The following is a 212,158-nucleotide window of genomic DNA, read 5'->3' as shown; positions in this document are numbered from 1 at the left end:
TAATGCGTTAGCTGCAGCACTGAAGGGCGGAAACCCTCCAACACTTAGCACTCATCGTTTACGGCGTGGACTACCAGGGTATCTAATCCTGTTTGCTCCCCACGCTTTCGAGCCTCAGCGTCAGTTACAGACCAGAGAGCCGCCTTCGCCACTGGTGTTCCTCCATATATCTACGCATTTCACCGCTACACATGGAATTCCACTCTCCTCTTCTGCACTCAAGTCTCCCAGTTTCCAATGACCCTCCCCGGTTGAGCCGGGGGCTTTCACATCAGACTTAAGAAACCGCCTGCGCTCGCTTTACGCCCAATAAATCCGGACAACGCTTGCCACCTACGTATTACCGCGGCTGCTGGCACGTAGTTAGCCGTGGCTTTCTGGTTAGATACCGTCAAGGGATGAACAGTTACTCTCATCCTTGTTCTTCTCTAACAACAGAGTTTTACGATCCGAAAACCTTCTTCACTCACGCGGCGTTGCTCGGTCAGACTTTCGTCCATTGCCGAAGATTCCCTACTGCTGCCTCCCGTAGGAGTTTGGGCCGTGTCTCAGTCCCAATGTGGCCGATCACCCTCTCAGGTCGGCTATGCATCGTCGCCTTGGTGAGCCGTTACCTCACCAACTAGCTAATGCACCGCGGGTCCATCCATCAGCGACACCCGAAAGCGCCTTTCAAATCGAAACCATGCGGTTTCGATTGTTATACGGTATTAGCACCTGTTTCCAAGTGTTATCCCCTTCTGATGGGCAGGTTACCCACGTGTTACTCACCCGTTCGCCACTCCTCTTTTTCCGGTGGAGCAAGCTCCGGTGGAAAAAGAGGCGTTCGACTTGCATGTATTAGGCACGCCGCCAGCGTTCGTCCTGAGCCAGGATCAAACTCTCATAAAAAGTTCGAACAATCTTGCGATTGTTAAGCTCAATTGTTTGCTAGCATATTGCTTGCTTGTTAAAAATGTTTGTTGTCTTGAATCAATCAAGACGCCCTACACATTTGGTTTGTCTTTGCTTTGTTCAGTTTTCAAAGGTCTACTTGATTAATGCTGCTTGATTTAAAGTTGAAACTTCTTAACGAGCTAGCGATTAATCATTCGATATTGCCGTAGCAACTTTTATATCATAACAGATCGACATCTGTTTGTCAACTATTTTTTAAAAGTTTTTTTGACTTCGTTTTTCAGAAACGCTTCAGCAACTCATTTATCATAACTCATCGTTTGTTATTTGTCAACAACTTTTTTTGAAGTTTATTTCGATGAAATCAAGCTTCATAAGCTGTCGGTTTTTAACGACTCAGTTATCTTATCATGTGATAACTCACACGTCAAGAACTTTTTGAATCTTTTTTATTACTTCATTTTTTTAAAACGAGTAACTAAAAACAACAAAAAAGAATATACCATGTAATTTTACACATGTCAATAAGTATTTAAACCTTTGGTATAGGTTATCACTCTTGGTTTCAGCTTTTCTATATTAAATAAGCCATAGTCATTCTACTGATTCTGGCTATCCAGATAATCGAACCGTAAGACTTCTTTCAGCTGTTGTCCATTTATGACATCTTTGGTTACTCCACACAGTTGCCCCATTGATGAGCGTTCATCGTTTTCCCGTTGATCAATGAGGTTGAGACAAAAGCAGCATCAAGAAATAAGAAGAAATTTCCGAAGATGCTGCTTTTGTCTCACCGTGAATCAGAGGTCGTGAAAACATCGGGTAGCTCTGATGACAATAAGAAAGAATTTTTTGAAACAGCTTCTCATGTTTTGAAAAATTCAGGCTTATTTCAAGGAGCTGATGTTTGAATACCGTTTAAAGCAAGAGGCTGTGAAAGAAGCGTTCAACTCCGAGCGAATAAGAGAGGATTTTTTAAAATAGCTCCTCATATTTTAGAAAATCATCGCTTATTGTTGAGGAGTTGCTTCTTGAACACCGTTTATTCGTTTTTAGAGATAATAGAAGAGACCGAGACAAGTTTCTTTTAGAAAAGATCACTCACAAAAAAAGGAAATGAATAGCCATCCATCTCCTCTAACCGACTATTTCGTTTTTTTGCCACTGAGGTCATCCTGTATTTATTGGCTTGCAATTAATTTCTCCATTAATTCCTCATTAAACCCAACAAATAAAACATTATCAAAAATAATCAGCGGACGTCTGATTAGTTCTCCATGTGTTCTACACAAAACAATCAATTGTTGTTCATTAATAGTAGATAAATCAATTTCCAGATTTTTGAAACCTTGTGACCAAGTGGCGAACAGTCGTTCCGCGTGAACATTCTCAAACCCACACAATTCTTTTGCTTCCTTAACGGTTAGCTCTCTTTGATCTAAATCAATAAACTGATAAGAGAGATGATGTTCTTCTAACCACTGCTTTGCTTTTAGACACGTCACACAATGCGCCGACCCGTATACCTTCACAAGATTCCTCCTTTTTTAAATTTAACTGAAGATACTGTTTTGCATATAAATCATTCTTCTTGCAACTGAACGAATTTCTCTTGGAACAAACGAACGAATTTCATCTTCATTAAAACCGATCAATATTCTTTTTTCATCAATTAAGATCGGACGTCTTAGTAAAGAAGGATATTGTTTAAAAAGGACGATCATTTGCTTTAATGTGAGCTCGTTGAAGTCAATAGCTAATTTTTCGTATATTTTTGAGCGAGTAGAGATAATGTCTTCAACGCCTCCGTTAGTGGCTGCTAAAATTTCACGTATTTCATTTTCTGATATCGGCTCTGCAAAAATATTTTTTTCTTCAAAATCTAAACGATTTTCTTGCAACCATGCTCTTGCCTTTCTACAAGAAGTACAGCTAGGGGAAGTATATACTTTTATCATTCTCTCACTCCTTTTTAATTATAATCCCATTCTAACTGAAAGTTATAAAAAACACCAATTATTAGCTATTAAAATTCAGAAAATTTATTCTTCTTTGCTATTAAACCCTTTTAATCCTGTGTTTATATGAAAAAACTTAATTTATTTTGTATAAAAAAAAGAAGAAAAACACATAAAAAAAACGACATTATTAGTATTTTTTACCTAATAATATCGTTTTTTATGTGATTAAACATGTATTTTTTTAATTTTACAACCTGTTTCTCTAATAAATCTAGAAGTTTTCAATTTTCTCGTCCCCTTCATCAAAGGTATACACAAATAGAGACGATTCCTTGCTCGGGTCATTGCTACATAAAAAAGACGGCGTTCTTCTTCGACTGTTGTCACATGCTCTGCCTTGACCTTATCCAAACTAATGGCTGCTTTATCAGAGGCACCATTGTAAGGAATAGCTCCTTCATTACAACCAACTAAAAAAACATTGCGATAGCTTAAGCCTTTACTTCTATGAATACTTTGAATGCATAAAGCATCAAGTTTTCCTTGTCGGTAAGCGATTAAACGAGTTTTTAGTTGTTTCGCAACTGCTTGGATGTCTTTTTCTAAATGGTTGATTTTTTCTAATGTTGGAAATTGTTTGAGCGTTCCTAACAACCATTCACGCTCACTACCGTCTATTTCTTTAGTTGGTCGACTTAATTTAAGGTAGCTTTGAATTAAACGATCAAAACCTTTTCCGCCATTTTTATCAAAAGTATGAAGGTCCTTTACAAACCGATGAATCTCTTTTTCTTTTGTTTTTAAATGCGGCTTTACAGAAAGGATATATTCCACAATATCTGTTACTTTATTTCGTTTAGAAAAATAGTCCTCACATTCAGCCTTCTTGAAATAGCAATTAATCATTAACTGATAGAGTACTTGTTGATAACCTTGTGTCTTTTTTTGATAAGTAGTTGCATTTTGCCAGTAAAGAATCCTTTGATAGAACTGTTGAAATAGTTTTATCCCAAATATCCCTTCGTATGGGCCATCTGCTTCTAGCACAAAGGGGATATCCGTCTGTAACAAGTCTTGGACTAATTGCTGGGTTTGCGTTAACGACCGATATAAAACGATTGATTCTTTGTATTTTCCTTTATGTTTAATCAATGTTTTGATTTGTTCAATGATCCAGCGACTTTCAGCTTGTATGTCATCAAAAGCTAGCGCCTGCATAATCCCCGCCTCTTTCTTAGCTGGAATCATTGCTTTTTGGATACGATCATTTTTATTAAAAGTAATTAAGCGATTCGCTCCTTGAACAATGGTGGCACGTGAACGATAGTTGGTTAATAAAAAAAGCGTCTTCGTTGCGTACTCTTGGTCAAAATTTTTAATATAAGAAGGTTCCGAACCTCGAAACCCATAGATACTTTGATCATCGTCACCGACCACAATAAGTTTCATTGGTGTTTCCTTCGTGATCAGGCGAACAATTTCCCACTGTAAAGGATTCGTGTCTTGAAATTCATCAATAAATAAATAATCATATTTTTGTCCCACGAAGTTTCTGATTTCTTCGTTCTGCAAGGCTTGTTTTAAATTACTTAGAACATCATTGAATTCAAAAAGATGTTGCTCTTTCTTTTGTGCTTGCAGTTCTCGCATGAAGTGGGTCATTCTTTCGGAAATCGGCATAGTTGCATTCGGTTCAATAAAGTCAAAGTTTTCTTTTATCAATACTCGCGTTTCTTCTATTGATAAGTTCATATTCTGCCAATAATCAAGACGTGCCGCCAAATTTTTTTCTCCATATTGATCAAAAGCATATAAATTATACTTACGAATAAGTTGTTGTATTAGTCCACTGACTTTGTATGAGGTCTCTTTTGAAAATTCTCCCTGTATCCCTTCAGTGACTACTTCTGGGAATTGGCGACAAATATCATTGTACAAACGAAAAAAGATACTATGAAAAGTTCCTATATGAACATTGGTCTTCCGTTGGCTAAAATTATCTACTCGCTTTTTCAATTCATTCGCAGCATTTCTCGTAAAAGTGATCATCAATATCCGTTGCTCATCTACCTGATTTTCAGTCATTAAATAGACAGCTTTTGCACAAATTGTTTGGGTCTTCCCACTTCCCGCTCCTGCAATGATCCTTAGATTTTTTTCCATATTGTAAGTAATCGCTGCTTTTTGCTCGTAATTAAAACGATTGTAGGAGCGCTTTTCCATCATATCGAAAAATGAATGACTATTATTCGTTTCTTTTTCTTCCTCAATCAGCCCAGGTGCTTCACCATAAGCTGCTTCATAGCTTGCAATGATCTCTTCTTGCATCCGGAAAATTTGTTGGAGCTTCTCATATCTTTTTTCCCAATGACTGATTTCTCTTTGTAAGCGAAGTATTTCTTTTTCATTCCCTTGATTGATTGTTTTCACATCTTTCTATATATAAATGGTCAATATTTTTCTTTTATACTAACAGACCTTTCTAAAAATTAAAATGACTTTAGCAAACACTGACCTTTTCTGAAAATTATCTATAAAATATCAAAAACATATAACCAATATGATAGAATAAAAAAGACAAATATATTAATTTGAAGGTGAATATAAATGAGTACTTCATTTCATGAAGGACGGACAATCGGACTTTTATTATCCTTTATCGGTGGCGCAATGGACAGTTATACATATATTCAATATAACGCATTTGCTTCAGCACAAACGGGTAATATTGTCTTAGCAATCATCCAAGCTTTCGATGGTGAATGGATTAGCGTTGGAAAAAAAATACTTTCTACTGTCTTCTTTTTTTTAGGGATTTTACTGACAAAATTTTTGATTGATTATTTCAAAAAGAAAGAAAAACACTATTGGCGTTTGTATGTTCTTTACTACGAAGCAATTATCTTTTTCTTAGTCAGTCTGACTCCAATCAGTATCCACCCAGCCATCGTAACCATCATGATTGCATTTACAGCAGCTATTCAATGGGTCGCTTTTGATAAAATCGATGGACGAGCTTATACTAATCTTTTTACTACGGGGAATCTAAAAGGAGTTGCTACTAACTTATACGATTCTCTTGTCACAAAAGAAAAAGCAGCGTTCGATCGTTTTTTCCATTTTCTGACAGTTGTTCTGGCTTTCATCAGTGGTGCAGGCGTTCTCGTTTTTTGCCACCATTTATTTGGGCATTTTGCTATTTTATTAGTGGCTGTTTTATTTTTAATCATAGCAATTGTTCAAAGCATTCAAGTATGGAAATTTTACCAACGTCATATAGTCTTATCCAAAAAATAAGGACAAGCGTGTTCACTTTAATGGCCAACTAAAAAATCACTATACTTCAAAACACAACAAATAGACTGATTTACAGGATACTCGGACAGTACCTCAGCCTATTTGTTGTGTTTATGTTTATTTTTATTCATTCCATTATCGCACTTGATTTTCGAACAACAAGCTGCCAATGCAAACTGTCGGCAGTTTCATTATCTTCTACTGCACATTTGATGACCCGGATCATCACGCTGTTTTCATAAACTTTTTCAATTTCTCCTTTGATAGGTGCTTCAAATAAATCTGAAACAAAAGCACCTGTTTCACCAACTTCAAATAATTGCTCATCCATTTTCTCCATTACTTGTTCATTCCCCATGATAGTTCCTCCAATATTTTTTAAGTCAATCAATTTTTAACACACTTCTAGGCAGAGAACACATAAAAATCATAAAAAGCCCTTTTCATGTCAAAACCGTTCACTTTTTTTATCTGCCATTTATAAAATACTCAAAAAAGAAAGATCTAACTGAATTTTTTGATCTTTTTTTTACGGTTTTGATGTCAAAACAACCTTTTATGAATCGAAACACTATTTTTAACAAATTTAGAATAAAATCGTTATTGGAGGTACGTTGGATGAAAAATAAAGTTGTAAATAGAATATTAGACACATTATTCAGTGGTGAAAAAATAGAAGATGAAATGGTTTATCTCCAAGTAAAATTTGCCCTTGATGTATTAATGAATAACCTTGGCAAATTGGCCGTTGTTTTAGTATTTTCTTTAATAACCGGTTCTTGGGTCGAAACAGGATTGACCTTTCTTTCTTATATTTGTATCCGTCGCTATGCTTACGGACTTCATTCTGATTCTGAATTTGTTTGTTTACTATGGACTTTGCTTTATTTGTGGGGCGTTCCCCTCTTAATGAAACACTTTGATGTGACCATCTCTTCCCCACTGAAGGTCATTTCATTGATCATCTGTTTCTTATTGTTGCTTCGCTATGGATCAAAAGGTACAGCAATCAATCCCATTGAACCTGAAAAACGCCCACCACTGTTAAAAAAAGCAATTTTCATGTTTCTTCTATTTGCAATAACTATTTTATTTTTCGCTAATTCTTACTTTTCTACTTACTTGCTTCTCGGGATTATTTTAGAAATAGCTACGCTGCTTCCAATTACGAATTATATAATGAATCTTGGAGGAATTTTCTATGAAAAAAACAATCATTAAACAACTTACTAATTTGTCTGACTTCTTTGTGTCTGGATGCTGCTTTGGTATGAGTTCAGAGTTTAAAATCCCTGAAAAATTAAAAAAATAATTCAATAAATATGCTATAATTTGGTAAAAATCAATGGGAGCTGTACTTTATGTTTTTGTGGTCCATAGCCTTGCAATATTTAATTTACACAATTTGTGTATTACTCATTGAACACCAAATTAAAAAGAAATACTTATTCGTTACCACTATTTTAATCTCTTGTGTCTTGTTAGGTTTTATGTATCCTTTATTTGGGATATTTACTGCTTTATTTGCTATAGGTATGCTGATGCTAACATTCTTCTTCTTTTCTACTTCCCCGCAAAAACTGGTTTATGCTCTTCCTTGGGGATTGCTTACTTCGCTTTTAGGAGACCATTTGACGAGCATCAGCGATTTTTTTATTTTGAAATCTGCTGTCATTGAACCAGGAGATTCCTTGCAGTATATTCATATCGTCATTTCTGCGACGTTATCGATCTTACTTGCTTTAGCCTTTAAAAAAGCCTTAGAAAATTTTCATGGTTTGGATCGCCGAATGATTGGAACCGTTGGCGCGTTGATGTTATTTACCTATTATATCGTTATCTTTTATACACGTTTTTCTGGCGAGACTCCCCAAATTTTAACTATCAACACTGGCTTTTTCATTCTTTATCTCTGTGGCGGGCTGTTTATCCTCATTTATTATTGGAAAATTTCAAAGAGAAAAATGGCAGACCAATTGTTAGAACAGCGTATGCAAATGCAACAAGATTACATCCGTGATCTAGAAAAAAACTATCAAGACCTTAGAGAATTCAAGCATGATTATCAAAACTTGCTTTTTTCAATGAATAGTTATCTTGCTGAAGGTGACCTGGAGGGATTACGTAAGTACTACAATCAAAATATCTTACCCACTCGTCAAATGATGGATCTTTTCCCAGCAAACCTTAGTCTGTTAGATAACATAAAAATTCCTGAAATAAGAAGCTTATTGTCTTTGAAATTAATGATGGCACAAGAAAAAGGATTATCCGTGCATCTTGTTATTCCAGAAGAGATCACTTTAAAGAAAAAACACACAGTAAACATCGTCCGAATGTTAGGTATTATTTTAGATAATGCGATTGAAGGAGCTTTAATTACTAAAAAGAAGAAAATTGAACTCTTTGTTTTAAAAAAGAAAAACTCAGTGATTATTCGTGTCATCAATACAACGATGAATACACTTCCGTTAAATCAATTAAAACAAAAAGGTTTTTCAACAAAAAAAGATCCTAAAAACGAAGGACTCGGTTTATTCATTTTGGATGAGCTGTCAAAGGCCAATCCTTATATCTTTTTAGAGACATCTATTGAGAATCAACGTTTTTCTCAGACAATCTATATACAAACAAAATAAAGGAGTATTCGTATGATTCCAATTTATATTTGCGAAGATGACACGAAACAGTTGGAAGTAATTTCAGCAGTGATCAAAAATCGAATTATGATTGAGAATTTGGATAGTTATGTCCATATCGCCACTTCTGATCCAATTGAACTTCTTCAAGCAGCTAGAGTACGAACCTCATCTTTTGGTATTTATTTTTTAGACATTGAATTAAAAGATAGCGATCTAGATGGTATTATGATCGGAAAACGCGTAAGAGATCTAGATCCTTTAGGAAAAATTATTTATGTTACTTCTCATACGGATCTTTCAATGTCTATCTTAAAGAGTAATATTGAACCGACTGATTATATTATCAAAGAAGATATTTTTGATTTAAAAGAAAATGTGGAACGTATTTTAAGTAAGATCTTTGAAGATGTCAAAGCGACTCCTTTACAAAAAGATATTTTTAAAATCGAATTTAACGATGAAATAAAATTTCTTCCGATCAAAGATATCCAGTATTTCTCTACTTCCCCAGGAACGCCACATAAATTAGAGGTTCATTTGACTCATGCGCAAATGCAGTTCTATGATAAAATCAAAGAAATAGAGAAAATGAACCGTCATTTTATCCGCTGCCATAAATCATACGTGATCAATACTCAAAATGTCCGTACGATCAACAAAAAAACTCGTGAAATCACGTTAGCAAATGGCGAAGTGATTCCGGCTTCTGTACGTGGTTTAAAAAAATTGATCTCGTAAATCTCAGACTTCTCCCCAAAAACAAACAAAAAAATGAGCAAAACTCGTCTGTTTGTTTTGCTCATTTTTTCTTATTTATCTTTTCTTGTTCCTATTTTGTAGTTTAATGTAACAGCATTTCTTGCGCAATTTCTTGCCCACTCATCTCCACTGGATAAAAAGTTGGCCAATGATCCATTTCTGCCAGTAAACTTTCTTGACTTTCATTCCCTAAATAGATATGAAAATGTTCCGAATCTGTTGGTGCAATCGAATGATCACTGAATTGTACATATCGATAAGCGCCACTTTCTGGCTCTACTGCTTCAAATAAGTAGCGTACGCCTCGATTTCCTGCAGCGTAATTCAAAACTCTTTTACCTGCATATCGGTAAGATGATTGCTTCGTCTCACCATTTTTAAAAGTAAATGCCATTCGATCTCCGTCAATCTTGATCTTTTCGACATCCGTCTGGTATCCGACGGTATAATAATCCTTGTACTCTTTTGCTGATTTTTTTGGATCGATTTTTGCCTTATACTCAAATACGGGATCTAAGGTTCCATCAGCTAAATAGTTATCGACCGTTTGCCATTGCCCTTTCCAATCGGACAATTTGCGGTCTTTCACAGCTGAATCTTCAAAGTAACCATTATATACATTTTTTTCTTTTTCTGGTGTCAGTGTGGCTTCCAGTGGATTCACTGTATCTGTCGTTTTTTGTAATGACTTGAGGTTTTCTTTCATTATGGTTACGTAGTTTTCACCATTTGCAAGTTGTTCTTTCGTTAAACCTTCTAGAGGATTCAAGACAGCCAAAGAAACGCCGGCTTCATTTGCTAGAGTTCTAGCGATACTGTCTTTAGCATTTTCTTCGAAATAAATATATTTGATCCCATGATCTTTTACAAACTGTTTTAATTCAGCAATTCTTGCGGCTGAAGGCTCCTCACTTGAGGATAAGCCAGCTATTGACACTTGTTTCAGTCCATACTCTAATGCCAAATAGTTGAATGCGGCATGTTGGGTAACAAAAGATTTTTGTTTTGCTTTACTTAAGGTATCCTTATAACTCTGATGAAGTTCTTGTAATTTTTCTAAATAATTCTCCGCATTTTTAGTAAAGGCTTCTTTTTTATCGGGGTATTTTGTGATCAGTTGATCCCTTATACTTTTTACTTGTTTCATTGCTAAACTTGGAGCTAACCAAACATGCGGGTCTAATTCATGAGAATGCCCTGCTTCGCCATGACTATGGTCATGTCCTTCTTCACTACCCGGTAACAACAACATCCCTTCAGTCGCTTTGACTGCTAACACATTCCCCTCTTTCAATGTGTTTTGGATTGCTGGTACCCAGGTTTCCATATTTTCGTTGTTATAGACAAAGACATCCGCATTTTGAATTTTTGCCATATCTTTTGCTGATGGCTCATAGTCGTGTGAATCTGTCCCAGCAGGAATCAATAACTCAACTTCTCCTTCATCTCCAACTACTTCTTTCGTGAAATCATACATTGGATAAAAAGTCGTCATCACCTGCAATTTTTCTTTTTTGTTCGCGGCTTCTTGTTGATTGCCACAACTGGCAAGTATACAAACAGTAACTACTATCCCTAATAAATAAACCAAACGCTTCATTTGACGACACTCCTTCATCTTCTTTCATTTTACGATTAAAGTTACCAAATCGTAATCTTTACGTTTTAGCAACAGGATTTAATTTATCATATTGCTAAATAAATAGTCAAGCGTTTTCTTAAAACTATTTCTTTTTATTTTCTAGCCATTTCTGAACAGTATCATTTTCTTTTTGTCACTAGTTCCGACTATAATAAGATAAATCAGCTTGACGTTCCCGATAGGTAAAAAACAATTTCCTTTTACTTTTATCTTGAACTTAGAGCGATTTAGTACATTGAAAGGAGTAACAAATTGAAGAATAATTCTAAAGATCAGTCTCGTCTGATACGTTTTCTAGGAGGAACAACTTCCTATTATGTATTAGGGTTGTTGATTATGTTAGCTTTAGTGATCTATTTTTTTCAGCAGATCGGTTTTATTTTTAAACCATTTTTTGTGATTTTTGCGACGACACTCGCTCCAGTACTATTTGCGTTAGTTTTATATTATTTACTAGACCCGTTGATCAAACGTTTGAGTCGAAAACTATCTAGAAATTTATCTGTTACTATTGTTTATGTCATTATTTTATTTTTGATCGGCTTAGGGAGTGTTTGGTTAGTTCCTTTCTTGGAGCAACAAGCCAAAACACTAATGACTAGTTTTCCTGATTTGTTCAACGATTTTATACAAACTTTGAAAAACTTCTTAGCGCAAACACCTTTTGCGGACACATTCGATCAATTCTTTTCATCGATTGATGATTGGACGTCTAATTTTGCCTCGTTTATTGGCGATTATTGGGAAAGTGGCGCACAAAGTATCGGGAATATCTTTTCAGCAGTAACATCTACCTTTATTACATTGTTTACTGGTCCAATCATTGCGTTCTTCTTATTAAGAGATCCTCAGAAATTTTATCAAGCTGTGTTAGGGATCGTACCACCCAAGTTCCGTACAGATTTTCGCACATTGACTAAAATCGCCAATCAACAATTAGGTGATTTCTTAAAAGGGCAAATCATTGCTTCTTTCATCTTAGGAGCTGTTTATTGGGTCACATTTTTATTGATCGGCTTAGAATTTGCAAGCATACTAGCAATCGCAGCTGGGATTTTATGTATCATTCCTTACATTGGACCATTTATTGCCTTCTTTCCTGGATTGTTTATTGCTTTCCAAGATTCGACATTCATGGCAATTAAGTTTGTTTTGGTCTGGTTCATCGTCCAATTACTTCATGGGGACTTAGTTATCCCTCGAGTTATGGGCAATCGCCTTCAAGTCCATCCAATCACTATTTTGATTGTTTTATTAGTGATGGGTGATTTACTAGGACTCATGGGTGTAATTTTTGGGATCCCCATCTACACATTGATCAAATTATTGGTTGTCTTTACTTTTAAAAAGTTCAAACAACGCTACAACAAGTATTATGGCGATCAGGGTGTCTACCAAAAAGCAGAATTTTCGGAAAAAGACTACTTTGAAAAAGAGTAAAGAAAGTCTGGAACACCTCTCAAAAAAACGAGGGACTAGGACGATCAAGCTTATTTTTCTTACTGAAGAAGACTATTGTCCCAGTCTCTACTAAACAGACCTTTGTTCCTGTTTCTATGTAAAACAACAAGAGCTGCAATCCACATTTAGGAGTGCAGCTCTTCTTTTGTATGCTCATCAATCGCATAAAATGATTGGGGTTTTTAATTTATATCGATTCAATGACTAAGTGATTCCGTTTATTGAAGTGACCTGTTACTGAAATAGTATAATTGCCTTCTTCCAAAATAAGCAATTTATCCGTTATTTCTATATTGACCACTGATTGATTGATTCAGGGCTCATTGGTAATGTAAATCGCACAAGCAATGGCTGTGTCTTGATTTCCTGAATTTTACCGAGTAAAACAATAGATTATTCCATCACGATCACCTCGCTAAAATTATAGAAAAAACAACTAAAATCGAGAATTTTTAATCGATTTTAGATATGCTAATAATAATCAAGACAGTAAAGTTTGTGACGGTGGCTATCCGATTGAAAGTGAGGTGGTGCGTATGTGCGTACTTCCAAAATCTTACAGAAAGGAGAAGCCTTTTGCCTGTTGAAACGGCGCTAGGATTAATGATTGGTTTCGGTTCTTTAATCGCAACAATCATTTTTGGAATCTTGGCAGTTGTAAACAACAATCAAAAAAAATAACCGTCAGCTTTAGCCGGTCGACGATTATTTTTCAAAAATAATATTAAACTGGTCACCGTCTTAAACGGTGCTGTTAAGGAGTTGTTAGCGCAACTCCTCTTTTCGTATTCATTATATCAACTTTATTGATCTTTTACAATCAGAATGGGAAATCATCATTGCTAATATCATTGTCCATCCAATGGATTTTGCGAAGCGTTAAATCCATTGTTATTAGTCATCGTTGTTTCATGTTGTTCAAAGGTGGTTGTGATTGGACTCTTGGCAGGTTGATCAGTGTAATTACTACACAACACTGAGTAACACATAATTTTACATCATATTTATTTTTAGATATTAATGTCCAGAAAATGGAGATTTGATCGACACAATGACAATAGATATTTTTAAACTAAAAAGTAAGAATAGAAAGGAAAAAGATAGCTAAGTTCACAAGTTAAAAAAAGAAGAAACCCCTGATATAATGTATTTTTTGTGTGTCACTTTTCTTTTGAAATGGCATAAATTTTTAATTTTATTTGACACAAAATATAAACCTCTGTACACATTCCGGTATTCATCATTTAGCTCAACCTGTTTGAATTTTGAGCGTATCTTAAATCAAGAAAACTGAGACATTGATCAGATTTTTTCTAATCAATGCCCCAGTTTTTAGACTTACATAAATTTATTTTTCCTTAGTTTACAGAAACTGTTTGGTTTTCAGCCAATAAGTTGCCACTTCCATCATAGAAATTCATTGTTACTTGATCATCAGCTTTGATTAGGTCTGGCTTCACATAATAACTGATTGCCCCATCCTTAAAGCTCCCACCTTTACTGATCAGTTTACCATTGACAAACAAGTGTCCTTGGTGGACTTGGGTATCAGAACCATAGGCTCCTTTGATCGTTTGTGTGCCGATTTTATAAGTCAATTCGTTGATTTCAGCTGTTGGTGTTTGAATAGTGACATCAATCTCTGATCCTGGAATTTGTTGTCCTCGATTGTTGGCACCCATCAAGACTACCTGATCGTCTTCTGACACTTTAAGGTTTCCTACATAATAACTGAACTTGCCATCTTTGAAGCTACCGCCTTGACTAACTTTTTCACCATTGACCAATAAGATTCCTTGGTAAACATCGCCTGTGTAGTTTCCTTCGATCACTGTACTGATTCCCACACGATGGGCTTCTGTTAATTGACCCAGTTGTTCTCCTATAGTCACTGGTTGTGGGTCCCCTAGTGGTGTATCGAATTTATCATAGCCTTGAATCGTTGCTTGATCCCCTGCTTTGATGATTTGAGAGTTCACATAATAGCTAAACTTACCATCTTTATAGGTTCCGCCCCAGCTGATTACTTCCCCATTCACTACTAGTTTTCCTTTATGGATATCCCCCGTATAAGTTCCAGTAATGGTTGAATCACCTAGCTTATAAGTGTCCACCTGATCAATTGATCCTGAAGATTCGGAAATCACTTCAATCTCTTTTGAATCTATCAATTCCTTCTCTTTGTTGTAGCCATCTAATACGACTTTGTCGCCGACTTTTAATTTGCCAACACCGACATAATAGCTGAATTGACCATCTTTGAAGCTACCGCCCCAGCTGACAACTTTGCCATTAACGGTTAATCGTCCGAGAGACATATCCCCTGTGTAGGTTCCAGTAATATTGACATCTCCTACATGATATTCTTGTGGTTTCAACTCACTTTTCACTAGTTCTGCCACATAAGTTCCTGCCGTTAAATCCCCAGTTCCGTAATTTGTCATAAAGTCAGCAGGTGAATAGCCTTTGGACTGACCATCTTCACGAATCCAATTTCCTGTCAGCTGATCCCCTTCGTTCAGTGCTTTCGGCGCTGATAACTTAGTGTCTCCAACCGCTTTAAAGTGATCGCCTAGTGTTAATTTAGCAAGAGGTGTGTCCTTAAACATATCCTGCATAGTTGTTACATTACTAGTATCAAAAACACTTAAATCTAGACTTGTTACGCTGCTTATATTGTAAAACATATTCTCCATAGTTGTTACATTACTGGTATCAAAACCACTTACATCTAAACTTGTTACACTGCTCATACCACGAAACATATTAGCCATATCTGTTACGTTACTGGTATCAAAGCCACTTACATCTAGACTTGTTACGCTGCTCATACCGGAAAACATATGTTGCATATTTGTTACTTTACTGGTATCAAAGCCACTTACATCTAGACTTGTTATGCTACTCATACCTTTAAACATTTTACTCATATCTGTTACGTTACTGGTATCCAGTTGACTTAACCCTTCGATTTCAGTTACATTCGTAGGTTTGTCAGCCGAGGTATTTCCACTAAATAATAAAAAAGAATTTTCTGGAGCAACTACTTTTCCAGACAAGACAATTTTCTTGATGGCTGTAGCATCTACTTTTTTGTTTTCGGACCATGGCGATTCTACAAAACCACTTAACTCACCTGCTTCGATCGTCAATGTCCCTGTGGTTTCATCAAAATTATACGGACTAGTTCCCCATGTGCCTATTTCAACGGAAACATACGTGCCCGCAGTCAAGTCACCAGTGCCATAGTTTTTCATGAAATCTGCTGCTGTATAAGCCTTTCCTTTGCCATCTTCTCTCTTCCAAGCAGAAGTAAGAGCTCCTTTTCCTGCTACAAATTTAAAGGTATCTCCTAGAATTAATTTTTTAAGTGAAGTACCAAAAAACATATCAGTCATATCTGTTACGTTGCTGGTGTCAAAGTTGCTTAAATCTAGACTTGTTACGCTACCCATACCTTTAAACATATAACCCATAGTTGTTACGTTACTGGTATCAAAGTTGCTTACATCTAAACCTGTTACACTGCTCATACCATAAAACATATAACTCATAGTTGTTACGTTGCTGGTATCCAGTTGACTTAACCCTTCGATTTCAGTTACATTCGTAAGATCCTTACCAACGGTACTTGTACTAAATAAGTAGTTTGAATTTTCTGGAGCAACTACTTTCCCAGCCAAGACAATTTTTTTGATGGCTTTATTATCTACTTTATTGCTGCTCCATGGCGATTCTTTATAGCCACTTAACTCACCTGCTCCGATTGTTAACGTTCCTGTATCTTTATCAAACATATACGGACTAGTTCCCCACGTGTCTGTTTCAACGGAAACATACGTGCCAGCAGTCAGATCACCGGTGCCATAGTTTTTCATGAAATCTTCTGCTGAATAAAACGTCCCTTTGCCATCTTCTCTCTTCCAAGCAGAAGTAAGACTTGCGTTTGCTTCTACAAATTTAAATGTATCTCCTAGAGTTAATTTCTTAAGTGGAGCATCAGCAAACATATAAGACATAAATGTTACTTTGCTAGTGTCAAAATTGCTTACATCTAGACTTGTTACGCTGCTCATACCATAAAACATAGAACGCATATCTGTTACGTTACTGGTATCAAAGCCACTTACATCTAGACTTGTTATGCTACTCATATCTTTAAACATTTTCCACATATCTGTTACGTTACTGGTATCCAGTTGACTTAACCCTTCGATTTCAGTTACATTCGTAAGTTTTTCAGCAGGGGTATTTCCACTAAATAATAACCTAGAATTTTTTGGAGCAACTACTTTTCCAGACAAGACAATTTTCTTGATTGCTTCAGCATCTACGTTTTTATTTTCGGACCATGGGGATTCTGTATATCCACTTAACTCACCTGCTCCGATTGTCAATACTCCTGTGTTTTCATCAAAAGTATACGGACTGGTACCCCACGTGCCTGTTATCTCGGAGGCAGCTACCACGTTCGCTTTTTTCGCTACTTTTGGCGCTTCAGCTGTTGGATTAGTTGCATCCCCTTCACTTTCGGCAGTCGGTGCTGTTGCTTGCTCTTGTTCTGTTGCTTGGTCTTGGGTGTCATCCGTTGTTTCATCGGTTGTTGCTAACGAATCACTAGCTGTAGTGGTTGAATCCGTTGGGTTTACTAACGGATCTGTGACGTTTTGTATCGTTTGATCGATGACTTCTTTTGCTTCATTCGCCTGTGTTTGTTCAGTAGCAGTTTCAGCTGTTGGTGTCAAAGTATCCGCTAATGCCATCGTTGGTGCAATCCCAGTATTTCCCATCACCCCAGCCACCGCAAACATCGTTAATAGCTGTTTTTTACGTTTTGCTGTTAATTTTTTTTTTACTCATATTTACTCCTTTTTTGCTCTTATTTTTGATCATTATTTTCTCGTCAATACCACTTCATCAGCTTTAGGTGTTTCCCCTGTTTTCAATTGATGTCTCTTTCCAATGTCCATTTTGTTACCGAAGCTGACAAAATCGTATGGATCATCTCCCCTGCAACATTTATTTTACTTGTTCTAATTAAGCATAAACGCTCAATATTCCCAATTAATATTCTTGAATTTTGATCGTTTACCATAACGTTTATATATATTTCTTTCATTGATTGAGGAAATCAATCAAGCTTCTTCTACTACTTATCATCTGAAGAAATATTTCACCTACATATTACGCTTTATGTAAAGGTTAATGGGTAAAAGAAAAAGAGAGTGAGACAATAGTCAGAAAAAAATCTGATTATTGCCCCGCTCTCTTTTTTATTACATTTTTAAAGCTACTTTCAAATGTTGTTTGCTATAATTAAAAAAAGGTCTTTAAGGAGAACTAAATAATGCTTTTAATTAAATTTATGTTTACTTTAATATATTATGGTAGTTTTATTTATACAGTCTACAAAGTCAGGCAGATCCAACAGGAGTATTCAGATATCATGGCTCTATATAAACAAGAAAGAGAGCGTACTTTTCCAAACCTAACTGAACAAGAACAAAAGAAACGAAAAAAAGCAATCTCACAATATTATGAAAAAAAGGATCCTTCTTTTGCTCTAAAAAGAAAATTTTCATTTATCATTTATGTTATTGTCTTTTTTATTTTGGAACGTGTTATTCACTACTTTTTCCCTATTGAAGACGTTCCTAAAAATTTGAATTATATAATTCCCTATTTGGGAATAGCCCTTACCATCAGTGCTGTTACAGGTTTTTACTTAATTAAATCCAAAAAAAGGAACGCAAAATATTTAAACAGTATTTAATAGACCATCCCAAAAACGAATTACAATTTGTTTGGGTTTCAGAAAAACTTCAGGCAAGTTTTAGGCAAAATACAAATAAAAGATTTATAGTCCATCTTACACTAGGTATATTAATGATATTGTATCCTCTTTTTTCTTAGATGAGAGCATACATTAAATTGTTATTGCTTCCATCATATTCTTTGATTTGCGATACTCAATTTTATCATTACTCAATCGTTTTTTTCATGATTCTTTCTTCTTATCTCACATTTATTTTTAGACAAAATAAAAACGACCTTAATCCAATAACTCATGGATTAAGCGTCGAATGTTTTACCACCAGCTGATGGTTCATTAAAAATACAATTTTCTTTCGAAATATCTCGTGTAAAATTTTATCTACAACCGATTCATCGTTTTTTTCAAAACAGTTGCTCATAAGGACATCAGTAATTTGTCAAACTCATGAAAATTTTTTATTACTTTAGAAACAAAGATCATGCTCAGTTACTATCGGCTCATCGTTTACCAATTTTTTGCTCTTGATCTTTTATTTACTGGATCAACAGGGCGATCGCTTGATAAGGCCTTAGGGTCAATTCCTCTTGAATAAGAGTATTGGCATAATTGCTGATAAGCGGTTGGGCACTAGCAAATTCTTCTGGGATCGTTATGGTCGTTTCATTTTCGTAAAAATTAGTTAAAACCAATAATTTTTGTCCGTCTAATTGTCTTAAATAACCGTATACTTGAGGATGATCGGGTTCATAAGCTTGATAGTCCCCTGATGCAATTACAGGATATTGTTTTCGCAATTGAATCAATTTTTTGTAGTATGCGAAAATCGATTGTTCAGATGTACGTTCTTGTTCTACATTGATGACCTCATGATTTGCTGCTAAACCTAACCAAGGTGTTCCTGTGGTAAAGCCAGCTGTTTCATCACTTGTCCATTGCATCGGTGTCCGAGCGTTATCTCTGGATTTCGCCTTGATTCGCCGAAAAGCTTCTTCTTCCGAGAATGATTGGTTCAGCATTTCTTGGTAAGCATTTAAACTTTCTACATCGACGTAATCATCGATATGCTGAAAGTCTGGATCGATCATCCCAATTTCTTCCCCCATATAAATATAAGGCGTCCCACGATTCAAATGGATCATCGTCGCTAACATTTTAGCCCCTTCTGTGCGGTATTTATCAATTGCTACAAAGCGGTTGAGGGCTCTTGGCTGGTCGTGGTTATTTAAGAACAACGCATTCCAGCCATTTCCTTTACTCATCGCTTCGCCCCATGTATGGAACAGACTTTTTAAAGCTTCAAAATCAAAAGGTGGCGTACTCCATTTGTTTCCATTTTCGTAATCAACCTTCAAATGATGAAAATTGAACACCATCGAAAGCTCATTCCGACTTGGTTCCGTATACAAAATACAATTTTCAATCGTCGTTGAACTCATTTCTCCAACTGTGATGATTTCTGGATCTTGACCAAAAGTTTCCCGATTTAATCGTTGAAGATACGTATGAGTAATCGGCTTGTCAGTATATTCTGCTTTTCCTTGGTTCTCTGCATTATTTTTGAGTTCTTCATCTTTCCCGATTACGTTGATCACATCAAAGCGAAAGCCTTTGACCCCTTTAGATATCCAAAAACGAACAACTTTGAACAACTCTGCTTGAACTGCTTCATTTCGCCAATTTAAATCTGCTTGTGTTTGATCATAGAGATGTAAATAATACTTACCCGTATCTCCAAAAGGCGCCCATGCATTACCACCAAATTTAGATACCCAATCGGTTGGCTCATCTCTTAGAATAAAAAAATCTTGGTAAAAACGATCGCCAGCTAAAGCTTTTTGAAACCATTCATGTTCTATTGAGACATGGTTTAAAACCATATCAAGCATAATCTCTATATTATAGCTCTTTGCTTGTGTGACTAGTTCTTCAAATTCTTCCATCGTTCCAAATAGTGGATCAATCGCTACATAATCAGAAATATCATAGCCATTATCTTTTTGTGGACTCGGATAAATAGGGTTCAACCAAATCATATCGACCCCTAGTTCATGCAGATAAGGTAATTTTTCTTTGATCCCTTTTAAATCGCCAATCCCGTCACCATTACTATCACGATAAGATTTAGGATAAATTTGATAAACTACTTTCTCATTAAACGACATCCTCATTCGCCTCCAATCAGCTATTATTCCAACTTATATATACAAGTTTACAAATCCTATTATAAAGGAAAAGGAAGCGTTTATCAAGGACAGAGCTAAGTCCTCTAATAGGAAGACCTCACCCATTATAAACTGTCGCACATCCAACAAATTGGCATAACAAAACCTACGTATTATTTTCCCTATACCAAATTTTCTTTTCATCAACCAGTTACTTAATAAAAAAACTTCTTGCAAAAGTCTACTCAACTTTTAGCAAGAAGCTTTTTTTATTCGTTTGATTTCAAAGCATCAATCATATTGATATTTTTCAGCTTGAAGTGGGTCGCTATCATAACGATAACTGTAAATTCAATAGTCAAAACAGCAGAAAGAGCATATGCTTTCCAAGTGATCACTAAGGGGAAGATCACCGTCTCCATTGAAGCCTGTTGTAAAATAAAGTCAGTTAGGACGTAGCCGATGCCAAATCCACCTACAATACCAACTAAAGTAAAAATAATATTCTCCCTCACAATATACATCGTTACTTCTTTATCAAAAAAGCCTAGTACTTTGATCGTTGATAATTCCCGCACTCGTTCAGAAATATTGATATTGGTTAAATTATACAACACGATAAACGCTAACAGCCCTGATAAAACGACAAAAATCACAACGATTGAATCGAGGTTCGCAAGTGATTCTTCTTGGGTTTCCATTTGTTTCGAAACAAATGATGTATTTGTTACTGCATTGGTTCCCAATAGCTTTTCTGACAAAGCATTCTCTTGTTTTTTAGACATTGGGTCAGCTTGAACTAAATAAGCATTTGTAGAAGCTTCGTTTCCTGATACTTTTTGATAATAGGCAGGGCTCATATAAACAAAGTTTCCTAAATAGTTTTGAGCAATGGCTTTCACCGTAACCGATAACTCTTTTTGGTCATCCGTGTACAATGAAAGGCGGTCTCCTTCAGATACATCAAACAGTTCGGCAGCTTTTTGTGTGAGGACGATTCCTGAATCATTCAACTCCATGTTACGTCCTTTTAATGAGATCAAGTGAATAAACGGTGATAGACCTTTTGACGTTTCCGGTATGATCATCGTTACGCTTTGAGTCGCTTGTCCTTGTTGCCGAAGCTCGATCGTTTGCATGTTTACTGCTAGCAAATCAGTAATTTTCGGATCGGATTCTAACTGTTCCTTTGCTTTTGTTTCACTGTTTTCTGTTTCTCCATCTAAAGTGACAATTGCTTGGTAATTCGTAATTGGGCCAAATTGTTTATCAGAAACAGAGCTTAAAGAGTCTTTCAATCCTACGCCTGCTACCATTAAACCAGCACAACCAGCAATCCCAACGATTGCCATAAACATTCTGGATTTATAACGGAACAGATTTCGATAACTGATTTTCTGATTAAAGCTTAATCTTGACCACAGTGGTGTGATATATTCCAATAATATTCTTTTGCCTGGTTTTGGCGCTTTGGGTTGTAATAAAGCTGCCGGTCTTTCTCTTAAATCTTTGAATAATACGATCATTGCTGCACCAAATGCAGCGATAAAAAACGCCACTGCCGCTTGTAAAATCGGAGACCAATCATAAAAAATGACTGCTGATCCGATATCATAGCGTTCATTCGATAGTTCAAAAATAATTCTTGGTAATAGATTGGTTCCTAAGACGGTTCCTAAAATAATTCCTAGACCAGAAGCTAAACTTGCATAAATAGCATATTTTTTTGCAATTTCAAATTTAGTATAGCCTAATGCTTTCAACGTACCGATTTCTCGTCGGTTTTCTTCGACCATCCGTGTCATCGTCGTAAAAGTGATCAATGCTGCAATAAAGAAGAAGAAAACAGGAAAAACATTAGCAATGGCTGCGATCCGTTCAGCTAAATCACCAAATTCTTGAAAACCCACATTATCTGAACGCTCTTGGAAACGATAGGTTGGTTTTTCCAAACGATTGATCTTTTCTTCATTTTCGGTAATTTGGGCCTGTGCATCATTCAGTTTTTCTTGTTGTTCAGCGACTTGCTTTTCTTGCTCAGCTAGCTGTGCTTCTTGCGTAGCTAGTTCATTAGTTGCTACTGTTCGTTGTACTTCAGGCAATTGTTCGATCATTGAACGTTGTTGCTCTAGTTGGGCTCTGGCAGCTGCCAATTGACTTTGTGCCAGACTAATTTGTTCTTGACCAGCACTCACCTTTTCTTTTTCTGGTTGTAAAGACTCCTTAGCTTGTTCCCTTAGTTCAGTTAAACGTGCAGCTGGTCGATCTTGAAAAAGTTTCTCCACGCTTTTTTGGTTTTGTGCCATTTTGTCCCGATATTCTTTACTATAAGTATCAAAGGATGAAACATTTTTAAACGTTAAGTAAATAACCGATTGAATGTCTGTGTTAAATTCTGTTTCAGGTAAATAAACAAAATAATCGATCGTGCCGTTCCCGACATTGGCAAAACCACGTTCTAAATTATTGATGAAAAGTGGCGATCGTACAAATCCAACAATTTGATAGTCTTTCTTTTTCACGTTGTCAGAATCGATCTTATACGTTTCGCCTATTTTATAGCCTAGACTTTTTGCTTTTTCATCTAGTACGAGTTCGTCTTTATTCTTTGGTAAATGCCCATCTACTACTTCTAAAAGGTTTTGTTTATTTGATTTTTTATAAGAAAAAACTTGCACAACTTCGTTTTTACTTGAGCTGGAATAATAAAATTGTTTTCCCGTTTCCAGTTGTGCATCAGGGATTTTTTCGGCTCTAGTTACGTCTTGTTCCGTTAAACCACCAGTTGAAATGATTTGTAAATCCGATAGATTGCCTTTTTCAACATAGTGATCCATCGTTTTTTGCATAACCGGCCCCGCCGTTTTAACGCCTACGAATAACAAGGTCCCTAGCAAAATGATCAATACAATGGCAATAAATCTGCCTTTCGATTGTTTGATTTCTCTAGCACTTGCTTTAAGATATGTTTTTGTTTTCATAGCCCCTCCTTACCACACAATCTCATCAATGGTTGAAGGATGATCGTTTGTTTCAATCGAACGGACTTTCGCATCGTTGATATGGATGACACGATCAGCAATCGGTGCTAAGGCAGAATTATGAGTAATGATCAACACCGTATTTCCATGTTCTCTACTCGCATTTTGTAATAACTTCAACACCTGTTTCCCTGTTTCAAAATCCAACGCACCTGTTGGTTCATCACATAGAAGTAATTTCGGATTTTTTGCTAATGCTCGAGCAATGGAAACACGCTGCTGTTCTCCTCCTGAAAGCTGTGAAGGAAAATTGTCCAGCCGATGTGCCAGACCTACTTGTGTCAATACCTCCACTGGATCTAACGCATCTGGTGAAACTTCTGTTGCCAACTCGACATTTTCTTTTGCTGTTAAATTCGGTACCAAATTATAAAATTGAAATACAAATCCGACATCTGTTCGACGATAGGCGGTCAATTGTTTATCGTTGAACTGAGCGATGTCTGTCTGATCAATGATGATTTGCCCTTCATCTGGCTTATCCATCCCGCCTAATATATTAAGAACTGTTGACTTCCCTGCACCACTTGGACCAAGTATAATGACTAGTTCTCCTTTTTTGATCGCAAATGAAATATTATCATTTGCGGTAATCGTTGTTTCTCCCATTTTGTACCGTTTACATTCGTTGATTACTTCTACATAGCTCATCCTTCTTCTCTCATCTCCATCTCTTTACGAATAAAGTCGCTACTTTTTATTTTACCATTGAAATGAATCAGACTAAAGATTTGATAGACGATTCATTGACAAATACAGAAATTATGTTTTACTTACATGGAAAACGATCTATTCATTGAAAGAAGGAAAACCCATGACTACTACAAAATCACCTATTCCACTCGAATTAGCAAAAACAGCTTTTTTACCAATCGATCTCCAAAAAGGAATTGTGAATTCTGGGCAATTATTCCCTTATGATGCAACCACCATCCTCTCAAACAATCAACTGATTGCTGAGCAGTTAAAGCATACACCTGCTTGGAATATACTAGTCAATGTCGATATTACCAGCTTTCAGTATTTGAGTGCTAAAAATGACCGAGCACAAGCAGGTGCTTTTTATACCCCCCTAAAGAATTTACTGATTTATTACTTGAACCTACCACCAAAGGAACACAAAACACACTCACGATCACTAAACATAATCCAAGTGCTTTTTTTGGAACGTCTTTAGATGCCCAACTTCGTCGAAGAAAGATCGATACGCTCATTCTTTCAGGTGTAGCAACTTCAAACGGTGTCTATGCCACCGCTTTAGATGCTTTTCAACATGGTTACCATGTTATTGTTATCGAAGATGGTTGTAGTGATCGAGATCTAGAACTTCATACGCTCTTTTTTGAAAAAATGTTTCCAAAAACAGCACGAGTGCGTACAACCAAAGAAATCCTTCAAGCAATCGAAGAAGCCAGATAAAGGAACCAAACACGCCTTGTTTTTCATTTACATTGCTGGTTTTCCATGGGAAAATAAAAGTAACCGTCAGATAGGAGTATCAGAATGAAGAAAAAGAAAATAACGATTAAAGACGTGGCAAAACATTCTGGTGTTTCCATTGCCACTGTTTCATTGATTTTAAATGGTAATGAAGAAAAATTCAGCGCTAAAACAGTTGAAAAAGTGCTTGCTTCAAAAGACATTCTCGGCTATCAACCTGACTATGTCGCTCGCCAAATGATTACGAAAGAAACAAAAACGATCGGTGTCCTCGTGCCGGATATCACCAACCCTTTTTTTAATACGCTAATGCGTGGAATTGAAGATGTGTTATACAAACAAAACTTCGTGACGATTTTATGTAACGCTGATTCTGACCATCAAAAAGAAATTGAGTATTTAGCCGAATTAGCACGACGAGGAGTCGATGGGTTTATCATAGCTACTTCCGCTGTTTCGACTACAGCAATCAATGAAAATCTTAAGAAACAAAATCGACCTTTTATTGTGTTGGATCAAAAAAAGGCTGAAGGATTTAGTGATGCGATCAGCACAGATGATTTTCGTGGAGGATACTTGGCTGGTACACACTTACTTCATTTAGGTCACCAATCCATTGCGCTCGTTTATCCACAAAATCCCCCTGAAAACGTCTATCGTAGGATCGAGGGTTTTAAACATGCACTAGATTTTTATCAGCTCTCGCACGACAATTTATTGTTACTACCTACTCATTTTTCTAAAAATGGTGGGTACCAGGTCGTTCCAACGATTCTTAATTCCTCTGCGACCGCAATCTTTGCCTTAAACGACGAGCTCGCTTTTGGTATTTATCGTGGGTTGGAAGAACATGGAAAGAAAATCCCCGAAGATTATAGTGTGATTGGATACGATAATGTGGATATGTGTGAATATGTCAAACCAAAATTAACGACGATCGCTCAACCAATTTTTGAATTAGGACAATCTGCTGCTCAATTATTATTAGCCCGTATCCAGTCGCCTGAAAAAGAATGGAGCGAAAAATTATTACCAGTAGAATTGAAAAAAAGAGCTTCAACTAAGCGTGTAAGTAGCATTTGTGAATAAATTATGAAGAAAAAAATAAAACATGATGAAGTATTTTTGTGTTTTATTTTTTTTTTGTTTTTTACGGTCGTTATTTTTACAAATATTTTGTAGAAATCTATCTCCTTTGGTACAATTTAAGTAGTATGACCATTTCCCCCAAATTTGTTCTCCCCCAACAAATTAATGGCATGCAGAATAATTAAAATATTAAAGCGAAGCGACTTATTAGAAAAAAGAATCGTAGCTTATTAATCAAAAAAATCAGATCTTTGTTATGTATTAACAACAGTTGCATGAGCATAGAGACTCGTCACAAGCAAAAAGAAAAGGAGTACCGCATATGAACAAAAATAAAGCAATACGCCTACTTGCTGCATCTTGGCTGATTGCTCCAACGATTTTATCGACTCAAGCTGTTTTTGCAACAGAAAACCAACCAACAACTACAAGTAGCTCACTTGTTTCGGGAAGTGATTCTGTAACTTCAACAGCATCAAGTACAGACACAACTGAATCGTCCACCACAGATTCATCAGCCACAACTGGCTCAACGGGTGAATCATCAACCACTGATTCATCAACGACTGAAACAGGTGAATCAACTGAGAAACCTGCGGAAGAAGTTGCGACACATACACTGACAGTTAATCCCGAATTACTGGGGAAAATTAAGCTGTCTGTTATCAGTAGCGCCCCTCGAGAAGAAAAAGAGTTGACCATCCAACCTAATGGCACGGTCAGTGGGTTGAAAGAAGGAACGAAAGTGTTCTATGAAATCACCCCTCCTAAAGGTGAAAAATTACTTTCTTTCCAAGTAAATGGTGCCCAAGAAGTGAATTATCAAAAAAGATTCTTTGTCGTTGGTGTAATGGATCTATCATTGACTGCTTCATTCAACACACCAACTGTTCCATCTGAAGACTCTTCTACTCAGGATACGACTAATTCAGCTGGAAATACTCAAGATTCTTCTCAAACGACAAAACCTAATGATACAACGAAACCTAGCACAGATAAAAATAAACCAACTGATAGTTCAAAAGAACAATCGAAACCGTCAACGTCAACCAGTAACGATTCAGTTGTTTCAGCGAATACCAATAATTCTTCCAATCACCAAATAAATGACAAAAATAAAGGTCAACAGGCAGGAATTGAAAATCCTGTAGACGGGTCCTCCGATTTTGTCAGCAAAACACCGATTGAAACAACTTTACCAACAAACACGACAGTAGTTCAAAAAGAAATCGTGAAAGAAGCCTATAAATATTTAGGCAGACCCTACGTTTGGGGAGCAAAAGGACCAAGTACATTTGACTGTTCGGGTTTAGCTTATTATGTTTACATGAAAGCTACTGGTCATTATATCGGTGGATGGACAGGTGAACAACAATACGCTGGAACACAGATTCCAATAGATCAAGCACAACCAGGTGACTTAGTATTCTGGGGACCTTCCTCAGGTGTCACTCACCACGTTGGGATTTATATTGGTAATGGACAATTTATTCATGCCCCTCAACCAGGTGACAAAGTTCGGATTACTTCAATTGCTGATTTCAGACCAGATTTTGCAGTACGTGTCAATATCGCAGGTCTACCAAGCGTGACTGACCAACTGAAAAACCAGTCGATTTTAGATGGTTTAAATGATTCATTCAACTTTACAAAAAATCAAACGACGGATCAGTTTTTGAAAAAAATTGCTACAAGCGCGCAAGAAATTGGTCAAAAAGAAGGCATTTACGCTTCTGTTATGATGGCTCAAGCGATTTTAGAAAGTGGTTCTGGCAATAGTTTGTTGGCAAGTGAACCAAACTATAATCTGTTTGGCATAAAAGGAACTTATGAAGGAAAAAGTGTTTTGTTCAATACTTTGGAACAAGACAGCAACGGTGCAAATTACCAAATCCATGCAACCTTCCGTAAATACCCTTCTTATAAAGAAAGCTTAGAAGACTATGCGAAATTGATCAAAGGCGGGTTGTCCAATAACAAAGATTTCTACAAACCAACTTGGAAATCTGAAGCCAAAAGTTATAAAGAGGCAACGAAGTATCTGGAAGGCCGCTATGCTACAGATAAACAATACGCCAAAAAATTGAATGCGATCATTGAATCGTATGATTTAACTAAATACGATGAACCGAAAAAAGAAGATAATAAAGAAACCAAAGTTAAAAACGTTTCAAAACCTTTGGTAGTACCTGTGTCTTGGGATAAAAATGAGATGTCGCTAGTTGACGTAGACACTTGGTCTTTAAAAACAATTACGAAAAAACCAGAATATCTTTCTACAATGAAAACACCAAATTACTGGGAATTGTACTTGCAACTATCTGCCAGAGAAATTCCAAAAACGACTGTCATTAAAGTCAAAGCCAATACCATTCCTTTATTGAAAAACTTAGCGATCATCCATCCATCGTGGAGTAGATTAACTTAAAAAAAGCTATGACAGAAGTGTCTAGCTCTGAAAACAAGTCGGAGAAGAGGTTGAGACAAGTTTTGTCTCAGTCTCTTCTCCGGCTTATTCATGTTTAGAGTGAACGTGTGATGTCTCAGATGTTTCTTGTTTTAGCGTACACAAAAAGCACACAACCTTGTAAGATTCAAGTAACGAACAAAAATCAAAGGAGTGTGCCTTTTGTTTAACTATTGGATCGTCCATCAAACCACTTCAGTAATCCATATGGAACAATTTATTCCTCCAGAAGCTGATATTGCCTAGTTCAATACCTCAGATGAACCAATGCTTCTTTTTCGTCTCTTTAACAAGTGCTATCGATGAAACCAACCAATTTCACCTATTTAGAGTATTTTTATTTCTCTCTTTTCAAAACAATACTTGTATATAACCAAACAGTCAATACATAGTAAATAAAGTACATGACAAAGAAAATTCCGAATGGTATCAACACATCACGATATGGATCATTCATTAAAAATTCAAATAGTCTTAAACCAAATAAGACATGGATCGCTCCTAAAATACCAGGCGCTAAGAATAAAACACCAATTTCTCGTCGAATCGATTGTCTTAATAAGCCACGAGTCGCACCGATTTTTTCTAACATCGTATATCGACCAATGTCACTCTTACTACCTGAAAGAATCTTAAACATCAAGCAACTTGCTAACATCGCTAAGAACGCAATTCCTAGGAAGAAGCCCATAAATTCCATCCCTGAGAAAATACCATTCACTTGTTGATACATTTCATATTTTTGTCCACTCATGGCTTGGTAATCTTTCAACTCTGGATTGACTTGATTATTTTCTTTTACTAATGTTTCGATACCTGATAAACTTGCTTCAAAATCTTTGACTGTAATTAATTGTAACGTTGTTTCTGGCAACGCTAATTGATCGAATTCACTTGCACGAACTAATTTTATTCCCTTCGCTTGTTGCGTAGGTAATTCGTTTTGTCTTAATGTCTCTTGCAAATCACTTGAATTTGCGATTTCTTCAGCAGTTGCTGTCTTTACTTTGTTATCCGCAAAAGTGTTCCCACTATATGCAATATATCTAAGCGGCTCTTTTTCCCATTCATCATAATTGTAATAAACGTATTGTTCATCTTCTTTTTGGGCATAGATGTTATTTGACGTTGGATTTAGTTCTCTGACTTTTCCTTGGTCAATCTTTTGTGCATTGTTTAGAACTAAATCATAAGCGTTTGATGAATTGGTCAATGCGGAGATTTGATTTCTGAATCCTAAACCAACCGTTAACGCTCCTAAAGCTAAAGCAAATAAGATCGCTACCATTGAAAGCATTTGCGTATAGTCCCGAATCCTAAAGCTTAATTGTGATAAGGTAAAGTTGTTCAACTTTTTCAATGAGATACCTTCTGATTTTTTCAGTAAAGACAAGAAGAAAATAATCACTGAATGGAAAATGAAATAGGTTCCCAGACAAATCGTTACGAGAGAAATCCCTAAACCAGACAATCCAATACGTGCAATTTCTGATAGAACGTAATAACCAACGCCTAATAAAACAACCCCTAATACAACTTCAAGTAAAAATAAAAATTTATTTTGTTTCATTCGTGTTGGTGTAGCTTCCGCACGAATCAATGTAAGAATTGGCTTTTTCACAATTGAAAAAGCATTGGTGATTGCTGCTAATAAAAACAAAACAGCAAAAAAGAAAAGAGTGATCAGAATACCCTTTACACTAAATGGTGTAAAATGTGTAATTGAAATGTTTAATTGTTCAACGAGTATTCGTTCCACAATACTTGTTAGCCCTACACCAATCGCAGAGCCAACGACGGTCGCCGTTGCACCCACAACAAATGTTTCGGTAAAAATCATTTGTGCAATTTTTCTGCCCTTAGCCCCTAACATCATAAACATTGCATAATCTTTCTGACGCATCACCATTAAAAATGAATTAGCATAAAGGATGTATACAAAAGTAATGATTGCTAATAATACCGAGCCAAAATGAAAAATTAAAACAGTTGATCCAACGGTAGAATTACTTTCTAAAAACGCTTCATTGCTTGCGATTGACTCGAACATATAAAAAATAGCTGAAGTCATAACCAAACCTGAAAATAAAACAATATAATCTCTTAAACGCCCTTTAATCCCAGTAAGCGATAATTTCCAAAGCATGTTTTTTCCTCCCCTTACTGTTCTAGATTTCCTAAGATCGTTAAAATATGACGATAAAACTCATCACGGCTTTGTTCGCCACGTTTGACTTCTTCGTGGATACCGCCATCTTTGATAAATAAGATTCGTTCACAGTAGCTAGCAGAAAACGGATCATGTGTTACTAATAGAATTGAAACATCATCTTTTTGATTCAATTCTTTCATCGTATCTAGCAAATCACGCGCACTCTTAGAATCTAAAGCTCCAGTCGGTTCATCACCTAATAAGATCGTTGGTTGTGTAACCAAGGCACGAGCTGCTGCTACCCGTTGTTTTTGACCACCTGAAATCTCAGAAGGATAACTTCCCATGATATGAGAAATCGATAAACGTTCTGCTACTGCTTTGACCCGTCGCTTGATTTCTTTAGGTTTAACGCCTTGTAAGGAAAGTGGTACTGCAATGTTTTCTTGTGCAGTTAAGTTTTCTAGTAAATTAAAATCTTGGAAAATAAAGCCAATCTCTTTCGCACGAAAGTCTGCTAATTGGTTTCCTTTTAACTTTGTTACATCGTTTTGATTGATTCGGATATTTCCGTCTGTGGGTTTGTCTAATGTAGATAAAATATTTAACAACGTTGATTTACCAGATCCAGAAGCCCCCATGATTCCGATAAATTCTCCTTTTTCTACTGTAAAGCTAATCCCACTTAAGGCTTGTGTCTTCTTCTCATTATTCTTACCGTAGATTTTTGTTACATTTTGAACCTCAACAATTTTTTCCATTTTCATCTATCCTTTACTTAGTTTTTCTTGTGCTAACTTAGGTATATCGTTTTGTTTAACTTCTTCATAAGAAGTGACACCTTTTTTTTCATTCCATGTAATCTCTAAATAGGCTCCTTTTCTTAAAGGACGCGGTTTTTGTCCATTAAATGTTAATATTTTTTCACTTCCCTTTTCATCATATCCGGGAAGAGTATATTTATATTGGATGGTTATTTCATTACGATTATCTTTTATTTCCTCTTTTTCTCCATCTGTCGTAATTTTGACATAGTAGCTATCGCCACCCATGATCATTCGATCCGCAATTTTTAGGCCCCCAAAGATAAAAACTACCGAACCTAATACCAACGCTGCAATGGAAATGCCAATCCCGACCAGTAGTTTCTTCATTTCCTCTCCTTCTTTCACATATGATAGGGCAATTATAAAAAAAAAGACCGTATTTTACCTTTGATTTAGCTGTCAAATATCTTTCAATATTGTCATTTATCTATCACAAAGCAAAAGAGTGATCCGCAAGCTTGAATCGAATCGTTTTTTATTTAGATAATAGTTTGATGAATTTTATAAAAAGAAGTTGAGATAAAAGTGTTTAGCATCAAGAAATAAGAAGGAATTTCCGAAAACTGCTTCTCAAATTTTTTGAAGATGCCGCTTTGATCTTACCGTGAACAAGAGGTCAGCTCTTTGAACGCCGTGAATCAGAGGTCGTGAAAACATCGGGTAGCTCTGATGACAATAAGAAAGAATTTTTTGAAACAGCTTCTCATGTTTTGAAAAATTCAGGCTTATTTCAAGGAGCTGATGTTTGAACACCGTTTAAAGCAAGAGGCTGTGAAAGAAGCGTTCAACTCCGAGCGAATAAGAGAGGATTTTTTAAAATAGCTCCTCATATTTTAGAAAATCATCGCTTATTGTTGAGGAGTTGCTTCTTGAACACCGTTTATTCGTTTTTAGAAATACTAAAAAAGACTGAGTTTTGGCTCAGTCTCTGACTACTCTACTGTTCTATTATAGAAAAAATACAGTTGAAAAATTCGTTACAATCATACGATATTTACTCAATAATGGCTATTTTTCTTTCACTGTCCCTGTATTAATGACTGGTTGTGTTCCTTTATCTGTAATAATCGAAACAAGTAGGTTATTGATCAATTGGACTTTCCGATCATCTGTGAAATTGATTTCTTGTCCTGTTTCAATTTGTTCCAATGCCATTTGTGTCATCGTAACTGCTCCTTCAACGATCGTTTGCCGAGCAGATAAAATAGCTTTTGCTTGTTGTCTTTGTAACATTGCACTAGCAATCTCAGTCGCATAAGCTAGATGATTCAATCTCGTTTCAATCACCTCGACCCCAGCAACAGATAACCGCTCTTGTAGCTCGTTGGCTAATTCATCAGAGATGGCAGTCGTATTGCCTCGCAAAGTCAAATCTTCTTCATTGAAAGTATCATAAGGGTATTGGCTGGCAATATGACGAATCGCTGTCTCACTTTGAATCTCAACAAAATCTTGGTAATACGCCACATCGAACAACGCCTTAGCCGTGTCAACAACTTTAAAGACTACGACGGCAGATATTTCGATGGGATTGCCGTCTAGATCGTTCACCTTTAAAACCGAACTGTTAAAATTTCGTACTTTTAAAGATAAGTTGATTTTTTGTGCAAACGGAACCGTTAAGAAAAACCCACTTTCTCGTATCGTCCCAATGTACTGTCCAAAAAACAAAATAACTTTTGCTTGGTTGGGACTAACAACCGTTGCGGAGCTTAGTAGTGCAATAGCAATCAACCAACAAACGAAACCCATGACCGTCTGGAAGATCGCTCCACTTGTCATGCCAAAATAGAATAAGAAGCCGCCGATACCAACTAATAACACCAAACCGATCAATCCAATATACCCATTTACATAAACCGCTTTCTTTTCACTCATCACTTAGTTCCTTTCTTAGACCATTCCTACATGATTGGTTTCTTTCTAATCCGTGCCATCACTCCCTCTAATTCTAATTCCTTATCTTCTGTGATATACCAACCACTCACTTGTGGTCCTCCGGAAGTTTGGGGTAGATATTCTAACCTTGTGCGTACCCAATGTTTTTCTTCAGTAAAATAATCTTCCACTAAAATCTCTAAATCAATTCCTGCAGAAAGAATCAAATTCTCTCGAACTGATTTGAACACAAAACGCTCTTTTTCTTCGTCGTACTTTAAGATCCCTGTATCTAAAATCGGCAAAGAGTAATAGTCTAATTCCCTCTTTACTTTCAATAAATGATGGAATACTTCATTGTAAACTTGTTCTAATTGCCGACCTTCTGAGTTATTCGGGTAATCGATCATCACACGTTCTTTTTTTGTATCATAATATTTATGATTAAGTTCCGTGAGATAATTATGTAATTTTGTTATTTCTAACTGTAGCTCTTCTCGTTTCGCTTCATCTATTCTCATCTATTTTTCCACCTTATTATCTCAGCTGTGTTTTCTCTATTTTCTCTTATTTTACTACAGATTTGTAAGTTAAGCGATGAAAAAAATCGTTATTCCCCATGATACTGCCCGATGTCTTAGCATCCTAACAGTCATGTCTGTTATATTAGCTAACCTATCCGAGATAAAAGATGTAAAATCGTTATCTAAATGTGAATAAACTGTTATTCGAAAAAAACTTTTACGTGGATCATCATCCATAATCAACGACCGTCATTCAAAATCTTTTGAAAAAAATCGCTTAATCAAAAAATCGAAAAGTTCCAAAAATAGTTGCACCTATCTTTGAACCTCTTCGATTTATTTCTCTTTACTTACTCTTAATGACAGACTTTATCCTTTTTAAACATCATATTGATGGTTTTCGTCAGCTATCACCACACTGCTATCATAACCAGTGATTTTTATATTGTTTTCTCCTTTGATCACTGTTTTGATTGGTAATTCTTCATTATTTTTTGTGACAGTTGACATCCCTAATAGATCAATATCTAATCCAATCTCTCCATTATCAAGAAAGTCTACATAGCAATTTTCTAACATAACTGTTCCTTGGGTATTTTTGAATCCATTTAAGAATAGATTCCCATACTTGGCATTCAATTCGATGTTTGAAATATCTGAATTATCAATATTTACATAACTTTGCACAGAATTTACTTTGACTTTTTTTCCATCAACTTTATTAAATGTAATGTATCCACCATTATTTGTAACGGAAACATTCTCACTCACTACGTCATTTAATAAAAGTTGTCCTTGCTCTCCTTCTAACACAAGTTGATCTAAAGGAAGTTCGCTAGGAACTGTCAGAGTGATTTTGGATGTGTTATTCATTACATGAAACAAGACGTTTTGTTCACGACCATTTCCGTTAATCGTCAAAGTATCTCCTTTAGTAGTGACTTGAGGTTTACTTGCTTTTTCATACGTAGAGTTAACTTCAAAATTTTTGCCACGTTTGATCTCAACTTGTTGGTATTGTGCATTGACCACTATTTTGTTGATTTTTTCTTTTGTCGATATCACTTGTGAGTCATGCTTCATTTCGACCAATTGAGGGCCATTTTCCCAAGCAAGGCTTCGGTGCGTCCCAAACGCATAGGTTGTCCCGGCAAGTAAGCCACCACTAACCATCAAGCCTAGACCAGCCATTAAAAAATATTTTAATTTCATCTTCACACCTCTTTTTCTTATAACTTCGACGAATGAATCGCACGTCTCGTTACAAAACGACGTCCAACCCACTTCACAAAATTCATCATCATTTTAAATATCCATTTTGTCATTTTCAGAAGGAGCGGCGCACAGAAGACGACAGTTCCGGTAGCGAATAGCCCTAATCCAACGTAAAATAATCCACTTTCTATCGACTGCCCCAACACACCAATACCCGAAACAACTGAAAATAATCCAAGCCCTAAAACAGTAATACAACCGACATAACCACCTACCAGCAAAGCGACTAATAGACATAATAACCCCACGATCACTGCAACAAAACCAATCGCCAAAGGAATCAACAGAGGGGAGGCACATAAGCCAATCATGATCATCCAAATCAATCGAATTTGTCGTTTAGAACTTCTTGGGTTGACTTCATCTGTTGCTGAATCATCTTGTTCAGAGAAATAATTGATTTTCAATTTAAGCGCAAACTGTTTAGGCGTACCATATTCTTCAATGATTTGATCAATTGTTTTGCCAGAATCTAAAAAATATTCTTCATAATATTGAATCAAATCGAATCGGTCATCTTCAGGAATCTCTTGGATTTCCTCTATTACCTCATCTAAATATTCATTCATGTTTATTATCCTCCAATAATCGATTTAAGGAATCTCGAAAGACGATCCACTCATCAATAATATCTTCTAACCGATTATACCCCGCTGGTGTTAATTGATAATATCGACGATTTCTTCCTTCAAAGGGTTCATCATAAGTATCTAAAAATCCTTCTTTTTTTAACCTTCTTAAGACGGGATACATCGTTGACTCACTTACCGACAGGCTTTCCTGTACGATTTTAGTCAACGCATAGCCATACATATCTTCTTTACTCAATGCAGCTAATACCGTGCCATCAAGTAATATCGTTGGAACTTGGATGTGCATTCCTTCACCTTCTTTTATACAATATCTTCTTTAACAACATATTATACTACATATAATATTGTTTTAAAATATAAATGTTGATTATTTTAAATAAAACAGCATAATACTCAGATCTAAAATCTATAAATAACGACCCGAAATCAATTGTTGCTTCAGATTATTAGAGTTGAGCCATTTGAGAAAGACAAAAACATACTAAGATGAGTGGGCAAGATATTCGACGGAATACCTTACCCACTCATCTTAGTATGTTTCTTTTATAACGTAATTGATCTGGTTTTAGTTCATAATAAAACAATTGAACAGAACAACTACTTCATCATTAAAGTTTAGCTTTTTATTTTTTCAAGCTGATCACAGCTGTGGTTCCTACCTCAGGAATGCTGTTATAGCGTATCGTACCCTCATGCAATTCAAGGATTTTTTTTACCAAAGACAATCCCAAGCCATTGCCAGCCATCTGACGGCTTGTGTCTCCTTGATAAAATTTTTCAAAAATGCGATTTTGAGTTTCTTCGTTCATCCCTACACCTGAATCCGTTACTTCCAATAAAATATCTGTAGCATTTTGAGTCAAACGAATTTCGATCTTGCCATCAGGTTGATTATACTTGATCGCATTATCCATGATATTCAACCACACCTGGTATAAAAATTCTTCGTTTCCCTCATAAAAGACCGTATCCAAATCGATATGCAACTTCAACCCTTCCCATTTAGGTTGCAAAAACACGATGACTTCTCGTATTTGTTCATCTAAACGAAATTTATGCTTTTCGATTTTGACACTTTGGTTTTCTAACTTATTTAGTTTCAAGATATTTTCAGTCAACTGTGAGAGCTGAGTAATATTTTCAATCAATCGTTGCAAAAACACTTGCTTCTCTTCTTCTGGAATATCTGGTGCTTGTAACAATTGGACATAGCCTTGGATCGTCGCTAGTGGTGTTTTAAACTCATGTGAAACACTCGAAACAAAATCATTTCTTAGCGTTTCGATGCTATTGAGTTCTTGGACCATCACGTTGAAATCTTTATATAACTGTTGGACTTCTGCGACTTTGGGAGGTTCCTCCATTCGAATAGAAAAATCACCTGTAGCTACTTTACTCATATTTTTACGTAGTTCACTGATTGGCTTCAAGATCCTATGACCGACAAAGCCAGAGATTACCGTGCCGACGATCATGCTAAAAAAAGCAAAAACGAATAACGGATAGAGTGTTGGTCTTTCAGATGGCGTAACGTTTTGATGAGAAAGCAAAAAAATAAAGCCTAAGAAGCACAGTAGAGTCACTAATATTGAAACAAACACAATGCTAGCAAAGTAGATCCACAGTTGAGAGTATAATTTCTTTTTCATCTTTTGACCTCCGCTTTATACCCGAGTCCTCTAACGGTGATGAGCTGAAAATCTTCACTTGCTTCAAAACGTGTCCTTAATCGTTTGATATGTACATCGATCGTTCGTTCTTCTGTATTTGTATCCAACCCCCAAATATCGTCCATCAATTGTTGTCTCGTAAAAATCTTATTCGGGTAAGCTAACAGTTTGTAAAGCAAAAGAAATTCTTTCTGAGGCAGCACACTAACCTTTTCATTTTGTCTCACTTCATACGTTTCCTGATCTAAGGTAGTATTTCCAATGTTCAATTGATTACTATGATTGATTTTTGCTCGCCTTAATAACGCTTCCACACGTAAAACCATTTCATTGACATCTACGGGTTTCGTCATGTAATCATCCGTTCCTAACTGGAAACCGCGTTTTTTATCTTCAAAATCGGCTTTAGCCGTGATCATCAGCACAGGAAGCTCTATTTTCCCATCTCGTAAACTTTCCAACAATTCATAACCATCCATCTCAGGCATCATGATATCGGTAATAATCAATTCTACATGAAAATTTTCCAATCGTGCTAGTGCTTCTGTTCCACTACTAGCTGTGACTACCGAAAACCCAGCATGTTCTAATACTGAACGATAAAGCAATTGTAAATTTTCATCATCTTCTACTACTAATATACGGTTCATTTTATTCCCTCGATTTTTTGAAAAATTTCTTGTTTCTTTCTGATTGTTCATATTGAGTTAACATTCATTGATTATACTGCGTTTATTGTTCTGATATACTTTTAAGTATACCGAATATTCTAATAAGAAAGAAGGACGAATATGCTACAACTTAAAGATATAAAGAAATATTATAAAGTTGGCGAAACAACGACTAAAGCATTAGATGGCGTATCTGTTGCCTTTAGAAAAAAAGAATTTGTTGCCATTCTTGGTCCAAGTGGTTCAGGAAAAACAACGATGTTGAATGTCATCGGTGGCTTAGACAACTATGATTCCGGAGATATGGTGATCAACGGAAAGTCCACAAAAGACTTTAAAGATAGTGATTGGGATGCTTACCGAAACAATTCGATTGGTTTTATTTTTCAAAGTTATAACTTGATTGGACATTTAGGAATCATCGAAAATGTTGAATTAGGGATGACACTTAGCGGTGTGGCCAAAGAAGAAAAACGCCAAAAGGCTGAGGAAGCCTTACGCCGTGTCGGTTTAACGGACCATATGCACAAAAAACCAAACCAATTATCCGGCGGACAAATGCAACGGGTCGCAATTGCCCGTGCTTTAGCCAACGATCCAGATATCCTCTTATGCGATGAACCAACTGGAGCACTAGATACCGAAACAAGTATCCAAATCATGGAATTGATCCAAGAACTATCTAATGAGAAGCTAGTAATCATGGTTACCCATAACCCTGATCTTGCTCATCAATATGCAGATCGAATCATTGAATTTTCAGATGGTAAAATCTTGGCAGATTCACATCCTCATATCGAACGACCAAAAGATGATCAATTCAATTTACGTCGGACAAAAATGAGTTTCTGGACAGCCTTGAAACTTTCATTTAATAATATCCGCACGAAAAAGGGGCGAACATTTTTGACGTCCTTTGCTTCAAGTATTGGGATCATCGGGATTGCGATCGTCTTGGCATTATCTTCAGGCTTCCAAAAACAAATTGATAAAACACAGTCTGAAACGATGGCAAAATTCCCGATCACTATCTCCAAAGTGACAACCAATCGTTCAACAGATTCTGCTTCATTGGGTACGAGTAAAGCGGATTATCCAAATACAAAACAGGTAACTGCTAAAATCAGTGATGAAGATAAAGCACAGCACACCAATAAAATCGACCAATCTTATGTAGATTATGTCAAAGATATCGATCCTAATTTAAGTAATAATATTGGCTTTACTCGTGCTACTGGTATCAATATGCTTCGCCAAGTTGATGGTAAAGTGCAACCAGTAAGTTTCTCTAACCAAAACCCTGAAAACGAATCATTATCATTATCAAGCACGATGTCTGCTATGACGGGTGTCGGTGTTTCCAGTTTTCCAACACAGTTAGACAATCAAAAAGAAAACTTTTTAAAAGCGAACTATTCACTGCTTTCAGGCAGTTATCCTGCTTCTGCGAATGACGTGGTCTTGATCGTAGATGGTAACAACAATACAAATATCAATGCCTTGAAAAACCTGGGCTTTGATGTAAAAGACGGTCAAAAATTAGACTTTGATCGCATTGTTGGGACAACTTTCAAAGTGATCAACAACAATGATTACTACACGAAATTACCTACTGGCAACTTTATTCCAAATACTGATTACGATACGATGTATGCTAATTCAACGAGTGAAGTAAAGATTGCAGGGATTTTACGAGTAAAATCTTCTTCAACAATGAATCTTCTTTCCCCTGGAATCGCATATAGTGATCAATTAACGACACAAATCGTTAACGAAAATAAAGATTCTGAGATTGTAAAAGCGCAAAAAGATAGTGATACGAATGTGATGTCCAACGAAAAAGTGGATGAAACAGCTAAACAATCACTGATCAGCTATTTAGGCGGTGACAGCATTCCAACTAGCATCATGATCTATCCAAATAACTTTGGTGACAAAGAAAAAATCCTTGATTACTTAGATGCTTACAACAAAGGAAAAGCAGAAGAAGATAAAATCATTTACTCTGACTTAGCAGGAACAATGACTGAATTGACTGGTGGTTTGATGGATGCCATCACTTATGTATTGGTTGCTTTTGCTGGTATCTCACTAGTGACAAGTATGATCATGATCAGTATTATCACGTATACTTCAGTCATCGAACGTACCAAAGAAATCGGGGTGTTAAAAGCATTAGGGGCTCGTAAAAAAGATATCACTCGTGTCTTTGATGCAGAAACTTGTATCTTAGGAATTTCTTCGGGCTTATTAGGTGTTTTGATTGCTTGGTTAGCAACGTTCCCAATCAATCATTTACTCTATCAAATGACTGATCTAAAAAATGTGGCTCAATTGAACCCACTCCATGCACTGATCCTCGTGATCGTCTCTACGATCTTAACGATGTTAGGTGGGCACATCCCAGCAAGAATGGCTGCTAAAAAAGATGCAGCGATTGCTCTGCGTGCAGAATAAACGATTGATATTGTTTGAAAGAGATTGAGAAGTCCTTAGCAGCAAGAAATAAGAAGGAATTTCCGGCAATTGACAAGAAACACAAATACTTGTTTTCCCTGTTGATTGTCGTCTACTTGGTTCTTCTCAAATTTTTGGACAATTTCGGCTTATTGCCGAAGGTCAGACTTTGAACACTATTTATTCTTTTTTAGAGATACTAGAAGAAACTGAGACAAGTTTTAGCTCAGTTTCTTCTTTATTTTTTAGTCAGTAATATTATGTGTTAGAAACAACATAGCATGCACTGTTGACTGGATTGTAAGAATAGTAGATGTACCACTCTTGCGTGTAGACCCCCCAGCACATATTGCTTCTCCAATTGCAACTTTAGAGCTGTAGTTATTCCCTATTTCTGTACCTATGTTTTTTACAGTTAAATGATAGAATATGCATCTTTTAGAAAACGCTTAAATAGACAAAATTATTTTTATGTATTTGAAACTTTTTCCTATTTATTTGACTCTAATAGATGTAAGAGAAAAAATCTTTATGAAGTGGGAGGAAAATCGTGTGCCCAGTGATTTATTTTTAGTAAAAAAAGCAAAGGAGGGAGATAAAGAGGCATTTGTCCAATTGTTTAAAAGTTATGAAGCTGTTCTCTATAATACAGCGCGTAAGTTTTTGAACAATTCAGAAGATATTGCAGATTGTTTACAAGAAACAGCATTGACGGCCTACAAAAATATCCAAAGCGTGCAAAAACCAGAATATTTTAACACCTGGTTATGCAAAATTCTCATTAATAATTGCAAAAAAATTCTCAAAAAATCAAAGAAAGAAACTTTTTATGTAGAATACGAGGAAGAAAAAAATACAACGATACGTTCAATGGAATTAAAACACATGCTACAAAAATTAGATTTGAAATATCGAATTCCGTTGGTGCTCTATTACTATAATGGGTTTTCCATCAAAGAAATCAGCACGATATTATCTGAACCAGTCAATACAGTGAAGACACACCTTGCTCGAGGGAAAAAACTACTAAAAATAGAGGAGAGCTAGGAGGAGAAAAAATGACTATTTCTGAAAAGAAATTTATGGAAGAACTCAAAAAAGAGGAACGCTTACCCTCAGAAGTACGAACCAAATTAGAAGCCACCTATGACTCTATACGAAAGGAGAAACAGGTTCCACTTAAAAACTACATAAAAAAACGGGGTTATTTGATAGCTGTTGCCGTATTTCTCATAAGTATCTGTTTGTATGCTTACTCACCCTTAGGCACTGCAACTGCTAATTTTTTACGGTTTGGGAAATTTACTTCTGAAACATTGAATCATGAAGGGTTTATTTCCAGCCAACAACTTACAGCTTATGATAAAAAAGCAGATATACAGTTAACAGAACTCTATGTAGATAAAAATGAACTAGGGTTACATTTTACTGTTCATCTTCCAAAAAACTCGGAGCTTTTAAACAAAAAATGGGAGAAATATGGATTAAATTTTGGGATCAAAAATGGGCAAGATCAGTATTTGATTGATTTTCGTTCAGGTCTAGCAGAAGAAAAAGAAGACTTGTCGCTATTCCGTTCGATCAATGAGGAACAGACCATTGATCGAGAAACAAACACATTGGAATTTATTTACAATCTACATCCTACAAAAACGGGCTCGGTTCCCTCTCTTGAAGAGACAACCATACAAATCAATGGCATCACAGCCTACAGAACAAGTGACCCAAAAACATATTCTATTTTTAAAGGCGAATGGGAACTACCTATTGATACAAGTAAGATCAACTATTTTGACGAAATAAATTTTACTCCAAAAAATAATCACCTTTTACCGATTGAGCGAGCAATGGCATATCCTACTAATTTTGTCATTCGTTTTAAAGATGAACAAGACTTTTTGAAAAAGTTGCCAAAACCAAAAAGTAATGCCGACAACAATATTCAATTAAAAATAGTAACTGAAAAGACGACAACCTATTACCCATATTCTAAATTTACTTCTGTTACTGAAGGGTCAAATAACTATTGGGATATGACTTTTGACTATTCTGGATATGATCAACAAGCCTCGATTTATCTCGAATTGAAAGGAATCGGAGAAATTGAGTTAGAAAAATAGATCGGATTGTGGCAAATCCATCATGGTAGTTAATAAAAAATGAGCAGAAGACAACTATCTTCTGCTTTAATTTTTTGGAATCACTTCTACAGAAACGATATCACCGATGTCTTTCTCAATTTTTTTACGAATATCTTTACGTATCCCTAAGATGTAGCAAATTGTTCCATCTTCGTTTTTCACCCCCATATTCACAATACTTCCCTCATATGCTACTTCATCAAATGTCGCTTGAACTTTGACTCGACCTACACCAAACTCTTCTCTGAGATCATAAGGAAAAATGATATATGCGCCACCCTTGCCTATTTCAGAAGCATAAATTTTTGACTGGAAAGAATATTTTTTTTGCATTTCCCCACCCCTTTTTTGTTCAGTATAACAAAAAAAAGGACCCTCCACAGCTGATCGTTCAACTGTAGGGAGGAGCCCTTTTTGAAATTAACTGATTCTTGCACTTACTTGATTAGCTGACTATTTATTGGCTTTGACTTCTTCAACTAATTTCGTTAATGCTTGTTGTTGGAATTGCGTTGCTAATTCTTTTGACAAGGTTGCTTGTTCTTCTGGCGTCATGGCTGGATTTTCAGTCATAGCTTTCATCAGACCTTCTTGTACAAAAGCCTTTGCGTCGCTTTCCATCGTACTTTGTTGTTCTTTTACTCGTTGCGCTAATGTTTTTGCTTGATCCGTACTTAATTCGATCCAATCAGCTGGAATTTTAAAGGTGTTCACACGACTTGCATACTCGTGGTTATTGTCCGCTAGATTGAACCAGAATTTATACATATCATTTTTATAGACCCAATAAGTTGTTTTTGCTACTTTTTGCGCTTGACCAGTCGTACGTTCTACTTTATTGGTTTCATTATCAGTACCGGTAGCTTTTGGTTTCTTTTGGTCTTCACTCGTACGGTAAAGGTAGACTTTTTCAGTCCCGTCACCTAACGCTTGATATAAAAGCATATTTGCACTATCTGAATCAGCACTTGATACGATGTTAGTGGTTTTCGTTTCAGTTACTTTTTCCATGCCAAAATGGTTGGATAAATTAGCCACGATCAACCCTAAGGATGCCACAAAGACTAACCCAAAAAGTAATGATACAATTGTTTGCCAAGCTTTTTTTGCAAAGATATTCATTAGGGCAAAAGCCACTAAACTAATGATCAATACGAAAATAATCATGCTTTATCCCCCGCTTTCGCTAGAACAGGTTCTTTTCTCTTCAATAAGAAGGCAATCACAAAACCAATCACACCAAAGACGATCGCCACAAAGAATGCTGCGTGGTAACCAGATAATGTCGCATTGATCGCTTGGTCTTTATAAGTTAAAGGCGTGCTTTCTAAGACTGATTTTGCAGGTAGATTATCTTTTGTTACATTGGTCAATACACTGATCAAAATAGCTGTCCCAATCGAACTAGCAATTTGTCGGAAGGTATTGTTTACTGCAGTCCCATGACTGATCAGTTTGTTTGGTAAAGCATTCATACCAGATGTTGTTACTGGCATCATAACCATAGAGATCCCAAACATCCGAATCGCATAAAGAACAACAATATATAAAACAGGCGTTGTTTTTGTTAAGAAAGCAAATGGTGCTGTTGCAGCGGTTAGCACGAACATCCCGACAATCGCTAAACGTTTTGCACCGTGTTTATCAAAGATCGCACCTGTGATCGGCATCATCGCCCCCATAATCAAGGCACCGGGTAGTAACATCAAGCCAGAATGAAAAGCTGATTCACCACGGATATTTTGGATATATAGAGGAACAACCATTTCAGCACCGACCATCGCCATATTCGTTACACCAGCTAAAACTGCTGCAATCGTAAAGGTTGATGATTTAAATACACGCAGTTCCAAGAATGGATTTTCCAAACGAAGTTGGCGCCATGCAAATAAGGCAATAAATATTACCCCTACGATCAAGAAGCCGATCACTTTCGCACTGCCCCATCCAGCGTCACCGACACTTGAAAAGCCATAAAGCAAACTACCAAATCCAATTGTTGAAAGGATAGCAGATAGAATATCGATACTTGGATTTGATAACGGAATAACGCTTCGCATCAAGAAAAAGGCTAAGACCAAAACTAAGACGACAATTGGTAAGACCATACCAAATAGATCACGCCAATGATAGTTATCAATAATATAACCTGATAATGTTGGTCCTAAAGCTGGAGCCAATCCAATAACGATTCCTGACATCCCCATGGCAGATCCTCTTTTTTCTGGTGGGAAAATCGATAACATAATATTTTGTAATAAAGGCATTGAAACACCCACACCACAGGCTTGGATCAAACGTCCAATCAATAAAGTACTAAAGTTAGGGGCAACAAAACAGGTAATTGTTCCGATTAAAAAGACTGACATTGCTGATAAATATAAACTTCTTGAACTAAATTTATTGATCAGCCAAGCAGTAATCGGAATCATGATTCCGTTAACCAATAAGAACCCTGTTGTTAGCCATTGAACACTTGATGCAGAGATATCAAAATCTTTCATCAGCGTAGGAAAAGCTGTAGTTAATAAGGTTTGATTTAATACCGTACAAAAGGTACCAATCAATAAAACGACAACTAATAGTGTCCGATTATATGGTTTGCCGTAAATATCTACGGGTTGATTTTTATTCATATTTCTCCTTCTTTCTGAATTCTTTCTGAAACCACTTGAATACTTTAGTCCTATTTCGTTCATTTGTCAACCTACTTGACACATAAGTTATCCCAAGTATAATTAAGGAAAGTTAGACAACAAAAGGAGGGACAAAAATGGTAGGAGCATCCCTGAAACGTTTATTAGAAAATGATCATTTACTGGTAGGAATCAGTGAACTAAGTGAAATTGTCGGTGTGTCTCCACGTCAGTTACGATATTGGGAACAAAAAGAATTCATTCGTTCCGTTTCTACTGGTGTGAATTGTCCTCGAAAATATCAATTACCTACTGTTATCAAGGTTGAGATTATCAAAAAATATTTAGATGAAGGCTATACGTTGAACAAATCAGCTGAAAAAGCCGAAGAACGTCTAAAAAAAATGAAGCATGTCCGCAAAGTTTTTTCCAAAGCAATCAAAGAAATCGAATTGATTGATGAAAGATATACTGTTTTATTGATCGGTGATTTCAAAGAGACAACTGAAGACTCAAAACTTTATATCATCCACGATGAAGCAACAGATGAACTCACGTATAAAATTGTCCCCGTAAGCGAAAAAATTGATTTCGAACAATTATTGAAAAATCTTTAAGCAATGGAAAATAAAATGTAGTCAATTCTCCCAATTTCTCATGTGTTTTACCAAAACAGTTTAAGAAATTGACGATAATCGACTACATTTTTTGCTTCTTTTCTATCTTTTTCAATTCACTACTATCATTAAATGAAGTTATTCAATTAAGTTTATCTTATATTCTCTATTCCATTTATTATTTCTGTCTTTTTTGCTCTTCTAATACGCCCGTCAACCAATTCGCATATTCTGTTTCTCGATTGATCGCATGGGATAAAATCAAATAGTGTCCATAATTTTCTTCTTGTTCTTTTCTTGTTGGAAATATCCTCTCTTGACGTGCCAATAGATGCGCTCGCTTTTCTTCATGAAGATCCCTTTGCTGCTCAATGATCTCTCTCAACATCGGATCATTCACATCTTTCACAAAATATAATTTCAACACAAACTCATCTCGATTGACTGGTAATTCATTCGTTGGCGTCCGAATCCATTCGTTTAACAATGCCTTTCCTTCATCCGTTAATTGATAGACTTTCTTCTCCAATTTCATCCCTGTAATTTCAACTTCATGTTTGATGATCCCTCGTTCTTCCATTCTTGCTAATTCAGGATAAATTTGACTATGCTTCGCTTGCCAAAACTCACCGATTTCATTTTTGAACGATTGGTTTAATTCATAGCCTGTCATCTTTCTTTTACTCAACAATCCTAACAAAATATAGCGTAGCGTATTTTTTCTCGCCATGCTCTCTCCTCCTTGACAAATCCTTTTATTCATTCTATCATAATCACGTAATCAAAAACATGTACTTTATTACATGTTTTAATTTAAAAGGAGCTGTTGTTTCATGAAAGAATTTAAAGATCTAGAAGATTTTATTGGTACACACTTTATTTATACGTACGATAATGGTTGGGAATATGAATGGTATGCTAAAAATGACCATACTGTCGACTATCGAATTCACGGCGGAATGGTCAAAGGCCGTTGGGTCAAAGATCAAGAAGCAGATATCGTTAAGTTAACAGATGGCGTCTTCAAAATTACTTGGACTGAACCAACTGGTACTGACGTGGCCTTGGATTTCACGCCCAATGAAAAAAAATTACATGGAACGATTTTCTTTCCTAAATGGGTTGAAGAACATCCTGAGATCACAGTTACTTTCCAAAATGAACATATAGCTGAGATGGAAGCAGCACGTGAAAAATATGAAACTTATCCAAAATTGTTAGTACCAGAGTTCGCTAACATTACTTATATGGGCGACGCTGGTCTCAATAATGAAGATGTCATTAGTGAAGCTCCTTATGAAGGAATGCCTAGTGATATCCGAGAAGGTCGTTATTTTGATAAAAACTATAAACGGATAAAATAAGAATCATTCGTAGATTTGACTATTAGTCTTATACGAATAGGGAAAAACAACCATAGCATCTCATACTATGGCTGTTTTTTTAATTAACTATTGATCTAAATAAAGCGAGCAACAAAGGATGTATTTTGAAAATTTCCTGTAATAATGATAATTTTTTTCATATTTTTTCGAATTTCTTGCCACTCTTTTAGGTAAGCTTTATGATTAAATAAGTTACACTATCAAAAAAGGAGTATGACAATTGAAAAAATATGTTCCGTATTTGACAATTTTACTATTTGCATTCTTATTTGTTATGCCAAATATCCTAACACATGACCTTATCATTGGAGCAGATGCACCATTTCATTATAACCGTTTTTACGATGCCGCTGAACAATTCGCTAATTGGGATTTCCATTATTTCCCTTCCATGTATGGATTTCAGCAAAGCGGGCGTATCGTCAATGCGATCTATGGTCCGTTGTTTGCTTATTTTCAAGGCTTGATCGTTTTAGTTTCAGGCAGTTGGTTCCACTATCAAATCTTATCAAACTTTATTCTCTTTGTGATTTCTGGTTGGTCGATGTTGACACTATTGAATTATGTTCAGGTGAAAAAATGGGTCAGCATACCAATCTCGGTATTATTTATGACGACTTATTCCATTCAATATTGGGCAGTCAATCAGGGCTTTACCAGTTGGGGCACCTGTTTTTATCCCTTATGCATGATTCCATTAGTGGACTTTGTTGTTCATAAAAAATTTCCTGTCTTGAAAGTTACCTTTTCAATTGCACTGATGACTCAGATCCACTTACTGTCCACCGTTATGTTGGTACTGATGTATATCCCTTTTTATCTTTATTATTTCTTTACTCAGACAGAAAAAGGCAAAGCAATCGGGCAACTGATCAAATCTGTCCTCTTTTATTTTGTACTAACAGCAAATATTTGGGCAGGATTAGCTATCGTCTATGGTGGAAATAAGATTTTGCCACCTTTTGTCAACCGAGAGATGAGCCAAAAAGCAATCAATCTGGATGGCAGCTATTGGCTAGCGTATCCCAAGATTTTCCCAATTTTTTTATTGATCGGACTAATACTGTATCTTCTTTTCCACCGTCACTACGACATTTTTACAAAGTTACTTTTACGCACAAGTCTTGGATTCTCCCTACTTTCAACCAGTTTGATCCCTTGGACAACACTAGTGGAAAAAGAGGTACCTTTCGTAAGCTTGATCCAGTTTCCTTTTCGTTTCTTTGTCCCATTTACCTTGCTCTTTCTACTCTTTTTAGCACTTGCGCTAAATCAATGGGAAAAGAAAAATTGGTATCGTGCGTTGAGTGTCCTATTTCTCTTTGTCGCTTCTGCACAAACGATCCAAAACCTCTATCAGCATCTGGATAAATGGCAAGACGAAACATTTGTCAGCCGTCACACGTATCTCTTTGATACACCAGCAGAGGCAAGAAAAACATTTTATGACCATGATATGTCTACTAGTTTATTCGTTTTTCAAAAGACAACACCCGATTATCTACCAATCTATCATGAAACTAAAGCAAATAAATATGATCGCTATAATGAAGAAATCTTGGAAGGAGAAACCACGTTCATTAAATCTCATCCTGGAGGACGTTTAACGATCAAATGGAAAAACACTGGGGAAGAAACTGTCCATTTACCAGTCATTGTCTATGACCGCACAGTGTTACTGCAACACGGCAAAAAATTGACAGATTATCAATTAACAGATATCGGTACTCCTATCGTCAAACAGCACAATGGAATCAATGAGATCACTCTCTATTATGATTTACCAATTTTCTTTTACTTTGTGATGGCATTCTTCCTGATTGGTTGGTTCGTTTTGATCGGACTCTTTGTCAAAAATCGTTACCAGGTTGGGAGGATAACTAAAAAATAAGGGACTTGCTTCTGTGGATCAAAAAGATAAATTCTCAACACGGAAGCTGTCTCTTTTTTATACCTTTTTATAAAATAGCAAACAAATCGTCAAATATAGTAGTCCTAATAAACGAATCGTGTTAGTAGCTACTTTTTTTTCTAAACATAAGAAAAAATATTTATTTACTCTCTTCTTTTATAAACTATACTAGAATACAGAAAAGAAGGAGTGATACATATGCCTCAAACAACGAATCGACAATTGACTTTGAAAAAAAAAATCGGACATGCTTTTGTTCATCAATCTACGAATACTACCCTTAATACTGAGTCTCACCTTGAAATGATACTTAAAGATCTACCTGAGGATTCGCTATCAATTAAAGAATCAACTAATGAACAGCTGTATGAGCTGCCAAATAGTAAGACTGAGCCGCTATATGTAACTGTAATTGGTGATCGATCACCTACGCCCATTTCAAATGTTCGGTCAACGAGTGAATCAACTTGTATTAATGACCAAGATTATTCTAAAAGAAATACCATTTTAGACATTTTAAAAAAAACTGCAAACTCTCCTGAAGAGGTAAAAGAGCTGACAAGCATCATAGAGCAGTTAATTAATGAACTGCCACATCGTGAGCCTAGCGGTGAAGTTCTGCAACCTCATGAGCCTAAAATCAAAGATTCCCTCGTTGTACTTTTGAATCTTTTAGATAACTTGCCAATTCTAACCGATTCCGATAAAGATCGATTTATAGACCATTTTGATATTTTACATGAGGAAGTACTACATAATACCAATTTACAAAAAAATACACCGGTAACTAAAGAGTCCGACTCCTTGAAAAATGTCCGAGAATTCATTTCTGCCAATCGGAAAAAAAGTCCAGCCGAGTTAAAAAAATAATGCAGAGACCAAAGAAACAGAGAATTTTATTGCCTTCCTCCTTGGTGCTTCCCATCGCACTAACAGTCATTTCATTATCTAATCAAATTTCTGCACGTAGCTGAAGCTGCTGCAAACAAAAAGTCCCATAGAAAGGATGTATCCATTTTTCTTTCTATGGGACTTTTTGATTATTTTATTGAATGGGGCTGACCGTTATCTCTACTCCATAATGGTCACTTACAATGATTTCTTGTTTTCCATCAAAAATACTACGATAAAAAGGAACTGAGAATTCCTGTGGTACATAGATATAATCGATTCTTAACTGCTCTGTATTCGTTTCCCATCCATCGATTTTCTGTTCAATGGTTGCCTGACCATGAACTTCTTGGGCAACAGTATAGGAATCGACAATCGCAAGAGGGCTTTTTTCAACCAAGCGATAGCCTGCCTCTCCTGCTGGGTTGTTAAAATCCCCCATTAAAAACAGCGGATTTGAGAGATTAGCTAAGTGTTCCATCAAGCAATGCCATTCAAAAGCAAAGCCCTTCGTTTCATCTATCCACCAAGAAAAATGACAGCTTGCTAGAGTGATTGTTTGGTCATCGATCATCGTCTGACAGATCAAAATTTTCCGAGTGTGGTAATCCTCTTTTTGCTTTGTTTCAGAAACATAGATTGCTTCACTGGTTAGTGGTGTCTTAGAAAGCAGCGCATTCCCCTCTTCATAAATCCCATAACCGACATGACTCATTTCCCAACTCCAATAATAGTCTTTCCCTTGTTTGGCTAAGTAGCGCACCAAACAATAAGCAAAATTATCGACATGGACGGGCGATTGTTCTATAACTGGACAAAATTTGTTTAATTCTTCATTCACGATACTTTCGGAAGTGATTAATTGATTGACTTCTTGTAAAGCAATCACATCATAATCTGCTTGACAGATTTTATCTACGATCTGGCGCATCTTTTCTTCTGGTGATTCTTCTAACCAGCTATGTGTATTCAAAGTCATCATCTTCATCTTCAATTCTCCTTATTGATTAAAACTTACTTCATTTCTTTTATGATAGGATAGCGATGGATTATTAGCTGTGATTGTTTACCTGCTCGCAGATATTCAAAAAAATAAGTCTGAGAACTCAAAAACGAAGTATAGCGTTTTCGTGTTTTCAGACTTATTTGAGAAACAGAAAAACTGACTATCGGAAACCAAATAAGGAATTAAATTTGGTACTGGTCATCTTACTCATTATTGTTGGGTGTCTTTTATAATGATCACAGTTTTATTTCGCCAATTACTGTTCCTAATTCCGTTGGTCCTAAATGTTTGAGAATCATTTCATTGACTTTCCCATCCGTAAATACCACCATAATCGTTATATCTTTTCCTTCATTTTTGATTTCGGTTAGATTCATTTGTGCCAGTTTTGCTCCTGCTTCAACGGTTTGACCTTCTGTTACCAGGATTTCAAAAGCTGGTTGATCCATTTGGACTGTGTCGATTCCCATATGGATTAGTACTTCTGCACCTTCTTCTGTTTCCATTCCAATAGCATGTTTGGTTGGAAAAATACTAACTACTTTCCCAGTAATAGGTGCCACAACTTCACCAGTCGTTGGAATAACAGCAAAGCCATCCCCCATCATTTTCTTTGAAAAAACAGGATCATTGACTGTTGCCAAGTCTATCACTTCACCAGCTGCTACAGTCTGCAACTCTTTTCGTATACCTAACGTTTGATTATTAGCTGTTTCTTTTTCAACAACAACTTCTTCTACTGGAGCTGGGATAGGCGCCCCCGATCGAAGCAAATCTTCGATATCTGATTTTAATACATCGGCTTTTGGACCATAGACAGCTTGTACACCATTATCTTTGACGATTAGCCCCATAGCGCCTGCACGTTTCCATTCTTCTTCTGAACCTACTTTCTCACGATCAGCTACACTCACACGTAACCGTGTCATACATGCATCTACATCTTTGATATTATCTTTCCCGCCTAATAAGTGAATGATTTTGATGATTTGTGGGTCTGACGTGCCAGCTTGGACTGTCGTTTGTTCTCCATTCCCATTGCTATCGTTACTGTCACTATCATAATTACCATTACGCCCTGGTGTAGCAAAATTGAATTTTTTGATCATGAAGTTTGCCACAAAGTACGTAACAACTCCAAACAAAATGACGCAAATGACGAAGTTAAGCAAATCGCCACCAAGTCCAGCTTTCATCGCTAGAGGCGTTCTAGTTAACAATTCGATGTTTCCAAAGGAATGAACACGTAACGGTAATAAATCTGCCATTGCAAATGCTGCCCCTTGGATCACAGAATAAACAATATAAAGTGGAACTGCAGCAAACATAAACATAAATTCTAATGGTTCAGTAACCCCTGTTAGAAAAACAGCTAATGCAGCTGAGAAATACATGGAACGATAGCGCGCTTTTTTATCAAGATCAACATTTCGATACATGGCTAAAGCTAACCCCATTAAAATACCAGAAGAACCAATCATTTGTCCCACTTTAAAACGAGCTGGTGTCCAGTTGTTCAACACAAATTCATACTGTGACAAATCCCCCGCACCTTTTAAATTGACCAAATCAGTAGCCCAAGCTAACCATAAAGGATCTTGTCCAAAGACTTGCGTTCCTGCTTGTGCACCAGATAAGATTTCATACGTGCCCCCTAATTGCGTATAATTGATCGGAATCGTCAACATATGATGCAAACCAAAAGGTAACAATAATCTTTCTAAGGTACCATAAAGAAATGGCGCTAAAACCGGTGCACTTTCTTGTGACTGAGCAATCCAAAGACCAAAATTATTAATACCTGCTTGGACATTTGGCCAGACAACAGCCAATACTAAAGCTACAATCGTTGACCAAAGAATCACTACAAAAGGAACAAATCGTTTTCCATTAAAGAAAGATAACGCATCAGGCAATTTACGATAATTGTAATATTTATTATAGGCCATTGCACCAACAAAACCAGCAATAATCCCTACAAACACGCCCATATTCAACGCAGGTGCCTCTAATACGCTGGTAAAAAATCCTTTGACCATGATCTTCGTGCCAAATAATGTATGGGTAAAGGCATCTTCATTTGCTAGCATCTCACTCGTCACTCCGAAAATCGCTCCCGTGATCCGGTTGATCAAAACAAATGAGATCCCTGCCGCAAAAGCACCACCTGCACGCTCTTTTGCCCAACTTCCACCTATTGCTAAAGCAAACAACAGATGTAAATTCCCGATGATCGCCCAACCAATATTTTCAATGACACCACCCGTTGTTACTAAAAAAGCTAAGTTAGGGTCAATCAACGGGATAGATTTCCCGATACTGATCATCAAACCCGCAGCTGGCATCACTGCCACAACAACCATTAAAGCTTTCCCAAATTTTTGCCAAAACTCAAAATTAAATAATTTCTTCATAACTCCTGCTCTCCTTTATGCAATCGGTTTCGTTGTTAGTTATTATAGCCTTTGTTTCTTTTTTTGTAAATGCTTTATTTTTGATTTTATTCACTTTCTACCCAAACAGTCGCTATCAGAAGAATCATTTTCTTTTCGCATTTAGTAGTAACTTATTATCAAAACAGTTAATGTTTTCCAGGAAAATTATCTTTTCATTTCTTTATTTTAAATCCCCGCTAAAAAATTCTGCTTTATTTATATTGACTTACGCAATCGGTTGCGTTTATTATAAACGTATCAATGAAATTATCTAGGAGGAGTACAATGAAACAAATCAAGCGCCTATTTCAAATTGATCCTTGGAAGATCAGCACCAACACATTAGATCGGGAAAATCTCCGTTTACAGGAATCTTTAACTAGTATTGGTAACGGATACATGGGCATGCGAGGGAATTTTGAAGAAGCCTATTCAGGTGATCATCATCAAGGAACTTATTTAGCTGGGGTTTGGTACCCCGATAAGACTCGTGTTGGTTGGTGGAAAAATGGCTATCCCGAATATTTTGGCAAAGTGATTAATGCAATCAATTTTATTGCCATGGATATCTATATCGATGAGCAATTATTAGACCTTGCTACAATCGAACCAGAAGACTTTTATTGGGAATTGAATATGAAAAACGGTGTGTTATCACGTAGTTACACAGTAACGACTGCAACTAACAAACTAAAGATCACCTTTGAACGTTTTTTAAGTATCGTCAAAAGCGAAGCTGCTTATATTCGTTTAACAGTTACGATGCTCGAAGGAAATGGCACGGTCAAAGTCATCTCTAAATTGGATAGTAACGTTCAAAATGAAGATAGTAACTATGATGAACATTTTTGGAATGAAATCGGTCGAGGTACTTCTGATGAAACAGCCTACTTAATGACCAAAACGATTCCAAATAATTTTGCGATCGAACAATTTACCGTAACAGCTGCCATGAGACATTTCGTGAATGAAGAATTAGCGCAACCAATTTACCACGAAGATACATTAGCCGTCCTTGGGGAATTTTCTTTCGACTTAACAACGAATCAATCCGTGACACTTGATAAAGAAGTGCTTGTATTGACGAGCCGTAACATCCCCGAAGCACAGCAAGTCCAACAGATCCTCCAAGAATTTAGTGACTTACAAAGTCATTATCTGCAAGCAAAAGCAGAACAAACCACTGCTTGGAGCAAACGCTGGGCACTGGCTGATGTGGTGATCGAAGGTGACGAGGAAGCACAGCAAGGGATTCGTTTCAATCTTTTCCAACTATTTTCTACTTATTACGGCGAAGATGAACGTTTGAATATTGGACCCAAAGGCTTTACAGGAGAAAAATACGGTGGTGCTACTTATTGGGATACGGAAGCTTACGCTGTCCCCTTATATCTTGCTTTAGCAAAACCTGAAGTGACAAAAAATCTCCTTAAATATCGCCATAATCAATTGCCTCAAGCTATTCATAATGCCCAACAACAAGGTTTAAAAGGCGCCTTGTACCCAATGGTTACTTTTACAGGGGTCGAATGCCACAACGAATGGGAAATTACCTTTGAAGAGATCCATCGTAACGGTGCGATCGCTTATGCGATTTACAACTATACGAACTATACAGGTGACACCGCTTATTTGAAAAAAGAAGGATTAGAAGTATTAGTTGAGATTGCTCGTTTTTGGGCAGATCGGGTTCATTTTTCAAAACGTCATAACAAATATATGATCCATGGCGTGACTGGTCCGAATGAATATGAAAACAACATCAATAACAACTGGTATACCAATACGATAGCTTGCTGGGTATTAACGTATACCCGGGAAAACTATTTAAAATTCCAAACAGAAACTGCTATAACGGTCACTGACGAAGAACTAACGAATTGGCAAACCATTGCAGAAAATATGTATTTTCCTAAAGATGAAGAATTAGGTATTTTTGTCCAACATGATACATTTTTGGATAAAGAATTATTGCCGGTATCAGAGCTATCTCCTAGCGAGCTTCCATTAAACCAACATTGGTCTTGGGACAAAATCTTGCGTTCTTGTTTCATTAAGCAGGCGGATGTGCTACAAGGAATCTATTTCTTCAACGACTCGTTTAGCAAAGAAGAAAAACAACGAAACTTTGATTTTTACGAACCAATGACCGTTCATGAGTCTTCCCTTTCACCAAGTATCCATGCCATTTTAGCTGCTGAATTAGGTATGGAGGATAAGGCAGTGGAAATGTATCAACGGACAGCCCGCCTTGATTTAGATAATTATAATAACGATACCGAAGACGGCTTACACATCACGTCGATGACTGGTAGTTGGCTCGCAATCGTCCAAGGATTCGCTCAAATGAAAACAGATCACGAACAGTTACGTTTTGCTCCTTTCTTACCAAACACGTGGACAGCCTACTCCTTCCATGTGAATTATCGTGGTAGTTTATTATTTGTTTCGGTGTCTAGTGAACAGGTGCAATTGACCTTAGTATCAGGCGAAAGTTGCCCATTAAAGGTGTACGAAAAAACGTATCTTTTAGAAGACCAGTTAAAGGTACCTTTGCGTAAGGAGGAATTAGATGTTTAAAGGAGTTTTGTTTGACTTAGATGGGGTGATTACAGATACTGCGGAGTTTCATTATCGCGCTTGGAAAAAATTAGGTCAGGAAATCGGTGTTCCCATTGATCGAACATTCAACGAACAATTGAAAGGGGTTAGTCGAGAAGATTCACTTCGCTTATTGCTTTCCTACGGACAAAAAGAAAGTGAGTTTTCCCCACAAGAATTTCAAGAATTAGCGCACAGAAAAAATGAGTACTATCTTGAAATGATTCAAGCGATCACGCCTACAGATGTTTTTCCAGGGATATTGCCATTACTTGAAGAATTGAGAGCAAACAAGATCAAGATTGCCCTTGCTTCAGCTAGTAAAAACGGATCTTTCCTCCTTGCTAAAATGGCATTAATGCCATTTTTCGATGCAATTGCCGATCCTGCAACGATCAAACTGGGTAAGCCGGCTCCCGATATTTTCTTATTGGCCGCAAAAGAAATTGGCTTATCCCCACAAGAATGCATCGGGATCGAAGATGCACAATCTGGGATCAAAGCAATCCGTGCTAGCGGGGCATTTCCAATTGGTGTTGGACGAATAGAAGATCTTGGAAAAGATATCCCAGTCGTACCTGATACGACTTGCCTTACACTAGACTATTTAAAAAATGAGTGGACACAGTATGTCTAAACCTTCCATCACTGTGATCCCCATTCCCAACACCAACTTGAAGCAAATCACATTGAAGAACGACGAACTCACAGTCGTTCTTCTCAACTACGGGGCAAGGCTTCATCAAATTCTAGCTCCAGATAAAAATGGTCACTTAGAAAATGTCTTATTATCTTATGATTCCTTAGAAGACGTTTTAAAAGATCAAAGCTATTTTGGGGCAACGATTGGACCAGTCGCTGGCAGAATTAAAAATGGCTCTTGGGCTGATCATCAGCTAGAAAAAAACGAAGGAAATCACCATATCCATGGTGGTTCAAACGGTTGGGCATTTCAGTATTGGGAGGTAGAAGTTTTTGAGACTCCTACAGCGATCGGTGTTGTTTTTTATTTGCAGGATACTTTTTCCGGTTATCCCGGTCCGATCACCGCAACCGTTACGTATCAGATTGTTCAAAATAATTTAGAAATGATCACCAAGACAAGCAGCTCGACTGAAACCATCTGCAACCCAACGAATCATGCGTATTTCAATCTTTCTGGCAATGGCAAACGAGATATCTACGATCATGAACTAACGATCCAAACAGATGGAATATTAGCCTTAGATCACGAAAAAATACCAACTGGTGAAGTGATCGCTCTCAGCGACTTACCGCTTAATTTTAAACACCCACATTCGCTACTGGAAATTTTAACGAATGATCCAAACGGACTAGATGATGCTTTTGTTTTAAGTACGCCTAAACGAACGAAGAAAATACTTACCTTGACCGAAAAGCAAGCGGGGCGCCAGTTGTCTATAGCAACGACGAGCAAAAGTATGGTATTATTTTCTACGACTGGATTTGAAGCAGATTTTTTAATCAATGGGCAAAAAATGCACTCAAATTATGGGTTGGCAATTGAACCACAAGAACTTCCTGATGCCGTTCATTTCCCTGAATTTGGGTCAATCGCATTATATCCGGGACAAGAAAAAATTTGCTCTACCACTTATCAATTTCATCGTTTAAATGAAAAGCAAGTCTAGAAAAGAGGTGTATCGTTTATGGCGATCACAGTGAAGGATGTAGCCAAAAAAGCTGGTGTTGCGACCTCGACCGTTTCACGGGTCATCAATGACCATCCAAGCATCTCAGAGGCAACCAAAAAGAAAGTACAAAAAGTCATGGATGAACTAGGCTATGTACCAAATATCACTGCTAGAAATCTAGGGAAAAGAATTTCTAGCGCAATTGGCGTCATTCTCCCACCCCTTGATTCAAAAGAACGGATTGGGAATCCTTTTTATCTTGAGATCATGGAAGCGATCAATGAAGAAGCACGCCGTTATGATCTGACAACTGCTATAGCAACAGCCAAAAATTTTGATACTTTATTAGAAAACGTGCAACGGATGCATCTGCAAAAACAAGTCGATGGGTTTATTTTAGTTTATTCCGACAGTGAAGATCCTGTCATAGATTATCTCTATACGAATGAGATTCCTTTCACTTTGATTGGTCAGCCTTACCGACATGAGAATGAAATCATTTATGTCGATAATGATAACCAATTATTAGGTAAACAAGCCACGGATTTCTTGATTCAAAACGGTCATGAAAGCATTCTTTTCGTAACCAATACAACCCACGAGAGCCTTTACTTCGAACGTTATTTTGGCTACCAAAAAGCCTTGATGCTAGCTGGACTTACAGTTCATCCTAGTGTAGTGATCGAACAACCCGAAGATTATTTAGCTTTTGATGCCATTTTGAAAAAGTCCCAAGCAACAGCGCTGGTAGTCATTGACGATATTTTTGCCTTACGAACGATGCAACTAGCACAGATGTATGGCTATCGAATTCCTGATACCCTATCGATCATCAGCTTCAATAACTCTATTTTCGCTACATTGACTCACCCTTATTTAACCAGTATCGATATCGATATTTCTGAATTAGGAAGGGTTGCAATGCAAAAATTATACGAATTGATCCACGATGAAATCAGCAGCGGTGTTCGTTTAGTCATTCCTCATCAACTCGTCAAACGAGAAACCGTCGTTCCTCGTTTATAAGAAAAAAAATAAAACAACTGTTGAACACACAAATAAACTATTTGTAGTGTCTTCAGTTGTTTTTTTTACTATACAGGTTCATTTTTTAAGAATCTACATTCTTCAAATAACTTTTTCATGAAAAAGAAACTGAGTATAAAAAGCTATTTCGCTTCTCGTTCTCAAACCTTGATGGTGCCTAGACTATTCACTGGTACGTTTTTTCATCTTTTGATTAAGCCAGAAACCACTCAAAATCGTAAAAATCGGTGCTAAGATCGAGAAGAAAGTAAATGGTAGATATTGTAATGCGCTGACTTTCATCGTGCCCATAATAAAGGTACCACTAACTCCCCACGGAACGAGTGAATTAACGGTTGCTCCAGCATCTGCCAAAGTTCTGGTAAGATACTTTTTATTAACGCCCGCACGATCGAACGATCGCTTAAAGGTTTCGCCTGGTAAAATGATCGACAAGTACTGTTCGCCTACGATCAAATTGATCCCGATACAGCTTAATGCTGTAAAGCCAACCAAGCGAGAAGGCCGATCCATTTTTTCTCGCAATTCCTGAACAATCGTTTCCACAATCGTATATTTGATCAACAAGCCACCCAAAGCTAAAGCTAGAAGAATCAAGCTTGCTGAACCAAGCATACTAACAATTCCCCCTCTTGAAAGCAATTCATTGATTTTAGGGTCTGCTGTATGGGCAACATAGCCGTTCATTAAAATATTAGCTACTTTTGACATCGTTAAATGTGGTTGATTGATGAAGGAAAGAATGATCGCAGCAGTTGAACCAACTAGTAGTGTTGGAATCGCTGGAATTTTTTTAATCGCTCCACCAAACAAGATCACTAATGGGATCAACGTCCATGGAGAGATCCAGAAACCTGCTTTCATGTTTTGGATCATGTCCGTGATCGCTTGTAGATCCGCTGTGTGACTCCCATTCCCAAGAAAAACATAAAATAACATAGCAATTAAAAATGCTGGCAAATCAGTGTAACGCATTTGAGCGATATGCTCAAATAAGTTTACTTCTCCGATCCCGGCCGCCAGGTTCGTAGTATCAGATAACGGCGAACAATTATTTCCTAAAAAAGCCCCCGAAACAACTGCTCCTGTCGTCATCGCATCACTAAAACCTAAAATATGACCGATTCCTAAAAAAGCAATACCGATCGTTGAAATCGTTGTAAATGAGCTTCCAACAGTAATCCCGACGATTGCACAAACAAGAAAAGCAGTCGGTAAGAAAAAGCGAACCGAGATCAATTGGAAACCATAAACCATGATCGTTGGAATCGTTCCAGATAAAATCCACGAAGCTACCAAAACACCAATCAACAGAAAAATCAAAATTGGGATGATCCCTGGAGTAATTCCTTTGACAATCCCATCATGAATCTCATCCCATGAGAAACCTCTAAATCGTCCGTAAAATAACAAACACATGAAAGCGATTAGTATAGGAATATGCGGAGACAATTGAAATCCAATAATCAGTATTCCTAATATCGCCAACAATATGAATAAAACTGCCATACTTTCTTTCACAGATATTTTTTTATTCATCGTATCTTCTCCTATTTTTTTTACAAAAAAAGTCCTACCTAAAAAAAGCGTTCTTTTGGTAGGACAACTGGTCATAGCATCATTTTTTTGTTTTAGCGGATAGACGATGCTAATGACGATTATTTTCTCAAATCCGCTGAACCTTATGATTAGCGTTATTTTCGCAAAGGTTCCCTGATTAAAAAGCATACATTTGGCAAACCATGCTGTAACAGACATGAGCTACTTCTGGAACACCGTTTGTTAGGAATAAGGGACTGTGACAAGATTTTTGTCATAGCCCCCTTCCCTATTTACATTTTTTACTTGCTTCTTATTTATTCTATTCTTTTAAACTCTTTTCTACTTCGCTTCCCCAAGAATCATTTTTAAAACGATTGATGATCAAAGGAATGACAAACATAACGATTGCAATAACTGCTACCAATAATGCATCCGTCAAGGTAGATGTTCCTAAAGTGGATACAACTACTGCAATGATAGAGAAAATCAACATGCAGCTAACTACCCAAGCCATTCCATTTCCTTTTTTACCAATTCGATAAGGACGTTCTAAATCTGGATGGCTTTTTCTCATTTTGATCAATGAAACAGCAATCAAAATATAGACGATACAATAAATAACAGTTGTAGCATTTGTTAATGTTAAGAATACAGCACTGACGTCATCCATTACGCCATAAAGTAAAGCGAATAATGAAATAACGATTGATTGAGTTAATACGACATTACGAGAAACACCATATTCATTTTCTTTATGGAATCCAAATTTAGGTGGTAAGAAACCTTCACGTGCTACTTGGATTATCGTTTTAGATGGTCCAGTTACCCATGCAGATAATTGAAGTAACACACCGATAAACACCATAAAGCTGAAGATGTTCCCAATAATTGTTGGTAAGCCAAGGATTTGGCAATAAATCAAGATTGGTTGCGTAATGTTTGCTAATTCCATTTTTCCATTTGGTACAACATTGGCAACTAACATTGCATTGATCACGTTCAATAAAACAAGACCAATCAACGCAATAAAGACCCCTTTAGTGTAGTTTTTCGTTGCATCTTTTAAACGAGGCATGTAAACAGAACTCATTTCGATACCAACAAAAATAAATGTGATACCTGCAAGATATTTCAATGATTCACTATGTTGTAAATCTGGGAAAGCTTTTGACCAAGAAAAATCTCCTAAGTAACCATTAGATACTAGCCCCACTTTGAATGCGGCGAATAAACCAAGGACAAACATGATAACCACTGGGATATACACACCTAACCAAACGCCGATGTTCCCACCAACTTTGGCCATATCAAATTTCAAGTTCAAAATTGTAATGATCCAATAAATAACTAAAATACAACCTAATACAAATAAATGATTATTGCCTAATTCTACGTTCCCGAATGTATTTCCTAATAATGGACCTAATGTTGATGCAACCATAACCATCCCTGGGAACATTTGAACCCAAAGCAACCAGGCAACAACAAATCCCCATTTACTTCCTAAGGCAGTTTTGACCCATAATTGTGGTCCACCTTCTTGTGGAAGCATCGTAGAAAGCTCACCAGAAACCATCGAAATAGGACCGGCAAAAAACAGTACGGCAAAAATTGAATAAAAAATCAATGTCCAACCAACGGCTGCTAAAGTCGGAATACTCCGAACTGTCGCACACAAAGCCATCGTCAGACCGACAAAGGTCCCAAGACCCATTTTACTTACTTGTGATTTACTCACTGTTGACACGCTCCTTGTTTTTTTTTGAATAAAAAAACATTGTCTTCAAAGTAATCCCAAGTCGCAAGACAAAAGCCAAGAGGTTGTTCCCCACAACTTTTTTAGTATAAAAACGATGCTTAGTGACTGGATTTTATTAGTTATTATTTGCTAAAAAAGAAAAATCTGAAATAGTCTTGTGTTCCATTCGCTGTATTTGTATTGAAGCTTTTCGATCTTTCTCTTCATTCATACAAAATACCTAAAAGAGCGCAAGCTATTTCATTACAACCTCGGCTGTTTTGAACAGATTACTTGTATCGCTTCAAAGACAACCTGTAAAACAAAAAACACCTGAGCAGATAACAGAAGTGCTGAGCTCAGAAAAACCAGCAGAAGAATCTAAAAAATAACTTTTTGTATTTTAAAGATCCTTCAACTGTATTTTTCGATTGAGCTACCACCGTTTATTCGGTTTTATAGCATACAATAAAAGTGACTTCTACTTCTTATACTCAGAATGTTTTTTATTTTATTATTTTTCTTCGCTTGCTAGTAATTGATTTGCGTAGATTTTTTCTAATTTTTCTTGAAGAGCTGCTTTGATTTTTCCAGCATATTCTTCGAAGTTTTCTGCTTTATTCATGTATGGTGTCATTACACTTGCACGTAAAACAGTTACTTTTCCTGCACGGTTCCATTCTTCATCTGAGAAACCTAATTGGTTCACAAATTGTAATGGGCTGTTGCCATAATCTGGAATAGCAAAGTCAGTGTGTGATGTCAAGAATTCATTACCATAGATGCTACCTTTAACGTATGAAGAGTAGTCATAAACGTCATGATTCAATTTGTTCATTGCAACTAGATCGTCGTTGCCTTTTTCTTTAAATACATAGTCAACCATATTGAAATCTGGGTAAGTTAATGGATGTACTTCGATTTCTTTATCGCCAACTTTAAATGATAAATCTTGTAAGAAGTTATAGAAACGATGTGCTCCTTCAATTGAAGCTCCCATCAATTTACCATAACCAGTTACATTAAGTGGTAAGACATGATGTGCAGCCCAAACACTAGCAGCAGTTGCTCCTGCTTTTGAACCTTCTAAAATGTATGCACCAAGTAATGCTGGGATATCTGCGCCTTTTTCAAACACGTAAGTAGCAAAGTAAGAAATAACGTCGCGCATACGTACGTCTTTGATGACGATCCCACCAGCTGAGTAAGGAACATAACCCATTTTATGTGGATCAATTGTTACAGATTCTGCTTCTTCAATTGCTTTGAAGGCACGGTGTACATCTTCTAAGATATAATCTTTGTTTTCTGTAAATACATGATGTTTTGCATGAACATCTTTTAATTCTTCAAATGGAATAAAGTTATTTTCTTCGTCTAAGAAAATGGAACGACCATAACCGCCGTAAGCAGCATCAACATGCAAGTAGAAGTAAATACCATCTTTTTCTAATACTCGACGTAATGCAACAATTTTATCGATACCGTCAATGGCTCCTTCTTCTGTCGAACCAACAACACCGACTACACCCAAGATTGGTGTTTTTTCAGTTGCTAGTTGACGAACGATTTTTTCAAGTTCGTTGATATCCATTCGATAGTTGTGATCAACTGGTACAGGGATTACTTGATCTAACCCGATACCGATGATATCAGCTGCTTTTAGCCATGAGTAATGTTTCGTTTGTGGTACTAACCATTTTCCTAATTGTTGTAAATGTTTTCCGCTACGTGCAGAATGTGCTTTGATGTCATCAATTTTTTCTGGAACACTATCTAACAAGTCCATGATTTCTTTTGTAGACATGTTCATCAATTCCCAGTCACTTTTTCCTGAGACTAATTCAGGTGCAACTTCTTTCATTGCAAGTGGAAGTGATTTGATGTTACGTGCATACCAAAGACCTTCTAAGTTAGCTAAAGAACCATCAGCAACGATGTGTCCCCAGCCATCTTTATAGCCCATTAATTTCGCAAACTCTAGTCCTACTTCTTCTTCCATTTGACTTGTTGCTGGAGAAGATTCGTAAGCAACGTTGTTACCATTCCATAGCATTGCGAAATTATATGCTAGTAAAGATGGCATTAATGTTTCAGAGTTCATATGACCCCAATAACGTCCAGCTGTATGCCATGGTACTGAGTGAGTACGCATACGAGCTGAGATTTCAGATAAAACATCTTTTGTTTTATTGACTGTGTGCTCAAAACTTGCACTACTTTGTTCTTCTGGTGTAATAACTGGCATGTCTTGTGGCATGTAGTTTTGTCGCCAGCCTAAATGTTCATCTACTAAATCGTTCAACAAATCTTTATAGAGTTGGCCGTTCTCCGCTTTGTCTCCGATAAATAGTGCATTTAGGTTTAATTCATTTGACAATGATTCCATGTGAAACCCTCCTAAAAAATATTTAAATTTTGTCGAGCCCTACATTACACCTGTTTTTTATTTCTGTAAACTAAATCACAAGTGGTTTTTTAATCATTTTATAATAATTATCAATTGTGCAAATTGTTTACACATTTAAAAAAATTAAAAAAAACGAGGGAATTTACAAAAGTAAATTCCCTCGTAAAGATTGTATTAACGAGATCCCACGTCACCCTTTTAGGTTGGGTTTCAAAATTGGAATCTTGTAATAGAGTTGACCATTTTCAAGCCAAAAAATTACTAAATTCTAATCAACTACTTTGGCCAAAAAGTAATTTTTCTTACCCTTTCGAATAACCACAAACTTACCATCAAATTCCTTCGATGGATCTATGACAAAATTTAAATCGGTAACACGGTCACCGTTAATACTTATAGCTCCGTTTGAAACATCTTCACGCGCTTGGCGTTTTGATGGTTCAATTTTTGTGGAAACCAATAATTCCACGATATTTTCAGGTCTACTTGAAATTTCAACGTTTGGCATTTTACCAAATCCTTGAGCGATCTCAGCTGCATTTAATTCTTTGATGTTTCCAGAGAACAATGCTTCTGTTATTTTTTGCGCTTCTTTCAAGTCTTCTTCACTATGAACGAATCTCGTCACTTCTTCTGCTAAACGTCGTTGTGCTTCACGTTTTTCAGGTTCAGTTTCAACTTTTTTCGCCAAATCTTCAATTTCTTCTTGTGATAAGAAAGTAAAGAATTTCAAGTATTTCACAACATCTCGGTCATCTTGGTTCAACCAGAATTGGTAGAACTCAAATGGTGATGTTTTCTCAGGATCTAACCAGATAGCGCCACCGGCAGTTTTACCAAATTTTGTCCCATCCGCTTTTAACATCAATGGGATCGTTAAACCGAATGCTTCTGCTTCTGGTCCTTCTAATTTACGGATTAAGTCTAATCCAGCTGTGATGTTCCCCCATTGATCAGCACCACCGATTTGTAGTTGAACATCATATGTTTTGTGTAAGTGTAAAAAGTCAATTGATTGCAAGATTTGGTAAGTAAATTCTGTAAATGAGATACCGACTTCCAAACGACTTGCTACGATATCTTTCGCTAACATCGTGTTAATATTGAAGTTTTTACCGTAATCACGTAAAAATTCAAGTAATGAGATTTTTGATAACCAATCATAGTTATTCACAAACGTGATGTTTGCATCTTTCCCAAATAATTTTCTCATTTGGTTAGATAAAGCATCGACATTATGTTGGACTTGTTCCATTGTTTGTAAGACACGTTCTGTCTTACGACCACTTGGGTCTCCAATTGTACCTGTTCCGCCACCGATCAGAATGTATGGATGATGTCCTGCCAATTGAAATCTTTTCATCATCATAAATGGAATCAAATGTCCGATGTGCATAGAATCCCCAGTTGGGTCAACTCCGCAATATAGTGAAATACTCTTTTCGTCAACAAGTTCACGAAGTCTTTCTTCATTCGTTTGTTGGTTAATGGCATCACGCCAAGTTAATTCGTCGATAATATTCATGTTAAATCCCTCCGTATCATTTTATTGTGAAAGCAGGAACCTGCTATCATTCATACTAATTAAAATCAATAAAAAAATCCCTTGGTTAATTAACCAAGGGACGAAATCTCGCGGTACCACCCATTTTATATGTTTCATTCAAAACATATCACTCAAACATTTAACGCTGTCACGTGACAAATCAATGCCAAAGGCTCCTAAAATGTAATTCGTCTTAAAGCTTGTACTAGTTCTCAGCAACCACTAGCTCTCTGAAACATTGGCTTTAATAACTACTGCGTTTTGATCATTGCCTGTTATCAAGTTAATATGTGTCTATCATAGAACGCTATTTTTTCTTTGTCAATAAAAAAGATAAAAATTTCTTTCTATACTTCTTCAGCAATGGAATAAAACAGTAAAATCCGAACATTCTTTTTTTTAAATCATTTGCATCCAATTACCTAAAATACCTCATTGATCCCTTTATTTCATCCGTTTTTTCTAAGATGAATGATCCATTCAATGGCGCTCATTTGACCATCAAATGAAAATTTTAAAAATTTTCGAAGCTTAAGAAAATTTTATAAACTAGTATTTATCAACGACAAATTTACTTCTTTTATTTTATTATTTTAACGTTTTCGATCATCTAAGCGATCCAATACCTCTTTCTCTCACCCTAATTAATGTTATTATTTCCCATTCAATCGAAGGTATAAAGGCATCAATTCCTGCATACCATCTAAAATCAACTTTTCAGCATCTTTTAATTCATTCGGATAAAAATAAAGCTTACCAAGTTGGAAGGTTTTATGCTCCATTGCTTTTTTTAATTCGATTTGTTTTTGCTTATCCGTCAAATAGGTGGCTAACGGCAGGTGATCCACCAGTTCATGTTCTGGTTGCGGCCAAATATAATACTCTTCAACTGGGATGTGCTTACTCCATTCCTTTAAAACCGTTAGTAGATGATTGAAGGACGAAATACTTCCTTGGCGTTCTTCACTTTTATAATGTTGAAACATCAAATAGATTTGAAATTGTTTTTTATTTAGCAAAGTAGCTAAACAAGCATTTTCCTGTTGGCGTCCTTCACTACGGTACGCACACCAAAAATGGCTTCTGAGATTCCAACCATTCGTCCAACTTTCGATTTTTGGTTTCCTCATCTGCCATTGCAAGGGTGTTGCTTTCGCCACTTGTTCATTCATTTTTTTCCACTTTTGCCAGTGTGTTTGATACCTCACCTTAAGCTGTGCTAATTCTTCAGTAGTATATCTTTCTTTTAACTGCTTAAAGGTAAACATCGAACGATCAAACAATTCATAATCACTAGTTAATAAATCCATTCCGCCACTTCTTTCTTAACGATTTCCCTATCCTACATTGTAAAGACTATCAATGAGAGAAACAACAAAAATAGCAAGAAAAGAGTGAGCATGGAATTATTTCGGTGAAAATACTCGATAATCATCTTCCTTTATCATTTAGATCTTGTTTTGCTTGTGTAATTGGTTGTCTATTAACTGGATTCTGCTTTGTTGTCTCATTTTTCTGTACTTTGTCTTTTAATTGAGCTTTTTGTGGCTGTCCATTCCCTTGTTCTGATTCCATATGCTTTTCCAGAGAGGCGATCAGCTTATCTGTATATTCTATATCTTGTTTTACCAATCCTTTAAAACTATTAATCAAAGGCATCATTTTGGCAACCAGAAGTTGTGATTGACTCTGAGTAGTGTTTTCCAGTTGAACATTCAAATTTAAAAAACGCTCTCTTTCCTTGCTCACATCTTTCTTTAACTTTTCAAGACTTTTTGTTCCTAGAAGTTTTTTCCCTAATGCTAACTCAGCTTTTTGAGCGTCAATTTCTTTTTTCAACATATATTTTTGTAACCAATTCACACCTTTTGCTAATTTTTCTTCGTTTTTGTTCATACTATCCTGCAATTTATCGATTCGTTGAGTCAAATGAACCTTCATATTTTCCTGATCTCGTGGTTCTACGTCTAATTTTTTTGCATGATTTAAATAATTTAATCGATTCATCCGTTCTTTTTTCAAATAAGAAACTCGAGCATACTGCTTCTGTCTTTGCTTATCTAACTCTAGGATCGTTTTATATGTATGTAAAAATTCCTTATCCAATAGCATGGGAATTTCCATCTTTATACTCTTTTTTTTATTTCCATTTACCTCAGTTAATTGGTAAATCTTGGCATTTTTTTAGATACTACTTCTTGTTCAACAAGCTGATAAATTTTTTCTTTTGTTTTAACCTCTTTTGCTTTTGGTAGTATTGACATTTTTTTACTCCTTATCATTTAGTAATCGAGATATTTCGAAAACGAATGCGTTGTGCCTAAACTTAGACGAAACGCATTTGGACAAACGAAACTTTCCAAACATATTACTAATTACGTGAATCGTGTTCAGGCGTTGATCTTTGTTGTTTCTCTGGTTGGCTTTGTGGCTGCGTAACTCCTTCTATCAGAGTATATAATTCACGTGGACCATTTGTTTTTTGCACATCATTTATTTTTATTGTTTCATGCACTTCATTTGTTTCATGCACTTCATTTGTTTCTTGCTCATCATTTCTTTCCATTTCGGCTTGTACTTTATTCTGATATTCATGTAACTCCGCATTTAGTACTTGTGGGCGATGATTCTTGATATTTTCAAATCTCTGCTGTGTCTCTAAGAAATTTTTTTCGGTCGTATAAATTGAGCGAGCAAGTTCGCCTAATAGCGGTGCCACGTACGGAAATAGACTGGCTGATACTTTATTATTTAAATCTATAAAACCTTTCTTCACCATACTAAATTGTTCATTCATATTCAAATCAGAATATTCTTTCGTTATTTTATTTATCCATTTCTTCTTTATCTTTTTACTATCAACCTCCCCACTCAAACTATAGCCTTTCCCATAAAGTGATGATAGATCAGACTCCAGTTTACCTTTTATAAGCTTTTGTTCATTTTCCAATGAACGCTTCTCTTTTTCCAAAGCTCCTATTTCACCTGTAAAATAACTTAAAAATCTTCTAAACGGTGAAGCTTTGATCTTATCGATTTCATCAGTCTTCTCCTTGATTAGTACTGGTATTGCATTTAACCGATTCAATTTGTTATCCATGTTGTTTTTTTCACTAGTGTAGCTAGTCAATTCTACGCCTATCTCTTCTTCCAACGACTGAATTTTTATTTTCATGTCGTCTTCATCACGCTCTAACTTATTTTGCATACTAATTACTGAACTCATGTCTTTATTTAGTTCAAAACACTTTTGTACTTCTTTTTTAGGAACAACTAATGATTCCTTATATGAACCAAAAGAATATTCGCTCATTAGACGTAGATCTGATTTTTCGTGTTTTTTCAACAGTTTTTGTTTGTTTTGTTCAATTGACGCAATTTTAGCTTGGTCGTTAGTGACATACGCTGCTATACATTCCTTTTTATATTTCTTAAATTTATCTTCCTGTTCCATTTCTAAACTAGATACTGCCGCATTTTTATTTTTGTTATTTAAATCCCCCATATCTGCTTATCTCCTTTATTACTTTAGTGTGTTAAGAATAACACGCGCGACAACTGTTATTTCTCCGACATTTTCTCAGTTTGGAAATTTTTGTTTTAAAATTGTTTATCCTTTGTTTTTTTGATTTGAAAGCATATTCTCATAAGTGTTCTGGAATAGAAAAAAACTGACTTTTGTTCCCATTTTTACTGGTTAAAAAGTCAGCTATATAAATATTTTGTTATTTATGATTCTATATTAGTTAATAAAGTTTCAAAGAAAATAGCACTAGAAGCTGCTCCGGGATCGATATGGCCAATGGCTCTTTCCCCTAGATAAGAGGCACGTCCTTTTTTGGCTACTAAATCTTTTGTATGTTCCTTCGCTTCTTCAATCACTTCTTCTGTTAATCGATTATTCTTCAAGGCTTCAGTAACAGGTAACCAGACATCTAGCATCGTTTTCTCTTCTGCTTCTGCTTTCCCCCTAGCTTGAATCCCATTTTTTCCTTCTTCAATGATTTTCCCTAATTGTTCTTGTGATGTAATCACATCAATGTCTTTTGTAGCCTTCATTATATTCATAAAGGCAGAACCATATAATGGTCCAGAAGCACCTCCAACTTTTGAGATCATTGCCATCGAAAGAACCTTGAACGTGTCACTGATCGTTTTCGGTTGTTCTTTTTGAAACGCTTCTTGATAAGCCGTCATCCCTCGCCCCATATTATTGCCATGATCGCCATCACCGATCGGCGTGTCGAGCTCACTCAGATAACTTTTATTTTCATCGATTTTCTCTGTAAAATCCGTTAACCACGCTTGAATTTCTTTGACCGTTAGTTCCATTATTCTCCCACCTTCTACCACGAAATTGTGTGAACTTCACTTTCCAATGCTTCCTGCCATTTCTTAGTTGTTAGGTCAATCATCGTCAGAGATAATCCTTGCATGTCTAAAGAAGTCATAAAATCACCGACTTTATGAAATGTCACTTTGACTGATTCTTGATCGAGTAATGATTGGACATCATTCATAAAAACAAAGAGTTCCATCAATGGCGTGCCACCCATCCCATTAACTAGCACTCCAACTTCTTTTGGTTTCTCTGGGTAGTCAGCTAAAATTTTTGTTACTAATTCTTCAGCTAATACTTTAGCAGGTTGCAACTTTTCTCTACGATAACCAGGCTCGCCATGGATCCCTACTCCGTATTCGATCTCATCTTCGGCTAATTCAAATCCTGGCTTTCCTACTTCAGGAACCGTGGCCGCACGCAATGCCACACCAATCGTCTTGATCGCTGGAACTAGTCTATCTCCTAGTTCCTTCAATTCTTGCAAGGATGCACCTTTCCTAGCGGCATCCCCTAAGATTTTATGCACAAGAACTGTTCCAGCTACTCCACGTTTGCCAGCAGTATATGTGCTATTTTCCACCGCAATGTCATCATCCACTACAACACTTTCTACTTCAATCCCTTCCATAGCCGCCATTTCTTTAGCCATGTCAAAATTGAGTACATCTCCTGTATAATTCTTGATGATCAATAAAACGCCTTTTCCTTGATCCGCTTCTTTGATAGCTATATGAATCTGATCAGGTGTCGGCGAAGTAAAAACATCTCCTAAAACTGCAGCACTCAACATCCCAGCACCAACAAAACCTGCATGCGCTGGTTCATGACCACTTCCTCCCCCAGAAACCAAGCCAACTTGTTCTACTTGATCATTTTTTGCTACTACTCGAGAATCAGCTACTTGGTGAATCATTTCTGGATAACTTATCACTAAACCAGACAACATTTCTTCTACGATCGTACTAGGATTATTCATGATTTTTTTCATTTCACGTCCACCCTTTCTTTCCCGCATTCTGTGCTTCCGTTAGTATTTGTTGAGGATCATCCGTGATACCTGCTGTGATCGCTCCAGCAAAAGCCCCTTCAACAAGTGGCGCATCCACAAGGTAGTATTTCTTTTGTTGGTCTTCATCCAACATTTCCTTGGCCATTTCAGCGTTCAAAACCGCACTCCCGATATCCGCAAACACAAAATACATGGCGGAATCAGCTGATTGGTTGATCGCATCGATGATTTTCATCGGATCAGAACCAATTCTTCCCTCTACTCCTCCTAAGGAAAAAAGTAACACATCTTCTGATTGTTGCATCTGTTCAATCATTTCTTTGAGTCCATCCGTTAACTGTTGACTATGGGAGACAAGTAAGATACTTTTTTTCATGCCATTTCTCCTTCTTCCTTTTGTGGTCACACCAAGTTTACGCTTTCATTCTTTTGATCATCAACTACATTCTTTTGCATAGTTCCAGTATATAATAGAATGTCCATTTTTTGGAAATGATGCGCTGTAATTGACTAGCTAATTCCAATTGCGACTTAAGAAATAAATTTTGATATACTATTTTTAAAGAAAGGAGTGATCAAATGATCATTACAACAACAAACAACGTGGAAAATAAAGAAGTAACAGCATATAAAGGCATTGTTTTTGGTGAAGTCATTACTGGAATCAACGTATTAAAAGATATCGGGGCAGGATTTCGCAATGTTTTTGGCGGACGTTCAAAAAGCTACGAGGATGAATTGCTTGCTGCACGTGAAGAGGCCTTAGCAGAAATGCAAGAGCGTGCTCGATCATTAGGTGCAGATGCAGTCATTGGGATGAAAATGGATTATGAAGTATTGGGGAGCGATAACGGAATGCTAATGGTCACCTGTAGTGGGACAGCGGTGACAATAAACTAGTTCAGACATGAGGTTGTGAAAAGAGTGTCTTGACCTGAGCGCTCACCAAGTAAAAACTGCGACGAGTAATCGCAGGAGCATTAAGGATGAAAATCTCGAAACAGCTCATCATGTTTTGAGATTTTTTGACTTATCGCCGAAGGTCAGCTCTTTGAACACCGTGAATCAGAGGTCGTGAAAACATCGGGTAGCTCTGATGACAATAAGAAAGAATTTTTTGAAACAGCTTCTCATGTTTTGAAAAATTCAGGCTTATTTCAAGGAGCTGATGTTTGAACACCGTTTAGCAAGAGGCTGTGAAAGAAGCGTTCAGCTCCGAGCGAATAAGAGAGGATTTTTTAAAATAGCTCCTCATATTTTAGAAAATCCTCTCTTATTGTTGAGGAGTTGCTTCTTGAACACCGTTTATTCGTTTTTAGAGATACTAGAAGAGACTGAGATAGAACTCTCACTTAAAAAATATACCGAACCTGTTCTACCAATACACCGATTCAAAAAACAGATTGATATAAAATAAGGTGTTTCCTAAAAAATATACGTAAAAACGTTAAATTTTAGGGAACACCTATGCTCTTTTTCCCTAAATTTAATTGATTATCCAAGTAAGATACTGCTATCTAATTATTTATGTACGTTGCTCTTTTCATCAATGGATTATTTTCTATTCTACTATCTATGATTGCTGGCATTTCACCATCCGATTATCCTCTTGAAGTTCGATTCGTTTTATTGCTATTTTGCATTTGATCTTGTTTATCACCTCGGTTGCTGAGCTCTTCTACCCGCTGTTGAGCATTCTCTTTTAGTTGGTTTATCTCTTGCTTTCTCACTAGAAGCTCTTCTTTAAATTTTTCATGTTTTCCTTTCCAACCTTGTACATTTCTTTCTAAGTCCTCAACCTTTTGCTCCATGACGTTTAATTTCCCACTAATTTTTTCAAGTTGTTCTCTTCTGTGTTTACTAACATCTCGTAGTCCCTTTGTCTTATCTTCAACAACGTCATAAATTGAGAAGAGCTGTGCTTTTAATTTTTTTTGCGCCTTCAATTCTTCACGACTATATTCCTTATCTGTTGCTTTAATTGGGTGTCTTAGCATCGTTGCTAACTTTTCCTCTTCTTTTTCATGAATATGAGCTGCTTTTTTATAATTTTCTCCGTGAGGATAGGTAGCGTGACTATCCATTGTTTTATAGGCGTTCTCTACTATTTTTTTTTGCTTATCAATCACTGCTTTTGTAAATCCTCTACCTTCTGCTATTTCTGTCATTAGATCCCCTTCTCTTATTTGATTAATAATCTGAATGTAACACAAATGTAGAGTTTTTTTAGCCAAAAATTTCTAAATAACAGATTTTTTGTTCTATGCTAATGATATTTATTCCTAGCGACTTTCTTTATTGATGAGAATCGCTGAACCAATAACTGTTTTTTATCTTTATCTCCTCATCATTAACTACAAATATTATTTTTTCCTTCATAAAAAATATCATTCATTTGTTTTTTTGGAACAATCTTCGATGTTGAATATTTAGAATATTATTTAGCAAGTAAAAAGGATGTGATTTTTCGCCCCATCAAGCAAAAAATCACATCCATATCATGTTAGAACATCTTTTTCATTCACTTTTCCAACGATCCTTTTCAAAAACTATCTTTTAGAACAAGGATATTCGCTGAATCAGCATGAGCTTCATTCACTTTTACTTCGCCAAACGGTAGATAGCATCTGCATAAATGGCAGTTGCTCTGAAAAGGTCATCCAGACTCATAAATTCGTTGGCTTGGTGCATTGTATCTGTATAGCCTGGGAACATTGCGCCGTAAGCTACACCACGTTTCAATAGACGGCCATAGGTTCCGCCGCCAATGATTTGTTCATAGCCTTTTTCGCCTGTATGGTCTTCATAAACTTGCAATAAAGTTGCTACCAATGGATCTTCCATTGGTACATAGTGAGGTTCCATGACACGTGTGCCACGAGTAACTGTTGCTCCTTCTGCTTTCATCGTTGTTGCAATGTCATTTTCTAAGCCATCAACGGTAACCCCTTTTGGAAAACGGAAGTTCATGTTGATATAGTTATCTTCTTCTGACCCATTTTCTTTAAAGGCAAACAATCCAGCGTTCATGGTCAATTTACCCATTTTTTCGTCTTCATGGGCAACCCCTAATTTTTCTCCATAAAAATCTTCATGGACATAGGCTGCTGCTACATGGATGAATTGTTTAGCAGAACCGATAAATTCATAATCGTCTAAGAATAATGCTAAGAATGAACCGGCATTGATCCCTGATTGAGGACTTGCACCATGTGCGCCCTTTCCGATCAATTCGATTTTCACATAGGTATTATCCGCTTCGATCGAACCACTTACTGGGTTTGCTTCAACAAAACGATAAAAAGCTTCTTCCATTTGGATCGCAGCTTCCGCACTTGGTACTTCAAGAGTCGCTGTTGCTGTTCCAGGCACCATGTTTTCACGTAAACCTGAAGTAAATGTCTTCAAGACATAATCTCCTGCGTTGTCTCCTTGGAAACGTAGTGCGAAAGAAACATTTCCTTTCTCACCATTGATGATTGGAAATTCTGCATCTGGAGAAAAGCCAAAGTCAGGTTCTTCTTCATGTTCAAAGTAGTAAGCCATGTCTGCCCAACCACTTTCTTCATCACTACCAACTACAAAACGAACTTTTTTGGATAATTCCAAGTCAAGATCTTTGATGATCTTCATGGCATAGTAGGCAGCCATGCTTGGTCCTTTATCATCACTAGAACCACGAGCAAAGATTTTCCCATCTTTGATTACTGGTTCATAAGGATCTGTATCCCAACCATCCCCTGCTGGTACTACGTCCATATGACCAAAAATACCTAAAGTTTCATCGCCTTCACCAAGATCAATATGTCCTGCATAGTTATCAACATTTTTTACGACAAACCCATCACGTTCGCCATAAGCCAACATATGTTTTAGCGCATCTCGAGGTCCAGGTCCAAAAGGTGCATCAGGAGTTACTTTTGAATCATCCCGTTCACTGTTCACACGTAAAAGATTTTTTAAATCTTCAAGTAGTTCTTCTTTACGTGCTTCTACTTCTTTTTGCCAATCGATTGTCATAAAATCAATCCTCCACTCATTAAGTCTACCTGTCCATCATACCATAAATCCTGCCAAAAAAACGTGCAAAAAAATTTGTGGTTCCTTAGCCAAACGGTATTTTATTTAAAAATACTCAGTTATAATACAAGAAAGGAGGCGGAAAAATTGTTAATAGATAGCGATTTATTACAAAAAGTAATTCAACCACGCCCAGAAAAGTCACATAAAGGAACTTTCGGTCGTACTGTCTTGATTGGCGGTAACCATCAATTTGGTGGTGCGATCATCATGAGTGCACTAGCGGCTGTACACAGTGGCGCAGGATTAACGACTGTTGCTACGGACCAGTGGAATCAAGCACCACTTCACACGCATTTACCTGAAGCCATGTGCATCGACTGGCAAGAAAAAGAACAACTGTTAGCAGTGATGGACACGGCAGACGTTCTATTGATTGGTCCAGGATTAGGGGACTCCTCATTGAGTTTAGAATTATTAGCATTCACTTTAGCACATCAAAAAAGCCATCAGTGGTTAGTGATGGACGGTTCAGCATTAACATTATTCGCTAAAGAAAATCTAACCCTCCATTTTCCCGAGCAAACCGTCATGACTCCTCATCAAATGGAATGGCAAAGAGTAAGCTCACTTAAGATCGAGGAACAAACACCTGAGAACAACCGCAAGCAGCAAGCCAAATTAGGCGCAACGATTGTTTTAAAAAGTCATCGAACCACGATCTACGGGCAACAAGAATGTTATCAAAATACTACTGGCTCTGCCGCAATGGCCACTGGAGGTACTGGTGATACATTAGCTGGTATGATCACTGGATTCTTGGCACAATTTCCTAAAAACGATGAAACAATCGCAGCAGCTGTCTACCTGCATAGTTTTATTGGGGATCAACTGGCAAAAAAACAATATGTTGTTTTACCGACACAAATCAGTCAAGCAATCCCTCAATGGATGCACTATTTTAGTCAGAAAAAAGATGGAAACAAGGAGTTCTAATGATGGAAAAATTTACTGGATACATGCGTGAGCCGTTTTACTATGAAACCGATCAAATGGGGATCATCCACCACAGCAACTATATCCGTTGGATGGAAGAATCTCGTGTTGCTTTATTGGATCATTTAGGTTTCAGCTATACAAAAATTGAAAAACTAGGAGTGATCATCCCTGTTTTAGAAGTCACTTGCCAGTACAAAGAAATGATTCGTTATGGTGAAACTGTTCGTATTTTGCCTAAAATCGAACAATATAGTGGTACAAGATTAAATTTTAGTTATGAAATCTACGGTTTAGATGACGGAAAATTACGAACAACTGGCTCTAGCAAACATTGTTTTTTACTCGCTGACAATCAGAAGTTAACCAAACTTGAACGGGTAAATCCTGCATTAGATCGCTTATTCCACGAGTATGCACAGTTGGATAGCTAAAGAATAGTATTTAACTCTTGTATTTTTTAGGATTTCCATTACGGATTTTCTTAAAAAAAATCAAAAAAGCTGCCTTTTTTCTTGTGTTGGCTTGATTCATCCGTATAATAAAATAAAAAGCAGGTGATCATCATGTATGTTGTGAAAGTATTGCACGGTTACATTGATAAAACAGGCTGCCGCACTAGAGAAAAAAATCCAGATAACTTATTGATTTTCAAAGAAAAAAAAGCATCAGAAGCTTTTGCTAAATCGATCGGAGGGCGTGTCAAACAACTGCACGAAGTACGCCCTGATTGAAATAAAACCTCAATCATTAGTTAGTCAACATGATTGAGGTTTTTGCTTGTCCAAAAAATTTCTTTAAAAAACGAGCTTACCAAAAAGAGTGATCCTTTTGGTAGGCTCGTTTTTCTTACTATTTTCTCTCTTCTATCTTGAGAGGGTTAGTTTGTCACCAGTTAATTGAATATTAACAGCATCTACTATTTTTCCTTCTTTTGACAAAACAGCAATATTTATGCCCGTTTTATTTCTTGCAACATTTATATCGCCCACTTTTATCGCAGCAAACTGTTGGTCAGCATACGGTGTAAAACTTGAAGAAACTGAGATCTCTTTCCCATTGATTTCTTGGCTAACAGAATTATAGTTCTTTGTCTGTGAAAATTCAGGATTTTTTCCTAACAGACGGATACCCGAAAAATTCCAAGAACTTTCTGAATCCCCATTTTTAAACTCAGGGAACAGCTTACGGATCTCTTCAGCTAACTGTTGGTTCATTTGTGTCTTGTCTCCTGCACCTGCCATCACAATCAAATGATCAGTTTGACTTAATGCTTCAAAATAGGCGTTAGCATTCCAAATACTCATCCATTTTGGATCTCCCTGTTGATAGATTGTTTCCCAAGCCTCTTTTGGTACTGAATGAATGGACTCTAAACCAAAATATTTTGCATTCGCTCGATTGACTTGTTTCGTTATATCCGTTTTTACGTGGGATAGTCCTCCCGAGTAAGCAGTATGACCAGTTTGATTATAAATCGTAAAGTTGGCAATCACCGGATTCAAATTCCCTTGTTTTTTTTGCTCTCTGACGTAATGGTATTGTTGATTGATCTCTCTATAAGAAAGTGCTATGTCATTGACTCCTAAAGCAAAAGTAAATAGAAATTGGGTAATCAATACGCCACTAATCACCCCATAAAACGCTCCCTGGGTAGATTTCAACACTTTATCTGGCCATTCAAACGCCATCGCCATAATGATAAATAAAACACCACCAAAAAATGATCTTCCCCAATCAAGTCCAGCTGGTGAAAGAGATAATACATAGATCGTGGCTATCCCTGCAAAGAGATAGATATAGGATAGTCTCAACCATTCTTTGTGTTTACTAAAGAAAATTCCCAACACGATCAGAACCGCCATCAACACAAAAAGAGCTAAACTATTTTCATATAGCGTTTTTGTGATTGAAAAAACACCTGAATACAATTTCCGAGGTAAAGACCACTGGCTACGAGCAAAATAAGTAGCTCGAACAGCATTTCCAGGGGCTGTTACCATCATGAATAAACCAAAAATTGCTCCTAACAATCCTGTGAACATCCATGGTCGTAAAGGCTTTTTCTTTTGATAATAAAAATAGAGGTAGCCAAGAACGATCAAGATCATCCCACCAGAAGTGTTTTCATTACACCAACCAGCTAGGATTCCTAAAATGAGTAGCAATATACTATTTACTATAGGATTGAATGATAATTCCTGCTCTTTCTCATAATAGCGATGGTAAAGAAAGAGGAAACTGACAACGATGATGCCTCCCCATAAATAATTAGCAGCACCAGTTTCCCACAAAATCGTTTGACCGAAAGCTGGGACAAATAACCATAAAAATACATTAATTAAAAAATATTTGAAGGAATAAAACGTAGTATTATCTTTTGTGGTCATTTTATAAATCAATAATGTCAGTAAAACATAGATCAGTGGATTGACCAAATTAAATACTGTTTTAGGCATCAACAAAAATAAACGTGCAATGATATGGACAACAGATCTTCCCGTCCAAGTCATATATTGTGTGTATTCATCATGTAAAATAGACGAAAAACTACTTGTTTTATACATATACTCAATATCATCCGCAATTAACGGTGTCAAAAAATTTAAAACAACCATGATAACATAGGCAGAAATAAGAACTAAAATTTTTTTATTATTGCGGATAGTCTCTTTTATTTGTTTCACTTCGCTCCTACTTTCTTCTTAAATTTTGCTATAAAAAGGGTTCCTGTGATTCACAAAGAAAATTATAGCATTTTTTGATTCAACTTACATTCTTACTTTTGTATTCGACTGCCACATAGATCAAATAAGGAAAAAACCATCAGTAATCATGAATGCGTGTTATGTACGAATAATCAAAGGACTAACCCTATTCTCCGACCCTGAAAAAGGGAGATAAAGACAAAGCACCTGACCTGTTCGTTATTCGAAATAAGACAGCATAAGCAAGATTATCGTAATAGCAAGAGGCTGTGAAAGAAGCGTTCAGCTCCGAGCGAATAAGAGAGGATTTTTTAAAATAGCTCCTCATATTTTAGAAAATCATCGATTATTGTTGAGGAGTTGTTTCTTGAACGCCGTGAATCAGAGGTCGTGAAAACATCGGGTAGCTCTGATGACAATAAGAAAGAATTTTTTGAAACAGCTTCTCATGTTTTGAAAAATTCAGGCTTATTTCAAGGAGCTGATGTTTGAACACCGTTTAGCAAAAGGCTGTGAAAGAAACGACTAACTCCGAGCAAATAAGAGAGGATTTTTTAAATAGCTCCTCATATTTTAGAAAACCATCGATTATTGTTGAGGAGTTGCTTTTTAAACGCCGTTTATTCACTTTTAGAGACACCCGAAGAGACTGAGGGGAGTTTTGGACTCCGAGGAAAATAAGAAAATACTTTTCGAAACACTTTCTCATGTTTTGAAACATTAAGGTTTATTTCAATTAGCCTATGTTTAAACACCTTCTAGGGCAAGAAATCGTGAAAGAAGCTTTTCTTCTTTCTGTTCAAATTATTCTAAGATTTCTCTTCACCAACATCATTTTTCATAGCGCACAAATTTTTAGAACATAAATAAATCCCTTATGCTAAGAGCACAAGGGATAAAAAATCTTTTACACTTCATTCGTGTAAGGGTCCCATCAAAATTAAATTGATGCACCGAAAAATAGTATTATTTGTATACGGTTAATTCTTATTTACAAATTAATTGTATTTTCTAAATTCTTTTTTGTCAAGCCACTTATAAACCTTGACTTCTTCTATTAATTAATAATTTTCCCCATATTAACTATCTCTTTAGAAAGAATAAAACAAACAAAGGTTTCTATAAAATCCATCATAAAAGCGCATTTATTTCTATACTTAAATGTGAATAAATTATCAATCTACGGTTTAGTCAGAACTCTTTATCCTATGCCATAAAAAGGAGATCTTTTATGATATAAATTAAACAATACAAAAAGCAGATAACACAATCAATTACATGTTTGATTACTATGTAGGCACTAGTCCTATAACTAGTAAGAAAATTAGAACCGAGTATAAAAAGAAGACTAGTAAAGACCTAACATTTATTACTATTCATAGTTTTAGGCATACGTATGTAAGCCTACTTTAGTTATCAGAAAGAAATCTAAAAAAAGTACAGGAATATTTCATTCTAATGTGAAAACTACACTAAATGGATACACGCATTTAAATGATAAGTACAGTGATCAAACCGCTGATAAGCTAATGGAGTTTATGAGTTTAGATTAAATTTTAAATAACAAAAAAACCCACTAGTTAGAGTGGGTTTATGGGTATTGAATACCCCTTTATTTGTTGTTTTCTAGGGCTTGGCGACTTTGGTCAGCTAATGCAGTAAATGCTGCTGCATCGTGGACAGCTAAGTCGGCTAACATTTTACGGTTGATGTCGATTTCAGCTAATTTCAAACCGTGCATCAATTTTGAGTAGCTCAAGCCATTCATACGTGCTGCTGCGTTGATACGAGCAATCCACAATTTACGGAAGTCGCGTTTCTTTTGACGACGATCGCGATATGCGTAGTTGTATGAATTCATTACTTGTTCTTTTGCTGTTTTAAATAAAGTGTGTTTTGAACCGTAGTAACCTTTTGCTAATTTTAGCATTCTTTTACGACGTTTACGAGTGACTGTTCCACCTTTAACACGTGCCATGTTTAATTCCTCCTAATAAAAATAAATCTTCAAATTTCGATCTTTTTGTTTTTTTTATTTCATTTTTGCTAGTTGTTGGCGAATACGTTTGAAGTCGCCACTAGAAACCATGCTTGCTTTACGCAATTGACGGCGTTGTTTTTTAGTTTTACCGTGGAAACGGTGACTTGTAAACGCGCGGAAACGTTTTAATCCGCCTTTACCAGTACGTTTGAAACGTTTTGCTGATCCGCGGTGTGTTTTTTGTTTTGGCATGACTATATTTCCTCCTCAAAATCTTTCGTTATCCGACTATCGACTGTCCAACAGTCAGTGAGTCATTCAAATTACTTACTGTCGTTTTTCGGTGCCAGCGTCAAGAACATGCTGCGTCCGTCCATTTTCGCTTTTTGCTCAACTGTCGCAATATCAGCAGTTTCTTCAGCTAAGCGATCCAAGACTTTTTGACCAATTTCTTTGTGGGTAATGGCACGGCCTTTGAAGCGGATAGAAGCTTTCACTTTATCGCCCTTCTCTAAGAACTTACGTGCATTACGAAGTTTTGTATTGAAGTCATTCACGTCAATTGTTGGACTTAAACGAACTTCTTTAACATTGATCACTTTTTGTTTTTTACGCGCCTCGCGGTCTTTCTTTTGTTGCTCGAAACGGTATTTTCCGTAGTCCATGATTCGCGCAACTGGTGGCTTCGCACTTGGGGCAACTAACACAAGATCTAAATTTGCTTGTTCTGCAATTTTCAATGCTTCTGCTTTTGTCTTAACTCCTAATTGCTCACCATCTGAACCGATCAATCGTAACTCACGTGCACGAATGCCGTCGTTAACCATCATATCCTTTGCTATGGTCATTCACCTCCAAATATTATGAGAGAAAGAAAAGCGTACCGAATATTCGGCAATAAAAAAACGAGTTCTCTTCCAGAACCCGCACGTACTTCACCTAATTCAATAGATGAAAACTATCTAGCCCAGTGACTGAATCAACTAAGGCGAGAAGCGGGTGCTTCTGCTTTTATTTCTCAACTTCAACAGTATAGCAAATCTATATTTTTTTGTCAATCTTTTTCACTAGAGACTCTCGAAACATTCCCTAATCAGTTAATTACTTTAGTTATATACTTGTCCAAATAAAAAACTTTTAGCTATCGAAACACACCCTTCATCAGACACTCAACTTTTTTGGTGACCGTCTTCCTTGAAACTACCGAATCCTACGCCACAATGCGATCAGCATCCAAACTGACAATATCAGACTGATGAATAAGGCGATCCCCCAACCAAAGACAGAATGTGTAAAAGGCAATTGTAGATTCATACCGAAAAAGCCTGTCACAATGGTAGGAACAGTCAGAATCAACGACCAGACTGTCAAAAATTTCATTGTGTCATTTAAGTTGTTGTTCAACAAATTATTATACGTTCCCGAAAGTTGATCAAGGATCTGGGAGGCCAAATTGGTCATTTCCACTGCCTGCTTTGCTTCGATCAATGCATCATCCAATTGTTCCTTCTCTTTTTCAGTGAGCTTTCGATAAATCGCTAATGCTTTGATTTGTTCTAATAACACGACATTTTGTTTTGTACCAGTCACTAGATAAACTAAACCAACTTCGAGGTCAGATAAAGCTAGTAAATTGCGGTTCGTAGTTTTTTCTCGCAACTTTTGGTTTAAGCGTTGTCGTTCACTATTCACTTCTTCAATCAACGGGAAGAAGGAATCTGAAATCAGAAAGAGCGTACGAAAAAGTAAACTATATACATTTATCTCGGAATCTCGATCTAAGATTGAACGAATCAGGCGAATCACATATTCTGTATTTTGAGTCGTAAATGTAAATAGACCATTTTCTTTTAGAATAAATGCTACTGGACTTGTTTCATAGTGGTTTTCGATTTTTTGTTGATGAGGAACATTGGTGACTAAAAGTAAAATATCATCAAGAGTATCATATTCCACACGAGCACGTTCATTTTTGTCTAAAGAATAGGTAAGCATCTCATCACTAATGCCATACTCTTCCTTAAGATTTTTGATTCCCATTACATCATCTCTAGGCACATTCAGCCAAAAATTTTGATCAAAATTAAAAAAATGTTTTTCTCTCATACCGTCCCCTTCTTCCTGTGCTGATAGATTCATTAGGTATCTCACGACGATTCTTCTAAGTATTCTTGGCGAATTTACAAATCATTAGCCCTTCCGACCGCTGTCTCGCTCTTAAAAATAAATAAGCCGATGAAAAGCGAAAATAGCTCTCCTATTTTCAATTTCTTCGGCTTAGCTATCGAAGTTAGATCCTGTCTTCTTTATACTATCATTTTTTATTGGACTCAAGAAACAAAGACTTCTTGACGAATTTCTGCCAACTTTTCTTCAATCATGTTCAGCACTTCTACTTTTGCTTGGGGATCTTCCACAAAATTGAATCGATCGCCATCAATTTGGATTTTGGGACTTTCATTGTACTCGTCATACCATTGATCATAGCGACGATTCAATTCTTTGTAATAATCATATAAGCTTGGATCGAAGGAAAGTTGTTCATATGATCGTCCTCTTTTTTCGATCCGTTCAAGCATCGTATCAAATGAAACACGAATATGAACCAATAAATCCGGATGTTTTTTATGTGCGGCATACGGCAACTCTTCCATCATATTTGCTAATAGCTCGTCATATACTCGAACTTCTGTTTCAGTTGCCCGACCCAAATCAGCATTCAAATGAAAAAGCAAAGAATCTTCATAGATCGAACGATCTAAAACATTGTTGTCTTCTTTCATTGCCTGCTTGATACTTTCAAAACGTTTATTCAAAAAATAGATTTGTAACAAAAACGCATACTGCTCAGGATTGGCATAAAATAAAGGCAATACCTCATTATCCTCGATTGACTCATAAAAAGCTCGACTTCCAAAGTGTTCAGCCATCATTTCTGTTAAACTTGATTTTCCAGCGCCAATGGTACCTGCTAAAACAATCACACTCATTAACCTCCAACTCACTTTATCACTAAATGTTGTGTCTTTTTCCAATTCTTTTTAAATATACCCCCAATATCTGGTGGTGTCAATTAGGAATAACAGGATATTTCCATTCATAAAATTCAATAAAATCTTAAGAAAAAAGAGGTTTTTCAACAGAAAACGTATTCTTTATTTTACTTCTGGGAAGGTTTTAGTAAAATAAAGATGAATTGTTTTTTGAACTTCTATGTTATACAATCTGTTCGTTAGCGCAAAGGATCCAAAGCGCTTTATTTTTTGCTCAAAAAAGTTATGGGAATAAAAGAAGGAGTTAGATTATGGCAAATTATGGCCAAGGGGAATCAAATGGTAAAATTATTCTGATGGGCGAACATGCAGTTGTCTACGGCGAACCGGCAATCGCTTTTCCTTTTCAGGCAGCAAAAGTAGTTGCTTCCTTGAATGAACACATCACTTCGTCAGGAGATCAGCTTGTTTCTTCCTACTATACAGGAATACTGCGTGATGCCCCACATTCGTTAAAAAACATCAAGCAGTTAGTATTCAACTTAAAAAAGGAACTGCAAATTGAGCAATCATTAGAGTTAACTATTCACAGCACTATCCCTGCCGAACGTGGAATGGGCTCAAGCGCTGCAGTAGCTACGGCAGTTACTCGTGCCTTTTACGATTATCTCGAACAACCACTTTCTCGCGAACAGCTCTTGACAAATGTCCAAATTTCAGAAAAAATTGCCCATGGTAATCCTAGTGGTATCGATGCTGCGGCAACAAGCAGTTTAGAACCAATCTACTTTGTGAAAGGACACCCGTTTGATTATTTCTCTTTAAATATCGACGCTTTTTTGATTGTCGCTGATACCGGAATCAAAGGTCAGACGCGAGCAGTGGTCAAAGACGTTGCTCATTTATTTGAAAAAGATCAGCAGAAAGTTGGACAAAAAATCCAACAACTAGGATACTTAACAAGGCAAGCCAAAAAAGCCATTGTTAAAAATAACCCCGAGCATTTAGCCCAAGCGATGAATGAAGCCCAACTAATTTTAAAAAATTTAACGATCAGCAACGATTTTCTTGATGTATTGATCGAAACCGCTAGAGATTCAGGCGCTTTGGGAGCAAAACTAACTGGTGGTGGTCGAGGTGGCTGCATGATTGCGCTAGCTCAAACAAAAACAAAAGCCCAAGAAATCAGCGAAGCCCTCTTACAAGCGGGAGCAGCTGCAACTTGGATTCAAGGATTAGGAGTACATACCTATGTTTAAAGGCAAAGCACGAGCATATACGAATATCGCCCTTATCAAGTACTGGGGTAAAAAAAATGAATCGTTAATTATCCCGATGAATAACAGCTTATCACTCACATTAGATGCATTTTATACGGAAACTGAAGTCAGCTTTTCAGAAGCTTACACGGAAGACCAATTTTATTTAGATAATCAATTGCAAGATGAAAAAGCAACCAAAAAAATCAGTACTTTTTTGGATATTGTGAGAGAAAAAGCGGGTACCACGAAAAAAGCAAAAGTGATCAGCCAGAATTTCGTTCCGACTGCTGCGGGTTTAGCTTCTTCTGCCAGCGGCTTAGCGGCTTTAGCCGGAGCATGCAACGAGGCATTGAAATTAGGGTTAGATGACCAAGCTTTATCAAGACTGGCTCGTAGAGGATCAGGTTCCGCTTGTCGGAGTATTTTTGGTGGATTTGTTGAATGGGAAAAAGGACACGATGATCAAAGTTCGTATGCTCATCCAATTTCCTCAGACGGTTTTGAAGATCACTTAGCGATGGTCTTTCTATTGTTGAATGAACAAAAAAAGGATGTCTCAAGTCGTGATGGTATGCGCCGAACGGTTGAAACTTCAAGTTTTTATCAAGGATGGTTAGATTCTGTCGAAGCCGATCTTTATCAACTAAAACAAGCAATCAAAACTAAGAACTTTCAACTTCTAGGTGAAACTATGGAACAAAATGGGTTAAAAATGCACGGAACGACATTAGCTGCTCGTCCGCCATTTACCTACTGGTCTCCTGATAGTTTAAAAGCCATGCAAGCGGTACGGGATTTAAGAAATCAGGGGATTCCTTGTTACTTTACTATGGATGCTGGCCCAAATGTGAAAGTGCTAGTTCAAAAAGACCATCTAGATAAGGTCAAAACAACATTTAGTGACTTATTTAGTAGCCAACAAGTCATTTCGGCTTTTGCAGGTCCAGGAATGACGATTATTGAATAAAGGGAGATTTTTATGATTGAAGTATCTGCACCAGGAAAACTTTATATTGCTGGAGAATACGCAGTTGTTGAAACCGGACATCCGGCTATCATCGTAGCCATTGATCAGTTTGTTACTGTAACCGTTGAAACCGCACGAAAAGTCGGCAGCATCCAATCTGAGCAATATAGTGGCATGCCGATTCGTTGGACTCGGCGTGATGGTGAACTTGTCTTGGATATTCGTGAAAATCCATTTCATTATATCCTTGCTGCCATTCGTTTGACTGAAAAATACGCACGAGAAAAAAATATTTTACTTTCTTTTTATGACCTAAAAGTGACAAGTGAATTGGATAGTTCTAACGGACGCAAATACGGTCTAGGCTCAAGTGGCGCCGTAACTGTCGCAACAGTCAAGGCATTGAATATGTTTTATGCGTTAAATCTTACACAGATTGAAATTTTCAAAATTGCTGCACTAGCAAATTTAACGGTTCAAGATAATGGCTCTTGTGGAGATATTGCAGCTAGTTGTTATGGTGGTTGGATTGCTTTTTCAACCTTTGATCACCAGTGGCTCCAAGAACAAGAAAAACAACATACAATCGTTGAACTCATCGAAATGGATTGGCCTGGTTTATCCATTGAGTCTCTTCCGACACCGAAAGATCTGCGTTTACTGATTGGTTGGACTGGCAGTCCTGCATCAACTTCTGATTTAGTCGATCAAGTCCATCGCTCACGTAAGGAAAAAATGGTAGCCTATCAAAAATTTTTACAAGATAGTACCTTATGCGTTCATGAAATGATTAAAGGATTCAAAGAAAATAACATTGATTTGATCCAAGCTATGATTAGAAAAAACCGACAACTACTCCATGAGCTATCTTCAATTACGGGCGTATTGATCGAAACGCCTGCTTTAAATAAATTATGTAGCTTAGCAGAAGAATACGAGGGAGCAGCAAAATCATCTGGAGCAGGTGGTGGCGATTGTGGTATCGTAATCGTGGATCAAAAATCCGGTATCTTGCCTTTGATGAGCGCTTGGGAATTAGCAGAAATTACACCCTTGCCATTACACGTCTATAGTAACCAACGAAAGGAAAAAGGATGAATCGAAAAGATGAACATGTCTCATTAGCTAAAGCTTTTCATAGTAAACAAAAAAATGAATTTGATACGGTTCGAATCGTTCATAACCCCTTACCTGAAGTTTCCATGTCAGAGATTGATCTACATACGACTGTTGCTGGCTTAACTTTAGACTATCCTTTATATATCAATGCTATGACTGGTGGAAGTGAAAAAACTAAAAAAATCAACCATGATTTAGCGATGATCGCAAAAGAAACAAATTTAATGATTGCCACGGGTTCAGTCAGTGCAGCTTTAAAAGATCCTGCTTTAAGCGATTCTTACACGATCATGCGTGACGTTTATCCAGAAGGAAAGATCCTTGCCAACGTAGGAGCCGGCACCTCTTTAGCACGAGCAAAAGAGGCGATTGAACTATTTCAAGCCGATGCTTTACAACTCCATCTCAATGCACCACAAGAATTGGTGATGCCTGAAGGGGATCGTGATTTTTCCAATTGGAAAGAATTGATCAAAGAAATCAGCGAAGGCATTTCGGTTCCTTTGATCGTGAAAGAAGTCGGTTTTGGTATGACCAGAGAAACGATTGATGAACTAGCCGAGTTGGGAGTTCAGACAATCGATATCAGTGGCCGAAGCGGAACCAGCTTCACTCAAATCGAAAATGCTCGTCGAAAAAAAAGAGAGTTAGATTATTTAGTCGATTGGGGACAATCAACGGTTACTTCTCTGCTAGAGGCAAACGAAGCCCAACATCAAGTAGAGATTCTTGCTTCTGGTGGTATTCGCAATGCCTTCGACCTCTTCAAAGCACTTTGTCTTGGTGCCAATGCAGTAGGCGTTTCTGGAACGATCTTAACGCATCTCATGACACACGGCGTGGCAGAAACGATCCAACTAGTCCAACAATGGCAAGCAGAACTTCAACGGCTATTGACCATGGTAGGAGCTAAAACTATCCAAGAACTTCATCACCAACCCTTGATCTTATCTGGAACTACTAAAGATTGGTGCGAAGCCCGAGGAATCCCTCTGACCAAATATGGCACACGAAAGAAATAAACAAATCGATTCAACTCAAAAAGGTTGTCCAATCATCGAAAAGATGAATGACGACCTTTTTTGTCTACAAAAATACAAAGTTTTCTTAGAATGAGATTTTCTTATGGCGTTGACTCTATTTTATCCTTCACCAATCACTTCATACTTTTGTTCAAGTTTTCATGCGATAAATAATAGGATACCAATTCTTTTTCATCTGATAAACAAAAATAAAACCTATGTATCTTTGACAAACGGCTATAATTCCATTCCTGGCATCATTGGCGGAGCGCTAGGTTTTATTATACCCATCCCCTTCCCCTTCCCTATCTCAGGACTACTCGTTTCACATACTTTCCCTAGTTCTTTGCTTATTAGATCAGTCAATTGTTTTTTCCCCTGCTGTTTTTCCTGAACTGCTGTTTCACGCTTAAAGTTATCTGGATTGGTTAGTAGATAACTATAAATATCTCTCCAACTCATCTGAAGATCTCGTTCTATTTTTTTTCGTTTTTTATCCACTTTACCACCACTAAATAGATTGAGCGTTTTTCCGCCAGGGTTAATCCTGAATCGTATAATTTTTTCTAGCTGCATAGATCTTTTAAGATATAAACGTATTATGACGTAATAGTCTATTTTATTTTGATTAAAACAAGAATTCTTTACATTCCCTAATTTTTTTAACGTTTGATCTAGCTCCTTAAGATTGTGGAGATTATTTTTTAATTGTTGCTTTCGTTGTTTTTCAGTCAATTCTTTAGTAACCAGTTTTAGTTCTTTTGTTGTTACTTTTTCTTTTGCTGCTATATTTTTTTCGGTTGCTGCTTCCTCTTCTGTTACTATATTATTTTTTGTTGCTGCTTCCTCTTCTGTTACTATATTATTTTTTGTTGCTGCTTCCTCTTTTAGTTTGTCATCCCCCGGTGTATTTTTTTCATCTGCGACAACTTTAGTGTTCACCACGTACTTTAATAAAGAATGATCGATCCATTTTTCACCTCTCCTACCAGTTAAATACTGCATTTCCTTCGTCAGTTTTTTTATCTCAGACTTGCAATTTTTGATTTCTTTTGCTATTTTGTTAAGCTCGTTTTTTTTGCTCTTGATCGTTTCACCATGTACTTGCTTGGTGCTTTTATATAATGCATTTTTTTTTGCTTTCACTGCGTTTTGAAGTTCCTGCTCACAGTCTTCCTTTTTTTTTATTTGAGTATGCTTTTTCTTATACCAATCCTCTCTTTTCTTAGCCCGTTCTTCAATTTCTCTCTTTAGTTCATGTTTCAACTCTATGTATAGCTCAGTGTATTTGTGTAAGTTTTCAAGTGGTTCTAAGTTTTCCCGCAATTTGACTTCTAATGAATCAACGGTTGACATCAATTGTTCTTTTCCCATATTTTCTTGATTTTTTGTTTTCTCAAATACTGGTTTTGTCATCCTAACAACTTCCTTTCTTTTTTCATTTTTACTTATCTAAAGTAACACGGTTTACTAGTCTTGATAAAACTACTTTTTCTAAAAAAGCGAATTAATCGTTTTTTTCTAACAAAAGAAATTCCTACGCTAGTTCTAACGAGATTGTTCTTCTTTCCGACAAAAAAAGCCCCTCTTTCCAGATCATCTTTATCTGGAAAAGGGGCTTGATTAACTATACTTGTATTGAATTAACCATTATAAGCATCAATAATGATTTGTTTTAGCTCACTGATCAATGGCTCTTTTGGATTTGCTGTTGTACATTGATCTTCATAAGCAAGTTCTGCCATACGGTCAACCGTTGAATCTAAGGTTTCTTGTGTCACACCTTGAGCCTTCAAGCTCATATTGATTCCAACTGATTGTCCTAATTCATAAACTGCTGTTGCTAAAGCTTCAACTAATTCCGCTGTTGTTTGTCCTTTTAACCCTAAGAACTTAGCAATATCTGCATAGTCTGTATCTGCACGGAAGTAATCATATTTAGGGAACATTGCATGTTTTTGTGGATCTTTTGCATTATAGCGGATGATATGTGGTAATAAAATGGCATTTGTACGACCATGTGGGATACCATATTCTCCACCAATTTTATGCGCAACTGAGTGACAAATTCCTAAGAAGGCGTTCGCAAATGCCATCCCTGCCATTGTAGAAGCGTTGTGCATTTTTTCTCGTGATTCCATATCAGGAGTTTTCACTGATTTTTCTAGGTAATCGAAGACTAATTTGATTGCTTGTAAGCTCAATCCTCTTGTATAATCAGAAGCCATAACAGAAACATAAGACTCAATCGCATGAGTTAATACGTCCATCCCTGTATCTGCCGTGACAGAAGCTGGTACTGACATGACAAATTGTGGGTCGACGATTGCTACATCTGGTGTTAATGCATAATCTGCCAATGGATATTTCACATGTGTATCACTATCTGTGATAACGGCAAAAGGTGTTACTTCAGAACCCGTTCCTGAAGTTGTCGGAATACACACAAATTGTGTTTTTTCTGGTTTATCGATCTTATATGTCCGTTTACGGATATCTAAGAATTTTTGTTTTGCTCCAAAGAATGAAGTATCTGGGTGTTCATAGAACATCCACATTCCTTTAGCAGCATCCATTGCAGAACCGCCACCTAATGCAATCACTGTGTCTGGTTTGAAATCAGCCATCAATTTCGTTCCTGCATAGACTGTGTTTGTTGAAGGATTTGGCTCAACTTCTGAGAAGACTTCGATTTTCACATCATTTTTACGTCTTGATAGTACTTCACGAACCGTATCACAGTAACCAAACTGCACCATACCAGGATCACAAACGATCATGACACGCTCTACGTTTTCCATTTTTTCTAAATAAAGCAAAGAGTTCTTTTCAAAGAAGATTTTTGGTGGTAATTTGAACCATTGCATATTATTTCTCCGTTTCGCTACAGTTTTGACATTGATCAAGTTGATGGCACTTACATTTCTAGAAACAGAATTTTTACCATATGAACCACAACCTAAAGTTAGTGAAGGGATCATTTCGTTATAGATATTTCCGATTCCACCTTCTGCTGAAGGAGTATTTACTAAGATACGGCAAGCTTTCATCCGTAGACCAAACTTCACATGCAGCTCTTCATCCTCTGAGTGAATCACTGCAGTATGGCCTAACCCGCCTAAGTTCAACATTCCTTCGCATAATTCAAAGGCATGTTCTGTATTGTTTGCTTTAACCATTGCAAGTACTGGAGAAAGTTTTTCACGTGAAAGAGGGTAATCCGCTCCGACACCTTCTAATTCAGCTACTAACATTTTTGTCCCTTCTGGAACTTTGATGCCAGCTAGTTTTGCAATGTCCATTGCAGAATGTCCAACGATTGCTGGATTTACTGCGTATTTACCTTCATTCATCACTGCATCTTCTAATTTTGAAAGTTCAGCTGGTTTCACAAAATAGACTTGATGTGCTTGGAATTCTGCTTTAACTGCAGCATAGACTTCTTTGTCAACGATTACTGCTTGCTCAGAAGCACAAATCATTCCGTTATCGAACGTTTTAGAAACGATCAAGTCATTCACTGCTCGTTTGATTTTTGCTGTTTTTTCAATATATGCTGGTACATTACCTGGTCCAACACCTAAAGCTGGCTTTCCTGTTGAATAAGCAGATTTTACCATTCCCGCCCCACCAGTAGCTAAAACAATTGCGATCCCTGGATGATTCATCAACATTGAAGTCGCTTCAATCGATGGATGTTCAATCCATTGAATACAATTTTCAGGTGCGCCAGCTGCGATCGCTGCATCACGAACGACACGCGCTGCTTCAGCAGAAGATTTTTGAGCACTTGGATGGAATGCAAAAACGATTGGGTTTCTTGTTTTCAACGCGATCATTGATTTAAAAATTGTCGTTGATGTTGGGTTAGTTGTTGGAGTTACCCCACAAACCACACCAACTGGTTCAGCAATTTCAATCAAGCCTTTTTGAACATCTTCATTGATGACACCAACTGTTTTATCGTGCTTGATGTTATTCCAAATATATTCAGAAGCATACATATTTTTGATCGCTTTATCTTCATAGATTCCACGACCAGTTTCTTCAACTGCCATTTTAGCTAACGGCATATGTTGATCTAATGCTGCCATTGCCATTTCATGCACAATATGATCTACTTTTTCTTGATCAAAGTTTTCCATCTCTTTTAATGCGACATTTGCTTTCGTTGCTAATTCATCAATCATTCCTTGAACATCAATAGTTTTTGGTTGTTCTTTCTCCATTACTTTAGCCATTGTCTTCCTCCTAATGGGTCATGGTTGTTTGTTAATTAATTCACATTCTCATCATACAACAAACCTTTTCAGATGTAAACCTTTATTGTGATTTTTTTCACAGTTTTTTAAATTTCGATTAAATCCTTTATTTATCAGTGTTTTTATTTATTATCCTAATTATCCAAAGTATTTTATCAAAAAAACAGATTATTCAAAGCTTAACAAAGTCAGAGATTTAGGATAAAAAAAGAGCCCGAGACACCGTCTCAGACTCAACTACTAAGCTTTACCTATTTGTTTTCTTTACTATCTTCAGGTGTTTCAACAGTTTCAGTAGCTTCTTCTTTCACTTCTACTGTTTCAGCAACTTTTGGTTCTGTTTTTTCTACCGTATTTACTGTCGAATCATTGGTTACGACAGTTCCAGGTTTAACCGTTTTGATGGCTGCTCGATCGTATTCTAGAAAAATCCCTTCACAATCTATAACAACTGTGCGTTTTTCATTGTCGATCTCTGAAACAACACCATGTAATCCGCCGATTGTAACTACTTCATCGCCTGATTTCATACTGTCTAGTAAATTTTGTCGTTCTTGTTGTTGTTTCTTTTGTGAACGTGACATAAAATACCACATTGCTAAAAGAGCAACGAACATGACTAACATTGGTAATGATCCCATTTTTTTCACCTCACTAACATGTATCTACACACTCAACTTTAGCAGAAAAAGGCGTGAGACACTAGTTTTTTACATAAATTTAGTGAAAAAGATTAGAAACTTTTGGCATTCTCTTTATTAAACCCATATTCCTCAAAAAAGGCTGCTCGAAATTCTAATAAATTGTCATCCATGATCGCTTGACGCACTTGTTTCATCAAGTTTAATAAGAAGTACAAGTTATGGTAAGACGTTAACCGTATCCCAAATGTTTCATCACATTTGATCAAATGACGAATATACGCACGTGTATAATTTTTACATGTGTAGCAGTCACATTTCTCATCGATTGGGCGGAAGTCATGTGCGTATTGTGCATTTTTCACAACTAAGCGTCCCTGCGAAGTCATACAAGTACCATTTCTTGCGATACGTGTAGGCAAGACACAGTCAAACATATCGACTCCTCTAATCACGCCATCAATCAATGAATCTGCTGCACCAACACCCATTAAATAACGCGGTTTATCCTCAGGGATCAATGGTGTTGTAAACTCTAACACACGGTTCATTTCTGATTTAGGTTCGCCAACAGACAAACCACCGATTGAATAGCCAGGGAAATCCATTGAAATCAAATCTTTTGCACTTTGGCGACGTAAATCTTCAAACCCAGCTCCTTGAATGATACCAAATAATCCTTGACGATCAGGATTCAGATGGGCTTTTAAGCCTCGCTCAGCCCAACGTGAGGTTCTTTCCACTGATTTTTTGACATAATCATAGCTTTCATCAAAAGGAGGACATTCATCGAAGCTCATCATGATGTCTGATCCTAATTTATTTTGGATATTAATTGCTTTTTCTGGTGATAAAAACATCCGAGAACCATTTAAATGATTTTTAAAATGGACACCCTCTTCTTCGATGTTACGCATATCGCTTAGCGAGAACACTTGAAAACCACCTGAATCTGTCAAAATCGGTTGATCCCAATTCATGAACTTGTGTAAGCCGCCTGCTTCTTCTACCAAGTCTTCTCCAGGTCTTAACCATAAATGGTACGTATTACTTAAAATGACTCCCGCACCCATTGCTTTTAATTCTTCAGGTGACATGGTTTTGACAGTTGCTAGTGTTCCCACAGGCATAAACATTGGTGTGGGAAATGTCCCATGAGGAGTGATCAATTCACCAAGACGGGCACCGGTATGTTTTTCTTTTTTGATTAAACGATAACGAATGGCAGGTTGTGTCATTCAATTCCCTACTTTCTCTATAATAATCGCATTGACAACTCCCATCATCATAATCGTTCTAACTCTTTTTTGCAAGGGTTCATTGGGTAACAGGTGTTTATTTAACCTTCATTTTTTAAAGAAATTATAATAACAGATAAAAGATAAAGAAAGCCAAATTGTTTCTTCTTTGTTATACTTATGGCATAAATAAAAAGGAGTGAAACTCATGCTATCTTCAAAAGAACTGAAACAACAAGCAAAAGACAGTTTAAAAGGACGCTGGGGACAAGCTGTATTATTGAATTTAGTCCCAACGTTAATCACAATTGCACTCATTATGATCATAGCTATTCCGACCGCTTTATTATTGGCTCATACCTATAATGATCCTGCAGCTGTCCAAGATATGGCAAACAATACCAACGGAGGTGCTGCTTCTAGCGGTGGTGGTATTGTGTCTGGTATTATCAGCGCACTATTTATGAGTGGGATCTCATGGACCTATCTAGATATCCTGCGTGGAACCAAATCGACCATCGAACCATTTAAAGATGCCTTTCGTGGTTTTACAGGATTATTTCTTGGGGGTGTGATTTTACTAGCTATTTTGATTTCGATCTTTACTACTTTATGGGCGTTATTATTCGTTATTCCTGGTATCATCAAAAGTTATTCTTATTCCCAAAGTTACTTCATTTACTATGATGTTATCACTGAAACAGGGGAAAAACCAGGAGTGCTAAATACGATCACTGATAGTCGTAAATTAATGGATGGCTACAAAGGTAAATTGTTCTGGCTTGATCTATCCTTTATTGGCTGGCATATCTTGGCCATGCTAACTGCTGGAATTGGTTATTTATGGTTAAATCCTTATATTACAGCAACTAAAGCAGCTTTTTATGAACAATTGCCAAAAAACGTATAAAAATCAATGTCCAATGAAACGACCCTCAAAAGTTAGACCAAAAATCTAACTTTTGAGGGTCGTTTCACATGCTTCAGCCGCAGTCGCTTTTTTCATTTCGCTCACTTCTGCTCAGCTTTTAGAACTTCGCCAGTATACGCATCAACTTTGACTGTCACTTTTTTTATTTTTTTTTAATAGTAATTGTCCAATACGATTTTCCTGATTGTCTTTCGAGATACCACATTACTGCTTTTCCTGTCCCAGTCGTTTTTTCAGCTACTTTTTCAGCTACTTCAGTAACTTCCGATAAACTTTTTAAGTTTTTGATATTGAACAGATCTGCGGATTGCTCGGTAGTGGCTTGTTCGTGTTTGTTTCGTATGCGATATACTTTTTTTTTTGATGTTCGCTGTTTTAGTTGAAATTCTTACGCTGCATTCTTTAGTTGCATCTCTACCAGTAATTTCGTAATAGTAAGGACCAACAGTCTGACTAACTTTCACAGAAGTAATCGCTTGATTAGGATAACAAGTCTGATAAGTTTCAAGTGCTTCTTTTAATGATACATTGAATTTTTCCGGCTCCTCAATTTCCTCCGCAGATGTGGACGAACTAGAAACATTGGCAACCTTGATTTCTTTCGTTTCATTCCCATAATTTTCATAAGGATAATTAAAAACAAACATCACCAACATCACCAAACTAAAACTAGTTAATACCGTTAAACACCATACAAACAACTTCATCTTTTCCGCTCCTTCACAATCAATTGTTAGATTCTTGAAATGAACGATTAATCGTTCTTTTTTTAGGAGTTTGAGGCTGGATGAATTGAATCCTCCAGCCTCATTGAGAGAATATAAGAGATAAAGCAAATAATATATCCCTATGTCTTTATTCTACTTAAATCTTTCATCTTATTTTTTTTATTTTTTTACCATCTAGTCATGAACAAATAAAAAAAAAACATATTAGAAAAGCTCCCCCATGGCTTTTCTAATATGTTTCATCATTACTTTTGATGGAAAGGAACGATTTTAGAAGTCAGTGTCACTGATTTCTAAATTTACTGTTACATTTCCACGCAAAGCTTTTGAGTAAGGGCAAACTTGATCTGCTTCTTCAACAAAACGTATTGCTTCATCTTTCGGCATATCTTTGATAAAGACTGTCAAAAGAACTTCTATTGTAAAATCTGCCTCTCCATGATTCAGCAAGGCAACGTTTGCTTTTACTGAACTAGGTTGATTGATGTTCTTTCTAGATAAAACTAATTCTAAGGCACCGTTAAAACAGGCACTATAAGCTGCTGCAAAGAGCTCTTCGGGATTTGTTGCATCCGTGTTTTGGGTTCCAGGTGCTGCGACATCATACAAAAATTTTTTCTCTTGTGAATAAATTTTACCACTACGACCACCTGTATTAATAGTAGCTACCTCATAAATTTTGCTCATAAATTTCGCCCTCCAAAGTTGATTGTAAATATAGTAGTTGGCATCTAGGTAATTGGGTATCACATAAAAGGTTAGTGTATAGGAATGATTGGGTTGTTTACAAGAATAGTAAATTTTACCTGAAACCAAACTGCGTCTATTTACTTCTTTACTCTAAAGGATTATTCAACGTCATTTTTTCTTAAAAAAAATACGAATCTACTCTTTATTGAAATTATTAAAAATTTTGAGCAAGGAAACTACTCGTGTTCAATTTTCTTTTTTCCATTTCCCTAAACCACTCAAAATAGGGTTATAGCCAAATAAAGACGTTAGTAAAAAATAGATAGGGACGGCTATAGAAACTTGGATTAGATTAGTCAAAAAGGTAGGTGACATGCCATTTGTAATTATTCTTGTAACGAACCACATAATAATGGATGAACAAAAAATAACCAGTAAGTTTTTTTTCTTAAAGCTAAAATTTGTTTGATTCAAGAATGATTTTGTACGTACCACTGTTACAAAAATTTCTGCTAAAAGGTTTGAAAAAACCACTCCAAAAAAACCGATCCACGGTAACAAGATTAAATTAGATAAAATATTGATAACCGCACCAATTAATACAGATTTATTGTAGATTTTTACTTTGCCAATCGGTATCAAATATTGTCTAGAAATGGACATACCTAAGGGCATCACAACGATCAAAATAGAAAAAAGTGGAATAACTTTATTGATGAATAAGAATTCTTTCCCAAAAAACCAGGGAACTAATTTATCGTAAACCGTAAGCATTCCGAACATCGCTGGAACACTAAAATATAATTGTAAATGAATCGTCTTATCAATGATGTCCACCATCTTATCAATGATGTCCACCATCTTATTAATGTTTCCTTTGGCATATAACCCACTCATGTGCGGTAATAGCACCATATCAAGCGTTGTAATAACCGTGATAAATACCGTATTGATTGTTAATGAATTAGTGTAATAACCAACAGCTGTACTACCAATAAAAACACCCAATAAAGTCTTGTTTAGATTCGTATAAAGTAAAATAGCAACCTGTGGGATAAAAAATTCAAAAGATGATCGGATATGTCTAAAGCTATCTAAGAATGCTACCTTTTTAAAATTTATATGTTTATGAATAAATAGCCATGTCAATAGTTGAGATAATAAGGTTCCTACTGACTGTAGTAAAACATATAAAATCGTATCAGAAGAATCTTTAATCAAAAAGATAATTAAAATGAAAGTAACAAATTGAATTCCCAGATTGATCATGCTCGTTTTTCTGAAATCCTCGATTCCCATAAAAAACCACGAAATGTCAAACATAACAGCTATAATAGTGAGACTTTGTATATAGAAATAGATCTTATTACCTAAAAAAGTAGTAAATAACAAAAAAACTAAAAGTGTAATACATGTTAAAACTGCTTTTAATAAACAGATTTCCCAAAACGTTTTTGAAATATTTTCTTTACGATTATAAACTAATGCGATTTCTCGATTCCCATACATCGAGATCCCTAAACTAGCGACTAACACAAAATATTGAGTAATCGAATTGGTGTAATTAAAAATCCCTAATCCTCCAGGACCTAATGCTTTTGAAACAATTGGGACTGTAATGATTGGCATGATAATCTTTGTCAGTTGAAATAATGACTGATACCCAAAATTTTTAAGCACATGTTTCAATTCTATTAGTCCCTTCCAAATATATCTCGCGTATAGACTTTCATTTCTACATCTTTGAGTAACGGATCAAATCGATTGGCTAATATCACATCTGAATGCTTCTTGAACTCATCAATGTCCTTTATTACTTTAAATGTCGAAAAATGCTCCTTCTTCACTGTCGGTTCATAAATGACTACGTTAATGCCTTGATCTTTCAAAAGACGCATGATACTTAAAATAGATGAATATCTGAAATTATCAGAGCCCGCCTTCATTGTTAAACGATAAATCCCTACTACATCTGGATTTTTTTCCATGATACGATCTGCAATAAATGTTTTTCTTGTATCATTTGACTGAACGATGGCTTGGATCAGATCATTTGGCACGTGCTGGTAATTCGCTAGTAATTGTTTCGTATCTTTCGGTAAACAATATCCGCCATAACCAAAAGAAGGATTATTATAATAGTCCCCTATTTTTGGGTCCATTGAAACCCCCGAGATAATTTGAGCTGTATCTAATCCATTCATTTCAGCATAAGTATCAAGCTCATTGAAATAAGCAATCCTTAATGCTAAATAGGTATTAGAAAACAGTTTGATCGCTTCTGCTTCTGTTGAATCAGTTAAAATAACAGGAACATTTTTTATTCGAGTATTTTTTTTAAACATCGAAGCAATTTTTTGTCCTCTTTTCGTGTTTTCGCCTACAACGATACGAGAAGGATAGAGATTATCATACAATGCTTTTCCTTCCCGCAAAAATTCTGGTGAAAAAATAAAATCCTCTGATTGATATTTCTTTTTTAAATACTTAATATAACCTAAAGGAATCGTTGACTTAATGATAAATACAGCATCCGTACGTACTGCCTTTACCTTTTCGATTACTTCTTCTATGGAGGAAGTATCGAATAGGTTTTTTTCTTCATCATAATCGGTTGGAGTAGCAATCAAAATAAATTCTCCCCATGATGCTGCACTTTTGAAGTCTTGTGTAAAAGTTATTCCCAATTCTCTATTATTCAAAAATTCTTGGATCTCTTTATCTTCGATTGGGGAACAACCTTTTATTAGTTTCTCGATTTTTTTCTGATCGATGTCATAAGCAACCACATCATTATTTTGGGCAAGCAACAATGCATTTGCTAGCCCTACATAGCCCATACCGAAAACAGATAGTCTCATTTCTTACACCTTACTTATTTTTTTATTTTTTGCTTGTTTTAAATTTTTTTGTATTTTTTTATTATCCCCCCATACAGCCTTAGAATCATATTTTCTATCGGGATAGGCACCATAATCCAAATGAATATTCAAGTGATTACCTGCAATGAATTGTTCGACACGTTCTTTTAATTTAACAGGATAACCTGAGCAAATATTAATGATTCCTGAGATTTCGTCTTGTTCAACAGCTGCTGCTACTTGAAAACAAAAATCATCATAGTCTAAAAAATCGTATTGGTTTTCCCCCATTGTAAAAGGAAAGTTTACCTCTTCTTCCTTGGCTTTCTCAATGATTTTTGAAAAAAACGAACTACCACCCGGTTGATTCGATACAATGTAATAAGCACGCAACCATTGAAATTTTTTATTGGTTTCTTTAGCCATAAACGAACTGAAATTTCTCAATGAATCTTTTGCAATGCCATAGTAACTCATTGGGTGTGTACTAGTGAATTCGTTAATGCAGCCTTCATAAAATCCAACTTCATGCATCGATCCCATCACTACGATTTTATCGATTCCTGATAAGAAAAATTTTTTTTAAAATAGTGCATGATCGGATAAGTTTCTAATATGACTTTCTGCATTATGGATAAACCCATCTTGCCATGCAAGATGGACTAATACGTTCGGTTCACCAAAATAATGATACGGATCAGAAATATCAAAAAGATTTTCTTGATAGATAGTGGCTTCTTTATTTATTCGATTCGTTCTGACATCTGTCGCAATAACTTCATTTCCATCATTGATCAGTTGGTCTACAATTCCAGTTCCTAAATAACCGTTTGCTCCAGTTACTAATATTTTCATCAATTCTCACTCCCCAAATTTACTATTTTTTCTATTATTTTTTCCCATGAGAAGAGGTCGAGTAACACCTGATCCCCAACAGGGATACGTTTTTTTCCCAAAAATTGAAGCATTTCGTTGATTGAGATCGGTGAATCATCATCCTTTACTTGATAAATATTTTGTTTTACTGCACTAAAAAATGGTGTTTCGCCTGATGTAATCACTGGAATTCCTTGATAAAGTGCTTCGGATACTTTGATAGCTGTCTCAATATTGGCACCTCGTAGATGTAACTTTAATGTACCGATAGCCATTGAAGCTTCACCATAAAGCTGTTCTAATTCTTGACGATCTTTATACCCATGAAATATAACGTATCCTTGTAATCGGTAAGATGCTACCAGTTGTTTTAACTCTTCAATTGCTGGTCCCCCACCAACAATGTCAAAGAAGACCTCTGGTGCTATCTCATCTTTTGTCCGATAATAATATTCAAGTCCTTCAATTAAACGATCCAGCCCATGATAAGGATAAAAATTTCCAACAGCAACTACCCGATGTGTAGGCTGTTCTTCATTTTTCTGATATAAATTGACTGGCAAATTATCCGGATCTACACCATTGTAAAAAGAAACCATCTTCGCCTTTTTTTTATTACTTGTCTTCGCCTCAATTACTGCAATCTTATTGCATTTTTTTTCATACAATCGATCACCTAAGTAATTCCATACTAGACTCAATCCACCCTTTAACTTATTGGGTGCTACATTCAATTGTTCTTTATAATAAGGATAAGTAGGAATTTCCATAATCGTTTGAATTGTTTTTTGCTGAGAGATACTTAACAGTTCACTCATTATTTTTGTATAATATTGATCCCGAAAATAGAAATGAGTCCATTCTCTCGACAACAATAATTTTTTTGTTGCTATTTGGATATCTTTTATTTTTTGACGGTGATTCGTTGCATCACTCTTTGTTAATAGACTGTCGTGAATCATCTGCTTGTCATAAAACTCACGTACTCTTATTTCTTGTTTTTTAAAATAAAGTAACCAACATTGCTTTTTATGATTGCTCATATACTTTGCTTGGGAACAGTTCTTTTTAAAAATACCTTTATTTTCTTCTGCAGAAATCCCACTCAAAAATAAGATGCTCATTGTATTTTGTCCTTTCTTATAGCCATTCATTCTGATAAAATAGCGGATTAAAAATCCTTTCAGGTATAGAGATCGAAAAATAAGAAACATAAAACCAAGCCAGAAGGTGAATAACTAACATCCCCCACAAAACGAGTTGATAATAGGTGACTTTTTTGTATTTATAACTAGCATTGATCACAGAAATATAAATCAAAGGCAATATACCTCTGGCTAAACGGTAAAATTCCACAGAATACCAAAGCAAAGGAATAAACATCAATAAAATCACCGAAGCATAAAACACATATTGTGAGAATAGTTTATTTTTTTGACTGATTGTACTTTTAGGAAATCCTAAATGTGCCCAGTATGCTAACCCCACATTCAGCAAGAAAAGAAAAATAACTTGTATCGAACCATTTGTTATTTTTTCAGTATATTGTTGGATTCTTCCGGAATTTGTTGAGAACTCTTCGATTAAATAATTCAAATAGGGAGGAGTTCCACTATAGATTACATAGATCAACTCCAGAAAAATTGCACCACCAACCATTAGTTGAATAAAAAACTTTTTGTTTTTTGAAGATAAAAATAAAAACGGTAGATAAAATAAACTGATCGTATGAAATAAGCTAGCGCTAATTATGCCAAAAAAATATTTTATTTTTTTATTTTCTACTAAATATGGAAATGAATAAATCACAAGAGATATCGCCACTAAATTCCTTAGTTGAATAGTATCAATAAAAAATAAAAATAACGTATAAATAATTATAAATAGATGAGTATTTACGCAATATTTTTTAACTGTCGCACCGATTAATAGGGTTGCAAATAAAAAGACCAACCCACGCATACCAAAGAGTCCTAAATTTAATTGTCGGCAAAACTGTGCAAAATAGTAAAAGCCGAATTCTGTCGCTTTATATTTGATACGTGCATCATCAAAATAAGTTGCTTTATAGTAGACCATGTCTGTATTTTCAGTACCACCTGCAAAAATCAATCCGAGGATCAAAACACTTAATAAGAGTAAATATTTATTGCGTTTATTTCTGAAAACTTCAATAAAATTAAGTATCAGTACAGCAAAATAAGCAACGATGATCATCCAGCAGACACCCTATTCAACATTTTTTTTATAAAACTGGTTCCATAAATCAACTGATTCAAGGTTCGATATCTCCGTTTTTCCATTAAACGACTCACCAGACATAAATAGTTTCTATAATACCGTGATGATTCTATGATTAAAGGTTTCTGTATTTTCTCTTTGGACAATAGTTGTTGGATATCTTGTAGCATCTTTTTTTGATTCGCTGTATTCATGCCGAATTGGGTATAGATATTCAACCCATGTCGTAAAAAATAAGTATAGCGATATTTTTGATAGTAGGGATAAACGCGTTCATTCCATTCAATTTCTCCAATTGTTTCTATAAATATTTGAAAATCTTTCACAGCTGAGGGATTATTTTTTAAAGAAGTACTCGTCAATTCACGTTGACTATATTGATAAACTACTTCGGGGACCAGCTGAATCGTTTGACATTTAGAAACATAGTTAAAATTGAATAAAGTATCTTCTTGCCCATAACGAAATCTTTCATCGAATTTCAAATCATACTCATCTATTATTTTTTTTCGGTACAAACAATTCCATAAATGGAGAAACGTCATTCGATGATCTAAATTAAACAAAGCATAAGCAATCTCTTTTTGATCCTTTAATTGCTTTTCTTCATAGGAGTAATCTATTTCAGACAAAAGCAGTTGTTTCTTATCAATCAACTGCATCGATTTGCCACCTACGATCATATCTGCATCTCCGATTTTGTTAGACAAATAGACATAGATATTGGGATCAATTGCATCGTCTTGATCGATAAAACTAACAAATTCGCCTGTCGCATAAGCTAAACCTGTATTACGGGCTGCACAGATCCCCGCGTTTGTTTGATGAATCAATAATATACGTTCATCTTGTTGTGCAAATTTTTGGCAAATTTGATAACTATCATCTTGTGAACCATCATCAATCAAAATCAACTCGATGTTTTTGTAGGGCTGATTCAATAACGCTTGGAGTGTATTTTCTAAATACAAGCTTCCGTTATAGATTGGAACAATCACGCTAATTCTCTTCAATTTTCTTACTCCTTTCCACTGAAGATCCGATCGAGCCAAGTGGATAATTGATAGTTTTTGTAAAGTTGATCATTTAGTAAATGGTAGTCTGTCTCAATAAAACGTTGTGGAATAACTGGCTTTTTTCGGTCAACTACGCAAATGTTATCAGGATGGTAAAAATCATAATTTTTCACTTCTGGATTTGTTGTAATCAGTTTTCTTCTCATTCCATGTGTCTCAATCGTACGCATCGTGAGACCTGATTGATTTGCTAGCTCTAGATCCAAAATAATTTTGCTCTCTTTAACCACTTCATTAACGATTGTTTGCGGAAGTGGTTGATAGATGAATTCTTCTTTTTTGGCTGTTGCGAGTGTCTTAGTTCCATATTTGTAATAATAAAAATGCCAGATAGAAGGAAGATATAGTTTGAAATAGTAGCTATATTGTTTTTTCTCACAAAGTTCTTTTACTTGATTGATAAATGAGTAACGCATGCTATGACCGAATCCCACAAAAGAAAAAAGATAGGTTGGCTCTTTTTTGTTTTTCTCATCGGAATTTATGTAGAATAATGGCAAAAAATTTAATTCTGCGTATTTCTTGCAGTCTTTCGCATCAAAACTATATAAATAATTAAAATAATCAAAGTATCTAGTCACTTGTGAAAATGTAGCAATTGAATCCCACAAATAGGCTAATTTAGGGATCGGTCCAACAATATCGGTCACCTCTTTGATGAACTTTTCAGGAAACAGTACTGGATTGATAACGAAAAAGTAATCATAATTTTCTTGTCCTATCGCTAATAAAATTTGCTTCAGATAACTCTCTCTTAAGGTATTGAACTTTGTAGAAAGTTTCATTTTTAGGTGTGAGTCCGAAGGGATCGCATTATAATACGTCACTTTTGCGCCTTTTCTTTCTAATTCTTCGATGATCAGCTGTGGATAATCGTAAAATTTCCATGCAATAAACAATATTTTTTTATCCTTTAAGCGTTTGTCCATACTATGCCTTCTCTCAATTTTCTCCGTTGTACTGTTTTGTAATCTCTCGAATCATTTGATTTAATGAATAATTTTTTTGATAGATCGCTATTATTTGTTGTTTGTCACAGCTATGCTCTGCATTTAGGATTGCTCGTGCAAATGAGTGAGGACTATCTGTATTTAATAAGCAACCACCTGTTTGTTCAATAATTTCTTCTACTCCTGTCACCTTTTTGCCAATAATCGGAACACCAGCGCGAATCGCTTCGATCAAAGAATAAGGCAACCCTTCATATCTCGAAGTGATCAAATAATGATCATACCCTGCAACGATTCGTTCACTATCCGTTCTTTCTCCTAATAAATGGACATTTCCCGTCAAATCGTGCTTGATTAAAAATGCTTTGACTTCTTTGAATAGTGGTCCATCCCCTGCCCAGACAAAATGATAATTAGGGTCTTGTTGAATGACTTCTTTTGCTACTTCCATAAATAAAAAAGGGTCTTTTTGAAAAGAAAGACGTGCGTTGTTACCAATAACAATATTCGATTCCTTCAACCCTAGAGATTCTTTGATCGTTTTTTTAGAAGGAAAGTCGATTGCAGGCAATCCATTGCGGATGACTATAAATTTGGATGGGTTATCAAGGTGTAATTTTATACCTGCCATTCGTTCTTCTTCAGATACATTAAACGTCTTCTTCGTTGCATACCTACTTAGCATCTTCTCTATCCAAATAAATAGTGTCTTCTTAGATTGCTTAAATTCCGAAGATAAGAAAGAATACGCATGTGGTGTATAAAAAACTTGCTCAATACGATTTCTTTTAGCAGCTATTCGCCCTAGCGCACCGGCTTTCGAACTATGACAATGCACAATATCCGGTTGAATTTCTTTCATTTGTTGTTTCAAGAAGCGGTAAGTAACATAATCATTTTTCACATCGACATTTCTAGTAAAGGTAGGACAGGGAATAAAGGTAGCTCGATCTTTTAACTGCATATATTGATCAGAAAAACAGTGATCCATTTTTTTTGTTCCATGAATAAAGTAAAGATCAAATTCTTCTTGGTCTAATTGTTCAATCAATTGAACGATATGTTTTCTTAAGCCGCCTTCCATTGATTCACTCAAGAGCAAAACTTTTTTTTCATTTCCCTATCAACACGCTCCTTCAGGACGCAAAATAACAAAAAATGTACGATAGATGATTTTGAAATCAATATAAATACTTCGCTTTTCGATATATTCTAAATCTAGCATCACCATTTCAGAAAAACCGATATTGCTACGCCCGTTAATTTGCCATAAACCGGTACAACCTGGTTTGACCAATAGTCTTTGCTCATCATATTTCGTATATTGCGAAACCTCTCTTTGTAAAGATGGACGAGGACCAACTAAACTCATTTCACCTTTCAAAACATTCCATAGTTGTGGTAATTCATCTAAGCTTGTTTTACGAATGAATCGTCCAAATTTTGTTACACGTGGGTCATCTTTCATCTTGAACATCGCCCCTTCTACTTCATTCTTGCTCAGTAGCGTTGGGAGCTTTTTTTCTGCATCGACACACATCGAACGAAATTTATACATTTTGAATAACTGCTTATTTTTGCCTACTCGGTATTGGGAAAAAATGATTGGTTTTCCCGGCTCTTCCAGATATATCCTAAGAGCAATCCAAAGTAAGAGAGGTGATAAAACCACAAGGCCAATAAAGCTAAAAACAATATCAATGATTCTTTTAGAAAGTTCATATAATTTTTTGCGTTTCAGCTTCACACGATAAAATTGGACTCTCGAGCCAAAGCCCTCTTGAAATTTTTTCGTAACCTCGATATTTTCACTCATCCCATTGCCACCTTTCTTTATCGAATGGATCAAATCAACGAAAGAAACTAAATCGACGATGTTTCACTCTTTGATAAGTAAACGGCTCAATTTTGTTTTCGTATAGGATATCCATCGGCATTTTCTTTAATGATTTAACTTTTTCATTACCATAATCTTTTTGAATAATGTGATATGCTTCTTTTAAATAAAAATTCCTTTTTTCTAAACTATGGGCATCGGAAGCAATCATTTGAACCATATTTAATTGAATCATTGTTTTGGCAGTCTTTTGGATTTTTCGTCCAAACAAACCGACGATACTTGGTGCCGTTCCTTGAGCTAGCGCCCCCATATCTAAGAAAGGCAACAGTTTATTCGGATCATTAATGAATATCCTATTTCTTTCTGGGTGGACGATGATTGGTATATAGCCTTTAGCAATTAATTCAAAAAAGAGCTTTGTTGCATAAAGGGGAACGTCATTCGTCGGGAACTCTATTAGTAGAAACTGTTTTTGCTGCCCAAAACCAATAATTTCTCTTTTTTCTAAATCTTCTATCAACGTACCAGTAATACGATTTTCTTGACCTACGAGCAATTTCAGCTCAATATTGTTACGATCAAATTCAGTTTGTAATTTTGCTACTTCATTGGCTACATTCGTAGCGGGATTCAAAAATCGCCCATTCTTATGATGGGGGGTACACATCAAATGTGTGATTCCTTGTTCTCTGGCTTTCAACGCCATTTTGAGACTTTCATCGATGGTTTTCGGCCCATCGTCAACTCCTGGTAAAATATGACAATGTAAATCGATCATTTTTGAGCCCTACCTTTATTGATAACGACCTTTCTTTTTATCTCACTGATTACATACATTCCAATAGCCATAACCACAGCAAGTATCCCTGCATATATAAATGTTTGGACGAAAGACAATAAGTACCCCCGTACAAAGTAATAAACACTTTCCGTTAAAATACCGATACGATCAATCACACCACTAAAATAGATCCATGTGGGTAATAATAGGAGTGTTCCGCCAGCGCCTAAAAACATCAAGGCGACAAATCGGAATTTTTGATGTGACCAATGAATGGTATGGAGTAATAGCAGAAGTAGGCAAACCAAGATCACACCATTTCCAATAATCAATTGATTCAGCAACGGCTTAAATTGCTTCACTTTATTCACATAGTTAGCTAAAAATGGAATTTCTAACGATTTTTCGGTTGCTTCGATCGAAGAATCCACTAGCCTATTGATTACTTGTTCTTTGTCTTTCGTTACTTGTATGTTTTTTGTTTGAATATAGTGATTTAAATGTTGTTGGATTTTCTCTTTGATTTCTTCTTCTCCAGATAAATCGTATGTTTTCCTCATATAAAGGCTAGTTACATACTTTTTGACATTAGTTTGGACAAATGATAACGAGACAATCTCTTTTAACTGATTCGCCGGGACATTGCTACCTCTTCCAATATCTTGAATTTTCTCGTTAATTTCTTGTTGAACTAATTTTGTATATCGAGAATTTTCCATTTGCTTGCTCATGAAATTAGGATTTGCTAAGGTTACTCTGATACAAAGCAAAGACAAAAAGCAAAGACATGCAACCGAGCAAATATAGGTCAAAAATAAGCGTGCTGTTTTCTTTCTTAAACCTTTCTTCATGCCGACTATCCTTTGTTTATTTATTTTCATTGATCATCGGTCCTGCATGTAATTTTGCAGTTACAAATAATCGTTGATCCGTTAAGCCAATGCTGTCGATCGGATAACAGGTATATAGTATTAATTTGGCATTATTTCTTTGACGAATCTCCTGCTTTATCTGAGTATCATGTTTATTGGCTACTCTTACTTCTTCTACCTCATATTGATAGCTACCGTAATTCGTTTGGATTGTTATAATCTCTTGCGCTTTGATGTTAATTAACTTGCCAAATGAATCACTATTATGCCCAGCAATCAATGTAGTTCCTATTTCTCCTGGAAAAGTGGAACCCATATATTGTCCCGCGCCTTTTCTTAAAATAGTTGCTGAATCGCCAAAATATAATGGTGTTTTTAATTGGATCGAAGGGACAGATATCTCTCCATACAATTGACCATAATGAGGAAATTGAATTTTACTAGAAGAAATCTCGCTTTCTCCATTCGTAGAAAGTTGTTTGATAGCTTCTTTATGATTGTTCTCTTTAAATGTGGGTGCCTCTGCAAGTAACAATGTCTGGATAGAGGAGGTGACAAAGTGAATGACTGGTTTGCCAATCACATAAATCAAAGAATAATTGATGACCAAAAAAAGAAACGCCAACAGACATCCGTTAACTATTCGATTTAGCCCTCCCTTGATTCCTCTCTTACTCACTTCTACGTGCCACCCAATATGCGCCTCCAGCCAACATCAATACAGCACCTAAAGCCACATAGCTCGTGGTATAATCTGCACCGGTTTATTTGATTTCATCTTCTGTATAATAAATAGGAGTACCTGAAGGATCGACAACCGAAACGCCATCTCGATAAAAAGTCACTCTCAGATTTAAAATTTCTCCAATTTTTAAGACAATCGTTTTTAATTGCTCAATCACTGGACGTGGTAAAGCTTTGATCAGATTTTTTAGTGAATGGATCGAACGAACATCGACATTTTGTGAATTATCTAAGATCAATTGACGTGCTTCTCTTAAGTAATTTGCTACCTTTAACGCATTTTCATCTGACACCTGATGGACCTTCAGATAATTTTCTGCTTTTGTGATATCTGTAATATCAAAATCATATTTTTTCCCTTTCACCGTTACACCGGTATAAAGCTCATTTAAAATATCTCTTTCTGCGTTGGTGATTGCCCCTTGTGTTTCAGCATGAACTGCTGTCGGCAACAATAAGCAGATAACTGACACCAATGTAAACAATATCCCTTTAAAATTTTTCATGATCTCTCCGCCTTTCATTAATAAATCCTGTAAATTTAGGATTAACTATGTCTTTTATTCTACTGAGAACCCTCACTTGATTTTTTTTGTTTTTTTAGCCTTCAAACGAATTACTTAAAAAAATAAAAAATGATTTGTATACATAAAAAGAGTTTGAGACAAAAAATTTTTGTCTCAAACTCTTTCATAATTATAAAAGGAAATAAATGAGAGACCTCAGTGACAGCCTCTTACGACAAATGATTTTTTTTCAAAACTTAGGGTCTTCTTTGAAAAAGTTCTTTTGTTTTGTCATTCGTGTACTTTGATGCTTTTCTCTTTAGCAAAGAGTTTCATTTGGAACATGATAGCAGATCACGATCCATAGTAGTAATAGCCTTGATTTTCATCCTCTTTAGAAGCATTGTAAACTACTCCTAAAATATTGGCATTTACTAATTCCAGTAGATGTTTAGCTATTCGAAAATTCGCTTTTTTTGTTAACTTTTCACTGACTACCATAATCGTTCCATCCACTTTTGAAGACAATATTTGTGCATCTGTCACGGCAGTCAAGGGAGGGGTATCGAATATGATCATGTCATAGGTTGCTTCCAACTCCTCAATCACTTCTTCTAAGCGAGAAGAACCTAACAATTCAGCCGGATTAGGAGGTTTCGGTCCACTTGTCATAACAGAAAGATTTTTTTCAAAACTTTCTTGTATACATTCTTTAGCCTTGATGTTTGTACCTAATAATGTGCTAAGACCTACATGTTTCTCTAAAGAAAAAATTTTGTCTAGGGTTGGCTTCCGCATATCTGCATCTATGATCAATACTTTTTGCCCTAGATTTGCGTAAACCACTGCTAAATTAGCTGCTGTAGTTGATTTACCTTCACCTACACCTGGCGAAGTAACCACTAATGTTTGCACTTTTTTACCATAAGGAAAACTATATTGGATATTGGTCCGAATCGTTCGATAGCGTTCTGTAATCGGTGAAGTTTTATCCATGATTGTAATTAAATTTTTTCTGACTGTGGCATTTCTTCCTCTTCTTGTCTTTCTCATTGATTACACCCTTACTTCTTTTTTCGATTTTTTTCTCATTGTCATCCATATAAGGGATACTTCCCAGTACCACCATATTAAATTCATTTTGAATCGTCTCACTATCACTGATTGTTCGATCCATGAATTCTAATATCATAATGATCATCAAACCAATAAATAAACCAATAAGCAATCCTTTGGCCAAAACTATTTTTTTATGTGGCTCTGTTGGTGTTGCACTAAGCGTAGCTTTTGAAATAATCGAAATGCGATCTACATTGAGTAATTTTTTTGCATTCTTCTGAAATTTTTCGGCTGTAACGTTAGCAATGTATTGGGCAAGTTTTGGATCAGGATCCGTTGCGACAATCGAAAACATTTGAGAATTTTCCTTTTGTTTGATACTTATAAGGTTTCGTAATTGCTCAATTGTTAAATGGACACCAAAATTTTTCGCTAAGTCTTGAGACATCTCATCCATTATCAAGTCTCCAGTAATAATGTCTTTATAGGTGGTAATCATTTGCAAGTTGCTGTTGACATCATTAATGTCTGCCGTTTCGTTTTTAGGTAAAGTAACGATTAATTGGGCTTGTGATTCATACTTTGGGACTAAGACAAATGCAATCAAAAGCATGGACATAATTAAACCTAATAAAGCAGAAATCACAATCGCAAATTTTCTTTTTTTTATGATACGCCAAAATTTCTCTATGTTTACTGTTTGCTCCATCCTTATCTCTGATTCTCCTAAATAAAATTATTTATAAACTATTTTTGCTCGTTAATTGACGATGTTCACTTTGAAAGAAAATAATACTTTTTTTATCTTTCTTAGTTGCTATCAATTATCTAAGGGATACTACAGTCAACTATTGACTTAATCAATCTTACTGAAATTAGTTTTTTCATTATCCGTTACATATTTGATGACTGTATATTGCTTGAATGAATCTGGTTTTTCAAATGAAATCACTAGATCAAAATCAGACTCTTTACCTTCATAACTATATTTCCCATAAATTTCTTTGACATTTTTATATTCTTGGCCTTTTCCTTTAACTGTCTTTAAATCAGCTGTTGATAATGTTTCTTTAATAAACTTCAATTTTTTTGGGTCCAATTTATTATTTTGGGTAATCGTTTTTTCAGCAATTTTTGTTAATTGCTTTACTTCTATATCTTGCTTATCGGCCCATGTCATTTCACTACTTGTCTGCGTTGGTTGACTGGAAGAAGCTGTACTATCAGTGCTAGTTGTATTAGTAGTTTTAGTTGATTTACCTGCCGAGCAGCCTGCCAATGCGAAGACAACCATACTTGCTAAAATTATTTTTTTCATTTGTTCATCTCTCCTTAAAATCATTTATCTCATTCTTCCTAAATTAGTACAAAAAAATTTAGTTGCTATATTAGTATAGTATTTTCGTTCATAATACTTTCCTAATTTTTTTATAGAACCCCACAAAAAAATTAATAATAAAAAAAATCCCTTTTAAAATTGCTTATAGAATAACTATAGTTACCTTTATTTATATTGGTTCCCCCAAAATTTAACGAACAAAAAATGGATATTTTGCGTTATAAAGTGATATTTACCAAGCGAAGGAAACTTCAAATGGAAGAGAATCAAATCTGTTTAGGAGAATTTAAAATGATTGAAGATTATATAGAAAAAGACATTATTAGAAAAGTAAAGTTAGTTGAATTTTTATTTGAATTAAAAGAACTGAACGTAAGCGAAACTGCAGAAAGATTGGGTGTGACATTCAACACAATCAAAGCGGATTTCCAAAAATTAGTCATTCGACTCGAAGATGATATCGACTATTATAAAATGACTAGTAGTCATCTACTGATATTTTTCAAACCATCTATTAGGCGCTATGATCTCATCAAACAAATTTACCAAGATTCTAATTTTTTAAGAGTTTGTTCCCGATATATCATGGGAGAAAATGATTATTTAACACTTGTGGATGAAGAGTTTTTATCTGTGACAAAAGTATTCAAAATAAAAAAAGATGTAGAGAACTATTTTGCAGAAGCACTCACCCCACTTACGAAGGAACCCGAAGAATCGCATGAGTTACAGTATCGCTTTTTGATCCTTTCAGTTTGGATGCGGTGTGACTATTTAGATACACAAATTGATCCCATAACAATGGAAAAAGCTGAAAAATATGCAGACAAACTACTTCATATCCTGTCTAATCGTTTAAATAAAACTCAATATACTTTCTTCAAATCCGCCATCTATCTTTCATTGGAACGGCGAAAAAGCAATCCAATTGTCTTTCCAAACGACACTATGAACATTTTTAAAGATGGTATCATTTTCAATATGTTTAGAGAGATTTTCATACAAATCGAGGAACCTTTAACAGATGAAGAGATAGCCTATCTAGCCCTTATTTACCGTACACTTCCTTACAATTCACCAAATTATTTCATGATCGAGATCGATTATCATTATGTAAGAAATCGCTTGATCACCAAGTTTAAAGAAATCGATTTATTGATCGAAATGTTTGAAAAAGAATTTGGTGTGAATTTATTTGGCAATATTTTGTTTGAAGTCCCCCTCTTTAACCTGCTATACACGTGTGCTTTGAACGTTGGTAATTTCTTAGTTACCAAACATATTTTCTTAAGTGCAGAGCAACTAGATTTATTAAATAAAGTCAAGTTTATTTTAAATAAATGGATTGAAGAACTTGATACTCCTATTCATCATATTCCTTATTTTCATCTGCAAGAATTTTGTCAGTTGACCTTTTTCATCTTGACCCATGGGAACCAATCAAAAATAGGTGTGGTCATCGTAGCAGAAAGTGAAACTTCGCATATCGTATTTCGGAATTCATTAGAAAAGAAAATGTCTACAAGTGATTTATTGATTGACACTACCCTTTATTATTCCATGGACGATGTGCCTAAATATATCAAAAAAACCGGTCATCTAATTATTTGTGAGCGAACGCTTTTGAATAAGGAAACCTTTAACACCGAGAATATTTTCCCAATCTTATTGAATTCCATCTCTAAGGATATCAATAAGATTGCGACACATATCATGAACTTTGATTGATCTTCACTTGATACTGAAAAGAATTAGCAAGCAAGATCCAATTTGCTTGCTAATTCTTTTTTCTTTTCTATCACTAATAAAAAAGCTAGTTCAGTACCAATGATTTCACTCTGTTTGTTCGAATAAGCAATATTTCTTTTTTCCACTCAGTAAACTAGTTTGAACAAACTAAGAGCAAGGATGGGACAAAGATTATTTCTCTTCAAATCGCTACTATATAATCTTTATAATCTTTTGCTAATTCTTCTTCTGGCTCTTCGATGATATATCCTTGTTCCTTCAGCACTTTCTTAGTAACAACATAGTGTTTGACACCTGCTTCTACAATAACGACATTCGTTAAAATATTACTAATCTTCCCTGTAGCTAATTCCCCAGAGACAGCACAGGCCGAAACAGTGATTCCACGTTCTAATTTCATGATCATTTCTCCTAACTTCCTAAAATTACTTACTGTTATCATTATAAAAATTTACTTCTGCTCATTTTACAATTATTTTGGTAAAAATTTCTTCTAAGTTACTAAAAATGAAAAACATTCGTTCAAAGACCTTAAAGAATACTTTTTGCAATGAACTAGCAGAAAAAGAGAGCCGCTTTCCTCTTTTCTTAATTTATATTTTAGCAAAACATACAGATAACATTTTTTTATCTATTTCACCTCAGCCTATTTTTTTATCAATAAAATTAACTATCCATTCTTTTTCATTTTTAAACATACTGCTATATTCATACTAAAAACTTAAATGAATCTAGTTGAAAGATAGGATAGAAATAATACATTTCTTTAGCTTCCTTCGGTCAATGACTCTATTTAGTTGCACAAAGTATTAATTTTAACTATTTCTTCCTTTTTTTAGAACAGCCTCAATAATTGAAAAAAAATCAAAGTCAGTTGGAATTTTTTACTTTTATATCAAAAAGACGAACTTTAACAAAAAAACGCTCAAAGCGTTCTCTATGCTTTGAGCGTCTTTCATACCTTTTATTTAACAGGTACATTTACAGAAACAAGTTGTTTTCCATCGAAACTTAGACTTTCAATTGTAAAACTATTTGCTGAAGCTGGAATCTTATTACCAATATAAACTTCAAATTGGTTGCCTTCTTTTAATTTAAAGCCTGGTTTGTATTCCTTATTATCAACAGTTAATTTGATAGAACGGATATCTCCTTTGTAAGTCCCTGTTAGATACTCTGAATTACGTGTATATTCATTTGGAACTAATTCTGGTTGGAAAACTGAAACTTCTTGACTTACTAAGACATTTCCAGATTTATCTAGACCTTCTAATTTTATAGATTTTGAATCAGCCGTGATTTTATTACCAATATAAACTTCAAATTGGTTTTCACCAGTGATTTTAAAACCAGGATTGCTTTCTTGTCCATCTACTACTAATTTGAATTTCTTAATGCCGTCACCGTTGAATGTACCTCTCATATATTCATCGCCACGGACATATTCATTGATACTTAAAGTTGGGGATTGCACAGTGATTTCTTTTGAAGTCAATTGTTGTCCTGATTTATCTAATCCAATCAGCGTAAATGTCGTTGTTCCTACTGGTACTTTGTTACCAATATATACTTCAAATTTATTACCTTCAGTGATTTTAAATCCTGGGTAATTTTCTTGTCCATTAACTACTAATTTGAATTTTTTAATTGCTTGACCTGTGAACGTTCCTGTTAAATACTCATTGCCAGCTAGGTATTCATTTGGTTGTAACTCAGGATTTTGTACATTCACATCTTGAGAAACAATTTCTTGACCTGTTTTATCTATTCCCACTACTTTAATAGAATTAACATTTGCTGGTACTTTATTACCAACGTAAATCTCAAATTTACCGTCAGTTAATTTGAATCCTGGGAAGCTTTCTTGTCCATTAATAATCAATTTGAATTTTTTAACGCCTTCCCCTGCAACAGTACCTGTTAAGTATTCATTAACGAATGTACTCATTAATTGTCAATTGCGGTGCTTCTACTGTTACATTTTGTTCGACAATTGTTTTGCCGGCTTTATCTAATGCTTCAAGCTTAATAACTTTTGAACTTCCAGTAATTTTACTTCCGATATAAACTTCAAATTTACCATTTTCTAATTTAAAGCCTGGTTCATATACTTTACCATCAACAGTTAGTCGGAATTTATTAATGCTGTTGCCTTGGTAAGAGCCTGTCATGTATTCACTACCTAAAACAAATTTATCGACAGACAATGATGGTGCTTGAACTTGTACTGTTTGAGAAGCAACTTGTGTGCCTGCTGGGTTAAATGCTTTTAATGTAAACTCAGTTGTTCCTTCTGGGACACGATTTCCTACATATACTTCAAGTTTTCCATTTTTTAATTTAAAACCAGGTTCATAGGTTTGTCCATTGACAATCAATTGGAATTTTTTGATGTTCCCAGTAATTGTACCCGTTACATATTGATCTCCTAATGTATATGGATTAAGTGTTAATGTTTGTTTCGATTTTTCTTCAAGTGCTTCTTGTGCTTTTTGGATTTTGGCTAATAATTCTGTTTTTGTTTCGCTTGCTTTTAAAGCATCCACTTTTGCTTTGGCTGCATTGATTTGCTCTTGCGTATTTTCTGGTTTTGGTGTATCTCCATTGAATAACGCATTTACTGCTTCTGTGGCTGCTTGTACTTTCGCAGCTTCTTCAGTTGCTTCATCCAATGCTTGTTGTGCAGCAGTGATTTTTGCTAGTAAAGCTGTTTTTACTGTCTCATTTGTTAATGCATCTACTTTTGCTTTGGCTGCGTTAATTTGTTCTTGTGTATTTTCTGGTTTTGGTGTATCACCATTAAATAACGCATTTACTGCTTCTGTGGCTGCATTTTCTTTTTCTACTTCTGCATTTAAAGCATTTTGAGCTGTCGTAATTTTTGCTAATAAAGCTGTTTTTGCATCACTATTTGCTAATGCATCCACTTTAGCTTTAGCTGCATCAATTTGTTCTTGTATATTTTCTGGTTTTGGTGTATCTCCATTGAATAACGCATTTACTGCTTCTGTGGCTGCATTTACTTGTATTTCGTCTAAAGCATTCTGAGCTTTTGCAACCTTTGCAAGCAAGTCTTCTTTTGCTTGACTATATGGCAGAGCATTTACTAATGCTTTGGCAGCGTTAACCTGTTCACTTGTATTATTAGGTTTAGGTACTTGATTATCATTGAATAAGTTATTCACTGCTACCGTAGCTTTATTTATTTGATCTACTTCAGCGGATGCTTTATCTAGAAACGGTGTAAGGAAATTAGCCCAGTATGCTGAGATATAGCTACTACTAATATCTCTTGGAATATAATTATTCATTTCTTGACGAACATTATCAATTCTACTTTGAGTAACACCTGGAGCTAAGACACCACTCGTTGAATAAATTGAGTCAAGCAATGTACTGATTCTGTTTCTACTTGTGATTGCACTTTGTGGGACATCGGTGAATTTACGATAGTTACTTGTATTCCAACGAGCAATATCTCCCTTACCAGTAGCCACATTAATAGAAAAATTAGTTGATGTTCCTTCAGCTTGGAATGTCACTTGAACATTTATTGTATTTGAATATTGCGAAGTAGAAAACTTCACATTTTTCCCTTGAACATTAACCTTTATGTCATTCGCTGTTAATGTGGAACTAGGTTGTTTGAAGATTGAAAAAGTAATTTGAAAAGTAGCTCCTCGCACAGTATTTGGTAGTGTCCCAGAATAATTATTCGTCGGTGTTGATGGTAATACTTCTCCAATATTCCAATCAAAATTGGAAGGATTCACTGTTTTTCTTTCTGTAGCTGTTAGATTTTGTTTTTGAGTCAACGTGTTCTCGTTTGAAATAGCCTCCGAATTTTTTGTATTTTTTTCAGCAGTAGTTGCTGTTTGATTTTTTTCTGCTGCATAAACCAATGAGGTTCCTGCACTAGCTGCACTTGAAACAAGCACTAAGCCTGCAGCTGACGCAGCAAGTAGTTATTTTCTAAGTTTTTTGCTTTTTGATAGATTTTTCTTTCCCATTTTACATTAAAACCTCCTATTAAATTGTCAATAAATTTTTATTGATAGACAAATTATAGGCGACCTCCAAAAAAATTTTTTTCACGTTTTTTCAATTTCAAGAATACTTATGTTAAAAAATAAAAATCTCCAATCGAATAAACGTCTATCCTTTTTCCTATAAAAAATGATTGCTCTCCTAAAGTTATCCACATCAAATATTGTTACATCAATGTCTTAACTCATTCCTAGCAAAATAAATTTCTTCTATCTTTTTTGAAATATAAAAAAAAAATATCTGAGCCACTAATAATATGCTTAGGTCCTAAACAGAAATCTTTATTTGGATAGGAGAAAGGATGAAATACAATGAAAAAGAAAATAATTGTTACTTCAGCTACTGGTATCATGCTATTTTCAAATTTACTTTTACCAAGTGCCCAAGTACTAGCTACCCAAGAAAATCTCTCATCAACTAATACTCAAGTTATTCCTAAAGCCTCAACGCAAAGTTTTACATTAAAAGGCTACGATAATACAACTTTTGCTCAAATCAGTGTTGCTAACAGTAACCTTCACTTGCAAACCTTCGCTGTTCAACCACATTGGGGCTTCTATGGAGATACTTACGCAAGTTTACAAATTAAGCGTGGAACACAAGACGTCTACAAAAAAAGCTTTGTCGGCAACCAAAAATTGACAGCTGAACAAAAAGATATTCCTTTGCAGGATGGAGATATCGTAACGATCACTCATCGTGAAGCGAATGATACTCGTTTTGTTGCTACAGATCCTTCTTTAAAGGGCAATACTGCCGGCAATTACACCTATTTTGTTAAAAATGGCAAATTAGAAAACATCACTTTGCAACTGGCAGAAGCAACGAAAGCTGTCAACGAGTTGTTCAATCGCGACACACCTAAACTGGGCATTACCCAAGAGCAAGCAGATGCAGCAGCAGCTAAACTTAATGCACTACCAGATTATCTAACTCAACGCGATCAGTTATGGAATAAGCTGGAAAAGGCCTACAATGCCATCAGTGTTCAAGCTGAAACACAAGGATTTACCTTAAAAGGTTATGATAATACAACCTTTGCTCAAATCAGTGTTGCTAGAAGTAACCTCCACTTACAAACCCTCGCTGTCCAACCACATTGGGGCTTCTATGGAGATACTTACGCAAGTTTACAAATTAAACGTGGGACACAAGTGGTTTATCAAAAAAACTTTGTCGGCAACCAAAAATTGACAGCCGAACAAAAAGATATTCCTTTACAAAATGGGGATATCGTAACGATCACACATCGTGAAGCGAATGATACTCGTTTTGTTGCTACAGATCCTTCTTTAAAGGGCAATACTGCCGGCAATTACACCTATCTTGTTAAAAATGGCAAATTAGAAAACCTCACTTCGCAACTGGCAGAAGCGACGAAAGCCGTCAATGATTTATTCGATGGCGAAACACCTAAAGCTGAAAATACACAAGAACAATTAAACACAGCTTTAGAAAAAATCAATGCTTTACCTAACGGATTAGCTGAACGAACAGCTTTACAAAAAAAATATGACCAAGCTTATCTTGCATTAAAAACCTATAAAAAAACGATGTTCACCACAGCATATCCAGGAAATACTGCTGCTGCAGGAATTTTAATGGGGAAAGATCATGATCGTCAAGATTTAGGTATCCAATTAACAAAAGGTGCAAAAATTACCATTAGACAAACGAATCCAAAATTCACTTCAAAAATGACGTTGCGTTTATTAACCAATAATTCAAGTACTGAATCTGCTATTGATTTCACAACAAACAATGTCACACTAACTGCTAAAGCTTTAGCAGTACCATTTGTTTATACGCCATATAATCAAGAAAATGGGGAAAAACCACAATTAGAATTTACTGTAGAAGGACAAAAAATCCTATTACCAGTCTTTAGTAAAAATGGGGATATCGAAGCATTTAAAGATACTTGGAATCAAACAAAAGGTTATGGATTGATCAAAGGAAAGAGATTTCAAACTTTCTTACCTGAACAAAATCGCAATCAAGCTTTAAAAGTGGACCTCAACCGTCTAATTGATAAATATGATAATGATATTATCGGATCCTATAATGAATTATTAGGTTTATCTGACAATGACCCAAATCCATTGAACCGTTCTTCAGAACGTAGATATTTCTATAAAGCAGATGCTTCAGGTGCGGGTGCTCTTTATTATGGTGGCCTTTGGGCAGCACAAACTAGTACGTCTGGCGACGCTTGGTTAGGCGATGGTTGGGGAGTGCTTCATGAAACTGGTCACGGCTATCAAGGAAGCTTTATGAACAAAGGAATGGATGTCGGTGAAGTTTGGAATAATCTATATGGTGTAATTTATAATTACAAACACATGGGTAAAACTGCTGCCGATAAAAATTCTTGGCTTTATGATTATGGACACAAACAATCCATTGAAAATGCATTAAAGAATACAATCAATAGTGCTGATCCAAAATTCAATAGTCAAGATTTACGTAAAAAATTAGTCATTCTTTCAAACATCGTTGATAAAGCAGGAAATGAAGGCTTTACAAATTTCTATACAAACTACCGAAAATTTGCTAGTCAGTCAGGATTCAATGCCAATAACTATCCATTACCAGATTTGATCACAACTGAAATGGGTGCACCGAAGAAAGTGGACTTTTCTGCTGTCTTAAACGCTTGGGGCTTATCAGTATCAGAAAAAGCGAAAAAAGCAGCCGCAGATAATGGCTACCAACAAGTGGCTCATTTGGCACAAGTGGTTCCTGATAATCGATTAGATGCAGCGATTCAACAATTGACACAAAATAATCGTCTAAGTTCCGTTTTATCTTTAGTTACAAATGAAGAATTAAAACCATTGAATCTAACAAGCAACGTTACATTGAAGTTTAAAGACGGCAACTTGTTCGAAGGTATGAAATTGCGTATTTTAGATGGAAATAAACTTTATAAAGAAATTACTTTAGGTAGCGATCCAGTTACGATCAACAACATGCCAAATGGTGTATACTCTCTTGAATTGGGAACAGACACTGGTTATATCCAAAAACCATATCTTTTTGTGAAAGACAATGGTACAGTAACTATTTCATTAAATAACTATCTCAAAGAAGCCACAGAAGCTGTTGACCACTTATTCCAAGACAATGATCATTCGAAAATCAAGACAAATCTGATGCAAAAAGATATTGATCAAGCCAAGAAAAAAGTAACGGCTTTACCAAACAGTAGCCAAAAAGATAACTTATTGACACGATTAAATAATGCTTTTGATCAATTGCAAGAGTTTACTTTCAAAGGATTAGGAAACTTCCATTTTGCTTCCTTTGACGTAGCAAATGGCGTAGCAACCGTACGTACAATAGCTGGTACTCCGCATAGTTACTTCAATGATCGCTATGCAAGTATCACTATTTCACGTAATAATGAAACGCTCTATCAAAAAGAATACATTGGAGATCGTCATTATGATGCTAAAACGGATACGATCAATTTGAAGGAGGGCGACACAGTTACTGTGACACACCGAGAAGCAAATGCAACTCGTTTAGCCATCAATCATGAGAACTTGAAACACAATACAAGAGGAACATACCATTACGATGTACGTAACGGATAATTAGTTCTAAGAAAGTAAAAAATGTTATTAAAAATTCTATACTAACTATTTAACTGAAGCTGGAGCAACGATTGCGGCTCTTTGTCAATCATGAAGAGACTGGGACAAAACTTGTCTCAGTCTCTTCTAGTATTTCTAAATACGAATAAACGGTGAGATAAAACTAGTATCTTCGGAAAATTTGAGGAGCACCAAGCAGGTAACAATCAACATCAAAAACTAGTGTTTGTATTTCTTGTCAATTTTCGGAAATTCTTTCTTATTTCTTGATACTGAATAATTTTGTCTCAACCTCAAATTATAGAGTCACTATTGCCCCAGCCACTTTATTAAGGATGATTATTTTATGAAACGATCACGCAATCAAAAAATTGATCACTTGAGAGCATTAGCAATTTTGTGTATCATTCTTGCTCATACAGGATTACAAGGAATCCTGTTCAATTTGCGTTGTTTTGATGTGCCATTAATGGCCTTTTGTTTAGCTATTTCTTATTACTATAGCAGCAAGAATCTCTCCTATATTTCCTATGTCAAAAAAAGATTCACTCGTTTAATGGTTCCAACTTATATATTTCTGGCGTTATTATTTACATCACTTTTTTTCATTGCTCAGATTACCGATACTCCTTATCAATTTAATATTTTTTATATTTTGCACGCTTTTTTCATGGATACAGGTTATGGTTATGCTTGGATTATGCGAACGTTTTTTCTTGTATCTTTACTCATGCCCTTCCTGTATAAATTGAGCAAAAAATATCAGCACTTTGTGGAAATACTTGGTATTTTCACTTTATTATTAATCCTCCAAATCTTTTTAGTTTATTTGATTCCTTATGTTCCAAGCTCATGGCAAATCCTTTATACTCAACTCGTTCCTTTAGCTTTTGGCTATTGTCCGATTGCTTTACTAGGATTACTTGTTTTTCAATTAGACCGAAAAAAACTATTACACTTATCAATTGTTATCTTATGTTACTTAAGCATTAGTTTCTATCTCTACGGACTCCATGGATTAACTTACTTTAAATACCCACCACAGTTGCCTTTTATTTTATATGGCTGTTTCTGTGGCTGTTTCTTATGGTATATGTTAGCTAAATATGAAGGGAATTTCTTCGCCCCTATCAGTAATTATCTTTCTCTTCATTCACAAGAACTTTATTTTATTCATATTTTCTATATTTATATTTATGAGTTTTATTTACCAAAGGAAGGAAGTCTGTTAAACAATTGGTTCTTTAATTTTATCTATTTACTTTCTATGTCATTACTTACGTTGTTTTTGATCAATCAAGGCAAAAAGAAAGTAAAACAAATTAAGAACAAAACACGCCAAGTAGAATGTGACGAGTAACCGCAGAAGCAGGAAAGAAAAATCTCTCGCATCAACTTTCCCTACTGAAAGTCAGCTGTTTAAACGTCTTTTAGCCATTTTTTACATGCGAAAGAGCTTGGGCTGTTCGTTTTTGTCCCAAGCTCTTTTGATTTATTCTTCTTCTGCTTCAGGCAATTGATGAAATTTGATCAACTCATTCACAGCCACAGGTACGACTGATAAAAAGCCTACTAACAACCAATGGTTTAAGCTAACATGCACTAAGCCAAAGAGTTCTTGGGTAAACGGTAAAAGTGCAATGACCGTAGTGATGACCAATGAAAGTACCGCCATTTCCAATAACGATTTATTCGTTGCTAAGTTCACTTTGAAAATTGACTGACTGCTACGCACATTGAATACATGGAGGATTGACGAGTATGCTAACACTAAAAAGGCAACTGTCTGTCCAACTTCTTGTCCTGCATCGACCCAAGGGCTAATAGTATCGACATAGCTTCCCAAATAATAACCAAACAAAGTCACGATCGTAAATATAGTCGCATTGATCGCAATTTTTTGTAGTAATCCTCGAGCAAAAATCCCTTCATTCTTAGGAATCGGTGCTTCGTCCATGATCCCTTTTTCTGCTGGTTCACGCCCCAAAGCAAATCCAGGCAACCCATCAGCAACCACGTTGACAAACAACAATTGAACTGCTGTAAACGGTGCTCCCCAGCCCACTAGCATCGCAATCAACACAATAAAAATTTCTGAGACATTACAACTCAACAAAAAGTTGATCGCTTTACGAATGTTTTGATAGACGGAACGTCCTTGACTAACCGCATCGACGATCGTTGCAAAGTTGTCATCGGTCAAGATCATATCTGATGCACTCTGTGCCACGTCAGTTCCAGTGATTCCCATTGCACACCCTACGTCACTTGCCTTCAAGGCGGGAGCATCGTTGACGCCATCTCCAGTCATAGCCACCACGGCACCAGTTCGTTGCCATGATTTAACGATCCGGATCTTGTCTTCCGGCGTAACACGAGCATAAACAGAAAGGTCTTTGACACGCTCGTCTAATTCATCATCAGATAGTGCTTGTAGTTCTGAGCCCGACAGTGCTTCGGCTGGATTTGATAAAATCCCTAATTCTTTGGCTATGGCACTAGCCGTAACAACATGATCTCCTGTGATCATCACTGTTTTGATTCCTGCTTTTTTTGCTCGTTTGATTGCTCCTTTACTTTCAGGACGAGGCGGATCAATCATACCGATCAAACCAATCAAACGTAAATCTTTTTCTAATGCTTCTGAAGTGATTTCTTGCGGTTCTTCTTCATAGGTAGCATAACCTACCGCAATGACCCTTAAAGCTTTTTTCCCAAAGCTATCATTGACGATCGTGGCCTGTTCAATGTCTCCTGAAGTAAAACGCGAAGCTAGGACGTCAAAAGCGCCTTTCGTAATTGAAATGTATTTTTCACCCATTTGATGAACCGTTGTCATCATCTTACGGTCTGAATCAAAGGATAGTTCTGCCACTCTCGGGTACTTTTCTTCTAATTCCTCTTTTGTGTGATAATTTTCTTCAACCGCTCGTACGATCGCGGCTTCTGTAGGGTTTCCTTTGACAATCAATTCATCATTTTCTTTTTCGACCGTCACATCGGTACAAAGAGCAGCCATCTTCAAGATTTCCATCGCACTGTTGGTCATTGAGTCCTCTACATCAGTCACTTCATCTTCTTTGCTCCAAACTCGGCGGACACGCATTTTATTTTGTGTCAGCGTTCCCGTTTTATCTGAACAAATCACATTGGCTGTTCCTAAAGTCTCAACTGCGGGGAGCTGACGAATAATGGCATGTTTCTTCGCCATTTTTTGGACACCATATGCTAAAGTCAATGTAACGATAACTGTCAATGTTTCTGGCACCGCAGCGACGGCTAAAGAAATGGATGTCATAAACATTTCCAGTAAGGGTTCTCCTTGGAGTTCACCAATAATAAACACTAACGCTGCAGCAGCTAATGCGATAAAACTGATGCGTTTGCCTAGTTGATTCAATCGAATTTGTAATGGTGTTTTTTGAGCAGTGTTGTCATTTAAAAGTCCAGCAATCTTACCCATTTCGGTTTTCATCCCGATAGCGGTCACAATCGCTTTCCCACGACCAGCTGCGACTGTACACCCTTTAAACACCATATTGATTTGATCACCTAAGGCATCATCTTCTTGACTCACATAATCTGCATCTTTTTCGACCGCTTCACTTTCACCAGTCAGTGCCGATTCCTCTACTCTTAATTGCGAGGTTTCAACTAATCGAGCATCCGCCGCAATGGCTGAGCCAGATTCCAAGACCAGAACATCTCCCACAACTAGGTGTTCAGCATCCACTTTTTCAACTTTGCCATCTCGGATGACTGTGGCAGTTTGCTTGTTCATATCCTGAAGAGATTCCAACGCTTTTTCGGCATTTCCTTCTTGTACGATAGCTAATACTGAATTAATGATTACGATCGCAATGATCAACAGTCCTTCAAATAAATCCCCATGTTCGGTGGCAAAGGCAGTATAAAAAGAAATGACTGCTGCTACAAGTAAAATAATCGTAGTAAAATCAGATAAACTTCGTAAAAACTTTTTTGCCAATGACTCTTTAGGCGCTTCCTCAAATTTGTTTTTCCCTTGTTCTTGACTTCTTTTTTCTGCTTCTTGGGTCGTTAACCCCTGTTCAATTGTTGTTTTTGTTTCACTCTCCACTTCTTTCACTGTTTTCTTAAAATCATCCATCCTATTCCTCCTTTATTTTAAGCACACAAAAAAGGTACTTATTTTACTATACCACTGTTAAATTGCCTTATTCAACTATACCGCTTGTTGCTTCTCTAAAATAAGCATATCTCGTGAGCTTCTTTTTTGCAACCGTTAACAAAGTGTGCTATATTATAAGTGTAAGGAAGGAGGATACCATCAAATAAACAAAAGAATTTCTCGATAGATTAGTATAAGCAAACAAAGTTGTTAAAAGGTACAGGTTTCACCAATGAGGTCATGTGAAGTATAATCTTTTACAAATAGTGAATGCGTATGAGGCGTTAGATCATGCAGTATCTAAACCAGAAGTAACATGATACGTAAAAAAGAAGAACATGAATATCTGAAAACTGAATAGAATCAAGAGATGTTTCAACTGTTGAAGATGTAACAAAAACAAGATTTTTTGTTTATCAAGAAGAAATTCAACACGGTACTTTGCATGGGTCATGGAAAGTTACACTTATTTTGTTTATTTGATTCCTTCCGCATACGAAGAGCTGGGCTTATCGAGAGCCCAGCTTTTTTTGTCGCCTGAGTTTATTTATCTTCTGCAAGAAACGAATCCATGTCTCCTACACTTTTTAATTCCAACTAAAACAAAGAATAGAAAAAAATCAGTCAAAGAACCCATTTTTCTAGTTGAGGATTCTTTGACTGATAATTTATAATGGGCAATTACTGCCATTTTGTTTAATCGTATTGAAACAGCTTTTTTATCTTTATTTGACAAACATTGCATCGCCGAAACTAAAGAAGCGATAACGTTCATCAATAGCATGTTGGTAAGCTGCTAATGTTAATTCTCGTCCAGCAAAGGCACTCACTAACATGACTAATGTTGATTTTGGTAAATGGAAATTTGTTGAAAATGCCTCTACCACTTTAAACTGATAACCTGGTGTGATGAAAATATCTGTCCAACCACTATCTGCTTTGATTTCACCATCAAATTTGGTTCCAATCGTTTCAAGTGTACGGATCGAAGTCGTTCCTACGGCGATGATCTTGCCACCATTTTGACGGACTTGATTTAAGCGACTTGCTGCTTCTTCTGTTAGACGATAAAATTCACTGTGCATATGGTGTTCTTCAATCTTGTCCACACTGACCGGCCGGAATGTTCCTAAGCCTACGTGAAGTGTCAAATAGACGAGTTCTACCCCTTTTGCTTCGATTTCTGCTAACAATTCTTTGGTAAAATGTAATCCAGCTGTAGGAGCTGCTGCTGACCCGTTTTCTTTTGCATAAACAGTTTGGTAACGATCTGGATCCTCTAAACGTTCTTTGATATAAGGAGGTAAAGGCATTTCGCCCAATGATTCCAACGTTTCAAGAAAAATACCTTCGTATTCAAATTCAATGATTCTTCCGCCATGTTCTAATTCTTCTTTGACAACTGCTTGTAAGCGACCATCACCAAATGTAATTCGTGTACCTACTTTCGCTCGTTTTGCCGGTTTGATCAACGTTTCCCAAGTATCTCCTTCTGTATTTGTCAAAAGTAATACTTCCAGGTGTGCACCTGTTTCAGTTTTTTCACCATATAAACGAGCTGGCAACACACGTGTATTATTCATCACTAACGCATCTCCTGGATGCAATTCTTCTAAGATGTCATGGAAATGTTTATCCGACATTTCCCCAGTTGTACGATCTAAAACTAGTAACCGAGAATGGTCACGGTCTTTTAGTGGTGTTTGAGCGATCAACTCTTCTGGTAAATCAAAGTCAAAATCTTCTGTTGTTAACATATCGTCACTCACTTTCTATCTTCTGCCTTGTCATTCTAACATTTTTACTGTTACCTTGGCAAAACCCGCACTCGAAAAAAGAAGAAAGAGAAACGAACGAACAAACCGATTTCTTGCAAATAATCGTTTTATTTTTTTATAGATTTGATTGCATCATTGATATGATTGAGTTCAAAACGTTCAATTGTGCCTCCAAATTCCGTAGTGATTAAGTCATTCAATTTCTTTGCATCCATTTCTTTGACAATCGCTAAGACCCCTTCTTGTCCTTCTGGGATACAGTTAGCAATATAATGAAAAACATTTTTAGATTTTTTCTCTGCATGATGCGCTTGCCCAAAACCAATGACATCGCCAATCGCCCAGCCAAAGATCGCCCCTAATGGACCACCGAGAAAGCCAATGATAATACCTAAAATACTATCACGCCACTCATTCTTTTCGCCTGAAAGATTCTCAAAATCCATCACTGTAAATCCTCTTTCGTCAAACGCGCGTTGAGCTAACATCACTTGTTGAACCTCAACATCTGGCTTTAGATCATTTCTTTTAAGTTTATTGAACACTTCTAAGCAGTGAACATCTTCCGCCATGTTGATCACTATTAGTGTATTTTCCGGCTCTACTTCGATGTTTGGATCTAGAGCTAGATCTTCCATTTCATAAAAAGAAGAATAATCATTTAGATCACCTGAAGCAATTTTAGCCATCAACATTTCTGACTTATTGAGTTGATCGTCAGATACTTTTTGAAAGTTGCCCATTTGATCCTTGATTTCTTTATATTGATCTTCCGTCAAGACTTTTCCATTTTCAGTATTTCTATAATATTGTGCCATTGTCTTTTCAGCTCCTTCAAATAAATTGGATAAACATGTTCTACTAAAAAAATACATCAATTAAGTGACACTTTTTTATTTATTTTTTTTGTAATTATAAAATAAATAAATAAAAAAATGCCTGAGTTTCTCACTCAAGCATTTTTTGGTCTTTAACATTTATTTCTTCAAATGATAACTATACGTACTTATCACGATATTTTCTCGCCAAGATAAACGAAGTCTTAATCGTAAACTTGTTTGATTGTGTAAGATATTTTGCCAACGACGGTTTGGTACAAACTGTGGAATCAATACTGTCGTCGTATAGTTTTGTTTTGCGGCATTTTTACTTACCAGATCAACGTAGCGGATAATTGGATTTTCAATGGAACGATAAGAAGAATGAACAACTGAAAAACGGACATCAGGAAAATGTTTCTTGAAGTCTGCTTCAATTTCTTTTTCTTTTGCTATATCTTCATCCAATGACACGTGCATGGCCACCACATAATCCCCGATCGAACGAGCATAATTGATCGCACCGATGTTAACACGTGTGACATTTCCTACTAAAACCAGCACGGTATTTCCATCATAGTCATGTAACTTGGCGTCCGTTTCAAGTCGCAACTGTTCTGCTACCTTTTTGTAGTGATCATGAATGCGATAGAAAATATACATCACAATTGGCATGATGATAAAGAATGGCCAAATATCACCTAAGCGGTAAACGAACAAAATCGCAATGATCGCATAAGAGATAAACGCACCTGTGATATTTGCAATAGATTTTCCTAACCAGTTCTTTCCTTCTTTTTTCCATTTAACGACCATTCCTGTTTGTGATAGCGCAAAAGGAATAAATACACCGATCGAGTATAACGGAATCAAACGTTCCGTTGAACCATGGAAAATAAATAAGAGAATGATCGAACCAAAAGCTAATGTCATGATCCCATTTGAGTATCCTAAACGATCGCCACGATCTTGATACATATGTGGCATGAACTTATCTTTTGCCAAATTGTATGCTAATACTGGGAATGCAGAGAATCCAGTATTGGCAGCAACCGCCAAGATCAAAGCGGTAGCAAATTGTAATACATAATACAATGCGCCATGGCCAAAGACAGCTTTCCCAATCTGAGACAATACAGTAACTTCTTTTTCAGGCACGATCCCATACCAATAGTTGATGAACGTGATACCGACAAAGAAGAAGCCTAAGATCAAAGCCATCATTGTTAAAGTTACTGCTGCATTTTTTGCTCGAGGTTTCTTGAAAAATGGTACGGCATTACTAATTGCTTCAACCCCTGTTAAAGAAGAAGAACCAGAAGAGAATGCTCGCAAAATCAATGCGATCGACACCCCTGGGATTGCAGCTCCAGGTAAGGCTGTTGCATGTAATGGTACGGCACCAGTAATGATATTAAACAGTCCGACCGCAATTAGCAACGTAATCACAATGATGAACGTGTAAACAGGGAATAGCAAGAAAGAAGCCGATTCCCTTAACCCGCGTAAATTCAGCATCATCAAGAGCAATACGATTGCAACTGAGATTGCTACTTGGTGACCATACAATGCGGGAATTGCCGAGGTAATCGCTTCGGCACCAGCTGACACGGAAACAGCTACCGTCAACATATAGTCGATCAACAAGGAACCTCCAGCGATCAACCCGGCATTTTTTCCAAGGTTTTCACTGCTGACGACGTAAGCCCCTCCGCCTTGAGGATACGCGTGAATGATTTGACGGTAAGAGAGAGTTAATGAAATCAATAGAATAATAACAAATGCTGCAATTGGCAGTGAATACCAAATGGCTGCAGTTGACAAGGCAACTAAAACAACCACAATCTGCTCTGTACCGTAAGCAATGGATGATAGGGCATCCGATGACAGCAATGCTAACGCGGCAAAACGAGTTAATTTATGCTCGTCGTTTTCAGCAGATTTCAACGGCTTACCTACTAACAACCTTTTTAAGTAGTCCAATTTTTTTACTCCTTTACACACATATTTACTTCAAAATTATTATTGTCAAAATTAAAAAAAATTTATCTTAAACAAGATGTTATAGTACGCTCCCATAATATAAAAGTCAATAAACTTTCATAAAATTAATTGAAAAAAATTAGAAAAAAAACAGTATTTTTTTCAATCGTACGTTAAATTAGCAAATGCCTTACATTTCAACGACTTTTTTCCTTTTCTGTCAAAAAATGTAACATCTCACTCATCGAGATTTTTCTTTCCTATTCAATAAAAACTTTTACTTTTCGTAGAACTTGAACAACCAGCACTTTCCAAAAAATAAGCAAACGGACTGTGATTTTTTCTAGCAATAATCAATCATTGTGGAATCAGCCATAACAAACTTTACTTTTCTATTTTCAATTTTTTCAATTAAACTCGTTGTTTCTACAAAAAGAAAAAAATAGCTCCTCTGATCACCTAAGCTCTGTTAATAAAATAAAGGCCTTGTCAGACGAAAATACATGACTATTTCTGTCTAACAAGGTCTTCTTTTTTCAAACTGGTTATTGCTTTAACTACTAGTGGAAAATATGACTCTGATGTGCTGCTTCTTTGAATTTGACCATTTTTTCTTGGACATAAGGCGCAACAGCCGTTCCAATAACACCAAAGCTAACGAATAGACCAATCATGATCCAAATCGCATTTGCAGCATTTGGCCAATAGATTCCTCCTGCTGATTCTCGTAATAGATTAACCGCATGAGTGAATGGCAAGAATGGATTGATCATTTGGAAGAACTTCCCTGATACTTGGATAGGATAGTTTCCACCTCCACCAGAAATCGATAGCACGAGGATAATGATCGCAAGTCCCTTTCCAACATTATCAAATAGCGCCGCTAAAACATACACGATCATCATAAAGGCTAGCGAGATCAAAACGGCAAAGGACACGCTGTAAACTGGATTATGGACATCTACACCTAATAAAAAGATATTTCCTAAAGTAACGATCAAACTTTGTGCGATAGCCATCGTTAAGAACGTGAGCATTCGAGCAACAAATTGTTCTCGTTTTGTAAAATTGTTTCTTTCTTTTTTACCGAGATAATAATCGGTTGTCGCTACACTTGAGAGTAAGACAGCTCCCACCCACAAGCAAAGTGCTGTATAAAATGGCGTACTTGCCGATCCGTTGTTTGCAATTGGATACATCGTATTGGTTTTTAATTCTACTGGTTGCGTAAAGAAGTCACTCTCTTTCGTGGCATCTAGTTTCAATAATTTGATCACTTCTCCTAGATCAACTTCTTTTTCTCCTTTACGAATAGCATCTGCTGCTTTTTGGATACCTGTCTTGATGTTTGGCCAATCGTTATTGATCAAATCAGCTGCTGCATTTACTGCCGTTTCGACTTGTGGCATTTTTTCATTTGCTGTCGTCATCGTACTTGTGATTTCATTTTTGATCGTTGGCCAGTCATTTTGGATAAAGTTAGCAGCTGTACTCAATTTGTTGGCTAACACTGGCAAATCATTATTATACAGATCGGCTCCTTTATTGATCCCATTGACGATCGTTTCCATATTACCATTCAACATGGTGTTTGCATCATGGATCTCTTGTCCGATCGCTGGCATTTCTTTTTGGTACTTCTCTAATATCGCCACTGCATTGGTCACTGTTGCTTTTGTTGAATTTAACAGCGAATCAAAATCGATTTGGTCAGCCTTGCTTAACGCACCTTGAGCTGTTTCAATCGTACTGATGACTTGATTTAATAGTGAATCAACGGTTGAACTGACTTGGTTCACATCGATTCCAGAAATCAAGTTATTGACATTTTTAGCAGCAGTTTGAATTTGCCCTAAGATATTTCTTACGTTATCGATATTTCCTTCTTGAATGGCTTGTTTCAACGCTGGTAGGCGATTTTGTAAGCCGCTTAAAACTGGTTTGATACTATTTAATGTATCAATTATTTTTTGAAGTTTGGTATTACCCGTTTGATTCTGTAACTGTGTCAAAAAGGTAATCAACTGATCAATCGCTTGTTGCTGTGCTGGTAAACTATTGTAGAGATTATCCAATAATTTGAGTAAGTTTCCCTTCTCTTCTTCCGTCAATTGATTATCTGCAATTGCCTGATCGACACTCGCTGTGAATGAATCAATAGACGTTGCTACCTGACTAATCGATTGTATCGTTGTATTCACACTTGTTGTGATACCTGGTAATGCGTCTTTTAATTGCTCTGCACCTGATTTTGTTTGAGTAGCTAGATCTTTTGCTTGTGTTTCTAATTTCTTCACGTCAGGTAAGATTTCTTGGACTTGTTGAATGATCGACAACCCTTGTTTCGCTTCAGTGATTCCTTGATCCATCGTTTCTTGGATCGATGAAAAATCCTGATCGATCTCAGCAATTTGTCGACCTGCATTTTGGATTTCCGGTATTTTTTGTTGTAAATCTAAAATGATTTTCGCTTGCTCTTGGAGCTGTGGCATTTTATCATTCAGTGCAACCACTTTTTGTCCCATTTCATCGACTTGTGGGAGATAGTCCACAAATTCATTGGCTTTGTTTAACTTTTCTTTAATAGAAGGTAGTTGTTTTTGTAAATCGAGTACTTGTTGCGTATAGCCATCGATCGTATCAAGGTTCTCATCCGTTGAAAGTATCATTGATTTGACCTTATTGATACTTACTAGATTCGAATCAATGTCATAACCGATCTCGTTAAAGACCTTCAATAACGTTGAACTAGCTGTCTTAATAAATTCATCCGTAATCTGTGTTTGGATCGCAGAAGCTCCTTTATCGGTGATCTTAGGAGCGATCGCATTGATTTTCTCATTCACCGTGTATTCGATTTTTGGCTTTCTGATCTCTCCACTCGTAAAACTTAACAAGTCTTCTGAGAAATCCTTCGGTAAGTAGATTCCTGCATAATATTTCCCAGAACGAACCCCTTGTTCCAGTTCTGCTTTTGAGTCAACGAATTGCCATCCGAGTTGTTTATTGTCATGAAGTGATTTGATCACTTCTTTCCCAATTGCGACTTCTTTCCCTCGAAATTCTGCCGGTTGATCTGCACTGTAAACCGCAATAGGCAATTCACCGGTATTTCCGTAAGGATCCCATAACGCTTTGATGTTGAACCACGCATACAATGAAGGGATAATCATAATTGCAATGATCAAAAGTGTAGCAATTGGATTTTTAAAAATTCTTTTCCAGTCAAGTAGATATAATTTTAATGTGTTTTTGATTGACCGCATAAATATCCCCTTCTTCTTTTTTCAGCTGCATTACTTTACCATGTAAATCATGTAATTTTCAATTCCCTTTTTTCAAAAAGCTCGATAATTTAGACATAATAGTCAAACTGTCCGATTGTCTGACCATAGAATTGAAGAAATAGTTAAATTTTACATGTACCACTTTACCATTAAATAAAGCAGAAAGAAATTTTCATGCTAAAAATCAGAAGAAGAAAACGCATCCAGAAAAAGTTTGCTCCTTTTACCAGCCCAGCTCTAATCATAAGTTAATACGATTTTACCTGCAGAGGGGTGTCCTTCAAGTTGATGGTGCGCCCAGATTAAATGATCAAGAGTTGCAGCTAATTCTTCTGCTACAAAAATATGGTAATTTCCTGTTTTATATGCGGCAATTAAATGAGTCAAAGCTTCTTGATCTGAGTATTCTTTTCTAGGAACAAAAGTCTCATAAAACCCATTTTTTTTCTGACGAGATGCAAGGGAAGGCAATTCGTTCAACGCAACATAATGACCTTCTTCTTTCATAATTTTGATAGCCATGTCTCCCGCGATGCTTCCTTTCGTCGCATCGATCACAATATCTGCTTGATTACTGAATACTTCTTCAGGATTTTCTTGATCATAAGAAGAAAAATGAGTAACGCCTAAACTTCGGACTAATTCTTCATTTGTCTTTGATGCACTAGCTAACGTCCGAATCCCTTTTTGATGAAGTAATTGGATCAAACTAGTTCCTACGCCTCCTGAAGCTCCGGTCACCATTACCGTGTCAGTTGGTTGGATCGTTAGCAGATGATTAATCACATTGTAAGCAGTGATCCCCGTCGTTACCATTGCAGCCGCTTCTACCCAACTCATTTCATCTGGTATTTTAGCCACTTTACTTGCTGGTAAGACGATTTCTTCACCGTAAGCACCTGACACAGGATGAACGACTACACGGTCCCCCACAGCAAATGAATCGACGTCACTTGCTACTTCCGTCACGATTCCAGCACCATCATTCCCTAATACGTAAGGGAATGTTAAGGTTCGAACTTCCTTCATCTTTCCTGAACGCAAAGCGACATCATAAGGATTGATACTAAACGCTTTCAATTCCACACGAAGATGATTTGGCGTGACCTCCCTTGGTGTGTCTACTATTTCTTGAAACACCTTTTCAGCTGGTCCATAACCACTAATAGCAAACCTACGCATCTCTACCCCCTCCTTTTCTTCTAGTTTACGTGTAACACCACTATTTGACAAAAAAACTGTTTTAATCGCATCGGTGGCCTTTCTCTTTCATAGAGAATAAGAGAAGGACTAAACATTTTTAGAAACAAAATAATTGTTTTATTTCTCACACTATGTTAAGGTATCTACACTAAAACGTAATTTTTACGATTTGAAAAATTAAAGAGATTATTGGAGGAAAATATGGCAAAAAAATCAAAAATTGCAAAAGCTAGAAAACAACAAGAAATGATTGCCCGCTATGCTGATTTACGACAAGAGTTAAAAGCGAATAAAGATTATGAAGCCTTACGTCAATTACCTTTAGATGCACGCCCTGAGCGTTTGAAAAACCGTGACTTGATCGATGGACGTCCTCGCGGATATATGCGAAAATTCGGCATGTCTCGTGTGAAATTTCGCGAACTAGCTCATCAAGGACTGATCCCTGGTGTCAAAAAAGCTAGTTGGTAATTAGTATTAGACAGACGAAAGATATTCTGGCAAAATAGCAGTCACTCTCTGAATAAGATAAACTAATCAAACACATATAAAAAAAGCCGTAAGGACTAAAGATAGGAAAACTATTTTTGGTCCTTACGGCTTTTTTATAAGTTGAACAATGCTGACTCAACTTTTTTCTTATCATTATCCAGCATTTTTTATTAAGAGTCAGAAACGACCGTATAGCGATTGACATCATTAACGCTCAGATCCAACGATTTCTCTTATAACCTTTGTTGATTGACATTCAAGATAATTAGCTTGTTCCTTTTATATGTAAAGGCATAATGTGCTTATTTAGCGACAGGGGTCAATGCTTCGATACCTACACTGATTTTAAGTGCATGATCGACTTCTGACATAATTCCTCGATCTAAATGACAAACTTTTTCTTTTAATCTTGATTTATCAATTGTTCTGATCTGTTCAAGTAAAATGACAGAGTCACGTTCGATTCCAGTACCAGTTGCTTTTATTCCAATATGCGTAGGCAATTTAGGTTTGGCCATTTTGGCAGTAATGGCCGCCACAATAATCGTTGGACTAAAATGATTCCCTAAATTATTTTGAATAACTAAGACAGGTCGTGTCCCGCCTTGTTCTGAACCCACGACTGGAGAAAGGTCAGCAAAATAAATGTCTCCTCTTTTTACCATAGGATTCTCCTTACTCTTCATATTCTCTAGGAATGCGCGTTCCTAGTACACAGGCTACCTCATAGTGGATCGTACCTAATTGATCCGCTACTGCTTGCATCGATATCTCTTTTTCCTGATTTTTACCAATCAAAGTAACCTTTGTTCCCAGTGGAACTTCCTGAGGTAAACGGATCATAATTTGATCCATACACACACGTCCGACAATTTCACATAAATTTCCATCCACTAGGACGGAAAAGCCTTGCATGTTTCGTAACCAGCCATCCGCATAGCCAATCGGGATCGTCCCGATCCACTCTGGTTGATCGGTAATATAGGTTTCCCCGTAGCCGATGCCTTCACCTTTAGCCAAACGTTTCACTTGGATCAACTCGGAAACTAACTCTAGTGCGGGTTCCAATGGATACGGTTCTGGCAGTGCATGCCCTGAAGGATTTAACCCATACATTGCTACACCAAAACGAATCATGTTACCAATTTTTTCATCATGCCATAAAGCAGTAGCACTATTACTTACATGAACATACTTAGGTAAAGCAGGCAATGCATCGATTGTCTCTATAAAACGTTGATGTTGCTGTTGCCAATACGTTTCATCCGCTTGATCAGCCGTTGAGAAATGGGTGAAAATCCCTTCCCATTCCAATACAGCACTTTCTTGAATAAATGAAACTGCCTCTACGACTTCTTCAGGTGTCAAAAAACCAATCCGTCCCATGCCGGTATCAACTTTCAAATGAAGTGCTAACGCATGTTTCAGCTTTCTTTCTTGCAGATATTCAACAGCCTGTTCTAACCATTCTTTGTTTCCTACAGTGATCGATAAATCATGGACAACCGCTAAAGTCAATGCGTCAATGGGAATCATATTCAACACTAAAATAGGTTGTGTGAATCCCGCTTCCCGCAATTCAATCCCTTCGTCTAGATTAGACACACAAAATCCAGTAGCACCTCCAGCCAGTGCAGCTTCTGCTGTCTGGACTGCTCCGTGCCCGTAACCATTTGCTTTGACTACAGCAAATAGCTCTTTTCCTTTTGGTAATCTATCTAATTCTTTTTTGACATTTTCAGTAATAGCTTTTGTATGTATAATGACTCTTGTAGGTCGGTGCCAAGCGACAACCATGATTTTTCCTTCTTTCTAATCTTCTAAAATAATTTGTGCAAACGCTAATTCATCCGTATGCGTGATACTAACAAAACAAGTACCTGAATGAGGTGATTTTGTGACTACAGGTTGTCCTGCATCATTTTTTAAAATTTCAATTTCTTGAAACGTCACCTTACCAATACCAGTTCCCCACGCTTTTGAAAAAGCTTCTTTGCAAGCGTAACGCCCTCCGAGAAATTCTACTTGTCGGTGAAAAGGCAGGATTTGAAATTGCTCGATTTCATTTGGCGTCAACACTCGGTCGATAAAATTTTGTTTTTCTTTGATGATCTTTGCAATCCTTGGTAACTCAACTGCATCAATCCCAATTCCTTTAATCATAGACTCTACTCTTTTCAAAAATTTTAGAACACTCTCATTCTACCAAATTCTCGGTATTTTACCACCAATATGTCCATAAATAACTAAAAAGAAAGCTCCTCTTAAAAAAGAGAAGCTTATCATTTATTATTAATCGTTATTTGTACGGATCACAAATCCACGTTTTTTATCGTTTTGACGCTTACCGCCATCTTTTTGATGGTTATTATTTTTACTGTAGCCACCTTTTGATTTGTTGCCACGGTAGTTGTTATTATCGCGTCGATTACGGTTATTTCCGCCGCCACGTTTGCCATTTTTATTATAGCCTTTTTTCTGCATTGGCAATGGACGTTCTGGAGTGATTTTAACTGGTATTGCATCAGAAGGATCCTTTGCAGTCGTTTTTAGTAACAAAGCTACTAAATCTTGTGCAGAATACTCTTCAAGCAATTTATCTGCTGTTTGCAAATACTTGTCTAAGCCGTTTTCTTCAAGCTTAGCTTCAATTTGTTCCACTGCAGCACCTAGTTGTCCCTTGAATGCTTCTTTTTCAGTTGGCGGACGTAGAGTAGCCATCCGTTTTTTCGTTAAGTTCTCAATAACATGTAGGTAGCTCATTTCGTTTGGCGTAACGAATGTCACTGACATCCCGCCTTTACCCGCACGACCTGTACGTCCGATACGGTGAACATAACTTTCTGGATCTTGTGGAATGTCATAGTTGTAGACGTGAGTCACGCCTGAAATATCCAAACCACGTGCAGCTACATCCGTAGCAACTAAAATATCTAAATGACCATTTTTAAATGAACGTAAAACACTCATTCGTTTTTGTTGTGAAAGGTCCCCATGGATTCCTTCTGCACGATAACCGCGAGCTTCTAATCCACGTGCCAATTCATCAACACGTCGTTTTGTACGACCAAAAACAATCGTAAGTTCTGGTGTTTGGACATCGAACAAACGTGTCATGATATCGAATTTTTCGTATTCTTTTGCTCGAACATAATATTGATCGATTAAGTCAGCTGTCATTTCTTTCGCTTTGATCTTCACGTGTGTTGGTGATTTCATGAATTTCACGCCGATATTTTTGATTGCAGGTGGCATTGTTGCTGAGAATAATAATGTTTGGCGTTCTTCAGGTACTTTTGAAATAATATTTTCAATATCTTCCAAAAAGCCCATGTTCAACATTTCATCTGCTTCATCTAGAACTAATGTTTCCACTGTTCCTAATTTCAATGTGTGGCGGTTGATGTGATCCAGCATACGTCCAGGTGTTCCTACGACAATATGTGGACGATCTTTCAATCCACGGATTTGGCGACCGATATCAGCACCTCCGTAAACAGCTTGTACACGTACTCTTTTATCACGACCAAGACGATAAAGCTCTTCTTGTGTTTGGATCGCTAATTCACGTGTCGGTGCAATGACTAACCCTTGCAATTCGTGGCGATTAGTGTCAATTTTTTCTAACATCGGCAAACCAAAAGCAGCCGTCTTACCAGTCCCTGTTTGTGCTTGTCCAATCACATCTTTTCCAGACAATGCTAAAGGGATTGTTTCTGACTGGATCGGTGTTGCTTCTTCAAAACCAGCACGCTCTACTGATTTCAATAATTCTGGTGATAATTCTAATTCTTTAAATTTCAAATGAATCCTCCTATATGGTTGTTAACTGAGGATGTAGCTTAATTTTTGCTACCCCGTCGATTGTTCGGTCAAAGTGTTTGGTTCTTTTTGACAGTGGCCACGTACGTTTTTACTCATTCTTAGCCCCTGTGGCACCACCGAAAAATCACTTTGCGAAGTTTAGGCATTAGAAAAGCCAAACGGGTCGCGTTCAGCTTTATCATTGTTATGACATCTGGCTCTAGCAATTTACATAAACGAAAGAACCAGTCCAATTTCTCTTCATCTTTCGGCAATAGGTTATTCTAGCATAATTTCTTATTTTCTGCAAGTTTGCAGTTTATTATTTCATTCCTTGCAATTGTTTAACGACATCAATCAATCCCATTCCATTGCTTCCTTTTAAAACGATGCTATCTTCCGGACGTATTTCTTCTTTCACCGTTGCAATGAGTTGTTCTTTATCTGTTTCAAAATATTGTACGTATAAATCTGGATACTTTTCGTTCAACTTTTCATATAATGCTTTCATTTGGGGCCCATATAAATAGACTCCCGCAAAATCAGCTGGATCAAGATGTTCAGCCATACTTGCGTGCATCTTCAAAGCATCTGGTCCTAATTCCAGCATGTCCGCAAGTACAGCAAGTCTTCTCCCTTTTGTTGGTAAGTTGGCAAAAGTATCTAAGACCAATCCCATTGCTGTAGGATTCGCATTATAGACATCACTTAGAATCCCCGCACCATTTCCAGCACTTAGCCACTCCGTACGATTTTGCGTCACTGTGACACTTGCTAAACCTAGACGGATGGCTTCCGTTGGCAGACCAAAAAATTGCCCAACAGCATAAGCAATCAACGCATTGGTGACATTATAACTTCCAGGAAGAGGAATCATGAACGATTCATCATTGACGATAAAATGTGTGGCTGTTTTCTCTTCACTCGTTACCTCCGCCTGTAGCTCCCCTGTATTTAATCCAAACGTTTCAATTTTTTGAGTCAAACTTTCAGTCAAAGGTTTCAATAATGGTTCTTCTTCTGGGATAATCAACAGCCCATCTTCTCTCAAACCATCAACAATCTCCATTTTTGCTTGCGCGATTCCTGCTCGTGAGCCAAGGTTTTCAATATGTGCTTCACCAATCATCGTAATAGCCGCTACTTTAGGTCGGGCAATCAAAGAAAGCTCAGTGATCTCTCTGGCATGATCCATCCCCATTTCTAAAACGATTTTTTCGGTATCCATCGGCATGTGCAAAATCGTATAAGGCAAGCCAATATTATTGTTGTAATTTCCTTGTGTTTTATAGGTTTTGTACTTTTGAGCTAAAACTGAAGCAGTCAAATCTTTTGTCGTTGTTTTCCCATTACTTCCCGTAATTGCCACCACTTCAGCCCCAACTTTCGCTAGGTAGTACTTCGCCAGATCTTGCATTGCTTTTAGTGGATCATCCACAAGAATCACTCGAATCCCACTAGGTGCTTTGGTCGCTTCCAGACTCCAAAAAGTAGCAACCGCTCCATTATCCATGGCTTGTTGAATAAATTCGTGTCCATCTCTTGCTCCTTTTAGCGGCACGAACAACCCACCTTTTTCAATCTTGCGACTATCGAACTCCACACCTGTGATTTCCGTTAAATCATTCATTACGCTTCCTACAGCTTGAGCGATTTCTTGTACTGTTAGTTTCATAAAAAACCCGCCTTTTCGCATTTAGAAGCCGGAACAAATGTGAATGACATTCGCTCCAGCTTCTATTTTTAATTGTCTATTCGTTTGCTTCAAAAAAACCTTGTCGTTGATTAAAACGATTGATTCCTAATTGAATCAATTCTTCGATCAAATCGCCATACTTCAAGCCCATGTTTTCCCACAATAATGGATACATGCTAAATTGCGTGAATCCAGGCATTGTATTTAACTCATTTAGGAATAGTTCATTTTTATTCGTCAAGAAGAAATCACAACGGCTCAAGCCACTCCCACCTAGCATTGTATACGCAATTTTTGCATATTCCTGCGCTTTTTGATAGACCTCTTCCGGTACTTCAGCTGGGATTTGCATTTCAATCTTATTGTTGATGTATTTCGCATCATAATCATAGAATGCAACATCTTTGACTACTTCACCAGGTAATGTGGTACGCACGTCTTCATTCCCTAAAACAGCTACTTCAATTTCACGTGCTTCGATCCCTTGCTCAACGATCGCACGAGAATCATATTGATAAGCTAATGCAAGCGCATTTTGCAGTTCTTCACGGTTCTCCGCTTTAGAGATCCCTACACTTGAACCCATATTTGCTGGTTTGACAAACATTGGGTAAAGCAAAGACCCTTCACATTGATCAAAGATTTTTTTAGGATTTTCTTTCCATTGATTTTTCAAAACAGGGACATAAGGAACTTGTGGCACCCCTGCCGCTTGCAAAATGTATTTGGTCATGATCTTATCCATTGCACAAGCACTTGTTAAAACGCCAGCGCCGACATATGGCAAGTTCAATGTTTCCAAAAATCCTTGAATCGTTCCATCTTCACCATTAGGTCCGTGTAAGACAGGGAAAACAATCGTTCCTTCTTCTTTGATTTCTCCAGGATTGATCACTCTTCCCGTAAAGCCATCTGTCACTTTTCCGCTTGGGTCCCATGTCAAATGTAAGTCTTCTTTGCTCGTTGGTTTCTCTGTTAACAAAGGGCCTTTCACCCATTGACCTTCTTTGCTGATAAATATCAGTTGAACTTGATAGTACGTATAATAAATAGCATTTAAGACTGAAAACGCTGAAAGAACTGAAACATCATGTTCTGCACTGCGTCCACCATATAGTAAAGTAATCTTCAAAAGATTGTCCTCCCGTATCCAATATCTTTCACTTTTACTTCATATTTTAGCACAAAATCAAAAGAATCAAACAGCTTATTTTTCAAAAAGTCGATAAACTTATTTGTTAAATCAAGAAAAAAGGCACGGCATCGCTGCCTGCGCCTCTTTTTCGATTGTTGTTTTTCATCTATTCCATCTTTCGTTCATCAGGGACAATCCCTTGATTTAATAACCATTTATGGAAGAACCATTCTCCTATGCCAATTAATAAAGCAGGAATCAAAACTCTCATCCAGATGTTCGTCATATCATTCATAAAATAAAGATATACCCACAAAATGACTGCGGAAGAACCGGCATCTGCGATCGTCGCCGCAATATTCCCCACCTTTCGCAAAATGAGTAAATCACCTAATACATAAATCATCACGACGATAATGACCCCAACAATTGTCGAATCCATGAAGCTAACTCCGTATAATCCTGTTAATACGATCCATAAAATCGCCCAAATCATGATTGCTTTTACATGTTTCATTTTCTACTCTCTCCCCTCAGATTAGAAAAAAATTAGATAATAAAATATCTTTAATTATTTTATCATTTTAAAGACAATACAAGCAAAGATATCGTACTAATTGAGGGGAGAACAAACCTATTGTCGCTACTCATTGTTTGAAGATAACTTGACTTGTTCAAGTGCTTGAATTAATGCCTGTCTAAAGTTTTGATGATCTTGAGTGGTAAAAGGTTTAGGTCCTCTAGTCCGCAGACCTGCTTTGCGCAACCTTCCACTTTGGTAACGTTGTTCTAACAAGGAGTCAATCGTTGTTGCACTAAATTCTTTACCCGTTTGATGAAACACTCGTACCCTCTTTGGTAAAACTAAAGAAGCTAACCCATAATCTTGTGTGATTAGAATATCTCCTTTGCGAATCAAGCCCACAATGCGGTAATCTGCGCTATCTGCGCCTTGGTCAACGTACACAAAATGAACATACGCTGGATATTCTTTATGGGTGTAATGAGCCACGCTCGTCACGATCATGACTTCCACTTGATACAAACCAGCAATTTCAATTACATCCTCCTTAACCGGCGAACCATCTCCATCAATCATTATTCGCATGATGCCGCACCTCTCGTTTCCATAATAGATAAACACCCAGCACACCAAGGAGTAACCAGCTGATGTTCCCCCACTTAGCGTATTCCATTAATTGCACACTGATCGTAGGAATTCTTAACTTGTCAGTTAACTGCAACAACACTGCAACAGGTAGTTCTAGCCAACGGGTAAGAACTAGTAACAGCCCCATCAAGAGAAATTGATGGACCACACTCCCTTTGTTTTGTGTCGTAAATTTAATGATGACTCGTTGATCCATGGGAATATCCGTATCAGTGTCATAACACACACGATTTAACCAACCGCTGATCACAGCATGACAAAAACTTAAGAAAAACAATCCAATCACAAACGCAGTCGGGATCAATAAAATCAATAAAGAGAGAGATAGTCCGATCAACTGGACGATCACTGGAGGAGAGGGGAAACTACGTAAGATACGATTACCAATCAGCTTAGCGACGACCATTCCAGCTATATAAGGTAGATACATATAAGTGGCTAAATGATCAAATCCATACAAAACTCCTACATAAAATGTACTAAACAAAAAGAGAAAGTTCCCCACCATTCCACTCAAAAAATTCATGAGATTGAGCCAACTTGGAAACTGCCAATTTTTTTTGCCTCGCCCTAAATAAAAAGCGGCTAAAACAAATAAAAAGAGAAAAACATAAATTGTAAGATCAAACAGTTCTGGCTCAACGAGCAAGCGTGCATTTCGAAGCAAAAACAATAAGACAAAAAACACAATAAACAGCACAAATTCTTTCGTGACAAAAATCGTCGTTTTCATCTCTTTAAAATCCAATTCATACCTAGGATAATGGCTGATGGTGTGATAAGCCATGATATAAAACAATGTATACAGCCCTAACGTCACAACGATTTGGGTCGTACCTGACAACTCGATCGAGCGAAAAAGCAAAACCAATAATAGTAGCGCAAAGATATATTTTTTGCCTGTCATATTCGTAAAACCCTGTCGCTTTTCATGGTAATTAACAGTCACATTTGCTGGAAGTAGCCAAGCTGCACTAAATCCCAATAAAATACTAGACAAATAAAACAAGGGGAAATAGAGCACGCCAAAGATCCCTAATAACGAACCCGCCCCTCCCATCAAAAGAGCAATCATCAGTAATGTATAACTATCTAGACCTAAACGAATACTGCGGATCAAAAACAATCCCGTCATACGGAAAGTATAAAATAAGGTAAACGGTAAAATCGAAGCCCAGTTAGCCCCATCGCTCAAATTCAGAAATAAAAGATACGGAATAAATATAACCGTATTAGCTAAAATAAAAGGTGTTGATTGCGTAAAATTACGACCAAATTGTTTGATTTTCTCGAACATAAAAAAACTCCTTAGCGAGTAATTACAAAACTTATTTTTCATTCATTCTAGCATTAATCATAAGTAGAAACCAATTTTAGCCGATACTATCAACTAAGAATTTCGACTTATAACGAGCGATAACCTATTGCGACACGTCTTCTTGTCAGTAATAGTAACGCTCAAGCCAAACAAACCACGAAAGATTACCCATAAAAAATAGGACATTACCCAGAATCTCTTCTGACTAATGTCCTATCTTACTGGTACTTGAGTTTTTGTGAACTCAAGCAGACAAGCCCTTCTCCACAAAAGTCTTGCCCGACACCCTTGCATTCCGGCAAGTGATCACATCATGATCTTGTGTCTCCAAAATCAATTAGGCGCATCTGTAAACCAGAGGCCTTCTCGACCCGTCGCATGTCGTTACTTTAACACATATCCCAAAGTTATGCGAGTCTTTTTTTCATTTGATAATCGACCATTTGAAATCCTTGACCAATATCCGAGATCAGTTCACCAGCCATTTCAAAACCTTGATGAAGGTAAACGGCGATGGCTTGAGCATTGCCTTGATTGACACGTAGAAAAATCTCTTTGATTCCTTGTTCTCTAGCGATAGTTTCGTACCACTGAAAAAGAGCCGACGTCAATCCCTTCCCTCTGAATTGATTCATTAAGTATAACTTACTCAAATATATTTTGGATGCTATTACCTCATAGGCGGTATATCCGACCGTTTGCCCTTGCTCTTTTAAGAGAAAATACTGCACACCTTCCGCCACTTCTTTTTCAATCTGTTGTTTTGATTGATAGGTAGCCAGCATATAGTCCACTTGTGCTTGCCCAATGATCGGAACAAATGCTTCTGGCCAAACTTCCTTGATCACTGATACCAACTCGTCAATTTCAGTTGAGGTTACCTTGACTTTTTCTAACATTCTTTTTCTTTCCTCTCTTACTGCTAAAAATTTCCTTGTGCTTTCTGGAACAGATACAACATAATCAAACTATACGCACCGACAGACCAAGGTTTCAATAATAGGACAATTTGGATATATTCCTTAAAAGATATTTTAGTTAACCCTGCGACCAGACAAACCAAGTCATCAGGCGCAAAAGGAATCAACATGGTCAAACACAGTACTTTTTTGATATCCTTCGTTTTCTGTGTCAGTAATTGGTCGAATTTTTGGTACTTTTTGGGCGATAAAATAAGTTGTACAAAACTAACGCCATAATAACGAACCAATAAAAAACCAATGGCTTCACCGATAATCAATCCAATACAGCTATAAAGTAATCCCCAGCCATTCCCAAACATCAACAAGCCTGCCACTGAAGAAATTCCTCCAGGTAGTATTGGGATGATCACTTGAATAATCTGCAGGAGAATAAAAATCACTACTGCATACTCCCCAAATTGTTGGATGAAGCGTTGCAAAGAAGTGGTTGATCGAAAGATCCCATGTTGATAAGCATAAATGATTAACACCAAAAAGAACAATAAGCCAATAATCGGGATTATTCGGATATATTTATGTAAATGATTGTGATTGTTCATTTTCAGTCTCTCCACCTTTTAGCGCTACTTTTCATTAAGAATCGTTGCAAAAGTAAACGTTTCACTTGATAAATAAGTCGAAGAATCGAAAATAGCTTCTCCTATTTTCATGATTCTTCGACTTATCCTATTGGTTTCTTTGTTTTATTTATGATCCAAAAAACTAGCAACTTTCGTCGTAATCAAATCGATCGCTACGTGATTTTCGCCACCTTCTGGCACGATGATATCGGCGTAACGCTTAGTTGGTTCGATGAATTGATGATACATCGGTTTAACCACAGTCAAATATTGTTCGATCACGGAATCCAACGTTCTGCCACGTTCTTCCATATCTCGTTTGATTCTGCGGATGATACGGATATCATCGTCTGTATCTACATATACTTTGATATCCATCAAGTCACGTAGATTTTCATCTTCTAGAATCAAAATGCCTTCTAATATAATTACTTCTTTAGGCTCTTGGATGATTGTTGCTTGACTTCTTGTATGTGCAACATAATCATAAACTGGTTTTTCAATGGCGTTATAGTTCAGTAGTTCTTTCACGTGCTGAATCAGCAGATCATTATCAAAGGCAAAGGGATGATCATAATTCGTATTCAATCGTTCTTCAAAGCTCAAATGGCTTTGATCTTTATAATAAGAATCTTGTTCAAGCATCATGATGGAATGGTCTGGGAAATTATTGAAAATGGCACGACTTACGCTTGTTTTACCGCTTCCTGATCCACCCGTCACACCAATGATAATTGGCTTGCTTTTTGTCATTGACTAAAACCTCTTTCATATCCGTTTTTACATTCTTATCTATTATAGCGAAAATACACGAAAATGCTATATTTTTCTGAAAATTAATGCTTCTCGATTTCCAAAAGAGGATAAAGTTCTGCTAACGAATCAATCCGATAAGTCGGTACGATTTCTGGAATTTCCGGCAACCGATTTTTGTTAAACCAAATCGTATCAATTCCTGCCAAGTTCCCTCCTTTAATATCTGAGGTCAATGAATCGCCAATAATAACTGTTTTTTCTTTTTCAAATTGAGGAATCTGTGAAAAGACATGATCAAAAAATTCTTTCATTGGTTTTTGGGCGCCCACATCTTCTGAAACAAAAATTTTTTTGAAATAGCCCAACATTTTCGCATCAGTCAAACGTTGATATTGCGTTTTCGATACCCCGTTTGTCACAATATAAAGATCCGCTTGTGAAGATAACGTCTGAAGCAGTTCATGACTTCCCTCAATCAAATCATGCCCCTGATTCAAGTAATGTCTGTATCTTTTCTCCATAGCTAAACTATCAACTGTTTTACCAAATTGTTGAAATAGTAGTCCAAAACGACTCCCGGTAACCTCTTCTCTCGTCATATTCCCTTTTTCAAATTCACGCCATAAGTGATGATTTAATGCCTTATAACTTGTTTTCACTTCTGGTGTCAATTCAATTCCTTGCTCTGCAAATAATTCATTTAATGCTTTTGCTTCTGTCATCTGAAAATCAAGTAACGTATCGTCTACATCGAATAATAAAGTATGATAATTCATTTTTTTCTCTCCTATTTAAAATATATTTTCAATTGCTTTAATTCGGTTAATGTCAGTGAACGATAGGCACCTTCAGCAAGTTGCTCATCTAACTGCAAAGGTCCCATCATTAGTCGCTTTAGCTTTGTCACTTTTTTACCACGTGCAAGGAACATCTTTTTTACCTGATGAAATTTTCCTTCTTGTATCGTTACTCGTACTCGACTGCTGTTTTTGGATGTTTCCATGATTGTTAATTGTGCAGGTAAACAACGATAGCCACCCTCAAAAACAATTCCTGCTTGAAAAGCTTCGATATCTGAAGCTGTCACTTGTTCATTGATCTGCGCCTCATAAGTTTTGAAGACTTTTTTATCAGGCAGCAACATTTCATATCCCAACTGACCATTTGATGTCAGTAATAGTAGTCCTGTGGTATCACGATCCAAGCGTCCGACAGGATAGAGCGGCTTCGTTCGATCCGCTGAAGCAATCAAGTCTAACACGGTCATTTTTGTTTGGTCTTTAACTGCAGTCACAGAACCACTCGGTTTATTCAATAAATAATAGACTTCGTTTGTCGTTAAACGCTTACCTGAGACTTCGATCTCATGGATCAAACTATCCACATTTCGGTTTTGGCAAAATTCGACACAACCATCAATTTTAACTTGTTTTGATGCAAATAAACGCTTCATCTCTTTTCGAGTCGTTTGTAAAGTTTCTTCAATTAATTTATCTAAACGCATGGTGCTTTCCTTTCTTAGCCTAACAAGCATTATAACCCGAAAGAGAGTAGATGCAAATAAGAAAGCCATTGTTATTCCTTGACTTAAATTCAGATTCGCGCTACGGTTAAAGAGTAAAGTGAATTGGATTTCTCATACACAGCGTAATGACCTGGTGGAGAAAAGTTGAATCCTGACTTTCTAAAGGTAGATGTGCGCATCTACCTTTTTGCGTTTTTTAAGCGTCCTAGCCAATAATGTGCACGAGAATAGCCGTCGAAAGTTCACTTAAATAAAATCTGTTGGTCTACGTTGCCGACAGTCACATTTTAAGGAGGAATTTTGGTTATGTCAGTATCATTAGAAGTAAGTAAGAGAGAAGTACGTCCCCGTTCATTGAGAAATAAATTGCGTCATGAAGGTAAAGTTCCAGCTATTGTTTATGGGTACAATGTTGAAAGTACTCCGATTGCTATTGATGGACAAATATTCAGTAAATTATTACGTGAAAATGGCGCAAATACAGTAATCACAATGACGATTGATGGAAAAAAAGTCAACACGTTGGTTCATAAAGTCCAAACGAATACCTTTACCAACCATTTTGAACATGTGGAATTTCTATCTGTGAACATGTCAGAAGAAACTGAAGTCGAAACTGAAATCGTTCTTGTTGGCGAAGCTGCAGGTGTAAAAGCTGGTGGTGTCTTAGCACAAAACCTTTACACCGTGATCGTCTCTGCTACACCAAGCAACTTACCAGAACGTATCGAAGTTGATGTAACAAACCTAAATCTAGGCGATGCAATCACAGTAGCCGATCTACCTGAAAACAACGATTATAAAGTCGTTTCTGATGGTGAAGAACAAATTGCTGCAGTAGCAGCTCCAACTGAGGAAGCTGAAACTACTGATGAAGAAAGCGAACCAGAAGTTATTGGTTCAACGGAAGAATAACAAGTGACTTGTTCGTGTCAAAAGCGTTGGTAACCTTCGCTTTTGGCACGTTTTTTTCTCTCCTTAAAAAAAACTTATACTTTGAAAAAAAGTACACGATTTTTGTTGCATTTTTAAAAAAAGTCTATTAGAATGAACCATCGTTACAGTAAATCGTTTATCCTAAATGAAGAAATAAAACATGTCTATTCGATAAAACGAAGGAGGTTAAACAGATGTTTGAAAGTTTTGACAGTAGTCGTAACCGGTATGCCTCTGTAGGTGTTGTATCAAGTTTACCAGATGAACTGATTGATAGTATCTGGTTTATTATTGACCTAGACCTTAAGGGAGTCATCCCCTTAGATAATATGTTAGCCTTTGATTTAATCGACAATAATGGAAAAGTAACTATGCATTTTTCGCAAGCTGGTAGTGATGTTGAGATGGGAATCGATTTACCGTTTCACTATTCATCAAGTTTCCCAAGCCAAGTATATGCTTATGATGATGGTACTAGAGAAACCATTCTTTTACCCAGCGAGATAAGACAGTATTAAGGTTCACAACCATTCGTTGTCCCTTTTGATTTGTACGCCCAGGCCAAGTAGTTGATCCTTTGAATTTATTCTTTGCGTTTCATTCTTTGAATTTATTCAGCGATTCAATTCTTGGCTTGTTTTATGATGCACATCATTGAAAATATCTTTGAAAATGAATCTGCAATACATTGAAAGTTATCAAAATTATTTCATTTTTACCTAGTAATCTCAGGATAAACACTATATACTACTAACTAAATTTTATAGACAATAAGGAGTTTAAAAAATGCGCGATTTAACAAAAGGAAGTCCAGCTAAACTAATCTTAATGTTCACCGTTCCTTTACTTATTGGTAATGTCTTTCAGCAATTTTACAACATGGTCGACATGATCATCGTTGGTCAAACATTAGGGAAAAATGCGCTGGCTGCTGTTGGTGCAACCGGAAGCTTGACCTTTTTAATCCTTGGCTTCGCTCAAGGTCTTACTGCTGGATTAGCGATCATCACAGCTCAGCGTTATGGTGCAAAAGATTATCGTGGTCTTAAGAAAAGTTTTGCTGCAAGTGTTGTTATCAGTTTGGTTGTCACTATTGCATTAACCGTCCTTAGTTTAGTATTTATTCGTCCGATGCTGCAATTGATGCAAACGCCCGTTGAGATTATTGACCAAGCACAAACGTTCATTTCAATCATCTTACTAGGGATTTTCGCATCTATGAGTTTTAACTTGCTTTCAAATGTTATTCGCGCGCTTGGAGATAGCCGGACACCACTTTTCTTTTTGATTATTGCAGTGGTTGTCAACGTTGTGCTTGATTTGATTTTCATCATTTCTTTTGGAATGGGTGTCGAAGGCGCAGCAATTGCAACGGTTATTGCCCAAGTTTGCTCAAGCCTACTATGTTTAGTTTATATCAAGAAAAAAATTCCTTTGTTGCAATTACGTAAAAAAGATTTTCACTTTGATAAAGAAGAGATTCGTGTTCATTTGAACGCTGCTCTTCCAATGGCTTTTCAATCATCCATCATCGCCATTGGCGCCATCGTCCTTCAAGCTGCGTTGAACAGTTTAGGAACAGATGTCGTAGCCGCTCAAGCAGCAGCCAGCAGAATTGACCAATTTGCTAACCAACCAATGATGTCCTTTGGGATTGCTATTGCAACATTTACTGCTCAAAATTATGGTGCAAAAGAATATGGTCGAATTTTAAAAGGTGTTAAGCAAACACTTATGATGAGTATTGGCTTTAGTATTGTTGCAGGTGCGATCGTGATTTTCTTCGGTCATTCACTTATGCAGTTGTTTGTTTCACCGACAGAGACTCGTGTCTTTGAATTAGCTCAAACTTACTTCAATATCAATGGTTCCTTATATTGGATCTTAGCGATTTTATTTATCTTACGTTACACACTACAAGGACTTGGTCAAAGTAAGATTCCGACACTCGCAGGAATGATGGAATTAGTCATGCGTTCATTTGCAGCAATCATTTTAACTGGTTTACTTGGTTATACGGGTGCTGCAGCTGCTTCACCACTTGCTTGGGCAGGATCTGTCGCTGTTCTACTATACTCTTACTTGCGTTCAATGAAACAACTTAAATCTTTCGAGAATGAACAACAATACGCTATGGATGATCCTGAAATCCAATACAATAGTATCCAATAAAAGAAAAAAAGACATTTCTCTCATCGATCAGATAAGCAGAAATGTCTTTTTTATTAGCAATTTACATGATGTTCCGTTCAAAAAACGAAGGAGTCTGGTTAGATGATTTTAGCGATCAATTATTATATATGATCATTTTTACGAGTATTTTCATCCGTATCTTCTACTCGAACGTCTCCTTTTGTATCAATATCCAACTCTTCACGACTTACTTCTTCCGTCACTTGTTTCATATCTTCATGCTCTTTTTTGTGAATACCTACCTCTTCACGTACTACAGTATGTTTATTGACATCAATTTGTTCTTCTTTAAGAGGAATTGTAATCGTTTCGTCTTCCAAAGAATCATCTGAAATATTATCGCTTGCTTCAGCATTTACTGGTTTTCTTTCGATAACGATTTCTTCACGCTTCACAGGGACTTCCACTGTTTTAGTATCATTAACAACGTGTTTATGGATATCAACTTCCCCAGTTGTCACGTCATGGGTATTGACATCTAACTGTTCTTCTTTGAGTTGAATATTTTCATTATCTGTATTTAATGTATCCGTTGGATCGGGCATACTTTGAGTCCGATCGTTTTCAACAACTGCTTCATTTGGCGCTTTGTAATCTTTAACCGTAATCACTATTTTCCCAGCGGCAATATCCTCTTTGTATGAATACAATGGATCATCGTTAACAGAATCATCCGCTTTTTCTGTATACGAATCTTCCTCATAGGTGTTAGAAGTGAACGTATCTTTGATCCGTTCCCATAGCGAGCGTTCTTCATGCGTGCCTTCAACCTCATCCACATTCGTTTCTACATCAATTCCTGATAAACCAGAAAAACCAAAATTTTGAGCAGCATCTTTTGTCGTATAGATAATGATATCGTCTCGATCGTATCCTTCATCACGCAATTGTTCGATCACTGATAAAGCTTCTTCCCTCGTACTGTAACTACCAATAACTGTTAGATTTCTTTCATTCATGTGAATCCCTCCTGTTAATAGTATGTCTGTATTTAGTGATTCCGCTTACAGATCTATTCTATCGGATATTTTTTTTAGAACAAATATATGGTTTACAAAGTAAAAAAGATGCCAATCCATTCAGCTAAGTCGAATAGATTGGCATCAGTTCTATCGTTTAAAATCTTATGATCAAGAGATCCGTCCACCAAAATGAGTAGGAAGCTTCCGACTAAGGGACAAAAAGAAAGTATAAACATCGGTTTATTCGTTTTTGGTAGTGGTTAGAATGTTTTGTCTTACTTCTCTCATTTTTTTTGATCGTGAAATGTAGGATTTTGTTTATCCCAGATTCTTCATTCTGTTTTATTCGAATCGATACTGTTTTCTGCTATTTCTTGTTTTTTGATTTTAAAATAGTCCACATGTGTATGGGTATATTCTAACACCGTAAATTGAAAAGAATCAATTTGGATCACTGTACCTGTCTTGATGTTTTTTTCATGGTTCGACATAAATCCAGATAGTGTGATAAAAGTAGACTCTTCAAATTCAGGGATCGTAACGTGGAAATAACGACCAAAATCATCTAACGTCAATTTTCCTGAAACAATATAGCTCCCATCTGCTTGTTTCGCTATCAATGCTTCATCCAAATCCGTTTCATCCCGAATTTCCCCCACGATTTCTTCTAAAATATCTTCAATCGTCACTAAACCACTCGTTCCTCCGTACTCATCTTTTAAAATAGCAATATGTTTTCCTTTTTTACGCATGATCGTCAATAATTTTTTGATGGGGATCGTTTCTGAAGTAACGATTGGTTCTTCCACCAACTCATCCACTGTTAATTGATCGTCTTTAAACGACTGCTTAATCAAATCTGGTAAAGTAACATAACCAAGGACGTGATCCTTTGACCCAGAAATAACGGGGTAGCGGGTATGACCTCTTTGAATAGAAGCTTGAATCGCATCTTTCACTGTCTCACCAGCTTCAAAAACCTGCATAGAGGTTCGATCCACTTGGATATCTTTTGCCAACGTATCATCAAATTCAAAGACATTTTCTAAATAATAGTACTCTTCTTTCGTCAACTCTCCTTTTTCATAAGAATTCATAGCCACTAACGTCAATTCTTCTTGAGATAATGTCTCTTCTCCTTCTGAAACTAATTTCACACCTAATACTTTTCCTAAAGCCGCAGCAGAATGATTCAATACCCAAATAAAAGGAAACATTGCTTTATAAAAATAATGCAACGGACGTACAACAAATAAGACCACTTGCTCTGTATTCACGATACTATAACTTTTAGGTAAAAGTTCTCCGATCACCACATCGATATATGTCACCAAGATAAACCCTAATGCGACAGAAATCGTTCCGCTCAATGCTGAGCTAAACGGCAATCGACCGATCCAAGGCTCTAGTAACGCCGCCACTGAGCCTTCGCCAACCCAACCAATGATCAACCCAGTCAAGGTAATTCCTAATTGACTAGCCGACAAGTAGTTATCTAAATGATGCGTGACATGTAATGCTAATTTGGCATTCTTTACATTTTCTCTTTCTAATTGTTCTAAACGTGAACGTCTGATTTTAACTAATGCAAATTCACTAGCTACAAAAAAAGAAGTCACCGCAATCATCAAAAATAATATGGCAAAATTAAGTACCATAACTTCCCACCTCTCTTTTCATGTCCATTGTACCTCTTTTTGAATTTTTTTGGGAAAATAGGTTAAAAAACAACTCCTTCGTCTTCTTAAACGACCGATTTTCTTCACATAAGGTCTCCTACTTTTGATTTTTCTTTTCATTTTTGCGATAACTATCTGATAAATACGATTGATAAATCAGTGATTAAATGTCATTTTTTTCTTTTACTTTCGCAATATTTGTCATTCTTAAATAAGAAGAGGCAACTTTTACTAGACTTTAGGAACATCTTGCATACTCTTGTTAAAAAACCAAAAAATTCTTATTAAAGAAAAAAAAATCTCCTATATCCGAATCATTACTTTACAATGAATTTAATAAAAAATAATTTGAGGGAGATCATTTTTATGCCAAATAATGTGAATAAATCAAATGAAACGACCGATTTTTCATCCAACCAGGAATTACTAAACACAATTAACGCATGGAAGGCAATGCTTAAAGTTTACGGAAAAAACGAAACTTTAGAGACTTTAACTGCATTCAACTATAAAAATTCGGACATCAAATTGATTGCGGATAAGCTTCGGTTACCAAAACCAAGTAATCGAACATCTAGGAAAAAGCTAGTTCTTCCTTCAAACAAAAACACTACCGCCGAGGTGTTCATATCCAAAGATAGGTTACTAGATACTATCAACATATGGAATGCGATGCTTAAAGTTCATGGACCAACAGAAACTTTAGCTGCTCTAGCTACATTCGGCTATGGAAAAGCGGTCACCAAAATGATCACGACTAACCTTCAGTTACCAAAATCAATCAATCGAATAGCTGAAACAGAAAAAATAATTAACGCTTCTAAATCAAAGAAGTCAACCGATTTTTCATCCAACCAGGAGTTACTGAAAACTATTGACAATTTCAAAGAAATGCTTAACACAGGTGAATTAAGCAAAACCTTGGAATGTTTAGCTGAATTAAGCTATACGCCCATAAGTATCAAACTTATCATGGCTAACCTTGACTCGCCAGAAATAAAGGATCGAGAAACTATAACAAAAAAGATAATTGAAGCAAATCAAACAAATATTATAGCGAATTCCGACAAAAATAGAGACAAACTATCAAGTACCCAAAATAATCCACAAACACGAAACAATATGAAAGATTATATCTATAATACTTACATAAAACCAAATACAGTGGAAAATGACTTACATAATAAATCTTGCATAAAAAACTTGACAGAAAAAGCCATAAATAGTGTCCCTAGCGAGCCTTTAAGTAATACGGAAAAAGATAAAACCTCTCCACAACGTTAATCACTAAAAATAGTGAGACTAGGACATAAAGTTTACTCTTCGCTCTAAAAATGAATAAACGGTGTTCTAGAAGTAGCTCTATCGGAAATAAGCCGAAGAATTCCAAAAATATGAGAAACTATTTTCGGATTCTTCGGCTTATTTCTCAAAGCTAGACACTTCTGTCACAACCTCACGTAAATACTTTATTCGCTAAAGTTTAATTTTTCCTTTCTTTTAACCACGTTTTTCTTGTTACACCAATTAGTAACGGTACTGTTTCATGCTTTACTTCACTATACTCTAAACCAAACCAAGTTTCTGGCGTGGTCGCAATTTTTTTAATTGCAAGTTTTGCTTGCATGATTTGTCGTTCCCATTTGCTGAGAGTCGTCACATTTGAGATCACTTCATCAATCAAGATAAATTGGAAATCACCGACTTCTCTTCCCGGAGTTAACGAATAAGTCTGCGGTTGTTTTGGTAATCTTCCTTGTTTCATCAAATCATGAATGATTTGACGAACATAGACATTGATTTCTTGTTGTACTCTGAATCCTAAGAAGAGATTCACTTGTACGACAAAATCAGTATCCATCATATCGATTTGGTATTCTTTCGTATAAGGTTCATCCGTCACTTCCACATGTACGAACCAATATACACGTGCTCTTTTTGGTCGTTTGTCCAGAATCGAGTAGACAAATTGTCTACCAACTTTTCCTTCGGCCATATCTGGTACTAAGAACACCACATTAGTTTGATAAAGTGGCAATGAGTGATCATCTCTTAATTCCGCTAATTGTGGAATGTAATCTTTTAATGCCACATCTTCCGCAGCAGACTCACGGATGATATTTCCTTGTTCCCAAATAAACATGACAGCTAAAATAATGATCGCCATCAACACCGCAACAAACCCTCCGTGGAAAAACTTCACGATACTTGAGATAAAAAAGATGATCTCGATCGCACCAAAAAAGAAAGACACAATCCAGGCGAACCATTTGGAATAGTTGCTTTGGATCAAATAGAAATAAAGAAGTACCGTCGTCATCAACATCGTGACAGTAATTGAAAGTCCATAGGCTGCTTCCATATGATGTGATGTTCGGAAAGTAACCACGATCAACGAACAAGCCAACCATAAAATCAAATTAACCGCGGGAATATACATCTGACCGATACTGTTTCCTGGATACATGATTTTCAAGCGTGGTAAGAGTTTTAACTTAATCGCCTCTGATACCAATGTAAATGATCCAGTAATCAAAGCCTGTGAAGCAATGACCGCAGCGATCGTAGCAAACCCAACGCCAATAATCAACCAACCTTTAGGTAACATTTGGAAAAATGGATTGAGATTATTGATTTGTTGCACCTCTTGATTTTGATAAATATTCAGTAACCAAGCCGCTTGTCCGAAGTAATTCAATACTAAGCAAAGTTTAACGTAAGGCCAACTTAAACGGATATTTAATTTCCCCACATGCCCCAAGTCAGAATACAATGCTTCCGCCCCTGTCGTAGCCAGAAAGATGTTTCCTAAAATAAAGAGACCTAATCGATTGTCTGGACTAAAAAGTAGGCGAATCGCGTAGTAGGGGTTCAACGCTCGGATCACCGTCCAGTCTTGGCTGAAATTTATTAAACCCATCACACCTAAAAAAGTAAACCATAAAAACATGATCGGACCAAACGCTTTTCCTACTATCTCGGTACCGAATCGTTGAACCATAAATAATACGAAAATGATGACTAATGTAATAATGACAATAATATTTTGATTGTTACCGAATCGATCAAAAAATTGTGGGATACCTCTTAACCCCTCGATTGCTGTCGTGACAGTCACCGCTGGGGTCAATACTCCATCAGCAAGTAGAGCAGCTCCACCGATCATTGCTGGTACGATCAAGTATTTACTCCCTTTCCTGACTAGTGTATATAAAGAAAAAATCCCACCCTCACCGTGGTTATCGGCATTTAACGCAATCACCACATACTTGATTGTGGTAAGTAATGTTAGTGTCCAAAAAATCAATGACACCGAACCAAGGACAAATTCAGGATTGATACCTCGTAGTCCTCCGTTATCTTCTACGATGGCCTTCATTACATATAGTGGACTCGTTCCAATATCTCCGTAAACTACACCCATCGCAACTAATAGACCAGCCATTGAAATTTTTTTAGTGTTGTGTTTTGTTGTCAATTGTCCCCCTCTTTTCTACTTTCGTTCACTATCGTATTTTCTTCACAAATCATTGATCTTTTATTTCATGTGATTTACTTAACTAGAGACCCCTACGAAGTGTCAAATCATTATACAAGATTTCATTTAGTAATGTCGACGGATATAGTCTGCTAAAAATGAATACACACCGAGACAAAAAAGAGCTCCTAGCAATGAAGGGATGAGGTAGAATCCTTTGATCGAGGGACCTAATTCACCAAGAACAAATTCTCCTAACCAACTTCCTAAAAAGCCGATCACTACATTTCCAGTGACACCGCCAGGTACATCCTCATTTAAGATCAATCCAGCGAACAGACCTAAAACGCCACCAACGATCAAAGTCAGAAAAAAATAAAGCATCTCGTTCCCTCCTTAAAAAATACACCTTTATTTTATGTTATTTTGAAAATTAGACCAAAGATTATGAATAGCTTTTATCCAAGTAAACTTTCCAGAGGGATTTTAGCTATAAAAAGAAGGAGTAAGACATTGTCTCACTCCTTCTTTTTCAATGTAGCAAAAACAAGTATTTTTCACTGGCGTAGGCGTTTCACCCTTCAGATTACTCTTTTTGCTATTTTATCGTTTGAACGATTATTTTGTTTCTTTTTCAGAACCATCTTCTGTTAACATCGCTTTTCTAGAAAGATTTACGCGACCTTGTTTGTCAATCTCAGTTACTTTGACAAGGACTTCATCACCCAATTTGACTACATCTTCTACTTTATTGACACGGTCATTTGAAAGTTGAGAGATGTGAACCAATCCGTCTTTTCCTTTGATCAAGTTAACGAAAGCACCAAATTTTTCAATACGAACTACTTTTCCTAGATAAACCTCACCGACTTTTACTTCTTTAGTTAAGTCTTCAATGATCTTGATTGCTTTTTGGATCATTTCTTTATCAGATGAAGCAATACTTACTTTACCATCTTGATCGATATCGATTTTCACACCAGTTTCTTCAATGATACCATTGATTGTGTCGCCACCTTTACCGATCACATCTTTGATCTTCGCAGGGTCGATTTGGATCATTTCGATTTTCGGTGCATATGGGCTTAATTCTTCACGAGGTGCTGCAATCGTTGAAGTCAATTCTTCTAAGATTTCCATACGTGCTTGTTTTGCTTGGGCTAGCGCTTCTTTTAGGATTTGTTCCGTAATTCCTTGGATCTTAATATCCATTTGTAGAGCAGTTATCCCATCTTTAGTTCCAGCCACTTTAAAGTCCATATCTCCCAGATGATCTTCTAATCCTTGGATATCTGTTAAAATCGTATAGTTTTCGCCATCTGAAACAAGTCCCATTGCAATCCCTGCAACTGGTGCTTTGATTGGCACACCGGCATCCATCAATGCTAATGTCCCAGCACAGACACTTGCTTGTGAAGAAGAACCATTCGATTCTAAAACTTCTGCCACTAAACGGATTGTATAAGGGAAATCTTCTTCTGAAGGAATCACTTGTGCTAGCGCACGTTCACCTAAAGCACCATGTCCGATTTCACGACGACCAGGTGATCCCGCACGCCCTGTTGAACCAACAGAAAATTGTGGGAAGTTGTAATGGTGGATGAATCGTTTGCTAACTTCTACTCCCAGTCCATCAATAATTTGGTGTTCACCTAGTGGCGCAAGCGTACAAGCAGATAATGCTTGAGTTTGTCCTCGAGTAAACAAACCTGAACCATGAACCCGTGGCAACAAGCTTACTTCTGAAGCTAGTGGACGGATTTCGTCCAATTTACGCCCATCAGGACGAATCTTGTCGATCGTGATCAATTCACGAACTACATCTTTTTCTAAGTCCTCAGTAATTTGTTTTACTTCTTTTAGTAATTGATCTTCCTCTGCATGCCCGATAAATTTTTCGGCATAAGCTTCACGAATATCGATTTTTACTTGTTCGATATTGTCTTCACGAGCTAGTTTTTCTTCTGTCATAACAGCCGTTTTCATCGTAGCATAAGAAGCATCAAAGATTTCTTTTTTCAAATCTGCATCTACTTGTAACAAAGAAACTTCCATTTTCTCTTTGCCGACAGCTTGGACGATTTCTTCTTGGAAAGCAACTAATTCTTTGATTGCATCAAAACCAAATAGTAATGCTCCAAGCATATCTTCTTCAGAAACTTCTTTCGCACCACTTTCAACCATGTTGATTGCTTGTTTTGTACCTGCAACACTTAGTTCAATATCTGTTTGTTCCGCTTGTTCAACTGTTGGATTCAAGACATATTCGCCATTCACACGGCCGACTTCGACACCAGCAATTGGTCCATCAAATGGAATATCTGAAATTGATAATGCTAAAGAAGAACCTAGCATTGCAGCCATCGCAGGTGAACAATCTGTTTCAACACTCATCACGATGTTGGTTACTTGAACTTCGTTACGGAAGCCATCCGCAAACATTGGGCGGATCGGACGGTCGATCAAGCGAGCCGTTAAAGTTGCTTCTGTACTTGGACGACCTTCACGCTTGATAAATCCTCCAGGAATTTTACCGGCAGCATACATCTTTTCTTCATAGTTGATCGTCAACGGGAAGAAGTCAGTATCTTTTGCTTCTTTTGAAGCAACTGCCGCACTTAAAACTACAGTATCTCCATAGCGAACTAAAACTGCTCCGTTCGCTTGTTTTGCTAATTGACCGACTTCGATTTGTAAGGGACGGCCTCCCCATGTCGTTTTGAATATTTGTTTTTCTGACATAATTACTCCTTTTCTTTCTCGTGAAAGCAAGACGCTACTAAACAAATGAAAACCGCCAAACGTCGCTTATCCAGCTTTCATTTGGTTAGTAGGAGTCTATCATGCTTTTTTCGAGAATGGTTGTATTAGGTATTACAGTAAAAAAAGTGAGATTCATTTGAACCCCACTCTTTTTGTCAAAATTAACGGCGTAGACCTAAGCGTTTGATCAATTCGCGGTAACGTTGTACATCAGTCTTACGTAGGTAAGCTAACAAGTTACGACGGTGACCAACTTTTTTCATTAGGCCACGGTATGAATGATGATCTTTTTTATGCATACGTGCATGTTCATTCAAGTGGTTGATTTCTTCCGTTAATACAGCGATTTGTACTTCTGGAGAACCAGTATCCCCTTCATGGCGTGCATAGTCTTTGATGATTTCATTTTTACGTTCTTTTGAAATTGCCATTTCTTTCACCTCTTTCGATTATTCCCCTGTGACTGAGTAAAACGTTGGTGATTCGCTTAACCAAGTAACAGGCGATATGCCTTACGCATACAGCTATACTTTACCTGAATATACTGGAGAAATCAAGTGAAGAATCATTAAGAAAATTTAGTTTTTAAACAAACTTTCTCCTACTTTTTAAATTTTATGTTAAACTATAATGCGAAAATAGACGTATAACTGTCTAAAAAGAAAGGGGTACATATTCCATGATCACAATGGATAATATCATCCGTGAAGGAAATCCTACTTTGCGGGAAGTAGCGGAAGAAGTTGCTCTCCCATTAAGCAAAGAAAATATCGACCTAGGAAAAGAAATGCTCGAATTCCTGAAAAATAGCCAAGATCCAATCAAAGCGGAAGAATTAAACTTACGTGGAGGGGTTGGTTTAGCTGCTCCTCAACTAGATATTTCTAAACGCATCATTGCTGTACACGTGCCAAGCCCTGATCCAGAAGTAACAGAACCCACGCTAAGTACGGTAATGTATAATCCAAAAATCCTTAGTCACTCAGTTCAAGATGCTTGCCTTGGCGAAGGAGAAGGCTGTTTATCTGTTGACCGAGAAGTACCTGGCTACGTAGTCCGCCACGCTAAGATCACGGTTTCTTATACAGATATGAATGGCGAGAAACATAAAATCCGCTTGAAAAATTATGAGGCAATCGTTGTCCAACACGAAATTGATCATATCAACGGCGTGATGTTCTACGACCATATCAACGAAAAGAATCCATTTGCCCTTAAAGAAGGCGTATTGGTGATTGAATAAAAATGATTGAAAGTTGTATTTCAATCTAAATGACTCGTAAGAAATTGAACTAAAAAGCAGCATCTTCGAAAAAACAAGTAGCGATTTTCGAAGATGCTGCTTTTTAGCGTGGAGAGACCCACTCCTTTTTTATATTACTAAGAATCAGCGAGGCTATACTTTAAACTGATTAAAAAAACGGATTGGGAATGTTCTGCTTTCTTGATTCATTAGTGATCCCTTCCACTCTGTACTCTACCCGTCTTTTCCTTTGGATCTTTTTGTCGAACGGTTCTCATCCACAAACTAGCTAAACGTTCTTTCAACTTTCTCTTCTTACGTGGACTTTCTGGTTCTCTAAATTTTTTAGAAAGGTAGGCGCCATTCTTTACATAAAATAGGAAATTGTGTGTCTTCTCTAGTTCCTCTGTTAGAGAATTTGACTTACATTGTAATTTCTCCATTCGGTCATTTTGTTTCTCCGGGAGTTGGTTTAACATAAACTCCTTTTTCTCTATTCGATCATTTGATTTCTCTAATGCATCGATTCTTGCTTTAAGTTCAGCAATTTCTCGCTCGAGATTCTTCTTTTCCCCCATTGCTTGGTTTATTCGGTTGGTTGTTTTTAACGAACGTTCTATTTCATCGATCATTTCCATCCATTTGTCTAACTGTTTTTCTCCATTCTGTTGCGCATAGCATTGATTCTCTCGCTGAGCACGAAGTTGCTGAGTCAAGATTTTTAATTGATCTTTGCGTTCTCCTATTGGCTCATCTTCTTGCATTAATTGATTTTTAGTAATTTCTGTCTCTAATTCAGAATTTGATACTTTTAATTTATTGATCCCAACTTTAATTTTTTCAATTTGACCTTCTATTTTTTTTAATATATGTACTATTTCTGGAGTATTTTTGCATTTTATATTTTCAATTATTGTTTCTGCTTCAGATCGTAACGCAAGATCTTTCTCGCATCTTTTTCTAGCCATCAAATTAAAGAGCGTGGTATTATTACTCGGCAATTGTTTTATTTTATCCTCAACTGTATTTTTATCATATAGATCAGATTGTATCAGAACAGCCTGCGACTTGTATATTTCCACCACGAAACTTTTCCACTTCTCTAATTCTTTTTTTGCAGAATATGGGTCCCGCCAGTCATATTCAGAAGAGTTTAATTTGATTTCTTGTAGTTTTGTTTGTATTTTAACTATTCGTTCTGCTAGTGCTCGTAAAAACGCATTTATTTCTGAAACAGGTCGTTGATTTATCTCAGATTGTAGCTTATCTGCTTGTGCTCTAAATTCTAGATCCTCTTGACAAATGGTAAGATTTTTTTTAAGAGATTCTTTGTACGCTCACTTCTATCGAAAAACGATCCCCAGTAGTCATCGATCCAACTGATCGTTTGTTCAACGGTGCTTTGTTCGTATAAAAAGGGGAATTCTGCTATGTTTTTTTCCGCTTTTCCAACATTTCAATACTCTTTAATTCAGATAGTAAACTTTTCTTGCATCTCATCCAAAAACTAATCTGTTGTTCCAGTGCGTTATCTCCAAAATTTTTTGTCTTTAATTCATTGATACGCTGTTCTGCTATATTTGCATATTCAGCAAGCTTTTCTTTCGATAGATAACTAAGCTCTTTCTGTACATAATTTTTCATAGATAAACGTTGAGATTGTTCTTTTATTAGCTTAGATTGAGCATCCTTCCATTTATTTAGGAGACTTTTTACAGTCTGATTTTTATTTAAAGAGCCATTTAACATTGATATTTGTAAGCTAGCTTCCTTTAATTTTACGTTGATTTCATCATCCGAAAAGCAAATCACATTTTCTGACAGTTTATTAACTGCTACTGCTTCTTCGCGCCAAGCTTTTTCCCGTTGCCGTTTATTTAATTCGTTTTCGATCTTTCTCTTCGTATCTTTCCATAAATGACTTTTATTCTCAATTAATTCATTTTCGTTATAATAACTGTAATAATCTATGTAATCTTTCGATAGCTTTAACAGCTTAGCTAATTCAGAAGCAGGGATTGAAGACCGATTTTCAGAAAATTGATTTAAGTCTGCTAAACTTTGTTGCTCAACTTTGCGATGAAGTACTTCAAGCTGTTGTGTTAGTTGAGAAAACTCATTAGTAACAGTTGTAACCATCTTTTGATCTTTTAAATGAGGGAATCGTTCACTTAAGATAGTTAATTTAAATTTTACACTAGTTGTTAATTGCAGAAGTTCAACTGGCGAAACATCTTGACTTAAAAAATGACTATCAATGATTGAAGGTTCTTGCTCAATTTCTGGTCCCAACAAAGTATAGGGTTTCTCCTGTGGGAGGACGTGTAACTGATGGTCGTGATCAAAAGTGAATACTCGTCCGTTTAGTCCTGAATCATTCTGTAGATTGTAAAAACCATCCTCTAGCTCATGAGGAATAAGTAGTTGGGTGTTTTGATTATGCCGGACCAATATTACAGCCACTTCTTCTATCCAAGCATCTAGCCCATCAAAGAAATCGTCACATAAAAGATATTCAAATTTTGTACTAACTTGCTGAAACTCTTTTCCTAATGTCAGACCATTTTCCTCAAAAGGAACATACAGCGAAAAATTCTTAAGAAAGTCTTGACGAACGTAGGGATTATCTAACACCAAACTATGGTCATATATAAAATTCTCAATCATATTTTTATAATCGTTTATATTTTCCGCTTCTTTTAAATTCAAGCTGGATTCTGGATCATAGAAAAGTGTGGTTTTACCATTAGAAAGAATATTTTCAAGTGACGTTTTTTCTTCCCACGGCAAATTAAGTGAACATTCTCCTTGACGATTGAACACACTCATTCGTTCTTTTAACTCTTCTCGTGCAAGATATAACTGATGTACGGGCATTTCATCGTTAGGAGTATACGCTTTTATTTTAGGATCATAATAACAAAGTAGTTGGACATCAGGAGTTCGTTTAACTACTTCTAAAGCTATTTTCCCCATTTTATCCGTTATTGCTTTTTCTAAACTATCTTTAGACAAATTATGAACGCTGAGACTTCCCTGATCCCACATACTATTGAAAGAAAAATCTTCAGAATTTCGTGTCACCTCTTGAATGGCGTTCCACAAACGTTTTTCTTTTGCAGCTGGAGGTAAATGATCCAAAAAATTCCTGAAAAATTGTTGTCTACGGGTATGATCCATTAGTTTGTCTTGATTGGCAAATAGCACCTCTGCTAAATCCTTCGAATAATCATTTGTGGATTCCACCACCTCAAAGTCACCTTTAATCACTGTTTTTTCAGACTGATAAATCCATCCTATCATGCGCTTCAACTCCTATATTTTATTTATGTCACGAATGCTTCTGTAAGAAGTAGTATCAAAAAATAAATTCAGCTACAAAACTTCCTATTGTCCCATTTTACTTAGAAAATGAAACTAGTTTCTTCCTTCTTTTTCAAAAAAATAAAATAACTGGTACGATTCATAAATGGACAAATCATACCAGTTATTTATTATTTAATGTTCTTAAATATTCATCCCAGACTACTCTGCTCTTCATTAGCCTTCGTAGAGAATTCCTGCTTTTATCAACTGTTGCTTAATCGTTCTCAACACATTAGTATCTGGATAACGGATGGTATGCAGATGAATCCCATCGGTCAGCTCAGATAACAACGTAGCATTACTTTTTTTATAGCGTTTCATAAACAATTCAATTTCTTGAGTTGTTTGGATATGAAGCATGCCTGTCAACTCACCATATAAGGGATGTTCTACAATGACATCTAAAACTTCGCCACCAGCTTCAACGATCAAGCGCAACTCTTCTTCTGTTTGCTCACGACCATGTTGGACAGCAATCTTGCTCACTAAGCCGTTCTGTGTTTCATTGGTTTCAAGAACGTAACCTCTTGCCGTTGCAATAATAGCCGCGCCTGATGCTCTTAACAATGCAATGTCTCCGACGATAATTTGACGGCTCACTTGAAACCGTGAAGCGAATTTGCTGGCACTGACCGGTTTTTCTTCATTTGCCAGGGTATGCAGGATTTCTTTACGCCGTGCTTCTCCATCAATCATCCACTTTCTCCCCATTTAATTCATTTTGATAGTCACGAGAATGTTTCATCAGATCGATATATGTCGCTGTGATCGTTTCTTTATATTTCGTATTTTCTAACCGACTAGCGATTTTTTCTAATACTTCTTGCTCCCTTTTTTCGTCATAGACTGCTTTTTTCGATGCTTGTTTGGTTTCGCCAATTTTCGTTACCGTGTCCATACGTTTTTCTAGTAATTTGACGATTTGTTGATCAATCTGATCGATTGTTTGACGTAAGTCTTCAAGTTTTTCTGGTTGTTGATCTTCTAATATTTTTTTGATTACTCGAGCAGGATTACCTGCAATCACTACATTATCAGGAAAAGATTTAGTTACAACAGAACCCGCTCCAACTACGACATTGTTTCCTAACGTAACACCTGGCGTAATGATCACACCACCACCAAGCCAGACATTATGACCAATTTTGATTGGTTTCGCATATTCTAAGCCACTATTTCTTTTCACTGGATGAAGTGGATGAGTGGCTGTATAAAGTTGAACATTTGGCGCAAACATGCAATTGTCGCCGATTTCGATCGTACTTACATCTAAAAATGTACAGTTGTAGTTCGCATAGAAGTTTTCACCTACACGAATATTGTAACCATAATCAAAATTGATCGTTGGCTCCATGTAGATTTTTTCTCCCGTTTTTCCAAAGGTTTCTTTTAGTAATTGAGAACGTAGCTCTGCTGTTTCTGCTTGGTTGATGATCGTACTTTGGCTTCTTGCGTATTGACGATCCGCTACTAATTCCGGATCATTAGCAAAATATAATTCGCCAGCAATCATTTTTTCTTTTTCTGTTCTAATGGTCATAATTTGCTCCTTTTGATAATTTTTCAAATACTATAGCACCGTCCGTTTGCAGAAAATCATATTCTTGGTCTAACTGGATTGGCTCTTGGTTGATTACTAAGATTTGAGACTTCGTATTACGAAATTGGATTAAGTCACAAAACGGGTGTACTTGAAAACTCGTTCCGACGATGACGATCAACTCTGCTTGTTGAACAGCCGATGTTGCTCGCTCTATGACTTCATCATTAAATCCTTCCCCATACAACACGATATCTGGTCGAATTTGTCCCCCACATGTTGCATGTTGATCTGTTTGTAAATAGGTTTCCCAAGAAACGGTGTTCCCACATTTCCTACAATAGCAATGATAAAGATTTCCGTGAAAATTCACAAGTTTTGGACTTCCCGCTTTTTCATGTAATCCATCGATATTTTGGGAAACTACCCAAACTTGCTTTTTTGAGGCTAACTTTGCCATTTCTAAGTGAATAATATTTGGTCTTGCTGTTGGATGATAGATTTTTTTCACAAATGAATAAAATTTTTGTGGCTCATTGTTCATTGCTTCATGACTTAGAAGGTATTCGGGTTGTTCCAATCCATGATAGATTCCTTTTAACGATCGATAGTCGGGAATACCAGAAGGCGTTGATACCCCAGCGCCAGTTAGGAAAGTGATTTTTGAACTAGTGGCTATTGTTGCTACCGCTTCTTCAACGGTTACTTTTTTCATTTCCTTTCACCTCTCTCTTATTATACATCTATCTTTCGTTTATTGATTGATCGTACTTTTTATTCAAACGATTTCATTTTTTGAGAAACATCTCACAATATAGACTGACAAACCAATGAAAACGTGCTACAATACTGCTAGATTCTTCGGTATGATCATCACTATTGCTATCTAATAGTACGATAAACCAAGCATATAGAACAAAAGTGAGGTGAGTTGGTATGGTACCATCCATTATTTACTGGGGCGTGATTTTAGCTTGTATCGCCTGGTTAGCATTAAGTATTTATTTTTCAATTTTTTACCTTGCTCGTAAAGAAAATGGAAATCTTTGGGCATTTGCATTTTTCAATGTACTTGCTGCGATCGTTTTAGCGATTACCTTAGTTATTTTCCGAACATGGGGTTGGGGAATCACTCAATATTCAAGTCTGATTTATCTAATATTGGCTATTTATGGCGTAACGATTATTCTTCAAGCAATCTTAGGTCGTGAAAAAAAAGTAGTTAGTAAAACAGCATAATAAACAGAAAGCCAGGATCGAAAATGATTGATCGGGTCAGCTATTGCTAAGCAGCTCATCTTTTCGACTGCTTTACTTTATATTTATATAATGAGTAGGAATTAGGACACTTAAATAGATTCGTGTCCTAATTTTTATTTATTTAATGAATAATTATTCTTTTACAACTCTCGCTCTTTTTGAATATCATTTTTCTTATTTTTTGTATAATTATAGAAATTTTCTATAGCTATCAATACTTCACAAGAAAACTTCTGTTATAGATTGACAAAGTGCTTTGTCTATCGTAAACTATTTTTTGTATAAATAACTGAATACGAGATACCTCAATCAATGAGGTAGAGGTCGCGAGAATCATTAACCCTGTGGAGTGAAGCAAACACCGTGAAGCAGGACTAGGGAAGATCGCCGAAATGTACTCTTCTTTGCTTGAAGTTTACGTTGGGACACAAGTTAAGAGCTTGTGGACTGTCTTAGCAGTGATGCTAAGTTGCGCTATGTTTTGTGAGAGGTTTATCACTTTTGTGAAATGTTAGCGACCCTTTTATATTCTTGAAGCGGTCGTTTTTTATTTCTCCTGATAAGCTACTGCAACGCATTTGTTTAACCGCTCGTAAAAAAATTATGCGTAAACAGTTAATTTGATAAGTACGTCTATCTGACAGTAAAATTAAGTTAGCTGAAGCGGAACTTCGCCCGTTTCATTCCTGATGAAATCGTCGAGCCGTATGTGTAAAAAGAAAAGGAGAAAGATTATGAAAAAAAGTTCAGTTACACTTACCCTATTGATGGCATTTATTTTTTCATTCTTCACTGTAGGAAGTTTCGTGAATGCCGATGAGAAAACACCAACAGATGAGTTCCGTGTAGGTATGGAAGCGGGGTATGCCCCTTTCAACTGGTCACAGCAAACAGATGCCAACAACGCTGTACCGATCCAAGGTCAAAAAAGCTATGCTGGTGGTTATGACGTCCAAATTGCCAAAAAAGTTGCGGATGGATTAGGGAAAAAATTAGTCATCATGCAAACCAAATGGGATGGATTAGCCCCTGCGTTACAATCTGGCAAAATCGATGCGATCATTGCTGGGATGAGCCCCACAGCAGAACGTAAAAAAGAAATTGATTTTACCGATCCTTATTATGAATCACAACTTGTTGTAGTCGTCAAAAAAGATAGTAAATATGCCAATGCAAAAAGTTTGGCGGATCTATCAAATGCTAAGATTACTGCTCAATTGAATACTTTCCATTATAATGTCATCGATCAAATTCCTGATGTGCAAAAGCAACAAGCAATGGATAACTTCTCTGCGATGCGTACCGCTCTTGCTTCAGGTATGATTGATGGTTATGTCAGCGAACGACCTGAAGGGGTAACAGCAACTAGCGTCAATAAAGATTTAAAAATGTTAGAATTTACTGGTCAGAATGGTTTTCAAACAAATCCTGAAGATGTCCAAATCGCTATTGGAATGCGTAAAGGTGACCCAGATATCCAAAAAGTTAACCAAATTCTTAGCGGTATCTCTCAAAAAGAACGTACAGAAATTATGGATCAAGCAATCAAAGATCAACCCGCTTCAACAAATACAGAGGGAGAAAAAGCTGGTTTGTTCACTGATTTCAAAACGATTTGGGATCAATATGGGAATATGTTCCTTCGTGGTGCAGGACTTACGTTATTTATTGCATTGATTGGGACAGTTATTGGAACTACCTTAGGCTTGTTGATCGGTGTTTTCCGTTCTATTCCTGAGTCTGACAATGCCGTGACACGTTTCTTCCAAAAGTTAGCAAATTTACTACTATCGATTTATATTGAAATATTCCGTGGAACACCAATGATGGTTCAAGCTATGGTCGTCTTTTACGGATTAGCATTAGCCTTTGGAATCTCCCTTGATCGTACAATTGCTGCCTTATTCATTGTATCGATCAATACTGGGGCTTATATGACTGAAATCGTCCGTGGTGGTATTTTTGCTGTCGATGAAGGACAATTTGAAGCAGCGCAAGCAATTGGTATGACACATGGACAAACAATGCGAAAAGTAGTTGTTCCTCAGGTCTTACGTAACATCTTACCTGCGACCGGGAATGAATTTGTTATCAATATCAAAGATACAGCAGTCTTAAGTGTTATTGGTGTAGCTGATCTATTCTTCCAAGGGAACTCTGCTGCAGGAGCAAACTTCCAATTCTTCCAAACATTTACAATCGTAGGTATCATTTACTTGGTTATGACCTTTACGATTACCAGAATCTTGCGTGTAGTGGAGAAAAAAATCGATGGTCCTTCAGCCTATACAAAAATTGAAGAAGTTGACAACGCCAACTTGCAGGAATAAGGAGGAAGAATCATGAGTGAAGAAATCATTAAAATCAATCATTTAAGAAAAAGCTTCGGTGAAAATGAAGTATTAAAAGACATCAGCATGGATATCCATAAAGGTGAAGTTGTAACCATCATTGGTTCTTCTGGCTCTGGTAAATCAACTTTCTTACGCTGCATCAACCTTTTAGAAAAACCTACTGGTGGCGAAATTATGTATAATGGTGAAAATATTCTTGCGCCAAAATATAACTTGCCTAAATATCGAACAAATGTCGGAATGGTATTCCAATCGTTCAATCTTTTCAATAACATGAATGTCTTAGAAAACTGTATGTCTGGTCAGACGACTGTCTTAAAAAGAAACAAAGACGAAGCTCGTAAAGTCGCTCTTGAAAATCTAGAAAAAGTTGGAATGGAACGTTATATTGAAGCCAAACCTTCTCAATTATCAGGTGGTCAAAAACAACGTGTGGCAATCGCTAGAGCCCTCTCAATGGATCCAGATGTAATGTTATTTGATGAACCAACATCAGCACTTGATCCTGAGATGGTCGGAGAAGTATTGAATACCATTCAAGACCTAGCTCACACTGGTTTAACGATGATTATCGTGACACATGAAATGGAATTTGCAAAAGATGTTTCTGATCGTGTCATCTTCATGGATAAAGGTGTTGTTGCTGAAGAAGGAACCTCTGATGATATTTTTGTTCATCCAAAAGAAGAACGTACCAAAGAGTTTTTATCACGTATCTTAAAAAAATAGAAGAAAGCCTTTATCCGAAACGACAGGTTCGTTTTGATAAAGGCTTTTCCTTTTTTGGGAAATGATTCACTATTTTCTCATGTTTATCTGCAATTTATTTGAACATCATTCATTAATTCATCAGTCGATCAATCCTCTCTTCTTAGATTGATTGGTCTGATTGCATTTGTTTGAAAATGAATTTTTGAATATTTTCTGAATTAAGTTGTAATTTTTAGAAAATTCTATTAATATAGAAATTATCAAATTTTTTAGTTAGGATGATTAAACAATGGTTGAAGAGCAACAAGAACTACAGCGTGGACTTAAGAATAGACACGTTCAATTGATTTCGATCGGTGGTGCGATCGGAACAGGTCTTTTCTTAGGAGCAGGAAAAACGATTCAATTAGCTGGTCCCTCTATTTTACTGGCTTATCTTATTACCGGGTGCGTTTGCTTCTTTATTATGCGTGCCTTAGGTGAACTTTTATTATCTAATACAAATAATCATTCATTTCTTGATTTTGTTGCAGAATATCTTGGAAAAAAAGTTGCTTTCGTAACAGGTTGGACTTATTGGTTTTGTTGGGTTGCGATCGCCATGGCGGATTTGACAGCGATCGGGATGTATGTCCGTTACTGGGTTCCAGGAGTCCCACAATGGCTTCCTGAATTGATCGCTCTGATTTTACTGCTTGGTTTAAACATGGTGGCTGTTTCATTATTTGGTGAATTAGAATTTTGGTTTGCTTTGATCAAAGTCGTTTCCATTATTGCATTTATTATCGTTGGTATTTACATGATTCTTACCCATTACAAAACAAGTGCTGGACCTGCTAGTATCACCAATCTCTGGTCACATGGCGGCTTTTTCCCAACTGGCACGAAAGGATTCATTCTTTCCTTTCAGATGGTCACATTTGCCTTTACAGGAATCGAATTAGTCGGTTTGGTTGCTGGTGAGACCAAAAACCCTGAGAAAGTCTTACCCGAAGCTATCAATAATATTCCTATTCGAATCATTCTTTTTTACCTTGGTTCTTTGTTCGTTATCATGTCTATCTATCCTTGGAATAGCTTAGATGCGAACAACAGCCCATTTGTCGAAGTGTTTTCAGAAATTGGGATCACCGTAGCCGCTTCTTTGATTAATTTAGTCGTATTGAGTGCTGCGGCTTCTGCTTGTAACAGCGCGATCTACAGTACAGGACGTATGTTACGCTCTCTTTCACAAGAAGGTAGCGCGCCTAAAAAATTCCGTCAGTTGACTTCTCACCGTGTACCAGGAAATGCGTTAGTTTTTTCAACTATTGTGATTTTTATTTCCGTTATCCTAAATTATGTGATGCCTAGTGAAGTATTTACACTCGTCAGCAGTATTGCGACTACTTGCTTTTTATTTATCTGGGGAATACTCGTTTACACTCACTTAAAATATCGTAAAAGTATGTTAGGTAAAAAAGAGCATACGTTCAAAATGCCTTTTTATCCTTATAGTAATTTTCTTGTTTTTGCCTACATGATTTTCATTTGTCTAGTTTTATTTCTTGGCAAAGACACACGTATTGCCTTACTCTTAACTCCTGTTTGGTTTATTGGGTTATTGATCATTTATCGAATGAAATACGAGAAACAATCACTTTGAAATACAGACAACAATCCATACTAAAAAAAAATAGATTTATAAAAGTATGTTAGGACTCTCTTTTTTATAAGCCGCAAAAAATCTTTAGAATATGAGATTGAGACAAAAGTGTTTCGCATCAAGAATAAGAAGGAATTTCCGAAGATGCCACTTTTGTCTCACCATTTATTCGGTTTTAGAGCTTCTAGAAGCAACTGAGGCAAGTTTTGGCTCAGCCTCCAGATTTTTTGGTCAATTACTTATAGAACATCTCCCCTTCAATTACTCTCTCACAGAACCACTCAGGATATAATGATTATTTCAACTCAAGATCAATACTTTATACTCATTATTTGATTAGAAAAACATTGCTAAACTACGTTATTTTTGTTACTTTAAAAAAAGTATAAATAAGTAAAGGAGAAATCTATGACAAAAAAATTGACGTTCAAAGAAAATATGTTTATCGGTTCAATGTTATTCGGTTTATTTTTTGGTGCTGGTAATTTGATTTTTCCCGTTCACATGGGACAAGAATCTGGCTCTGCCGTTTTCTGGGCCAATCTTGGCTTCTTAGTAACTGGGATCGGACTACCTTTTTTAGGTGTAATTGCCATCGGTGTTTCAAAAACATCAGGGGTTTATGAATTAGCAGAACGGATCGGCAAAAAATATGCTTTGGTTTTTACTGTTTTGCTTTACCTCGTCATCGGACCGTTTTTCGCCTTACCAAGATTAGCAACTACCTCTTTTGAAATTGGTTTAGCTCCATTTATCCAAGCCAAGCAACAACATGTATTTTTAGTTATTTTTAGTATTTTATTTTTCTTCACTGCTTGGTGGTTATCCAGACGGCCTACTAAAATCCTTGATTATGTAGGAAAATTCCTTAATCCTGCCTTTTTGATTTTACTAGGAATCTTGTTGGTACTTGCTTTTATTCATCCATTGGGTGCAATCGATCAAGCTACTGTCCAACCTAGTTATCAAGAACATGCTTTCTTTACTGGTTTTACTCAAGGATACAATACATTAGATGCACTTGCTGCCTTAGCATTTGGTATCCTTATTGTTACTACGATTCGCAATATGGGTGTAACAAAGCCTTCTGAGATTGCTAAGGATACGATCAAATCTGGTGCAATCAGTATCGTTTTGATGGGAATCATCTACACATTACTTGCTTATGTGGGAACAATGAGTCTCGGTGGATTTGCTTTAAGTTCAAATGGCGGGATCGCCTTAGCGCAAATCGCAGATCATTATTTAGGAACTTATGGCAGCATCTTGCTCGCTCTTATTGTGATCCTTGCTTGCTTAAAAACAGGGATTGGACTAATCACTGCTTTCGCAGAAACCTTTACCGATCTGTTTCCTAAAAGAAATTACATTGTATTTGTGACACTAGCTAGTGCACTTGCTTGTTTGGTCGCTACTGTGGGATTGACAAATATCATCCAAATTTCATTACCTGTCTTGATGTTTATTTATCCTTTAGCAATGACCTTGATCTTACTCGTTCTTGTGGGTCCATTGTTTAAACAACGTCCTGCTGTTTACCGCATGACCACTTATTTTACACTAATTGCTTCAATTTTAGACGGTTTAAATGCTTGCCCAGACGGAATCAAGCAAACCAGCTTTGTCAAAACGTTGTTAGACTTCGCAACGAATTATCTGCCATTCTTTAAATTAGGAATGGGTTGGATCGTCCCAGCATTGATTGGTTTAGTAATTGGCTTGATTTGGAGTATGGTTAAAAAAGAAACACCTGTTGTAGAGTAACGGCATCTAGAACGATCATTCTTCTAAAAGAAGGAACGGTGTGCTATCATCACTTCTGTGAAATGAACAGAGCATATTTGAAGTAACTTTCCATTATTAGATTGCATCTAACAGTGGAAAAGTGCTTCAAATATGCTCTATTTATATATACAAGAAGGAACCTGTGTATTTTACTTCTATTTTCGGCTCTGAATTTTTTACTAAGTCATTAGAATCAACAGATAACTGACAAAATTACTTTTTGAATGAATCCATTGGATGTATTTAATTATTTAGTCAAATGGCTAGCAGAAATATATTTTCCTAAAAAAATTACCAACTTCCAAAAACTTTCGTCACAAAAAATTCACAACTCCTGAGTAATATATAAGCATACCAACAAACAACCCTAACAACACTTTTTCATTTTTAACTCCTTATCCTGCTAGCTCCCCGGCTAGCAGGACTTTTTTATTGAACTAGAAATGGCTGAGACAAACCTGAAAAATAGTTTTGTCTCAACCATTTTGTGTTTTAGTTTATCTATAACCAACTAGCCAGCTTTTGTCATTCCTGGTAGTCTTACCAATTTTTCAAAGTATCATTCTTGGTTTTCGTTTTATTGTATCAAAAAAACTGCCAACTAAGACATCGATTCGTTTTCCAACTTTAGATTTTACTGATTCTCCCAAGCCAACAAACACCATCATCAGACCAATCAAAAATAAATTTAATGCGTTTGTATAATAGTTATCCAAATCTGGAAATAGGACGAACACTATATTTAAAGAAACAACGATTGCAGCTGCAGAAAGGAATAAAGAATCAAATATATTCCATCCGGCTATCTTCCAATTTTTGGTCATATAATTAATCAAACGATTCTTTGGCATCCATAACACCTCTCTATTGATTGATAAAATCCATCTATCCTCATGACTTAATTATGTACTGCTCTAATATTGATTTTAAGTTTTCTCTTCGCCAACATCATATGACAAAAAGCAAAAAGCGACGGAAAATGAAGAATCTATTCCATCGCTGTTTTTGCTTCTATTTAGATAACCGCTCTTGATCTCCTGCTGGAGAAAGACTGGTGATTTTTTCGATTTGATCAATTGGAACCATTCGTATTTGTTGTTCCTTGTTTTGTAGGCGAATCATGACTACTTCTTTTTCAACATTTTTTGTAGCTACCCAGCCTGAAATCGTTTCGTACTTATTACTTTTTCGATTGGCTCTTACTTGTAAAATCACTAAACTATGTTGAGTAGCTGCTTTTTGCAGCTCTAAAACAAACTTTCCTTGCAAACGTACATTCTCTGCTATTTTTTCAGTGTCATTTACAAAAGAATCAAAAAGCTGATACGACGTATGCGTGACTAACTTGGTCAATTTCTTCATTGGTGATACTGTTTCTTCGTTCATTGAATGCACTCCTCCTTTAACTAAGAAAGTGTTACTTAATTAACTATATTCTACCTAAGATTTAACGAAATAACAAGAATATTATCTATACTGAGCAACAAAAAGAAAGCGTTACCTATATAAATATATCGTTATTTTATTTATCTTTTTTCCATTCTTGCATCCAATACTTGAGCCCTTCAGTCAATAATTGGTAAGTTTCGTCAAAGTTATCGGTATAGTATGGATCAGGAACATTTTGTGTTTCTTTTCCAGGAACCCGACTTAAAAATAAATGGATCTTATGTTGTGCGTCGGTCGGTGCCATCCGTTGTAAATCCTCTACGTTAGATTGATCCATGCCAATGATCCAATCAAATCGTTGAAAATCTTCTTCTGTGATTTGGCGTGCAATCATTTGACTCGTATCCACGTTCTCATTTTCTAAAATTTTCTTTGTTCCTTTATGAGGTGAACGCCCCACTTCATAAGTGCTTGTCGCTGCAGAATCAATCAAAAATCGATCAGATTGTCCGTCTTCAGCTACCATTTTCTTCAACAAACCTTCTGCCATTGGTGAACGGCAAATATTTCCTAGACATACAAATAAAACTTTCGTCATGTTTGCTCTCCTTCTAATCATTTGTTTCCAGCTCTTCTTTTGCATACAACCGATAGGAATATAATTCTGTATCTTTGGCTAAGCGGAACAATTGGACGGCGATTTCTAGAGGCGTCTCTTCGTAATCATGTGTAATCCAATTGATTAGAACCCCACTACATCCATAAGAAAAAAAACGAGCATAAAACAATTTGTCCGCTTTTGATAACTGCTTTTCTTCATCCATTTGATCAAAAATCTTAATAAATGATTGCTGGATAACAGCAGTAAACTCTTTTTGTAGTATTTCTTGGTCAGAGGTAACAGTGTTCGCATAAAATTCTTTTTGTGTAGCAATTGCCTTCAACATTTTTAATGCTTGCTCTTCCCAGTTGTCTAAAGAAAGAGAATGAGGATCTAAATAGCATAAACAATCTTCGTAATACACCCATCGCAACAAATCGTATTTATCTGTAAAATGGTAGTAAAATGTTTGGCGATTGATGCCTGCCTCATGGGCGATTTTCTGTACACTGATCTTTTGAAAAGACTGCTTTTGACATAAATCAATCAATACGTTTTTAATCAATTGCTTAGTATGCGGTGTATCGCCCATCTCATCATCTCCTATCTTCTTTACAAAGACTTCTAGTTCTACGATTTTCTTGAAAAAGTATTTATATGGACAGTCGATTCAAGTATCCTTTTTTATACTTGATAATCATATCCAAAATGTTCATAGGCATATGGTGTGGCGATCCTTCCACGAGGTGTCCGTTTCAAGAAACCTTTTTGGATCAAAAAAGGTTCATACATATCTTCAACAGTTTCTCTTTCTTCACCAATATTGACAGATAACGTACTCAATCCAACCGGTCCGCCACCATATAATTCAATCATCGTACGTAATAGTTTCTGATCGACATAATCCAAACCTGCCTGATCGACTTGTAACAACGTTAATGCTTGATTGGCAATGGTTTGATTGATCTTGCCATCTCCCTGTACTTGTGCAAAATCACGTACCCTTTTTAATAAGCGGTTAGCGATCCGTGGTGTTCCTCTTGAACGTCTAGCAATTTCCAGTGCACCTTCTTCAATGATCTCTGTTTGAAAAATATCAGCAGAACGAATCACGATTTCTCTTAAATCAGCTTCTTCATAATATTCCATATGAGAAATGATCCCAAATCGATCACGAAGTGGCGCTGAAAGCATACCTGCACGAGTTGTTGCGCCAATTAATGTAAAAGGTGGTAAAGGAAAATGAACAGGATGAGCAGTTGGTCCTTGTCCAACCATTATATCAACGTAAAAATCTTCCATGGCAGAATAAAGCATCTCTTCTGCTACACGAGGTAATCGATGAATTTCGTCAATAAATAAAACATCGCCAGCTTCTAACTCATTTAAAATAGCAACCAGATCTCCTGGTCGCTCGATTGCGGGACCACTAGTTGTTCGTATATTGACTGCCATTTCATTCGCAATCACCATTGCCATTGTCGTTTTCCCTAATCCCGGCGGACCATATAACAAAACGTGATCCAACGGCTCTTCCCTGTGACGGGCAGCTTCAATATATATTTTGAGTTCCTGTTTCACTTTCTTTTGACCAATATATTGGGAAAGTAACCGTGGGCGGAGGGTCTTCTCTAAACTTAATTCATTCTCGCCCGTTTCAGGGGATAATAACTGTTCATCGGTCATCATTTTCCCTCCTTATTTTTTCATCATTAATTTTAAAGCTTGGCGTAAGTATTCATCTGTTGTGAGATTTTCTACTTCTTTTAGTTGTTTCTCGACCCGCTTGACCTCTTTATCACTATATCCAAGTGCTGATAAAGCTTCCATTGCTTCTGATAATGCCGTCGCATCTTGTGCTGTACTTTCATCAAATAAATTGAAGGGCGTATCGATACTTAATTCGCCAAATTTTCCTTTTAAATCTAAAATCATTTGTTGAGCTGTTTTTTTACCCACACCAGGGAATTTGGTCAGATAAGTCACATCCCCTGTTTCAACCGCTTGAATCAATCCTGAATGATCATCACTAGCCATAATCGCTAAGGCACTTTTTGGTCCAATTCCTGAAACACTAACTAACCTTAAAAATAATTGCTTTTCTTCTAAAGAATCAAATCCGTACAGAAGATGTGCATCTTCTCGAATGACCTGATGGACGTAAAGTTTGATTTCTTTGTTTAGCTTACTACTATAACGATAGGGATTGCCTAATGCAATTTGATAACCGATCCCATTTGTTTCGATTACTAAATAATAAGGATTGATAAAGGTTACTACACCTGTAAGATATTCATACATCTGTTATCCTCTTTCTTTCACACACATATGTTCGCATATTTTCTTCCATTGTAGCATACTTTTTCTTTTGAAAAAAGAGAACAGAAGATCGAGCTACGCTTCTCCTTTTTAACGTAAGTTTATCAAGGTTTTTAGGATAAACATTTTTTGCAAGAGATTTTAATTTGAACGATCAGAGTTTCAGCACTTTCCTCAAAACAAAGGATCAATATTCAGGAAACAACGCTTCAATAAAGATAAATAAGAAAAAACCTTGAAACAATCAAAAATTGTCTCAAGATTTTTTACCCAAAAATAAAGCTCTTCCTTATTCAACTTGTGATAGATATTCTCCATATCCTTGTTCTTCCATTTCTTCATATGGAATAAACTTTAAAGCCGCAGAATTGATGCAATAACGTAGTCCGCCTTTTTCAGCAGGACCATCATTGAATACATGCCCTAAATGAGAATCTGCTTGACTGCTTCGCACTTCCACTCGGTGCATACCATGAGAAAAGTCGGCCTTTTCTTTAATATCTTTTCTAGTGATTGGTTTACTGAACGCCGGCCAGCCACATCCCGCATCGTATTTTTCGGCTGAGCTAAACAATGGCTCCCCACTGACAATATCGACATAGATCCCTTTTTCATAGAAATCATCATATTTCCCACTAAATGGTCTTTCTGTTGCGTTTTCTTGCGTCACAGCATATGAAATTGGAGATAATTCCTCTTTTAAATCACGCTCATTTTTCTTGAAATCGCCCACTAAAAACGCCTCCTTTTTCTTTTAATCATAACGACAAAAGTATCAGAAGCAAACATTCTGCTCATAGTAATAATTGCTTAGACTTTACGACGTCTAGCAAACTCGACGAAACGAAATTTATCTAAACGGTGAATTGATTCTGTATACTCGAAACACCTTGTATCTTCGAGGTGAACCAGTCCTCTTACTACCACGACATAGCGATCTCCATGTAGATCCATCATCTCTTCGATTTCAGGAGTTACTTCTTCAACGGTAATTTCTTTCTGGGCGTAAGCAATCGTTAGTTGCAATTCATTTTCAAAGTATTCGTAGATCGAGCCAGCAGCTTGTGTTGCTGTTAAAGTTGGTACCACATTTTTTAATAAATAATCACGATCTAATATGACCACTTCTCCATTGATTTTCCTTTGACGAATCAAATGCCAAACCGGCGTTTTTTTCTTCCAGCCTGTTATTTCACTCAATGATTGGTCCACTTCTGTTTCTTCGATTAATTGAACGATGGTTTCACTTGGGATTCGTTGTGTTTCCTGTAATTCTTTGTAGCTTGTTAATCCTGCAATTGGAAAATCAAATCGATTGCGGTCTAAAACAATCGAACCCTTTCCTTGTTTCTTTTGGATATAACCTTCAGTCGTTAACAAGTTAAGCGCTTTTCGAATTGTTTCTCGTGAAACACCATAAATTTGAATCAGCTGATTTTCACTAGGGAGCAAAGTATGCGGAGGATATTGTTGATCCAAAATTTTTTGCTCTAAATCTAAAAAAATTTCATTAAATTTATTCATTACATTTCCTCCACTTAATATTCAATTTCTTTTATTCGCATATAAACTATACTACAGCTTTTTTGTTATTTCAATCGCCCCCTCTTTTCACATATCCCTACACTAAGCCAAGTGTAACGATTACATTTTTTCATTTTTCGCTTGTAAAACGCTTGCAATAGTAGGAAGAAACAAGTATAGTATGGATAAGATAACTTGTGTATACAAGTTTAAAAAGAAAGGGGTTTATTCCTATGGCAAAGTACCAAGCAGATGCTGAGAAACTGTTAAAGGAAATTGGTGGAAAGGAAAATATTGCTGCAGTTAGTCATTGTGCCACTCGGATGCGCTTTGTCTTAAATGATCCAAAAAAAGCCAATGAAGAAGCAATCGAAGATATTCCTAGTGTGAAAGGGATGTTTACCAATGCTGGGCAATTCCAAGTCATTATTGGTAACGATGTTTCAACCTTTTACAACGACTTCGTTGCTGTATCAGGTGTTGAAGGCGTATCCAAGGAGCAAAGTAAAGTTGCTGCTAAACAAAATCTCCACCCTGTCCAACGAGCAATCGCTGTTTTGGCAGAAATTTTTACACCATTGATTCCAGCCATTATCGTAGGGGGACTGATTTTAGGTTTCCGGAACGTATTAGAAGGAATCCAATTTGAAAGTCTTGGTGGAACAATTGTTGAACACTCTCAATTTTGGAACGGCGTAAACGGCTTTTTATGGCTACCTGGCGAAGCAATTTTCCATTTCTTACCAGTTGGTATCACTTGGAGTATCGCGAAAAAAATGGGCACTACACAAATATTAGGAATTGTTTTAGGGATTACGTTAGTTTCACCGCAATTATTAAATGCCTATAGTGTCGCATCAACAGCTGCGGCTGATATTCCATTTTGGGATTTTGGTTTTGCTCAAGTTGATATGATTGGTTATCAGGCACAAGTCATTCCAGCGATGCTTGCTGGATTTATGTTAGCTTATCTTGAAATTTTCTTCCGTAAATATATTCCACAGTCGATTTCTATGATATTTGTTCCATTGTTCTCTCTACTCCCAACAGTCTTAGCTGCCCATGTCATCTTAGGGCCTGTGGGTTGGACAATCGGTAGTTGGATCTCAAATATTGTTAATACTGGCTTGACTTCTTCAATCAGTTGGTTATTTAGTGCCGTCTTTGGTTTCTTATATGCACCTTTAGTAATCACCGGCTTACACCATATGACGAATGCAATTGATATGCAATTGATTGCCGATTTCGGCTCTACGAATCTTTGGCCAATGATTGCTTTATCAAATATCGCACAAGGTTCGGCAGTTCTTGCGATCATCTTCTTACATCGCGGAAATAAAAAAGAAGAACAAATCTCGATTCCAGCAATGATTTCTTGTTATCTAGGGGTAACTGAACCTGCAATGTTTGGGATTAATCTAAAATATGTTTACCCATTTGTTGCCGCAATGGTTGGTTCAGGTTTAGCTGGAATGTTTGCCAACTTGATGAATGTACGTGCTAATGCAATTGGTGTTGGTGGACTACCTGGTATTCTAGCCATCCAAGCAGAAACTTGGGTTCCGTTCATCATTTCTATGATCATTGCAGTTATTGTTCCATTTGGTTTAACCGTAATCTTCAGACGTCAAGGGATCTTAAATAAAATCGATCCTGCTGTACCCATAGAAGACACAACTGGCTTACAACTACAAACAGCTGATGGAAACAACGTTTCACCACAAAAATTTGAAGCTGCCAATGCAACAGCAGTTTCTACTCCGACAGAAGAGTTATTCGCTGTAGCAGATGGACAAATCAAGGAAATCACCGAAGTAGCAGATCCTGTTTTTGCTCAAAAAATGATGGGTGAAGGTTATGCTGTACTACCTTCCAACGAAAAAGTTTATGCTCCAGTCGCTGGTAAAGTAACAAATATTTTTGATACACAACATGCGATTGGTCTTTTAACTAATGAAGGTCTGGAAGTTCTCGTTCATATGGGTCTAGATACTGTCGAATTGAATGGGCTGCCTTTTACGATCCATGTAAAAGAAGGCGATTCAGTTACGCCAAAAACACAACTAGCCGACATGGACCTCACAGCAATTGAGCAGGCTGGGAAGAAAACGGACATCTTAGTTGTATTAACAAATAATGAAAAAGTTGCTGCCTTAACATTAGATCAAACAGGTCTCGTTCGTCATAGCGAAAAAATTGGAAAAGCGCAACTAAAATAAAAAATACTACTATATGAAAAATAACCTGAAAAAATTCTTTTAGTGAATTTTTTCAGGTTATTTTTCACTCTTTAAGCGTTGGTACTTTCATCAACACTTTAGTCAGTTTGATCGTCACTATGCTTAAAAACGACAAAAAGAAATAGCCGTCACTTTAACCGAAGTCTGGCTATTTCTCTTTGAAATATCTGATTAAACGGTCACCGTCTTTCGCGGTGCTGTCCAGGGGAGTTGTTAGCGCAACCCCTCTTTCATTTTCATTATACCAATTACTTCAGGTATTTACAACTTTCGCAAAGATAGAATTCCTCTTAAAAACCTTAACTAAAAATAACACTTTTATGTTTTAAAAAACACGTTTCTCGTGGCGATAATATGCTACAATAAATTCGACAGTAAAGTGGATCGACGGTGGCAACTTCTCACAAAGGTGGTGGTGCTTATGGGAATAAGTACTAAAATCTATGAAAGGAGTTCACTTTTTGTCCGCATATGAGATCGTTCAAACCATACTTGGCTTTGGTACGTTCACCATCGCTTTAGTCAGTTTGATCGTCACTATGCTTAAAAACGACAAAAAGAAATAGCCGTCACTTTAGCGAGTATAGCTATTTCTTTTTGAACTATTAAACTAATTCGCCACCGTCTTTCGCGGTGCTGTCTAGAGGAGTTGTTGACGCAACTCCTCTTTCGTTTTCATTATACCAATTACTTCAGGTATTTACAACTTTCGCAAAGATAGAATTCCTCTTAAAAAACCCTAAATAAAAATAACATTTTTATGTTTTAAAAAACACATTTCTCGTGGCGATAATATGCTACAATAAACTCGACAGTAAAGTGGATCGACGGTGGCAACTTCTCACAAAGGTGGTGGTGCTTATGGGAATAAGTACTAAAAACTATGAAAGGAGTTCACTTTTTGTCCGCATATGAGATCGTTCAAACCATGCTTGGCTTTGGTACTTTCACCATCGCTTTAGTCAGTTTGATCGTTACTATGCTTAAAAACGACAAAAAATAGCCGTCACTTTAGCAGGAGACTGGCTATTTTTTGTAAAATAAAAATTCGCCACCGTCTTTTGCGGTGCTGTCCAGGGGAGTTGTTGGACGCAACTCCTCTTTCGTTTTCATTATACCAATTACTTCAGGTATTTACAACTTTCGCAAAGATAGAATTCCTCTTAAAAACCTTAACTAAAAATAACACTTTTATGTTTTAAAAAACACGTTTCTCGTGGCGATAATATGCTACAATAAATTCGACAGTAAAGTGGATCGACGGTGGCAACTTCTCACAAAGGTGGTGGTGCTTATGGGAATAAGTACTAAAATCTATGAAAGGAGTTCGCTTTTTGTCCGCATATGAGATCGTTCAGACGATGCTTGGCTTTGGTACTTTCACCATCGCTTTAGTCAGTTTGATCGTCACTATGCTTAAAAACGACAAAGAATAGCCGTCACTTTAGCGGGAGACTGGCTATTCTTATTCTTTGTCGAATATTTAAATTCAACCGCCACCGTCTTTCGCGGTGCTGTCTAGAGGAGTTGTTAGCGCAACTCCTCTTTCGTCTTGATTATACCAATCACTCATACACTTTGCAATTCTAAATATGACTGAAAGTAGTGGACACAAACTTGAACGTTCCTATCTCAATTTCTGATTTCCGTCAACTGCAGCTACATAAATTTTTTTAAACCTTGGTAAACTGCACCGATTGGAAATCCAACAATACTGTAATAGTCGCCTTGGATCTCTTTAACAAATGCACCTGCAAAACTTTGAATACCATACGCACCTGCTTTATCCATATAATCACCGGTTGCTAAATAGGCTTCGATATCCTTAGTTGTCAAAGGATAAAAGGTCACCTTAGCTTGTGCTAAGATTTTTTCTTCTTGGTCACCTTTCGTCAGCACCACGGCTGTATATACTTCATGCGTTTTCCCACTAAGTTTTTGAAGGATAGCTTTTGCCTCTTGTTCATCCGCTGGTTTACCGATGATCTCATCATTGAAAACAACTGTCGTGTCACTTGCAATCACCAATACATCATTATCGTATTGATGTTTGACTACTTTTGCCTTTTCAGTTGCCATTCGCTCAACATAATTTTTAGGTTTTTCTTGAACAAAAGGTGTTTCATCGATATCAGCCGGATGAACATCAAATGCACTAACCAGTCGCCCTAATAATTCTTTTCTTCTAGGGGACTGCGAAGCTAACACAATTTTCATCTGTTTCTTCTCCTTTTCATGAGACTCATTAATGTGGATCTTGGATGCGTTTAAACATTCTTTCCATATCTGAATTAGTAAAATGGATCAACACAGGGCGTCCATGAGGACAATTAAAAGGATTTTCACATTGGGCTAAGTCCTTCAATAAAACCCTCGCCTGAGCTTCATTCAAATAATGATTTGCCTTGATTGAACGTTTACAGCTCATCATGATTGCTGTGGCTTCTCTAAATTTCTTCACGCTAACACTACCCGTTGTTAATAACATATCGATCATTTCTCGAATAATCGCTTCTTCCTCTCCAGATGGATACCAAGTAGGATGTGCTCTGACGATAAAACTATTTTGACCGAATTCTTCTAGATAAATACCTGCTTCTTCAAGCAATTGTTTTTTCTCTTTCAGTTTCAAAGCATCACTATTGGGATAATCTAATACAAACGGCACAAGTAGTTCTTGTAGATCGTTAGAAACTTCGCCAATTTTTTCTCGAAAATATTCATACTTGATTCGTTCTTGCGCTGCATGTTGATCAATAATGTATAAGCCATCCTGACTTTGAGCAAACAAGTACGTTCCATGCATTTGTCCAAAATATTCTAATTGTGGAAAGCGTTGTGTTACCTGCTCATTTTCTAATTTCTGAATCGCTTGATCTAATGAGCGCCCATTTTGACTTAAATCAAACTCTGGATGTAGCGCTAAATCCTCACGATAAACTGTTTCTGAAGAAGTTTCTTCTTCAGCTGTAGTTTCATGCTCGTTGGAAAAGTTTTCAACAGTGGATAACTCATTTTCACTCTTATCCACTGGTTTTTCTACATAGTTATCAACAATATCACCAGAGTTATCCACTGTTTTTCTTTTGCTTTCTGGATAACTAGTAGTTTCTTCAGAAAATACAGGAGAGTTTTCAACATTATCCACAGACTTATCAACAGATTCATGCACAAACTCGCTTTTTTCTTCCGCTACAAAAAATGTTCCGGTTGTTTGATCAAAATTCAAGCTTTGCGGTTTCTTAGGTTTCGCTTCTTCAAAAGCGTAAGATAAATCAATTTCGATTTGTTTCGCTTTTGGTTGATCAGCAACCTTTTTCTTGAATCGCAAGTTGTCAGCTGCACTGGGAATTAAGTTCTCCTGTACCAATGCTTTTTGAATCGCTTGAGTAATTAGCTCAGTTAATTCCTGTTCCTTCGATAAACGAACTTCTTGCTTTGTTGGATGGACGTTCACATCCACTAACAATGGATCCATTTTGATTTCCAGTACAGCGATTGGGAATCGCCCTACCATTAGTTTTGAACCATAGCCGGCTACAATTGCTTTATTCAAGGAAAAATTTTTAATAAAACGTCCATTAATGATGGTTGAAAGATAATTACGACTAGCACGAGTCACTTCAGGTAAAGAAATATAACCGAAGATTTCAAAATCTAAATCTTTCGCTTCAATCTTCAACATTTTCTTTGCTGTATTCAACCCATAGATTCCGGCAATCGTTTGTTTCAATTCGCCATTTCCTGAAGTTGCTAACATCTTATTCCCATCATGGACTAATCGAAAAGCAATTGCCGGGTGACTTAAGGCTAAGCGATTCACAATATCACCGATATTCGCTAATTCAGTATGCAGCGTTTTGACATATTTTAAGCGTGCTGGTGTATTAAAGAAAAGATTGCTGACTGTGATTTTCGTTCCTTGCCTTAAAGGAGCTGGGCGGTGTTCCATTACCGCACCTCCCTTAAGCTCTAAATAGGTTCCTTGCGTTTCTTCTTGATTGGCTGTTTCTACCGTCATCTCTGAAACAGAAGCAATACTAGGCAATGCTTCTCCTCGAAACCCAAGCGTACGAATTCGGAAAAGGTCGTCACGATTGTGGATTTTACTTGTTGCATGACGTTTAAAGGCGTTCTCAACATCTTCTGTCAAAATACCTTCTCCATTATCAATCACTTGGATCGTTTTTAATCCTGCTTCTTCAACTAAAATATCGATTTGACTACTTCCTGCATCTATGGCATTTTCCACAAGTTCTTTGACTACCGAGGCTGGACGTTCGACAACTTCACCGGCTGCGATTTGATTGGCTAAGCGTTCTGATAATTCTTGGATTTTCGCCATCATTCTACGCCTTCTTCCTATATAGTATTTATAGTGAGCTTACTCTTCTTATTTATCGTTGATTTACAGCTGTTTTTTCAATTCATAGAGTTGATTCAATGCATCCATTGGTGTCATTTCTAACAGATTCATTTGTTTCAATGTAGAAATAACTGCTGTTTCGGCATCGCTTAATTCACTGAACAAGGACAGTTGTTGCGTTTCTTCTTGTTCTATCGATGCAGTATCAGTTACTGGTTGTGCTATTGCTTCAAGCGGCTCACTTGTAACAGCCACGGAATGATGGCTCACTTCTCCTGATTCTAATGTATGCAAAATATCTGCAGCTCTTGCTAATAAATTAGAAGGTAGCCCTGCAATTTTCGCTACATGGATCCCATAGCTTTTATCAGCTGGGCCATCCATCATCTTATGCAAAAATACTACTTCGCCGTCTTTTTCAACAGCTCCTACATGTACATTTTTTAATTGAGGTAATTCTTCCTCTAGAACTGTTAACTCATGGTAATGTGTAGAAAAGAGCGTTTTTGCTTGTACATGTTGATGGATATATTCAATGATCGCTTGAGCTAATGCCATTCCATCATAAGTCGCAGTTCCTCTACCTAATTCATCAAAAAGAATTAAGCTGTTTGGTGTCGCATGCCGCAACGCTTGATTAGCTTCCATCATTTCCACCATGAACGTACTTTGTCCAGCAATCAAGTCATCACTTGCACCAATCCGAGTAAAAATCCGATCAAAAATTGGTAAGATCGCTTTTTGCGCAGGGACGAAGCACCCCATTTGAGCCATTAAAACAGTTAATGCTAACTGACGCATATACGTACTTTTCCCTGACATATTCGGTCCAGTTATCAATAAGATCATTTCGTCTTCAGCCATATCCACACTATTGGGAATATATTCTTGATGTCCTAATACTTTTTCAACGACTGGGTGCCGACCTTCTTGGATTAGTAATTGGTGTCGATCCGAGACCATCTCAGGACGAACATATTGGTATCGCTCACTGATCGTAGCAAAACTTTGCAGAACATCGGCTGTACTGATTGATTTTGCTAAAATTTGTAATGGTTTGATCGCTTTTTTGACTTCTTCTCTCACTGCTAAAAACAGCTGATATTCCAAATCAACAGACTTTTCTTCTGCTTCTAAAATTTGCGTCTCTAACTCTTTTAATTCTGGTGTGATAAAGCGCTCTGCATTGGCCAATGTTTGTTTACGTTCGTATTTTTCCAGTTCAACATTTGCCAGATTCGCTTTAGTGATTTCGATATAATAACCAAATACACGATTAAAGCCAACTTTTAAATTTTTGATCCCAGTCTGCTGACGTTCTCTTGCTTCTAACTCTGCTAGCCACTGCTTCCCATTAGTCATCGCAGAACGGTACGTATCTAACTGATCATTAAAACCATCTTTAATGATATTCCCCTCAGTAATTTGTAGGGGCGGGTCTTCTTGAATTGCTTGATCAATCAAATGAACCAGGTCATCCATCGGTTGCATTTCCTTCAATAAGTCAGTCCACTGACCTTGATCGATCCCTTCGATCAGTTGACGAATCAGCGGTACTTGTTCTAAAGAAGTCTTTAATTGAATCAAGTCACGCCCATTGACATTTCCAAAAGCCACTCTTCCTGCTAGGCGTTCTAAATCATAAACCTTCGTCAATGCACTTTGTAGATCAAGTCGTTCAAAATAGCTATTCAAAAGAGAAGCTACCATTTCTTGCCGTGACTTGATTTGATTGAGTTGAATCAGCGGACGGTCAAGCCATTGTTTCAGTAAACGCCCGCCCATAGCTGTTTTCGTTTCATCTAGCAACCATAAAAGCGTGCCGTGTTTTTTTCCTGTACGTATGGACTGGCTTAGTTCGAGGTTAAACTTAGAATAGTAATCCATTTTCAAATAGTGATCCGGTTGATACTCGATCGCTTTTTGGATATGCGCAAGACTTCTTTTTTGTGTCACTGCTAAATAAGTAAGTAATTTTCCGGTCACTTCTTTTTCAAGTGGATCGGATAGCTCACTGGTTAAGAAATTAAACTCTGCATTTTCTTCACTTGTTTCTTGTTTTGAGAAAACTAATCCTAATCGATTCTTTAATTGCTCAGCAAGTTTTTCACTAATTTCATTTCCTAAAACAAGTTCTTTTGTTTGCAAAGCCGTCGTTTCGTTCAGTACAGCTTCTTCATCAAACAAATGAGCAGTTTTTAACTCCCCTGTGCTTAAATCAGCATAGGCAAATCCAAATTCGTTGCCTTGGCTAACAATTGCTGTCAAAAAATTATTGTCTTTAGCAGATAGTCCCTTACTATCCATGACTGTTCCAGGTGTTACTAATTGAATCACTTCACGTTTAACCATCCCTTTGGTGGTCTTAGGATCTTCTACTTGTTCACAAATAGCCACTTTATAGCCTTTTTCAATTAAAATATCAATATAGCCTTGTGCTGCATGATGGGGTACCCCACACATTGGAATTGGTTCGTCTGCATTACGATTCCTGCTGGTTAATGTTAACTCTAAAATTTGAGACGCATTGATGGCATCTTCATAAAATAATTCATAAAAATCACCTAAACGATAGAACAAAAAAGCATCTTGGTATTGGGCCTTGATGCTTAAATATTGTTCCATCATTGGAGTATTCTTAGTTTTTTGAGGCATTGTCTTCCTCCTCTATCCAATTATTGATTTCATCTTGCAGCATTTTCGTCAAATGATGCAATAAATCATTTGCTTCAAGCAATTGTTTCCGATAAGCTACTACGATCGGATGTTGATCAAATTGTTTCGTCAATTGTTCAACCCGACCATTCGCTTCTTTTTCTGCTATTCTTTTTCCATAATAAGCATAGTTTGCTGCTTCTTTTTGTGCAGATTTGATATCTTCCGTTAACTTTTCTAAATAGGAACTAGTTTGTACTTTTCGCTCTAGTTCGTGGTAGCGGATGATCGTTTCATGTTCACTTAAAAGTTGAGCTAATTTATCCGCTTCTCGTTGAATATTCGGCTCTTTATGCAAAAGATGTCTCACTTTCTATTCTAAAAATGGACGGTCCTCGTTGATCTGGATTAATTGGATGGTTTTCGCTTTACCAGTTGCATCATCAAATTCCAGTAAACAGCCACTCAAAATACCTCGTCCTCGTTCAACGACTTCAAAACGTTTCGGCAAAGCTGTTAAAAATTTTTCGATAACTGGTTCTCGGCGCATACCTAAAATTCCGTCATAAGGACCTGTCATACCTACATCAGTTAAATAGGCAGTTCCCTGCGGTAGAATCCGAGCATCATTGGTTTGTACATGCGTATGGGTCCCAATGACCGCTGAGACTTTTCCATCTAAGAACCATCCCATGGCTTGTTTCTCACTTGTCGTTTCTCCATGAAAATCAACGAAAATGATTGGCGTTCTTTTTTTTGCTTCGGCGATCAAGCGATCCATCTTGCGGAATGGATCATCTAAGTCGACCATAAAAGAACGTGCTTGCATGTTGATTACAGCTAGTTCTACTTGATTGACTTTCACGAATACCATTCCTTGACCTGGCGTTCCTTCAGGAAAGTTTGCTGGACGAACGATTTTTTTTGCTTGATCGATAAATTCAAAAATATCTCGGTTGTCCCAAGTATGATTGCCCATCGTGACAACATCTACACCGTCTTGTAAAAACTTTTTATAAATTTTTTCAGTTATTCCTCTTCCAGAAGCTGCATTTTCTCCATTTACAATTGTGACCTGTGGTTGATATTTCTTTTTTAAACGAGGAAGATAGGTTGTAATCATATCTCTTCCCATTGAACCTACTACATCACCAATAAATAAAACCCGCACACGTTTTCCTCTTCTCTTTTAACATCATTCTATATTATAGTTGTTTTTTTGTAGAAAGAAAAGGGCAGAAAAATCCTCTGCGTAACCCTCATCTGAAACTACTAAAAAACTAGCTGAAGTCAGTCTCCAACTAGTTCTTTTTACTATCCTAGATTATACTTGTTTATTTAAATCATGGAAAGTTGCTTCAATGCTTTCCAAATTCCATCTTCATCATTTGTATCAGTAACCAACTTCGCTTCTGCTTGTACCTCTGGAACTGCATTTCCCATTGCAACACCAATGCCTGACATACGCAGCATCTCTCGGTCATTTTGGCCATCACCGAAACTAATGATATCTTCTTGCGCAATTCCGACTTGTTCTGCTAGGTGTAAAATCGTGGCTGCTTTTGAACCGTCATGTGGAACAACATCCACACTTTTTTCATGCCAACGAACAAATCGAATCTTATCGTAACTAGAAAAATGATGATCGTAATTCTGATCAAAAAATGCTAAAGCTTGATAGATATCTTGTTCTTCCACAAAGTACTGATCAAGTTCAGGTAAAACAGCGCCAAAAGAATGCATTGCCTCTTCCATCATTCCCACATGATTGGAAGAATAACGTTTGATATTATCTAGACTCACAAAAGCAGTATCGATATTTTTATCTTGTGCTTCTTTGACAAAATTGTCTAATTGTTCACGGTCAAGCAAATTTTTATAAACTTGTTCATGATCTAAAAATCCAGCAGCGCCATTACATAAGATATAATTTGTAAATGCTAGATCTCGGATAACCTCTTGCGCATGGAAACGACTACGCCCAGTAGCAATCGTTACCAAATGTCCTGCTTTACGTAACTTATCCAAGGCTTCTCTTGTGCTGTCTAATGCTTGTTTATTTGTGTCCAGTAGCGTCCCATCAATATCAAAAGCAAATAATTTACGTTTCATTTTTTTAGTCGACTCACTTTCTTATATATACTTGCTTGCTTCTCTTCTTGTCAAAGCAGACCATTCTTTTGTCAATTGTTCTTTTACCCAAGAAACATTTGTCTTGCTGTAATCGCGCAATGCCCACCCAATCGCCTTTTGAATAAAAAATTCCTTTGAGGAGCGATCTTCAGTAATCACTCGATCCAACAACAGCTGATTGGTAGCTTCTTTAAATCCTAACTGTAACGTAATTGCTATTCGCCGAAGCCAAAAATCTTCTTTTTTTTCAAACAAAAGAGAAACCGTCTCTAATTGTTCCATATGAAGTTTACACCATGTAGCATAAACTTTCCGCCAAGCATCAATCGTATCCCACCATGCTTTTTCCGGTACCAATACAGACAATTCGACCAACTCATCCAATGATAAACGTTTGATGTTTTGTTGAATCAAATCAATCGCCAGGTACTGATACTCCCGTTCTTTTTTTTCATAATAATAGAAAACAAGGAAAAAAAGGTCTGGAACATCAAGCACTTTGCTTTCACGCAAAAGTGTTTGTTGCAATTTCCAACGTTCTGGTTTGGGCACACCTGCAAATGAGTACTGATTTCTCATATACATTTCCATTGGATGTGCTTTTTCTTCATTTTTTTGAAAAACTAAAAGTTCCAAGACAGTCCTCCTTGAAAAATCAAGCCCGTATCTTAGGTGACAGCTGAAAAATCACTGTCACTACCTTTTAGTGGCTCTGTAGGTTGAAAATAGGCTGTGCTTACACAAGCATGATCCTTCATTTATTTCTTTTTAAGATTGGTACGTTTATTTTTCATGCTTTTAAAAGATACCCTCTTATTTTATAGAGTGAAACAAGGTTTGTAAAGCGTTTTTAAAGAGAAACGTACTTGACAGTTTCACCTTGTTTCCCTTATACTGGACTTTGTGTAAAATAATGCAGCGGAAAAATAATAATTTCGTCCCTAGTTCATTGCCCCGATTCGGGTTCAATTGCGTAACCGCGGCTGCAAAGGTGAAGATTGAAGAATGGACTACACGATTATGAATTTTTTATCGGATTATTTTACTCCAAAAACTAAATTTATTTTATTGGAGGAAATTTTAATGTCTCGTTATACAGGACCATCATGGAAAATTTCTCGTCGTCTAGGTATTTCATTATCAGGCACAGGAAAAGAATTAGCACGTCGCCCTTACGCTCCAGGTCAACATGGACCAAACAGCCGTGGCAAACAATCAGAATACGGTATGCAATTAACTGAAAAACAAAAACTACGTCACATGTACGGAATGAACGAACGTCAATTCCGTAACTTGTTCGTTAAAGCTAGCAAAATCAAAGAAGGTAAACACGGGGTTAACTTCATGATCTTACTAGAACAACGTTTAGACAATGTTGTTTATCGTCTAGGTCTTGCAACTACTCGTCGTCAAGCTCGCCAATTAGTTAACCATGGTCATGTGATGGTTGATGGCAAACGCGTTGATATCCCTTCATACCACGTTGAAGTTGGTCAAGTGATCTCAGTTCGTGAAAAATCACAAAACATGACAACAATCAAAGAAGCTGTTGAAGCAACTGTTGGTCGTCCAGCATTCGTAAGCTTCGATGCTGAAAAATTGGAAGGTTCATTAACTCGTTTACCAGAACGTGACGAACTATATCCAGAAATCGACGAAGCTCTTGTCGTTGAATACTACAACCAAAGCCTATAATTTTCAAAGCTTTGGCTTACAAGCCCACTATCTATTCGATAGTTGGGCTTTTTTTATGTAGATTTCCCTCTCTCTTTTCTAGCTCTCTTCTTTATTTGAATTTGATTCGCCCGTGTAACTCTCCTAGAATCATATGTTGAGACTTGCCAAAAAGTTCAAAATGAAACAATGTTTAACTGAACATATAACCTATCCTCAAAGGAAGATAGACTAATATTTTGAAGGAATACTTCGTTTATTTAAAAAATATACTTTACAAAAAATAATTTTTCTTATACAATTTCGTTAACTTAGAAAATAAAAATGGTTAACAAAGGAGAACTTATGACAAAATCACTCAAAGAACTCATTCTTGCTGCAGAATTTGCAGCGATCATTGCCGTTCTTTCACAATTCACTTTCCCTCTAGGTCTAATTCCTTTGACTGGACAGACTTTTGCCATTGGTTTAACTGCTACTTTCCTTGGTAAGAGAACAGGAACTGTCTCCGTCTTGATCTATCTTTTATTAGGTCTTATTGGGTTACCTGTTTTCTCGGGGATGTCTGGAGGAATTGGTGTATTATTCGGTCCTACCGGTGGCTATCTAGTTGGTTTTATCCTCCAGTCTTGGCTAATTGGATTTATCATGGAGAAAGTCGGTTCTCGCTATCCTCTGACAATATCCGCAAACTTAGTTGGTTCAGCAGCCGCATTATGCTGTGGCATGCTTTGGTTAATGATCAGTAGCAGTCTTTCTCTTCACACTGCATTTTTAAGTGGATTTCTTCCTTTTATAATCCCTGAAGCAATCAAATCGATTGCTGCCGCTTCGGTAGGTCTGTTTCTAAAAAAACGTTTGTCTCGACTTCAGTTGTTTAGTATGGATAAATAACTAGACAAAACAACTACTACGTTGTATTCCTTTACGAAAAATTTTTTAAAATAAAATCGTCACTGATTCAAACTGATTGTGGCATTACCTAAATTCCTTGAATTGATGATAAATAAAAAAAGCTTACAATCGTAAGCTTTCAGACTATAGACAAAGTACTTATTTATAGTGCTTTGTCTTTTTTATACGTTAAAACAGAACGATAAATTGGAGCTGTACCTGATGCTTTCAAAACAAAGTAAGTTTAAAGATCTCTATAAAAAAAGAGAAGAAACGATTGAACGAATATTCAGCACCACAAAAGAATTTCATGGGTTACGTTATACCAATCAAATAGGAATTGTAAAAATGCACATGAAAATCGGGCTTACTTTTGCTTGTCTAAATATGAAAAAGCTAAATCAAAAAATATCAAGCGAAAAAAGAGTATTTTTCTAAAGAAAAGAAGACAAATTTTATTTTTACATAAGGATTGTCTTCAATCTGATATAAATTATATTTTGTAAAAATTTCTGATTCTTAATTCTTAATACGTTGCTATACACTTGATTCGTGAACACCATGTATATTAGGATACTATCAGTAGCATTGAACTAACAGATCACTACTTTAAATTTTGGAAGGATCTATCGCCAGAAAAAGACGCCTCCAACATAAAATTAGAGACGTTTAAGCATTCTTTGTAGTAACTAAATAATTGTTGCCCCTTACCAAGCGGTAACTATATTTCCAAATCAACGTATTTATTTCTATATCATGAAAGAAAGCTCATCAATAGCAGTACACCTATTGTTATTACTAACTCCATAATATTTTCAATCCATATTGGAAAGAATAATCCTTTGTAAGGTGACCGAAAAAGGGATCGATATTTTTGGGGGATAGTGAAACTCAGTACACTAGATAGTGCCCATAGAAACAAAGCGAATAATACATTGTGTTTCATAGCTAAAAAAAGACTTAAAGCTAAGAGAATAAATTGACAAATTCTTAGAAAAACCAGGGATTTCATCTCCCACCTCCTCATGTACTAAATACAATCTCTGTACTCATTTATTATACAAATAAATTTAACAGAGATTGTATTTTAGTTTAAATGATCAATTTACCAACGGTTATCATATTTAGAAGACCATCTTGATTCAGTAAGTGTAATCCGAGCAGTTCCAGTATTTCCATGGTTGTCAATTTTATCTCTGCAATCTTTTGAGTAAAGATGAAGCGCACCATTGCTATACCTGCTAAAAGAGCTGCAGCTCCAATAACTACTGATCCAGCAGAAGTACTAAATTTAGCTAAAGCCGTAGCAAGGCTACCGGTTCCTGCAGCAGCAACATACATACCATTATAAGCGGTACGAGCAGTTTGTTTGCCAGAAGCTGTATTATAATATACATTCCAGCCACCATTTTGTATACGTTGACCTAACCCAGCAGCGAAGGCTTCTGCTCCCTCATATTTGTTAAGTATATATTGTGCCGTGCTTTCAGGATTGGCCTTCGAAGCTACTTGATATTGAGGTGTAGCTAGTTCCTGTTCTAATGCGACCCATTTCGCATTTTTCACCACTTCTATTGAAGTTGCTTCTGGCACAGCAATTTCATCAGCTGCTACTACTATTGATGCCGTGGGAGAAAATATACCTAAACATAAAAGAATTGCGAAAAATAAAGCATAAATACTTTTAGAGGTCCTACCAATTTCTTTTTTCATTTGTTCTTCTCCATTCATTTATTGTATTGCAAACGTTTGCAATACAATAATAACCCCTAATGGAAATTCATACATTATATTACCCAAAAATAATGATGATAAAACGGCGTCGTTATAATAACGTTTTTTTAAATAATAAAATATTTTTTAAACACCAAAAAGCTAAAAAAACAGCATTCATACAAATTATATATTTATAAAAAAACAAATATTATTTAAACTATTTGTTTTATAGCTTGATAATCTTCTGGATATAACCCATATTTAGCATACTTGTGTGATTCCTACAGCAGTCATCATATACAACTATTTTAGTTTTCTTTTTTATAAAAAGCTTGCAGTGTCCATCAAAACAATACTCTTGATCTTGAAATTCGATCTAAGCGTTATAAACTTCGTTTTGCTGAAATTGTCCGATACAATAAATTACTTCCTTATAATCAAGTGCAAATTTTATACCTTCTTCAAAACAACTATTAGGTTGCAGCCATTTTTTGATTTTTTTCTGATATACTTCAGGAATAGGTCTTTCAATTTTTTTCAAACGTTCCTTCTTTTTTTTTAACAAGCTATACCGATTTTTATAAGAAATTTTAAGTATCTCTGCTTCTAATCTTTTGTATTCAAGTTATTCATACTTGCTTCAGCCGCAGTCATCAAAACTTCATCTTGTAAATCATATTTTTTATTTGACATAGCCTTCCCCTTCTGAACACTATATAAGATATAAGTAATTAATTATATTTTGTCATTTTTCTTTTTAATCGACACAAATCTCAATGCGATAAATGGCAATAAGAAAAAGAAAGGCTCTGTTTATAACCCATCTCAGACTATAGACAAAGTGCTTATTTATAGTGTTTTGTCTTTTTTATACGTTAAAACAGAACGATAAATTGGAGCTGTACCCGATGCTTTCAAAACAAAGTAAGTTTAAAGATCTCTATAAAAAAAGAGAAAAAACGATTGAACGAATATTCAGTACCACAAAAGAATTTCATGGATTACGTTATACCAATCAAATAGGAATTGTAAAAATACACATGAAAATCGGGCTTACTTTTGCTTGTCTAAATATGAAAAAGCTAAATCAAAAAATATCAAGCGAAAAAAGAGTATTTTTCTAAAGAAAAGAAGACAAATTTTTCTTTTGTTTTTGAAAATAGACATATAAAAAAGAGGTTGAGACAAAAGTGTTCAGCATCAAGAAATAAGAAGGAATTTCCGAAAATTGCTTCTCAAATTTTTGGTAAATTTCGGCTTATTTCCGAAGATGCTACTTTTGTCTCACCGTTTATTCGTTTTTTAGAGATACTAGAAGAGACTGAGACAACTTTTGTCCCAGTCCCTTCAATCTAAAAGCTTTCAATCGTAAGCTTTTTATCTTCTATTTTTAGACTTAGCTAAATCGTCGTTTATTTTTTTAGATCTACTTTTTGTCCGACCCAATAAATGATGACTCCTCCCACTAGCATGGAAGCTAGCTCACCCAAAGCAACAGTTCCCCAAGTGAAGAAAAAGGGTAATTGATAGAATAGCTTCAATTGTCCAGCAACTGTAAACATAGAAAATGCAAAGACCAAAGCTGTAATCACCATTTTTATTTTCATGTTTCTTACTCGTTTCGTTATCTCATAGTTAATCAATAAGACAAGTAAGGTGCTGATACTACCAACTACTACATCAATCCATCCCAATGGAGAGGAAAGATTGGCTAAAGCAACACCTAGCGTGATAGCCAAAATATACTTTTTATTATAGAGCGACAAATAATTGAACATTTCGGAAAGACGTATTTGAATGGCACCAAAACTGATAACTGACAACACGAATGTAACTGCCACATATAAGCCTGTTACAAGTGCCATTCGAGCAATTTCTGCTGTGGTAAAACGATTAGTAGAACGAATTTTCTTTTGATCCATATTCTTTCTCCTTTACAAGATCGGGATACAATCGATCATCCTTGTGGTCAAAAATGCCACAAAAGATCTCGTCTCTCTCAACTCTTGGTAATAACTACGACCAAAGGATGGGAATTGACTTCCAACTGAAGTGCCGTAGTGCGAATAAATTCGCTAATCATAGCTTATCTGAAAACAATAAAAAAGACAAAATCATTTTAATAACCAACCACCGTCGATTGGAATGATCGTCCCTTGGATATAGCTTGCTTGAGGGGTTGCCAAAAACAACGTTAGTTCAGCAACTTCCTCTGGTTGTGCCCACCGTTTAACAGGCGTTTCATTCGCTACCCATTCCGCCATCTCACCATTTCCTGCAAAATCAGCTGCATTCATAGGTGTTTGAATTGCTCCTGGCGCAATCCCTTTGATACGAATACCTTGAGAAGCATAATCTAATGCTAATTGTTTCGTAAAACCAACGATCGCATGCTTTGCGCTGGTATAGGCAATCCCGCCACCACCACCGACAAAGCCAGCAATTGATGCCATATTGATGATTGTCCCTGTTTCTTCCTCAAGCATGTCTGGAAGGATTAAGTGCGTTAGCTGAAACATACTCTTGACATTAACAGCAAACACTCGATCCCATAAAGCTTCATCTGTTTCCAACAATGGCTGGTACTCATCTAAAATTCCTGCTGTATTCAGCAAGATCGCAACTTTTCCAAACGTTTCGTGACACTGTTCAACCGCCTTTTTTAACAAAGAATGATTCGTGATATCACCTAAAAAATAAGCAAAGGTTTCAGAAAATTGCTGGGATAGATCGTCCATTCGGCCTAATTGCTGATCAAAACCAAACACCCGCGAACCTTGTTCTAAAAAGGCTTTAGCTTGTGCCTGTCCGATACCTGAAGCTGCTCCAGTGACAAAAACAACTTTCTCTGTTAGATCACTGTATCTATTTTTCATTCCACAATGATCCAATCTTCAGCTAAAATGTCACAGACTGTAGGCGCAAAACTGGAAAATCCTTCGTCACTTGTTTTGATTAAAAAGTAAGGGGTAACGGGACAACCGTCAAATTCTTCTCCTGAAACAAGAACGACATACAATTCAAAACCACTCCAACCTTTTCGAATCACTTTATTCCCTTTTTTTAATGCTGGTAAAATTTCTTCAAATGTCATTTATTTCGTTCCTTTCTTTGTCTTTTCGGTCTTGGATCAACACAAATTTTTGGTACAATTGGATATAATCGTTTAACTGTAACTCTCCATTCACGATAAAATATTCTAAATCAGACCATGGTTTACGATGCACTTTGCTCGTTGAAAGTAATAAATCAACTTCTCGTCCCCGATAATCTGTTGGTAAAAATTTCAAACAATAAACATTTCGAAAAAAACGATGTAAGTCTTCTATTAACAACTGCTCTTCAAACAGAGGGAAATCTGTCATCAAAAGAATCGTGATCTGCGGTAACTTTGGTGTAAATGCACCCATTGTCTTTAAAACCGTTAAATACCGCCCCATCAAAAAAGACGTATTTTGAAATGCTAGCTGATCCACTTTTTGCTCGGTCTCAAAAAACAAATCGAGCCACTGGATAATTTCACTGTTTTCGATCATCAAATGATTTATAAAGTCACTGTCGTTCCCATCAATGGTTTCCTTAGCTTCTGGAAAAAGATAGGCAAATAAATGACTACTAAAAAGATAGGTTTCAGCTTCTTTTGTTAAGGGTTCTTCTGACAATCCTTGTTCCACTTGATAGAGAGCTAATGCTTCTTTTGCTTCATAAAGTGCATGGTAGGGTGGTGTTTGTCTCCTTCGATGGAAAGCAAACATTTCTTCTCGGATGTCTTCATCCGTATAGTACTCTTCTCGTGTCATCAAAACTAAAAATAACGCACCTAATTCTTCTTCATTTTGAAAATAGTTAGGAAACACTGGTTGCATCCAATGACAAAATTTTTGAAACATAGGATTATCAGTAATCAGTTGTCGCTTTCGTTCGTTTAACGATACGTAATGCTTCTGAGATTTACGCAAGAAGAAAGCTCCTAACATATACTCTAGTCTTCTTTTTTTGATCTCATTAAGGCGAACATTGAAAAAAGCCATGATTTGTTCAGCAATTTTTTTCACATCTAATTGTGAAATCGTTACAAAAGGCCAAATTTTCCCACGAAACAACTGCCAAAACGTCATGTGAAGGTAAAGCCGGATGATTTCTTCTTCTCCTTGCACCACATAAGTCCCACGTTGTAAATAAATCCCGTAATTTTTTAATTGTTCTCTCCACTCGTTGATCTTTCGACGCGCAGTTGATTCGCTGATATATTGTTTTTGAGCAAATTGATAGATCGTATGAAACTCTTCAAAAAAAATATCGTGCAATAGCTGGTATTTCAGCGTACTTTGCACGAGAAAAATCAAAAAACGCTCATGTTCGATAGAATCAAGCGTATCATAAAAGGAATAGCCAGAACGAGGGGTTTTCATAAACAATGTTTGAGAGCTCTCGTTGAACTGATGGTAATTTTTTGTTAATTCGTTTAAGTACTTAGCGACACTTCTTGCATCTAATTGGACTGTTTGTGCCAGTTCTGCAATCGTGTGCCACTGATGATCCTCGAAACTTTCCAGCAGGAGAATTTTATAATAAAGGTCTTTATCAAATCGTTTTAAATATTCAGATGACAAATACAACTTTTACCACTCCTTTATGCTAGAACGTTTTTTTCATTGTAGCATAAATCCTGGGAAACAACATCAAAACAGGTTAGTAAAAAACTGAAATAATAATGGTAATAAAAAGACGGTCAGCATGCCATTGACGCCAATGGCTAAGCCTGAAATAATCCCTTCGATCTCACCCAATTCGATTGCCTTTGCTGTACCAATCGCATGAGAGGTACTTCCTAACGCAACCCCCTTAGCAATCGGACTGCTGATCTTAAAAAGACGAAAGATATGAGTAGCGATCAACGACCCAAAGATGCCAGTAGAAACAACAATTGCAAGCGTGACCGCATTGATTCCTCCCATCGTATGAGAAAGATCAACAGATATCGCTGTTGTCACTGATTTAGGTAGCAGAGAAATGACCATCGCTTTTTTTAATGTAAATAAATAGCCAATACCCACACTGACTAAGCAATTAGCTACGATCCCCGCTAAGATTGCCGCAATGACTGGGAAAAAATTTTCTTTTAACAAATGAAAATTTTTATATAAGGGAATAGCTAATGCAACTGTTGCTGGCGTAATCATCATGGTCAAAAAATTCCCACCCACATTATAATCCTGGTAACTGATTCCAGAAAAATGAAGAAAAAGAATGATCACTAAAATAGACAATACCAACGGATTGATAATTGGCAATTTATACTTGCGTAAAAATTTATCTGATAATACGTAGACACCTAACGTTAAGCTTAATCCAAATAATGGGTTACGAATAAATTCAGTCAATTTGTTGCTCCTTCCTTTTGATTTTCTGCAACTTTTGGCTACTTGTTTGTTTCAATTGAACAGATTGTAACATTTTTTCTACTACTTCTGCCGTTTTGCCTGCTACGACCATCGTTACGATCGAACAGATCACTACCGCACCTAATAAAATAGGCCAAATTGTCGCAATATCACCAAAATAGTCAAGTAAACCTACCCCTGCCGGGACGAATAAAATCGTTAAATTATTTAATAAAAAATCACCTGTTCCTCCTAAATGCTCAGGCTTTACTAGTCGCATCTCAAAAGCTAGGAACAAAAATAAGATACCTAGGATACTTCCAGGAATTGGTAAATGGAACAATACACGAGTTCCTTCACCTAAAACTGAGAAAAAGAGGATAATAAAAAATTCTTGAAAAAATTTCATCTATGAAACACTCCTTATTGTTAGCTTTCATTTTACTAACAATATTTTTCTGAAATTTTCAAATTGTGCTGTTTCTAAAGTACAATATTTGAAAAATATAATCGTTTTTTTTTGGTATATTTATAATTGAGGTTGGTGTTTTGTGGGAAAGTTCCATACGTTGTTTTGGAAGTTGGTCAGATTTCTTTTATACATAGAAATCATTTTTTTATCTGCACTTATTTATGACCAATAAAAACGTCGGATGCGAAGCACTACACCTATTGTGTTGTTGTTTCTTTTTTTTTGCATTTTTATAAATTTTGGAGGTATATATGGATTATTCACTTATGACCCGTCTTGTGGCGGAAATGATCGGTACAGCTTTATTAATCATTCTTGGGAATGGTGCTGTAGCAAACGTAGATTTAAAAGGAACAAAAGGTTATGGAAGTGACTGGATGTTGATCGCTGTAGGTTATGGCTGTGGTGTAATGATGCCAGCAATGATTTTTGGTGGTATCAGTGGAAATCATATTAACCCAGCGTTCACAATTGCTCTTGCCTCAAATGGTTTATTCCCATGGGCTGAAGTATTACCTTATATTGCTGCTCAATTGATTGGTGCCGCAATTGGACAATTGATCGTTGTAGCTTGCTACAAACCTTATTATGATCAAACAGACGATGTAAACCATGTATTAGGTACTTTCTCAACAATCAACAGTGTTGGTTCTAAATTCAATGGTTTTGTTAATGAATTCTTTGGATCATTTGTTTTATTCTTTGGTGCACTAGGAATTACTAAAGCACCTTTCTTCCAAGACAATCTTGGTACAGCACACTTAGCTCTTGGTTTCTTAGTATGGACGTTAGTTGCTTCTCTCGGCGGACCTACTGGACCTGGTTTGAACCCAGCACGTGACTTCGCACCACGTTTAGTCCACGCATTGTTACCATTAAAACATAAAGGTTCATCACAATGGGGTTATGCATGGGTACCTGTTGTTGCACCGATTTGTGCTGGTATCGTTGCTGTCTTCTTATACAAATTCTTATTTATGGCTTAATTTATCAAAAAAACTTGGAATCACTTCGATTCCAAGTTTTTTTATTTGGAGAAAAATTTGATTTCTGTCCTCTTTTAACCTATGTCATACTATGCAAAGAACGCAAAATAAATTGCAGACTTTACTATTTATTTTATAAATGGAGGAACTCCTATGCCTTACGAAACAGAGCTTCAGCGACATCTTGATATATTTGCTCTTTCTTTATCATTAAAGAAAAATAATAGATGGTCTCCGGAAGATGATAAAGTGAATTACCCACTTTTATTTTCTATTTATATTAAAATGATCCAACAAGATGAACAAGAATTTTTTGTACGTAAGCAAGACAAATTAAAAATGATTCAGTCACTCAACCGAAGCAAGGATTTCTATTCTTTTACTCGTCACACACAACTTTTTCATACTTTAAAGCGGATGATTTCAAATGATCCTCGAGATTTTATTCTTTTGCCCTTATCTTATAGTATAAAGAAAAATAAAAAAAGTGGTCATGTTTCCGGAGCACTCATCTACAAAGAAACGAAAAACTATAGAATTATTCTAGTGGATAAAAGGAAGCACCTGTCAAACTCATCTGTAAATATGGTTAAAATTCCTTCGGAGAAAATGGCTCCCCTTTGTAAAGAATTGTTTGCACAGAGAGATCATCCTAAACTCGAAACTTGTTATGATATTCTGTACAGAATTATTGACCATTCCTCTTCTAACAGCTTTTCGTCACTAGACTATACGATGCATGAATAAAAAGAAGGAAATTGTGTGGTCAAAGAAATAGAAGCTACTGCAAAAACTGCGCTCTTACATTGCCGCCATAACCTTCTCGCTTCACAAGGTAAAAAAAAATTAAAATGGAGTGATGTTCCCGAGTCCACTTTGGAGATGCAAAAACGTTTTTTAACTGTGATCAAATCAAAATACATAAAATCTCCTCTTCCTGATTATTTCTTTGAAATTTACAAATTGAGAAAACGAGCGAATGATGAACATTCGCCTTTAACAATGACAGAAAAAAACAGAATACATGAAATATACAAAAAAATATTTGCCGATCATCCAGAAATTCAAGAAATCTTCAAAGAAACGCCTTCTAGTAACCTTTCAAAAGTAGAGAAACCAATACAGTTAAACAAAGCAATTATAGCAGATCCGAAAATGGGTAAGTATCCAAAAGCTGGCAATACCAAAAATATGATCAATATTTTTGAAAAAATAACTGACGAAAAAAATAGGATAGCTAGCGGACTAAGAACCGAAAAAAGGACGCCAAAAGATGAGTTCATTCGCTAAAGGGGATAATGTGAATCAATAATCCGATTGTGCTCAACAAGAAAAAATAAACGAGTGCCTAGCTCCGCAATAAATAGTTAGACCGTGACCGTTCTAACCCTATTTTCAAAAAATGATATTACTCGTTGACAATGGAATAAAAAGCCATGACAACCCTTCTAATAAGAAATGGTCGTCATGGCTTTTGCAAACTCTTCGTACAAATGTTCATTGCGGTAGCGATTAAACTCTGGGTCGTGTTTTCGTAATAGCGTGCGTAACTTCATGGGATGATAACTATCGATCAAGTGATTTTCTCGTACAAACTCCCTCGTCAATTGCCATTCATAATAATAGCCAAAAGGACGGCAACTATAGCGGGTACCATGAATGAGTTTATCTTCAAAACGGCGATGGGTATGTCCAAAAACAACCTGTTTGATATTATCGTATTGATCTAATAGTTGTCCAAAAGAAGCGGAACCTAAAAAAGCATTTAAGTTGTTCCAGCGTTCGTATGGAGCGTTTTGATAGACAATAAAGTCTTTTTTAGGAACAAAATGTGTCGTTAAAATAACGTCCAGTTTTTTTGCTTCTAACTGGTCTAGTAACTTTTTCATTGCTATCAGAACTCGAGCGTTGACTTCAATGTCACTTCCCTCTCGTTTAATAAAACGATCATACCAGTAAAGGTTCTTCATACGCAGAATTTGTTTATTTTCTTTTAACTCTGAGAATTGATAATCATACCAACCATTCATCCCAAGTAGGACTGTCTGCTTATTCAACGCCAGATATCGTTCATTTAAAAAGTGAGAATCCGGGAAATGATTCATCATTTCTTCTCCCTCAACATCTGCCAATTCATGGTTCCCAAAGTTGAACGTTGTAGGAATTCCTTTTTTGGCAAAAAATTCAACAACTGCTTGACAAAGATCGACTTTATTCGCCACATCTCCTGCTAAGTGAAGCCGTGTGATCCCTTTGTCTGTGAGAACCTTCCACAAAATCAGCCATTCTTGTTCACTAAACTGATTGATATCTACATGTAAATCGCTGATAATTGCCAAGTTTCCCATACGCTTACCTTCTGTCTCCTATTTTCTACTCGTGATGTATGATTTGAAGATTACCTTTTAGTAATCCACTGGGGCCTTTTAACTGTAAACTCTTATAAGTCGGTTCAACTGCAATTGTCGTCGGATCATCTAGATACATCAATGCACTTTTTTTGATGTAGATTGGTCCAACAGCTGTTTCTACTTTGACAGAGTATAAACTCAAATCTTTTGTTGTCTCTTTCTTTACGAGAATCAAACGAAAGGATGTATCAATCTGACAAGTTACTCGACTGTCGGCAAAAGGACCATCTCCGTCTTCAATATCAAGTAATAACTGTTCATCTTCGTTTTGTTGTGCTAATAATTTTTCTTTTGCTTCATCTGTTAGTAATAATTCCATTCTTATCACCTCAAACTTAGCTTAATGATTTTACAACTCAGATGCAACTAACTTGTTTATGCTACACCTTTATCAACTTCTACCTGCTTGCCATTCTTGTCGTGTCAATCCTCGCAAGACAACTGAAACGATTTTTCCTTTGAAACGCCTTGCATCAGGGATGATTCCTTCTTTTTTCATCCCAAGTTTTTCCATTACACGCCCCGACTTAGGGTTTTCTGCATCGTGATAAGCAAAGATTCGGACCAAGTTTAACTCTTCAAATCCTAATTTTATCAATGCTTGACTCGCTTCTGGAACAAATCCTCTTCCCCAATAGTTCTTATTCAGTGCATATCCGATCTCTGCGTTATCTTCATTTTCTTGTACTCTTAAATCAATTGTCCCGATGAATTGTTGATTTTCTTTTAATTCAATACCGTACTTCCCTAAAGGTGCTGACATAAAATAATTAGCGATGCTGTTTTTCGTATCTTCAACGGATTGATGTGTTGGAAATACAAACCGTGTCGTTTCTTCATCATGAGCATAGTCATACATGTCTTTTGCATCATTTAATGTAACGGGGCGTAAAATCAAGCGCTCTGTTTCAATACGTTGATGTTGCGCAAAAACCAAATTTCGATTGATCAATTGTTCCATCGCGATCCTCACCTTTTGCTTTTTCGTTTTCTTAACTGTAGCGAAATTTGTTATAACTTTCAACTACTTCCGTTGAAAGAATTCTTAAACCTGCCTAAAATAAAGGACTGGAAAGTTCAAAATAAAAAATCCTTAATCATTGCTTGAAAAAGAATAATTTTTTGTTCACGTTTTATTAACATCTTTTCGTTATCGTTGAAATAACCAATAAATACAATGGATATCGGAGGAGTTCCTATGAGAGAATATACGAAAAAAATCTATTTTATTGAAGAAACCCAAAATATTGAAGGATCTTATATTGAAGTAAAAACCTTATTTGTCAACGAGGATAAAGAACAAGCCCTCACGACATTTAAACAATTATCAAAAAAACTAATGCCTTCTTTTGGCTTGGTACTAGGTGAGTATAAAATCAAAGCCGGAAAAAGTTATTTTTCCCAATTGTTAAAACGGTGGGCACATTTACCAGCTGAATTTTATCGTACAATGAAGATTCTGAATTACCAAACATTAGCTGAAACGAAAATGTGAAAAAGTTAAGTTTTATTTATGATTCGTTTAGTATCCTTATCAACACCATAGGAGGCGAACGAGATGATAAAAAAATTTTTCACACGATTATTTACCCAGCATCAACCTAGAATTAATCCTTATGAAGTCGAAAATGAATTTATGTTGAAGACAGACTTCCCTAAATGCTACTAATAGCTTGCTTTATAACCAAAAGAGAGACTGACAGATTATTTTCTGACAGTCTCATTTTTTCTCCTATTTAAATCTTCTAAATATATATATCTATATACAAATCCATAACCATTAATCTTCCTTAAAAAAAATGTACTTTTATTAAACAAGCTTATGTTCTAGAAAAGTATTTCTCTTGCTTTACAACATATGATTGTAACGAAGGCTCAGTTCTTTGTTGGCTAGGTAAGGTAAGAATATCTCCCATTTTTTTTAATTGAGGTATAGAAGGTGGCATTTGTTCATTGTTGATTCCTACAATACGAGAATCTTTTTTAAATTCTTCAACAATTTTATTCCGTTTATAAAGCCTCCAATTTCTTTTATAAATATTGTTATATCTTCTTTTTAAAACTATGTATTTTATTTTTTTATATATATTATTTTTTCTTTGACTTCGTATTTTTTCTAATTTCATCATCTTCTGTTGTAATTTTACATTTTTTGGATGATTTTTTCGCTTCAGATAATAATTGTTAAAAATATAGTCAAAAGACTTATTTTGTTCATGTTTATTAGTTTTTAAAGCCTTAAGAAATCGTTTTCTCATCTCTAAAGTTGAATGAGGGCAAGAGTTCCATTTAGGTCTCAATGTTGGTTTAGAATGAGAATATGACAGAATACTTTTTTGACAGTTAAAAAGAGCTACTTTAAGTGTAGATTCTACCTCGTTAACAATGCAGTTTCCAACATTTTGAGGTGACATATCAACGTTAAGCCTAGAAACACACTTTTTTGTTGATATGCGAACTAATTTCTTTAATTCTTCGAAAGGTTGTATCGTTGGTAGAGCAAACTTATTACTTAAATAAAGTACATGATTAAGCTGATCTATTCTTTCAGCATAGATGGTTACAAGTCCAACAGGAAATTGATGATTAAATAGTTTCGCTTTATCAACCATTACTACGTCATAACAATTTCCATGTTTATATATTATTAATCCAGAACAATGTCCTTTACCAGAATAAAGAGGATAGGCAAGTGGTACAATCAAAAATGACGTAGGATCATTTGTTTTAAGACTTTCCAGTATTTGTAACGATGCAGTAGTACTTGGTGCATTACAAAAATCTAGTGTTTTTGTTAATGACGAAAGAATGTGTTCTTTCCTATTTTCATCAATAAAGAACCCATCAGTATCCTGTTCAATCATTTTTTTGTAGGTAGAAAGTAGCATCACTTCGTCCTCTGTGCCAGTATCACCGTCTCTCTTGTGCTCTTTGACAGCATCTTCCATTCTATAGTATAAGTTGGTATTACGTTTTAACCCTAAGGTCAGGGCTAAAAGCTCATAACGACGTTGATAATAATCCATATAATTCAATTCCTTTCATATGTAGAGATTAAGATGAATAATTTAAAAAACTTTATTCGATTCATTAGTGGGAGTTGCTAACAAATATAGCATAGTTGAAGATATAATATTCATTAATTTTTTCCTCAAGAAAGAAATAGTCGTTCTAAGCTTACATAAATATGAGCACATCCCGTTATGACTATAAAAAAGATTACTCCACCATCTATAGAATCTAATATTTTTTTATATATAAAGAAAATGAGACCGATAACAATCGTCCCATCTCGTTTTTACTTTATTTCAAGGCTTGAGCAACATCTTCAATCATTAATTTCATGGATTCTAAGCCTCCACCACTTAGATACCAAACGTCTGGCTGTAGCGAAATCACTTTATGATGTTTACCTGCATCCGTTTGTACAATCAACTCATTCGCAGCGACATTATCCTTACTGTCATCGCCACCGATCGCTTTCGTACGATCTACCACAAAAAGAATACCAGGATTTTTGTCTAATACATATTCATAAGAGACGCTTTGTCCATGAGTAGAAGCTTCAATATGTTCATCTGCTTGTTTAAAACCAAAGACATCATGAACAAGTCCGAAGCGTGATCCTGAACCATAGGCGGATAATTGTCCTTCATTGACTAACGTCACTAACGCAGTTTGATCAAGATTACTTGTTTTTTCTTTTATCTCATTGATTTTTTTAGTTAAATCGGTAAGTCCTGCCTCGGCTTGATCTTCTCGATCAAAAATCTTTCCTAAGGTTTGAACATTTTGTTGTATCGATTCCCATGGCTTGCTTGAATCAACAGCTAAATATAAAGTAGGCGCAATTTTATTTAATTCCTCTTGATAATCGCTTTGTCTCCCTGAGATAATGATCAAATCAGGTTGCATTTGGTTGATTTTTTCTAAATCAGGTTCTTTAAGTCCGCCTGCGGAATCCACTTCTTTATATTTTGCCAAATAGTCTGGTAAATTCTTCGTGGCCGCACCAACGACTTTATCCCTCACTCCTAATGCATCCAAAGTATCTAAAGAACCATTATCAAAGACGACGACTTTTTGAGGTTTTTGTTTAACTTCAATTTTCTCACCGTTACTGTCTTTTACGGTCAAAGAAGATTGAACTTCTCCGCCGCTGGTTTTCGTATTTGACGTAGTACTCCCCGCATTGCTACCACATGCTGCTAACGCTACTGTTGCTACTAATAAAAAACTGACAACTAATTTTTTCATTCCGATTCTCCTTCTGCTATTTTAAAAATAAAGACAGAATCTGCGCCCTTCAATCTCGCAAACTCGAATGTCCATTTCATATAATTCATCTAAGATGTTCTTTTGAATAATTTCATTGGTGGCTCCTTGAAGAAACAGTTCCCCATTTTTCATGGCAATGATCTCATCCGCATAGCTTGCTGCAAAATTGATATCATGAAGCACAATAATGATCGTTTTCCCTAAATCTCGAACTAAGTGTTGTAAAATTTGCATGATCTGAACAGCAAAATTCATATCCAAATTATTTAGCGGTTCATCTAGTAAGATATAATCAGTATCTTGGGCTAACACCATCGCTATATAGGCTCGTTGTAGTTGCCCACCCGAAAGCGTATGGATCATCTGGTTTTTTAAGGAGGTTAAACCTAAGTGTTGCAAAGCTTCCGCCACGATTTGTTGATCCTTTGTAGTTAGCTTGCCTTTTGTATAAGGAAAGCGCCCAAATTCTACCAATTCTTCCACTGTGATTTGCATACTGATGCCATTTGATTGGCGTAAAATGGCTAATTTTTGAGCTAATTCTTTTGATCGCCAGGCTTTCACTTCATTATGATCAAGATAGATTTCCCCAGTATCTTTCGCAATCAAACGACTAATCATGGATAAAACCGTTGATTTACCAGCACCATTGGGACCAATAAAAGCCGTTAATCTTTGGTCATGGATAGAGACATCGACATCTTTGACTACCCGTTTGTCATGGTAACTTTTATTGACCTTTTTTAAATCGATCATCCAATTGTCTTCCTTTCTCGAATCAGTTTGATCATAAAGTACAGTCCTCCTGAAAACTCTACGATGACACTGACAGTGGTATTCCATTTAAAAATTTGTTCAACCAGCAGTTGTCCCCCTACCAAAAACAGTAACGCTACCAAAAAACTACCTAAAAACAACTCTCGATGCCGATAAGTCGCAAATAATCGGTAACTAACATTCGCTACAATAAAACCTAAAAAAGTTAATGGTCCTACTAATGCCGTTGCTGTTCCTGTTAAAAGACTGACACAACACAGGATTAAAAATTGAAATCGCTCTGTATCGATTCCTAAATTGATTGCCTGCTCTTGCCCTAGATGAAAAACGTCTAAATAACGACTTTTATAAAACAAAAAGAGCCATGTACCACTAATCAATATAGTTGCTGGTACTAGATAATGACTAGGGATGTTCCCAAAACTAGCAAATAATTTTCCTTGTAATAAATCATATTCGTTTGGGTCCATCACCACTTGTAGAAATGTACTCACACTACTGAACAAAGTCCCTAAGATGACACCAGTCATCAAAAGCAAAAACAAGTTCATTTGTCCTTTCTTTAGTAAAAAGAAAAAGAGTAATTGACTCAAGCCAACCATTAACGCAATATTTGTCAAAAAAAAGCCAGTCCCTGTTTGCTGAAGCATGGTCACACCCCCAACGATAAAGAAAAGGACCGTTTGAACTAAGACATAGAGAGAATCTAGTCCTAATACTGAGGGTGTCAAAAACTGATTTTGGGTAATTGTCTGAAAACTGATCGTGGCACTACTGGTGGCTAACGCAACCAGTAAAAAAGCAACGATTTTTTTACTCCGTAAGGCCCAAGCAAATTGCCAATTTCCATAAGTGTTGATCGTTAAATAGCTCATAATCACTAAGAGGACAAGAAGCAACAGTCCAATGAATACGCCCCTTTTTTTAAGCATATTTTTTCCTCCTAACCAACAAATAGAGAAAAATAATAGCCCCGAAGATTCCCACGATCACACTTACTGGGATTTCGTAAGGATAGATCACCAAGCGAGCAACGATATCACAAAAAAGTAAGAAAACACTTCCCAACAATGCAGTAATACCAATTGTTTTATGTACTTGATCTCCATATAAACGGGCTGTGATATTTGGAATGATTACCCCTAAAAATGGAATACTTCCCACCATGATCAAAACAATCGCACTAGCCAAAGAAACGAGACCGATCCCTAGTAACTGCATTTTTTTATAGTCAATCCCTAAATTGACCGCAAATGACTCCCCCAATCCAACAATCGTAAATCGATAAGCAAAGAAAGAAATAACGATTAATAATGGAACGGTTACATAAAGCAATTCATAATTTCCACGTATAATCGTGGCAAAATTCCCCTGTAACCAAGAAGACATATTTTGGATCAATTGAAATTGATAAGCAAAAAAAGTGGCAATGGAGCCGATGATATTACCTAACATGACACCGATCAATGGTAACATCAGTTGATTCTTTTGAGGTAACGTTTGTGCCAAAAAAAGAAATAAAAGTGTCCCACCAAAAGCAAACAAAAAAGCGGTAAATGAACGTAAAAGCAACGGTGCATTTGGTAAAAAAAGCATCACCACTAAAATACCCAATCTTGCACTATCCATCGTTCCAGCTGTGGTAGGCGAAACAAATTTATTTTGCGTCAAATGTTGCATGATCAAGCCACAAATACTGCTAGTTGCTCCTGCAAGGATCAGGCAAACCGTTCGTGGCAGACGAGTGGCAAGAAACAATTGCGTGCTTTGTCCTTTGAATTGAAGCAAATCAATTACTTGAATCGTTGAGACACCAATAAATAATGAGCTGATAGTCAGTAAACCTAACAACCCTATGAGCCAACCGTAGCGCATCAAACCCCTCCTGTAATTGATAATGATTCTCATTCTTATTCTAAGTGAACAGATGAACAAAAGCAACCGCTTTTTTTCCTTTCAAACTTCAATTGTTTGTATGTTATACTTTTATTAGCTATACAATGAAAAGGAGGATATTTTGATGTCAAAAGATGATGTACAGAGCCACTTAGATAAGGGGATGTATGGTACACC

General features: G+C 36.4%; 183 protein-coding genes, 1 rRNA gene, 6 pseudogenes, 1 riboswitch and 2 other annotated features (2 of these 193 cut by a window edge). Of the genes and pseudogenes, 57 read left to right on the top strand and 133 right to left on the bottom strand.

The annotated features are described in order from the left end of the window. The 4 genes from IGK91_RS01520 to IGK91_RS01505 form a co-directional block, all read right to left on the bottom strand. Nucleotides 1-891, bottom strand: a 16S ribosomal RNA gene (locus IGK91_RS01520); it reaches 669 nt to the left of the window's first position. A 1,187-nt stretch (nucleotides 892-2,078) separates the two neighbouring features. Then, entirely contained in the window at nucleotides 2,079-2,429 is a 351-nt protein-coding gene (locus IGK91_RS01515; RefSeq protein ID WP_010720213.1) for a Spx/MgsR family RNA polymerase-binding regulatory protein, read from the bottom strand. 21 nt (nucleotides 2,430-2,450) lie between these two features. Then, nucleotides 2,451-2,855: a Spx/MgsR family RNA polymerase-binding regulatory protein gene (locus IGK91_RS01510; protein WP_010720214.1), complete on the bottom strand. Its 405-nt coding sequence runs from the start codon at nucleotides 2,853-2,855 to the stop codon at nucleotides 2,451-2,453. Nucleotides 2,856-3,083: 228 nt separating this feature from the next. After that, nucleotides 3,084-5,288: an ATP-dependent helicase gene (locus tag IGK91_RS01505; protein ID WP_010720215.1), complete on the bottom strand. Its 2,205-nt coding sequence runs from the start codon at nucleotides 5,286-5,288 to the stop codon at nucleotides 3,084-3,086. A 177-nt stretch (nucleotides 5,289-5,465) separates the two neighbouring features. Between IGK91_RS01505 and IGK91_RS01500 the strand changes: the two genes are divergently transcribed. Beyond that, nucleotides 5,466-6,155 carry a YoaK family protein gene (locus IGK91_RS01500; RefSeq protein ID WP_010736953.1) on the top strand — a complete coding sequence of 230 codons (690 nt, stop codon included), beginning with the start codon at nucleotides 5,466-5,468 and terminating at the stop codon, nucleotides 6,153-6,155. Nucleotides 6,156-6,282: 127 nt separating this feature from the next. Here IGK91_RS01500 and IGK91_RS01495 read toward each other — a convergent pair whose 3' ends face one another. Next, on the bottom strand, nucleotides 6,283-6,513 hold the full coding sequence (locus IGK91_RS01495; RefSeq protein ID WP_010720217.1) for a hypothetical protein: 231 nt from the start codon (nucleotides 6,511-6,513) through the stop codon (nucleotides 6,283-6,285). Nucleotides 6,514-6,773: 260 nt separating this feature from the next. On the opposite strand from IGK91_RS01495, the gene IGK91_RS01490 reads away from it, so the two are divergent. The 3 genes from IGK91_RS01490 to IGK91_RS01480 all read left to right on the top strand — a co-directional run bounded on the left by IGK91_RS01490 (nucleotide 6,774) and on the right by IGK91_RS01480 (nucleotide 9,535). Beyond that, on the top strand, nucleotides 6,774-7,376 hold the full coding sequence (locus tag IGK91_RS01490; RefSeq protein ID WP_010736952.1) for an accessory gene regulator B family protein: 603 nt from the start codon (nucleotides 6,774-6,776) through the stop codon (nucleotides 7,374-7,376). Between the two features lie 140 nt (nucleotides 7,377-7,516). Further along, nucleotides 7,517-8,794: a sensor histidine kinase gene (locus IGK91_RS01485; RefSeq protein ID WP_010736951.1), complete on the top strand. Its 1,278-nt coding sequence runs from the start codon at nucleotides 7,517-7,519 to the stop codon at nucleotides 8,792-8,794. A 12-nt stretch (nucleotides 8,795-8,806) separates the two neighbouring features. Next, nucleotides 8,807-9,535 (top strand): LytR/AlgR family response regulator transcription factor, encoded by a 729-nt coding sequence (locus tag IGK91_RS01480; RefSeq protein ID WP_010720220.1) that lies wholly within the window; start codon nucleotides 8,807-8,809, stop codon nucleotides 9,533-9,535. Between the two features lie 103 nt (nucleotides 9,536-9,638). Here IGK91_RS01480 and IGK91_RS01475 read toward each other — a convergent pair whose 3' ends face one another. Next, nucleotides 9,639-11,156 carry a zinc ABC transporter substrate-binding protein AdcA gene (locus IGK91_RS01475; RefSeq protein ID WP_081123763.1) on the bottom strand — a complete coding sequence of 506 codons (1,518 nt, stop codon included), beginning with the start codon at nucleotides 11,154-11,156 and terminating at the stop codon, nucleotides 9,639-9,641. Nucleotides 11,157-11,450: 294 nt separating this feature from the next. Between IGK91_RS01475 and IGK91_RS01470 the strand changes: the two genes are divergently transcribed. Further along, nucleotides 11,451-12,638 carry an AI-2E family transporter gene (locus IGK91_RS01470; RefSeq protein WP_010720222.1) on the top strand — a complete coding sequence of 396 codons (1,188 nt, stop codon included), beginning with the start codon at nucleotides 11,451-11,453 and terminating at the stop codon, nucleotides 12,636-12,638. Nucleotides 12,639-13,235: 597 nt separating this feature from the next. After that, nucleotides 13,236-13,340 (top strand): putative holin-like toxin, encoded by a 105-nt coding sequence (locus tag IGK91_RS01465; RefSeq protein WP_223603620.1) that lies wholly within the window; start codon nucleotides 13,236-13,238, stop codon nucleotides 13,338-13,340. A gap of 677 nt (nucleotides 13,341-14,017) precedes the next feature. Here the strand turns inward: IGK91_RS01465 and IGK91_RS01460 are convergent. Further along, nucleotides 14,018-17,470: an immunoglobulin-like domain-containing protein gene (locus IGK91_RS01460; RefSeq protein WP_430605318.1), complete on the bottom strand. Its 3,453-nt coding sequence runs from the start codon at nucleotides 17,468-17,470 to the stop codon at nucleotides 14,018-14,020. Nucleotides 17,471-18,006: 536 nt separating this feature from the next. Here IGK91_RS01460 and IGK91_RS01455 point away from each other — a divergent pair. Beyond that, entirely contained in the window at nucleotides 18,007-18,432 is a 426-nt protein-coding gene (locus IGK91_RS01455; RefSeq protein ID WP_228012178.1) for a hypothetical protein, read from the top strand. A 536-nt stretch (nucleotides 18,433-18,968) separates the two neighbouring features. Here the strand turns inward: IGK91_RS01455 and treC are convergent. The 3 genes from treC to IGK91_RS01440 form a co-directional block, all read right to left on the bottom strand. Continuing rightward, nucleotides 18,969-20,597, bottom strand: a complete 1,629-nt coding sequence (gene treC, locus IGK91_RS01450; protein WP_081123192.1) for an alpha,alpha-phosphotrehalase — start codon at nucleotides 20,595-20,597, stop codon at nucleotides 18,969-18,971. Nucleotides 20,598-20,866: 269 nt separating this feature from the next. Continuing rightward, entirely contained in the window at nucleotides 20,867-23,578 is a 2,712-nt protein-coding gene (locus IGK91_RS01445; RefSeq protein ID WP_010736943.1) for an ABC transporter permease, read from the bottom strand. A 9-nt stretch (nucleotides 23,579-23,587) separates the two neighbouring features. Then, nucleotides 23,588-24,289, bottom strand: coding sequence for an ABC transporter ATP-binding protein (locus IGK91_RS01440; RefSeq protein WP_010720230.1), 702 nt, complete (start codon nucleotides 24,287-24,289; stop codon nucleotides 23,588-23,590). A gap of 163 nt (nucleotides 24,290-24,452) precedes the next feature. On the opposite strand from IGK91_RS01440, the pseudogene IGK91_RS01435 reads away from it, so the two are divergent. From IGK91_RS01435 to IGK91_RS01425, 3 genes and pseudogenes are all read left to right on the top strand, one after another. Continuing rightward, a pseudogene (locus IGK91_RS01435) lies at nucleotides 24,453-25,057 on the top strand (cysteine hydrolase). A gap of 84 nt (nucleotides 25,058-25,141) precedes the next feature. Then, nucleotides 25,142-26,167, top strand: coding sequence for a ribose utilization transcriptional repressor RbsR (rbsR, locus tag IGK91_RS01430; RefSeq protein WP_010720232.1), 1,026 nt, complete (start codon nucleotides 25,142-25,144; stop codon nucleotides 26,165-26,167). 322 nt (nucleotides 26,168-26,489) lie between these two features. Further along, nucleotides 26,490-28,595 carry a glucosaminidase domain-containing protein gene (locus IGK91_RS01425; RefSeq protein ID WP_430605317.1) on the top strand — a complete coding sequence of 702 codons (2,106 nt, stop codon included), beginning with the start codon at nucleotides 26,490-26,492 and terminating at the stop codon, nucleotides 28,593-28,595. 376 nt (nucleotides 28,596-28,971) lie between these two features. Here IGK91_RS01425 and IGK91_RS01420 read toward each other — a convergent pair whose 3' ends face one another. The 10 genes from IGK91_RS01420 to IGK91_RS01375 all read right to left on the bottom strand — a co-directional run bounded on the left by IGK91_RS01420 (nucleotide 28,972) and on the right by IGK91_RS01375 (nucleotide 38,203). Beyond that, nucleotides 28,972-30,780 carry an FtsX-like permease family protein gene (locus tag IGK91_RS01420; protein ID WP_181934168.1) on the bottom strand — a complete coding sequence of 603 codons (1,809 nt, stop codon included), beginning with the start codon at nucleotides 30,778-30,780 and terminating at the stop codon, nucleotides 28,972-28,974. A gap of 14 nt (nucleotides 30,781-30,794) precedes the next feature. Further along, a complete protein-coding gene (locus tag IGK91_RS01415) occupies nucleotides 30,795-31,547 on the bottom strand; it encodes an ABC transporter ATP-binding protein (RefSeq protein ID WP_010720235.1) in 753 nt (250 codons plus the stop codon). A 6-nt stretch (nucleotides 31,548-31,553) separates the two neighbouring features. Then, entirely contained in the window at nucleotides 31,554-31,940 is a 387-nt protein-coding gene (locus IGK91_RS01410) for a YxeA family protein (RefSeq protein WP_010736939.1), read from the bottom strand. Nucleotides 31,941-32,621: 681 nt separating this feature from the next. Continuing rightward, complete coding sequence (locus IGK91_RS01405) at nucleotides 32,622-33,491, bottom strand: SPFH domain-containing protein (RefSeq protein ID WP_034699254.1); 870 nt, start codon at nucleotides 33,489-33,491, stop codon at nucleotides 32,622-32,624. 26 nt (nucleotides 33,492-33,517) lie between these two features. Next, the gene (locus tag IGK91_RS01400; RefSeq protein ID WP_010720238.1) at nucleotides 33,518-34,012 is read right to left on the bottom strand and encodes a DUF5348 domain-containing protein; all 495 of its coding nucleotides are present in this window, start codon (nucleotides 34,010-34,012) and stop codon (nucleotides 33,518-33,520) included. Between the two features lie 381 nt (nucleotides 34,013-34,393). After that, entirely contained in the window at nucleotides 34,394-35,227 is an 834-nt protein-coding gene (locus IGK91_RS01395; protein ID WP_081123187.1) for a DUF4097 family beta strand repeat-containing protein, read from the bottom strand. 17 nt (nucleotides 35,228-35,244) lie between these two features. Further along, a complete protein-coding gene (locus IGK91_RS01390) occupies nucleotides 35,245-35,859 on the bottom strand; it encodes a DUF1700 domain-containing protein (protein WP_034866751.1) in 615 nt (204 codons plus the stop codon). After that, nucleotides 35,852-36,169, bottom strand: a complete 318-nt coding sequence (locus IGK91_RS01385) for a PadR family transcriptional regulator (RefSeq protein WP_010736935.1) — start codon at nucleotides 36,167-36,169, stop codon at nucleotides 35,852-35,854. The genes IGK91_RS01390 and IGK91_RS01385 overlap by 8 nt, the downstream gene beginning before the upstream one ends. A gap of 337 nt (nucleotides 36,170-36,506) precedes the next feature. Beyond that, nucleotides 36,507-37,532, bottom strand: coding sequence for a HAMP domain-containing sensor histidine kinase (locus tag IGK91_RS01380; RefSeq protein ID WP_010736934.1), 1,026 nt, complete (start codon nucleotides 37,530-37,532; stop codon nucleotides 36,507-36,509). Beyond that, nucleotides 37,529-38,203 carry a response regulator transcription factor gene (locus tag IGK91_RS01375; RefSeq protein ID WP_010720244.1) on the bottom strand — a complete coding sequence of 225 codons (675 nt, stop codon included), beginning with the start codon at nucleotides 38,201-38,203 and terminating at the stop codon, nucleotides 37,529-37,531. Before IGK91_RS01375 ends, IGK91_RS01380 begins: the two co-directional genes overlap by 4 nt. A gap of 141 nt (nucleotides 38,204-38,344) precedes the next feature. Here IGK91_RS01375 and IGK91_RS01370 point away from each other — a divergent pair, with 141 nt between their 5' ends. The 3 genes from IGK91_RS01370 (at nucleotide 38,345) to IGK91_RS01360 (ending at nucleotide 42,801) form a co-directional block, all read left to right on the top strand. Further along, nucleotides 38,345-40,681, top strand: coding sequence for an ATP-binding cassette domain-containing protein (locus IGK91_RS01370; protein WP_010736932.1), 2,337 nt, complete (start codon nucleotides 38,345-38,347; stop codon nucleotides 40,679-40,681). Between the two features lie 531 nt (nucleotides 40,682-41,212). Next, a complete protein-coding gene (locus IGK91_RS01365; protein ID WP_014834318.1) occupies nucleotides 41,213-41,728 on the top strand; it encodes an RNA polymerase sigma factor in 516 nt (171 codons plus the stop codon). 11 nt (nucleotides 41,729-41,739) lie between these two features. After that, nucleotides 41,740-42,801 (top strand): hypothetical protein, encoded by a 1,062-nt coding sequence (locus tag IGK91_RS01360; protein WP_010736931.1) that lies wholly within the window; start codon nucleotides 41,740-41,742, stop codon nucleotides 42,799-42,801. Nucleotides 42,802-42,867: 66 nt separating this feature from the next. On the opposite strand, the gene IGK91_RS01355 is transcribed toward IGK91_RS01360, so the two are convergent. The 3 genes from IGK91_RS01355 to IGK91_RS01345 form a co-directional block, all read right to left on the bottom strand. Next, nucleotides 42,868-43,155, bottom strand: coding sequence for a DUF1905 domain-containing protein (locus IGK91_RS01355; RefSeq protein ID WP_010736930.1), 288 nt, complete (start codon nucleotides 43,153-43,155; stop codon nucleotides 42,868-42,870). A 120-nt stretch (nucleotides 43,156-43,275) separates the two neighbouring features. Further along, entirely contained in the window at nucleotides 43,276-43,989 is a 714-nt protein-coding gene (locus tag IGK91_RS01350) for a DUF4811 domain-containing protein (RefSeq protein WP_010736929.1), read from the bottom strand. Further along, nucleotides 43,986-45,458 (bottom strand): MDR family MFS transporter, encoded by a 1,473-nt coding sequence (locus IGK91_RS01345; RefSeq protein ID WP_010736928.1) that lies wholly within the window; start codon nucleotides 45,456-45,458, stop codon nucleotides 43,986-43,988. Before IGK91_RS01345 ends, IGK91_RS01350 begins: the two co-directional genes overlap by 4 nt. Before the next feature lie 137 nt (nucleotides 45,459-45,595). Between IGK91_RS01345 and IGK91_RS01340 the strand changes: the two genes are divergently transcribed. Then, a complete protein-coding gene (locus IGK91_RS01340; protein WP_010720251.1) occupies nucleotides 45,596-46,075 on the top strand; it encodes a MerR family transcriptional regulator in 480 nt (159 codons plus the stop codon). A 178-nt stretch (nucleotides 46,076-46,253) separates the two neighbouring features. On the opposite strand, the gene IGK91_RS01335 is transcribed toward IGK91_RS01340, so the two are convergent. Further along, a complete protein-coding gene (locus IGK91_RS01335) occupies nucleotides 46,254-46,805 on the bottom strand; it encodes a PadR family transcriptional regulator (RefSeq protein ID WP_010736927.1) in 552 nt (183 codons plus the stop codon). Nucleotides 46,806-46,908: 103 nt separating this feature from the next. On the opposite strand from IGK91_RS01335, the gene IGK91_RS01330 reads away from it, so the two are divergent. The 3 genes from IGK91_RS01330 (at nucleotide 46,909) to IGK91_RS01320 (ending at nucleotide 50,242) form a co-directional block, all read left to right on the top strand. Next, on the top strand, nucleotides 46,909-47,439 hold the full coding sequence (locus IGK91_RS01330) for a phenolic acid decarboxylase (RefSeq protein WP_010736926.1): 531 nt from the start codon (nucleotides 46,909-46,911) through the stop codon (nucleotides 47,437-47,439). Between the two features lie 295 nt (nucleotides 47,440-47,734). Next, nucleotides 47,735-49,351, top strand: a complete 1,617-nt coding sequence (locus IGK91_RS01325) for a hypothetical protein (protein WP_374220199.1) — start codon at nucleotides 47,735-47,737, stop codon at nucleotides 49,349-49,351. 219 nt (nucleotides 49,352-49,570) lie between these two features. Next, nucleotides 49,571-50,242 carry a hypothetical protein gene (locus tag IGK91_RS01320; RefSeq protein ID WP_228022492.1) on the top strand — a complete coding sequence of 224 codons (672 nt, stop codon included), beginning with the start codon at nucleotides 49,571-49,573 and terminating at the stop codon, nucleotides 50,240-50,242. 175 nt (nucleotides 50,243-50,417) lie between these two features. Here the strand turns inward: IGK91_RS01320 and IGK91_RS01315 are convergent, their stop codons facing one another. Both IGK91_RS01315 and IGK91_RS01310 read right to left on the bottom strand, forming a co-directional pair. After that, nucleotides 50,418-51,251, bottom strand: coding sequence for an endonuclease/exonuclease/phosphatase family protein (locus tag IGK91_RS01315; protein WP_010736923.1), 834 nt, complete (start codon nucleotides 51,249-51,251; stop codon nucleotides 50,418-50,420). Nucleotides 51,252-51,505: 254 nt separating this feature from the next. Continuing rightward, complete coding sequence (locus tag IGK91_RS01310) at nucleotides 51,506-53,683, bottom strand: PTS transporter subunit IIBC (protein ID WP_010736922.1); 2,178 nt, start codon at nucleotides 53,681-53,683, stop codon at nucleotides 51,506-51,508. 306 nt (nucleotides 53,684-53,989) lie between these two features. Between IGK91_RS01310 and IGK91_RS01305 the strand changes: the two genes are divergently transcribed. From IGK91_RS01305 to IGK91_RS01290, 4 genes are read left to right on the top strand one after another with little or no spacing between them, the layout of a single operon-like run. After that, nucleotides 53,990-56,284, top strand: coding sequence for a glycoside hydrolase family 65 protein (locus IGK91_RS01305; RefSeq protein WP_081130435.1), 2,295 nt, complete (start codon nucleotides 53,990-53,992; stop codon nucleotides 56,282-56,284). After that, nucleotides 56,277-56,942 carry a beta-phosphoglucomutase gene (gene pgmB, locus IGK91_RS01300; protein ID WP_081123179.1) on the top strand — a complete coding sequence of 222 codons (666 nt, stop codon included), beginning with the start codon at nucleotides 56,277-56,279 and terminating at the stop codon, nucleotides 56,940-56,942. The genes IGK91_RS01305 and pgmB overlap by 8 nt, the downstream gene beginning before the upstream one ends. Further along, entirely contained in the window at nucleotides 56,935-57,957 is a 1,023-nt protein-coding gene (locus IGK91_RS01295) for an aldose epimerase family protein (RefSeq protein WP_010736919.1), read from the top strand. The genes pgmB and IGK91_RS01295 overlap by 8 nt, the downstream gene beginning before the upstream one ends. 18 nt (nucleotides 57,958-57,975) lie before the next feature. Then, nucleotides 57,976-58,986, top strand: coding sequence for a LacI family DNA-binding transcriptional regulator (locus IGK91_RS01290; protein WP_010736918.1), 1,011 nt, complete (start codon nucleotides 57,976-57,978; stop codon nucleotides 58,984-58,986). Between the two features lie 183 nt (nucleotides 58,987-59,169). Here IGK91_RS01290 and nhaC read toward each other — a convergent pair whose 3' ends face one another. From nhaC to dhaM, 10 genes are all read right to left on the bottom strand, one after another. Continuing rightward, nucleotides 59,170-60,546 (bottom strand): Na+/H+ antiporter NhaC, encoded by a 1,377-nt coding sequence (gene nhaC / locus IGK91_RS01285; protein WP_010736917.1) that lies wholly within the window; start codon nucleotides 60,544-60,546, stop codon nucleotides 59,170-59,172. A 322-nt stretch (nucleotides 60,547-60,868) separates the two neighbouring features. After that, nucleotides 60,869-62,287, bottom strand: coding sequence for a tyrosine-tyramine antiporter (gene tyrP / locus IGK91_RS01280; RefSeq protein ID WP_010720263.1), 1,419 nt, complete (start codon nucleotides 62,285-62,287; stop codon nucleotides 60,869-60,871). Nucleotides 62,288-62,801: 514 nt separating this feature from the next. Next, a complete protein-coding gene (tdc, locus tag IGK91_RS01275) occupies nucleotides 62,802-64,676 on the bottom strand; it encodes a tyrosine decarboxylase (protein WP_430605316.1) in 1,875 nt (624 codons plus the stop codon). 289 nt (nucleotides 64,677-64,965) lie between these two features. Then, nucleotides 64,966-66,222, bottom strand: coding sequence for a tyrosine--tRNA ligase (tyrS, locus tag IGK91_RS01270; protein ID WP_181934165.1), 1,257 nt, complete (start codon nucleotides 66,220-66,222; stop codon nucleotides 64,966-64,968). Between the two features lie 93 nt (nucleotides 66,223-66,315). Continuing rightward, nucleotides 66,316-66,521, bottom strand: a binding site (T-box leader). Between the two features lie 375 nt (nucleotides 66,522-66,896). Then, entirely contained in the window at nucleotides 66,897-67,553 is a 657-nt protein-coding gene (locus tag IGK91_RS01265) for an HI_0552 family protein (protein WP_010736914.1), read from the bottom strand. A 121-nt stretch (nucleotides 67,554-67,674) separates the two neighbouring features. After that, nucleotides 67,675-68,367 carry a hypothetical protein gene (locus tag IGK91_RS01260; protein WP_014834321.1) on the bottom strand — a complete coding sequence of 231 codons (693 nt, stop codon included), beginning with the start codon at nucleotides 68,365-68,367 and terminating at the stop codon, nucleotides 67,675-67,677. A 247-nt stretch (nucleotides 68,368-68,614) separates the two neighbouring features. Beyond that, a complete protein-coding gene (locus tag IGK91_RS01255) occupies nucleotides 68,615-69,748 on the bottom strand; it encodes a hypothetical protein (protein ID WP_081123173.1) in 1,134 nt (377 codons plus the stop codon). A gap of 224 nt (nucleotides 69,749-69,972) precedes the next feature. Further along, nucleotides 69,973-70,575 (bottom strand): dihydroxyacetone kinase subunit DhaL, encoded by a 603-nt coding sequence (gene dhaL, locus IGK91_RS01250; RefSeq protein WP_010736911.1) that lies wholly within the window; start codon nucleotides 70,573-70,575, stop codon nucleotides 69,973-69,975. Between the two features lie 14 nt (nucleotides 70,576-70,589). Then, nucleotides 70,590-71,573, bottom strand: coding sequence for a dihydroxyacetone kinase subunit DhaK (dhaK, locus tag IGK91_RS01245; RefSeq protein WP_014834323.1), 984 nt, complete (start codon nucleotides 71,571-71,573; stop codon nucleotides 70,590-70,592). 1 nt (nucleotide 71,574) lies between these two features. After that, nucleotides 71,575-71,970, bottom strand: a complete 396-nt coding sequence (dhaM, locus tag IGK91_RS01240) for a dihydroxyacetone kinase phosphoryl donor subunit DhaM (RefSeq protein WP_010736909.1) — start codon at nucleotides 71,968-71,970, stop codon at nucleotides 71,575-71,577. 203 nt (nucleotides 71,971-72,173) lie between these two features. Here dhaM and IGK91_RS01235 point away from each other — a divergent pair, with 203 nt between their 5' ends. Then, nucleotides 72,174-72,494 carry a putative heavy metal-binding protein gene (locus IGK91_RS01235; protein ID WP_010720273.1) on the top strand — a complete coding sequence of 107 codons (321 nt, stop codon included), beginning with the start codon at nucleotides 72,174-72,176 and terminating at the stop codon, nucleotides 72,492-72,494. A 701-nt stretch (nucleotides 72,495-73,195) separates the two neighbouring features. Here IGK91_RS01235 and IGK91_RS01230 read toward each other — a convergent pair. Further along, nucleotides 73,196-73,762, bottom strand: a complete 567-nt coding sequence (locus tag IGK91_RS01230; RefSeq protein ID WP_081123169.1) for a hypothetical protein — start codon at nucleotides 73,760-73,762, stop codon at nucleotides 73,196-73,198. A gap of 433 nt (nucleotides 73,763-74,195) precedes the next feature. Continuing rightward, nucleotides 74,196-75,614, bottom strand: coding sequence for a dipeptidase PepV (pepV, locus tag IGK91_RS01225; RefSeq protein ID WP_010720277.1), 1,419 nt, complete (start codon nucleotides 75,612-75,614; stop codon nucleotides 74,196-74,198). 147 nt (nucleotides 75,615-75,761) lie between these two features. On the opposite strand from pepV, the gene IGK91_RS01220 reads away from it, so the two are divergent. From IGK91_RS01220 to IGK91_RS01210, 3 genes are all read left to right on the top strand, one after another. Beyond that, a complete protein-coding gene (locus tag IGK91_RS01220; RefSeq protein WP_010736906.1) occupies nucleotides 75,762-76,610 on the top strand; it encodes an NAD(P)H-hydrate dehydratase in 849 nt (282 codons plus the stop codon). Nucleotides 76,611-76,612: 2 nt separating this feature from the next. After that, nucleotides 76,613-77,044, top strand: coding sequence for an acyl-CoA thioesterase (locus IGK91_RS01215; protein ID WP_014834326.1), 432 nt, complete (start codon nucleotides 76,613-76,615; stop codon nucleotides 77,042-77,044). 132 nt (nucleotides 77,045-77,176) lie between these two features. After that, nucleotides 77,177-77,344: a hypothetical protein gene (locus IGK91_RS01210; protein WP_010720280.1), complete on the top strand. Its 168-nt coding sequence runs from the start codon at nucleotides 77,177-77,179 to the stop codon at nucleotides 77,342-77,344. A gap of 132 nt (nucleotides 77,345-77,476) precedes the next feature. On the opposite strand, the gene IGK91_RS01205 is transcribed toward IGK91_RS01210, so the two are convergent. From IGK91_RS01205 to IGK91_RS01180, 6 genes are all read right to left on the bottom strand, one after another. Beyond that, complete coding sequence (locus IGK91_RS01205) at nucleotides 77,477-79,297, bottom strand: DUF3329 domain-containing protein (protein WP_010736904.1); 1,821 nt, start codon at nucleotides 79,295-79,297, stop codon at nucleotides 77,477-77,479. Between the two features lie 1,633 nt (nucleotides 79,298-80,930). Then, nucleotides 80,931-81,296 (bottom strand): 50S ribosomal protein L20, encoded by a 366-nt coding sequence (gene rplT, locus IGK91_RS01200; RefSeq protein WP_081123167.1) that lies wholly within the window; start codon nucleotides 81,294-81,296, stop codon nucleotides 80,931-80,933. Nucleotides 81,297-81,350: 54 nt separating this feature from the next. Continuing rightward, the gene (gene rpmI / locus IGK91_RS01195; protein WP_002289309.1) at nucleotides 81,351-81,551 is read right to left on the bottom strand and encodes a 50S ribosomal protein L35; all 201 of its coding nucleotides are present in this window, start codon (nucleotides 81,549-81,551) and stop codon (nucleotides 81,351-81,353) included. Nucleotides 81,552-81,622: 71 nt separating this feature from the next. Further along, a complete protein-coding gene (infC, locus tag IGK91_RS01190) occupies nucleotides 81,623-82,147 on the bottom strand; it encodes a translation initiation factor IF-3 (RefSeq protein ID WP_010720284.1) in 525 nt (174 codons plus the stop codon). A 43-nt stretch (nucleotides 82,148-82,190) separates the two neighbouring features. Beyond that, nucleotides 82,191-82,316: a sequence feature (ribosomal protein L20 leader region), on the bottom strand. A 183-nt stretch (nucleotides 82,317-82,499) separates the two neighbouring features. Then, nucleotides 82,500-83,405 carry a magnesium transporter CorA family protein gene (locus tag IGK91_RS01185; RefSeq protein ID WP_010736889.1) on the bottom strand — a complete coding sequence of 302 codons (906 nt, stop codon included), beginning with the start codon at nucleotides 83,403-83,405 and terminating at the stop codon, nucleotides 82,500-82,502. A 224-nt stretch (nucleotides 83,406-83,629) separates the two neighbouring features. Next, nucleotides 83,630-84,289, bottom strand: a complete 660-nt coding sequence (locus IGK91_RS01180) for a deoxynucleoside kinase (RefSeq protein WP_025480454.1) — start codon at nucleotides 84,287-84,289, stop codon at nucleotides 83,630-83,632. Nucleotides 84,290-84,603: 314 nt separating this feature from the next. Between IGK91_RS01180 and mvk the strand changes: the two genes are divergently transcribed. Genes mvk through fni form a run of 4 tightly spaced genes read left to right on the top strand, consistent with a single transcriptional unit; the run spans nucleotide 84,604 to nucleotide 88,662 of the window. Continuing rightward, the gene (gene mvk, locus IGK91_RS01175; RefSeq protein WP_010720287.1) at nucleotides 84,604-85,551 is read left to right on the top strand and encodes a mevalonate kinase; all 948 of its coding nucleotides are present in this window, start codon (nucleotides 84,604-84,606) and stop codon (nucleotides 85,549-85,551) included. Continuing rightward, nucleotides 85,544-86,521: a diphosphomevalonate decarboxylase gene (gene mvaD / locus IGK91_RS01170; RefSeq protein WP_181934163.1), complete on the top strand. Its 978-nt coding sequence runs from the start codon at nucleotides 85,544-85,546 to the stop codon at nucleotides 86,519-86,521. The genes mvk and mvaD overlap by 8 nt, the downstream gene beginning before the upstream one ends. 12 nt (nucleotides 86,522-86,533) lie before the next feature. After that, nucleotides 86,534-87,619 (top strand): phosphomevalonate kinase, encoded by a 1,086-nt coding sequence (locus IGK91_RS01165; protein ID WP_010720289.1) that lies wholly within the window; start codon nucleotides 86,534-86,536, stop codon nucleotides 87,617-87,619. Continuing rightward, nucleotides 87,616-88,662, top strand: coding sequence for a type 2 isopentenyl-diphosphate Delta-isomerase (gene fni / locus IGK91_RS01160; protein ID WP_034699329.1), 1,047 nt, complete (start codon nucleotides 87,616-87,618; stop codon nucleotides 88,660-88,662). Before IGK91_RS01165 ends, fni begins: the two co-directional genes overlap by 4 nt. A 237-nt stretch (nucleotides 88,663-88,899) precedes the next feature. Here fni and IGK91_RS01155 read toward each other — a convergent pair whose 3' ends face one another. The 4 genes from IGK91_RS01155 to tgt all read right to left on the bottom strand — a co-directional run bounded on the left by IGK91_RS01155 (nucleotide 88,900) and on the right by tgt (nucleotide 94,803). Continuing rightward, entirely contained in the window at nucleotides 88,900-90,078 is a 1,179-nt protein-coding gene (locus tag IGK91_RS01155; protein ID WP_128479179.1) for a hypothetical protein, read from the bottom strand. Between the two features lie 227 nt (nucleotides 90,079-90,305). Then, a complete protein-coding gene (gene adhE, locus IGK91_RS01150) occupies nucleotides 90,306-92,903 on the bottom strand; it encodes a bifunctional acetaldehyde-CoA/alcohol dehydrogenase (protein ID WP_010736883.1) in 2,598 nt (865 codons plus the stop codon). 272 nt (nucleotides 92,904-93,175) lie between these two features. Further along, the gene (gene yajC, locus IGK91_RS01145; protein ID WP_010720295.1) at nucleotides 93,176-93,565 is read right to left on the bottom strand and encodes a preprotein translocase subunit YajC; all 390 of its coding nucleotides are present in this window, start codon (nucleotides 93,563-93,565) and stop codon (nucleotides 93,176-93,178) included. Between the two features lie 92 nt (nucleotides 93,566-93,657). Then, a complete protein-coding gene (tgt, locus tag IGK91_RS01140) occupies nucleotides 93,658-94,803 on the bottom strand; it encodes a tRNA guanosine(34) transglycosylase Tgt (RefSeq protein WP_010720296.1) in 1,146 nt (381 codons plus the stop codon). A gap of 208 nt (nucleotides 94,804-95,011) precedes the next feature. On the opposite strand from tgt, the gene IGK91_RS01135 reads away from it, so the two are divergent. After that, complete coding sequence (locus tag IGK91_RS01135) at nucleotides 95,012-95,713, top strand: DUF975 family protein (RefSeq protein WP_181934162.1); 702 nt, start codon at nucleotides 95,012-95,014, stop codon at nucleotides 95,711-95,713. Nucleotides 95,714-95,814: 101 nt separating this feature from the next. On the opposite strand, the gene IGK91_RS01130 is transcribed toward IGK91_RS01135, so the two are convergent. The 20 genes and pseudogenes from IGK91_RS01130 to IGK91_RS01035 form a co-directional block, all read right to left on the bottom strand. Then, complete coding sequence (locus IGK91_RS01130) at nucleotides 95,815-95,880, bottom strand: hypothetical protein (protein ID WP_350281776.1); 66 nt, start codon at nucleotides 95,878-95,880, stop codon at nucleotides 95,815-95,817. Between the two features lie 108 nt (nucleotides 95,881-95,988). Beyond that, nucleotides 95,989-96,441: a hypothetical protein gene (locus IGK91_RS01125; protein ID WP_010736881.1), complete on the bottom strand. Its 453-nt coding sequence runs from the start codon at nucleotides 96,439-96,441 to the stop codon at nucleotides 95,989-95,991. Nucleotides 96,442-96,732: 291 nt separating this feature from the next. Beyond that, nucleotides 96,733-97,149 carry an Ohr family peroxiredoxin gene (locus IGK91_RS01120; RefSeq protein WP_010736880.1) on the bottom strand — a complete coding sequence of 139 codons (417 nt, stop codon included), beginning with the start codon at nucleotides 97,147-97,149 and terminating at the stop codon, nucleotides 96,733-96,735. 249 nt (nucleotides 97,150-97,398) lie between these two features. Then, a complete protein-coding gene (locus IGK91_RS01115; RefSeq protein WP_430605315.1) occupies nucleotides 97,399-98,841 on the bottom strand; it encodes a flippase in 1,443 nt (480 codons plus the stop codon). 5 nt (nucleotides 98,842-98,846) lie between these two features. After that, nucleotides 98,847-100,013 (bottom strand): nucleotide sugar dehydrogenase, encoded by a 1,167-nt coding sequence (locus IGK91_RS01110; protein ID WP_430605314.1) that lies wholly within the window; start codon nucleotides 100,011-100,013, stop codon nucleotides 98,847-98,849. 3 nt (nucleotides 100,014-100,016) lie between these two features. After that, nucleotides 100,017-100,868 (bottom strand): annotated as a pseudogene (locus IGK91_RS01105) (NAD-dependent epimerase/dehydratase family protein). Next, nucleotides 100,868-102,013, bottom strand: a complete 1,146-nt coding sequence (locus IGK91_RS01100) for a glycosyltransferase family 4 protein (protein ID WP_010736876.1) — start codon at nucleotides 102,011-102,013, stop codon at nucleotides 100,868-100,870. Before IGK91_RS01100 ends, IGK91_RS01105 begins: the two are co-directional and overlap by 1 nt. A 16-nt stretch (nucleotides 102,014-102,029) precedes the next feature. After that, on the bottom strand, nucleotides 102,030-103,106 hold the full coding sequence (locus tag IGK91_RS01095) for an EpsG family protein (RefSeq protein WP_081123159.1): 1,077 nt from the start codon (nucleotides 103,104-103,106) through the stop codon (nucleotides 102,030-102,032). After that, nucleotides 103,103-104,143: a glycosyltransferase family 2 protein gene (locus IGK91_RS01090; protein ID WP_010720305.1), complete on the bottom strand. Its 1,041-nt coding sequence runs from the start codon at nucleotides 104,141-104,143 to the stop codon at nucleotides 103,103-103,105. The genes IGK91_RS01095 and IGK91_RS01090 overlap by 4 nt, the downstream gene beginning before the upstream one ends. Nucleotides 104,144-104,148: 5 nt before the next feature. Continuing rightward, the gene (locus IGK91_RS01085) at nucleotides 104,149-105,135 is read right to left on the bottom strand and encodes a hypothetical protein (RefSeq protein WP_010720306.1); all 987 of its coding nucleotides are present in this window, start codon (nucleotides 105,133-105,135) and stop codon (nucleotides 104,149-104,151) included. Nucleotides 105,136-105,148: 13 nt separating this feature from the next. Further along, complete coding sequence (locus IGK91_RS01080; protein ID WP_241546966.1) at nucleotides 105,149-106,252, bottom strand: glycosyltransferase; 1,104 nt, start codon at nucleotides 106,250-106,252, stop codon at nucleotides 105,149-105,151. A 27-nt stretch (nucleotides 106,253-106,279) separates the two neighbouring features. Then, nucleotides 106,280-106,972: a sugar transferase gene (locus IGK91_RS01075; protein WP_010720308.1), complete on the bottom strand. Its 693-nt coding sequence runs from the start codon at nucleotides 106,970-106,972 to the stop codon at nucleotides 106,280-106,282. A 34-nt stretch (nucleotides 106,973-107,006) separates the two neighbouring features. Beyond that, nucleotides 107,007-107,774 carry a tyrosine-protein phosphatase gene (locus tag IGK91_RS01070; protein ID WP_010720309.1) on the bottom strand — a complete coding sequence of 256 codons (768 nt, stop codon included), beginning with the start codon at nucleotides 107,772-107,774 and terminating at the stop codon, nucleotides 107,007-107,009. Further along, on the bottom strand, nucleotides 107,771-108,496 hold the full coding sequence (locus IGK91_RS01065) for a hypothetical protein (protein ID WP_223603459.1): 726 nt from the start codon (nucleotides 108,494-108,496) through the stop codon (nucleotides 107,771-107,773). The genes IGK91_RS01070 and IGK91_RS01065 overlap by 4 nt, the downstream gene beginning before the upstream one ends. A 148-nt stretch (nucleotides 108,497-108,644) precedes the next feature. Continuing rightward, a complete protein-coding gene (locus tag IGK91_RS01060; protein ID WP_010736874.1) occupies nucleotides 108,645-109,328 on the bottom strand; it encodes a class D sortase in 684 nt (227 codons plus the stop codon). Beyond that, nucleotides 109,321-109,401, bottom strand: a pseudogene (locus tag IGK91_RS01055) (LPXTG cell wall anchor domain-containing protein); the annotation flags it as partial. The pseudogene IGK91_RS01055 and the gene IGK91_RS01060, both read right to left, overlap by 8 nt. Nucleotides 109,402-109,413: 12 nt before the next feature. Beyond that, complete coding sequence (locus tag IGK91_RS01050) at nucleotides 109,414-109,899, bottom strand: cell wall protein (protein ID WP_258924949.1); 486 nt, start codon at nucleotides 109,897-109,899, stop codon at nucleotides 109,414-109,416. 354 nt (nucleotides 109,900-110,253) lie between these two features. After that, nucleotides 110,254-110,952, bottom strand: coding sequence for a CpsD/CapB family tyrosine-protein kinase (locus IGK91_RS01045; RefSeq protein ID WP_010720313.1), 699 nt, complete (start codon nucleotides 110,950-110,952; stop codon nucleotides 110,254-110,256). After that, nucleotides 110,888-111,667, bottom strand: a complete 780-nt coding sequence (locus tag IGK91_RS01040; protein WP_240187618.1) for a YveK family protein — start codon at nucleotides 111,665-111,667, stop codon at nucleotides 110,888-110,890. Before IGK91_RS01040 ends, IGK91_RS01045 begins: the two co-directional genes overlap by 65 nt. A 147-nt stretch (nucleotides 111,668-111,814) precedes the next feature. Next, nucleotides 111,815-112,276, bottom strand: coding sequence for a hypothetical protein (locus IGK91_RS01035; RefSeq protein ID WP_010720315.1), 462 nt, complete (start codon nucleotides 112,274-112,276; stop codon nucleotides 111,815-111,817). A 276-nt stretch (nucleotides 112,277-112,552) separates the two neighbouring features. On the opposite strand from IGK91_RS01035, the gene IGK91_RS01030 reads away from it, so the two are divergent. Then, the gene (locus IGK91_RS01030) at nucleotides 112,553-114,025 is read left to right on the top strand and encodes a helix-turn-helix domain-containing protein (protein WP_081124958.1); all 1,473 of its coding nucleotides are present in this window, start codon (nucleotides 112,553-112,555) and stop codon (nucleotides 114,023-114,025) included. Between the two features lie 202 nt (nucleotides 114,026-114,227). On the opposite strand, the gene IGK91_RS01025 is transcribed toward IGK91_RS01030, so the two are convergent. From IGK91_RS01025 to IGK91_RS01015, 3 genes are all read right to left on the bottom strand, one after another. Then, nucleotides 114,228-114,446: a hypothetical protein gene (locus IGK91_RS01025; RefSeq protein WP_010720317.1), complete on the bottom strand. Its 219-nt coding sequence runs from the start codon at nucleotides 114,444-114,446 to the stop codon at nucleotides 114,228-114,230. Nucleotides 114,447-115,010: 564 nt separating this feature from the next. Further along, nucleotides 115,011-115,994 (bottom strand): immunoglobulin-like domain-containing protein, encoded by a 984-nt coding sequence (locus tag IGK91_RS01020; RefSeq protein ID WP_258924948.1) that lies wholly within the window; start codon nucleotides 115,992-115,994, stop codon nucleotides 115,011-115,013. Beyond that, nucleotides 115,978-117,984 carry a toxin Cry1Ac domain D-VI-related protein gene (locus IGK91_RS01015; RefSeq protein ID WP_240187616.1) on the bottom strand — a complete coding sequence of 669 codons (2,007 nt, stop codon included), beginning with the start codon at nucleotides 117,982-117,984 and terminating at the stop codon, nucleotides 115,978-115,980. Before IGK91_RS01015 ends, IGK91_RS01020 begins: the two co-directional genes overlap by 17 nt. Nucleotides 117,985-118,404: 420 nt before the next feature. Here IGK91_RS01015 and IGK91_RS01010 point away from each other — a divergent pair, with 420 nt between their 5' ends. Together IGK91_RS01010 and IGK91_RS01005 are read left to right on the top strand one after the other, a co-directional pair. Next, nucleotides 118,405-121,692: a putative mucin/carbohydrate-binding domain-containing protein gene (locus tag IGK91_RS01010; RefSeq protein ID WP_181934161.1), complete on the top strand. Its 3,288-nt coding sequence runs from the start codon at nucleotides 118,405-118,407 to the stop codon at nucleotides 121,690-121,692. Nucleotides 121,693-122,038: 346 nt separating this feature from the next. Continuing rightward, nucleotides 122,039-123,052: an acyltransferase family protein gene (locus IGK91_RS01005; RefSeq protein ID WP_010736869.1), complete on the top strand. Its 1,014-nt coding sequence runs from the start codon at nucleotides 122,039-122,041 to the stop codon at nucleotides 123,050-123,052. 132 nt (nucleotides 123,053-123,184) lie between these two features. On the opposite strand, the gene IGK91_RS01000 is transcribed toward IGK91_RS01005, so the two are convergent. From IGK91_RS01000 to IGK91_RS00975, 6 genes are all read right to left on the bottom strand, one after another. Continuing rightward, nucleotides 123,185-125,821: a cation-translocating P-type ATPase gene (locus IGK91_RS01000; RefSeq protein WP_034866035.1), complete on the bottom strand. Its 2,637-nt coding sequence runs from the start codon at nucleotides 125,819-125,821 to the stop codon at nucleotides 123,185-123,187. A gap of 746 nt (nucleotides 125,822-126,567) precedes the next feature. After that, the gene (gene queA, locus IGK91_RS00995; RefSeq protein WP_010736867.1) at nucleotides 126,568-127,599 is read right to left on the bottom strand and encodes a tRNA preQ1(34) S-adenosylmethionine ribosyltransferase-isomerase QueA; all 1,032 of its coding nucleotides are present in this window, start codon (nucleotides 127,597-127,599) and stop codon (nucleotides 126,568-126,570) included. 128 nt (nucleotides 127,600-127,727) lie between these two features. Continuing rightward, on the bottom strand, nucleotides 127,728-128,438 hold the full coding sequence (locus IGK91_RS00990) for a hypothetical protein (protein ID WP_010736866.1): 711 nt from the start codon (nucleotides 128,436-128,438) through the stop codon (nucleotides 127,728-127,730). Nucleotides 128,439-128,597: 159 nt separating this feature from the next. Continuing rightward, a complete protein-coding gene (locus IGK91_RS00985; RefSeq protein WP_081123146.1) occupies nucleotides 128,598-130,421 on the bottom strand; it encodes an amino acid permease in 1,824 nt (607 codons plus the stop codon). Nucleotides 130,422-130,981: 560 nt separating this feature from the next. Beyond that, nucleotides 130,982-133,687, bottom strand: coding sequence for a YhgE/Pip domain-containing protein (locus IGK91_RS00980; RefSeq protein WP_034866037.1), 2,706 nt, complete (start codon nucleotides 133,685-133,687; stop codon nucleotides 130,982-130,984). A 258-nt stretch (nucleotides 133,688-133,945) separates the two neighbouring features. After that, nucleotides 133,946-134,890, bottom strand: coding sequence for an NADP-dependent oxidoreductase (locus IGK91_RS00975; RefSeq protein WP_010736863.1), 945 nt, complete (start codon nucleotides 134,888-134,890; stop codon nucleotides 133,946-133,948). A 222-nt stretch (nucleotides 134,891-135,112) separates the two neighbouring features. Between IGK91_RS00975 and rpsN the strand changes: the two genes are divergently transcribed. Continuing rightward, the gene (gene rpsN, locus IGK91_RS00970; RefSeq protein ID WP_010736862.1) at nucleotides 135,113-135,382 is read left to right on the top strand and encodes a 30S ribosomal protein S14; all 270 of its coding nucleotides are present in this window, start codon (nucleotides 135,113-135,115) and stop codon (nucleotides 135,380-135,382) included. 323 nt (nucleotides 135,383-135,705) lie between these two features. Here the strand turns inward: rpsN and IGK91_RS00965 are convergent, their stop codons facing one another. From IGK91_RS00965 to IGK91_RS00900, 14 genes are all read right to left on the bottom strand, one after another. After that, nucleotides 135,706-136,068 (bottom strand): type II toxin-antitoxin system PemK/MazF family toxin, encoded by a 363-nt coding sequence (locus IGK91_RS00965; RefSeq protein ID WP_010720330.1) that lies wholly within the window; start codon nucleotides 136,066-136,068, stop codon nucleotides 135,706-135,708. Between the two features lie 10 nt (nucleotides 136,069-136,078). Next, nucleotides 136,079-137,200, bottom strand: coding sequence for an alanine racemase (alr, locus tag IGK91_RS00960; RefSeq protein ID WP_081123145.1), 1,122 nt, complete (start codon nucleotides 137,198-137,200; stop codon nucleotides 136,079-136,081). 15 nt (nucleotides 137,201-137,215) lie between these two features. Continuing rightward, nucleotides 137,216-137,566, bottom strand: coding sequence for a holo-ACP synthase (gene acpS, locus IGK91_RS00955; protein WP_010720332.1), 351 nt, complete (start codon nucleotides 137,564-137,566; stop codon nucleotides 137,216-137,218). Nucleotides 137,567-137,695: 129 nt separating this feature from the next. Beyond that, nucleotides 137,696-139,207 carry a degradosome RNA helicase CshA gene (gene cshA / locus IGK91_RS00950; RefSeq protein WP_010736861.1) on the bottom strand — a complete coding sequence of 504 codons (1,512 nt, stop codon included), beginning with the start codon at nucleotides 139,205-139,207 and terminating at the stop codon, nucleotides 137,696-137,698. Nucleotides 139,208-139,529: 322 nt separating this feature from the next. After that, on the bottom strand, nucleotides 139,530-140,882 hold the full coding sequence (locus IGK91_RS00945) for a UDP-N-acetylmuramoyl-tripeptide--D-alanyl-D-alanine ligase (RefSeq protein WP_010736860.1): 1,353 nt from the start codon (nucleotides 140,880-140,882) through the stop codon (nucleotides 139,530-139,532). Nucleotides 140,883-140,958: 76 nt separating this feature from the next. After that, complete coding sequence (locus IGK91_RS00940; protein ID WP_010736859.1) at nucleotides 140,959-142,035, bottom strand: D-alanine--D-alanine ligase; 1,077 nt, start codon at nucleotides 142,033-142,035, stop codon at nucleotides 140,959-140,961. A 169-nt stretch (nucleotides 142,036-142,204) separates the two neighbouring features. Further along, nucleotides 142,205-142,555, bottom strand: a complete 351-nt coding sequence (locus tag IGK91_RS00935) for a DUF2512 family protein (RefSeq protein ID WP_317750170.1) — start codon at nucleotides 142,553-142,555, stop codon at nucleotides 142,205-142,207. Between the two features lie 126 nt (nucleotides 142,556-142,681). Further along, nucleotides 142,682-143,146, bottom strand: a complete 465-nt coding sequence (locus tag IGK91_RS00930; RefSeq protein WP_010720337.1) for a YaiI/YqxD family protein — start codon at nucleotides 143,144-143,146, stop codon at nucleotides 142,682-142,684. Continuing rightward, on the bottom strand, nucleotides 143,130-144,506 hold the full coding sequence (locus IGK91_RS00925) for a hypothetical protein (RefSeq protein ID WP_010736857.1): 1,377 nt from the start codon (nucleotides 144,504-144,506) through the stop codon (nucleotides 143,130-143,132). Before IGK91_RS00925 ends, IGK91_RS00930 begins: the two co-directional genes overlap by 17 nt. A 428-nt stretch (nucleotides 144,507-144,934) precedes the next feature. Further along, nucleotides 144,935-145,426 carry a GNAT family N-acetyltransferase gene (locus IGK91_RS00920; RefSeq protein WP_010736856.1) on the bottom strand — a complete coding sequence of 164 codons (492 nt, stop codon included), beginning with the start codon at nucleotides 145,424-145,426 and terminating at the stop codon, nucleotides 144,935-144,937. Nucleotides 145,427-145,449: 23 nt separating this feature from the next. Beyond that, nucleotides 145,450-146,049 carry a TVP38/TMEM64 family protein gene (locus tag IGK91_RS00915; RefSeq protein WP_010736855.1) on the bottom strand — a complete coding sequence of 200 codons (600 nt, stop codon included), beginning with the start codon at nucleotides 146,047-146,049 and terminating at the stop codon, nucleotides 145,450-145,452. Nucleotides 146,050-146,193: 144 nt separating this feature from the next. After that, nucleotides 146,194-146,823, bottom strand: a complete 630-nt coding sequence (gene udk, locus IGK91_RS00910) for a uridine kinase (RefSeq protein WP_010720341.1) — start codon at nucleotides 146,821-146,823, stop codon at nucleotides 146,194-146,196. Nucleotides 146,824-146,906: 83 nt separating this feature from the next. Continuing rightward, the gene (locus IGK91_RS00905; RefSeq protein WP_010720342.1) at nucleotides 146,907-147,602 is read right to left on the bottom strand and encodes a YjjG family noncanonical pyrimidine nucleotidase; all 696 of its coding nucleotides are present in this window, start codon (nucleotides 147,600-147,602) and stop codon (nucleotides 146,907-146,909) included. Nucleotides 147,603-147,613: 11 nt separating this feature from the next. Next, nucleotides 147,614-148,330, bottom strand: coding sequence for a 16S rRNA pseudouridine(516) synthase (locus IGK91_RS00900; RefSeq protein WP_014834347.1), 717 nt, complete (start codon nucleotides 148,328-148,330; stop codon nucleotides 147,614-147,616). Nucleotides 148,331-148,657: 327 nt separating this feature from the next. Here IGK91_RS00900 and IGK91_RS00895 point away from each other — a divergent pair, with 327 nt between their 5' ends. The 3 genes from IGK91_RS00895 to IGK91_RS00885 all read left to right on the top strand — a co-directional run bounded on the left by IGK91_RS00895 (nucleotide 148,658) and on the right by IGK91_RS00885 (nucleotide 151,459). Continuing rightward, nucleotides 148,658-149,266: a 50S ribosomal protein L25/general stress protein Ctc gene (locus IGK91_RS00895; RefSeq protein WP_010736853.1), complete on the top strand. Its 609-nt coding sequence runs from the start codon at nucleotides 148,658-148,660 to the stop codon at nucleotides 149,264-149,266. 215 nt (nucleotides 149,267-149,481) lie between these two features. After that, nucleotides 149,482-149,805: a DUF960 domain-containing protein gene (locus IGK91_RS00890; RefSeq protein WP_010720345.1), complete on the top strand. Its 324-nt coding sequence runs from the start codon at nucleotides 149,482-149,484 to the stop codon at nucleotides 149,803-149,805. A gap of 268 nt (nucleotides 149,806-150,073) precedes the next feature. Then, a complete protein-coding gene (locus IGK91_RS00885; protein WP_010736852.1) occupies nucleotides 150,074-151,459 on the top strand; it encodes an MATE family efflux transporter in 1,386 nt (461 codons plus the stop codon). A gap of 122 nt (nucleotides 151,460-151,581) precedes the next feature. Here IGK91_RS00885 and IGK91_RS00880 read toward each other — a convergent pair whose 3' ends face one another. Both IGK91_RS00880 and IGK91_RS00875 read right to left on the bottom strand, forming a co-directional pair. After that, complete coding sequence (locus IGK91_RS00880; RefSeq protein WP_010736851.1) at nucleotides 151,582-152,439, bottom strand: DUF2382 domain-containing protein; 858 nt, start codon at nucleotides 152,437-152,439, stop codon at nucleotides 151,582-151,584. 335 nt (nucleotides 152,440-152,774) lie between these two features. Next, complete coding sequence (locus IGK91_RS00875) at nucleotides 152,775-154,100, bottom strand: hemolysin family protein (protein ID WP_081124974.1); 1,326 nt, start codon at nucleotides 154,098-154,100, stop codon at nucleotides 152,775-152,777. A 387-nt stretch (nucleotides 154,101-154,487) separates the two neighbouring features. Here IGK91_RS00875 and IGK91_RS00870 point away from each other — a divergent pair, with 387 nt between their 5' ends. After that, complete coding sequence (locus IGK91_RS00870) at nucleotides 154,488-155,405, top strand: hypothetical protein (RefSeq protein ID WP_010736849.1); 918 nt, start codon at nucleotides 154,488-154,490, stop codon at nucleotides 155,403-155,405. 199 nt (nucleotides 155,406-155,604) lie between these two features. Here IGK91_RS00870 and IGK91_RS00865 read toward each other — a convergent pair whose 3' ends face one another. The 4 genes from IGK91_RS00865 to rpsO all read right to left on the bottom strand — a co-directional run bounded on the left by IGK91_RS00865 (nucleotide 155,605) and on the right by rpsO (nucleotide 160,793). Further along, nucleotides 155,605-157,599, bottom strand: coding sequence for a KUP/HAK/KT family potassium transporter (locus IGK91_RS00865; RefSeq protein ID WP_010736848.1), 1,995 nt, complete (start codon nucleotides 157,597-157,599; stop codon nucleotides 155,605-155,607). Nucleotides 157,600-157,725: 126 nt separating this feature from the next. Beyond that, nucleotides 157,726-157,983, bottom strand: a complete 258-nt coding sequence (locus tag IGK91_RS00860; protein WP_010720351.1) for a GlsB/YeaQ/YmgE family stress response membrane protein — start codon at nucleotides 157,981-157,983, stop codon at nucleotides 157,726-157,728. 234 nt (nucleotides 157,984-158,217) lie between these two features. After that, nucleotides 158,218-160,341 carry a polyribonucleotide nucleotidyltransferase gene (pnp, locus tag IGK91_RS00855; protein WP_081123139.1) on the bottom strand — a complete coding sequence of 708 codons (2,124 nt, stop codon included), beginning with the start codon at nucleotides 160,339-160,341 and terminating at the stop codon, nucleotides 158,218-158,220. Nucleotides 160,342-160,523: 182 nt separating this feature from the next. After that, the gene (gene rpsO / locus IGK91_RS00850) at nucleotides 160,524-160,793 is read right to left on the bottom strand and encodes a 30S ribosomal protein S15 (RefSeq protein ID WP_010720353.1); all 270 of its coding nucleotides are present in this window, start codon (nucleotides 160,791-160,793) and stop codon (nucleotides 160,524-160,526) included. 248 nt (nucleotides 160,794-161,041) lie between these two features. Between rpsO and def the strand changes: the two genes are divergently transcribed. After that, nucleotides 161,042-161,605, top strand: a complete 564-nt coding sequence (gene def, locus IGK91_RS00845; protein ID WP_010720354.1) for a peptide deformylase — start codon at nucleotides 161,042-161,044, stop codon at nucleotides 161,603-161,605. 209 nt (nucleotides 161,606-161,814) lie between these two features. On the opposite strand, the gene IGK91_RS00840 is transcribed toward def, so the two are convergent. The 5 genes from IGK91_RS00840 to IGK91_RS00820 all read right to left on the bottom strand — a co-directional run bounded on the left by IGK91_RS00840 (nucleotide 161,815) and on the right by IGK91_RS00820 (nucleotide 167,226). Continuing rightward, nucleotides 161,815-162,687, bottom strand: a complete 873-nt coding sequence (locus IGK91_RS00840; RefSeq protein WP_228022504.1) for a coiled-coil domain-containing protein — start codon at nucleotides 162,685-162,687, stop codon at nucleotides 161,815-161,817. A 346-nt stretch (nucleotides 162,688-163,033) separates the two neighbouring features. Then, nucleotides 163,034-164,908 (bottom strand): hypothetical protein, encoded by a 1,875-nt coding sequence (locus IGK91_RS00835; protein WP_258924947.1) that lies wholly within the window; start codon nucleotides 164,906-164,908, stop codon nucleotides 163,034-163,036. A gap of 237 nt (nucleotides 164,909-165,145) precedes the next feature. Continuing rightward, nucleotides 165,146-165,667, bottom strand: a complete 522-nt coding sequence (locus tag IGK91_RS00830; RefSeq protein ID WP_010720360.1) for a transcription repressor NadR — start codon at nucleotides 165,665-165,667, stop codon at nucleotides 165,146-165,148. Then, nucleotides 165,660-166,511 carry a chorismate mutase gene (locus IGK91_RS00825; RefSeq protein WP_010736845.1) on the bottom strand — a complete coding sequence of 284 codons (852 nt, stop codon included), beginning with the start codon at nucleotides 166,509-166,511 and terminating at the stop codon, nucleotides 165,660-165,662. Before IGK91_RS00825 ends, IGK91_RS00830 begins: the two co-directional genes overlap by 8 nt. Beyond that, nucleotides 166,501-167,226: an NAD-dependent protein deacylase gene (locus IGK91_RS00820; protein WP_010736844.1), complete on the bottom strand. Its 726-nt coding sequence runs from the start codon at nucleotides 167,224-167,226 to the stop codon at nucleotides 166,501-166,503. Before IGK91_RS00820 ends, IGK91_RS00825 begins: the two co-directional genes overlap by 11 nt. Before the next feature lie 221 nt (nucleotides 167,227-167,447). On the opposite strand from IGK91_RS00820, the gene IGK91_RS00815 reads away from it, so the two are divergent. The 5 genes from IGK91_RS00815 (at nucleotide 167,448) to brnQ (ending at nucleotide 174,245) form a co-directional block, all read left to right on the top strand. Continuing rightward, on the top strand, nucleotides 167,448-167,750 hold the full coding sequence (locus IGK91_RS00815) for a hypothetical protein (RefSeq protein WP_010736843.1): 303 nt from the start codon (nucleotides 167,448-167,450) through the stop codon (nucleotides 167,748-167,750). Between the two features lie 331 nt (nucleotides 167,751-168,081). After that, nucleotides 168,082-168,256, top strand: a riboswitch (Lysine riboswitch). A gap of 249 nt (nucleotides 168,257-168,505) precedes the next feature. Continuing rightward, a complete protein-coding gene (locus IGK91_RS00810; RefSeq protein ID WP_010720364.1) occupies nucleotides 168,506-170,101 on the top strand; it encodes an ABC transporter permease subunit in 1,596 nt (531 codons plus the stop codon). Between the two features lie 12 nt (nucleotides 170,102-170,113). Continuing rightward, nucleotides 170,114-170,854: an amino acid ABC transporter ATP-binding protein gene (locus IGK91_RS00805; RefSeq protein ID WP_010720365.1), complete on the top strand. Its 741-nt coding sequence runs from the start codon at nucleotides 170,114-170,116 to the stop codon at nucleotides 170,852-170,854. Nucleotides 170,855-171,125: 271 nt separating this feature from the next. Then, a complete protein-coding gene (locus IGK91_RS00800; RefSeq protein WP_010736842.1) occupies nucleotides 171,126-172,481 on the top strand; it encodes an amino acid permease in 1,356 nt (451 codons plus the stop codon). 408 nt (nucleotides 172,482-172,889) lie between these two features. Next, nucleotides 172,890-174,245 carry a branched-chain amino acid transport system II carrier protein gene (gene brnQ / locus IGK91_RS00795; RefSeq protein WP_430605313.1) on the top strand — a complete coding sequence of 452 codons (1,356 nt, stop codon included), beginning with the start codon at nucleotides 172,890-172,892 and terminating at the stop codon, nucleotides 174,243-174,245. A 572-nt stretch (nucleotides 174,246-174,817) separates the two neighbouring features. On the opposite strand, the gene IGK91_RS00790 is transcribed toward brnQ, so the two are convergent. From IGK91_RS00790 to treR, 8 genes are all read right to left on the bottom strand, one after another. Beyond that, nucleotides 174,818-175,117 (bottom strand): hypothetical protein, encoded by a 300-nt coding sequence (locus tag IGK91_RS00790; RefSeq protein ID WP_081123137.1) that lies wholly within the window; start codon nucleotides 175,115-175,117, stop codon nucleotides 174,818-174,820. A 160-nt stretch (nucleotides 175,118-175,277) separates the two neighbouring features. Then, entirely contained in the window at nucleotides 175,278-175,652 is a 375-nt protein-coding gene (locus IGK91_RS00785; RefSeq protein WP_010720369.1) for a hypothetical protein, read from the bottom strand. Between the two features lie 136 nt (nucleotides 175,653-175,788). Continuing rightward, nucleotides 175,789-176,253: a low molecular weight protein-tyrosine-phosphatase gene (locus IGK91_RS00780; protein ID WP_010720370.1), complete on the bottom strand. Its 465-nt coding sequence runs from the start codon at nucleotides 176,251-176,253 to the stop codon at nucleotides 175,789-175,791. 13 nt (nucleotides 176,254-176,266) lie between these two features. Then, nucleotides 176,267-176,848 carry a TetR/AcrR family transcriptional regulator gene (locus tag IGK91_RS00775; RefSeq protein ID WP_010736839.1) on the bottom strand — a complete coding sequence of 194 codons (582 nt, stop codon included), beginning with the start codon at nucleotides 176,846-176,848 and terminating at the stop codon, nucleotides 176,267-176,269. Nucleotides 176,849-176,940: 92 nt separating this feature from the next. After that, nucleotides 176,941-177,942, bottom strand: coding sequence for a Holliday junction branch migration DNA helicase RuvB (gene ruvB, locus IGK91_RS00770; RefSeq protein ID WP_010736838.1), 1,002 nt, complete (start codon nucleotides 177,940-177,942; stop codon nucleotides 176,941-176,943). Between the two features lie 12 nt (nucleotides 177,943-177,954). After that, complete coding sequence (gene ruvA / locus IGK91_RS00765; protein ID WP_010720373.1) at nucleotides 177,955-178,557, bottom strand: Holliday junction branch migration protein RuvA; 603 nt, start codon at nucleotides 178,555-178,557, stop codon at nucleotides 177,955-177,957. Nucleotides 178,558-178,864: 307 nt separating this feature from the next. After that, nucleotides 178,865-179,308: a peptide-methionine (R)-S-oxide reductase MsrB gene (msrB, locus tag IGK91_RS00760; RefSeq protein ID WP_034698687.1), complete on the bottom strand. Its 444-nt coding sequence runs from the start codon at nucleotides 179,306-179,308 to the stop codon at nucleotides 178,865-178,867. Nucleotides 179,309-179,385: 77 nt separating this feature from the next. After that, nucleotides 179,386-180,099 (bottom strand): trehalose operon repressor, encoded by a 714-nt coding sequence (treR, locus tag IGK91_RS00755; protein ID WP_010720375.1) that lies wholly within the window; start codon nucleotides 180,097-180,099, stop codon nucleotides 179,386-179,388. Between the two features lie 233 nt (nucleotides 180,100-180,332). Between treR and treP the strand changes: the two genes are divergently transcribed. The 4 genes and pseudogenes from treP to IGK91_RS00735 all read left to right on the top strand — a co-directional run bounded on the left by treP (nucleotide 180,333) and on the right by IGK91_RS00735 (nucleotide 183,775). Beyond that, nucleotides 180,333-182,318, top strand: a complete 1,986-nt coding sequence (gene treP / locus IGK91_RS00750) for a PTS system trehalose-specific EIIBC component (RefSeq protein WP_081123135.1) — start codon at nucleotides 180,333-180,335, stop codon at nucleotides 182,316-182,318. A 442-nt stretch (nucleotides 182,319-182,760) separates the two neighbouring features. After that, nucleotides 182,761-182,905: pseudogene (gene pepG1, locus IGK91_RS00745) on the top strand (type I toxin-antitoxin system toxin PepG1). A gap of 317 nt (nucleotides 182,906-183,222) precedes the next feature. Then, nucleotides 183,223-183,342, top strand: coding sequence for a putative holin-like toxin (locus IGK91_RS00740; RefSeq protein WP_080292483.1), 120 nt, complete (start codon nucleotides 183,223-183,225; stop codon nucleotides 183,340-183,342). A 313-nt stretch (nucleotides 183,343-183,655) separates the two neighbouring features. After that, nucleotides 183,656-183,775: a putative holin-like toxin gene (locus IGK91_RS00735; protein WP_071859338.1), complete on the top strand. Its 120-nt coding sequence runs from the start codon at nucleotides 183,656-183,658 to the stop codon at nucleotides 183,773-183,775. Nucleotides 183,776-183,998: 223 nt separating this feature from the next. On the opposite strand, the gene IGK91_RS00730 is transcribed toward IGK91_RS00735, so the two are convergent. The 7 genes from IGK91_RS00730 to IGK91_RS00700 all read right to left on the bottom strand — a co-directional run bounded on the left by IGK91_RS00730 (nucleotide 183,999) and on the right by IGK91_RS00700 (nucleotide 192,129). Further along, the gene (locus IGK91_RS00730) at nucleotides 183,999-184,556 is read right to left on the bottom strand and encodes a Maf family protein (protein ID WP_010736833.1); all 558 of its coding nucleotides are present in this window, start codon (nucleotides 184,554-184,556) and stop codon (nucleotides 183,999-184,001) included. 28 nt (nucleotides 184,557-184,584) lie between these two features. Further along, the gene (gene mutL / locus IGK91_RS00725) at nucleotides 184,585-186,684 is read right to left on the bottom strand and encodes a DNA mismatch repair endonuclease MutL (protein WP_014834352.1); all 2,100 of its coding nucleotides are present in this window, start codon (nucleotides 186,682-186,684) and stop codon (nucleotides 184,585-184,587) included. 63 nt (nucleotides 186,685-186,747) lie between these two features. After that, nucleotides 186,748-189,330 (bottom strand): DNA mismatch repair protein MutS, encoded by a 2,583-nt coding sequence (gene mutS, locus IGK91_RS00720; RefSeq protein WP_370566570.1) that lies wholly within the window; start codon nucleotides 189,328-189,330, stop codon nucleotides 186,748-186,750. Nucleotides 189,331-189,343: 13 nt separating this feature from the next. Further along, entirely contained in the window at nucleotides 189,344-189,718 is a 375-nt protein-coding gene (locus tag IGK91_RS00715) for a YlbF family regulator (RefSeq protein WP_010736830.1), read from the bottom strand. A 15-nt stretch (nucleotides 189,719-189,733) separates the two neighbouring features. Further along, entirely contained in the window at nucleotides 189,734-190,531 is a 798-nt protein-coding gene (locus tag IGK91_RS00710) for a TIGR00282 family metallophosphoesterase (protein WP_010720381.1), read from the bottom strand. A gap of 167 nt (nucleotides 190,532-190,698) precedes the next feature. Beyond that, nucleotides 190,699-191,472, bottom strand: coding sequence for a Cof-type HAD-IIB family hydrolase (locus tag IGK91_RS00705; RefSeq protein ID WP_010720382.1), 774 nt, complete (start codon nucleotides 191,470-191,472; stop codon nucleotides 190,699-190,701). A gap of 21 nt (nucleotides 191,473-191,493) precedes the next feature. Continuing rightward, entirely contained in the window at nucleotides 191,494-192,129 is a 636-nt protein-coding gene (locus IGK91_RS00700) for a DNA alkylation repair protein (protein ID WP_430605312.1), read from the bottom strand. A 447-nt stretch (nucleotides 192,130-192,576) separates the two neighbouring features. On the opposite strand from IGK91_RS00700, the gene rpsD reads away from it, so the two are divergent. The 3 genes and pseudogenes from rpsD to IGK91_RS00685 form a co-directional block, all read left to right on the top strand. After that, nucleotides 192,577-193,188 (top strand): 30S ribosomal protein S4, encoded by a 612-nt coding sequence (gene rpsD, locus IGK91_RS00695; protein WP_010720384.1) that lies wholly within the window; start codon nucleotides 192,577-192,579, stop codon nucleotides 193,186-193,188. Between the two features lie 324 nt (nucleotides 193,189-193,512). Further along, entirely contained in the window at nucleotides 193,513-194,061 is a 549-nt protein-coding gene (locus IGK91_RS00690) for a biotin transporter BioY (protein WP_010736828.1), read from the top strand. A 246-nt stretch (nucleotides 194,062-194,307) separates the two neighbouring features. Beyond that, nucleotides 194,308-194,460: pseudogene (locus IGK91_RS00685) on the top strand (transposase); the annotation flags it as partial. A gap of 693 nt (nucleotides 194,461-195,153) precedes the next feature. On the opposite strand, the gene IGK91_RS00680 reads toward IGK91_RS00685, so the two are convergent. Next, nucleotides 195,154-195,774: a hypothetical protein gene (locus IGK91_RS00680; protein ID WP_081123131.1), complete on the bottom strand. Its 621-nt coding sequence runs from the start codon at nucleotides 195,772-195,774 to the stop codon at nucleotides 195,154-195,156. A 379-nt stretch (nucleotides 195,775-196,153) separates the two neighbouring features. Beyond that, a complete protein-coding gene (locus IGK91_RS00675; RefSeq protein ID WP_193796983.1) occupies nucleotides 196,154-196,318 on the bottom strand; it encodes a hypothetical protein in 165 nt (54 codons plus the stop codon). A gap of 346 nt (nucleotides 196,319-196,664) precedes the next feature. Here IGK91_RS00675 and IGK91_RS00670 point away from each other — a divergent pair. Beyond that, nucleotides 196,665-196,953: pseudogene (locus IGK91_RS00670) on the top strand (transposase); the annotation flags it as partial. 236 nt (nucleotides 196,954-197,189) lie between these two features. Here IGK91_RS00670 and IGK91_RS00665 read toward each other — a convergent pair. The 6 genes from IGK91_RS00665 to IGK91_RS00640 all read right to left on the bottom strand — a co-directional run bounded on the left by IGK91_RS00665 (nucleotide 197,190) and on the right by IGK91_RS00640 (nucleotide 201,570). Continuing rightward, entirely contained in the window at nucleotides 197,190-197,699 is a 510-nt protein-coding gene (locus IGK91_RS00665) for a QueT transporter family protein (RefSeq protein WP_010720387.1), read from the bottom strand. Nucleotides 197,700-197,891: 192 nt separating this feature from the next. Further along, complete coding sequence (locus tag IGK91_RS00660; RefSeq protein ID WP_010736826.1) at nucleotides 197,892-198,653, bottom strand: 3-oxoacyl-ACP reductase; 762 nt, start codon at nucleotides 198,651-198,653, stop codon at nucleotides 197,892-197,894. Next, a complete protein-coding gene (locus IGK91_RS00655; protein WP_010720389.1) occupies nucleotides 198,650-198,871 on the bottom strand; it encodes a DUF2829 domain-containing protein in 222 nt (73 codons plus the stop codon). Before IGK91_RS00655 ends, IGK91_RS00660 begins: the two co-directional genes overlap by 4 nt. After that, nucleotides 198,861-200,396, bottom strand: a complete 1,536-nt coding sequence (locus IGK91_RS00650) for a helix-turn-helix domain-containing protein (protein WP_010736825.1) — start codon at nucleotides 200,394-200,396, stop codon at nucleotides 198,861-198,863. Before IGK91_RS00650 ends, IGK91_RS00655 begins: the two co-directional genes overlap by 11 nt. Before the next feature lie 63 nt (nucleotides 200,397-200,459). Then, nucleotides 200,460-201,161 (bottom strand): LrgB family protein, encoded by a 702-nt coding sequence (locus tag IGK91_RS00645; protein ID WP_010720391.1) that lies wholly within the window; start codon nucleotides 201,159-201,161, stop codon nucleotides 200,460-200,462. Next, complete coding sequence (locus IGK91_RS00640; protein WP_010720392.1) at nucleotides 201,154-201,570, bottom strand: CidA/LrgA family protein; 417 nt, start codon at nucleotides 201,568-201,570, stop codon at nucleotides 201,154-201,156. The genes IGK91_RS00645 and IGK91_RS00640 overlap by 8 nt, the downstream gene beginning before the upstream one ends. Nucleotides 201,571-201,884: 314 nt before the next feature. Here IGK91_RS00640 and IGK91_RS00635 point away from each other — a divergent pair, with 314 nt between their 5' ends. The 3 genes from IGK91_RS00635 (at nucleotide 201,885) to IGK91_RS00625 (ending at nucleotide 203,909) form a co-directional block, all read left to right on the top strand. Beyond that, a complete protein-coding gene (locus IGK91_RS00635) occupies nucleotides 201,885-202,619 on the top strand; it encodes an MIP/aquaporin family protein (RefSeq protein WP_010720393.1) in 735 nt (244 codons plus the stop codon). Between the two features lie 153 nt (nucleotides 202,620-202,772). Continuing rightward, nucleotides 202,773-203,366 (top strand): hypothetical protein, encoded by a 594-nt coding sequence (locus tag IGK91_RS00630; RefSeq protein WP_181934159.1) that lies wholly within the window; start codon nucleotides 202,773-202,775, stop codon nucleotides 203,364-203,366. A 15-nt stretch (nucleotides 203,367-203,381) separates the two neighbouring features. Then, nucleotides 203,382-203,909 carry a hypothetical protein gene (locus tag IGK91_RS00625; RefSeq protein WP_181934158.1) on the top strand — a complete coding sequence of 176 codons (528 nt, stop codon included), beginning with the start codon at nucleotides 203,382-203,384 and terminating at the stop codon, nucleotides 203,907-203,909. A 158-nt stretch (nucleotides 203,910-204,067) separates the two neighbouring features. On the opposite strand, the gene IGK91_RS00620 is transcribed toward IGK91_RS00625, so the two are convergent. The 3 genes from IGK91_RS00620 to IGK91_RS00610 form a co-directional block, all read right to left on the bottom strand. Then, nucleotides 204,068-204,967 (bottom strand): metallophosphoesterase, encoded by a 900-nt coding sequence (locus IGK91_RS00620; RefSeq protein ID WP_010736823.1) that lies wholly within the window; start codon nucleotides 204,965-204,967, stop codon nucleotides 204,068-204,070. A gap of 25 nt (nucleotides 204,968-204,992) precedes the next feature. Next, nucleotides 204,993-205,349 (bottom strand): iron-sulfur cluster biosynthesis family protein, encoded by a 357-nt coding sequence (locus IGK91_RS00615; RefSeq protein ID WP_010736822.1) that lies wholly within the window; start codon nucleotides 205,347-205,349, stop codon nucleotides 204,993-204,995. A gap of 72 nt (nucleotides 205,350-205,421) precedes the next feature. Next, on the bottom strand, nucleotides 205,422-205,991 hold the full coding sequence (locus IGK91_RS00610) for a GNAT family N-acetyltransferase (RefSeq protein WP_010720398.1): 570 nt from the start codon (nucleotides 205,989-205,991) through the stop codon (nucleotides 205,422-205,424). Nucleotides 205,992-206,228: 237 nt separating this feature from the next. Here IGK91_RS00610 and IGK91_RS00605 point away from each other — a divergent pair, with 237 nt between their 5' ends. Then, nucleotides 206,229-206,525: a hypothetical protein gene (locus tag IGK91_RS00605; RefSeq protein ID WP_010736821.1), complete on the top strand. Its 297-nt coding sequence runs from the start codon at nucleotides 206,229-206,231 to the stop codon at nucleotides 206,523-206,525. Between the two features lie 325 nt (nucleotides 206,526-206,850). On the opposite strand, the gene IGK91_RS00600 is transcribed toward IGK91_RS00605, so the two are convergent. From IGK91_RS00600 to IGK91_RS00580, 5 genes are all read right to left on the bottom strand, one after another. Then, complete coding sequence (locus IGK91_RS00600; protein ID WP_430605311.1) at nucleotides 206,851-208,056, bottom strand: hypothetical protein; 1,206 nt, start codon at nucleotides 208,054-208,056, stop codon at nucleotides 206,851-206,853. Nucleotides 208,057-208,333: 277 nt separating this feature from the next. Further along, nucleotides 208,334-209,287 carry a siderophore ABC transporter substrate-binding protein gene (locus tag IGK91_RS00595; RefSeq protein WP_081123104.1) on the bottom strand — a complete coding sequence of 318 codons (954 nt, stop codon included), beginning with the start codon at nucleotides 209,285-209,287 and terminating at the stop codon, nucleotides 208,334-208,336. A 21-nt stretch (nucleotides 209,288-209,308) separates the two neighbouring features. Beyond that, nucleotides 209,309-210,064 (bottom strand): ABC transporter ATP-binding protein, encoded by a 756-nt coding sequence (locus tag IGK91_RS00590; protein ID WP_010736818.1) that lies wholly within the window; start codon nucleotides 210,062-210,064, stop codon nucleotides 209,309-209,311. Next, nucleotides 210,061-211,017: an iron chelate uptake ABC transporter family permease subunit gene (locus IGK91_RS00585; RefSeq protein ID WP_010736817.1), complete on the bottom strand. Its 957-nt coding sequence runs from the start codon at nucleotides 211,015-211,017 to the stop codon at nucleotides 210,061-210,063. The genes IGK91_RS00590 and IGK91_RS00585 overlap by 4 nt, the downstream gene beginning before the upstream one ends. After that, complete coding sequence (locus tag IGK91_RS00580; protein ID WP_010736816.1) at nucleotides 211,010-211,960, bottom strand: ABC transporter permease; 951 nt, start codon at nucleotides 211,958-211,960, stop codon at nucleotides 211,010-211,012. Before IGK91_RS00580 ends, IGK91_RS00585 begins: the two co-directional genes overlap by 8 nt. 145 nt (nucleotides 211,961-212,105) lie before the next feature. On the opposite strand from IGK91_RS00580, the gene IGK91_RS00575 reads away from it, so the two are divergent. Continuing rightward, nucleotides 212,106-212,158: the 5' portion of a YueI family protein gene (locus tag IGK91_RS00575; protein WP_010720405.1), read on the top strand. 394 nt of this gene lie beyond the right edge of the window; 53 of the gene's 447 nt are visible here — the first part of the coding sequence; it begins with the start codon at nucleotides 212,106-212,108; its stop codon lies off the right edge, out of view.

Origin of the sequence: Enterococcus sp. DIV1208 (genome assembly GCF_050530455.1) — a bacterium.
Taxonomy (GTDB): Bacteria; Bacillota; Bacilli; order Lactobacillales; family Enterococcaceae; genus Enterococcus_B; species Enterococcus_B hirae.
Note: the sequence above shows the minus strand (reverse complement) of the source record. Positions and strands in the feature narration are given on the sequence as shown.

What these genes read in the sequence shown, in the direction of transcription:
- IGK91_RS00610 (WP_010720398.1), bottom strand. Translation starts at nt 205,991, where the DNA reads ATGGAACAATTGATCAATCGAAATTTGGTTTTTGCGCAACATCAACGT.
- IGK91_RS01075 (WP_010720308.1), bottom strand. Translation starts at nt 106,972, where the DNA reads ATGAGTGAAAATATCGAGGTTACGAAAAAATTTCAAGAGGGCTTTGGC.
- IGK91_RS01100 (WP_010736876.1), bottom strand. Translation starts at nt 102,013, where the DNA reads ATGAGCATCTTATTTTTGAGTGGGATTTCTGCAGAAGAAAATAAAGGT.
- yajC (WP_010720295.1), bottom strand. Translation starts at nt 93,565, where the DNA reads ATGGGATCATTACCAATGTTAGTCATGTTCGTTGCTCTTTTAGCAATG.
- IGK91_RS00920 (WP_010736856.1), bottom strand. Translation starts at nt 145,426, where the DNA reads ATGTTAGAAAAAGTCAAGGTAACCTCAACTGAAATTGACGAGTTGGTA.
- IGK91_RS01025 (WP_010720317.1), bottom strand. Translation starts at nt 114,446, where the DNA reads ATGAAATTAGAACGTGGAATCACTGTTTCGGCCTGTGCTGTCTCTGGG.
- IGK91_RS00875 (WP_081124974.1), bottom strand. Translation starts at nt 154,100, where the DNA reads ATGGTACTTAATTTTGCCATATTATTTTTGATGATTGCGGTGACTTCT.
- IGK91_RS01050 (WP_258924949.1), bottom strand. Translation starts at nt 109,899, where the DNA reads ATGAAAAATTTTAAAGGGATATTGTTTACATTGGTGTCAGTTATCTGC.
- IGK91_RS00775 (WP_010736839.1), bottom strand. Translation starts at nt 176,848, where the DNA reads ATGGGCGATACACCGCATACTAAGCAATTGATTAAAAACGTATTGATT.
- IGK91_RS01020 (WP_258924948.1), bottom strand. Translation starts at nt 115,994, where the DNA reads ATGAGTACATTCGTTAATGAATACTTAACAGGTACTGTTGCAGGGGAA.
- IGK91_RS00870 (WP_010736849.1), top strand. Translation starts at nt 154,488, where the DNA reads ATGCCAAATAATGTGAATAAATCAAATGAAACGACCGATTTTTCATCC.
- rplT (WP_081123167.1), bottom strand. Translation starts at nt 81,296, where the DNA reads ATGGCACGTGTTAAAGGTGGAACAGTCACTCGTAAACGTCGTAAAAGA.
- IGK91_RS00805 (WP_010720365.1), top strand. Translation starts at nt 170,114, where the DNA reads ATGAGTGAAGAAATCATTAAAATCAATCATTTAAGAAAAAGCTTCGGT.
- IGK91_RS00620 (WP_010736823.1), bottom strand. Translation starts at nt 204,967, where the DNA reads ATGGGAAACTTGGCAATTATCAGCGATTTACATGTAGATATCAATCAG.
- adhE (WP_010736883.1), bottom strand. Translation starts at nt 92,903, where the DNA reads ATGGCTAAAGTAATGGAGAAAGAACAACCAAAAACTATTGATGTTCAA.
- alr (WP_081123145.1), bottom strand. Translation starts at nt 137,200, where the DNA reads ATGGTTGTCGCTTGGCACCGACCTACAAGAGTCATTATACATACAAAA.
- pnp (WP_081123139.1), bottom strand. Translation starts at nt 160,341, where the DNA reads ATGTCAGAAAAACAAATATTCAAAACGACATGGGGAGGCCGTCCCTTA.
- rbsR (WP_010720232.1), top strand. Translation starts at nt 25,142, where the DNA reads ATGAAGAAAAAGAAAATAACGATTAAAGACGTGGCAAAACATTCTGGT.
- IGK91_RS01415 (WP_010720235.1), bottom strand. Translation starts at nt 31,547, where the DNA reads ATGGAAAAAATTGTTGAGGTTCAAAATGTAACAAAAATCTACGGTAAG.
- infC (WP_010720284.1), bottom strand. Translation starts at nt 82,147, where the DNA reads ATGACCATAGCAAAGGATATGATGGTTAACGACGGCATTCGTGCACGT.
- IGK91_RS00835 (WP_258924947.1), bottom strand. Translation starts at nt 164,908, where the DNA reads ATGATAGGATGGATTTATCAGTCTGAAAAAACAGTGATTAAAGGTGAC.
- IGK91_RS00635 (WP_010720393.1), top strand. Translation starts at nt 201,885, where the DNA reads ATGGATTATTCACTTATGACCCGTCTTGTGGCGGAAATGATCGGTACA.
- IGK91_RS00690 (WP_010736828.1), top strand. Translation starts at nt 193,513, where the DNA reads ATGACAAAATCACTCAAAGAACTCATTCTTGCTGCAGAATTTGCAGCG.
- IGK91_RS01155 (WP_128479179.1), bottom strand. Translation starts at nt 90,078, where the DNA reads ATGACAAAACCAGTATTTGAGAAAACAAAAAATCAAGAAAATATGGGA.
- dhaM (WP_010736909.1), bottom strand. Translation starts at nt 71,970, where the DNA reads ATGAAAAAAAGTATCTTACTTGTCTCCCATAGTCAACAGTTAACGGAT.
- IGK91_RS00810 (WP_010720364.1), top strand. Translation starts at nt 168,506, where the DNA reads ATGAAAAAAAGTTCAGTTACACTTACCCTATTGATGGCATTTATTTTT.
- mutS (WP_370566570.1), bottom strand. Translation starts at nt 189,330, where the DNA reads ATGGAACAATATTTAAGCATCAAGGCCCAATACCAAGATGCTTTTTTG.
- IGK91_RS01370 (WP_010736932.1), top strand. Translation starts at nt 38,345, where the DNA reads ATGCTACAACTTAAAGATATAAAGAAATATTATAAAGTTGGCGAAACA.
- IGK91_RS01375 (WP_010720244.1), bottom strand. Translation starts at nt 38,203, where the DNA reads ATGAACCGTATATTAGTAGTAGAAGATGATGAAAATTTACAATTGCTT.
- IGK91_RS01400 (WP_010720238.1), bottom strand. Translation starts at nt 34,012, where the DNA reads ATGAGAATAGATGAAGCGAAACGAGAAGAGCTACAGTTAGAAATAACA.
- IGK91_RS00925 (WP_010736857.1), bottom strand. Translation starts at nt 144,506, where the DNA reads ATGTTCGAGAAAATCAAACAATTTGGTCGTAATTTTACGCAATCAACA.
- dhaK (WP_014834323.1), bottom strand. Translation starts at nt 71,573, where the DNA reads ATGAAAAAAATCATGAATAATCCTAGTACGATCGTAGAAGAAATGTTG.
- IGK91_RS00790 (WP_081123137.1), bottom strand. Translation starts at nt 175,117, where the DNA reads ATGCCAAAGAATCGTTTGATTAATTATATGACCAAAAATTGGAAGATA.
- IGK91_RS00590 (WP_010736818.1), bottom strand. Translation starts at nt 210,064, where the DNA reads ATGATCGATTTAAAAAAGGTCAATAAAAGTTACCATGACAAACGGGTA.
- IGK91_RS01260 (WP_014834321.1), bottom strand. Translation starts at nt 68,367, where the DNA reads ATGGAAATTCCCATGCTATTGGATAAGGAATTTTTACATACATATAAA.
- IGK91_RS01455 (WP_228012178.1), top strand. Translation starts at nt 18,007, where the DNA reads ATGCTTTTAATTAAATTTATGTTTACTTTAATATATTATGGTAGTTTT.
- IGK91_RS01230 (WP_081123169.1), bottom strand. Translation starts at nt 73,762, where the DNA reads ATGACAGAAATAGCAGAAGGTAGAGGATTTACAAAAGCAGTGATTGAT.
- IGK91_RS00665 (WP_010720387.1), bottom strand. Translation starts at nt 197,699, where the DNA reads ATGGATCAAAAGAAAATTCGTTCTACTAATCGTTTTACCACAGCAGAA.
- IGK91_RS01350 (WP_010736929.1), bottom strand. Translation starts at nt 43,989, where the DNA reads ATGATTATTTTCGTATTGATCATTAGTTTAGTGGCTTTTGCCCTAATG.
- rpmI (WP_002289309.1), bottom strand. Translation starts at nt 81,551, where the DNA reads ATGCCAAAACAAAAAACACACCGCGGATCAGCAAAACGTTTCAAACGT.
- IGK91_RS01000 (WP_034866035.1), bottom strand. Translation starts at nt 125,821, where the DNA reads ATGGATGATTTTAAGAAAACAGTGAAAGAAGTGGAGAGTGAAACAAAA.
- IGK91_RS01320 (WP_228022492.1), top strand. Translation starts at nt 49,571, where the DNA reads ATGCCTCAAACAACGAATCGACAATTGACTTTGAAAAAAAAAATCGGA.
- IGK91_RS01110 (WP_430605314.1), bottom strand. Translation starts at nt 100,013, where the DNA reads ATGAGACTATCTGTTTTCGGTATGGGCTATGTAGGGCTAGCAAATGCA.
- IGK91_RS01360 (WP_010736931.1), top strand. Translation starts at nt 41,740, where the DNA reads ATGACTATTTCTGAAAAGAAATTTATGGAAGAACTCAAAAAAGAGGAA.
- IGK91_RS00705 (WP_010720382.1), bottom strand. Translation starts at nt 191,472, where the DNA reads ATGAAACGTAAATTATTTGCTTTTGATATTGATGGGACGCTACTGGAC.
- def (WP_010720354.1), top strand. Translation starts at nt 161,042, where the DNA reads ATGATCACAATGGATAATATCATCCGTGAAGGAAATCCTACTTTGCGG.
- IGK91_RS00935 (WP_317750170.1), bottom strand. Translation starts at nt 142,555, where the DNA reads ATGAAACATGTAAAAGCAATCATGATTTGGGCGATTTTATGGATCGTA.
- IGK91_RS01180 (WP_025480454.1), bottom strand. Translation starts at nt 84,289, where the DNA reads ATGAGTGTGATTGTTTTAGCAGGTACCATTGGCGCTGGAAAATCAAGT.
- nhaC (WP_010736917.1), bottom strand. Translation starts at nt 60,546, where the DNA reads ATGAATAAAAAAATATCTGTGAAAGAAAGTATGGCAGTTTTATTCATA.
- rpsN (WP_010736862.1), top strand. Translation starts at nt 135,113, where the DNA reads ATGGCAAAAAAATCAAAAATTGCAAAAGCTAGAAAACAACAAGAAATG.
- mvaD (WP_181934163.1), top strand. Translation starts at nt 85,544, where the DNA reads ATGTTTAAAGGCAAAGCACGAGCATATACGAATATCGCCCTTATCAAG.
- acpS (WP_010720332.1), bottom strand. Translation starts at nt 137,566, where the DNA reads ATGATTAAAGGAATTGGGATTGATGCAGTTGAGTTACCAAGGATTGCA.
- IGK91_RS00965 (WP_010720330.1), bottom strand. Translation starts at nt 136,068, where the DNA reads ATGGTAAAAAGAGGAGACATTTATTTTGCTGACCTTTCTCCAGTCGTG.
- IGK91_RS00860 (WP_010720351.1), bottom strand. Translation starts at nt 157,983, where the DNA reads ATGCTTTATTTTTTTCTGACTTTGATCGTTGGTGGCGTTTTAGGTCTG.
- IGK91_RS00680 (WP_081123131.1), bottom strand. Translation starts at nt 195,774, where the DNA reads ATGAAAAAAGAAATTGGTAGGACCTCTAAAAGTATTTATGCTTTATTT.
- IGK91_RS01095 (WP_081123159.1), bottom strand. Translation starts at nt 103,106, where the DNA reads ATGATCATCGTTGCTTATTTTGCTGTACTGATACTTAATTTTATTGAA.
- IGK91_RS00730 (WP_010736833.1), bottom strand. Translation starts at nt 184,556, where the DNA reads ATGAAAATTGTGTTAGCTTCGCAGTCCCCTAGAAGAAAAGAATTATTA.
- IGK91_RS00585 (WP_010736817.1), bottom strand. Translation starts at nt 211,017, where the DNA reads ATGCTTAAAAAAAGGGGCGTATTCATTGGACTGTTGCTTCTTGTCCTC.
- IGK91_RS00630 (WP_181934159.1), top strand. Translation starts at nt 202,773, where the DNA reads ATGCCTTACGAAACAGAGCTTCAGCGACATCTTGATATATTTGCTCTT.
- IGK91_RS01390 (WP_034866751.1), bottom strand. Translation starts at nt 35,859, where the DNA reads ATGAATGAATATTTAGATGAGGTAATAGAGGAAATCCAAGAGATTCCT.
- IGK91_RS01335 (WP_010736927.1), bottom strand. Translation starts at nt 46,805, where the DNA reads ATGGCGAGAAAAAATACGCTACGCTATATTTTGTTAGGATTGTTGAGT.
- IGK91_RS01045 (WP_010720313.1), bottom strand. Translation starts at nt 110,952, where the DNA reads ATGAGAAAGACAAGAAGAGGAAGAAATGCCACAGTCAGAAAAAATTTA.
- IGK91_RS01065 (WP_223603459.1), bottom strand. Translation starts at nt 108,496, where the DNA reads ATGGAAAATTCTCGATATACAAAATTAGTTCAACAAGAAATTAACGAG.
- IGK91_RS01445 (WP_010736943.1), bottom strand. Translation starts at nt 23,578, where the DNA reads ATGAAAACAAAAACATATCTTAAAGCAAGTGCTAGAGAAATCAAACAA.
- IGK91_RS01120 (WP_010736880.1), bottom strand. Translation starts at nt 97,149, where the DNA reads ATGAGCAAAATTTATGAGGTAGCTACTATTAATACAGGTGGTCGTAGT.
- IGK91_RS00815 (WP_010736843.1), top strand. Translation starts at nt 167,448, where the DNA reads ATGGTACCATCCATTATTTACTGGGGCGTGATTTTAGCTTGTATCGCC.
- IGK91_RS01365 (WP_014834318.1), top strand. Translation starts at nt 41,213, where the DNA reads ATGAAGTGGGAGGAAAATCGTGTGCCCAGTGATTTATTTTTAGTAAAA.
- IGK91_RS01010 (WP_181934161.1), top strand. Translation starts at nt 118,405, where the DNA reads ATGAAAAAGAAAATAATTGTTACTTCAGCTACTGGTATCATGCTATTT.
- IGK91_RS00600 (WP_430605311.1), bottom strand. Translation starts at nt 208,056, where the DNA reads ATGGATTATTATCAACGTCGTTATGAGCTTTTAGCCCTGACCTTAGGG.
- IGK91_RS00890 (WP_010720345.1), top strand. Translation starts at nt 149,482, where the DNA reads ATGTTTGAAAGTTTTGACAGTAGTCGTAACCGGTATGCCTCTGTAGGT.
- IGK91_RS01405 (WP_034699254.1), bottom strand. Translation starts at nt 33,491, where the DNA reads ATGAGTGAAAAGAAAGCGGTTTATGTAAATGGGTATATTGGATTGATC.
- IGK91_RS00900 (WP_014834347.1), bottom strand. Translation starts at nt 148,330, where the DNA reads ATGCGTTTAGATAAATTAATTGAAGAAACTTTACAAACGACTCGAAAA.
- IGK91_RS00605 (WP_010736821.1), top strand. Translation starts at nt 206,229, where the DNA reads ATGAGAGAATATACGAAAAAAATCTATTTTATTGAAGAAACCCAAAAT.
- IGK91_RS01410 (WP_010736939.1), bottom strand. Translation starts at nt 31,940, where the DNA reads ATGAAGAAACTACTGGTCGGGATTGGCATTTCCATTGCAGCGTTGGTA.
- IGK91_RS01085 (WP_010720306.1), bottom strand. Translation starts at nt 105,135, where the DNA reads ATGGACAAACGCTTAAAGGATAAAAAAATATTGTTTATTGCATGGAAA.
- IGK91_RS01355 (WP_010736930.1), bottom strand. Translation starts at nt 43,155, where the DNA reads ATGCAAAAAAAATATTCTTTCCAGTCAAAAATTTATGCTTCTGAAATA.
- IGK91_RS00820 (WP_010736844.1), bottom strand. Translation starts at nt 167,226, where the DNA reads ATGAAAAAAGTAACCGTTGAAGAAGCGGTAGCAACAATAGCCACTAGT.
- IGK91_RS00895 (WP_010736853.1), top strand. Translation starts at nt 148,658, where the DNA reads ATGTCAGTATCATTAGAAGTAAGTAAGAGAGAAGTACGTCCCCGTTCA.
- pepV (WP_010720277.1), bottom strand. Translation starts at nt 75,614, where the DNA reads ATGACAATCGATTGGCAAAAAGAAGTAGAAGCACGTAAAGAAGAACTA.
- IGK91_RS01005 (WP_010736869.1), top strand. Translation starts at nt 122,039, where the DNA reads ATGAAACGATCACGCAATCAAAAAATTGATCACTTGAGAGCATTAGCA.
- IGK91_RS00780 (WP_010720370.1), bottom strand. Translation starts at nt 176,253, where the DNA reads ATGACGAAAGTTTTATTTGTATGTCTAGGAAATATTTGCCGTTCACCA.
- IGK91_RS01135 (WP_181934162.1), top strand. Translation starts at nt 95,012, where the DNA reads ATGCTATCTTCAAAAGAACTGAAACAACAAGCAAAAGACAGTTTAAAA.
- IGK91_RS01425 (WP_430605317.1), top strand. Translation starts at nt 26,490, where the DNA reads ATGAACAAAAATAAAGCAATACGCCTACTTGCTGCATCTTGGCTGATT.
- IGK91_RS00785 (WP_010720369.1), bottom strand. Translation starts at nt 175,652, where the DNA reads ATGAACGAAGAAACAGTATCACCAATGAAGAAATTGACCAAGTTAGTC.
- IGK91_RS00660 (WP_010736826.1), bottom strand. Translation starts at nt 198,653, where the DNA reads ATGAAAAATAGATACAGTGATCTAACAGAGAAAGTTGTTTTTGTCACT.
- IGK91_RS01490 (WP_010736952.1), top strand. Translation starts at nt 6,774, where the DNA reads ATGAAAAATAAAGTTGTAAATAGAATATTAGACACATTATTCAGTGGT.
- IGK91_RS00825 (WP_010736845.1), bottom strand. Translation starts at nt 166,511, where the DNA reads ATGACCATTAGAACAGAAAAAGAAAAAATGATTGCTGGCGAATTATAT.
- IGK91_RS00915 (WP_010736855.1), bottom strand. Translation starts at nt 146,049, where the DNA reads ATGAACAATCACAATCATTTACATAAATATATCCGAATAATCCCGATT.
- IGK91_RS00580 (WP_010736816.1), bottom strand. Translation starts at nt 211,960, where the DNA reads ATGCGCTACGGTTGGCTCATAGGGTTGTTAGGTTTACTGACTATCAGC.
- rpsO (WP_010720353.1), bottom strand. Translation starts at nt 160,793, where the DNA reads ATGGCAATTTCAAAAGAACGTAAAAATGAAATCATCAAAGACTATGCA.
- fni (WP_034699329.1), top strand. Translation starts at nt 87,616, where the DNA reads ATGAATCGAAAAGATGAACATGTCTCATTAGCTAAAGCTTTTCATAGT.
- IGK91_RS01485 (WP_010736951.1), top strand. Translation starts at nt 7,517, where the DNA reads ATGTTTTTGTGGTCCATAGCCTTGCAATATTTAATTTACACAATTTGT.
- IGK91_RS00980 (WP_034866037.1), bottom strand. Translation starts at nt 133,687, where the DNA reads ATGCGGTCAATCAAAAACACATTAAAATTATATCTACTTGACTGGAAA.
- IGK91_RS01030 (WP_081124958.1), top strand. Translation starts at nt 112,553, where the DNA reads ATGGAAGAGAATCAAATCTGTTTAGGAGAATTTAAAATGATTGAAGAT.
- IGK91_RS01380 (WP_010736934.1), bottom strand. Translation starts at nt 37,532, where the DNA reads ATGAAAAAGAAATTATACTCTCAACTGTGGATCTACTTTGCTAGCATT.
- IGK91_RS00990 (WP_010736866.1), bottom strand. Translation starts at nt 128,438, where the DNA reads ATGGCACAATATTATAGAAATACTGAAAATGGAAAAGTCTTGACGGAA.
- IGK91_RS00885 (WP_010736852.1), top strand. Translation starts at nt 150,074, where the DNA reads ATGCGCGATTTAACAAAAGGAAGTCCAGCTAAACTAATCTTAATGTTC.
- tyrS (WP_181934165.1), bottom strand. Translation starts at nt 66,222, where the DNA reads ATGAATATTATCGACGAATTAACTTGGCGTGATGCCATTAACCAACAA.
- IGK91_RS01070 (WP_010720309.1), bottom strand. Translation starts at nt 107,774, where the DNA reads ATGATCGATTTACATTGTCATATTTTACCAGGAGTTGACGATGGGCCG.
- IGK91_RS01310 (WP_010736922.1), bottom strand. Translation starts at nt 53,683, where the DNA reads ATGAAGAAATTATTTAATTTTGAGTTTTGGCAAAAATTTGGGAAAGCT.
- IGK91_RS01305 (WP_081130435.1), top strand. Translation starts at nt 53,990, where the DNA reads ATGAAACAAATCAAGCGCCTATTTCAAATTGATCCTTGGAAGATCAGC.
- IGK91_RS01165 (WP_010720289.1), top strand. Translation starts at nt 86,534, where the DNA reads ATGATTGAAGTATCTGCACCAGGAAAACTTTATATTGCTGGAGAATAC.
- queA (WP_010736867.1), bottom strand. Translation starts at nt 127,599, where the DNA reads ATGTTAACAACAGAAGATTTTGACTTTGATTTACCAGAAGAGTTGATC.
- IGK91_RS01265 (WP_010736914.1), bottom strand. Translation starts at nt 67,553, where the DNA reads ATGGATTTATTAACTAGTGATTATGAATTGTTTGATCGTTCGATGTTT.
- IGK91_RS01460 (WP_430605318.1), bottom strand. Translation starts at nt 17,470, where the DNA reads ATGTTTGCGGTGGCTGGGGTGATGGGAAATACTGGGATTGCACCAACG.
- tgt (WP_010720296.1), bottom strand. Translation starts at nt 94,803, where the DNA reads ATGACACAACCTGCCATTCGTTATCGTTTAATCAAAAAAGAAAAACAT.
- ruvB (WP_010736838.1), bottom strand. Translation starts at nt 177,942, where the DNA reads ATGACCGATGAACAGTTATTATCCCCTGAAACGGGCGAGAATGAATTA.
- IGK91_RS01325 (WP_374220199.1), top strand. Translation starts at nt 47,735, where the DNA reads ATGCCAAATATCCTAACACATGACCTTATCATTGGAGCAGATGCACCA.
- IGK91_RS01395 (WP_081123187.1), bottom strand. Translation starts at nt 35,227, where the DNA reads ATGAAATTAAAATATTTTTTAATGGCTGGTCTAGGCTTGATGGTTAGT.
- IGK91_RS01475 (WP_081123763.1), bottom strand. Translation starts at nt 11,156, where the DNA reads ATGAAGCGTTTGGTTTATTTATTAGGGATAGTAGTTACTGTTTGTATA.
- treR (WP_010720375.1), bottom strand. Translation starts at nt 180,099, where the DNA reads ATGAATAAATTTAATGAAATTTTTTTAGATTTAGAGCAAAAAATTTTG.
- IGK91_RS00655 (WP_010720389.1), bottom strand. Translation starts at nt 198,871, where the DNA reads ATGACATTTGAAGAAATTTTACCAGCATTAAAAAAAGGGAATAAAGTG.
- rpsD (WP_010720384.1), top strand. Translation starts at nt 192,577, where the DNA reads ATGTCTCGTTATACAGGACCATCATGGAAAATTTCTCGTCGTCTAGGT.
- udk (WP_010720341.1), bottom strand. Translation starts at nt 146,823, where the DNA reads ATGACAAAAAGCAAGCCAATTATCATTGGTGTGACGGGTGGATCAGGA.
- IGK91_RS00930 (WP_010720337.1), bottom strand. Translation starts at nt 143,146, where the DNA reads ATGCGAATAATGATTGATGGAGATGGTTCGCCGGTTAAGGAGGATGTA.
- mutL (WP_014834352.1), bottom strand. Translation starts at nt 186,684, where the DNA reads ATGGCGAAAATCCAAGAATTATCAGAACGCTTAGCCAATCAAATCGCA.
- IGK91_RS00945 (WP_010736860.1), bottom strand. Translation starts at nt 140,882, where the DNA reads ATGAAACTAACAGTACAAGAAATCGCTCAAGCTGTAGGAAGCGTAATG.
- IGK91_RS00800 (WP_010736842.1), top strand. Translation starts at nt 171,126, where the DNA reads ATGGTTGAAGAGCAACAAGAACTACAGCGTGGACTTAAGAATAGACAC.
- ruvA (WP_010720373.1), bottom strand. Translation starts at nt 178,557, where the DNA reads ATGTATGAATATCTTACAGGTGTAGTAACCTTTATCAATCCTTATTAT.
- IGK91_RS01500 (WP_010736953.1), top strand. Translation starts at nt 5,466, where the DNA reads ATGAGTACTTCATTTCATGAAGGACGGACAATCGGACTTTTATTATCC.
- IGK91_RS00595 (WP_081123104.1), bottom strand. Translation starts at nt 209,287, where the DNA reads ATGAAAAAATTAGTTGTCAGTTTTTTATTAGTAGCAACAGTAGCGTTA.
- IGK91_RS00615 (WP_010736822.1), bottom strand. Translation starts at nt 205,349, where the DNA reads ATGGAATTATTACTAACAGATGAAGCAAAAGAAAAATTATTAGCACAA.
- brnQ (WP_430605313.1), top strand. Translation starts at nt 172,890, where the DNA reads ATGACAAAAAAATTGACGTTCAAAGAAAATATGTTTATCGGTTCAATG.
- IGK91_RS01035 (WP_010720315.1), bottom strand. Translation starts at nt 112,276, where the DNA reads ATGAAAAAAATAATTTTAGCAAGTATGGTTGTCTTCGCATTGGCAGGC.
- IGK91_RS01420 (WP_181934168.1), bottom strand. Translation starts at nt 30,780, where the DNA reads ATGCTTTGGAAATTATCGCTTACTGGGATTAAAGGGCGTTTAAGAGAT.
- IGK91_RS00975 (WP_010736863.1), bottom strand. Translation starts at nt 134,890, where the DNA reads ATGCGTAGGTTTGCTATTAGTGGTTATGGACCAGCTGAAAAGGTGTTT.
- IGK91_RS01385 (WP_010736935.1), bottom strand. Translation starts at nt 36,169, where the DNA reads ATGCACATCCAAGTTCCAACGATATTACTTGATGGCACGGTATTAGCT.
- IGK91_RS01255 (WP_081123173.1), bottom strand. Translation starts at nt 69,748, where the DNA reads ATGGGGGATTTAAATAACAAAAATAAAAATGCGGCAGTATCTAGTTTA.
- IGK91_RS01210 (WP_010720280.1), top strand. Translation starts at nt 77,177, where the DNA reads ATGTATGTTGTGAAAGTATTGCACGGTTACATTGATAAAACAGGCTGC.
- IGK91_RS01040 (WP_240187618.1), bottom strand. Translation starts at nt 111,667, where the DNA reads ATGGAGCAAACAGTAAACATAGAGAAATTTTGGCGTATCATAAAAAAA.
- IGK91_RS01315 (WP_010736923.1), bottom strand. Translation starts at nt 51,251, where the DNA reads ATGAAGATGATGACTTTGAATACACATAGCTGGTTAGAAGAATCACCA.
- pgmB (WP_081123179.1), top strand. Translation starts at nt 56,277, where the DNA reads ATGTTTAAAGGAGTTTTGTTTGACTTAGATGGGGTGATTACAGATACT.
- IGK91_RS01440 (WP_010720230.1), bottom strand. Translation starts at nt 24,289, where the DNA reads ATGAGCTATGTAGAAGTAATCAACGAATGTAAACGGTACAAAATGGGA.
- IGK91_RS01185 (WP_010736889.1), bottom strand. Translation starts at nt 83,405, where the DNA reads ATGAGAGAAAAACATTTTTTTAATTTTGATCAAAATTTTTGGCTGAAT.
- IGK91_RS01290 (WP_010736918.1), top strand. Translation starts at nt 57,976, where the DNA reads ATGGCGATCACAGTGAAGGATGTAGCCAAAAAAGCTGGTGTTGCGACC.
- treP (WP_081123135.1), top strand. Translation starts at nt 180,333, where the DNA reads ATGGCAAAGTACCAAGCAGATGCTGAGAAACTGTTAAAGGAAATTGGT.
- IGK91_RS01495 (WP_010720217.1), bottom strand. Translation starts at nt 6,513, where the DNA reads ATGGGGAATGAACAAGTAATGGAGAAAATGGATGAGCAATTATTTGAA.
- IGK91_RS01510 (WP_010720214.1), bottom strand. Translation starts at nt 2,855, where the DNA reads ATGATAAAAGTATATACTTCCCCTAGCTGTACTTCTTGTAGAAAGGCA.
- tdc (WP_430605316.1), bottom strand. Translation starts at nt 64,676, where the DNA reads ATGGAATCATTGTCAAATGAATTAAACCTAAATGCACTATTTATCGGA.
- IGK91_RS00830 (WP_010720360.1), bottom strand. Translation starts at nt 165,667, where the DNA reads ATGATTGATGGAGAAGCACGGCGTAAAGAAATCCTGCATACCCTGGCA.
- IGK91_RS01330 (WP_010736926.1), top strand. Translation starts at nt 46,909, where the DNA reads ATGAAAGAATTTAAAGATCTAGAAGATTTTATTGGTACACACTTTATT.
- IGK91_RS00740 (WP_080292483.1), top strand. Translation starts at nt 183,223, where the DNA reads ATGAAAGGAGTTCACTTTTTGTCCGCATATGAGATCGTTCAAACCATG.
- mvk (WP_010720287.1), top strand. Translation starts at nt 84,604, where the DNA reads ATGGCAAATTATGGCCAAGGGGAATCAAATGGTAAAATTATTCTGATG.
- IGK91_RS00880 (WP_010736851.1), bottom strand. Translation starts at nt 152,439, where the DNA reads ATGAATGAAAGAAATCTAACAGTTATTGGTAGTTACAGTACGAGGGAA.
- IGK91_RS00735 (WP_071859338.1), top strand. Translation starts at nt 183,656, where the DNA reads ATGAAAGGAGTTCGCTTTTTGTCCGCATATGAGATCGTTCAGACGATG.
- dhaL (WP_010736911.1), bottom strand. Translation starts at nt 70,575, where the DNA reads ATGGAACTAACGGTCAAAGAAATTCAAGCGTGGTTAACGGATTTTACA.
- IGK91_RS01215 (WP_014834326.1), top strand. Translation starts at nt 76,613, where the DNA reads ATGGAAAAATTTACTGGATACATGCGTGAGCCGTTTTACTATGAAACC.
- IGK91_RS00640 (WP_010720392.1), bottom strand. Translation starts at nt 201,570, where the DNA reads ATGAAATTTTTTCAAGAATTTTTTATTATCCTCTTTTTCTCAGTTTTA.
- IGK91_RS01235 (WP_010720273.1), top strand. Translation starts at nt 72,174, where the DNA reads ATGATCATTACAACAACAAACAACGTGGAAAATAAAGAAGTAACAGCA.
- IGK91_RS01345 (WP_010736928.1), bottom strand. Translation starts at nt 45,458, where the DNA reads ATGAATAAAAATCAACCCGTAGATATTTACGGCAAACCATATAATCGG.
- IGK91_RS01480 (WP_010720220.1), top strand. Translation starts at nt 8,807, where the DNA reads ATGATTCCAATTTATATTTGCGAAGATGACACGAAACAGTTGGAAGTA.
- IGK91_RS00905 (WP_010720342.1), bottom strand. Translation starts at nt 147,602, where the DNA reads ATGAATTATCATACTTTATTATTCGATGTAGACGATACGTTACTTGAT.
- IGK91_RS01340 (WP_010720251.1), top strand. Translation starts at nt 45,596, where the DNA reads ATGGTAGGAGCATCCCTGAAACGTTTATTAGAAAATGATCATTTACTG.
- IGK91_RS01125 (WP_010736881.1), bottom strand. Translation starts at nt 96,441, where the DNA reads ATGAAGTTGTTTGTATGGTGTTTAACGGTATTAACTAGTTTTAGTTTG.
- IGK91_RS01295 (WP_010736919.1), top strand. Translation starts at nt 56,935, where the DNA reads ATGTCTAAACCTTCCATCACTGTGATCCCCATTCCCAACACCAACTTG.
- treC (WP_081123192.1), bottom strand. Translation starts at nt 20,597, where the DNA reads ATGTCGTTTAATGAGAAAGTAGTTTATCAAATTTATCCTAAATCTTAT.